Origin of the sequence: Pseudomonas fildesensis (assembly GCF_001050345.1) — a bacterium.
In the GTDB taxonomy this organism is placed as follows: Bacteria; Pseudomonadota; Gammaproteobacteria; order Pseudomonadales; family Pseudomonadaceae; genus Aquipseudomonas; species Aquipseudomonas fildesensis.
On record NZ_LFMW01000018.1, the window covers coordinates 1 to 181,660 of the forward strand.

The following is a 181,660-nucleotide window of genomic DNA, read 5'->3' on the forward strand; positions in this document are numbered from 1 at the left end:
TAGCGCTCTTGAGCCTCTTTATAACTCAACTCGCCTTTTTCGACCTGATCGACGACTGACAATTTAAAGGTCAGCGAGTAATCACGCTGACTGCGCCTTTTTCCTGAATTCATTACGCCCTCCTGAGATTGGGTCAGAAGGTGTAAACCTTATTCAGGACAAGACACGCCCAAAAAAAAGGGGCGATCCAATCGCCCCTTTTTGCGTTGCCGGCTATCAGCCGCGACGACGCAGTGCGTCGATGCGCTCTTCCAGCGGCGGATGGCTCATGAACATGCGAGCCAGACCCTGCTTGATGCCACCGTTGATGCCGAAGGCCGTCAGGCTGTCCGGCATATGCACCGGCAGGCCCTGTTCCGAGCGCAGGTGTTGCAACGCTGCAATCATCGCCCCAGTACCGGCCAGGCGAGCACCGGCTTCGTCTGCGCGGAATTCGCGTTTGCGCGAGAACCACATGGTGATCGCGCTGGCCAGGAAGCCCAGCACCAATTCAGCGAAGATGGTCGCCACGTAGTAGGCAATGCCGCGGCCTCCTTCGTTCTTGAAGATGACCTTGTCGACGAAGTTGCCGATGATTCGTGCGAAGAACATCACGAAGGTGTTCACCACGCCCTGGACCAGCGCCAGGGTGACCATGTCACCGTTGGCCACGTGGCCGATCTCGTGGGCCAGTACCGCCTTCACTTCATCGTAGGAGAAGCGTTCCAGCATGCCCTGGCTCACCGCAACGAGCGCGTCGTTCTTGTTCCAGCCGGTGGCAAAGGCGTTGGCTTCATAGGCCGGGAAGATCCCGACTTCGGGCATCTTGATGCCCGCCTCGCGGGACAGTTGCTCGACGGTCTGCAGCAACCATTGTTCATGCCGGGTACGTGGCTGGGTGATGACCTGGGTGCTGGTACTCATCTTCGCCATCCACTTGGAGATGAACAGCGAGAACAGCGAGCCGGCGAAACCAAAGACCGCACAGAAAACCAGCAGCTGATTGAGGTTCAGATCAACCCCGTTGGCCGCCATGAACCCGTTGAAGCCGAAAAGGCTCAGGGTGATGCTGGCAATCAGCACGACCGCCAGGTTAGTGGCCAAGAACAGCAGGATGCGCATCATGGTTGTAGAGTTCTCCTCAGGCTTAATATGTCGCGTACTGCGGGGTATATAAGGTGCGGCATGGGGTGATTCAACCGAGCGACTATTTCAAACTGTGTCCTACAGCCTGAATGTAGAGGCTTGAAGGGAATTTCCGACGCGAAATAAGCGGCTCAATCAGTACGTGATTGCCTCTACGCCCTGTAATTATAGGGGGCAAGTGCTTGGCAGGGGGCTGGTCAGGTACAGGGCAGGGGGATCGGCGGAGAAGTGTTGCCAGATAATCGCTGTACGACCGAATACCGGTCGTACAGCGTTACATTTGTTACTGGCGGTAGGACTTCAGGAAGTTGCCAATGCGACCAATGGCCATTTCCAGCTCATCCACACGCGGCAAGGTGACCACGCGGAAGTGATCGGGCCACGGCCAATTGAACGCGGTGCCTTGCACTACCAACAGCTTTTCCGACAGCAGCAGGTCGAGCACGAACTTCTCGTCGTTGAGGATCGGGCACACCTTCGGGTCGATGCGGGGGAAGGCGTACAACGCGCCCATCGGCTTCACGCAGCTCACGCCGGGTATGTCGTTGAGCAGTTCCCAGGTGCGGTTGCGCTGCTCCAGCAGACGGCCTTGGGGCAGGATCAGGTCGTTGATGCTCTGGTAGCCCCCCAGGGCGGTCTGGATCGCGTGCTGGCTCGGCACGTTGGCGCACAGGCGCATGTTGGCCAGCATGTCGATGCCTTCGATGTAGCTTTGGGCGTTGTGCTTGGGCCCGGAGATGGCGATCCAGCCGGAGCGGAAACCCGCCACGCGGTAGGACTTGGACAGGCCGTTGAAGGTCAGGCACAGCAGGTCCGGCGCCAGGGAGGCGGTGCAGATGTGCACGGCGTCGTCGTAGAGGATCTTGTCGTAGATCTCGTCGGAGAACACCACCAGGTTGTGCTGGCGCGCCAGCTCGAGCATGCCCAGCAGCACTTCCCTGGAGTACACCGCACCGGTCGGGTTGTTCGGGTTGATGATTACCAGGGCCTTGGTGTTGGGGGTGATCTTGGCCTTGATGTCGGCCAGGTCCGGGAACCAGTCGGCGCCCTCATCACACAGGTAATGCACCGGGTGCCCGCCGGCGAGGGTCACGGCGGCGGTCCACAGCGGGTAGTCCGGGGCCGGCACCAGCACTTCGTCGCCGTTGTTGAGCAGGGCTTGCATGGTCATGACGATCAGCTCGGACACGCCGTTGCCCAGGTAGATGTCTTCGATGCCGACACCTTCGACCTGCTTCTGCTGGTAGTACTGCATCACCGCCTTGCGCGCACTGAACAGGCCTTTGGAGTCGCTGTAGCCCTGTGCGGTGGGCAAGTTGCGGATCACGTCCTGGAGGATTTCGTCCGGCGCTTCGAAACCAAAGGGCGCCGGGTTGCCAATGTTCAGCTTGAGGATGCGATGGCCTTCCTCTTCCAGGCGTTTGGCGTGCTTGAGCACAGGGCCGCGAATGTCGTAGCAGACGTTGGCGAGCTTGTTCGATTTGCTGACCTGCATGGCGATGTGATCCTGAAAATGAACGATCCAGACGGCGTAGGCACTACCGTACTGTGAAACCTGCAAGGCCCGCACCCCTAAATACGTTTGAATGCCGGTAGCGCGGGTGCCAGACTGGCGTTTTGAAGAGGCGCAATCATACGTGCCGCCTGATCCATGGAAAAGACACAGATCAGGCTTTTTCAGTTGCCGAGGTGTACCGATGGAAAAGCTGCAGAAAACCGTTGATGAATGGAAGGCCATGCTCGATCCGGAGCAATACAACGTGTGCCGTCTCAAGGGCACCGAACGGCCTTTCAGTGGTAAGTACAACGGGACCAAGACCGACGGTGTGTATCACTGCATCTGCTGCAATGAGCCGCTGTTCGACTCAAAGGCCAAGTTTGATTCCGGCTGCGGCTGGCCAAGCTTCTACGAGCCGATTGCCGGCAGCGCGATGGTCGAGATCCGTGACGTCAGCCACGGCATGGTCCGCACCGAAGTCACCTGCGCCAAATGCGATGCGCACCTGGGGCACGTGTTCCCGGACGGCCCGCCGCCGACCGGTTTGCGTTATTGCATCAACTCGGTGTGCCTGGACCTGGTGCCCCGCTAGTCAGTAGCCCCATTGTGGCGAGAGAGCTTGCTCCCGTGCGATTGCGCAGCAGTCGCCAGCTTTAGGTGGGGGCGCTTCGCACCCCAACGGGAGCAAGCTCCCTGGCCACAGACGCGATCATGGGCTGATAGTGGGGTATCAGTTTGGTCAATTAAATTGCACGCAATTGAATTGCCCGCTATGTTTTACTCTCCTACTTTCATCGAGGCATTGCCATGAGTGACAACCTGCTGAGCATCCCTTGCACCACCATCAAGGGTGAGCAAAAGACCTTGGCCGATTTCGCCGGCAAGGCCATCTTGGTGGTCAATACCGCCAGCAAATGTGGCTTCACCCCGCAGTACAAAGGGCTGGAGCAACTCTGGCAGGACTACAGGGACCAGGGCCTGGTGGTGCTGGGTTTTCCCTGCAACCAGTTCGGCAAGCAGGAGCCGGGCAACGAAGGCGCGATTTCCGAGTTCTGTGAGCTGAACTTCGGCGTCAGCTTTCCGCTGTTCAAGAAGATCGACGTCAACGGCAGCGAGGCTCACCCCCTATTCGTGCAGCTGAAAAAACAGGCACCGGGCCTGCTGGGTTCCAAGGGGATCAAGTGGAATTTCACCAAGTTCCTCATCGGTCGTGACGGCCAGGTGGTCAAGCGTTTTGCGCCGACCACCAAGCCGCATGACCTGACCCAAGAGATCGAAGCCCTGCTCAAATGACCGACGTGCCAAGCGTGTCCCTGGCCCTCGACGACCAGTTGTGTTTCAAGCTCTACGCCGCGTCACGCGCAGTGACGCGCGCCTACAAGCCGATGCTGGATCAGTTGGGCCTGACCTACCCGCAATACGTGGTGATGCTGGTGTTGTGGGAGTGGCACGACACGCCTGCGCTGCAGCCGACGGTCAAGGCCCTGGGCGCGCGCCTGATGCTCGACTCGGGCACGCTGACGCCGTTGCTCAAGCGTCTTGAACAGCTTGCGCTGGTGAAGCGTCAGCGCAGCGCGAGGGATGAGCGGGAAGTGCACTTGAGTCTGAGCGAGGCCGGTGTGCAGTTGCGCGAGCAGGCCCATGGCCTGAAGACCCGTCTGTTGTGCGACAGCGGCGTCGACCTGAACCAGGCCGACGCCTTGCGCGACGGCCTCGACCAATTGCTGGCGCAGATCAGAGACTTGTCGTCGTCGGCACCCACAGGTCCAGCAGGGCCTTGAGTTCTTCACGACGGAACGGTTTGGCCAGGTAATCACTCATCCCCGCCGCGCGGCAACGCTCGCGTTCTTCCGACAGGGCGTTGGCCGTCAAGGCGACGATGGGCAGGTCCGGCCAGCGCCCGCTACGGCGAATCTGCCGGCTGGCTTCGTAGCCATCCATCACTGGCATGTTGCAGTCCATCAACACCAGGTCGAAGCGTTGTTCCTCGAGGAACTTGAGCGCCTCGCCGCCATGGGCTGCCACGATCACTTCGCACCCCAACTTGCCGAGCATGCCCTTGGCCACCAGTTGATTGACCGGGTTGTCTTCCACCAGCAGGATCCGCGCCCGGTGTGCGAGGGGGGTGGCCTCCAACTGCACGGGGTCGAGGATCGGTTGCGTGTCGCTGCGCAGGTTGCGCTGCAGGATCTGATACAACGCGTTGCGGCTCAAGGGCCGTGCTTGTTGCTGCAAAGGCGCCAGGGCCGCGACTTCTTCGCTGGGCATGAAATTGCCATAGGCCGTCACCAGCAGTACCGGCGCAGAAATGCCCGGGCGTATGCGGAACAGGCATTCCGGGCAGTCCGTGATGAGCAGGTCAGGCTTTTGCCCGGTCAGATCGTCATCCATGCTGAAGCAACGCGGCGTCAGCCCCCAACTGGGCAGCAGGGACGTCAGCAGTTCGGCCAGGCCGCTGCCGGCGCTGGTGATGGCGATCACTTCACCTTTGAGTGGCGCTTGCCGCATGGCGGGCAAGTGGGCAGGCAGGGGCAGGTCGGCACAGAACTGACTGCCGAACCCCACCTCTGAGCTGATGCTCAACCGGCCCTGCATCGCTTCGCACAGGTTGTGGGTCAGCGCCAGGCCCAGCCCCGTGCCGCCAAACTGACGGGTGATACCGGCACCGGCCTGGGTGAACGGCTGGAAAATCTTGACCTGCGCGTCCTGGGCGATGCCAATGCCGGTGTCGCACACTTCGATTTTCACCCGGCCGTCACGGGCGCTGAGGCGCACGTCCACCCGGCCGAAGCGGGTGAACTTCAAGGCGTTGGACAGCAAGTTGCTGACGATCTGGCGCACGCGAGTCGAGTCGCCAAGCACCTGGGCGGGGAACTGCGGATCGATCAGGCACGTCAGCTCGACGCTCGGCGCGGCGTTCTGCGACAGCAGGTTGGCGGTGTCTTCCACCAGTGAGCCGAGGTCGAACGGGATGCGCTCCAGCTCCAGCTGGCCGGCATCGAACTTGGACAGGTCGAGGATATCGTTGAGCAGTTCCACCAGCACTTTGCCGGAGTCGTGGGCGATGGACAGCTGTTGGCGCTGTTCGGCGTTGAGCGGGCTGTCCAGTGACAGCGCGAGCATGCCCAGCAAGCCATTGAGCGGTGTGCGGATCTCGTGGCTCATATTGGCCACGAACGCCGCCCGCGCCTGGGCCATGCCCAGCGCGTTCATCTTTGCCGCTTCCAGTTCATCGTTGGACTGGCTCAAGCTCTGGTTGCTGGCCTTCAACTCAAGCGTGCGCGCGGAGACGATGTCTTCCAGTTGCCCAAGGTACTCGGTGAGGCGGTCCTCGGCGTGGCGGCGCTGCTGGATTTCGGCTTCCATGTTTTCGAATTGCTGGTTGGCCACGTTGACCAGCACCCCGATTTCATCGTTTTCGTGCCCCGGCGGGCAGTCCAGGCGGGCCTGCTTGCGCGTGCTCAGCTCGCGGATAATGCGCACCAGCGGTTGGGTCAGCATCACGTAGAACAGGCCCAGCAAAATCCCGGTCAGCAGCAGGCTGCGAGCGAACCCGTTGGCCAGGGTGATTTCGGCGCGGTGCAGGAAGCGGCTGCCAAAGGCATAGGTGTCCACGTCCAGACGCAGCATGCCGAGGGACTCGTTGGGCATGTGGCTGAGGAACAGCCGGTCTTCAAACTGTCGGTTGGCGCCGAACAGGAAGTCGCTGATGGGCCGGTACGTTCCTTCCTTGCGCGGCCGATCGACGTCGGCCAGTACCACGCCGTTGTTGTCGACCAGTTGGGCGCGAATGATCGCGGGGGAATGCAACAGGCCCAGGGTCAATTCCTGGGCCAGTTCGGCGTCGATGTTGTAGGCGATGCGTGACGCGGGGTTATGGCTGATTTCGATCAGCGAGCGAATTTCACGGTTGATGGATGCGTCTTCGCTGGCATAATCAATGCCGATTTGGATCAGACTGAGCAAGGTTCCCAAGACGAAACCGACCAGCACAGTCAATCTGGCTTGTTTATAAGACAAGCGGTGGGCGAACTTGATATCCATCGGGTGTTGAACCACTTTACGTTTCCCTTCGCCCGGCAAGCATAGCTGAACATCCACAGGCTCTGGCTTGCCCGGCATAAATCGATGTTTTTAAAGGCGCAGCTCGGTGCGGTCTACCGCAGGCTTGCCAATACGCCATCTTTTTCAAGAACTTGCCAGAGGAATAATCGTGGACTCTCGATTGAATGCCTTTCTTGAGCGTGCCGAGTCGGTGCTCGCACGCCTGGAACCCTTGCTCCCCGCGCCGCGCCAGACCATCGACTGGAACCAGTGCCTGGCCGCGCGCTGGCAGCGCGAAGGGCGCAGCGGCTTTCTGTTGCCACTGGAAGTCAGCCTGGACATGCGCTTGTCCGACCTGATCGGCGTGGACAAGCAGCGCGAACAACTGGCGCGCAACACCCAGCAATTTCTCGATGGCCTGCCCGCCAACCATGCCTTGCTGTGGGGTTCGCGTGGCACCGGCAAATCGTCCATGGTGCGCGCGTTGCTGGCGCAGCACGCGACGGCTGGCTTGCGCCTGATTGAAATCGAGCGCGATCACCTGGCCGACCTGCCGCGTGTGGTCGAACAACTGACCAAGTTGCCCCAGCGGTTCGTGCTGTTTTGCGATGATTTGTCCTTCGAGGCCGGTGAAAGCGATTACCGCGTGCTCAAGAGTGTGCTGGACGGCTCCCTGGAGCAGGCACCGGAAAACGTCTTGCTGTACGCCACGTCCAACCGTCGCCACCTGGTGCCGGAAAACCAGAGCGATAACGAAAACTGGAAAACGGTGGATGGCGAACTGCATCCCAACGAGGCGGTCGAGGACAAGATTGCGTTGTCCGACCGTTTCGGCTTGTGGCTGTCGTTCTACCCGTTCAACCAGGAACACTTTCTGGATGTGGTCGAGCACTGGATCGGCGAACTGGCGAGCAAGGCCGGTTTGCAGTGGCAGCGCGATGAGGAACTCGACATCCTCGCCGTGCGCTGGGCCACCGGGCGTGGCAATCGCAACGGCCGCTGCGCGTATCAATTCGCCCGTTATTGGGTGGGTCTCAAACTGCTGGAGCGTCAACCATGATCGATTTGCAGCAGGCCGGTACCGGTCTTGATGGCTATGCCATGTTGTGTGCACAGCTGGAGTCGCTGTTGGCCGATGAGCGGGATTTCATTGCCAACAGCGCGCAGTTTTCCGCCTTCCTGTTCAACCAGCTGGATGACCTGAACTGGGCCGGCTTCTACCTCAACCGCAACGAAGAGCTGGTACTCGGCCCGTTCCAGGGCCAGATCGCCTGCGTGCGCATCCCGTTCGGTCGTGGGGTGTGCGGGGCGGCGGCGGCGTCGCGGCAAACCCAACGGGTGGAAGATGTGCACGCGTTCCCAGGGCACATCGCCTGTGACAGCGCCTCGAACAGCGAGCTGGTGGTGCCGCTGGTCAAGGGCGGCCAACTGATTGGCGTCCTCGACCTCGACAGCCCGTCGCTGGCCCGCTTTACCGAGCAGGACCAGGCCGGTATCGAACAGCTGGCGGCGATTTTCCTGCGCTTGACCGACTGCTGATCGGTCGTGGCAGGTGCGAGCCGGTGCGCTCGCGCCTGCCTACCCCACTGACTTCAATCCGTTCAGCTGTGTGTGCAGCAACCTCTCCAGTTCCAGCATGCATTTCTCCAGGGTCTTGATGCTGCTTTCGATCACCGGCCGGTCATCGCCTCGGGCACAGGTCTGTTCCAGCGCCTCGCACTGACCAGCCAATACCGTGGCCTGCACGATACGTGCGGCACCCTTGATCTTGTGCGCCTGCTCGATGATGTCCTGAGGCGAGGCCTGCCGCGCCATCAAGCCGACCAGCTCCTGGCGGTCGTGACTGCTGCTGCTCAACAACTCCTCAAGCAAGCGCCGACTCAGCTGCGGGTCGCCCCCCGTCAGCGCATCCAGGCTGCTGAGGTCCAGCTGCAAGCCGGACGTTTGTGGCCCGATCTTCGCCAGTTGTTGCTCCAGCGCCGTGAGGCTGATGGGTTTGAACAGGCAGTCATTCATGCCCGCTTCGGCGCAGCGCAGTTTCTCTTCGGGCTGGGCGTTGGCGGTAAACCCCAGCACGACACATGGGGGCAGTTGCTCTCGCTGCTCGTACTCGCGGATTGACTGGCTTAACTCGTAGCCGTTCATCACGGGCATGTTGCAGTCGGCGATCACCAGGTCGAAATGTTCCTGGCGCCACGCCTGGAAGCCGGCCGCACCGTGCTGGGCCGCGGTGAACTGGTGACCCAGGTAGCCCAGTTGCTGGCACATCAGCAGGCGGTTCGCAGGATGATCATCCACCACCAGCACATTGAGCACCGGTGCCGTAGCGGGGGGCTCTGGCTTGATCTCGTCCACTGCCTGGAGCGGCGCCAGACGGGCCATCTTCAGGCTGACATGCACCTGGGTGCCTACCATGGGCACGCTGCTCAGGCTCAGTTGTCCACCCATCATCGCGCACAGGCTGCGGCAGATCACCAGCCCCAGTCCCGCGCCGCTCCTGGCCAGATGCCCGGAGTTGTCGGCCTGGGCAAAGGGTTCGAACAGGCGCAGTTGATCTTCCCGGCTGATGCCGATGCCGGTGTCCTCGACCACCAGCTTCATTTCGACCTGCTGCGGTAAATCCGTGGCTTGAACTTCCACCTTGATTCTCACCTGGCCGCGTTCGGTGAACTTGATGGCATTGCTCACCAGGTTGGACAGCACCTGCTTGAAGCGCAGCGGGTCGATCAGCACATCGGCGTCGTCGAGGTCAGGCTTGAACTCCAGCAGCAGGCTGAGGGTTTTCTGACGCGCCAGGCCGTCGAATACGCGTACCACCGACTCGATCACTTCCTTGAGGTTGACCCGCTCGGGCGCCAGGCTCAGGCGGCCGGATTCGATGCGTGCGATATCGAGGATGTCCCCGATCAGCTCCAGCAAGTCCTTGGCCGAATGGTAGGCAACTTCAATGGCCGGGCGGTCCAGATGGCCCTGGTCCGCGCGCTTGAGGGTCAACTCCAGCATGCCGATCACTGCAATGATAGGAGGCTTTTGTATAAAATGCTAGAATGCACAGTCTACAAGGGGTTCAGAGCATTATGTCAGTCAAAAATACACTGCCCAGGGCGTTCGCTGACGTGTTTCAGAACGGCGAAACCATCAACGTATACAGTTACATACGTTTCTCATCGAAAGCGCAAAGCCTTGGCTTTGGCGAGGTTCGACAGCTTGAACAGCTCAACCGTTTTTTTGAGCAATACCCCCTAGCAAGACAGGTCGAACGCTATGAAGACCTAGGAGTTTCAGCCTTCAAGGGCAAGAACTTAAAGAGCGGTCAATTAGCGAAATTCGTTGAACGTATCAAGTCAAAAGAAATTCTTCCAAACGCTCTCCTATTGGTCGAGTCATTCGACCGAATTAGCAGGATGGGCGGATATGATGCATTAGAGTTAATCATCTCAATTATTCAATCGGACTGTTCAATTTACACACTTTTCGATAACCGGCTTTACTCAAAACGAAAAAAAGATAGTAGTGTTGATATTAGTCTCATTCAAAACATCCTTGAACGTGCAAATGATGAAAGCAAATCAAAGAGTGAGCGAATATCAGATGCAAAAGCCCGAAATCTCACCAAGGGTGAAAACGGCGGAATTATTACAAAGCGGTGTCCTTTTTGGATTTCGTTTACTGATGGTAAGTTCGTTTTAAATGAACACGCAAAAGCAGTTAAAAGAATGACAGAGCTTTGCTTTGAGATGGGGTTTCAGTCTATTTCAAAAGAATTGAACAAAGAAGATCACCCGAAAAAATATACTGATAGCACTGTCGGAAAAGTGTTACACAAACATGCTATTTATGGTTCGTTCCTTGCGATGAAAAACGATGAGAATGGAAATAGAACCATCGTTAATAAGGAAATAAAGAACTATTATCCATCTGTAATCAGTGAGTCAGAATTTCACAGGATTAGCGAAAAGCTAAAAGAAAGACAAGACCCGAAACTGGCTGGAAGAAAAGCCGAAGAGTTTAAAAATATTTTGCGCGGTTTGGTATTTTGCAAGTGCGGCTCAACTTTTCGCTACCATGCCCAGAAAAATTACTATGTCGATTTAGTTTGCCATGCATCGACTGTCGGGCAGTGCAAATATGCAATGCCGGGGAAAGGTATCAGGCACAGATATGCACGCATAGAAGAAATATTCCTTGCATATCAATCGCTAATTCCGTTTCACAAAATCATTGTAAAAAATGAAGACATAAAAGCACTTGAAAAAGAACATCAAGAAATTGCCGGGCAGATAATCATAAAAGAAAAAGCATTGGCAAATAACTTTTCGATACTTGAAAAGTCTTCTGACAGTGCGCAAAAATATATTACGAATAGAATTGATGAAGTGAGTCAAGAGCTAGACAACCTCAAAACAGACGAACACAAACTAAACCTTAAAATTAGTTCAATGCACCTCGCAACAAAATCAGACGTAAACGTAATGGAGGTTTACAGGCTTTTGATAACGGAAAAAGGTCGCATAAGAATAAATAACTTTCTTCACTCGCAGAAGATAAAAATCGTTATCACTCCTGTAAAAAAGAAATTTTTCTCCCTTGATATTTATCACGACGACAAGCATATAGATACGATTGAAGTTACACCAGATGGTTACTTTGCGCGGCGAGGATTGCACATCTAGCAGTAACAAAGGCGTGATTAAAAATCACGTCTCTGTAACGTGCTTCTAGTTTAAAAACTGGTAACTTGATTTAAAGAAGCAAGCAGAATAAAAAACCATCACGACTATCGTCGTTTGGTTGTTTATGCTTGCCCCACTCATTCTCTATCGTTCATTACGGGTGGCAAAATACTCCCACAAGGGTCGTATCTAATAGCAAAGCGTTAAGGCAACAATCTAAAAAATAAATGCTATGATATGCTCATAACCATATAAAAACCTATGAGCCAATTCAAAGCAAGTACCCGCCTTACGGAAATCAACGCCGAACAAATTGAACAACTTCGAAGAGAATATAATGAAATTTCTGTATCGAAGTTTTCGCTATCGGACGCATTTAAGCAACACCTTTTCCATAACCGTAGTTTTGTCATAATAGCAAAAAACTGTCACTCCATTGAGTTCGGGAAGTACAATCAAACCCTTGCAAATCTCTACACTAATTTGTCTCAAATCAAAAGTGCGGTGCCTGAAACAAACAAAAATATTACTATCGCTCTCCGAACTTTGCTCAAAATGAAACTTGACGTCAGTCGCCTACGTTTCAAAACGCTTGAAATTAATACAGCTACAAAACCAGATTTTGAGTCATTGATAAACCTTCCTCTTTTTGAGGATAGTCATTCACCGAGAAAAAAGCAGTATACAATTAGCCTCACTGAAAATGAGCACAAAGAGTACCAAGACAGATTTGCAAATCAAGATTTGGTTAAACTGCTTTTCGAATTCTTCGACGCATTTACGGTTTATGAGAAGGAGTTCATTAATTCCTCAATTGAATTCGCTGACAACAATAAGTTGCGTGATGTGGGAGTTCTCGCAAATAAGTACGTTTTAGATAAAAAGCAGGACGAAAGCACTATCAGAACACTTACTGATTTCGTTCACAACTACGGGGCTTTTCATAAAAAACTTATAAGCGGGAGTAATGACCTTCTTGCGTTTATTGACGGGGCTAAATAATGTTTATCAAAGAAGTCCCAAGAATTAAACCCAACACTCGAAACCTTGCTAATTATGTTTTGAAGAAAGCCAGCCAGATTAGCGGTAATATTTCAGTTGATACCGCCAACCTCAATGAGTCAGCCAAAGCAATCGAATTGGATTTTAATAGCCGTTTAACTGCAAAGCAGAAAAGCAATGAAATGCATTACATCGTATCTTTCGAGGAAAGCCATGACGTGATTACAGACGAGAAACTATTACTAATTGGCAATGAGTTGGTAAAACGTCATTTCGGTGATAATCGCAATTTCTTGCTCGCCGTCCATCGAGACACTAATAATCCACACCTTCATTTAGTGATGGAGAATAGAGATTTTGACAACAAGGCGTTTTTTAAGAAAGACAATTATCGTGCCTTAGAGACGCTTGCTCAAAAACTCGAAAAAAAGCATTCACTCAAAAATGAGCAAATCTCGGAAAGCAGGAACGACCCAAACCCGACAAGACTCAACTACGCTTCTAAACAGTACGAAAATCGTACGGGCCAAGAGTCTGATGAGAAAAAGTATAAGAACGAGTTGAAAGGCATTCTTTCCGATGCCAAGACGCCACAGGCGTTGTTTGTGGCGATGATTGAAGAAGGTTTTACTATCCGTGCCAACAAGAGCAAAACCGACCCTACAAGGCTGTCAGGCTATTACATCACCAAAGGTTCAACATCTATTAAGCCAAGCTCCATTGGTTTTCAAATGAGCAAATTGATAGAAAAATATAAAGTCGATGAAAATGGAATTAGCCAGTTAATCTTGCGCTTTGAGTCTCCATTGCCACCAGATGAATTTGCCGAAATTTCTTCAAGTCCAGGTACGGACCCAGAACCGGACCCAAAACCAAACCGCCGTGAAAGCCTTTATACGAAATTTAAGACCTCTGATGGCGTAAATTACACAAGCAAAGATGAGAAATACAAAACCGGTTTTACGGTTAACGCCAACAGCGTTTCTTTCACGAACCCTAATGAAATTAGCATAAAAGCAGGAATGCAGGCTTTGATCGCACAAGGTATTAAAGGGCCATTTTACCTTACCGGCTCGGAAGATTTTAAACGCAAAACGTGGCTGGTATCCGCAATGATGGGTTTAGAGGTATCCAACTATGAACCTACTAAATCTGATTTAACTGCGCTTTTCGAACGAGTCAAAACCAATCAAGAAAAATACCCAAAAACAAAGGTTAAACTTCTTGAATTTCATCTTGAAGCATTGAAATTAAAGGGGCTTCAATTTGATACAATATCAAAGACAGAAACGCAACCATCGAAGTCGCTCACAACTGAATTACCACAAAACACTAACCAAACTGAAAATAACGAGGATAGCAAAATGAAAAACAAAAAAACAATACCCGCTCCAACTACTAATCAACCCAAAACGAAAGCAGAACAATTATTCGCCGAAGCAGACATAGACCACGCACTTGCAAAGTTGGGTCATAAACAGAAAGGCAAATCTGTCGAATTGCCAAATTTCATTCCATTAAGTTACAAACCCTGATTTGATGTAACAATATAAGAGCCGTTAAGGCTTTTTTTATTGCCCAAAATTTGTTCTCAAACTACATTCGAATTTTGTTTGGAGACAATCGTCAGTTCCTTTCACTCTGTAACCCCACTTGACCTTGCGAATAAATTCAAACCCGCTCCAAGACATTTCATCGTGTTCAATAATCACGGTCTGAATAAATTCATTCGCATATTCACAGAATGCCCAAAATTTCCCGTCTTGTCTGAATTTCGCAAGTTGTACAAATACTATGTTCGTGAATGTTATCATTAGTTCGCTTGGCTCTTTATCGAAAAACCTATCAAATGCACGCCATAGGATAGTTTGTGTCTTCCCAAAAAAACCATACATTCTATAACCCCACAGACGAGCAACGGCTTTGTTCTTCATCGACTCATCGGATTTTTCACGAAGGCTTTTAATGACATACTTCGTAATATAAGTGGCAGGACTTGCGCCTTTCTTGACCGATTTCTTTGCCTCTTCATCTGATATGAAAACTATCCGCACAGCATTCTCACTATGCGAATAGTGTTTATGGATAAGAGCGATTAACTCAGCGGCTTGGTCCGGGCGTACAAAAAACATCGAGTGCATATGAACGCATTGGTCTTTGTGAGCTTCCTTGCACCACATCCCAAGCGTTTCTATCTCGTGTCTTTCTCTATCCTTGTTCAACGCCACAAGCCTTGTAGAAAGCCAATCAGACGCTTCCCTTGGCGTTGAACCGTCCCAACAGTTCCGACCACTTTTAGGATTTGAATGAAATTCAGCCGGACACGTAAAAGTAGTAAATAAAGCGATGTATCCCTTACTCTCCGCGACTTTTTCCAAGTCTTTAACTTTCATATAAATTTCGGACGCTTTGCGCTCATCAGTTAAGGCAAATTTTGAGAGCGGGATTTTCTGTTCTTTTCCTTTATCGTCAGTATAAACGATTTCAGTATTATCAATAAATTCTTGCTGCTCAATGTCTTTTTCTCTCTGATACCCTAAAAGTTCGTTGCTACAATATGCTTCATCATTCCACCCAATTTTACGATTTTTTAGTAAGTGCATTTCTCGTTGTTTTCTTGCGACGGCTTTGACAATTTTCGCAAGCCTTCTAAAAGTGCATTTGTCTTTACCCTCATTTTCTTTGCCATAAATGCTTCTATCGCTTGCGTAGCGGATACCTTCATCGTCCACAAAAAACTCATACAACTTATCAAACACAGTACCGGAACAGCGCAAATCAGAAAACCTTACATTTTTATATATTTCAATGCTATTCAGTTCGCTCTTAGATTTTAGGTCAGCGCTTGCGACCAGAATTAACTGCTTTAAATATTCATCGGCACGGAGGTAATCAAACAGCCTATTTATTGTTTTGGCTAATGCCAGTGCTTCCGTTGCGTAATTTTCTATTTTCTCTTGATATGAAAACTCTTGTTTCTTATTGGCTCGTAGAACATTGAATTTAGGTGTAGGAAGTTTTATTATTTTGATAAACCCTAAATCCTCGGCTTCTTCATCGCTTACGAAGGGCAATGAAGACTCAACACGATAATCGCTCGAAAATTCGAAGGTTCTTGTAAGCGGGTTGAGTTGAGATATGACTACTTTTAGTTTTGCGACTAGTTCCGAAGCATTGATATGCGGATTTTGAAACAATTCGGCATTGGCTTTTACTTCTGCGATGTTTTGTTGAGTTAATGCTTGACTTTTATTTTTGTGTGATACAATAGATGTATGGGTTGTTTTCATTTCTTATATTTTTGCTTGGTAACTTCAGTATAACAAATCAAAACCCAACACAAGAGCCGAAAGGCTCTTTTTTATTGCCTGCAACTTTGTAGACATAGACTTATGAGCATTTAATAGAAGTGGGTTATGTTGGAAGCCACGGAATTAAAGGTTGCGACAGTTATTTTAGAATTATCCAAGAAGAGCAAAAGCAAAAGCAAAAATGCCTTGCCTGTCGGCTCGGCTCGCTCGGCTATACACTGCGATGCGATAAGCACATGTCAAGAAGTGAAGCGCGTTCGAGTAAGTTGAAATTATGCGTGCTTGTATCTAATGCAAATTGCCCGCCTAGTCAACGAAAATCGAATATGGCATAATGCTTTGTAATAAAAAATCATTTTGGAGTAAACAAGGATGTATAAGCAAAGTTTTTTGTACCTTGCATTGATGGGTTTTACACTCGCGGGCTGTCAAACTAATCAGTCAGTAAGTAGTAAATATGCAGCCGACGCTGACTATCTCAATAAAAGTTACTTGGTTACAAAAGACCAGACGTATATGGGGATTCGTGATTCCTTGACTGACGGGCAAAACGTTACCATCGTACAAACTTTCAGAAGCCCGCAGGGTTTACTGATGGTAAAAGTCATGAATGATACTAAACAGGTATTATTTGATAAGCCATACAGTTTGAGCGACCTAGGGTTGGTTGACAATATTGGTGACCCTGTTCAAAAGTCTGTTGACGAAAATAAGGTTAAATCAGGGGTTTTCGGAAAACAGCAACATGGCTATGGCAAAAAACTTTTTGAGGAAAATTATAGCTATACCTCTACGGTCGAAAATACTCGGCTTGACGGTCTCGTAGTACATGGGGAATCTCGACGTGATGGTCTTGGAGCAATCTGCTCCAAAGGAAAGGTTTTCCTGACCGTAACACAATCAGATACTATCGCCGCACCGGGTAGTACTGTCTCTTATCGTATCTATGTCGACAGAAAACCAACATATGACGTAACAGCGCAAATGGCGACTTACTCCGCTCTTTTTTCTACCCCACCAGATGCCCTAGTCCAAGACCTATTACAGGGTAGAGAAGGTATTCTGCGAATTAACACTTTAACTACTGTCCGCACTGTCAATTTCAGACTCGATGGGTTTGCAGAGATGTACACGCGGGTCAGAAATAACTGCTTGAAATGAAGAACGCTGACTAAACGGAGTTTCTACAAAATCCGCCAGTGATTGCGTTCATCGGCGTGCGGATTTCATGGCTCATCGTCGCGAGAAACGTGCTCTTGGCCCGGTTGGCCTCGTCGGCCCGCTCCTTGGCGGCGCGCAGATCGTCGAACAACTGGCGTCGGTCACTGATGTCGATCCAACCGCCGATAATGCCTTGGACCTCACCGGTAGAGTCGCGGTATGGCAGGATCCAGTGGTAGATCGTGAATTTCTTCCCGCGGATGTGCAGCACCCGATCCAGGATCAGCGGATTGCCTTGCGCGACCACTCGCTGATAGTCGGCATGGTATTGAGACGCCTCCGTTTCCAGCACCGTACTGATCTGGAACGCACTTTTACCGATCACGTCCTCGCGCTTGACGTCGAACACTTGCAGGTAGCTGTCGTTACAGGTCTGCAGCAAGCCCTTGCGGTCGCGTACGTAGATCGGGTGAGGCGTTTCGTTGACCAGCGCGCGCATGAACTCGAACTGATCGTTGAGGGCGCGCTCGGCCATCCTGCGATGCTTGATCTGCCTGCGCATGTAGGCGTTCCAGGTCAGGGAAATCAGCAGCAGCAACCCGGTACCGATGATGATCTGCGTGATCAAACGGTGGTAATTGCGCCAGTAGCTGTCTGAGGCGGCGGTGTAGCCACGCCAGCGGCTGTTGATGACCCCGAGCTCATCCGGCGCGATGCTGAGCAGCGCCTTGTCCAGGATCGAGCTCAATTCGGTGGCGCGGCGTGAGGTGGCCAGCGCGAAGACGGCCGGCAGGGTGCCGATGCTGGTGCTGATCTGCAGTTTGCCCTGAAAGACTTGCGAGGACAGAAAGTAGTTGGCGATCACCAACGAGTTCACCGCACCGTCAACCTGCCCTTGGGCCAGCAGCTCCGAGGCCTTGAAGGTGTCACTGGCGTGCACCAGATGAATGCTCGGGAAATCCTTGCGCAACAGCTTCTCCAGAGGGTTGCCCAGGGGGATTGCCAGGCGCTTGCCTGCCATCTGCTCCAGGTTTGCAGGGGCGGCGGGTTCCTTGCGCGTCAGCAGCACGTAGGAGTTTTCCAGGTAGGGACGACTGAAGTTCAGTTGAGTTTCCCGTTCGACGCTGGGGGAGATGGCGCCGATGATGTCGGCTTTGCCGGCTTCGACTTGCTCGATCATCGCATTGACATCGCGACCGCGCTCAATCTGGAAGCGCAGCCCGGTCCGCAGGCGAATCAGCTCCAGAAGGTCGGCAGTAATGCCTCGGAAGTTGCCGTCGGCATCGAAGAACGTCAGCGGTGCAAACGTTTCGTTGGCGATCACCTTGACCACCGGATGCTCCTTCAGCCAGCGCTCCTCGCGCTGGGTCAACTGCAGTTTTTTATCGGTCAGCAGAATATCGCTGCCGGCACTCCAGCGTTTGCCGATGCTGTCCCGTTCATTGGTGGGCAGCGCCATCAGCACGGAGTCGACGATGCTCAAGAGGATGTGCTGGTCCTGGCGCAGCGCAAAGCTGAATCCGTAGGCTTCGTGCTTGCCGAAGTTGGCCATGCGGATATTTTTCAGGTAGCCCTTGTTGATCATGTAGTGGGTGGAAATGGTGTCGCCAAGGAACACATCAGCCTGGTCGAAGGCCACCGCATTCAAGGCATTCTGATAAGAGGGGTAGGCGCGAATGATCGCCTTGGGGTAGAGCTTTTGCACTTCGGCCAGTGGCAGGTAATGGTAGACCAGGCTCAGGCGCAGGCCGGCCAGGCCGTCACTGAGGCTGCGGGTTTCGCCTTCGCGCGTCACCAGCACCGGCTGGTCAACCGCATACGGCTCTGAAAGGGTGAGCAGCGGGTTGGCGGCCTCAAAGCCATTGGAGGAGCCCAACAGATCAATCTCGCCCGCTTCAAGCGCCTGGATGGAGGCTTCCCGGGTGGTGTAGCGCAGCACCCTGACGGGTAACGCCAGCGTCTTGGACAACAGCCCGACATAATCGGCAGTGAGCCCTTCGTAGTCGTGCCCGCTGGACGTGAGGTCAAAGGGAGGATAGTCAGGCGCGGCTGTGCCCAGCACCAGTTCGCGTTTGTTCTGCAGCCATTGGCGTTGAGCCTTGTCCAGTTGAACGTCCAGATGAACGGAGCCTGCTCGGCTCAATAAGTTAAAGTGCTGCGGTTGCGTTTCACCCGCGAGCACGGTGGTGCTCAAGCACACGCCTGCGCTCAATATAATCAGATAGTCCTTTATACGCCTGGGCATCCGTTTTCTCACACTAGCGCGTTACGTTTTGCCAGCTCGATAAGTTCTACCAAGGACTTGGCTTTGAGTTTTTGCATAAGCCTCTTTTTGTAGGTGCTGACAGTTTTGTTACTGAGAAACATGCCTTTGGCGATTTCCTTGTTTGTGCGGCCTTGTGCAAAAAGTTGCAAGACCATTAACTCGCGATCATTAACCGCCTTGAACAGTTCCAGTTCCTGGGAATTAGCGTCCGAGCCGGAATTCAATGCCTGGCTGGGGAAATAGTTATAACCGGACAATACAGCGCGGATCGCACTGAGCAATTCACTCAGGTCGCCCTCCTTGCACACATAGCCATCGGCGCCCGAGCGCATGCAGCGGGTAGCGAACAGCGTTGGGCATTGCGCAGTCAGGATGAGGGTTTTCATCGAGGTGTTCATTGCGTTGAATCGGCACAGCACTTCGAGGCCATCAAGTTTCGGAATACTGATATCCAGAATGATTAAATCCGGAAGGCATTCGCGAACCATTTGTATCGCGTCACAACCATTGTCTGTTTCGCCGACGACTTTATAGCCTTCGTGTTCCAGCAGCATTCGAATTGCCAGCCTGATAACAGGGTGGTCATCGATGATGAAAACTGTATTCATAATCACATTCCATGCAAGTGCAAATAAAGCGGGCACATTAGCTCAGAAGGTGAGGGAGCAGCATGAAGGTCGGGGGTGGTAGATACAAAACAGGAAAATTCCTACATGAAAAAAGGCACTTGCTTACGAGTTGGCAGGGCTTTGTGGGCATCTGTGTCAGCGACGGGCCAGCGGTAAGCTTCAATGTCGGCGCCAATGCTTTAATAGCCGTTTTCCGGTAAATTTTCCCTATGAAGGGTGTTTAAAGTCCTACATTTATAATGGGGTTTATCAGGGTCATTAGTTCATCGCGGTTTAACGGCTTGGACAAGTAGCCAATGAGTGGCAAGTTGCGTCGCAAGGCTTGGTTATTCAAGTTTTCCAGTTCGAGTGTGGGCAGGCCGCTCAACAGGATGGCCCCCACGATAAAACCTCGGCGGCTGGCTATCTCGACCAATTCCAGCCCTGGCAGATCCGGCAGGCATTGGTCGCATAACATGATGTCGAAGGGCTCCTCGGCTTGCGTCATCAGGCGGATCGCCTGTTCGGCGTTTTCCGCCAGGCTCAACTGGTCGAAGCCAAAGCTGTTGAGCAGGCACTGGGTGGCTAGGAGCTGGAAGGGGTGATCCTCCACCAACAGCAGACGAAGGCGATGTTTGAGCATAGGAAGGGCACGCGGTAAGTCAAACGGTGATGGGGCGGCGCTTGGGAGTGACTCCCATGGCCGCAAAGAGCGTGCGTGATTATTCATCGGGTGCTTGTACGAATTCGATCAGGGCGCTCTGTTCCCATCGTAGGGCGATTCCTTACAGGGAACAGAACGCTTGATTGAACGGTTATTGAGGGCTGGAGCGCCCGGTCATCTCCCGCGCCATCTCGGTGGCGTAGCTGTCGGTCATCCCCGCGATAAAGTCGATCATCCGCAGGAACGAAGCGTGCAGCGACCACGCCGGGTCTGGTGCGCTGTTGCCCAGCAAGTCGAGGATGCGCCGGTTCTTGAACGACGGTGTGCGCCCGCCGTGCTGTTCAAGTGCCGCGCCACAGAACGCGTTAAGCAGGATTTCCAGGGTGGTGTAGGCGCCGATCTCATGCAAAGTCTTGCGTTTGTCCTGGAAGATTTTCTTGCGCGCCATGTCCTTGGCATCCAGCACGCAACGCTTGGCGGGGCCGTGCATATGCTCGACCAGGTCGCCAGGCAACGTGCCGGCGAGCAAGGCGTCCTGCTGTTCGACGAACGCGCGGGCGGCGGCGTTGGTCAGGTGTTCGATGGCCTTGCCCCGCAGGATCGCCAGCTTGCGTCGGCGCGAATCCTGGGACCCCAGTTGCCGGTAGGTCTGCGGCAGGTCGTCGCCCACCAGGTCGAGCAGCAGCGACTCGACCTCGGCGTATTCCAGCAGCTCCATTTCCAGGCCGTCTTCCAGGTCGATCAGCGCGTAGCAGATGTCGTCGGCGGCCTCCATCAGGTACACCAGCGGATGGCGTGCCCAGCGTTGTTCTTCGAGTTGCGGCAGGCCGAGCTTGTGGGCGATCTGTTCAAGAATCGGCAGCTCGCTCTGGTAGCAGCCGAATTTGTGTTTCTTGTAGCCCAGCGAGTCGGCGTGGCGGGCGGTCCAGGGGTATTTCAGGTAGGTGCCCAGGGTGGCGTAGGTCAGCCGGGTGCCGCCGTCGAACTGGTGGTATTCCAGCTGGGTCAGCACCCTGAAGCCCTGGGCGTTGCCTTCGAAATTGAGGAAGTCATTGCGCTCGGCCGTGCTCATGTCATCCAGCCAGCCGCGCCCGGCAGCCTGCTGGAACCAATGGCGAATGGCATCTTCGCCGGAATGCCCGAACGGCGGGTTGCCGATGTCATGGGCCAGGCAGGCCGATTGCACCACCATGCCCAGGTCGCTCGGGTCGCACCAGTCGGGCAGGGCGCTGCGCAGGGTTTCGCCCACGCGCATGCCGAGGGAGCGGCCAACGCAGCTGACTTCCAGGGAATGAGTCAGGCGCGTGTGGATATGATCGTTGCTCGACACGGGGTGCACTTGGGTCTTGCGGCCCAGGCGCCGAAACGCGCCAGAGAAAATAATGCGGTCGTGGTCTTTGTGAAACGGGCTGCGGCCCAATTCTTCCGGGCTGTGCAGGGGTTTTCCAAGACGTTCGCGGGTCAACAGGGTGGGCCAATCCAAGGCGGGTACTCTCCGTGCGGTGAATGACCCGCCCAGCTTCCCGGTTCCGCCTTGGCGGGGCAAGCGAAAATCTACAGTCCGGCGGCGTCAATATCGATTAACAGCAAGCGCTGACCGTTATCGAAGAATTGTCCTGCGGTCAGGCAATACTGGTTGGTGGTGGCATCGCGGTAGGTCGACGACAGGGTCAGGCGCCGCTCCTCCCAGCCCTCAGCCAGCAAGTGATAGAAGTACGGGCGCCATGACCAGTTGTGGCCCAGGTAGCGGCTGTCGGCTTGCCAGGCGTCCTGGCGCCATTCGAAGTTGGGCGTCAACTGGGTGCCATGGCGGTCGCACTGGTAGAACCGCAACAGCCAGGGGAAGTCTGGCAATTGCGGCAACTGGCTCAGCGGCGCCTGGCCCTGGGCCCAGGCCTGGAGGATTTTCATCAGCACGACTAATTGCTTGCGCAGTTGCATGACGCGTCCACGCTCCGCCAGTTTCTGCTGCACGTAGGCCGCGCGCAGTTGGGCAAAGCGCGGCACGAAGGCATCGGTGGCAAACCAGTCCAACTGCGCCTGGGCAAACAGATAACCCTGCACATACCGCGAACCGCATTCCAGGGCGAAGCTCAGTTGGGCCTCGGTTTCCACGCCTTCGGCGATGATCCAGCAGCCGGTTTTTTCCGCCATCTGCGCCAGTGCCCGCACCACTTCACTGCTCGGTCCGCCCTTGGCGGCTTCCTGGAACAGGCGCATGTCCAGTTTGAGAATGTCCGGTTGCAACGCCAGCACCCGGTCGAGCTGCGAATAGCCGGCGCCAAAGTCATCGATGGCGATGCGTGCACCGGCGTCGCGATAGCGTGCCACTACGTCAGCCAGGCGCTGGATATCGCCGCCCAGTTCGGTGATCTCGAACACGATACGGGCCGGGTCGACGCCATGGGTCTGCAGCTGTTTCAGGCTGGGCAGGGCTTGTCCCGGGCGCAGGCGGGTGATCCAGCGCGGTGAGATATTCAGGCTGAGGAACCAGTCTTCCGGCGCCTCATGCAGACGGCTCAAGGCGTTATCGCGGATCTGTCGGTCCAGGCGGCGCAGTGCCACGCCCGGTGTGCGCGGGTCGGCGAACAGCGGGCCCACCGACTGCAAGCGGCCGTCAGCCTGGCGCAGGCGGCCGAGGGCTTCAACGCCGGCGATACGCCCAGTGGCGGTGTCGATAAACGGCTGGAAGCAGGCGAGCGGTTGCCCGTCAATCACGGGGCCTCCTTAGAAACGTTGGCGAAAAAAGGCCCGGCCCTCGATAACGAGGGCCGGGCCGATTCTGTCTGCAAGAATGCAGCCAGCGAGGTTCACCCTTTGCGTGAAGCACCCTGCATGGCCAATTTGATCAACGGGATCAAACCGGCGCCGAGCCGCACCAGGCGTGTCAGGCTGCTGATGCCGCCGCCCTTGGCGCCTTTGCCGGTGAAGAAACCCATCAGGGTGACTGCCGCCACGCCCCACAGCGGCGCGTGCTTGATGCCCAGGCTGTCCTGCCAGTTGCTGCCCATGTTGCGCACCTTGTTCAGAGGCGCCACCAGTTGCTGGGACTCATGGCGGATTTCCTGGCGATGCATTTCCATGCGCAGGCGGATCAGCGCCTTGCGCATTTCGCGGCGCGAGGTGGCTTGCGGGATTTCAGTCAGTTTCATGGCAGCAGGCGCTCCCGGTCATTGGCCAGCTCTTCGAGGGTGGCGTGGAAGGGCGTGGATTCATCGAATATCGCCGCTTTCAAGCGCACGCCACAGAACCCTGCGGCCAGGGTGTAGAACACACAGAGGCTGATGATCCCGGTCAGGCGATATGTGTCCCACACCAGAATCATCACCAATGCCGACAACCCCACCAGCAACAGCAGGGCAAACACCAGCGCGAGACCGGCAAACAGCAGCAGGCTGACGGTGCGTGACTTTTGTTCCTGCAACTCGATGCCGAACAGTTCGACATGGCTATGAAGCAGGCCCAGCACAGCCGCGCCAAGGCGTCTTGAAGTAGAACTGGTGCCCGTGGACGAGCCGGTTTCGCCGATAGACATAATTTAGCGCCTTGTAGCCAGCAGACCGATCAGGAAGCCCACGCCGGCAGCAATGCCTACGGATTGCCAAGGGTTGGCTTGCACGTAATCTTCAGTCGCGGTGACGGCGGCCTGGCCGCGTTCACGCAGGGAGTCTTCGGTCAGTTGCAGGGTTTCGCGGGCCTTGAGCAGGCTTTCGTGAATCTTGCTGCGCAGCTCGTCGGCCTGGTCACCGGCCAGGACGGCGGTGTCGTCCAGCAATTTTTCGGTATCACTGACCAGGGTTTGAAAATCCGCCATCAGTATTTCTTGAGCAGTCTTTGCTGTTTTGCCGGCCATGGTTATCTCCGTGAGTGGCTGATCTGTACCTGTGGTTTCGAGTCACAGGCTTTGCTGAAGGTTCACTGCAATTGTCTGGTACAGCTTTTGCTTTGCCTTGGTGCGCTGGCCCCAGGGTCTGCGCTGAATCCGGGCGGTCGAGGCTGATGCCTTCAAAAACCTTACCCTAAATAACTGAAACTCGCGGAAAAACCCTGTCGGGAATTGCCTGTTGTGCTGATCGCTGCGCTAAAGCGGTTCACGCCCTCTGAAGAGGGGCGGGACCGGCAGTGCCAATTTAGTGCGTGAAACGCTGGCTTGAACCGCTTTGGTGCTTTTTGCCCTTAATGCAGGCCTGCCAACCTCCATGGAAAATTTGCAAAGTGCGGTGGACACCCTTGTCCATAGCTCCAACACCCTGTTCATTCTGATTGGTGCGGTCATGGTCCTGGCCATGCACGCCGGCTTTGCCTTCCTTGAAGTCGGCACGGTGCGGCAGAAAAACCAGGTCAACGCCCTGTCGAAGATTCTCAGCGACTTCGCGATCTCCACCCTGGCCTATTTCTTTATAGGCTATTGGATCTCCTACGGCGTGAGCTTCATGCAACCGGCGGCGGTGATCAGCGCCGACCACGGCTACGGCCTGGTGAAGTTCTTCTTTCTGCTGACCTTTGCGGCGGCGATCCCGGCGATCATTTCCGGGGGCATCGCCGAACGTGCAAAGTTCGCTCCGCAGTTGTGCGCCACGGCGTTGATCGTGGCGTTTATCTACCCGTTTTTCGAAGGCATGGTGTGGAACGGCAATTTCGGTCTGCAGGCCTGGCTGCTCGCGACCTTCGGCGCCAGCTTCCACGACTTCGCCGGTTCCGTGGTGGTGCACGCCATGGGCGGCTGGCTGGCGCTGGCGGCAGTGTTGCTGCTCGGGCCGCGCAACGGGCGTTATCGCGAAGGGCGCTTGGTCGCCTTTGCTCCGTCGAGCATTCCGTTCCTGGCGCTGGGCTCGTGGATTCTGATTGTCGGCTGGTTCGGGTTTAACGTGATGAGCGCGCAAACCCTGAACGGGGTCAGCGGCCTGGTGGCGGTCAATTCGCTGATGGCCATGGTCGGCGGCACGGTCGCCGCGCTGGTGATCGGTCGCAACGACCCCGGCTTTCTGCACAACGGCCCGCTGGCCGGGCTGGTGGCGATCTGCGCCGGTTCCGACCTGATGCACCCGGTGGGCGCGCTGGTCACCGGTGTCATCGCCGGCGGTTTGTTTGTGTGGTGTTTTATCGCCGCCCAGGACCGCTGGAAGATCGACGATGTGCTCGGTGTATGGCCGCTGCATGGCCTGTGCGGCGTGTGGGGCGGTATCGCCTGTGGCATCTTCGGCCAGACCGCCCTCGGTGGGCTGGGCGGTGTGAGCCTGGTCAGCCAGTTGATCGGCACCGGCCTCGGCGTGGTGGTGGCGTTCGGCGGTGGCCTGCTGGTGTACGGCGTGATCAAGCGCGTGCACGGGCTGCGCCTGAGCCAGGAAGAGGAGTATTACGGCGCGGACCTGTCGATCCACAAGATCGGCGCGGTCAGTCAGGATTGATCGGCGCCTCTTCTTCGTTGCTCGGGTGCGCGTAAAAGCCGTGCAGCAGGCGGTAGCGGCTATGCCGCACTTCATCGACCCGCGCCTGTACCTGTTGGTCCGGCAGGCCCAGCAGGATCAAGGCGTGGGAGGCGAGCATCAGGCTCGACTCCAGTAGCTCGGGCACCACTTCGCTGGCGCCGGCGGCTTTCAGTTCGGCCAACTGGCTGTCGTCGCGGGTGCGCACCAGGATCGGCACGTCGGGGTTGATCCGGCGTGCTTCCTTCAGCACCACCAGGGCTACGTCGCTGTTGTCCACCGCGATCACCAGCAACCGCGCCCGTTCCAGGCCGACCGCACTGAGCAGGGCGCCGCGACGGCAATCACCGTAATGCACACTGCTGTCTTCGGTGGTGGCTTCGTGCACGCGTTCGGGGTCGTCGTCCAGCGCGATATAGGCCTGTTGCTCCTGGCGCAGAAAACGCCCGATCGATTGCCCGACGCGGCCATAACCGCAGATCACCGCGTGGCCGTGTAACTGGGCGTTGAGCGCGGTGATTGCCTCCAACTGCACCTGTTGGTTGGGCTTGCGGTGCAGGCGCAGGGCAATCGTGGGCGCGGCACGCAGTAACAGCGGGGTCAGCAGCATCGAGCAGAAGCTGGCGGCGAGCAGCAAGCCATTGAACGCGTCAGGGATCAGCCGGCTTTGCTGCATCTGCGCCATCAGTGCAAAACAGAACTCGCCGCCCTGGGCCAGGGCCAAACCGCTGCGCCAGGCGGTTTCACGGTCGCTGCCGCGCAGCTTGACCAAGGCGGCGACGACGCAACCCTTGATTATCATCAGTGCGAGGGTCATGCCGAGGATCAGCAGGCTGTGGCTGACGAACAACTGCAGGTCGATGAGCATGCCGATGCTGACGAAAAACAGCCCCAGCAGGATGTCGCGAAACGGCCGGATATCCGCCTCGATCTGGTGACGGTAGTGGCTTTCTCCAAGCAGCATGCCGGCCAGGAAGGCGCCAAGGGCAGGGGAGAGCCCCAGCAGATGCGTGAGCCAGGCGGTCAGCAACACGATCACCAGCGCCAGCAGCACAAACAGCTCTGCCGAATGAGAGGCCGCGACCTCATGGAACAAACGCGGCAATAGCCAACGGCTGGCGAGCAACAGGCCGACGAACAACAGCACGGTTTTGCCCAAGGTCAGCGGCAGTGCCCAATACCAGGCTTGCTCGCTGCTGCCGGCAAACACCGGCACCAGGGTCAGCAGCAATACTGCGACCACGTCCTGGAACAGCAAGACGCCAATCGCGTTCTGGCCATGGCTGCTGAAAATTTCCCCGAGGCTGGTCAGCTCCTTGCTGACGATGGCGGTGGAGGACAACGCCAGCCCCGCACCGAGCAACAGCGCGACGCCCGGCGCCAGGCCAAAGCCCATCAACAGGCCGCCCAGCAGCGCTCCGCACCCCAGCACCTGCAAACTGCCCAGCCCAAACACCACGCGGCGCAGAGCGAGCATCTTCGTCAGGGAAAACTCCAGGCCCAGGGAAAACAGCAGGAACACCACGCCCAGTTCGGCGAGGTCGGGCAGGTCTTCGCTGTCATTCACCCAGTCCAGGGCCGTGGGCCCCACGGCCAGGCCCACGCACAGGTAACCCAGTACAGGCGGCAGTTGCAGTCGGCGGAACAGCGCAATCACCACCAGGGATGAGGCCAGAATGATCAGCAGGTTGGCGAACACACGCATCTCCGTTGCAGGGGGCAGGCAAAAAGCCGCGAGAATCGCTGAATCAGTTATAGGCCATAGTGATCTGGGTCAGGGCTTTTGTGGGCGGTGGGGGACTTGTGGCGCGCGGGCTTGACCTAATGCCGATTGGTTAAGAGCGGGCACTGTACCTGTGGCGAGGGAGCTTGCTCCCGTTGGACTGCGTAGCAGTCCCATCTTTGGGGCCGCTCCGCAGCCCAGCGGGAGCAAGCTCCCTCGCCACAGGTCTGCGTCGGGCTTAGAATGGTCACCTGTTTTCTGATCGAGTCCATTCGTCATGCTTCCTGAATGCCAGTTGTTCGGCACCCTGGGTTGCCATCTTTGTGAGATTGCCGAAGCCGAAATCATGCCGCTCGTCGAACACGGGTTGCTGGTGGAACTGGTGGATATCACCGACCCCGAAGACCTCACCGAAGCCTATGGCCTGCGAATTCCGGTGCTTCGAAGAGTCGACACGGGGGCGGAACTGGACTGGCCGTTCGACACCGAACAGGTCGTCGCCTTCCTCCTCTGATGTTTATGCGATGGCGGGTTCCAAAATATTAAGTTACTGTATGTTTGTACAGCGATTGAATAGAGGGAACGCCCGTGGTGAATGTTGAACAACTGAAAAGCAGCGTCAATCGCATGTCCGCCGACGTCGTGCGCGACGCGGTGAACGAGCTGCGCCTCGACGGCCTGGTCACGGAAGGCAAGACGCCGTTTAACAAAGTGCACTTCAATACCTGCTTTGCCGAGATCGAAGCGTTGTTCCAGCGCGCCGGTTACCACAAGCAACTGGATGTGGTGGGTTACCAGGGCTTGTTGTACGCGCTTTACGATCCGGGTCGCTGGGACGCGGTGGACGTGCTGCGCTGGCTCAAGGAATTCACCGACGCCGCCAGTGCCTCGCCGATTTTGCGGGCGGAGTTGGCCAAGGCCTGAGATCTGCTCTAGGCCGAATCCCGCTCGATGCGGGATAATGCCCGCTTGTTTTTCCAGGCTTTGAGCATTTCATGTCCACTTCCGGTTTCTCCGCGTCCCAGCACCAGGCCAGCACCCTGTATTTGCCCCCCGGCCCTTGGGTGACGGTGCTGGACTGTCTGTGCGAGCACTTCCCGGCCATCCGCCGCGAACACTGGTTGGACCGCATCGCGCGTGGCCGGGTGCTGGATATCCATGGCAACCCTATCAGCCTGGACCTGGCCTACAAGGAAGGCCTGTGCATCTACTACTTTCGCGAAGTGCCGAATGAAAAAGTGATCCCGGTACAGGAAACTATCCTGTATGCCGATGAACACCTGGTGGTGGCCGACAAGCCGCACTTCCTGCCGGTGACGCCCGCCGGTGAATACGTTGAACAAACCCTGTTGCGCCGTCTGATTCGCCGCCTGGACAACCCGTCCCTGGTGCCCCTGCACCGTATCGACCGGCATACGGCCGGGCTGGTGCTGTTCTCTGCCAACCCGCAAACCCGCTCGGCATATCAGCAACTGTTTCCCACGCGCCGCATCGATAAATTCTACGAAGCCATTGCCCCTGCCTTACCCAACCTCAACTTCCCCCTGGTGCACAAAAGCCGCCTGGTGGAGGGCGAGCCGTTCTTTCGCATGCAGGAAGGCCCCGGCGCCAGCAATACCGAAACGGCCGTGGAAGTCCGCGAAAAAAATGGCGATTTATGGCGCTACGGCCTGTCTCCCGTGACCGGCAAGAAGCACCAGTTGCGCGTACACATGACGGCGCTCGGGGCGAGTATCTGCAACGATCCGTTCTACCCCGAGGTGATCAAGGACGCCGAGGACGACTACGCCAACCCGCTCAAGCTGCTGGCCCAGGGCGTGCGTTTCATTGATCCGTTAACCGGCGAAGAACGCAGTTTTCGCAGCGAAATTACCCTCGACTGGTAACCCCGGAAACGACAAGGCCCGCGCGAGGCGGGCCTTGTGTGCAAGCGCTAAGACTTACAGGTCTTTAACGGTGCGAACCTGATCTTTGTTGATGCGGGTGCGCTTGCCGTCAAGCTGTTCGAATTCGTAGAAACCCGAATCTTCATTGTATTTCGGGGTGTCGACGGCCTGGATTTCGCGACCGTCATTCAGGGTGATCACTGTTGGCGAGGCGCAACCGGCAAGGGTAGCGAGGCCCAGTGCAAGCATGAGAGCAGCGATGGTCCGTTGAGTCATGAGTGTGTCTCCGAGAGAATTCTTTTTAGTTGCTGGCCTTGTGACGCGCGGGGCGTCGACAAAGTTCCTTGTGCGAGGTTCATTCTGACACGCCAGACCTTGGGTGCAACAGATGCGGCGTATTCAGGTTGGCCAGGCGCGGGTCATCGGCCGGGCATTCCAGCCCCACGCCGCCCAGTTGCAGGAAGATCTTGCGCGGGCTGCGTTCACCGGCTTGCCATGCCTGTTCTACCTCGGTTTTGAGGTGGGTTGGGATGATGCAGATCAAGGGTTCCCAGAATTCACCGTGGCGCACCATTACCGGCAACAGCGGGTTTTGCTGCGCTGTCTTAAGCAAGTCGGTGAGCAGTTGGGCGTCGATGTGCGGCACATCGCACGGCAGGATCAGCAGATGCTCATGGCGTGCGGCAGCCAGCCCTGCGCGGATGCCCGCGAGGGGGCCGGGGAAGTCGAGGCTGTCATCGCTGACCAACTGGTCGGCATACGGCGCGTAGTGTTGCTGGTTGCGGTTGCACGAGACGATCAGGTCATCCGTCAGCGGCCGTACCAGGCGCTGCAAGTGCGCAATCAGGGGCAGGCCCTGCCATTCCAGCAGGCCTTTGTCCTGGCCGCCCATGCGTTGGCCGCGGCCACCGGCCAGCAGCAAAATCGAACAGGGCAGGGGCGAAGAATCAAGAGACATGGCGGTTCCGCTGCGGCAGGTAAATAGGGGCCTGTGATATAACATCGGGCTGTTCCTTCGACAACCGGACCGTGCCATGAACGCCAAGGCTGATGCGCCCTTCGTACCCCTGAATATCGCCGTACTGACCGTCAGCGACACCCGTACCCTGGACACCGACACCTCGGGCCAGGTCTTCGTCGACCGCCTCACCGCCGCCGGCCACACCCTGGCCGAGCGTGTGCTGCTCAAGGACGACCTCTACAAGATCCGCGCGCAAGTGGCCCACTGGATCGCCGAAGACGTGGTGCAGGTCGTGCTGATCACCGGCGGCACCGGCTTCACCGGCCGCGACAGCACCCCCGAAGCCGTGAGCTGTCTGCTCGACAAACAGGTCGACGGTTTTGGCGAGCTGTTCCGCCAGATATCCGTGGCCGACATCGGCACCTCCACCGTGCAATCCCGTGCCCTGGCCGGGCTGGCCAATGGCACGCTGGTGTGCTGCCTGCCGGGTTCCACCAACGCCGTGCGCACCGGCTGGGACGGCATCCTCGCCGAGCAATTGGATAACCGTCACCGCCCGTGCAACTTCGTGCCCCACCTGAAGCAGGCCGAGCCCTGTGAATCCCGTGGGTAAGCCCGGCAAGACCGGCGCCCTGATGCCGGTGGAAGAAGCCTTGCAGCGTTTGTTGGACATGGCCGAAGCCGCGCCGATCCGTGAGCAGGACGTGCTGCCCCTGGCCGACTGCGATGGCCGCGTGTTGGCCCAAGACTTGATCTCCACCCTCGACCTGCCACCCTGGCCCAACAGTGCCATGGACGGCTACGCCGTGCGCCTAGCAGACTGGACCGGTGAGCCGCTGGTGGTGAGCCAGCGCATCTTCGCAGGCAAAGCGCCCGAGCCGCTGGCGACGGGCACCTGTGCACGCATCTTTACCGGCGCGCCGGTACCGGCAGGCGCGGATTGCGTGGAAATGCAGGAAAACGCTGTGGTTCATGCCGACGAGCGCGTGAGCTTCACCGAACCCTTGCGCATCGACCAGAACATCCGCCCTCAAGGCCAGGAAACCACCGTCGGCGAGTTGGTGCTGTCGGCCGGTACGCGCCTGGGCCCGATTGAACTGGGCCTGGCCGCCTCCCTGGGCCGTGACTGCCTGGACGTGGTGCGCCGCGTGCGTGTGGGCGTGTTGTCCACCGGCGACGAATTGGTCGAACCCGGCCTGCTGCTGGGGCCGGGCCAGATCTACAACAGCAACCGCCGCGTGTTGTGCAGTTGGCTCGCGCGTATGGGCTGTGAAGTGATCGATGCCGGAATCCTTCCCGATGACCTGGAGCAAACCCGTACACGCCTGGCGGGCCTGGGCGCGGTTGACCTGATTCTGTCCACCGGCGGTGTCTCCGTGGGCGAGGCGGACTTCCTCGGCATCGCCCTGCGCGAAGAGGGCGAGTTGGCCCTGTGGAAGCTGGCGATCAAACCGGGCAAGCCGCTGACGTTCGGCCACTTTCGTGGCGTACCGGTGATCGGCTTGCCGGGTAATCCAGCTTCGACGCTGGTGACGTTTGCGTTGTTGGCACGGCCCTATCTGTTGCGTCGCCAAGGCGTGCAAGACGTGGAACCACTGCGTTTCGAAGTGTCGGTGGGGTTCACCTGGCCCAAGCCAGGCAACCGTCGCGAGTACTTGCGTGGGCGCATCGAGCAGGGCAAGGCAATCATCTATCGCAACCAGAGTTCTGGCGTGCTGCGCAGTGCGGCGTGGGCCGAAGGGTTTGTGGAAGTGCTCGAAGGGACCACCCTGGAGATCGGTGACCGAGTCAATTTCATCCCCCTGAGTGAAGTCATCAACTAACCGAAAATTTTCCTGGGTGCGGATTTTATGTGGCGAGCGGGCTTGTTGTGGCGAGCGGGCTTGCCCCGCGTTGGGCTGCGAAGCGGCCCCAATTAAGTTCCCGCGTCCTCTCAGACAGAACTCGTTGGCAGGTTCTGGGGCCGCTACGCAGCCCAACGCGGGGCAAGCCCGCTCGCCACTGGGGAAAGGCGTTTACGCACGCTTAGTAATCGTCCCCTCTGTCTGTCACATCCCGCTCCACCGGCCCCGCATCCGGGTCATACCCCACCGGAAACTTGCCTTTCAACGTCCACGCAAACGCAATGATCTCAGCGATCGTGCGGTACAACTCTTCCGGAATGCTATCGCCCAATTCCATCCGCGCGAGCAGCTTCACCAGCTCGGCGTTTTCGTAGATGGGCACTTCATTTTCCCGCGCCAGCTTGAGGATGGCTTCGGCCAGGGCATCGTCGCCCTTGGCGGTCAGGGTTGGGGCTTGCTGGCCGTCGTACTTGAGGGCAATCGCCTGGCGTGGTGGGTTGGGGTTCTTCATGCGGTTTCATCTACCCAGCGTTGTTCCAGTCCGGTTTTCGGCCCGCGCGGCGGAGTGCCGAGGTGGCAATCGAGGTCGCCGACGTTGATGCCAGAGGTCACCAGCCGCTCGCGCAGGTTGCCCAGATGGCTTTCGATCAAGCTGGCCGTGAACGGCCGGGTCGCCCACAGTTGGCTGGACAGTTTGCCCTGAGTCAACTGCGCCTGGACCTGCAACGGCCCCAGCGGCTCCATGTCGAAGGCCAGTTCGACGCGCCAGAGCATCTGCTGGGGCTCCTTCTTGTCTTTGCGCTCGGGCTGCTCCTTGTCCGGCGCCGGTTCTTCGCGCTGGAACTTGACCTGCAACGGCACGATGTCCTGCAGGGTGCGCATGGGGATCTCCAATTGCCAGGTGGTTTGCAGTCGACCGTCAGCAGTGGTGCCGGTCTGTTCCAGGCTCGACAGCTGGTGGCTTTGCAGGCGGGAGATCGCCCCGGCGGCCAGGCGCAGCAGGTTTTCCAGGTCGCCTTCGCCTTCCAGTTTCGCCATGAGCCGCTCGGGCAGTGGGAAGCCGGCAGGGGCTTGGCGCGCGCCGACTTGACCAAGGGTGCCCAAGGGGCTGCGCACGAAATTTGGCATGACCTGGGCGAGGGTATTGGCGGCGAGAATGGCATTCAGGTTGGTGCTGGCGGGCAGGGCCGGCAGCAAATCGGCGACCAGGCGCAGCAGGGCGCCTTTCATGTCCAGCGGCGGGATTTGCGGGTTTTGCCCAGCCAGCAGTTTGGCTTCCAGAAAGGCACCGCTGTTCTGGATCACCTGCGCCAGCACCTTGGGATTGCTGACCTGCGCCAAATCAGGCAGGGCGGCCAACAAACGGTCGGCGGCGGCGCGCAGGTCAGCGGAGGTACTTTCGCCACGGGGCAGGTTTTGCAGCGCCGTGAACACCGCATCCAGCGAGCCCTGGCGACTTTGTTGGGTCGCGAGTTGCTGCGTGACAGCCAATTGATCTTTAAGCCCGCTCAACGGCACGAAACTCAGGGTTTGCGCGTTCTGCACCATAGCGCTGAGCAAGCTGCCCACGCGCAAGGGTTGTGGGCTTTCCACCGTCAGCGTCGCACCGGCCAGGGCATTGTTGAGCACGGTTACCAGTGAACGGTAGATCGCCGGCTGCGCGGTGCCCTGGGGCAGCATCTGCGTGGTCAGCACCTTGGCCTGCAACAGGGTGCCTTCCGGCATCTTGGACGTGTCGATACGGGTGAGGGCGGCGACGTTGACGCTCAAGGCTTGCTGCAGACTGAGTGTCAGATTGCCCGCGGGCGTCTGGCTCACCGCCACATTACTGCCCAACGGCAACGGCTGGGTGCTGCTGGCCTGAACCAGGGTCTGACGGCCGCCTTCGAGGGTCAACTTGAGCAACAACTGAAAGGCTTCACCGCCTTGTTTGAGGGCGATGACCTCGGCGTTCACGGTTTTGCCCGGATCGATCAGCCCGAGTTGCGGCTCCAGCAGTTTCAGCAAGGCACCCGCTGCAGGCGCAGAGCTCTGCCCGGCCGCCGGGGTAGGAGGAAGCGTAGGAAGGTTGATCTCACCGGTCATCGTGCGCGCCGTCTCTGGGGAAATTGCCCTCTTTAGAGTAGGGCATCGCATGTATAATGCCGCCCGTCTTCAAAGAGAGCGGTAAAAACCTCACAACTATTTGATCCAGCTCTCTAAAATCGGTCGCCAAAGCCGTTATTGTGCTTCTCTCTATAACGGCTGCTGCACCGCCGACTTGAACCGTAAAGGCCCGCGATCTCTTGACCAGCCCTCTTCTTGAAGCCGTAGCGCTTGCCTGTGAACGCGACCTGCGCCTGCTGTTCGAGCACCTCGAACTGCGCTTGGCGGGCGGCGACATGGTGCAGGTCAGCGGCCCCAACGGCAGCGGCAAGACCAGCCTGCTGCGCCTGCTGGCCGGGTTGATGCAACCCACGGCCGGTGAGGTGCGACTCAACGGCAAGCCCCTGAACGAGCAACGCACTGAGCTTGCGCGCAGCCTTGTCTGGATCGGCCACGCCGCCGGGATCAAGGACGTGCTCACCGCCGAAGAAAACCTCAGTTGGCTCAGCGCCCTGCATCATCCAGCAACGCGCGACGCCATCTGGCAAGCCCTGGCCGCGGTCGGCCTCAAGGGTTTTGAAGACGTTCCCTGCCACACCCTGTCCGCCGGCCAGCAGCGCCGCGTGGCACTGGCGCGCCTGTATTTGCCCGGCCCGCCGCTGTGGATTCTCGACGAACCCTTCACCGCCCTCGACAAACAAGGCGTCGCGCAGCTCGAAGAACACTTGGCCCGCCACTGTGAGCAGGGCGGCCTGGTAGTGCTCACCACTCACCACACCCTGGCGCGTATGCCCGCCGGTTACCGCGACCTGGATTTGGGGCGGTGGTCGGTATGAGTGTGTTCGCCTTGCTGGTCGCCCGTGAAGCGCGGCTGCTGTGCCGCCGCCCGGCCGAGCTGGCCAACCCGCTGGTGTTCTTCGCCATCGTGATCGCGCTGTTCCCGTTGGCGGTCGGCCCCGAGACTAAACTGTTGCAAACCTTGTCGCCGGGACTGGTGTGGGTGGCGGCACTTTTAGCCGTCCTGCTCTCGCTGGACGGGCTGTTTCGCAGTGATTTCGAAGACGGTTCCCTCGAACAGTGGGTCCTTTCGCCGCACCCCCTGCCACTTCTGGTACTGGCCAAGGTACTGGCACACTGGGCTTTTTCCGGCCTGGCGCTGGTGTTGCTCTCACCGTTGCTGGCGATGATGCTAGGGTTGCCCACCGAGTGCCTGCCGGTTTTGCTTCTCTCCTTGTTACTCGGCACGCCGACCCTCAGCCTGTTGGGCGCGGTGGGCGCGGCGCTGACCGTCGGTTTGAAGCGCGGCGGCCTGTTGCTGGCCCTGCTGATTTTGCCTTTGTATATCCCGGTATTGATCCTGGGCAGCGGCGCCTTGCAGGCCGCGCTCATGGGCATGCCGGCGACCGGTTACCTCCTGTGGCTGGGTAGCCTGACCGCCCTGGCGGTAACCCTGACACCCTTTGCTATAGCGGCCGGCCTGAAGATCAGCGTCGGCGAATAATGAAGTCTGGTTACGTGTAACCCGTTCTTCAACATAAGAAAGGCCCTACGCTTCTTGCAACCACAAGACGCAACCGTGATGGATATAGCAATGAACTGGACCTGGTTTCACAAGCTCGGCTCACCCAAATGGTTCTACGGCATCAGTGGCAAACTGCTGCCGTGGTTGAGCATCGCCGCCCTCTTGCTGATCGGCACCGGCCTGGTCTGGGGCCTGGCCTTCGCGCCGCCGGATTATCAGCAAGGCAACAGCTTTCGCATCATCTATATCCACGTCCCCGCCGCGATGCTGGCCCAGTCCTGCTACGTGATGCTGGCGGTGTGCGGCATCGTCGGCCTGGTGTGGAAGATGAAACTGGCGGATGTGGCCCTGCAATGCGCCGCGCCCATCGGTGCGTGGATGACCGCCTTGGCGCTGGTCACCGGCGCGATCTGGGGCAAACCCACCTGGGGTTCGTGGTGGGTGTGGGATGCGCGACTAACGTCCATGCTGATCCTGCTGTTCCTGTACTTCGGTCTGATTGCCTTGGGCAACGCAATCAGCAATCGTGACAGCGCCGCCAAGGCCTGCGCGGTGCTGGCCATCGTCGGTGTGATCAACATCCCGATCATCAAATACTCGGTGGAGTGGTGGAACACCCTGCACCAGGGCGCCACGTTTACCCTCACCGAAAAACCGGCGATGCCCGTGGAAATGTGGGCGCCGCTGCTGTTGATGGTGCTGGGGTTCTACTGCTTTTTCGGTGCCGTGCTGCTGATGCGCATGCGCCTCGAAGTGCTCAAGCGTGAAGCCCGCGCCAGTTGGGTCAAGGCGCAAGTGCAAACCTGCCTGGGAGCGCGTGGATGAGTTTTGCTTCTTTCAGTGATTTCCTCGCCATGGGCCACCACGGCCTGTATGTCTGGACGGCCTATGGCATTTGCCTGGCGGTGCTGGCCCTCAACGTCGCCGCGCCGATCCTGGCCCGCAAGCGTTACCTGCAACAAGAGGCGCGTCGTCTGCGCCGGGAGACCGAAAAGTGAATCCGCTGCGTAGAAAGCGTCTGTTGATCATCCTTGCAATTATGGTGGGCGTCGGCGCAGCCGTCGGCCTGGCCTTGAGCGCCCTGCAGCAGAACATCAACCTGTTCTACACCCCGACCCAGATCGCCAACGGCGAAGCCCCGCTGGACACGCGCATCCGCGCCGGCGGCATGGTGGAGAAGGGCTCGCTGAAGCGTTCCGGCGATTCCCTGGACGTGTCCTTTGTGGTCACCGACTTCAGCAAGTCCGTGACCATCAGCTACCGCGGCATCCTTCCGGACCTGTTCCGCGAAGGCCAGGGCATCGTCGCCCTGGGCAAGCTCAACGCCGACGGCGTGGTGGTGGCCGATGAGGTATTGGCCAAGCACGATGAAAAATACATGCCGCCTGAGGTCACCAAAGCCTTGAAAGACAGCGGCCAATCCGCGCCAAGCGCTATTCCACAGCCTGCCAAGGAGGGCTAAGCCATGACGTCCGCACTGTTTATTCCAGAGCTGGGCCAGTTGGCGATGATCCTCGCCCTGTGCTTCGCCATCGTGCAGGCCGTGGTGCCGTTGCTCGGCGCCTGGCGTGGTGACCGCCTGTGGATGAGCCTGGCGCAGCCGGCCGCCTGGGGCCAGTGTGCGTTCCTGGTGTTCGCGTTTGGCTGCCTGACCTACGCCTTCATGACCGACGACTTTTCCGTCGCCTATGTTGCCAATAACTCCAACAGCGCTTTGCCCTGGTACTACAAGTTCAGCGCCGTGTGGGGTGCCCACGAAGGCTCGTTGCTGTTGTGGGCATTGATCCTTGGCGGCTGGACCTTCGCCGTGTCGGTGTTCTCGCGCCAATTGCCGCAAGTGATGCTGGCGCGGGTGCTGGCGGTGATGGGCATGATCAGCATCGGCTTCCTGCTGTTCCTGATCATGACCTCCAACCCGTTTACCCGCATCCTGCCGCAGATCCCGGTCGACGGGCACGACCTCAACCCCCTGCTGCAGGATATCGGCCTGATCGTGCACCCGCCGATGCTCTACATGGGTTATGTCGGCTTCTCCGTGGCCTTTGCCTTTGCCATCGCCGCCTTGCTCGGCGGGCGTCTCGATGCCGCCTGGGCACGCTGGTCGCGGCCGTGGACCATAGTCGCCTGGGCCTTCCTCGGTATCGGTATCACCCTGGGCTCGTGGTGGGCCTACTACGAACTCGGCTGGGGCGGCTGGTGGTTCTGGGACCCGGTGGAAAACGCTTCCTTCATGCCCTGGCTGGTCGGCACGGCGCTGATTCACTCGCTGGCCGTCACCGAAAAACGCGGCGTATTCAAGAGCTGGACCGTGCTGCTGGCCATCGCAGCATTTTCCCTCAGCCTGCTCGGCACCTTCCTCGTGCGTTCGGGCGTGCTGACCTCGGTGCATGCGTTTGCCTCTGACCCGGAGCGTGGCGTCTTCATCCTGATCTTCCTGTTGTTTGTCGTCGGCGGCTCGTTGACGTTGTTTGCGTTGCGTGCGCCGGTGGTCAAGAGCCATGTCGGCTTCAACCTGTGGTCGCGTGAAACCCTGTTGCTGGGCAATAACCTGGTACTGATAGTCGCCGCGTCGATGATCCTGCTCGGCACCCTGTACCCGCTGGTGCTGGACGCCCTGACCGGCGCCAAATTGTCGGTCGGCCCGCCGTACTTCAACGCGTTGTTTATCCCGTTGATGGGCCTGTTGATGGTGGTGATGGCGGTCGGCATGCTGGTGCGCTGGAAAGACACCCCGGTGAAATGGCTGGTGGGCATGCTCATCCCCGTCCTGCTGGGCAGCGCCGCCTTGGCCGTGATCGCCGGTATCGCTTACGGCGATTTCAACTGGGCGGTGCTCGCCACCTTCATGCTCGCCGCCTGGGTGTTGCTGGCCGGCGTGCGTGACCTCATCGACAAGACCCGCCACAAAGGCCTGATCAAAGGCCTGCCGACGCTGACCCGCAGTTACTGGGGCATGCAGATCGCGCACATCGGCATCGCCGTATGTGCCCTCGGCGTGGTGCTTTCCAGCCAGAACAGCGCCGAGCGCGACCTGCGCCTGGCACCGGGTGAGTCAATGGATTTGGCCGGTTACCAGTTCATCTTCGAAGGCGCCAAGCATTTCGAAGGGCCGAACTTCACGTCCGACAAAGGCACCGTGCGTGTAGTACGAAACGGCAAGGAAATCGCCGTGCTGCATCCGGAGAAGCGCCTGTACACCGTGCAAAGTTCGATGATGACCGAAGCCGGTATCGACGCCGGCTTCACCCGTGACCTCTACGTGGCACTGGGTGAACCCTTGGGCGACGGCGCCTGGGCGGTGCGTGTGCACGTCAAACCGTTCGTGCGCTGGATCTGGTTTGGTGGCTTGCTCACAGGGTTTGGTGGTTTGCTCGCGGCGCTGGACCGGCGCTATCGAGTCAAGGTCAAAAGCCGGGTGCGTGAAGCGCTGGGCCTGCAAGGAGCGGCGGTATGAAGCGTTGGTTGATGGTCGTGCCGCTGGCGGAGTTTTTGCTGGTGGCAGTGTTTCTGTATCGCGGGTTGTACCTGGACCCGGCCGAGCTGCCCTCGGCGATGATCGGCAAGCCGTTCCCCGCGTTCAATCTGCCCTCCGTGCAGGGCGACAAGACCCTGACCCAGGCCGACCTGCTGGGCAAGCCGGCGCTGGTCAACGTGTGGGGCACATGGTGCATCTCCTGCCGCGTCGAGCACCCGGTGCTCAATAAGCTGGCCGAGAAGGGCGTGGTGATCTACGGCATCAACTACAAGGACGACAATGCGGCGGCCTTGAAGTGGCTGGCAGAGTTCCACAATCCGTACCAGCTGGATATCCGCGATGAAGAGGGCAACCTCGGTTTGAACCTTGGCGTATACGGCGCCCCGGAAACTTTCTTTATCGATGCCAAGGGCGTGATCCGCGACAAATACGTCGGTGTGATCGACGAAGTGGTCTGGCGCGAGCAACTCGCTGCCAAATACCAGGCCCTGGTTGATGAGGCCAAGCCATGAAGCGCCTGTTAGTCGCCGCAGTCCTCGCGATGGGCTTGGCCGGTATGGCCCACGCCGCCATCGATACTTACGAGTTCGCCAAGGACGGTGACCGCGAACGTTTTCGCGAGCTGACCAAGGAACTGCGCTGCCCCAAGTGCCAGAACCAGGACATCGCCGACTCCAACGCGCCGATCGCCGCCGACCTGCGTAAAGAGATCTTCCGCATGCTGGGGGAGGGCAAGGACAACCAGCAGATCATCGACTTCATGGTCGACCGCTACGGTGATTTCGTGCGCTACAAACCGGCCCTCACCGGCAAGACCGCGCTGCTCTGGTTTGGCCCCGCCGGGCTGTTGCTGGCCGGTGTAGCGGTAATGGCCGTGATCCTCCGCCGTCGCCGCGCCGCGCCTTCCGATGGGTCCGACGCGCTATCCCCTGAAGAGCGCCAACGCCTCGACCAACTGCTGGACACCAAGACTGATGATTGATTTCTGGCTCGCAGCCGGGTTGCTGCTTCTGATTGCCCTGAGTTTCCTGTTGATCCCTGTGTTGCGCGGCCGCCGTGCCCAGCGTGAAGAGGATCGCACCGCGCTGAACGTGGCGCTGTATCAAGAACGTGTCGCCGAGCTGCAAGTGCAGCAGGACGAGGGCGTGCTCAATGCCGCACAACTCGACACCGGCCGCGCCGAAGCCGCCCGCGAATTGCTGGCTGACACCGAAGGCGTGGAAAAGCCTCGCGAATCGCGTCTGGGCAAGCCATTGCCGTTTTTGGCGGCGTTTCTGGTGCCGGTTTTGGGCGTTGCGCTGTACCTGCATTATGGGGCGAGCGACAAGGTCGAACTGACCCGCGAATTCTCCCAGCCGCCGGTGTCCATGGAAGACATGACCCGCCGCCTGGAACGCGCCGCCGCTGCCCAGCCGGATTCGGCGGAAGGCCTGTACTTCCTCGGTCGCGCCTATATGGCTCAGGACCGTTCGGCCGATGCAGCCAAGGTCTTCGAACGCACTGTAGCGTTGGCCGGTCGCCAGCCGGAACTGCTCGGCCAGTGGGCCCAGGCGCAGTATTTTGCCGACAACAAACAGTGGTCGCCCAAGCTTCAGGCCTTGACCGATGAAGCCTTGAAGCTGGATCCGAAGGAAGTTACCAGCCTCGGTTTGTTGGGTATCGCAGCGTTTGAAGGCCAGCGTTATCAGGAGGCGATTGATTACTGGAGCCGCCTGTTGGCCCAACTGCCACCTGAAGACAATTCCCGCGCAGCGCTGCAGGGCGGCATCGACCGCGCTGCAGAAAAGCTCAAAGAGAGCGGTGGCACCGTCGCCCAAGCGCCTAAGGCGGTTCTGAAAGTGCGTGTGGATTTGTCGGCTGACGTGAAGGCCAAAGCCCTGCCCAGCGACAGCGTGTTCATCTTCGCCCGCGCCGTCTCCGGCCCGCCTGCGCCGCTGGCGGCCAAGCGAGTCACCGTCGCCGACCTGCCCGTCACCGTCGAACTGGGCGATGCCGATGCGATGATGCCGCAGTTGAAACTGTCGAACTTCCCCGAAGTCCAACTGGTTGCGCGCATATCCCGGGCCGGTCAACCGACTGCTGGCGAGTGGATCGGCCGCAGCCAACCCCTGGCCAGCTCCACCACTGCGCTGCAGCAGTTGACCATCGACAGTCCGGACAAGTAATTCGAGGAAACGCCTATGACCGCCATTGCACGAATCACCCTGCTCAGCCTGGTATTGGGCTTGAGCGCTTGTGCGGTCCACCGGCCACCCCCTGCCCACACCGGCCCGACCATCCCACCGTCGGGCCCGTCGACGCAACCAAGCACCAAGCCTTCCGGCCCGGTGACCCCAGCGCCGAAACCGCTGCCAACCAAGTCGCCAACCTTCGCCCCACCACCGGGTGCCGCCAGCCACTGGGACGGCAAGATGCAGGTGTATGTGCTGGATGACCAGCCCGACACCTTCTACCGCCAGCGCACCTACTACCGCTGGAGCAATGGCTGGAGCCGCTCCATCAGCCCGAATGGGCCGTGGGAAGAGACCGACGTGCAGGGCGTGCCGCCGGGGTTGAGCAAGCAGTACGCGCAATGACAAAAGGCGACCTTTGAAAGGTCGCCTTTTTTATTCTCGACTTGAAATGCAATCAACTGTGGGAGGGGGCTTGCTCCCGATAGCGGTGTGACATTAAGCCCATCAGTGACTGAACCACCGCTATCGGGAGCAAGCCCCCTCCCACAGGGAATCACCGAGCTATCAGGCTACCGGGCATTCCCGCTCCAGCGCCGCATCCACCAACAGCTGCGCAATCTCAACCATCTGCACCACCGCCAGCAGCTGCTTGCGGCTTGAGCCATCCAGGTGCTCGGCACAGTCGTACGCACAGACAGTCGCCGATTCAAGCATCTCGCTGGCATTGCTCAAGGCAGCTTCGGTGCTGAGGCCGGGACGGACGGTGAAGACGATGTCGGGTGGGGTTTGTGGAGTGTCATCCGAGTGGGATGGCGGGGGATTTGGAGTAACTTTTTTCACGCGGCAAATCTCCATTCAGTTGGAGCTCACCACATCCGCGACCAAGCAGAAGGGTGGCGAGCTGTACGCAGGTTGGTCGACCAGGGAATGGAAACCCGGCAGGGCCTAAGCCCTCCCACGCACAGCTCGCCATAACGCGAGCACAATAATGCCGCTTGCGCGGCACTGTGCGCCATTCTAACCCGGGCGACCAAACCCGATCGCTGATGAGCAGCGACTGCGAGAGGCTAACGGTGCGTTATAGCAACTGCAAGCCACAGAGATTGTAGGAAAGGTCCTGTGTGGATCTGGAGTCCCGCCGTCTACCGTCGTACTGCGTGAAAGTAAAATAATGACTCCAGGCTCAGAACTTCGGCGGTACACAGTCGCCGGCCTGCCTGCCGAGGGATTGCTGCGTATACTTTCCTGTGACTACCAACTGGCTAACCTGTTGCAAGCCAGGCGCCGCATAGTCCCACCAGTATTGCGACAAGCGAAGAGAGTGTTTTGATGGAAGGCAGGTTGATCTATCTCATCGGACCATCGGGTTCGGGCAAGGACAGCCTGCTGGATGCCGCACGCCCCCGTTTGGCCGAGCGCGGCTGCCGCATTGTGCGCCGCGTGATCACCCGTTCGGCGGAAGCGGTGGGCGAGGCGGCGCAGGGTGTGAGCCCGGCGCAGTTCGCCGCGCTGGAGGCCGAGGGCGCGTTTGCGCTCAGTTGGAACGCCAATGGGTTGTGCTATGGCATTCCCAGGGACATCGACGATTGGCTGGCGGCGGGGGAGGACGTGCTGGTCAACGGCTCCCGTGCGCACCTGGCGCAGACCCGCGAACGCTATCCGAACCTGCTGGTGCTGTTGCTGACGGTTGATCAAGCCGTGTTGCGCCAGCGCTTGGTCGCGCGGGGGCGTGAGTCCCTGGCGGATATCGAAGCGCGCCTGGCGCGCAATGCACGCTTCACCGAGGAACTGATCGCCGGCAATGGCGCGGGGTTGTTCGTACTGGATAACTCCGGCCCGCTGGAGCATACCGTCGAGCGCTTGCTGTGCTGCCTCGACCACGGGCATTAGGTATGCGCGTGACCCTGCTCGGCAGCGTCCGCTGGGAGGGCCGGGTTATCTGAACGGCGAGCCAGCGCCTACAGATGATCTGTGTGTATTCCAAACCGGCTCAACAATGCCTTGCGGCCCTTGATGGTCAATCCCAGCGCGCGGCTGTCCAGGTCTTGGGTGACCCATTCATGGCGTATCGAGCTTTGCAGGACTGCCGCGCCCAACGCCCCCGCCAGATGGGGCCGACGCATGCTCCAGTCCAGGCATGAACACGCGAAACGCCGGCGTTGCGAGCGTAGCGCAGCCACATCAACCCCAAGCTCTACCATTGCCTCTTCGCCGTGAGCCGTAAGCTCATAGGTGCCGTCGCCAATCAGCCAGCTGGACGCGATGAAATGGTCATGCAGCTGTACCGCCAACGTGCCGGCCATGTGGTCGTAACACGTGCGCGCAAACTGCAAGCGATTGGGTGTGTTCGGCACAAAGGCCTTTGCGCTGTTTCGGCTGATCACCATCAAACCTTCAATCGCCTTGGCCACGTGCGGGCCGGCGAGGCTGTAGTAACGATGACGTCCCTGGGTATGCAGCTTGATCAACCCGTCGTCCTTGAGCCTGGCCAGGTGCGCACTGGCCGTGGAGGCGCTCACTTGGGCAATCACGGCCATTTCGGTGCTGGTACGCGCATGGCCGTCCATCAACGAGCAGAGCATTTTCGTGCGCGCAGGCTCCGCGATTGCACCGGCGATTTGGGAGAGGGCGGCGTCATCGTCGTGGGCGTCCATATTTCGTTCCTGGGCGAAGCGTTGCCGTGTGAGGGGGCGATAGTAACGCTTCTTTGTGAACAGGACGTGCCGAATGACACCGTTGCAAGCTGCTACTCATGCTGATCCCTATGCGTATTACGCAGGCCTCAGGCTCGACAGCGAGTTGCTGTTCGATACGGTTCTGAACGTGTGGATTGCCAGCCGTGCGAAGACGGTCGAGGCGGTTCTGGCGCATCCCGACTGTCACGTGCGTCCGTCCCACGAGCCGGTTCCGGCAGCGATTGCGCAGGGCCCGGCCGGGCAGGTGTTTGCGCAGTTGATGCGCATGAATGAGGGGGCCGCTCATGCATGCCCGAGGGCCGCGATTGCACCGGCGTTGGCTGCTTTGGCTGCGCAAGATAGTGCGAACGGGGTGGGGCAACTCATCGACACCATGGATAACCTCAATACGTTGATGTTCACATTGCCTGTCTCAGTGATTGCGTTGCAGTTGGGGGTGCCCAGAGATCAACTGGCAACCGTCGCCGCGCTGACACGGGATTTCGTCGCGTGCCTCACGCCACTGAGCGATGCCGCCCAATTGCGCGACGCGGATGGCGCAGCAACGCGATTGAGGCAGATGTTCGACGGCGTGCTGGAGGAGGCGGGGCTGCTGGCGCATATCCGCACGCGCGACTGGGGTAGCCCCGACGGATTGACCGCCAACCTGATCGGCTTGCTGTCCCAGACCTGCGAAGCGAGCGCCGGCCTGATTGGCAATACGCTGGTGATGCTGCATCGACGTCCCGATCTGGTTGAACAGCTTCAACGTACACCGGCGCTGGCCGTCGCCTTGGTGGAAGAGGTGGCCCGTTACGATTCGCCGGTGCAAAACACTCGGCGGTTCGTTGCCGCGCGTTGCACGATTGGCAACCGTGTTCTGGAGGCGGGGGACACGGTTCTGGTGTTGCTGGCGTCCGCCAATCGAGACCCCGACGCGAACCCCGACCCGGACAGCTTCCTGCTCGAACGAGCGCCTCGGCGAATCTTCAGTTTTGGCTCAGGCAAGCATCAATGCCCTGGCCAAAAGATTGCCTCGACCATTGCGTCGCAGGCCGTCCTGGCGTTGTTGCGCCGTCAGCCTGAATCGATCGCGGGTGCTGGCCGGTTCAGCTACTGGCCGTCCCTGAATGGCCGTATCCCTCGGTTCGAGGACGGGGCTCTCAATCAATAAACTTTCCACGGACTCCACAAACGCTCGTGCCTGGCCTTTTCGGGAAGTACCGGGCCTGCCCCGTTGAGTGTTTTCAATACCCCGCAATACAACCGCCAGTCAGGCAGAACAATTCTGTGCTTGAGTAAAGATAACTCTAGGGTTACTTTTATTCGGGCCAAGCCAAGGAGGCTGGGGTGCAAAGCAGGCTATTGATCAAGGCGTTGCAAGAGGCGGGTTGGGTGCTGGATCGGATCACGTGCAGTCATCACATTTTTACTCACCGCTATAACCCGTACACGATCCCGGTGCCTCACTCCAAGAAGGATCTTCCCTTGGGCACCGTCAGAAGCATCAGGAAACGCGCCGGGCTGTTTCAGTTTTAAGGAGAGCATTCATGCAATACCCAATCTGTATCGAATGGGGCGACGACTTCACCGCCACCGGTATTCAGATCCCCGATATTCCGGGCGCCGTCACCGCTGGGGACAGTTTTGAAGAGGCCTACAACGCTGCGGTGGAAGTTGCGCACATCATGCTGCAAGAGATCGCGGCAGAGGGCGGGGTGATTCCGATGCCGACGTCGGTGGCCAATCATCATGCGCACGAGGACTACGCCGGGATGGGCTGGGGCATGTTGGAACTGGATATCTCGCCCTATCTGGGCAAGACCGAGAAGGTCAATGTGACCTTGCCCGGTTATGTCATCCAGCGAATCGACCGTTATGTGCGGGAGCACAAGGTCAAAAGCCGCTCGTCATTTCTGGCGGATGCGGCGTTGGAGAAGTTGGTGCGTTCCTGAGGGCAATCAGGCGGTAGCGGCCGATACGCCACGGGAAGCACTCAGGAAGCGCAGCAACGCCACCAGCGGAAACGCACTGCCCACCAGCATTACACCGAGCCAGCCGCCGTGTTCATACACGCTGCTGGCAATCGCTGAGCCGAAGGCGCCGCCGATGAAGATGCTGGTCATGTACAGCGCGTTCAGGCGACTGCGGCTGTTGGCGTCAAGGGCGTAGATCGCACGTTGGCCGAGCACCATGTTCATCTGCACGCAGAAGTCCAGGACGACGCCGGTCACGGCCAGGCCGATCACGCTGTACAACGGGTGCACGAACGCCGGCAGGAAGCTCAATACGGCAAACACCATGGCCAGCAACGAGGCGCGGTGGGTGTGGCCGGCGTCGGCCAGGCGCCCGGCGATGGGGGCGGCGATGGCGCCGATGGCACCCACCAGGGCGAAGATCGCGATCTGGGTCTGGCTCAGGCCGTGGTTGCGCACTAGCTCCAGTGGGGCGGCAGTCCAGAACAGGCTGAAGGTGGCGAACATGCAGCCTTGATAAAAGGCGCGTTGGCGCAACAGCGGTTGTTCACGCAGCAGGGTGCCCAGGGAGCGCAGCAGTTGGCCGTAGCTGGCGCTGTGGTCGGGCTGGCGCTTGGGGATAGTGATCAGCAGCACCACGCTGATGATCGCCATCAATGCGGCAGCGGCCATGAACATCGCGCGCCAGCCGAAGTGGTCCGCCACCAGGCTGGACACTGGCCGTGCCAGCAGAATGCCGAGCAACAGGCCGCCCATGATGCTGCCAACCACTCGGCCACGGGATTCAGCCGGCGCCAGGTGCGCGGCCATCGGGATCAGGATTTGTACCGACACCGAACTGAAACCGATCAGCAATGACACCAGCAGGAACAGGTTCGGCTGCTCGGTGAACGCGGCACCCAATAGGCTGGCGATGGCCACCACGGTGGTACCGATCATCAGCTTGCGGTTTTCCAGCAGGTCGCCCAGGGGCACCAGGAAGAACAGGCCCAGGGCGTAGCCGACTTGCGTCAGCGATACGATCAGGCTGGCCATGGCGGGCGTGAGGCCGATGTCTGGCGCGATCAGTTCGATGATCGGCTGGGCGTAGTAGATGTTGGCGACGATGGCGCCGCAGAAGAACGCAAACAGCATCACCCTGCCTCGGGTCATGGTGGTTGTAGCGGGTGGGGTAGCGTTCATGCTGTTCTCATAAAAGCGAAGGAAGATGGCGAGCGAGAGTAAAGACAAGACCTTGCGGCGAGTAGGCCGCTTGCGTTGATAACATTCATGCCGGGAATTGATGACTGAAACGTTAACTTTTGGGTCGAAGAGCAATGATACATTCAGACACAACTGCCGAAACAGGAAATGCAGCGCCATGAAAATCACATTGAACAAGATGCTCCTGGCTTCAAGCCTTGCTGCGGCCATGGCTGTCGGGCTGGCCCACGCTGCCGATGCCCCGCGCGTCGGTGTACGCGGCGCCATCACTGCGATGGACGGCGACGCGATGCACGTCAAGGTCAACAGCGGTGAAGACGTCACCGTGCACCTGACGAAGGACACCCAGGTCCGCGCCGTCACCCTGGCCAAAATCGACCAGATCAAACCCGGTAGCTACATTGGCTCGGCCGCCATGCCGAATGCCGACGGCACCCTGACTGCCCTGGAAATCCACGTGTTCCCACCGGCCATGGCCGGCACCGGCGACGGGCACCGCGCGTTTGACTTGAAGGAAGGCAGCAGCATGACCAACGGCACCGTCGGCGACCTGGTGGTCAGCAACGGGCGCACCCTGACCGTCAAGTACAAGGGCGGCGAGCAGAAGATTGTGGTGCCGGAGGATGTACCGATCGTCAACCTGGAGCCAGGGGATCGCAGTTTGCTCAAGGCGGGGGTGAAGGTGGTGTTGTTTGCGGCGCAAGGGGCGGACGGGACGATCACCGCCCAGGCGATTTCAGCCGGCAAGGATGGCGTGACGCCGCCGATGTAACTGCCAAGCATAAAACCCAATGTGGGAGCGGGCTTGCTCGCGAAGGCGGAGTGTCAGTCACCGAATCAATCGACTGAACCACCGCTTTCGCGAGCAAGCCCGCTCCCACATTTTTTACCGCGTTTGTTCAGTTATTATTGACCGGAATAAATCTGGTCAAACACCCCACCATCATTGAAGTGGGTCTTCTGCACGGTGCGCCAGTCACCAAAGGTCTTCTCCACCGACAGGAAGTCGACTTTCGGGAAACGGTCGGTGTACTTGGCCAGTACCTTCGGATCGCGTGGGCGCAGGTAGTTGTTGGCGGCGATTTCCTGGCCTTCCGGCGACCACAGGTACTTCAGGTATTCCTCGGCCGCAACGCGGGTGCCTTTCTTGTCGACCACCTTGTCGACTACCGAGACCGGCGGCTCTGCTTCAGCGGAGACGCTTGGGTAGATCACTTCGAACTGATCACGGCCGAATTCTCGGGCGATCATTTCCGCTTCGTTTTCAAAGGTCACCAGCACGTCGCCGATCTGGTTGGTCATGAACGTGGTGGTGGCGGCACGGCCACCGGTGTCCAGCACAGGCGCTTGCTTGAACAGCTTGCCGACAAAGGCCTTGGCCTTGTTTTCATCGCCACCGTTTTTCAGCACGTAGCCCCAGGCCGACAGGTAGGTGTAGCGGCCGTTACCCGAGGTTTTCGGATTAGGTACGATCACTTGCACGCCATCTTTGAGCAGGTCCGGCCAGTCTTTCAGGGCCTTCGGGTTACCTTTGCGCACGATAAATACAGTGGCCGAGGTGAATGGCGCGCTGTTGTTCGGCAGGCGGGTGACCCAGTTGTCCGGCACCAGTTTGCCGTTGTCGACCAAGGCGTTGATGTCGGTGGCCATGTTCATGGTGATCACGTCAGCCGGCAGGCCGTCGATCACCGAGCGCGCTTGTTTGCTGGAGCCGCCGAAAGACATCTGCAGCGTCAGCTTGTCGTCCGGGTGCTTGGTCTCCCACTGCTTCTGGAACGCTGCGTTGTAGTCCTTGTAGAAATCGCGCATTACGTCGTAGGAGACGTTGAGCAGGGTGACCGGTGCGGCCTGAACGGCGCCCGCCAGGGCAAGGCCGGCGGCCAGGAGAGAGGCGCTAACGAGTTTTTTCACTGCTCATTCCTTGTTGTTCGAGAAGGTTGTCGATTGAGTGAGGGCACTTTGCCAGCGACTATAGCCGGGCCTGCATAGACGCTTAAAGATTAAAACGTACTTTGCTTATTCCACTTTATGAAAAAGATTGTTGCCACAGCGTGAGCAAAACGCCGCGTTGGGCTCATGGCTGTCTTTCTTGCACACCGGGCAGTCGGTTTGCAGCTGTTCACCGCGCATGGCACTGGCCAGCTCGGCGGTGAAAATCCCGGTGGGCACGGCGATGATCGAGTAACCGGTGATCATCACCAGCGACGAAATCACCTGGCCCAGCGGCGTCTTCGGCACGATATCGCCAAAGCCCACCGTGGTCAGGGTCACGATTGCCCAGTAGATGCCCTTGGGGATGCTGGTAAAGCCGTGTTCCGGGCCTTCGATCACGTACATCAAGGTGCCGAACACCGTCACCAGGGTGCACACGCTCACCAGGAACACCACGATCTTCTGCTTGCTGCCGCGCAGCGCCGCCATCAGGTAGTTGGCCTGCTTGAGGTACGGGCTGAGCTTGAGCACACGGAATATGCGCAGCATCCGGATGATGCGGATGATCAGCAGGTACTGCGCGTCGCTGTAATACAGCGCGAGGATGCCGGGGACGATGGCCAGCAAGTCCACCAGCCCATAAAAGCTGAAGGCATAGCGCAACGGCTTGGGTGAGCAATACAGGCGCAGGCCGTACTCAATCAGGAAGACCAGCGTGAAGCCCCATTCGATGTAGGCCAGCACATCGGCGTAGTTCTGGTGCACCTGGTCGATGCTGTCGAGCATCACGATCACCAGGCTGGCGAGGATGGTCAGCAGCAGGATGCCGTCAAAGCGTCGCCCGGCGACCGTGTCGCTTTGAAAAACCATGACGTAGAGCCGCTGACGCCAGTCGTTGTTGCTGTCCATAAAACCCGCCTGAATCAAATGTCGAGCAAGCCTAGGGGGATTCGAAGGGGCTGTCCATGCGAGGTTTCTGCAGCACTCGGCGGCTGGCGCGCACCAGCCAGCAGGCGAGGATAAACGGTGCGGTCAGCGCTGGCAGGTGCAGGGCTGCAAAGCCGGGGGTGAGGATGATCGCCAGCAGCATGCCGAACAGAGGCAGCCAGGGTTGGCGACGTGCCTGGCTCAACGCCAGTGCGGCCAGCGCCGGATTGTAACTGTGCAGGCCGAGGAGGGCGCTGGCGGTTTCATCCAGCAGCAGAGCGACCAGCACGCCGGTGATGGCACCGCCCAATGCCCACAGTGCCGCTCGGCGGTTGGCCAGCCACAGGCCCAGCGCGATCAGGGCGCCGGCAAGGGGCTGATCCAGCAACATGATCTGCGCCAGCCCGGTAAAAGGTGCAGTGAGGAGGGCCAGGGTGTCGGGTTCGCTCAGGGTAAACGTGCTCTCTGGCACGCTGCCCATCAGCAACCAGCCCAGGCCGACAAAAGGTGCGGTGTAGGCCGGCAGGTCGTCTGGTTGGGTGGCGTGTTTCAACCACTGCCGCGTGAGGATCGCACTCAAGCCGCCACATGCCAGGATCAGCGGTGGTAACAAGGCCGACCAGGCGAAATGCTGGCTGATCAACACGCCCAGCAGCACGCCGTTGTAGCTATAGAGGCCGGCCTGGCGTTCGGCCTTGGGATAACCCCGGCGCTGGGCCGTGAGCAAACCGGCGACTCCACCCAACAACGCGCCGCCGAGCAACGCCGGGGCACCGATCAGGATGGCCAGCAGGCACAGCAAACCGCACAGCGGCTGGCGCTGCAGGAAAATCTGGCTGAAGCCGTTGAGCAGGGCTTCGGCCCAGTCGGGACAGGATGGGTTGTGCATTTTTAGTGAGTCAGTGGGACCGAGTTGGCCCCATCGGGAGCAAGCCCCCTCCCACATTGGACTGCATTCACAAATATAAAGATGTGAACCCAATCAAGTGTGGGAGGGGGCTTGCTCCCGATGGGGCATCTACAGGTGCTAAATCAGCGTCTCTATACGCAAAGAGTTGGTCGACCCCGGCTGCCCGAACGGCACCCCCGCCGTAATCACCAACGTATCCCCGCGCTGCGCCATCCCCTGGGCCTGGGCAATTTCCAGCGCCGTGGAGCACACCTCGTCCACCTGGCGCAGCCGGTCATTGACCACCGAATGCACGCCCCACGCCACACTACCGTTGGTGGTCGGGCCCAGGGTGGCGAGGATTTTGACTTTCTTGTCAGGCGTCATGTTTGGCAGTCTCAAGAATCAGAATGGCGCGGAAGTCGTTGACGTTGGTACGGGTCGGCTCGGTGATGATCAAGCCGTCGAGGGCGGCGAAGTAGCCGTAGCCATTGTTGTTGTCCAACTCGTCGCTGGCCGACAGGCCCAGGGCTTCGGCGCGGGCGTAACTGGCGGGGGTCATGATTGCGCCGGCGTTGTCTTCCGAGCCGTCGATGCCGTCGGTGTCACCGGCCAGGGCGTATACGCCGGGCAGGCCCTTGAGGCTGTCGGTGAGGCTCAGCAGGAATTCCGCATTGCGCCCGCCACGGCCGTCGCCGCGCACGGTCACGGTGGTTTCGCCGCCGGACAGGATCACGCAGGGCGCCGCCAGTGGCTGGCCGTGCTGCACAATTTGACGCGCGATGCCGGCGTGTACCTTGGCCACGTCCCGCGCTTCGCCTTCGAGGTCGCCGAGGATCAGCGGGCTGAACCCGGCCTGGCGCACTTTCACGGCCACCGCTTCCAGGGATTGTTGCGGGCGCGCGATCAATTGGAAGTGACTGCGCGTGAGCATCGGGTCGCCGGGTTTGACGGTCTCAGAGGCCGGGTTTTGCAACCAGTTGCGCACGGATGCCGAGACTTCGATGCCATAGCGCTTGAGAATCGCCAGGGCCTGTTGCGAGGTGCTCGGGTCGCCCACAGTCGGGCCCGACGCAATCACCGTGGCCTGGTCGCCCGGTACATCGGAGATCGCGTAGGTGTACACCGTCGCCGGCCACGATGCCTTGGCCAGCCGGCCGCCCTTGATCGCCGAGAGGTGCTTGCGCACGCAATTCATCTCGCCAATGGTGGCGCCGGATTTGAGCAGGGCTTTGTTGATGGCTTGCTTGTCGGCCAGGGTGATGCCTTCGGCGGGCAAGGCCAGCAGCGCAGAGCCGCCGCCGGACAGCAGGAAGATCACGCGGTCGTCTTCGCTCAGGTTGCTGATCAGCGCCAGCACGCGCTTGGCCACAGCCTGGCCGGCCGCGTCGGGTACCGGATGAGCGGCTTCGACCACTTCGATTTTCTGGCAGGGCGCGCCGTGGCCGTAGCGGGTGACCACCAGGCCCGAGACGTCACCCTGCCAGCAGTTTTCCACCACCAGCGCCATCGCGGCCGCAGCCTTGCCGGCACCGATCACGATCACACGGCCGCTGCGGTCGGCGGGCAGATAGGGTTCAAGGACTTGCCGGGGGTGGGCGGCGTCGATGGCTGTGGCAAACAGCTCGCGAAGCAGGTGTTGCGGATCGACCGACATAAGCGGGCTCCCGGAGAATTCTTATTATTGGAAATACATCGCTGATCGTTCCCACACTCCGCGCTGATCGTTCCCACGCTCTGCGTGGGAATGCAGCCCGGGACGCTCCGCGTCACAAAGCGTGACGCAGAGCGTCACAAGAGGCATTACCACGCAGAGCGTGGGAACGATCAGCGGTGGGGCTTACTTATCGCGAATCGAAAAATTTGCCATATGCTCCAGGCCCTTTATCAGCGCGGAGTGGTCCCAATTGCCGCCACCAATCGCGGTGCAGGTGCTGAACACTTGCTGGGTGCCGGCGGTGTTCGGCAGGTTGATTCCCAGTTCCTTGGCCCCGGCGAGCGCCAGGTTCAGGTCTTTCTGGTGCAGGTTGATGCGGAAACCTGGATCGAAGGTGCCCTTGATCATGCGTTCGCCATGCACTTCGAGGATCTTCGATGAAGCAAAGCCGCCCATCAGCGCTTCACGCACCTTGGCCGGGTCGGCGCCGTTTTTCGCAGCGAACAGCAGCGCTTCGGCCACCGCCTGGATATTCAGCGCGACGATGATCTGGTTGGCGACCTTGGCGGTCTGGCCATCGCCATTGCTGCCGACCAATGTGATGTTTTTGCCCATGCTCTGGAACAGCGGCAGCGCGCGTTCGAAGGTCTGCGGCTCACCTCCGATCATGATGCTCAGAGTGCCGGCCTTGGCGCCGACTTCACCGCCGGACACCGGTGCGTCAAGGTACTGCGCGCCGGTCTCGTTGATCTTCGCGGCGAAGGCCTTGGTGGCGGTCGGCGAGATCGAACTCATGTCGATCACCACTTTGTTTGGCGACAGGCCGGCAGCCACACCGTCGGCGCGGAACAGCACGTCATCGACCTGTGGGGTGTCGGGCACCATGACGATGATGAACTCGGCTTCCTGGGCCACTTGCTGCGGGTTGGCCAGGGCCACGGCGCCGGCGTCGATCAGTGCCTGCGGCGCCTTGCCGTGGTGTTCGGACAGGAACAGTTGATGACCGGCTTTCTGCAGGTTCTCGGCCATGGGTTGGCCCATGATGCCAGTGCCGATAAATCCGATTTTAGCCATGTTGAAATCCTCTTTTTATTAGATGCACAGTGCTGACTCGGCCTGCCAAACACAGGAGATCCAAATGTGGGAGGGGGCTTGCTCCCGATAGCTGTGTATCAGTCGACGAAAATGTTGAATGAAAGACCATCGGGAGCAAGTCGAGTCGTCGCACCGCCCCTCCCACATGGGTTTTGTGTTGTGGGAGTCAGATAGCGTTATGGGTTTTGAGCCAACCCAAACCCGCTTCGGTGGTGGTCAACGGCTTGTATTCACAGCCGACCCAACCCTGGTAACCGATGCGGTCCAAATGCTCGAACAGGAAGCGGTAGTTGATCTCACCGGTGCCCGGCTCGTTGCGCCCTGGGTTGTCGGCCAATTGAATGTGGTTGATCTCACCCAGGTGCGCGGCCATGGTTCGGGCGAGGTCGCCTTCCATGATTTGCATGTGATAAATGTCGTATTGCAGGAACAGGTTGGCGCTGCCCACTTGCTCGCGAATCGACAGGGCCTGCGCCGTGTTGTTCAGATAGAAACCTGGGATGTCGCGAGTGTTGATCGCCTCCATCACCAGCTTGATGCCCACCGCTTGCAGCTTGTCAGCGGCGTACTTGAGGTTGGCGACAAAGGTCTTTTCCAGGGTTTCATCGTCAACACCCTGTGGCCGGATGCCCGCCAGGCAGTTGATCTGAGTATTGCCCAGCACCTGGGCGTAGGCGATGGCCAGGTTGACCCCGGCGCCGAACTCCTCGACCCGGTCCGGGTGGCACGCCAGGCCGCGCTCGCCCTTGGCCCAGTCACCGGCCGGCAGGTTGAACAGCACTTGGGTCAGGCCGTGGGCATCGAGTTGCGCCTTGATTTCGGCAGAGCTGAATTCGTACGGGAACAGGTACTCGACACCTTCGAAGCCGGCATCGGCGGCCGCTTTGAAGCGAGCAAGAAAATCCTGCTCGGTAAACAGCATGGACAGGTTGGCAGCAAAGCGCGGCATAGGGTTCTCCTTAATCGAGCAGGGAAATGGCAGTCGGCGCATCGTTGCCGACCAGGGCCAGATCTTCGAATTCATTGACGGCGTTGATCTCGGTGCCCATGGAAATATTGGTCACACGCTCCAGAATAATCTCAACGATCACCGGCACCTTGAATTCTTCGATCATTGCCTGCGCCTTGCGCAACGCCGGCTGGATCTGGCCCGGTTCGAACACGCGCAGGGCCTTGCAACCCAGACCTTCGGCGACCGGGACATGGTCCACGCCATAGCCGTTAAGTTCCGGGGCGTTGAGGTTGTCGAAAGACAACTGCACGCAGTAGTCCATTTCGAAACCGCGCTGGGCCTGGCGAATCAAGCCGAGGTAGGAGTTGTTCACCACGACGTGGATGTACGGCAGCTTGAACTGCGCGCCCACCGCCAGCTCTTCGATCATGAACTGGAAGTCATAGTCGCCGGACAGCGCGACCACTTTTCGGGTCGGATCCGCCTTGACCACGCCCAGCGCTGCCGGAATGGTCCAGCCCAGTGGGCCGGCCTGGCCGCAGTTGATCCAGTGGCGAGGTTTATACACATGCAGGAACTGCGCGCCGGCAATCTGTGACAGGCCGATGGTGCTGACGTAGCAGGTGTCTTTTCCGAACACCTGATTCATCTCTTCGTACACACGTTGCGGCTTGACCGGCACGTTGTCGAAGTGTGTCTTGCGGTGCAGGGTGGCTTTGCGCTGTTGGCAATCATGCAGCCAGGCGCTGCGGTCCTTGAGCTTGCCGGCGGCTTTCCATTCGCGGGCGACTTCAATGAACATCGTCAGCGCGGCACCGGCGTCGGACACAATGCCCAGGTCCGGCGTAAACACGCGGCCAATCTGCGTCGGCTCAATGTCGACGTGAATGAACTTGCGCCCTTCGGTGTACACCTCCACCGAACCGGTGTGGCGGTTGGCCCAGCGGTTGCCGATGCCGAGCACCACGTCCGATTTGAGCATCGTCGCGTTGCCATAACGGTGCGAGGTTTGCAGGCCGACCATGCCCACCATTTGCGGGTGATCATCCGGGATGGTGCCCCAGCCCATCAGGGTCGGGATCACCGGGATGCCGGTCAGTTCAGCAAACTCCACCAGCAGCTCGCTGGCGTCGGCGTTGATCACGCCACCACCGCTCACCAGCAACGGGCGCTCGGCCTGGTCGAGCAGGGCCAGGGCTTTTTCCACCTGGATGCGCGTGGCCAGCGGCTTTGCCAGGGGCAGCGGTTGGTAGGCGTCGATGTCGAATTCGATCTCGGCCATCTGCACGTCGAACGGCAGGTCGATCAGCACCGGGCCAGGGCGGCCGGAGCGCATTTCATAAAAGGCTTTCTGGAAGGCGTAGGGCACCTGGCCGGGTTCGAGGACGGTGGTCGCCCACTTGGTCACCGGCTTGACGATGCTGGTGATGTCGACGGCCTGGAAGTCTTCCTTGTGCATGCGAGCGCGGGGCGCTTGCCCGGTGATGCACAGGATCGGGATTGAGTCGGCTGAGGCGCTGTAGAGGCCGGTCACCATGTCGGTGCCCGCCGGGCCCGACGTGCCGATGCACACGCCGATATTGCCGGCCTTGGTGCGGGTGTAGCCCTCGGCCATGTGCGAGGCGCCTTCAACGTGGCGAGCAAGGACGTGATCGATGCCACCGACCTTCTGCAAGGCCGAATACAGCGGGTTGATCGCGGCGCCCGGGATACCGAAGGCAGTGTCGACCCCTTCACGGCGCATCACCAGGACAGCGGCTTCGATTGCTCTCATTTTGCTCATGTTTTTGGTGCCTCTTGCGTTTTGTAATTGTATACAAGTGGTGTCTGTCCAAAGTGTATTCACGGCGAGCGGCGCAGGTCAATGCATTTTATTCGTTGGCCTTTACGTTCGTCGGAAGGCATTTTTTCGACGTATGGAGGGTTTGTTCGAAAATATTGTATACAAAAACATATGTCATTGTGTTCTATTTGTTTGATCGAGTATCTGATCCAACAGGTCTCCACCGCTTTACCCATAACAAGATGAGGACGGCACCATGAGCGCTTTAACCTTGAAAATCGCCACCCACCTGGCCAGCCAGGCCATCACCGCAGGCCGCACGATTTCAGCCGCGCCGCTGACCATCGCGGTGCTCGACAGCGGCGGCCACTTGATCACCTTGCAACGGGAAGACGGCGCCAGCCTGCTGCGCCCGCAAATCGCCATCGGCAAGGCCTGGGGCGCGATTGCGCTGGGCAAGGGCTCACGGTTACTGGCGTTGGATGCGCAGCAGCGGCCAGCGTTTATCGCAGCGTTGAATAGCCTGGGGCAGGGCAGCGTGGTACCGGCGCCGGGTGGGGTGTTGATTCGGAATCAGGAGGGGGTGGTGCTGGGAGCCATCGGGATCAGCGGGGATACGTCGGATATTGATGAGCAGTGTGCGATCACGGCGATCGAGGGGGTGGGGTTGTTGGCGGATGCGGGCGTGTCGGCCTGATTTTTGGCGCACTTCAAGGGCCTCATCGGGAGCAAGCCCCCTCCCACATTTGACCGTGTTCGCAGATCAAAATGTGGGAGGGGGCTTGCTCCCGATTGGCACAGGCCGCGCGGTGTATCAGTCGGGGGTGCAGCCCTTGAGCACCAGCCGAATAATCGTCTGCGCCGCCGCCTCATAATCCGCTTCATCCAGCTTGGCCTTGCCGGTCACCGCCGAAATCTGCCAGTCAAAATCCGCATATGTCTGCGTCGCTGCCCAGATGCTGAACATCAGGTGATTGGGGTCAATCGCCGCGATCAGGCCGCGATCCACCCAGGTCTGGATGCAGTTGATGTTGTGCTTGGCCTGGGCGTTGAGCTGCTCGACCTGCTCGGCGCTCAGGTGCGGCGCGCCGTGCATGATTTCGCTGGCGAACACCTTGGAGGCGAAGGGCAGGTCACGGGATATGCGGATTTTCGAGCGGATGTAGTTGCTCAGCACCACCGAAGGTTCGCCCTCCGGGTTGAACGGCGTGGACGCGGCCAGGATCGGCTCGATAATGCTTTCGAGCACCTCGCGATAGAGGTTGTCCTTGGACTTGAAGTAGTAATAGACGTTGGGCTTTGGCAACCCGGCCTTGGCGGCGATATCGCTGGTTTTGGTCGCGGCGAAGCCCTTGTCGGCAAACTCCTCGCTCGCCGCCCGCAGGATCTTTTCTTTGTTGCGCTCGCGAATGGTGCTCATAAAGTGCTCAGTCTCACAGATACTGTTTCTTTTTGACGGCGTCTGTTGCCGCCATGCTGCGTCGCCGCTCCTCTGCATAGCGAGCTATGAGTCGTCGCGGCTTCTTGCCTGACGGCAACAGCCACTCGCCAAAAGAGAAACATATCTATGAAACTGAGCACGGGCGGTTTCCTTGCCTGGACAGGCGGTTGCGCATGGTAGCACCGGCTATCCGCGAGCCTCAACAATGCGCCCGCAAAGCTCTGCGCCGCGCTATGCTCGCGCATCTCTCTTTTACGGATGCCCGATTCATGGCAGGAAGCAGCTTGTTGGTTTTGATCGACGATATCGCCGCGGTACTCGACGATGTTGCACTGATGACAAAAATGGCCGCGAAGAAGACCGCCGGCGTGCTCGGCGATGACCTGGCGCTCAACGCCCAGCAGGTTTCCGGTGTGCGTGCCGAGCGGGAAATTCCCGTGGTGTGGGCGGTGGCCAAGGGTTCGTTTATCAACAAACTGATCCTGGTGCCCACCGCACTGCTGATCAGCGCGTTTGCCCCCTGGGCCGTCACGCCGCTGTTGATGCTGGGCGGTGCCTACCTGTGTTTCGAAGGCTTCGAGAAGCTCGCCCACAAGTTTCTGCACAGCAAGGCCGAAGATCAGGCTGAACATGCGCAGTTGGCAGAAGCCGTGGCCGATCCTGCAACCGATCTGGTGGCGTTTGAGAAGGACAAGATCAAGGGCGCCATTCGCACCGACTTCATCCTCTCGGCGGAAATCATCGCCATCACCCTGGGCACCGTGGCCGACGCGCCGCTGATGCAGCAGGTTATCGTGCTGTCGGGCATCGCCATTGTCATGACTGTGGGCGTCTACGGGCTGGTCGCCGGTATCGTCAAACTGGACGACTTGGGACTGTGGCTGACCCAGAAGCCGGGCCAGATGGCGCGCAGCATCGGCGGCGCAATTCTGCGGGCCGCGCCATACATGATGAAAAGCCTGTCGGTGATCGGCACGGCGGCGATGTTTATGGTCGGTGGCGGCATCCTCACCCATGGGGTGCCGGTGGTGCATCACTGGATCGAGACGGTGAGCCAGAGCACGGGTGGGCTGGCGTGGTTGATGCCGACGCTGCTCAATGCGGTGGCGGGGATTATTGCGGGGGCGATTGTGTTGGTGGTGGTCAGTGCGGTCGGCAAGACCTGGAAAGCCCTGAAAGCTTGAAATTGCGCGCATAAAAAAAGGCCATTCAATTGAATGGCCTTTTTTGTGGGCGTTTACTCGGCTATCTGCAACTTGCGCGATTCCGTGTAGATATACCGCACCTTCTCATACTCAAACGGTGAGTTCATCTGACCGTAGCGGAAGCTGGTCTGGTAGCGCTTGTCGACCGCGCGCAGGGCCCAGATTTCCGGGTGGTTGGAGCTGACTTCGGAGACGTTCAGGAAGTTGATCTGCGATTCCGCTGTGTAGTCGACCAGCAGGCCGCCGGTGTCGCGCAGGTTCGACGGACCGAAGATCGGCAGTACCAGGTACGCGCCGCCGGGTACGCCGTAGAAGCCCAGGGTCTGGCCGAAGTCTTCACTCTGGCGTGGCAGGCCCATGGCGGTAGCCGGGTCCCACAGGCCGGCGATGCCGATGGTGGTGTTGACCAGCAGACGCCCGGTGGTTTCCAGGGAACGGTGGCCCTTGAGCTGCAGCAGGCTGTTCATCAGGTTGGGCACGTCGCCCAGGTTGTTGAAGAAGTTGCTCACACCGGTGCGCAGGAAGCTCGGCGTGACGTAGCGGTAACCATCGACCACGGGCAGGAACACCCATTGGTCGAAGCGGTAGTTGAAGTGGTACACGCGGCGGTTCCACGACTCCAGCGGGTCGTACACGTTGAGTGCTGTGAGCGACGAACGCTCGAACTCGCGCTGGTCCAGGCCCGGGTTGAACTTGAGCTTGGTCAGCGGCTCTTTGAAACCGTCGGTGCCCACGACGGTGGGCGCGTGGGCCTTGCTGTTGTCGGCATTGGCCACGCCTGCGCACATAAGGGCGGCAAGCAACAGAAGATATTTAGCCACGGAAAAACTCCAGCATGGCGTCGGCGTTGACGCGGTAATTGAGGTTGCCGCAATGGCCGCCCAGCGGGTAGACGGTCAAGCGATCGCCGAAGGTTTTACGCAAAAAGCCGAGGTCGCCCGGGCCGAGGATCACATCGTCGGCGTTGTGCATGACGGCGATTTTCGGGCTGTCGTGCAGGTAGTCCTTGAGGGCGTACAGGCTGACCTGATCGATCAGCTGCAACAGGCTGCCGCCGTCGGAGCGCGCGCGCCACATCGGGATCACTTGCTCGGTGAGGTAGCAGTCGAAGTCGCATTGCAGCGCACGCTTGAGGAATGGCGTGAGGCTGGTGCCTTCGGTGATCGGGTACTTCGGCGGGATGATCAGGCCGCGGCGGTTGATCAGGTCCGACGTGAAGGCGATGTCGGCGGCCGAGAAGCGGAACGAGGTGCCGATCAGCATGGCCATCTGTTCGTTGGTCAGGTGCTGCTTGGAGTTCTGGAAGTCGTAGAGCAGGGCATCGTTGAGGTCGATGTAGCCCTTTTGCTGGAAGTAGCGGGTCAGCTTGTTAAGCACCAGCTCATAAAAAGTGGTGGTGTTGTTGATGCCCTTGACCTCGGTCTGTACCAGCTTGTCGAGGTTGGTGATCGAGGTATACAGGTTGACCGGCGGGTTGAGCAGCAGCACTTTCTTGAAGTTGAAGCTGCGGCGGGTCTCGTCGAGCTTGCTGACAAACGCCGCGTCCAGCGCGCCGAGGCTGTAGCCGGTGAGGTAGAAGTCGGTGACCGGCAGCGAGGCGTTTTGTGCACGCACGGCCTGCATCACGCGGTACATGTCTTCGGCGTCTTCCTGGGTCACGCCCGGTGTGGCGAAGCGCGAGGCGGCGCTGATGAAGTCGAAGCTGGTGGGCGACGACAGTTGCACTACATGGTAGCCAGCCTGGTAATACAGCTTTTTCAGGTATTCGTTGATGCTGCTGTCAAACCGCGCGCCGGTGCCGGCAATGAGGAAAATCAGCGGTGCGGCGCGATCCTGCTTGGCAATGCGGTAAGTGAGTTTCTTCACTGCCCAGAAGTTGTCCGGCAGGCTGAACTCGCGCTCGGGGCGCATGTTCAGGGTGTAGTCGGATTGGTTGATCTCGTCATCGGTCGGCAACGTGGGCCGAAGGTCAGGCGGGGTGGTCGCGATGGTCGCTTCGAACGGATTGGTCAAAGGGTAGCCATAGCTGGCCTGGTCGATATCGACGGCCAGTGCTGACGCACTCAAAAAAAGGCTGCCCAGCAAGGCAGCACAGCGCAAGGAACGGAGCATGACTTAATCCCTAAGAGGAAACGTGCTTAATGAAGTTCGCAGGCTATGACCACCGCGTTGCCACCGAAGTGCCAGCCTTCGGCACGAAAAGTCGGAAAAAACGTCGGAATCGGGGTAATAGTAGCCAGACGATACACTTTGGCACGCAAAGGTGAACACTAATTGTGTATATGCGCCTTGCTAACGGCCGCCGTCGCATTAAGCTGAGCGCCGTTTTTGCCTATCGGAGTGCCCCATGTCCCGTCGCTTACCGCTGATCCTGCTGCTTATTGCCCTGCCGTTATGGCTCGCCGCCAGTTATGGCGCACGTTACGGCTTTATGGAGGATGGCCAGTGGGTCGGCATCTGTGCCGATGAGGCCAGCCGCTGGGAATGCCAGGTGCGTTCGAACCTGGGCTTGATGATTCACTTCAAGGTGTTGGGCTGGGCGGCGCTGATCACGTCGGTGTTGGCGTTTGTTGTGCCGGGCCGTTCGGGGTGGGGGTTGGCGGTGTTGGCGCTGGTGTTCGGGTTGCCGGCGCTGGCGTTGTACAACACCACCTTTGCGGTGTTTGCGGTGGTGATTGCGGGGTTGCGGTTGGTCAGGGGGGCTCGCATCGGCTGATAGGGCATCACTGCAACTGAACCTGTGGCCAGGGAGCTTGTTCTCGTGGCGGGTTCCGGGTTGGCTGTGTTCTGTAGGTTGATTGAGTGTATATCCGTTATTTAGGCGACGGCCTCCTATGGTTCCGCTCTTACAGCGGGTCACTTTTGGAAAGACCCAAAAGTAACCAAAAGGTCTTCGCCCCACCACTCGGCACCTCGCCTAGGCTCGGTGTGCCCGCACGCAGGCTTGAATCCGTGGGCCGCCGCGATGGGCCATCCTTGGCCCAGCGCGGCTAACCCGGCGTCCTGCCGGGTTACCCACGGATTCAAACCTGCGTGCGGCCAGCGTGGTTAACGGGGCGCTTCAGATCAAGATCAACAGCAGATCAAAAGCAGAGCACGGCGGCCTAGTAGCCGACCTGAGTGGTAGAAGCAAAGGCCAGATCAACAGCGGCGGTGTGCTTTTGATTTGATGTATGGAGATCCAAATGTGGGAGGCGGGTGCGTTGCAACGACTCGACTTGCTCCCCATTGCAGTGGGTCAGCTATAAATAAGCTGGCTGACACACTGCAATGGGGAGCAAGTCGAATCTTCGCACCGCCCCTCCCACATAAACCGAGATCGGCTTCCGGTATCAGGTCGGCTGTCAGGCCGCCTCGGCTTTGCTTTTGACCTACACCACTCAGGTCGGCTACCAGGCCGCCGTGCTCTGCTTTTGATCTGTTCTTGATCTTGATCTTAGGCGCCCCGTTAACCACGCTGGCCGAACGCAGGTATTACGGAGCGGGTAAACCGGCAGGACGCCGGTTTAGCCGCGACGGGGCAGGGACGCCCCGTCGCGGCGGCCCGCTTCGTGATGCCGGAGTGAGGGCACACCGAGCCTAAGCGAGGTGCCGAGTGGTGGGGCAAGAGCCCTTTTGGTTACTTTTGGCTGGGCCGGCATTCCGGGCTCTTTTCCAAAAGTGACCCGCCGTAAGGGCGGAACCATAGGAGGCCGTTGCCGAAACAACGGATATGCACACAGCGGTCCCGCAACGCCTGCGATAGCGACCTTAACCCTTGCGCACCCGCAAGCACCGCCACAACGCCACAACCATCAATACACTGACCAGCGCCCAACCCCATGCCTGCTGGTTCAGCAACCCTTCGCGGTACAGCTGCGGCGCAATGCCCGCACCGATAATGAAGGCCAGCAGCGCAATCTCCCTCCGTGGCCCGGTCACCGGGCGAACCAGGTACACCAGGGCCGGCAGCACCAGCGCCGCACTCGGGAAGCTGCGGTAGCGCGGGTCAAACACCAGCGCCAGCATCATCACGGCACCGGCAAACCCGGCGATTGCCACCAGCCAGCCCGCACGTTGCTCCAGCCAGTTGAAGGCCCGCTCGCGCCAACCGTCCCGGGCACTCAGGGCCAGGGCGGCGTGGGCCAGTACCAGCAGGTTCAACACCATCAGCAATCCGGCCCAGACCCATTCGTCGTTGAAGCGCGCGGTCACGCGGGTCAGTTCGGCCCAGGTGCCAATCGAACAGGCTGCCACTGCACCCAGCAGCGGCAGGGCAAACGCGGCACGGGTTGTGCGAACACGCCCACCCAGCACCAACGTGCCCAGCAGAATAATCCCGCCGACGCCCAACCAAAGCGGCCAGTACGGCACGTTGGTCACCGGGCCGGCGAGGATGCCCTTGTCCTGGCGATCTGCATCGAACAAGCCCCAGTAACCGCCGACGGCACCCTCACTGGCACGCTTCCACGGCTGGTCAAAGGCTTCGATCAGGTTGTAATGCCAGCCATTGGCTTCGGCCATGGCCACGAAACCGCGCATGAATTTGGCCTCATTGACCCGGCTCGGTACGGCAGTTTCGCGCTGGCGGCCTTCGCTGGGCCAGCCGGTTTCGCCGATCATCACGTCCTTGGGCGCGAACTTGTTGCCGAACGTCTGGCGTACATCGCCGACATGCTTGAGCGCCTGGTCGATGCCCGACGGGTCATCTTCCCAGTACGGCAGCAGGTGAATCGTCAGGAAGTCCACCGCCGGTGCGATTTCCGGGTGTTGCAGCCAGAACTCCCAGACGTCGGCGTAGGTGACCGGCTGCTTGATCTGGCTTTTGACTTTATGGATCAGCCTCACCAACTGCGTGGCCGTAACTTCCTTGCGCAGCAGGGCTTCGTTGCCGACGATCACCGAGGTCACCACATCCGGGTTGGCGTTGGCCGATGCGATCAGCAGGTCGACTTCCTTTTCAGTCGCCACCGGGTCACTGCTGACCCAGGCACCGGTCATCAACTTCAACCCATGCTTGCGCGCCAGGTCCGGCAAGGCTTCCAGGCCGGTCATGGAGTAGGTGCGGATGCATTCGAAACGGGTGGCCAGCAGGGCCAGGTCGGCGTCCATGCGCTCGGGGCGCAGCGTGAACGGCTGGTCGAAGGGTGATTGGTCCTTGTCGAACGGCGTGTAGGACGCACATTGCAGCTTGTGGCTGGCGCTGGCGACGTCCGGCAACACGACTGGCCGGCCAAGGCCGTACCAGTAGCCGACAAGGGCCAGCAGGCCGAGGATCAAGGCGAAGAAATAGGGCAGGGCAGGGAAGCGGGCATTCGCGGGCATGGTCGGCTTATCTGGGGGAGCAAAGGCGCGCATCTTACCCGGATTCAGGCCGTCCCAGTGGGGCTGCATAATTTAGACATGCAAAGTTCGGGCGGGATTTGGACGGTATGTCCTACAAAACGGCTTGCTGGCGATGTGATGTCGTTTCTTGCTTACCTGAGGTCGCTGACAGAGCAGGTCGAAGACCCCGGCAGGTTGATGATCGAAGTGTCAGCACTCCACTGATGCCGCCGCCACCGGATCGATGCGCGTGAAGGGCGCGCGGTGCACCACATAACAACAGGTTGACGTCGCTCGACATCCGTCGGGCGCAGCACTTTCGGGGAAGTACGATGAAGATGCGACGACTCTTGGGCGCAGCTGCCACTCTGGTAGTTGCGATGAGCTCCACACTGGCCAGCGCCGACAGCAAAACCCTGAGCATCGGCTACGTGGATGGTTGGTCCGACAGCGTTGCCACCACACACGTGGCGGCAGAGGTGATCAAGCAAAAGCTCGGTTATGACGTGAAACTGCAAGCGGTCGCCACCGGGATCATGTGGCAGGGTGTCGCCACCGGCAAACTCGACGCGATGCTGTCGGCCTGGCTGCCTGTGACCCACGGTGAGTACTGGACCAAGAACAAGGACAAAGTGGTCGACTACGGCCCCAACTTCAAGGATGCGAAGATCGGCTTGATCGTGCCGGAGTACGTCAAGGCCAAGTCCATCGAAGACCTCAAGACCGACACCACCTTCAAGAACAAAATCGTCGGTATCGACGCCGGTTCAGGCGTGATGCTCAAGACCGACGAAGCCATCAAGGCCTATGGCCTGGACTACAAGCTGCAAGCCAGCTCCGGCGCTGCGATGATCGCCGAACTGACCCGTGCCGAAGACAAACAGGAATCCATTGCGGTCACCGGTTGGGTACCACACTGGATGTTCGCCAAGTGGAAACTGCGGTTCCTGGACGATCCAAAAGGGATTTACGGTGCTGCTGAAACCGTCAACAGTATCGGCAGCAAGGGCCTGGAGAAGAAAGCGCCGGAAGTCGTGGCGTTCCTGAAGAAGTTCCAGTGGGCCTCCAAGGATGAAATCGGCGAAGTCATGCTCGCCATCCAGGAAGGCGCCAAGCCGGATGCCGCCGCCAAGGATTGGGTAGCCAAGCACCCTGAGCGAGTGGCTGAGTGGCTCGCTAAATAACACCACCTGTGGGAGGGGGCTTGCTCCCGATTGCATCACCGCGAAGTACCTGAAGCACCGCGGTGAATGCATCGGGAGCAAGCCCTCTCCCCCGCAAGCCTCGCCCCCCGCAATTGTTTCTGCGCCCCCGCAAACCCTCGCTACACTCCCTCTACTACTAAGGTCGTCTGGAACCTGTCCCGCAGCCGCATACAGTGGATACGTTCCAATAATAAAAAAGCTGTGCTGCGAGGATAAAAACAATGAACGACAGCATTTACCTCTCGATTCAAAACAGCCCGCGCTTCAAGGAGCTGGTAAGAAAAAGGGAAAGGTTCGCCTGGATTCTCTCGGCGATCATGCTTGGGCTGTACTCCGGATTCATCCTGTTGATTGCCTATGGGCCACAAGTGCTGGGGGCCAAACTCAGCCCCGGTTCGTCCATTACCTGGGGGATCCCTATCGGGGTCGGGCTGATTCTCTCGGCCTTTGTCCTCACCGGCATCTACGTACGACGCGCCAACGGCGAATTCGACGACCTGAACAATGCGATTCTCAAGGAGGCTGCGCAATGATTCGTCGTCTATTGGCTGTATTCGGCGCTTCGGTCTTCGCGCCCGCTGTATGGGCTGCGGATGCATTGACCGGTGAAGTGCACAAACAACCGCTGAATATTCCAGCGATCCTGATGTTCGTGGCCTTTGTGGGCGCAACGTTGTGCATCACCTACTGGGCGTCCAAGCGCAACAACTCGGCGGCCGACTACTATGCGGCCGGCGGCAAGATCACCGGTTTCCAGAACGGCCTGGCGATTGCCGGCGACTACATGTCGGCCGCGTCCTTCCTGGGGATTTCCGCCCTGGTATACACCTCCGGCTACGACGGCCTGATCTACTCGATCGGCTTCCTGGTGGGCTGGCCGATCATTCTGTTCCTGATCGCCGAGCGCCTGCGTAACCTGGGTAAATACACCTTTGCCGACGTGGCGTCCTACCGCCTCGGGCAAACCCAGATCCGCAGCCTGTCGGCGTGTGGTTCCCTGGTGGTAGTGGCGTTCTACTTGATCGCGCAGATGGTGGGTGCGGGCAAGCTGATCCAGTTGCTGTTCGGCCTGGATTACCATGTGGCAGTGATCCTGGTAGGGATCCTGATGTGCATGTACGTGCTGTTCGGCGGCATGCTGGCGACCACGTGGGTGCAGATCATCAAGGCAGTGTTGCTGCTGTCCGGTGCCTCTTTCATGGCGCTGATGGTGATGAAACACGTCAACTTCGACTTCAACATGCTGTTCTCCGAGGCGATCAAGGTTCACCCTAAAGGTGAAGCGATCATGAGCCCCGGCGGCTTGGTGAAAGACCCGATATCCGCATTCTCCCTGGGCCTGGCACTGATGTTCGGTACCGCCGGCCTGCCGCACATCCTGATGCGCTTCTTCACTGTGAGCGACGCCAAGGAAGCGCGTAAGAGCGTGCTGTATGCCACTGGCTTCATCGGCTACTTCTATATCCTGACCTTTATCATCGGCTTCGGCGCGATCCTGCTGGTCAGCACCAACCCGGCGTTCAAGGATGCTGCGGGTGCCTTGCTGGGCGGTAACAACATGGCGGCGGTGCACCTGGCCGACGCGGTGGGCGGCAGTATCTTCCTGGGCTTCATCTCGGCCGTGGCGTTTGCCACCATTCTGGCAGTGGTTGCCGGTCTGACCCTGGCGGGTGCTTCGGCGGTTTCCCATGACCTGTATGCCAGCGTGATCAAGAAAGGCAAGGCGAACGACAAGGATGAGATTCGTGTATCGAAGATCACCACCATCGCCCTGGCAGTGCTGGCTATTGGCTTGGGCATCCTGTTTGAAAGCCAGAACATTGCGTTCATGGTCGGCCTGGCATTCTCGATTGCCGCCAGCTGTAACTTCCCGGTGCTGCTGCTTTCCATGTACTGGAAAAACCTCACCACCCGTGGCGCGATGATTGGTGGCTGGTTGGGCTTGATCAGTGCCGTTGGCCTGATGGTCCTTGGTCCAACCATCTGGGTCTCGATCCTGCACCATGAGAAAGCGATCTTCCCGTACGAATACCCGGCGCTGTTCTCGATGATCATTGCGTTCGTGGGTATCTGGTTCTTCTCCATCACCGACAAGTCGGCGGCGGCAGTCAAGGAACGTGCGTTGTTCTTCCCGCAGTTTGTGCGTTCGCAGACTGGCCTGGGGGCGAGTGGGGCGGTTTCTCACTAAGGTTGTAGCTCGATAAGAAATGCCCTGGTCGAAAGGCCGGGGCATTTTTTTGTCTGGGGGTTATGAGGTGCTTGTGCCAATGCCATCGGGGGCAAGCCCCCTCCCACAGTTAACCGAGTACATCATTTGGAATGCAGTTCAATGTGGGAGGGGGCTTACCCCCGATGGTGGTAGATCAGTCGACACAAATAAAAACGGCCTCCACTGAGGGAGGCCGTTTTCGGTGCTGCTAAAAGGTGCTTACTTGCGATCTTCCAGCTTGGTAATGTCACGCGACTCGTAGCCGGTGTACAGCTGGCGCGGGCGGCCAATCTTGTACGGGCTGGAGAGCATTTCTTTCCAGTGGGAGATCCAGCCCACGGTCCGCGCCAGGGCGAAGATCACGGTGAACATGCTGGTTGGAATGCCGATCGCCTTGAGGATGATCCCCGAGTAGAAGTCGACGTTCGGGTACAGCGAGCGTTCGATGAAGTACGGGTCGGTCAGGGCGATCTCTTCCAGGCGCATGGCCAGTTCGAGTTGCGGATCGTTCTTGATGCCCAGTTCCTTCAACACTTCGTCGCAGGTCTTTTTCATCACGGTGGCGCGCGGGTCGCGGTTCTTGTAGACCCGGTGACCGAAGCCCATCAACTTGAACGGATCGTTCTTGTCCTTGGCCTTGGCGATGAACTTGTCGATGTTCGAGACATCGCCAATTTCATCCAGCATGGTCAATACCGCTTCGTTCGCACCGCCGTGGGCAGGGCCCCACAGTGCGGCGATACCGGCGGCGATACAGGCGAACGGGTTGGCACCCGAAGAGCCCGCCAGGCGCACGGTGGACGTGGAGGCGTTCTGCTCGTGGTCGGCGTGGAGGATGAAGATCCGGTCCATTGCCTTGGCGAGCACCGGGCTGATCGGTTTGATCTCGCACGGGGTGTTGAACATCATGTGCAGGAAGTTTTCCGCGTACGTCAGGTCGTTGCGCGGGTACATCATGGGTTGACCCATGGAGTACTTGTAAACCATTGCGGCCAGGGTCGGCATCTTGGCAACCAGGCGGATCGCGGAGATTTCGCGATGCTGCGGGTTATTGATGTCGAGGGAGTCGTGATAGAAGGCCGACAGGGCGCCAACCACGCCGCACATGACGGCCATCGGGTGGGCGTCGCGACGGAAACCGTTGAAGAAGGTCTTCAACTGCTCGTGAACCATGGTGTGGTTCTTCACAGTGCTGACGAACTGGGCTTTCTGCTCGGCTGTTGGCAATTCGCCATTTAGCAGCAAGTAGCAGGTTTCCAGGTAGTCCGACTGTTCGGCGAGTTGCTCGATCGGGTAGCCGCGGTGAAGCAGAATGCCATTATCGCCATCGATATAGGTGATCTTCGACTCGCAAGAGGCGGTCGACATGAAACCTGGGTCGAATGTGAAACGGCCCGTGGCCGTCAGGCCCCGTACGTCGATAACATCGGGACCAACGGTGCCGGTTAAAATGGGCAGCTCGACGGGGGCTGCGCCCTCGATGATCAACTGCGCTTTTTTGTCAGCCATGTGGCCTCCTATTTATGCTTCAAATCATCAGACAGACCCCCCACGCAGGGCCCGCACCACTATAGTGAGATAAATTCAGATGTCAATTTGCCTAAAGTCTTGCTCCAGAAGGCTTTAACCGTACTTTTTCCTCGAAATTGACTGCCGTTTACGCCTTTTAGACCGCCAGCGCAATCAGCTATTAGGGTGAGGTGCGCGCGTTGTCATTAGTAACCTAACTGTCTATACTCGGCCACCGACCGCCAAGGGCTTTTGGGCTTGCTTTCATTGGGGGTCGCACTCCCTGGGTGGTGCTTACCTGACCAGTGCACTCCCCAACAACTTTGCCCTGATTGTTAGGGGCTCTTCAGTGTGAAAAAAAGCCGTGAATAGCCAACGACCTGTAAACCTAGACCTAAGGACCATCAAACTCCCCATCACCGGCGTTACGTCGTTCCTGCACCGTGTTTCCGGCATCATCCTGTTCCTTGGCCTGGGCATCATGCTTTATGCATTGAGCAACTCCCTGGATTCCGAGGAAGGTTTTGCCGAGGTGAAGGCATGCTTGACCAGTCCGCTGGCCAAGTTCGTAGCATGGGGTCTCCTGTCCGCTCTGCTGTATCACTTGGTAGCCGGCGTGCGCCACTTGATCATGGATATGGGCATCGGTGAGACGCTGGAAGGCGGCCGCCTGGGCTCGAAAATCGTCATCGCCATTTCCGTGGTGCTGATCGTTCTGGCAGGAGTTTGGATATGGTAACCAGCGTTACGAACCTATCGCGTTCGGGCCTCTATGACTGGATGGCGCAGCGTGTGTCTGCGGTCGTTCTCGCGGCTTATTTCATCTTCCTGATCGGATACCTCGTCGCAAACCCGGGCATTGGCTATGAGCAATGGCACGGCCTGTTCTCCCATAATGCGATGCGAATCTTCAGTCTGCTGGCCCTTGTTGCCCTCGGCGCACACGCCTGGGTTGGCATGTGGACCATCGCGACCGATTACCTGACGCCGATGGCGCTGGGCAAGTCCGCGACTGCAGTCCGTTTCCTCTTCCAGGCAGTATGCGGCGTCGCGATGTTCGCTTACTTCGTCTGGGGTGTGCAGATTCTTTGGGGTATCTGATTCATGGCTAACATTCCAACTATTTCCTTCGATGCCATCATTATTGGCGGCGGCGGTGCCGGCATGCGCGCAGCGCTGCAACTGGCCGAGGGCGGTCACAAGACTGCCGTGATCACCAAGGTGTTCCCGACGCGCTCCCACACCGTATCGGCCCAGGGTGGCATCACCTGCGCCATCGCGTCCGCCGACCCGAACGATGACTGGCGCTGGCACATGTACGATACCGTCAAGGGTTCCGACTACATCGGTGACCAGGACGCTATCGAATACATGTGTCAGGAAGGTCCGGCTGCGGTGTTCGAGCTGGACCACATGGGCCTGCCGTTCTCCCGTACCGAGCAAGGCCGTATCTACCAGCGTCCATTCGGCGGCCAGTCGAAGGATTACGGTAAAGGTGGGCAGGCTGCCCGTACCTGCGCTGCTTCCGACCGTACCGGTCACGCGCTGCTGCACACCCTTTATCAGGGCAACCTGAAAGCCGGCACCACGTTCCTCAACGAGTACTACGCAGTTGACCTGGTGAAAAACCAGGACGGCGCATTCGTTGGCGTGATCGCCATCTGCATCGAAACCGGTGAAACCTCCTACATCCGCGCCAAGGCTACTGTCCTGGCGACCGGTGGTGCAGGCCGTATCTACGCTTCGACCACCAATGCCCTGATCAACACCGGTGACGGCGTCGGCATGGCACTGCGTGCTGGCGTGCCGGTACAAGACATTGAAATGTGGCAGTTCCACCCGACCGGCATCGCCGGTGCGGGCGTACTGGTCACCGAAGGTTGCCGTGGTGAAGGTGGCTACCTGATCAACAAGAACGGCGAGCGCTTCATGGAGCGTTATGCTCCGAACGCGAAAGACCTTGCCGGTCGTGACGTTGTGGCCCGTTCGATGGTCAAGGAAATCATTGCCGGTAACGGCTGTGGCCCGAATGGCGACCACGTGCTGCTCAAGCTTGATCACCTGGGCGAAGAAGTGCTGCACAGCCGTCTGCCAGGTATCTGCGAGCTGTCCAAGACCTTTGCTCACGTTGACCCGGTGGTTGCTCCGGTTCCGGTTGTTCCGACTTGCCACTATATGATGGGCGGTGTTCCGACCAACATTCATGGCCAGGCGATCACTCAGAACGCCGAAGGCGTGGACGAGATCATTCATGGTCTGTTCGCGGTAGGCGAAGTGGCTTGCGTATCGGTACACGGTGCCAACCGCTTGGGCGGCAACTCGCTGCTCGACCTGGTGGTATTCGGCCGCGCTGCCGGCCTGCACCTGGAAAAGGCACTGACCGACGGCATTCACTACGATGACGCGACCGACGCCAACATCGAAGCCGCCCTGTCGCGCCTGTCCGCTCTGAACGAGCGTACCGATGGCGAAGACGTGGCTACCCTGCGTCGCGAGCTGCAAAGCTGCATGCAGAACTACTTCGGCGTATTCCGTACCGGCGAATACATGCAGAAAGGTATTGCCCAGCTGGCCGACCTGCGCACGCGCATCGCCAACGTCAAGATCAACGATAAGAGCCAGGCGTTCAACACCGCTCGTATCGAAGCCCTTGAGCTGCAAAACCTGTTGGAAGTGGCTGAAGCGACTGCGATTGCCGCCGAGGTTCGTAAAGAGTCCCGTGGCGCTCACGCTCGTGAAGACTTTGAAGATCGCGACGACGAAAACTGGTTGTGCCACACCCTGTTCTTCCCGGGTGACAAGCGCGTGACCAAGCGGGCCGTGAACTTCTCGCCGAAGACTGTTCCGACGTTTGAACCGAAAATTCGGACTTACTAAGGGTGGCTGCCATGTTGAAAGTCAGTGTTTACCGCTACAACCCTGATCAGGACGCTGCGCCGTTCATGCAGGAATTCCAGGTCGATACCGGTGGTAAAGACCTGATGGTGCTGGATGTATTGGCACTGATCAAAGAGCAGGACGAGGGTTTCTCCTATCGTCGCTCTTGCCGTGAAGGTGTGTGCGGTTCCGACGGCATGAACATCAACGGCAAAAACGGCCTGGCGTGCATCACGCCGCTGTCCGCCGTGGTGAAAGGCAACAAGCTGATCGTTCGTCCTCTGCCAGGTTTGCCGGTTATCCGTGACCTGGTCGTCGATATGAGCATCTTCTACAAGCAATACGAGAAAGTTAAGCCGTTCCTGCAGAACGACACGCCGGCTCCGGCCATCGAGCGTCTGCAGTCCCCTGAAGAGCGCGAAAAGCTCGACGGTCTGTACGAGTGCATCCTGTGCGCTTGCTGCTCGACCTCCTGCCCGTCCTTCTGGTGGAACCCGGACAAGTTCCTGGGTCCAGCTGCCCTGCTGCAAGCGTATCGCTTCCTGGCAGACAGCCGTGACACCAAGACGTCCGAGCGTCTGGCTTCACTGGATGACCCGTTCAGCGTATTCCGCTGCCGCGGGATCATGAACTGCGTCAACGTATGTCCTAAAGGCCTGAACCCGACTAAGGCCATTGGTCACATCCGTAACATGCTGCTGCAAAGCGGCGTGTAACTGACGTTGTAACAAAGCAGGACCGTTGTGCCCGTAAATGCTGCGGCGCAGGCTTCAACCGGCGCCGTAGTTTTAACTTGAGCAGCGACTTACAAAGCCGCGGCTCTTATTTTGAAGAAATGAGACAAGCAGGGGCATTCGGGTTGGTACCCGAACTATCAGCGTGATCCTAAGTGGCTTGTTTTGGTCGCTGCACTTGGCCTTTTGCAAGCAAACTCGGTGTTTTCGCCGGTGGTGTCCCCAAATCGAGGGTGACCAAGCATGCAAGAAAGCGTGATGCAGCGCATGTGGAACAGCGGCTATCTTTCAGGTGGTAACGCTGCCTATGTGGAAGAGCTTTATGAGCTCTACCTGCACGACCCTAACGCTGTGCCAGAAGAATGGCGCACCAAATTTCAGACGTTGTCTTCAGACGGCAACGCTGCCACCGATGTATCGCATGCAACAATTCGCGATCAGTTCGTGCTGCTGGCAAAGAACCAGCGCCGCGCTCAACCGGTTTCCGCCGGGAGCGTGAGCAGTGGGCATGAGAAGAAGCAAGTTGAAGTACTGCGACTGATCCAGGCCTACCGGATGCGTGGCCACCAGGCGGCCCAGCTTGACCCGCTGGGGCTCTGGCAGCGTCCTGCACCTGCTGACCTGTCGATCAATCATTACGGCTTGACCAATGCCGATCTTGATACGACCTTCCGTGCCGGCGACCTGTTCATCGGCAAAGAGGAAGCGAGCCTACGCGAAATTCACGAAGCGTTGCAGCAGACATATTGCCGCACCATCGGCGCTGAATTTACGCACATCACCGATTCCGAGCAGCGTCACTGGTTCCAGCATCGTCTGGAAGGTGTGCGTGGTCGTCCGGTGTTGTCCGCCGATGTGCGCAGCCACCTGCTCGAACGCGTGACGGCAGCTGAAGGCCTCGAAAAATACCTGGGTACCAAATACCCGGGCACCAAGCGTTTCGGCCTGGAAGGCGGCGAAAGCCTGATTCCTATGCTCGACGAGCTGATCCAGCGTTCCGGTTCCTACGGCACCAAGGAAATCGTGATCGGCATGGCCCACCGTGGCCGCCTGAACGTGCTGGTCAACACCTTCGGCAAGAACCCGCGCGAGCTGTTCGACGAGTTCGAAGGCAAGAAGAAGGTCGAGCTGGGTTCCGGTGACGTTAAATACCACCAGGGCTTCTCGTCCAACGTGATGACCACCGGCGGCGAAGTTCACCTGGCCATGGCCTTCAACCCATCCCACCTGGAAATCGTTTCTCCAGTGGTCGAGGGTTCGGTTCGTGCTCGCCAGGATCGTCGTAACGATGCCACCGGTGAAAAGGTTCTGCCGATTTCCATCCACGGTGACGCGGCTTTCGCCGGTCAAGGTGTGGTCCTGGAAACCTTCCAGATGTCGCAGACTCGCGGCTTCAAGACTGGCGGTACCGTTCACATCGTCATCAACAACCAGGTGGGCTTCACCATCAGCAACCCGTTGGACGCGCGTTCCACCGAGTACGCCACCGACGTTGCCAAGATGATCCAGGCGCCGATCCTCCATGTGAATGGTGATGATCCGGAAGCCGTGCTGTTCGTGACCCAATTGGCCATTGATTACCGCATGCAGTTCAAGCGTGACGTGGTGATCGACCTGGTCTGCTACCGTCGTCGCGGCCACAACGAAGCGGATGAGCCTAGCGGCACCCAACCGTTGATGTACCAGCAAATCACCAAGCAGCGCACCACCCGTGAGCTGTACGCCGAAAGCCTGACCAAGGCCGGCGTGGTTGACGATGAGCGTGTTCAGGCGAAGATCGATGAATACCGCAACGCGCTGGACAACGGTCTGCACGTCGTGAAAAGCCTGGTCAAAGAGCCGAACAAAGAGCTGTTCGTTGACTGGCGTCCGTACCTGGGCCATGCCTGGACCGCGCGTCACGACACCTCGTTCGATCTGAAGACCCTGCAGGAACTGTCTGCCAAGCTGCTGGAAGTTCCAGACGGCTTCGTCGTACAGCGTCAGGTCGCGAAGATCTACGAAGACCGTCAGAAGATGCAAGCCGGCGGCCTGCCGATCAACTGGGGTTACGCTGAAACCATGGCGTACGCGACCCTGGCGTTTGAGGGTCACCCGATTCGCATGACCGGCCAGGACATCGGCCGCGGTACGTTCTCGCACCGTCACGCTGTGCTGCACAACCAGAAAGACGCGGGTACCTACATCCCGTTGCAGAACCTGTACAAAGGCCAGCCACGTTTCGACCTGTTCGATTCGTTCCTGTCCGAGGAAGCCGTACTGGCCTTCGAATACGGTTACTCGACCACCACGCCTGAGGCGCTGGTGATCTGGGAAGCCCAGTTCGGCGACTTCGCCAACGGTGCCCAGGTGGTTATTGACCAGTTCATCACCAGCGGCGAGCACAAGTGGGGCCGTCTGTGCGGTCTGACCATGCTGCTGCCACACGGTTATGAAGGTCAGGGTCCGGAGCACTCCTCGGCCCGTCTGGAGCGTTACCTGCAGTTGTGCGCTGAGCACAACATCCAGGTATGCGTGCCGACCACCCCGGCCCAGATCTACCACTTGCTGCGTCGCCAGGTGATTCGCCCGCTGCGCAAGCCGCTGGTAGTGCTGACGCCGAAGTCGCTGCTGCGTCATAAATTGGCCATCTCGACCCTGGAAGATCTGGCGGACGGTTCGTTCCAGACCGTGATTCCGGAAATCGATGCGCTGGACGCGGCCAAAGTGACTCGCCTGATCCTGTGCAGCGGCAAGGTCTACTACGACCTGCTGGAAAAACGCCGTGCCGAAGGCCGCGAAGACATCGCCATCGTGCGTATCGAGCAGCTTTACCCGTTCCCGGAAGATGACCTGATGGAGATCATCGCGCCTTACACCAACCTCACCCATGCGGTGTGGTGTCAGGAAGAACCGATGAACCAGGGCGCGTGGTACAGCAGCCAGCATCACCTGCGTCGCAGCATCGGTAACCACAACAAGGCCCTGGGCCTGGAGTACGCCGGTCGTGATGCTTCTGCTGCACCAGCATGTGGTTACGCGTCGATGCACGCCGAGCAGCAGGCAAAACTGCTGCAAGATGCTTTCACTGTTTAACGCCTTCGCGCTGACTGAAACCGAATTTTAAGGACCCACAGATAATGGCTATCGAAATCAAAGCCCCGTCATTCCCGGAATCGGTTGCCGATGGCACCGTTGCCACCTGGCACAAGAAACCAGGTGAGGCCGTCAAGCGTGACGACCTGATCGTTGACATCGAGACTGACAAAGTTGTTCTGGAAGTGTTGGCCGAAGCCGACGGCGTCCTGGGCGCTATCGTGGCTGAAGAGGGCGCTACCGTCCTGTCGAACCAGGTATTGGGTTCGATCGAAGAGGGCAGCGCTGCTGCCGCTGCTCCAGCCGCCGCTGCTGCACCGGCTGCTGCTTCTGCCCCAGCCGCCGCTCCGGCTGCTGCTGGCGAAGATCCAATCGCTGCACCGGCTGCACGTCAGCTGGCCGAAGAAAACGGCATCAACCTGGCTTCCATCAAAGGCACCGGCAAAGACGGCCGTGTGACCAAGGAAGACGTGGTTGCCGCAGTTGAAGCCAAGAAAAACGCTCCAGCTGCCGCACCTGCCAAGGCTGCTGCTCCTGCTGCCGCTGCTCCAGTGTTCGCTGCTGGCGACCGCACCGAGAAGCGCGTACCGATGACTCGCGTACGTGCCACCGTGGCCAAGCGCCTGGTTGAAGCTCAGTCGAACATGGCGATGCTGACCACTTTCAACGAAGTCGACATGACCGAAGTCATGGCCCTGCGTTCGAAGTACAAGGACCTGTTCGAGAAGTCCCACAACGGCGTACGCCTGGGTTTCATGTCGTTCTTCGTGAAAGCGGCCACCGAAGCGCTGAAGCGCTACCCGGCAGTCAACGCTTCCATCGACGGCACCGACATCGTTTACCACGGCTATGCAGACGTCGGCGTTGCCGTGTCCAGCGACCGTGGCCTGGTGGTTCCGGTTCTGCGTAACGCCGAACTGATGAGCCTGGCTGAAATCGAGGGCGGCATCGCCGGCTTCGGCAAGAAAGCCCGTGACGGCAAGCTGACCATCGACGAGATGACCGGTGGTACCTTCACCATCACCAACGGTGGTACCTTCGGTTCGATGATGTCGACCCCGATCGTCAACCCGCCACAAGCCGCAATCCTGGGCATGCACAACATCCTCCAGCGTCCGATGGCCATCAACGGCCAGGTCGTGATCCGCCCGATGATGTACCTGGCGCTGTCTTACGATCACCGCCTGATCGATGGTAAAGAAGCCGTGACTTTCCTGGTGACCATCAAGAACCTGCTGGAAGACCCGGCTCGTCTGCTGCTGGATATCTGATAGAAGCAGCTGCAGGCTTCAAGTGACACACTGCCGGATAAGGCAGTTGGGCTTGAAGCCTGCGGCTTGAAAGCTTGCTGCTAAATAGAGGAACTATTTTCATGTCGCAGAAATTTGACGTTGTAGTGATTGGTGCAGGTCCTGGCGGCTATGTTGCCGCCATCAAGGCCGCACAACTGGGCCTCTCGACTGCTTGCATCGAAAAATACACCGACAAGGAAGGCAAACTGGCATTGGGCGGTACTTGCCTGAACGTTGGTTGCATTCCTTCCAAGGCGCTGCTGGACAGCTCCTGGAAATTCCACGAAGCGCAAAGCGGTTTTGCCATCCACGGCATCAACCACGCTGGCGTGACCATGGACGTACCTGCAATGGTCGGCCGCAAAGCCAACATCGTCAAAGGCCTGACCTCCGGCGTTGCGACCCTGTTCAAGGCCAACGGCGTCACTTCCCTGCAAGGCCACGGCAAACTGCTGGCCGGCAAGAAAGTTGAAATCACCAAGCCAGACGGTTCGGTTGAAATCATCGAAGCCGAGAACGTGATCCTGGCTCCAGGTTCGCGTCCAATCGACATTCCACCGGCACCAGTTGATCAGAACGTGATCGTTGATTCGACCGGCGCCCTGGAGTTCCAATCGGTTCCAAAGCGTCTGGGCGTGATCGGCGCTGGCGTGATCGGCCTGGAACTGGGTTCGGTCTGGTCCCGCCTGGGTTCAGAAGTGACTGTGCTGGAAGCCCTGGACACGTTCCTGCTGGCTGCCGACACCGCTGTGTCCAAAGAAGCGCTGAAAACCCTGACCAAACAAGGTCTGGACATCAAGCTGGGCGCTCGTGTGACCGGCTCGAAGGTTAACGGCGAAGAAGTTGTCGTGACCTACACCGACAAGGATGGCGAACAGACCATCACTTTCGACAAGCTGATCGTAGCCGTTGGTCGCCGTCCAGTGACTGCCGACCTGTTGGCTTCCGACAGTGGCGTGAACATCGACGAGCGTGGTTTCATCCACGTTGACGATCACTGCGCAACTACCGTTCCAGGCGTCTACGCCATCGGCGACGTGGTTCGTGGCATGATGCTCGCGCACAAGGCTTCCGAAGAAGGCATCATGGTTGTCGAGCGCATCAAGGGTCACAAGACCCAGATGAACTACGACCTGATCCCGTCTGTTATCTACACCCACCCGGAAATTGCATGGGTCGGCAAGAACGAACAGCAGTTGAAAGCTGAAGGCGTTGAAGTTAACGTCGGCACCTTCCCGTTTGCCGCTTCTGGCCGTGCCATGGCAGCCAACGACACCGGTGGTTTTGTCAAAGTCATCGCTGATGCCAAGACTGACCGCGTATTGGGCGTCCACGTGATTGGCCCGAGCGCTGCAGAACTGGTTCAGCAGGGCGCAATCGGTATGGAATTCGGCACCAGTGCCGAGGACCTGGGCATGATGGTCTTCTCCCATCCGACCCTGTCCGAAGCGTTGCACGAAGCAGCGTTGGCAGTGAATGGCGGCGCCATCCACATCGCCAACAAGAAGAAGCGCTAAGCGAGATAATAAGAAACCACGGCGGTTGCCCGTCGTGAGCCTTGCGCGCAAGACTCACCGCGGAATATCCGCTGGACGCAGTCTTGTGCAGCTTGACCGGGCTTAAGTTCGGCGAGTTGTGCAAGCAGCAGTCACAGGTGGCGCGGCACTCATAATGAGCGCAGCGCCGAATGCGCAGTACCTAACGAAGACGGTAAAAAGCATGAATCTTCACGAGTATCAGGGTAAGCAGCTGTTCGCTGAATACGGCCTGCCAGTATCCCAGGGCTACGCAGTAGACACCCCGGAAGCAGCAGCAGAAGCTTGCGACAAAATCGGTGGCACCGAGTGGGTTGTCAAAGCCCAGGTCCACGCTGGTGGTCGCGGTAAAGCGGGCGGCGTTAAGCTGGTTCGCAGCAAAGAAGACGCCAAGGCCTTCGCACAGCAGTGGCTGGGCAAGCGTCTGGTGACTTACCAGACTGATGCCAATGGCCAGCCAGTCACCAAGATCCTGGTTGAATCGTGCACTGATATCGCTAAAGAGCTGTACCTGGGCGCTGTCGTTGACCGTTCGAGCCGTCGCATCGTGTTCATGGCTTCCACCGAAGGTGGCGTGGACATCGAGAAGATCGCTCACGAAACCCCAGAAAAAATTCTGAAGGCCACTATCGATCCACTGGTTGGCGCTCAGCCATTCCAGGGTCGCGAACTGGCTTTCCAGCTGGGTCTGGAAGGCAAGCAAGTTGCCCAGTTCGCCAAGATCTTCGTAGGTCTGGCCAAACTGTTCAAGGATCACGATCTGGCCCTGCTGGAAGTGAACCCGCTGGTGATCAAGGCTGACGGCGATCTGCATTGCCTCGACGCCAAGATCAACATCGACGCCAACGCCATGTACCGTCAGCCTAAGCTGAAGACTTTCCACGATCCGTCGCAAGACGATCCGCGCGAAGCGCACGCTGCCAAGTTCGAACTGAACTACGTAGCCCTGGAAGGTAACATTGGTTGCATGGTCAACGGTGCTGGCCTGGCCATGGGTACCATGGACATCGTCAACCTGCATGGCGGCAAACCAGCCAACTTCCTCGATGTGGGCGGTGGTGCTACCAAAGAACGCGTTACCGAAGCCTTCAAGATCATCCTGTCCGACTCCAACGTCGCTGCAGTACTGGTCAACATCTTCGGCGGCATCGTTCGTTGCGACATGATTGCCGAAGGCATCATCGGTGCAGTGAAAGAAGTCGGCGTTAAAATCCCGGTTGTTGTTCGCCTTGAAGGTAACAACGCTGAACTGGGCGCTAAAGTACTGGCAGAAAGCGGTTTGAACATCATCGCGGCTACCAGCCTGACCGACGCTGCTCAACAAGTTGTCAAAGCTGCGGAGGGCAAGTAATGAGCGTCCTGATCAATAAAGACACCAAAGTTATCTGCCAGGGTATTACCGGTTCGCAAGGTAGTTTCCACACCCAGCAAGCCATCGAATACGGCACCAAGATGGTTGGCGGCGTTACTCCTGGTAAAGGCGGCACCGAGCACCTGGGCCTGCCAGTGTTCAACACTGTGAAAGAAGCAGTAGAAACCACTGGCGCTACCGCCAGCGTGATCTACGTTCCAGCTCCTTTCTGCAAGGACTCGATCCTGGAAGCTGCCTTCGGCGGCATCAAGCTGATCGTTTGCATCACCGAAGGCATTCCTACCCTGGATATGCTGGATGCCAAGGTCAAGTGCGACGAGCTGGGCGTGGTCCTGATCGGCCCTAACTGCCCAGGCGTGATCACTCCAGGCGAATGCAAGATCGGCATCATGCCAGGTCACATTCACTTGCCAGGCAAAGTCGGTATCGTTTCCCGTTCCGGCACCCTGACCTACGAAGCTGTTAAGCAGACCACTGACGCCGGTTTCGGTCAGTCGACTTGCGTCGGCATCGGCGGTGACCCGATCCCAGGCTCGAACTTCATCGACATCCTGAAACTGTTCCAGGAAGACCCGAAGACCGAAGCGATCGTTATGATCGGTGAGATCGGCGGTTCGGCTGAAGAAGAAGCGGCTGCCTACATCAAGGCACACGTGACCAAGCCGGTTGTTTCCTACATCGCTGGTGTGACTGCCCCTGCTGGCAAGCGCATGGGCCATGCTGGCGCAATCATCTCTGGCGGCAAGGGTACTGCAGACGAGAAGTTTGCTGCCCTGGAAGACGCAGGCGTTAAAACCGTGCGTTCGCTGGCAGACATCGGCAAGGCTTTGTCCGAGCTGACCGGTTGGGCTGTCAAGTAAGCCTCGCGCTTAGCTGACGCTTCACCACACAAAGGCCACCTTCGGGTGGCCTTTGTGCGTTCTGGGTGATCGTCCCAGTGTGGGAGGGGGCTTGCTCCCGATGGTCGTTCATTCAACATTTGCGTCGACTGACTCACCGCAACCGCGAGCTAGCTCCCACATTTTCCGCGTGTATTGCCAAGTTAAGTACGAAAACGCGACATGATAGTGTCGCTTATCGGACAGTGCGCCCCGCAACAGTGCGTTTGTCGGGCAAAATCTGTACCCTAGCCGCCACTTTATGCGTACGCGTCCCAAAAGGATGCCGCGCGCTAGACCGGTCGGCCCCCATCAGGGCTGGCAGCATTTCCCTCATCCATAGGGAAGCCCTCTCTAAATTCCGATTCAGTAGTGTGGTATTTCCTCAAATGAAAGTGTTGAAAAGCCAGGATATCCTGGCGTTAGGCTTTATGACTTTTGCCCTGTTCGTGGGCGCTGGCAACATCATCTTCCCGCCTATCGTTGGTTTGCAGTCCGGACCTCATGTCTGGATGGCGGCGCTGGGCTTCCTGATCACCGCAGTCGGCTTGCCGGTGGTCACCGTGATCGCCCTGGCCAAGGTCGGCGGCGGTATGGACGCGTTGAGCAGCCCGATCGGCAAAGTCGCCGGCGGCCTGCTCGCGGCGGCGGCATACCTGGCAGTAGGCCCGCTGTTCGCCACCCCGCGTACCGCGACCGTGTCCTTTGAAGTGGGCCTGGCGCCGCTGACCGGCGAAAGCCCGCTGGCGCTGTTCCTCTACAGCTCGGTGTACTTCCTGGTGGTGTTCTTCGTCTCCCTGTACCCAGGCCGACTGCTGGACACCGTGGGTCGCTTCCTCGCGCCGCTGAAGATCATCGCGCTGGCCATCCTCGGCATCGCGGCCTTTGCCTTGCCAGCCGGTGAAGTGGGTGTCGCGACGCCGGAATACGTCGCCGCACCGTTCTCCCAGGGGTTCATCAACGGTTACCTCACCATGGACACACTGGGTGCCCTGGTATTCGGCATCGTCATCGTCAACGCGATTCGCTCCCGTGGCGTCGAATCGCCCAAGCTGATTACCCGTTACGCGATCATTGCCGGGTTGATTGCCGGTGTTGGCCTGGCACTGGTGTACATCAGCCTGTTCCGCCTCGGTGCTGGCAGCCATGAAGTCGCCGCCGGTGCCGCCAACGGTGCCGCAGTGCTGCACGCCTACGTGCAACACACCTTTGGTTCCCTGGGCAGCGGCTTCCTCGCGGTGCTGATCTCCCTGGCGTGCCTGGTCACCGCTGTGGGCCTGACCTGCGCCTGCGCCGAGTACTTCAGTCGTGTGCTGCCGCTGTCCTACAAGACCCTGGTGGTAATCCTGGCGCTGTTCTCGCTGTTCGTGTCCAACCTGGGCCTGACCAAGCTGATTGCGTTCTCGATTCCGGTCCTTACCGCGATCTACCCTCCGTGCATCGTGCTGGTGGCCCTGAGCTTCTGCAAAGACTTCTGGCAGGAGCAGGGCCGCATTGTTGGCCCGGTGATGCTGGTGTCGTTCATCTTCGGCTGCATCGATGCGCTCAAGGGCGCTGGCCTGGCGGACTGGATGCCGTCGCAGTTGGCCAACTTGCCGCTGAGCGAGCAAGGCCTGGCGTGGCTGGTGCCGTCGGTGATGACGCTGGTCGTGGCCGTCGTGGTTGACCGCATACTCGGTAAGCGCAGCGTAGCCATCGCGTAACGAGTGCGTTCCCGTTCTACCGAAATGCCCCGTATCAATCGATACGGGGCATTTTTTATGCTTATGAGGTTACAACCTTCTAGAGTTGAAATACGGTATGGGTGGCAGAGGGGATGTGTTGCTAAAAAGCGGGCTCCAGCTGCGCTGTCGAACGGGAGCAAGCTCCCTCGCCACAGCAAGCCCGCTCCCACATTTTGACCGCGTTCGCCACACTACCTCGTCTAATAGGACCCGCATGTCGTTCGTCGAAACCAATCAGATCCACCTGCTCGCCGCGCTCTGGTTTGTCCTGTGCTGGGGCGGCTACACCCGTTATGCCACCTGGAAAGCCCGGGATACCGCGTGCCTGGCCAGCGTGCTGCATCTGTATCGCGAAGACTGGATGCGCCGCATGCTGCTGCGGGACAACCGTATCGCCGACGCCAGCGTGATCGGCAACCTGGAGCGCAACGCTTCGTTCTTCGCCTCCAGCACCTTGATCATCCTCGCTGGAATTCTCACGGTGCTGGGCGCTTCAGAGCGGGCCGTGTCGTTGCTGGCGGATATTCCCATGGTGCAGCAGGCGTCCCAGGGCATGTCGGAAATCAAGTTGCTGTGCCTGGCGTTGGTGTTCGTCTATGCCTTCTTCACGTTCAGCTGGTGCATGCGCCAGTACAACTTTGCGGCCGTGCTGGTGGGGTCGGCGCCGATGATCGGTGAGCGGCATGTGTCAGAGCAGGAGCGCAAAGCGTTTGCTTTGCGAGCGGCGCGGGTGATTTCCATGGCGGCCAACCAGTTCAACTTTGGTCTGCGCGCTTATTACTTCGGCATGACCATGCTGGCGTGGTTTGTCAGCCCTTGGTTGTTCATGTTGATGAGCAGCGGGGTGGTGCTGGTGCTGTATCGTCGGGAGTTTCATTCCGACGTACTGCAAGTGATGGTGTATACGCAGACTGATGCGCCATTGCCGGAAGCGGTCAAAGAGGCGGCTTAGTCCGGTTCAGCGTATTAACGCCGCGAATAAAAAACAGCAGGCAAAGTAAAGCCCGCTATTTAAGCGGGCTTTCTTTTTGCAGCGAAGCTATTTCAAGCCGTGGTCTCAAGAACCGGTGGCTGGGGTAGCAGGTGCTGCTTCTTTTGCGGCGGCTGAGTTCGATTCAGCCTGAGCTTTGGCAGCATCGGCGTTTTCTTTCGCAGCGTCGTTCACTTTATCCTGTGCTTTCGCCATATCTTTCTGAGCTTGCTCAGAGTGCGAAGCGGCGTCTTGGGCTTTGTCTTCGGATTTCTTATCGCAGGCAGCGAGACCGAGGGCAGCGGCCAACATCATGGAAATAGCTAAAGTCTTGCGCATGGGGTGTTTCTCCTTATTGAAGATATCTACTGGCCTTTCGAACCTGAGGGGTCAGCATTAGTTCCTTTTGTTTCGTAGATATATAAACCACGCTCTCCAAGGAACTTTTACGCGCACCACCTACCCCGCGGATCAACACTAATAAGAGTCTGGACCTAATGACCGAGAATCCCTTTTTAGAGCGTGCGACGCGCTTTGTTTCGGCCCTGCGCCATTGCCAGGTGCTAGGTATCACTGTGCATGACGCCAGCGGGGAGGGCATGACGCTGGTCCTGCCCTATGGCCCGCACATCGTAGGCGACCCCCTGACCGGTGTGATCCATGGTGGCGCGTTGACTTCATTGATGGACACCGCGTGCGGTATGGCCACCTTGTGTGTCCTGCCGGAATTCGAGGTGTGCCCGACCCTGGACCTGCGCATCGACTACATGCACCCCGCCGCACCACACAAACCGGTCTACGGCTTCGCCCAATGCTACCGCGTGACCACCGACGTGATCTTTACACGCGGCTTTGCCTATCAGGACGACCCCCAGCAGCCCATCGCCCATGTGGTGGGGACCTTCATGCGCATGGGCAAGCTGCTCAAGGGCACACAAAGGTTAGGCAATACCGTCAAGGGAGAGAAAGCATGACGCACCGATTCAAGACCCGGCTCGAACAAGCCCTTGAGCGCGGCAACTATGAGGCGCTGCTGGACCTGATTCCCTACGCCAAATTGATCGGTGTGGAATGCACCCGATTAGGCGATGAGTTGCTGTTTCGCCTGCCCGCCAACAAGGACAACATTGGTAACCCCATATTGCCAGCGCTGCACGGCGGGGTGATTGCGGGCTTTATGGAATTGTCGGCGGCATTGCATCTATTGGTATTTGCCGGTGCACCGGGGCTGCCGAAAATCATCGACTTCTCCCTGGATTACCTGCGCGCCGGGCAGTTTCGCGACACCTACGCTAAATGCCAGGTGTGGCGCCAAGGCCGACGGGTGGCCAATGTGGCGATTACTGCGTGGCAAAGCACCCCGGCTGAACCGATTGCCACCGCCCGCGCGCATTTCAAGATCGAGGAAGGGACCCGCCCTTGAAATCCTGGTCTTAGCCCCCAACTTTGATGACAACCCGCCGCCAACCCTTAAGGGCGCGGCCACTGCCATCCAATTGGAGTTTGATGACCATGAGTGTGGAAACTCAAAAGGAAACCCTGGGCTTCCAGACCGAGGTGAAGCAACTGCTGCACCTCATGATCCATTCGCTGTATTCCAACAAGGAAATTTTCCTTCGCGAATTGATCTCGAACGCCTCTGACGCTGTCGACAAATTACGTTTCGAAGCCCTGTCCAAGCCTGAGTTGCTGGAAGGCGGCGCCGAGCTGAAAATCCGCGTGAGCTTCGACAAGGACGCCAAGACCGTCACCCTCGAAGACAACGGTATCGGCATGAGCCGTGACGATGCGATCACCCACCTGGGGACCATCGCCAAATCCGGCACTGCTGATTTCATGAAAAACCTGTCGGGCGATCAGAAGAAAGATTCGCACCTGATCGGCCAGTTTGGTGTGGGCTTCTATTCCGCCTTCATCGTTGCCGACAAGGTTGAAGTGTTCAGCCGTCGTGCCGGCCTCGCGGCCAGCGAAGGCGTGCATTGGGCTTCCAAGGGCGAGGGCGAATTTGAAATCGCCACCGTTGAAAAAGCCGATCGCGGTACTCGTATCGTCCTGCACCTGAAGGCTGCAGAAGATGAATTCGCCGATGGCTGGCGTCTGCGCAACATCATCAAGAAGTACTCCGACCACATCGCATTGCCGATCGAGCTGCCGAAAGAACAATCGGCCGCCGAAGGCGAAGAGCCACCAGCCCAGGAATGGGAAGTGGTCAACCGTGCCAGTGCCCTGTGGACCCGTCCTCGTACCGAAGTCAAAGACGAGGAATACCAGGAGTTCTACAAGCACATTGCCCACGACTATGAGAACCCGTTGAGCTGGAGCCACAACAAGGTCGAAGGCAAGCTGGAATACAGCTCGCTGCTCTACGTACCGACCCGTGCTCCGTTTGACCTGTACCAGCGTGAAGCGCCGAAAGGCCTGAAGCTCTATGTGCAGCGCGTGTTCGTGATGGACCAGGCGGAATCGTTCCTGCCGCTGTACCTGCGCTTCATCAAGGGTGTGGTTGACTCCAATGACCTGTCGCTGAACGTGTCGCGGGAAATCCTGCAGAAAGACCCGATCATCGACTCCATGAAGTCGGCGCTGACCAAGCGCGTGCTCGACATGCTGGAAAAACTGGCGAAGAACGAGCCAGAGCAATACAAGGGCTTCTGGAAAAACTTCGGCCAGGTCATGAAAGAAGGCCCGGCGGAAGATTTTGCCAACAAGGAAAAAATCGCCGGTCTGCTGCGCTTTGCTTCCACCCAGGGTGATGACGGCGAGCAGGTTGTGTCCCTGGCCGAGTACCTGGCGCGCGCCAAGGAAGGTCAGGACAAGATCTACTACCTGACCGGCGAAACCTATGCCCAGGTCAAGAACAGCCCGCACCTGGAAGTCTTCCGCAAGAAAGGCATCGAAGTGTTGCTGCTGACCGACCGTATCGATGAGTGGCTGATGAGCTACCTCAGCGAGTTCGACGGCAAGACCTTCGTCGACGTGGCCCGTGGTGACCTGGACCTGGGTAACCTGGACTCCGAAGAAGAGAAGAAGGAAGCCGAAGAAGTCGCCAAGGCCAAAGAAGGCCTGGTTGAGCGGATCAAGACAGCCTTGGGCGATGCCGTCAGCGAAGTGCGGGTTTCCCACCGCCTGACCGACTCCCCGGCGATTTTGGCCATCGGCGAGCAGGACCTGGGCATGCAGATGCGTCAGATCCTCGAAGCCAGCGGTCAGAAGGTTCCGGATTCCAAGCCGATCTTCGAATTCAACCCGGCTCACCCGCTGATCGAGAAACTCGACGGCGAGCAGAGCGAAGAGCGGTTTGGTGACCTGTCGCACATCCTCTTCGACCAGGCGGCCCTGGCCGCTGGCGACAGCCTGAAAGACCCGGCCGCCTATGTGCGCCGACTGAACAAGCTGTTGGTTGAACTGTCGGTTTAACACCGTTGTAGAAAAACCCGCTTCGGCGGGTTTTTTCGTTTGTAGGAGCGAGCTTGCTCGCGAAAAACCTGAGGACACCGCGTTCATTCAGGATGTACGCGTTACCGTTGACGTTTTTCGCGAGCAAGCTCGCCCCTACAATTGCATTACCGCCTCTGCGTGAACCTCAACTGGAGTAAATGATGAGCCAAGTCACTGTGCGTTCCGTGGTCTATCAGATTGATGGCCAGTCCTATGAAAGCCGCCTGGCATTCGACGCCAGCCACAAGGGCCCGTTGCCGGGCCTGCTGATGGCGCCGAACTGGATGGGGGTGAGTGCGGGTGCCGAAGAAATCGCCAAGAGCGTCGCCGCCAAGGGTTACGTGGTGCTGGTCGCTGATCTGTACGGGCAGACTGTACGCCCGTCGAACGGCGATGAAGCCGGCGCGGCGATGATGCCATTGAAGGATGACCGCGCGTTGCTGAACAAACGCATGCAGGCGGCCTTAGAGCAGTTGAAGGGCCAGACTGAAGCAGCGGTGGATACCTCGAAACTGGCAACGTTCGGTTTCTGCTTTGGCGGTTGCTGCTCACTGGAACTGGCGCGTACCGGCGCGCCATTGAAGGCTGCCGTATCGTTCCACGGCACCCTCGACACGCCGAACCCGGCGGACGCGAAGAACATCAAGGGTTCAGTGTTGGTGTTGCACGGTGCCTCTGACCCATTGGTGCCAAAAGAGCAACTGCCGGCGTTCGAAGATGAAATGAACGCCGCCGGTGTGGACTGGCAGCTGTTGAGCTACGGCGGTGCGGTGCATTCCTTCACCGACCCGCAGGCCGATGTGCCGGGCAAGATGATGTACGACGCGAAGACCGCTGCGCGGGCCTTCCAGTCGATGCATAACTTGCTGGATGAAGTGTTCAAGGGCTGATCGCCTGCAAGTTGATCGTTCCCACGCTCCGCGTGGGAATGCCTCTCTGAACGCTCTGCGTCCGCTCTTTGTTACGCCGAGCGTCACGGCCTGCATTCCTGCGCGGAGCGTAGGAACGATCACCGGGTCGGCAACTCAATTCTCTCACCTTTCCCCCGGCACCGTCGGCCAATCCCCAGCGGCCCAACGCTGCCGTGCCTGCTCGATCATTGCAGGGTCGCTCGCCACAAAATTCCAATTGATCCGCCGTGGCCCATCCAGCGGCGCGCCGCCGAACACCACCAGGTGGCAATCAGTCTCGGCAGACGGTGTCATCTTCTCTCCGGCCGGCAACACCACCAGGCTGTGCACCTCAAGCAGATCACCGTCCAATTGCGCTTGGCCTTCGAGCACGTACACCGCGCGTTCCTCGTATTCATCGGGGATCAGCAGCGTAGTGGCCGTCTGCATTTGCACGTCGGCATACAACGTAGGCGACAGCACCGGCACCGGCGATTTCAGGCAAAAGCCGCTACCGGCGATCAGGCGAATCCGTACGCCCAGGTTGTCACTGGCGGGCAGGCTCGCTGCAGGGTGATGGCTGTAATGCCCAGGCCCGGTCTCGTGGTCCTTGGGTGAGGCCAGCCACACTTGCAGCCCGTGCAAATTGAAACCACTGGCCTTGAGTGCCTCGGGCGTGCGTTCGACGTGGGCAATTGCGCTGCCAGCGGTCATCCAACTGACGTCGCCGGCTTGTACCACTTGATCGGAACCCAGGCTGTCCTTGTGTTGCAGCGCGCCTTCAAACAAGTAGGTGAGGGTGGACAGTCCGATATGCGGATGCTGGCGAATATTCATGCCGTTGCCCGGCGCATAGCGCGTGGGGAGCATATGGTCGAAGAACACAAACGGTCCGACGCTTCGGCATTCGCGCGACGGCAACGGGCGCAGGATGGGCTGGCCTTCGACATCTTCGGGGCGAGGGCGGATCACGGTGAGGGTGTTCATGGTGCGTCCCAGTCTGAGCGGGTGAGAGGGTTCTGAGCATAACCCGCTCGACGGGAGGTTGCCGCTATTGGCTGAACGCACCTTCTGAAAGGCGGGTTTCGATGGTGACTTCGGCGATGGTCATGAGCTTGTGTACCGGGCAACGGTCGGCCACGCGGTGGAGTTCGTCGCGCTGTTCATCGGTCAGTACGCCCTTGAGGGTCAGCTTGACGTTGAGCGTGTATTTGCCCTTTTGCTCTTCGGTGGCGTCGTGGGTGACTTCCACGGTGACGCCGGTGAGCGGGATGCCTTTTTTCTTCGCGTAGAGTCTGACGGTCAAGGCTTTGCATGACGCCAGTGCGGCATCGAAGTAGTCGTGGGGGGAAGGCGCCGAATCGTCGCCGCCCAGGCTATTGGGCAGGTCGGTAAACAGCTCGTGGTTATTGATGTTGACGCTGTGGCGAAAGTTTTCGGCGTTCAGCGTGTTCACGGTAACAGGCATGGCAAACCTCACAGGGTGGCAGGATGAAGGTTATGCAGTTATAGAACATGCTGGCACTTGGGTGTTCCGCGTTTTTTGTGGATGAACCCTGGCAGCCGGCGCAAGGTCTACGGGTATTAACCCTGATCGAGGTTGTACCGTGCCCTGGCCCCGCCTGAGTCTTGCCCTGTTGCTCGCCGCCAGCAGCCTTGCTGTGCAGGCCCGCGACTATGCCTACAGCGATGCGCACCTGCATTACGTGGATTTTTTCCAGGAAACGGCAGGCATGGAGAAACTGCTCAAGGCGATGGCGGAGAATCGCATCGAACATGTGATGATTTCCGGCATTCCGGTAGCGAAAAAATGGCATGAAGACGAGCCAAAGCGCCCGCGCTATTACGCCGGTGACGATGCCGACGCTTATTGGTACAGCGCCACCGACGTAATCGTCGCCGCAGCGGTGAACAAACTGACGCCCGAGCAGCGCCAGCACTTCCATCCATTTCTGTCTGGCTTCAACCCCAACGACAAGAACTCCGCCGCCCATATCCAGCGCATGCTCGACCTCAACCCGGGGCTTTGGCAGGGCATCGGTGAAGTGTTCACCCGCCATGATGATCTGACGGCGTTGACGTCAGGCGATACCCCGCGCGCCAACAACGAGGCCATGACGCGCATCTACCACCTCGCCGCCGAAAATGACCTGCCGGTGATGTTGCATTCCAACATCACCTCCAAGCGCGAGCGCAACCCGCTGTACCTGGCAGAAGTCGAAGGGCCGCTGCGCAATCACCCGCACACTCGCTTTATCTGGGCCCATGCCGGCACCAGCAAGGAGATCCACCGGCACCAAGTGCAGATGGATTTTTTGCTGCCCACCTTGAGCCGCATGCTGGAGGCCTACCCCAACCTGTACATCGACCTGTCCTGGAGCATGCTCACGCCGTACTTGCTCGATGATGCGGGCAAGCCAAGGCCGGAGTGGGTAAGCCTGGTGGAGCGCTTCCCGGAGCGCTTTATGCTGGGCTCGGACGTCGTAGGGAGATTCAACAAGCTGGGTAAGGAAATGCGCCGCTTTGAACCCTTCCTCGATGCGCTACCCGAGGGCGTGGCGCGCAAGGTTGCACGGGACAACTTCCTGGCGATCCTGCCAAAGCCGCTGCGCGAGGGAAAGACGCATTGATATCGCGTTTTAGTCTTACGAACAGTCGATAACAGGCCGATACCTTTCAGGAAGCCCGCTGCAGGTGGATGCAGCGCATTTGAAAGGAATCGACCCATGAGTATCCGTAGTTTGAATATCGCCCCACGCGCCGGCCTGGGCTTTGGGGTGCTGGCGCTGATGGTGTTTGCCCTGGGCGGCTTCGCCCTGTTGCAGATGGGCAATATGCGCCAGCAGTCTGACGAGGTGGAGAACAACTGGCTGCCCAGCGTGATGGCAGTGGGCGAGATGAGCCAGGACTTGCTGCGCATTCGTGCTTTGACCTTGCGCCTGGTGGTCAATCGCGATTCCCAGGCGGTGGCGCAGAACGAACAGAAAATCCTCGAGACCAAAACGGGCCTGTACAACGCCGAGTCGTTGTACGAAGCCTTGATCGTGCTTCCCGAGGAGCGTGTTTTGTTTGATCGTTTCAAAACCGAGGAGCAACGCTACCTGCAGCGCCAGGAACAAGTAGTGAGCCTGTCCAAGTCCAATCAGTTGGACGAGGCGATAAAAGTCGTCAACGGCGAAATGAATCAACTGGCCGATGAGATGGCCGCCACCCTGCGCGAGTTGCTCAGCCTGAACAAGGCCAGTGCCAACAAGGCCGCAAGCCTGGCGCAAGCTGTCTTCATTGAGTCCCGTAGCGGGGTGATTGGCATGATCCTGGTGGCAGCGCTGGTGACCATTGGTTTGGCCGTGTGGCTGACCCGCAGCATCGTGCTACCGCTGGCGCAGTCGCTGAAAGTCGCCCAGAACGTGGCCAGTGGCGATCTGACGGGTGAGATCACCGTCAGCGGCAAGGATGAGCCGGCGCGCTTGCAGCAGGCGCTCAAGGGTATGCAGGACAACTTGCGCGACACCATCCGGCGTATTTCCGAATCATCCAACCAACTGGCGTCGGCTTCCGAAGAGCTCAGTTGCGTGACCGAGGACGCCACGCGCGGCCTGCATCAGCAAAGCCAGGAAATCGAACAGGCTGCTACGGCGGTCAACCAGATGACGGCGGCGGTGGAGGAGGTGGCGAGCAATGCCGTCGCCACGTCCCAGGCGTCCCGTGAATCCGACCGCATTGCCCAGCACGGGCGTGCGCAGGTGCAGCAGACGGTGGTGTCGATTGAGGCCCTGGCCGATGATGTGACGGCCAATGCAACCCAGGTCGAGGAGCTGGCGCAGAAGGTCTATGGCATCAGCAAGGTGCTGGACGTGATCCGCTCGATTGCCGAGCAGACTAACCTGCTGGCGCTGAATGCTGCGATCGAAGCGGCGCGTGCCGGGGATGCGGGGCGCGGTTTTGCGGTGGTGGCCGATGAGGTTCGCGCTCTGGCCCACCGCACCCAGCAGTCGACCCAGGAAATCGAGCAGATGATCGGCGGGATTCAGCAAGGCACGGATCAGGCGGTCAGTTCGATGCAGCAGAGCAACAGCCGGGCGCGCTCTACCCTGGAAGTCGCCAAGTCGGCAGGCACGGCGCTGGAGGAAATTGCCTCGGCGTTTACCTTGATCAACGAGCGCAACCTGGTGATCGCCAGTGCATCGGAGCAACAGGCGGCTGTGGCGCGGGAGGTGGATCGCAACTTGATGAACATCCGCGACCTGGCGCACCAGACGTCGACCGGGGCCAACCAGACCAGTGCGGCGAGCCAGGAATTGTCGCGGTTGGCGGTGGGCCTGAATACGATGGTGGCGCGGTTTTCGGTGTAGGCCTGGAAACCGAGTCGCCTGCATCGCCGGCAAGCCGGCGATAAAGGCGGTGCGGTCAAAAATTCACCCATAAAAAAAGCCCCGAACCAGTCGGGGCTTTTTCATGTGATCAACCTGCGGGGCTTACTTGCCCTGCCAGCGTTTCAGCACCAGGGTGGCGTTAGTGCCACCGAAGCCGAAGCTGTTGCTCATCACAGTGTCGATTTTCACGTTTTCGACGGTCTTGGTCAGGATCGGCATATCGGCGACGACCGGGTCGATCTCGTCGATGTTGGCCGAGCCGGCCATGAAGTTGCCTTCCATCATCAGCAGGCAGTAGATCGCTTCGTGAACGCCGGCGGCTCCCAGAGAGTGACCGGACAGGCTCTTGGTGGAGCTGATGGCCGGAGCCTTGTCGCCGAATACCGCACGCACGCCTTCCATTTCCTTGGCGTCGCCGACTGGAGTCGAGGTGCCGTGGGTGTTCAGGTAGTCGATTGGGGTATCCACGGTAGACATGGCCATCTGCATGCAGCGGATGGCGCCTTCGCCGCTTGGCGCAACCATGTCGTAGCCGTCGGAAGTGGCGCCGTAGCCGACGATTTCCGCGTAGATCTTGGCACCACGGGCCAGAGCGTGTTCCAGCTCCTCAACCACCACCATGCCGCCACCGCCGGCGATGACGAAGCCGTCACGCTTGGCGTCGTAGGCGCGGGAGGCCTTCTCCGGGGTTTCGTTGTACTGGGTGGACAGGGCGCCCATGGCGTCGAACAGGAACGATTGGCTCCAATGTTCTTCTTCACCGCCGCCGGCGAACACGATGTCCTGCTTGCCCAACTGGATCTGCTCAACCGCAGTACCGATGCAGTGAGCACTGGTGGCGCATGCGGAGGAGATCGAGTAGTTCACGCCCTTGATCTGGAATGGCGTGGCCAGGCAGGCCGAAACGGTGCTGCCCATGGTCCGTGTGACACGGTACGGGCCAACGCGCTTCACGCCTTTTTCGCGCAGGATGTCCAGCGCTTCCATCTGGTTCAGGGTAGATGCGCCGCCCGAACCGGCGATCAGGCCGGTGCGCACGTTCGAGACCTGGTCATGGCTCAGGCCGGAGTCGGCGATGGCGTCTTTCATGGCCAGGTAGGCGTAAGCGGCAGCGTGGCCGACGAAGCGATAGATCTTGCGATCAATCAGCTCTTCGAGGGGCAGGTCGATGGAGCCGGAAACCTGGCTACGCAGACCCATTTCGGCATATTCCGGGTTGAATCGGATGCCAGGGCGACTTGCACGCAGGTTAGCGGTGACGGTCTCTTTGTCATTGCCCAGGCAAGAAACGATGCCCAGACCAGTGATAACGACGCGGCGCATGCGGATAACCCTTAAAAGTTGTCAGTGGAAGTAAATACGCCAACCCGAAGGCCTTCGGCAGTATAGATCTCGCGACCGTCGACAGTCACCGAACCGTCGGCGATAGCCAGGTTCAGCTTGCCCTTGAGGACGCGCTTGATTTGAATGTTGTAGGTGACTTTCTTGGCGGTCGGCAGGACCTGGCCAAAGAACTTCACTTCGCCCGAACCCAGGGCGCGGCCGCGGCCCGGCAGGCCTTGCCAGCCGAGGTAGAAACCGACCAGTTGCCACATGGCGTCAAGGCCCAGGCAGCCCGGCATTACAGGGTCACCTTCGAAATGGCAGGCGAAGAACCACAGGTCCGGGGTGATATCCAGCTCGGCGACCAATTCACCTTTGCCGTACTTGCCACCCTCTTCGCTGATATGGGTGATGCGATCCACCATCAGCATGTTCGGGGCGGGCAGTTGCGCGTTACCTGGGCCAAACAGCTCACCGCGACTGCAGCGCAGCAGGTCTTCCCGAGTAAAGGCGTTTTGTTTGGTCATGCGAGCTCCTCAATAATCCCATGCGGCAGGGTAGGGCAAATCTTCCCGATACCGACGACGCGTTCATGCATCACATCGGCAGCCTACACATAGACTATTGCGTTGTAGTGAAAGTCACAGCGTCAAGGCACTCAATGTACACTTGTTCACTGAAATTTTAAACCGGGCCTGTTTATGGGCCCGTTCGGGTGCCTAAGACTGCCGCACTTTCGTCTTTCACGCCAGTCGCAGTTGGCTGATGGCGCCGCGCTATTGCACCCAACGCTGCAGGATTTGCTGCAAATCGGTACGTTTGAACGGCTTGGCCAGGTAATCGTTCATTCCGGCAGCCAGGCAGGCTTCACGATCGCCCTGCAACGCGTTCGCGGTGAGGGCGATTATCGGCAGGTCGGCGCAGCCCGGTAACTGGCGAATCTGCCGGGTGGCCTCGTAGCCGTCGATCAGCGGTAGCCGGCAATCCATCAGGATTGCGGTGAAAATCAGGCTCTCGGCACTGCGGATCGCTTCGGCGCCGTCGGTGGCCAGGCTCACTTCAAACCCCAGGCTGCGCAGCATGGCTTCCACCACCGTGCGGTTGACCGGGTTGTCTTCCACCAGCAACACATGGCGGCCGTCACCGGGGCTGCTTTTGCCGGCAGCGTCCGGGGCAATCGCGGGCAGGCTTTGCTGATCGATGGCCAGGGGGATTTCCAAAGTGAACACCGAGCCACGGCCTTCTTCGCTCTGGGCGCGCAGGGTGCCGCCCATACGTTCGGCGAGGGTACGGGCGATAGGCAGGCCCAACCCGGTGCCGCCGTAACGTCTTGAAATGGAACTGTCGGCCTGCTGGAACGCATCAAACATCAACTCCAGGCGCTCGGCAGAAATGCCGATGCCGCTGTCGCGCACGGTGCAGGTGAACCACACCAGTTCATGGTCGAGGGTTTGCCAATGGGGCTCGACGCTGACGGTGCCGTGCTCGGTGAACTTCAGGGCATTGCCGATCAGGTTCACCAGAATCTGGCGGATACGCGTCGGGTCGCCCCGTACCCGCAACACGTCCATGCCCGGCGGAATCGGCAGTTTCAGCGTCAACCCACGCTGCTGGGCGCTGTGCTGGAAGGCCTGGGCGCAACTGTTGATCAGGTCGGCCAGGTTGAACGAAATATTTTCCAGCTCCAGGGCGGCGCGCTCGATACGCGAGAAGTCGAGGATGTCATTGATGACCTTGAGCAAATGTTCGGTGGACTCGGACGCCAGCGCCGCGTATTCGGTCTGCTCCTCAGTCATCTCGGTGGTTTCCAGCAGTTGCAGCATGCCCAGCACCCCGTTCATCGGTGTGCGCAACTCGTGGCTCATCATCGCCAGGAAATCCGACTTGGCGTTGTTCGCCCGTTCGGCCTCTTCGCGGGTCTGGATCAACTGGGCCATGGCCTGCTGCTGCTCGCGGCTGGCCTGGTTGAGGCCTTCGGCAAGGTTGTTGATATGCCGCGACAGGTCGCCCAGCTCCGAGTCGTCGACAATCGGCAGCGGCGTCTTGTAGTCGCCTTGCTGGATCGCCTTCACCGCATTGCCCATCGCGCTGATCGGTTGCGACAGGCTCGCAGCCAGGCGCCGCGCCAGCAGGAAGGTAAACAGCAGGGCAAACAGCGCCAGGATGCCGGCCTTGAACAGAATCTCTTGTTGGCGCTGGCTGAAAGCGTCATTGGACATGCCGACGATCACGCGGCCCAGGTAGTCGGCGCGGGGTGCCTTGGGTTCGTTGATGTTGTCCTGGAAGAAGTCATTGCCCAGCTGGATATGCTGCAGGCGGATCGGCGCCTGGAATACTTTGACCGAGAGTGAACGGTTGTGTTTTTCCGAGGGCTGTTCGACGTACACCAGGATGTTTTCGCTGCTGTCCTGAATCTCCAGGAAGCGCACATGGGGCGTGGCCAGCGTGGCGCGCAGCAGGCTGTCGAGCACATCGTTGTTGCCGGAAATTACCCCGTATTCGGTGGCTGGGGCGAGCTGGTTGGCGATCAACTGGCCGGTGTGGTCCAGTTCCTGGCGCAGGTCCTGGATGCGCACGAAGGTAAAGAAGCTGATCAACAGCAGTGTCAGCAACAGCGCCGGGCCCAGGGTGATGAGCTGGGTGCGGGTGTTGATGTCCCAACGACGGCGCAAGGTCATGGGCGTTTTTCTCCTTCGGCCAGTCGGGCGGCGACGTTGGTTTCGTCGACCTGTTCGATGCCCAGTGAGCGTGCGACTTGCGGGTTGCCCACAACTTTGAAGTGTTCCGGGTACAACGTGCGCGGCCAGCTGGCCGGCGGGTGGTCGAGCAGGCGGTCGAGCACGGCCAGCCAGTCGGCCTGGTCGCTGTAGGTGCTGGCCAGGCTGCCGGCCTTGACGAAACCGGCGTTGGGGCCCACCAGGGGCAGTTGTTGGGCGTAGCTGCTGAGCAACAGGTTTTTTGCAGTTTTCGGGTTGTACAACTGCGGGTCGTCGAGGCCGAGCAACACATCACTGTTCCTGAACAAGGCTTGCAGCGGGCGGCTGTCGTTAGTGTTGTCCCAGAGCTGGGGCACGATCTCCAGCCCGAGAGGCGCTGCATACTGGCGCAGTTCGGGGAGCAGGAACTCACTATCTGGGCCATAAAGCACACCGATGCGCCGGGCCTGGGGCAGGATGCCGGTGATCAGGCGCAATTGGCGGTCCAGGGGCGGGTCGCTCCAGAGCAGGCTGATTTTGGCCGGCAGGTTTTTCCCCAGGCGCTGGTTCGCTTGCAGGCGGCTGATGCGCAGTACGAGGGTGGGTGGGCCCTGCGTGTCTTGCAGGCGCCAGTCGAGGCCGGGCAGGTCGAGCAGGATCATCCGGGTGCCGGCGGGTAAGTGGCTCGGCGTCGGCAGTTCGTTGAGGGGGGTGAAGATCACGTGATCCTCGGGGCGTTGCAGCGCCAGTGCCTGGGCGAACGCCTGAACGCCGGCGCCATCTTCGGCGGCGGTGAGCAGGATGTCGGCACTCCAGGCCGGCGCGGTCAGCAGCAGGCACACCAGCAGCAGGGCGCGCCGCCAGAGCCGAGAGATAAACAAGAGGGTCATCCGTGACTGTTCGCCCATGTCAGAACTCTAACTCCGCGCTGAAGTAGAGCACTTGGCGATGGTCGTAGTTATTGTCGGCCCAGGTGGTGGGCTGGTTGTCGAGGCGTTGTTGCAGCATACCGGCCAGCTCCACGTTGGCTTTGCCCAGGGCAATGCGCTTGGCCACCCGCAGGTCGACCCGTTCGAAGCGATATTGGTTGAGCGCATCGTCGCCATAGTAGAACAGCGCGCTGGACCAGCCCTGACCCCATTCTCGCAGCCAGCCGGCCGAGCCACTGTTGCGCGCGGTTTGCGCCTTGTCCAGCGGATTGCTGGAGCTGGCGTCGACGTAAGCATAAGTGAACCGCAGCCGGTCGGCGTCGCTCATGCGCCAGTCGAACTGCGACTCGGCACCGGTAAACCGTGAGCTGTTGGCGTTACTGGCAATATACTGGTTGTTGCGCAGTGGCGAGCTGATCATGTCGGTGATTTCGTCATAGAACAGCTTCACGTCGACGTTCAGCCCGATGTCGGCAAAAAAACCGTTGTAGCCCAGCTCCCGCGACTTCATCCGCTCTTTGTCGAGGTTGCCCGGCCCGCGCGTCACCACAAAGTACTGCCCGGAGTTCTGCCCGTAGGTCGGGGAGCTGAGGTTGGCGACGCGGTAACTCCAGTTGACGTTGTTCTCGAACATGTCCGGCGAGCGAATGGCTTCGGAGTACACCGCACGCAGGCCGTGGCGCGGGTTGATCAGGTAGTTGACCGCCACCCGTGGTGTCAGTGAGTTGCCGCTCAGGTGGGTGTCTTCGTACATGGCGCCGCCTTGCAGCAACCAGTGTTCGCTGGCGCGCCATTCCAGCTGGCCGAACAGGCGCCAGGTGGTGTCGTCCAGGGTGCCGTTGAAATAGGTGTCGGAGTCGGCGCGGTCATAGCGATAGTTCATGCCACTGACCAGGCGCAGGCTGTCGGAAAGGCTGAGCGTATCCTGGATTTCCAGGTCGTAGCGGCTTTCGCGGGTGCTCTGGTCGATATCACCGCACACACTCTGGCTGGCGCCGGTGCGCCATTGGTCCAGCACCTGATTGGCCAAGGCTTGTTCGGGGGCGCTGCCCGGAGGGGCCGTGCCCTGGCTGTAGGCGTCCATGTGCCGGGCGAGTTTTTCCGCGTAGTTCGGGTTGAGTTGCCACAGGCGGGTCAGCTCGGGGCTGAACGACACCTTGGCGTCACAGGCCTTCCAGACCTGCCGACGGTCCCATTGCTGGGCCGAGCCCTGGATATAAAGGCTGTGGTCGGGATTGAAGTCGAAGTTCCAGCGCAACGAGCCGGAATAGTCTTTGGCCGTGACGTCGGAGTTGTCGCCGCCTTCGGTAATCCCGGCGAATACCGGCGTGTAGGTATAAGGACGCTGGTTGGTCCCTTCCTTGGCATTCAATTGCCATTCGATGCTCTGTTGCGCGTTCAGCGTCTGGCTCACGGCCAGGCTGAAGCGGTTGAGACGACGGCCATCACGGCGGTCGGCGCCGACGGCGTCGCTGTCAAAACCATCGTCCTGTTGCCCTGACATGGACAGGCGCAAGTCGCCGGTATCCCAACCCACGCCCTGGCTGGCGTAGAAGTCGTTGATCCCGCGTTCGCCACGGGTCACCTTCACCCTCGAGCCCTGGCTGTTGGCCGGCGAGCGGGTCAGGATATTCACCACGGCCATTAACGCATTCGCGCCATAGCTGACGGTGTTCGGCCCACGGAACACTTCGATACGCTCGATATCCTCCATGGCCACCGGAATGTCGCTCCAGTCCACGGTCGCCAGGCCTGCGCGGTACACCGAACGCCCGTCGATCAACACCTGCATGCGCCGCGCATCTCTGGCATTGGTGCCGTGGTAGTTGACCGTCGCCTGGTTGCCGCTGATGTAGCCGACCATCATCCCCGGCACCAACCGCAGCAGCTCGGAGATGTCGCGCGCGCCGCTGGCCTTGATCAGCTCGCTGTCGATCACCGTCATGCTGCCGGGTACGGCGGCGGCCGATTGCTTCAGGCGCGTGGCGGTCAGTACCTGCGGCAGCGGCTGGCTGTCGAGGAACAGGTCGTCAGCGAACACCGCGCCGCTGCACAACAGCATCAACCACAGAGATGAACGGGGAGGAGGGCCCAAATACACGGCGCGGCCTTGATAATTACGGATAGCCGCCCATGTTAACTGAGGCGGGGCCATTTGCCAGTCGCCGCCCTTGCATTTACTTCACACAAGCATGGCATTTTCCGACAGGCACGCGAATTGATACGGGGGCTGGCCGCAAGCGGGTCGCCCCGTATAATGCCGCCATCGCCACTGGTATGGATTAACGGATTGCATATGACTGAACAGCGCCCTATTGCGGTCCTGGGAGGCGGAAGTTTTGGTACCGCCGTGGCTAACCTGCTGGCCGAGAACGGCCATCAGGTGCGTCAGTGGATGCGCGATCCCGAACAGGCCGAGGCCATTCGCGTCCACCGGGAAAACCCCCGTTACCTTAAAGGCATCAAGATTCATCTGGCGGTCGAGCCCGTCACCGACCTGCTGGCGACCCTGGATGCCTGCGACCTGTGCTTTGTCGCTCTGCCTTCCAGTGCCTTGCGCTCGGTGTTGGCCCCCCATGCCGAACGCTTGGCGGGCAAGATGCTGGTCAGCCTGACCAAGGGCATCGAGGCGCAGACGTTCAAGCTGATGAGCGAAATCCTCGAAGAAATCGCCCCACAGGCGCGCATCGGCGTGTTGTCCGGGCCGAACCTTGCGCGCGAAGTCGCCGAACACGCGCTGACTGCCACAGTGGTGGCCAGTGAAGATGAGGCCTTGTGCGAGCGCGTCCAGGCGGTGCTGCATGGCCGTACCTTCCGCGTGTATGCCAGCAGCGACCGCTTCGGCGTCGAGCTGGGCGGTGCGCTGAAAAACGTCTATGCCATCATCGCCGGCATGGCGGTGGCCCTGGGCATGGGCGAAAACACCAAGAGCATGCTGATCACCCGCGCCTTGGCGGAAATGACCCGCTTTGCGGTGAACCAGGGCGCCAACCCGATGACTTTCCTGGGCCTGGCCGGTGTGGGCGATTTGATCGTCACCTGCTCGTCGCCGAAAAGCCGCAACTATCAGGTGGGTTTCGCCCTGGGACAGGGCTTGAGCCTGGAGGATGCGGTGACGCGCCTGGGTGAAGTGGCCGAAGGGGTCAACACGCTCAAGGTGCTCAAGGCCAAGGCTCAGGAAACCGGCGTGTATATGCCGCTGGTCGCCGGCTTGCACGCGATCCTGTTTGAAGGGCGCACCTTGAACCAGGTCATCGAGCTGCTGATGCGCGCCGAACCGAAAACCGATGTCGACTTTATTTCCACCAGTGGTTTCAACTGAGGAACGCGCCATGAACGATCCGAAAGCAGCCCCCAAGTACGAGTCCATCGGCCTGCGTATCCTGTGGATGCTGGTATTTGCCCTGGTATGGCAGGTGGCGCAGTTCCTGCTCGGTGCGCTGGTGGTGGTGCAACTGATTTACCGCCTGATCTACGGCGCGCCGAACCTGGGCCTGATGAACTTCGGTGATAGCCTCAGCCAGTTCCTCGCGCAGATCGGCCGCTTCGGCAGCTTCAACAGTGACCAGAAACCCTGGCCGTTCGCCGACTGGCCGACCCCGCGCGCGCCCGAAGGCGAAGCCGCCCACAGCGTGCCGCCGGCGCCGCACCCGGTGCGTGATGAAGAGCCGAAGCTGTGAAGGTTTGGGTCTTGCGCCACGGTGAGGCCGAAGGCCATGCGCGCACCGACGCCGAACGTAACCTCACCAAGCACGGTCGCGAGGAGGTATTGCGCAGCGCCGCGCACCTGATCGGCCAGCCCATCAGCGCGATCATCGCCAGCCCCTATGTGCGGGCGCAGCAAACCGCGCAGCTGGTGCGTGATGCATTGGGTTTTGGGCCGCAAATCCACACGGTGCCCTGGCTGACGCCGGAGAGTAATCCGCTGCAGGTGCTGGACAAACTCGACACCGATGACAATGTGCTGCTGGTCAGCCATCAGCCGTTGGTGGGCAGTCTGATCAGTTTTATGCAGCATGGCCATCAGCGTCAGCCGCAGCCCATGTACACCGCCAGCCTGGCGGAGCTGGAGGGTGACTTCCCATTGGCGGGGCTGATGAGCCTGGTCAGCGTGAAAAATCCGTAGGCTATATCGCTTCTTTGTGTGTGATATATAGTCAACCAAGCAAGTGCTTGGTTGGCTATCATCGGATCACAAAGGAGCGCGTCTCATGTCTGTCGCTTTTCGTTTGCCGTTGCAGGTCTTCTTCGAACGTGAAGCGCGGCACCCGCGCAAACCCTTTCTGGTACAGCCCATCGGCGGTGGCGAGGTGCAGACGCTCACGTGGGGCGACGTCGGCCATCAGGCCCGTTGCGCCGCCCACTGGCTGCGGGCGCGGGAGTTGCCGCAGGGGTCGCACATTGGCCTGATCTCGAAAAATTGTGCCCACTGGATCATTGCCGACCTGGCGATCTGGATGGCCGGGCATGTCTCGGTGCCGCTGTATCCCAATCTCACCGCCGATTCTGTTGCTCATGTGCTGACCCACTCCGAGGCGGCGCTGGTGCTGATCGGCAAACTCGACGACTGGCCTGCCATGGCTCCGGGCGTTCCGGCGGGTGTGCTGACCATCAGCCTGCCGCTGTGCCCGGCCGGCGAATTCGATTTCAGCTGGGCCGACCTGCAAGCCAGTTCGCCGATCCAGGACGACCCCGCACCCTCGGCCGCAGGCCTCGCCACCATCATCTACACCTCCGGCACCACCGGCCTGCCCAAAGGCGTGATGCATAGCTTCGGCGCCCTGGGCTTTGCGGCCACACGCGGTACCGAACTGTTTGGCCTGGGAGAGGGCGACCGGCTGCTGTCGTACCTGCCGCTGTGCCATGTGGCGGAGCGCATGTTTGTGGAAATGGCGTCGATTTATACCGGGCAAACCGTATATTTCGCTGAGAGCCTGGATACTTTTCTGACGGATTTGCGTCGGGCGCGGCCGACGGCGCTGTTCGGCGTGCCGCGCATCTGGACCAAATTCCAGATGGGCGTCTATAGCAAGATCCCGGAAAAACGCCTGGAGAGGCTGTTGCGCTTGCCCTTTATCGGCAAGCGTGTAGGGCATAAAGTCCTCGCGGGCCTGGGGCTGGACGCGGTGCGCATTGCATTGTCGGGCGCAGCGCCGGTGCCCGAAGCCTTGCTGCGCTGGTATCGGCGCCTGGGCCTGGATGTGCTGGAGGTGTATGGCATGACCGAAAGCTGCGGCTACTCCCATGTATGTCGCCCAGGCCAGCAGACCATCGGCTGGATCGGCCTGCCGTGCCCCGGTGTTGAAGTGCGCATAGATGACCCCTCGGGCGAAGTGCAGGTGCGCAGCGGTGCGACCATGCTGGGCTACTTCAAGGACCCGCAAAAAACTGCCGAAACCCTCACCGCAGACGGCTTCCTGCGCACCGGCGACAAGGGCGAGCAGGATGCCGTAGGACGCCTGCGTCTGACCGGACGCCTCAAGGAAATCTTCAAGACCAGCAAGGGCAAATACGTAGCGCCGGCGCCGATTGAAAACCGCCTGGCTGAACATGCACACATCGAACAGGTGTGCGTGGTCGGCGACGGCCTCACGGCGCCCATCGGCTTGTGCGTGCTGTCGGCGATGGGCCATGACCGGCAAGCGCTGCGCAGCAGCCTTGAGCGCTGGTTGGAGCAGGTCAACCAGGCGCTGGATAAACATGAGCGCTTGCGTCAATTAGTGGTGGTGAAAGACAGTTGGGCGGTGGAAAACGGCTTCCTGACGCCGACATTGAAGATCAAGCGCAACGTGATTGAGTCGACGTATGGCCCACAGATTCAAGGCTGGAGTGAGCGCACCGAAGCCGTTCTGTGGCAGGATTAGGGCCATCATAAAACCAAGAAGGACAACGGTATGAGCTTGTGGCGCACCCAACCGAATATCGAGCAGCTCAATGCGATTCAGAAAAACACCATCGGTGAGTTGCTGGATATCCGTTTCGAAAGCTTCGACGACGAATCCCTGACCGCCAGCATGGTGGTCGACCACCGCACCCACCAGCCCTACGGCCTGCTGCACGGTGGCGCGTCGGTGGTGCTGGCCGAAAGCCTCGGTTCCATGGCCGCCTACCTGTGCATCGATGCCAGCAAGTTTTATTGCGTGGGTCTTGAGGTCAATGCCAACCACCTGCGCGGTGTGCGTAGCGGGCGGGTGACGGCGGTGGCCAAGGCGATTCATATCGGCCGCACCACCCAAGTGTGGGACATTCGCCTGACCAATGATGATGGCAAGGCCAGCTGCGTGTCGCGCCTGACCATGGCCGTGGTGCCCCTGGGCGAAAACCCGCCGGCGCGATAGGCGTGGCGTGAGTGTCATCATTCCTGGCGGTTACGGTCATTGCTGTCACGGCCAGGCATGGTGACAATCAACCTCTGTTTTTGTTGATGGATCTGCTATGTCGCAGCACGTGTTTTTTGCCCACGCCAATGGCTTTCCTTCGGCCACCTACGGCAAGCTGTTCGCCGCGCTGGCCCCGGAGTACGTAGTGGCGCACCTGCCACAGCACGGCCACGACCCCAGGTTTCCGGTGGACGATAACTGGCAGAACCTGGTGGACGAGCTGATCCATCATCTGCAGTTGCAGCCCGAGCCCGTCTGGGGCGTGGGCCATTCCCTGGGCGGCGTGTTGCATCTGCACGCGGCCATGCGTTGCCCGCAGCTGTATCGCGGCGTGGTGATGCTCGACTCGCCGGTGCTGACCCGTGCGGACCGCTGGGTGATCCGTGCCGCCAAGCGCTTGGGCTTTATCGACCGCCTCACACCGGCCGGGCGTACCCTGGGCCGTCGTGAAGAATTCAGTGACTTGGACGCTGCCCGCAGCTACTTCGCCGGCAAGGCCCTGTTTCGCGGCTTCGACCCGGAATGCTTCGACGCGTACCTGCAACATGGCCTGTACCCGGTCGGCGATCGCCTGCGTCTGCGCTTCGACCCGGCCACCGAGATCAGTATCTACCGAGGCGTGCCCCACACCAGCCCCGGCCAGGTACGCCAGTTGAAGGTACCGCTGGCGGTGGTGCGCGGCCGTCAGAGCCGGGTGGTGATGCGTCACCACGCCAGCGGCGTCGACCGCCTGCCGATGGGCGAAATGCTCACCATGCCCGGCGGCCATATGTTCCCCCTGGAGCGCCCACAGGACACCGCGACCTTGATCAAAAACCTGTTCTCCCGCTGGGAAGCCCGTGAGCGCAGTTGCGCATGAGTACGTCCGTCGAAGAGGTTCGCCTGAGCCTGCCGCACATCGAGTTGGCGGCGCATCTGTTTGGCCCCGAGGATGGCTTGCCGGTAATCGCCCTGCACGGCTGGCTCGATAACGCCAACAGCTTTGCGCGCCTGGCGCCGAAGCTGCAGGGGTTGCGCATCGTGGCCCTGGACATGGCCGGCCATGGGCATTCGGCGCATCGTCCTGCGGGCGCGGGTTATGCCTTGTGGGATTACGTCCACGATGTGCTGCAAGTAGCCGAGCAACTGGGCTGGAAACGTTTTGCATTACTTGGTCATTCCCTCGGCGCCGTCGTTTCCCTGGTGTTGGCCGGTGCCCTGCCGGGCCGGGTGACACACCTGGGGTTGATCGACGGCGTGGTCCCGCCAACCGCCAGTGGCGAGAACGCCGCCGAACGGCTGGGCATGGCGTTGCAGGCGCAATTGGACCTGCAGGGCAAACGCAAACCCGTCTACAGCACCTTCGATCGCGCGGTTGAAGCACGGATGAAAGGGCTGGTGGCCGTCAGCCGCGAAGCCGCCGAACTGCTGGCCCAGCGCGGTTTGATGCCGGTGCCGGGCGGTTACACCTGGCGCAGCGACAGCCGCCTGACCCTGGCCTCGCCGGTACGTCTGACCGATGAACAGGCGATGGCTTTCGTGCGGCGAGTCGGTTGCCCTACGCAGTTGGTCGTTGCGGCAGAGGGCATGCTGGCGAAACATTCCGAATTGCTTTCTCAGCTACCCTTCACGGTGACGACGCTGCCGGGCGGCCATCATTTACACCTGAATGACGAGCCCGGCGCGGTCCTTGTTGCAGACTGTTTCAATCGGTTCTTCCACGCGCCTTGACTTGGCGCGGGCAACTGCCGAGGCTGGGCGGATTGAAAGGGAGTCAACCATGTACGATCTCAACACCCGTCTTGAAACTGCTGCGACCTCCGATGGCCAGGGCTCACCGATCCGATGAGCCTGCGTAAAGGATGTATCCGTGCCTTCGGGCTGTGCTGTTTCAGCCCCTTGGTGTTCGCGGCCGATGTGCCGGGAAGCCAGGATTTACCTGCCGTATCCCGCCAGGTTGACGCGCAAATCGTCGATTACCGCCCCGCTGAAGAAAAGGAACGCATCTACCCCATGGGCGCGATCCGCAAGATCAGCGGCCAGCTGCGTTACGAAGGCCAGGCCACCGCCCGTGGGCAAACCACGGCGATTACCTATGAACTGCCCGCCGAACACACCTCCAGTGCTGCGTTTACCGACACCCGTGAAGCGTTGCAGGCGAAGGGCGCGCAACTGTTGTTCTGGTGCCAGGCTCGCGATTGCGGTGAAAGCAGCCTGTGGGCCAATGAGGTGTTCGGCAACGCCAAGCTGGTGGGCGCCGATGGCCAGCAGGAATACCTGCTCTTGCGTCTGGCGGCGCCGCAGGACAATTCCCTGGTGGCGCTGTACGGCATCACCCGTGGCAACCGCCGCGCCTATCTGCATGTAGAGCAACTCGACGCCAGCGCGCCCCTGGGGGATCTGTTGCCCACCTCGGCGACCCTGCTGCGTGAGTTGAAAAGCACCGGCGAGCTGGATTTTCCAGCGCTCGGCGCCGAGCCTGATGCCACCTGGCTGACCCTGATTTCCCGTGGGTTGAACCTCGACGCCACCCTGCGCGTCAGTTTGACCGGCCCCACTGCCGAAGTTTGGCGCCAGGGCCTTATCGATAGCGGTGTGCGCGCTGCGCGCATGGAAACCGGCACCAGTGAAACCAAAGGCCTGCACCTGCATCTGATACGCTGACCGACACAAGGCGAACGGACCCGTGCCGTTCGCCTAAGCTTTCTACCTAAAGCCTTTTCCAGAGATACCTCCATGCTCAATAACGATCGCCTTCTGGTGCAAATCCTGCTGCTGGTGCTGTTCGGTGCCAGCTTCTGGGTGATGGCGCCGTTCTGGTCGGCGCTGTTCTGGGGCGCGGTGCTGGCGTTTGCCAGTTGGCCGCTGATGGTGCTGCTGACCCGCTGGCTCGGTGGCCGTGAGTCCCTGGCCGCCGGCATCCTGACCCTGGGCTGGATGCTATTGGTGGCGGTGCCCCTGGTGTGGCTGGGGTTCAACCTGGCGGACCATGTGCGCGACGCCGTGGCGCTGATCAAGGACATTCAGGTCGATGGCCTGCCCGAGGCGCCGACCTGGCTCGGTTCGATCCCGTTTATTGGTGAACGACTGATCTCCACATGGGACAGCATCGACCAGCAGGGCGCGGCGCTGATGGTCAGCATCAAGCCGTACCTGGGGCAGGTTGGCAATTGGCTGCTGGCGCGCAGTGCGCAGATTGGTGGGGGCATCCTTGAACTGACTCTGAGCCTGGTGTTTGTGTTCTTTTTCTACCGTGACGGGCCGCGCCTCGCAATGTTTGTGCACCGTCTGCTGGAGCGCTTGATTGGCGATCGCGCCGGTTACTACATCGAACTGGTGGCCGGTACCGTGCAACGGGTGGTCAATGGCGTGATTGGCACCGCCGCTGCCCAGGCGGTGCTGGCACTGATCGGCTTCCTGATCGCCGGTGTGCCGGGCGCGCTGGTGCTGGGGGTTGTCACGTTCCTGCTCAGCCTGATCCCCATGGGGCCGCCGCTGGTGTGGATCCCCGCCACTGCCTGGCTGGCGTGGAAGGGCGACTACACCTACGCGGTGTTCCTCGGCGTTTGGGGCACGTTCATCATCAGTGGCGTGGACAACGTGCTCAAGCCGTACCTGATCAGCCGTGGCGGCAATCTGCCGCTGGTGATCGTGCTGCTCGGGGTGTTCGGCGGGCTGATCGCCTTTGGTTTCATCGGCCTGTTTATCGGCCCCACCTTGCTGGCAGTGGCGTACAGCCTGCTGATGGACTGGAGCGCGACCCAGGCTCAAGGGCGGCGAGAAGACAAACCGCTGTAACCTGAACCTGTAAGAGCCGGCAAGCCGGCTCCTACAGTAAGCGGGGTTGGTTTTTCAGGCGCGGGGGAGCCACATTACCGCGGTCAGGCCGCCGCCTGGGGTTTCTTCCAGGTTCAGGCGGCCGCCGAGGCGTTCCACGGCATCCTTGGAAATCGTCATACCCAGGCCGACGCCGCCGGAGTTGCGGTTACGCGAGCCTTCCAGCCGATAAAACGGCTCGAACACCGCTTCGCGCTTGTCCGCCGCAATGCCCGGCCCGTGGTCGATCACGCGGATGACCAACGCTTCGCGGCTGTCCGTCAGTTCGATGCGCGCTGTACCGGCATAACGCAAGGCGTTGTCGATCAGGTTGTTCAGGCACGAGCGCAGGGCCATCGGCTGCACCTGCAAAGGCACGCAAGTCCCCGCGAATTGCACATCGGCGCCCTGGTCCTGGGCGTTTTCGCTCATGGACTCCACCAGCGCCTGCACATCCAGCCAGTGCCGGGTTTCGCTGGTGCGCTGTTCATGCAGGTAGCTCAGGGTGGCATCGAGCATGCCGATCATGTCGTTCAGGTCCTGGCGCATCTGCCCTTGCAGCTTGGTGTCTTCGATCTGTTCCAGGCGCAGTTTGAGGCGCGACAGCGGGGTGCGCAGGTCGTGGGAAACCGCGCCGAGCATGCGCGCACGCTGGCTGACCTGCTCGCGAATGCGCTTTTGCATCAGGTTGAACGTCGAGGCTGCCTGCCGCGATTCCCGAGGCCCGGATTCGTTGAGCGGCGGGCTGTCGAGGTCGAGGCTCAAACGTTCGGCCGCTTCGCTCAGGCGCTGGATCGGCCGGCTCAGCAGTTTGGCGCCGTACCAGGCGGCGATGATCAGCGAGAAAAATTGAAACGTCAGCGGCACAACCGGGCCGCCAAACCAGGAACGGTGATGCCTGGGCAAGGGCTTCATCGTGCCGTCTGGCTGTTCGATGAAGGTTTCCTGGGGCGGCGGCGGTGGCGGGCCGTAATGGTGAAACCAGAAGAACGCCAGCGCATGAGCCAGCACAATTGCCACCAGCAATACGCCGAACAGCCGTCCAAACAGCGTATTGAAGGCGTTGCGCATCAGCCGATATCCCGGGCGTCGAACAGGTAGCCTTCGCCGCGCACGGTCTTGATCAACTGTGGGGCTTTTGGATCATCCCCGAGCTTCTGGCGCAGGCGCGACACCAGCAAGTCGATGCTGCGATCAAAGGCTTCAATGGACCGGCCCCGCGCCGCATCCAGCAATTGTTCACGGCTGAGTACCCGGCGCGGGCGTTCGATAAACACCCACAACAGGCGGAACTCGGCGTTGGACAGCGGCACCACCAGTCCATCGTCGGCCACCAGCTGGCGCAATACGCTGTTCAGGCGCCAGTTATCAAAGCGGATATTGGCGCGCTGCTCGGTGCGATCATCGCGCACGCGGCGCAGGATGGTCTGGATGCGCGCCACCAGCTCACGGGGCTCGAATGGCTTGGACATGTAGTCGTCGGCGCCCAGCTCCAGGCCTATGATGCGGTCGGTGGGTTCGCAGCGGGCGGTGAGCATCAGGATCGGAATGTCCGATTCGGCGCGCAGCCAGCGGCACAGCGACAGGCCGTCTTCGCCCGGCAGCATCAGGTCGAGCACTACGACATCAAAGGTTTCGGCTTGCATGGCCAGGCGCATTGCGGCGCCATCGGTCACGCCGCTGGCGAGAATATTGAAGCGCGCCAGGTAATCGATCAGCAGTTCGCGGATCGGTACATCGTCGTCGACAATCAGTGCGCGAGTGTTCCAGCGCTTGTCATCGGCGATCACCGCGGCTTTTGGCTCATCGTTCACAGGGACGGAAGGGGTTTGCATAGTGCGATCATCTGCCTGGTGGTAGCGGTCAGCATAGGCGCCCAGCCCCATGGCTGGAAGTGCTGGACGGTGGTTCTTGCGGGCGAGCCTAGCCGTGGGGCGTGTTGAGGGCATGTCGTGAATGTATCGGTCTTGAAATAATTGCCCGAAATGCCCGCGCGAGGGCACTTGGTCAGTATTTACCGATCATCGGATCCCGCAACGGCGTCGCTTGCGCTACAATCCGCGCCGATTTCGACTTGCCTGAGAGCCCATTCCAATGTCCGTCTGCCAGACTCCTATCATCGTCGCCCTGGATTACCCCACTCGTGACGCCGCACTGAAGCTGGCTGACCAGTTGGACCCGAAGCTTTGCCGGGTCAAGGTCGGCAAGGAACTGTTCACCAGTTGCGCCGCGGAAATCGTCGGTACCCTGCGTGACAAAGGCTTTGAGGTGTTCCTCGACCTGAAATTCCACGACATCCCAAACACCACCGCGATGGCGGTCAAGGCGGCGGCCGAAATGGGCGTGTGGATGGTCAACGTGCACTGCTCCGGCGGCCTTCGCATGATGACCGCCTGCCGTGAAGTGCTGGAACAGCGCAGCGGCCCGAAACCGTTGCTGATCGGTGTGACCGTGCTGACCAGCATGGAACGCGAAGACCTGGCCGGCATCGGCCTGGATATCGAGCCTCAGGAACAAGTGCTGCGCTTGGCGGCTTTGGCGCAGAAGGCCGGCCTTGATGGGCTGGTCTGCTCGGCACTGGAAGCCCAGGCCCTGAAGAGCGCGCACCCGTCGCTGCAACTGGTGACCCCGGGGATTCGCCCGGCGGGCAGTGCCCAGGATGACCAGCGCCGCATCCTGACCCCACGCCAGGCATTGGACGCGGGCTCCGACTACCTGGTGATCGGTCGCCCGATCAGTCAGGCAGCGGACCCGGCCAAGGCGTTGGCGGCAGTCGTCGCCGAGATCGCCTGATTTAATACATGATCGTTCCCACGTTCCGCGTGGGAATGCCTCTTGTGACGCTCCGCGTCACGTTTCGGAACGCAGAGCGTCCAGGGCAGCATGCCCACGCAGAGCGTGGGAACGATCTTGTCAGCTGACTTTGAGCACCAGCTTGCCAAAGTTCTCCCCGTTGAACAGCTTCATCAACGTCTCCGGGAACGTCTCCAGTCCTTCCACAATATCTTCCTTGCTCTTGAGCTTGCCCTGCGCCATCCAGCCGGCCATTTCCTGCCCGGCGGCGGCGAAATTCGCCGCATGGTCCATCACCACGAAGCCTTCCATACGCGCGCGATTGACCAGCAATGACAAATAGTTGGCCGGACCTTTTACGGCTTCCTTGTTGTTGTACTGGCTGATGGCGCCGCAAATCACCACACGGGCTTTCAACGCCAGCCGACTGAGCACGGCGTCGAGAATATCGCCGCCGACGTTATCGAAATACACGTCTACGCCTTTGGGGCACTCGCGCTTGAGGGCGGCGGGCACGTCTTCGCTTTTGTAATCGATGGCGGCGTCGAACCCCAGTTCATCCACCAGGAACTTGCACTTGTCGGCGCCACCGGCAATGCCCACCACGCGGCAGCCTTTGATCTTGGCGATCTGCCCGGCAATGCTGCCCACCGCACCGGCGGCGCCGGAGATCACCACCGTTTCCCCGGCCTTGGGCGCTCCGGTGTCCAGCAGGGCGAAGTAGGCGGTCATGCCGGTCATGCCCAGCGCTGACAGGTAGCGGGGCAGGGGCGCGAGCTTGGGGTCGACCTTATGGAAGCCACGTGGCTCGCCGAGGAAATAATCCTGCACGCCCAAGGCACCGTTCACGTAGTCCCCGACTGCAAACTTCGGGTTGTTCGAAGCAATCACTTTGCCTACTCCCAACGCACGCATGACTTCGCCGATACCGACGGGGGGAATGTAGGATTTGCCCTCATTCATCCAGCCGCGCATGGCTGGATCGAGGGACAGGTATTCGTTATGCACCAGCACCTGCCCGTCCTGGAGTGTGCCCACCGGCACTTCCTGGTAGGTGAAGGTGTCCCGCGTGGCTGCGCCGACCGGGCGTTTGGCGAGCAGGAACTGGCGGTTGGTCTGGGCGGTCATGGCGAGGACTCTTGAGAAATGAACCCTGAGTGATAGACCCTGAACAGCCTGGAGGCAAGGTCAGCCGAGGGGTGCGAATGCCCGTCGATAGGCTTCAATGATAGTGGCGCCGTATGCCTTATCACCACGATTCATGCACGGCCAACCGGCCTTCTGATAGTGCTGACGCGTTGGCCCCGGCCTTGGCTAGACTCGCCCCACGGCTATTTCTCCCATAGGACATCCTCCATGAGCATGACGTTTTCCGGCCAGGTCGCCCTGGTGACCGGCGCCGCCGCCGGTATTGGCCGCGCCACCGCGCTGGCGTTTGCGGCCGAAGGTCTGAAAGTAGTGGTTGCCGACCTGGATGTGGCGGGCGGCGAGAGCACCGTCGCACTGATCCAGCACGCTGGTGGCGAAGCGCTGTTTGTGCGCTGCAACGTCACGCTTGAAGCGGATGTGCAGCAATTGATGGCGCAGACGGTCGCCGCATACGGCCGCCTGGACTATGCCTTCAACAATGCCGGGATCGAGATCGAAAAAGGCAAGCTGGCCGACGGCAGCCTGGATGAGTTCGACGCCATCATGGGCGTCAACGTCAAGGGTGTGTGGCTGTGCATGAAGTACCAGTTGCCGCTGTTGCTGGCCCAGGGTGGTGGGGCGATCGTCAACACAGCGTCGGTGGCTGGCTTGGGTGCAGCGCCGAAGATGAGTATTTATGCGGCGTCCAAGCATGCGGTGATCGGCCTGACCAAATCGGCGGCCATCGAGTACGCGAAAAAGAAAATTCGTGTCAACGCGGTATGCCCGGCGGTGATCGACACCGACATGTTCCGCCGTGCCTATGAAGCCGACCCGCGCAAAGCTGAATTTGCGGCGGCCATGCACCCGGTTGGGCGTATCGGCAAGGTCGAGGAAATCGCCAGTGCTGTGCTGTACCTGTGCAGCGACGGTGCGACGTTTACCACCGGGCAGGCTTTGGCGGTAGACGGTGGCGCGACCGCAATCTAGGACTCCACGCCGCACTCCATTCGAAAAGGTATGGGGTGCTGTGGGGCGTTTCCATAGCTGGCAAAACGCCGCTGTCGAATGTGTATCATTAGGTAAATAACTCAATAAAATCAATACTTTAGTAAAGGTTGTCGCCGGGCTTAACCGAGCATCTGTGCTTAACTGGTTTGGGTTGAATAACAGACAGTTGAAGTGAGTGGCTCATGGATTTAGGGATTGATCGACAAGCCCTTGTACCGGTGGTGCAGCAAATCGTCAGTGCGGTAGCGGAATGGATTCGCAAGAGCGGGGTGAGTCCCGGCACACGATTACCGTCCGTCCGGCAGTTGGCCCTCGACAACCTGCTTAGCCAGTCCAGTGTGATCGAGGCTTTCGAACGGATGGAGGCCCAGGGCCTGCTGGCGTCGAAACAGGGCTCCGGGTTTGTAGTGGCGCAACCCCCGACCGTTCACGAAGTGCATTGGTATGAAGGCGCGGAACAGGGATGGGGCGTGTTTACCGACAGCTCGTTGGGTGAACTGAAACTGGGGTGCGGCTGGTTGCCGGACGCGTGGCGCGAAAGCGATGACCTCAGTTACGCGATTCGCGAAGTCAGCCGCATCGACATTGGTGGCCTGTTCAACTACAGCACGCCTCTCGGGTTGCCGGCGTTGCGCGAACAATTGCTCAAGCGCCTGACGCAAATTCACGTGGCTACCAGCCTCGACCGCATTCTCACCACCCATGGCGCCAGCCACGCCCAGGACCTGCTGATACGAACGTTACTCAGGGCCGGCGATACGGTGGTGGTCGAGACCCCAGGCTATGGCAATCTCTACCGTCAACTGGCGTTTCACGGTGTCACGCTGCTGGAAGTGCCACGCACCCGTGGCGGCCCGGACATTCCGGCGCTGGAATTGCTGCTGCGCAGCCACCGCCCCAAGTGCCTGTTTATCAACAGCCTGTATCACAACCCGACGGGCACCAGCCTGAGCCGCGCGGTGGCTGAGCGTTTGCTGGAGCTGGCGCGCAGTGAGGACTTCCTGATCATCGAAGAGGATGTCTACGGCGACCTGCAACACGCCAGTTGCACACGGCTGTCGGCGCTGCCCCATGATGGCCGGGTGATCTACGTTGCGAGTTTTTCCAAGACCCTGAGCAGTGCCTTGCGGGTGGGCTACCTCAGCGCCAGCACCGCGATTATTACGCAACTGGTTCATCTCAAGACCCTGACCGGCATCGGCACCTCGCGCTTTGCCGAAGCGGTGGTGGCCACGTTGCTGGCCAATGGCACCTACCGCAAGTGGGTGCAGCGCCTGCGCAAGCGCCTGAGCACGCAAATGGCCGCGACCTTGCAAGTGCTGGAGGATGAGGAGTGGCAAGTGTTTGCCGTGCCCGCCGGCGGCATGTTCCTGTGGGCGCGGCCGGGTGTGGGCGATCGTTCGCGGTTGCAGGCGTGTGCCCGGCGGCTCGGGGTGTTGTTGTCGCCGGGGGCGTTGTTCAGCCCGACGGGTGAACACAGTGAGTGGCTGCGCATCAATGTGGCCTATGCTGACGATCAGCGCGCCCTTGCGTTGTTCCGTGCCATGGGGCCTGCCAGATCGACCTCAACCATTCTGAAAACGACGAGTATGTAGCTTTTTGCCATTATTCCGGCGCCAACGGCTTGTGCGCAATGCCTTGTGGTTGCCAATCTCGCTTCTTGTAACCGGGCTTATGGCATCTGCCATTGCAAGAGGATTCAAGTGCAATGATTTCGGCCGTGCAACGACGCTTCGCCAACCTCGGTATGGCGAAAAAACTGGGCTTGGGTTTTACCCTGGTGCTGCTGCTGACTGCCTTGGTGGCGGCGATTGGCGTGTGGTCGCTGCAAACCGTTGGCCTGCGTTTCGAAGGCCTCAAGAACATGTCTTCGCTCAACAGCGGTTTGCTCAAGGTGCGCCTGATCGAGCAGGACTACGCGCTGCACGCTGATGCCAAGTCCGTTGATGCGCTGCATGAAAGCGTCGACGCACTGGCGGCCCAGGCGGCCGTCCTAAAGGCTCAATCGGCTGCCAACGTGCCGGTGATGACCGAGGTCGAACAAGCCCTGGCCGCTTACCGCAAGGCCTTCGACGAGTTTGTGGAACTGACCCAGACCAAGGATCTGGCGCTGGAAATGGCCAGTTGGTCGGTGTCCAGCGTGGCCAATAACCTCGATGTGCTGCAGGCCGGCCTGGCGGACGATGGGGCCTATGGCCTCAAGGAAAGCCAGGGCAAGGAAGGCGCCGAGTTTATCGAGCAGGCGGGGCAGGTCAGTCAGGTTTCGCGGTTGATGTTGCAGGCCATGAACGAAGCCCGGGTGCGCCTGGATCAGAGCCGCAAGGGCGAAGAGGCCGAGCAAGGCAAGATCGAACAGGCCGACGAGGCCCTGGCCCAGGTCGATCATTTGAAAACCGCAGTCAAAGACCCGGGTTACCAGACCGTGCTGAACGAAGTCTCCGGGCATATCGCCTCGTTCAGCGAAAAACTCGGTGAATACACCGGCCTGCTGGCCCAGGAAAAGGTGGTCTACAAGCAATTGCATGATCGGGCCGACCAGGTGGTTAGCCGGGTCAACCAGGCTTATGACGCCGAAGACCAGTCGATGCAGGCACAGCTGAAGAAAAGCGCGATGCTGATCATCGGCTCGTCTGCCCTGGCGCTGCTGGTGGGGCTGATTGCAGCGTGGGTGATTACCCGGTTGATTGTGGCGCCGCTGCGCAGTGTGATCGCGGTGGCCCAGCAGATTGCCTCTGGTGACCTGAGCGGGCGCATGGAGGTCAACCGCCGGGATGAGATTGGCCAACTGATGCTGGCCATGCAACAGATGGGCAACGGTTTGAGCAGCATGGTCAGCGGGTTGCAGGCGGGTATTGAGCAACTCGCCAGTTCGGCGCACTCGCTGTCCAGCGTCACCGAACAGACCAATGTGGAGGTCAGCAGCCAGAAGGAAGAAACCGAGCAGGTGGCCACGGCGATGAACCAGATGACCGCCACGGTGCATGACGTGGCGCGCAATGCCGAACAGGCTGCGCAAGCCGCGCAGACGGCGGATGAAAAGGTCGACAGCGGCCAGCAGGTGGTACGCCAGAGTTTGCAGCGGATCGAGTTGCTGGCCAGTTCCAGCACCAGTGCCAGCGCCAGCATCGAAAGCCTGAGTGCGGAAATCCAGAACATCGGCACGGTGCTGAGTGTGATCAAAAGCGTGGCTGAACAGACCAACCTGCTCGCCTTGAACGCCGCAATCGAGGCGGCCCGGGCGGGTGAGCAGGGCCGTGGTTTTGCGGTGGTGGCCGACGAGGTGCGGGCGCTGGCCAAGCGCACCCAGCAATCGACCGAGGAAATCGAACGGTTGGTCAGCACCCTGCGCACGGCGGCGCAGTCGTCGGTGCAACAGATTCAGCAGAGTGGCGAGTTGGTGAAACTGGCGGTCAGCGATGCGCTGGAAACCGAAAGCGCCCTGGGCAGTATTGCCGCCGCCGTGTCATTGATCCAGCAGATGAACCAACAGATTGCCGCCGCCGCTGAGGAGCAAAGCTCGGTGGCCGAAGAGATCAATCGCAGTGTCACCAGTATTCGCGCAAGCGCCGATCAATCGGCGCTGAGCATGCAAGGCAATGCCGCGTCGAGCATCCAGCTGGCGCAATTGGGGGCGGAGCTCAAGGGCATGGTGGGGCACTTCCGGCTTTGATCGCCGCGTGTTGGCAGCGATCAAAGGGCAGGGCAGCGATCAGGCGTTGTTGGCGAGGAACGTCAGTAGCGCTTCATTGACGAAGTCCGGGTTCTCCCGGCTGGAGATATGCCCGGCGTCTGGTATCAGGGTCAGGCTGCAGCCAATCAGGTCGGCCATTTCCTGCGACTCGGCGGGTGGGCGGGGCTTGTCCTGATCGCCGCACATCACCAGCGTGGTCTCGGCGCTCAGGCACGGCAGTTGCTCCAGTACGTCCTCACGGCTGAAGATCAGCCGGCCCAGAGGCACGATGCTCTGCAGCAAACGTTCCTTGGAAAAGGCCTGCAGAGACTTTCGAAAGTCCTGATACAGCGCGGATTCTCGGTCGATTCCAGGGCGGAAGAAGATCGGTGCGATCACGTCCAGCAACGGATCTGGGATGGCGCCGGCGTCTTCAATCATCTTGAACAGCGAGAAGTAATACTGGCGCGTGGCCTCGGGCTCTGCGCCGAGGTAGGTGTCCATCAGTACTATGCTGTTGATGCGCTCAGGTGCCAGCAGCGCCAGGCGTGCCCCCCACATGCCGCCGACCGACAGGCCCACCAGGTTGATCTGCGCGATGTCCAGTTGGTCCAGCAGCGCCAGTGCCTGGCGTGCCAGGTCGTCCAGGGAGTGTGTGAGTGCGGGCATTGGGCCCGATTCGCCATGACCCCACAGCTCGGGAACAATCACCCGGTACTGCTGCGACAGTGCTTCGATCTGTGGTGCCCACATGTCGCGGTCCCACAAGTAACTGGAACCCAGCAGGACAACGGGGCCAGAGCCCTGGTCGACATAGTGCAGCGGTTGTCCATCGATGATGGTGACAGGCATAGCAGGCCTCTGGCTTCGCGGAGTGAGGAGCACTTTTTTACGCTAGTCGGGGGCGGCGGGATAGGTGCAAAGTGATGGCATGTGGCGAGCAGGCTCGCCACAGAGGGGGAGGGAATCAGTCGTAGATGACTTTCTTTTTCCACTCGGCGTCGGCGTCGACGACTTTCAGGCCTTCGGTCAGTTCGTTGATTTCGTTTTCGGCCGGCTGGCTGTTGGTCAGCACGGTGGAGTTGGCGCGAGCCAGTTGTGCTTCCAGCAGTTGCAGTTGAGCGCTGTAGAGCACCGGCTCCGGCTGCTTGCGCAGGTATTGCACGCCACGTTCGAACGCCAGGCGCGCCTGGCCAGGCTGGCCCTGCTGCAGGGCGTGCTGGCCGAGGTTGTTGAAGAACTCGATGTGCAGCAGCACCAGGATATGGCGAATTTCCTTGATCCAGTGCTTGGCCTCATTGGTCGGCAGGAAACCGTCCTGGGCGGCGCGGGTGACCTGGCCGTGCAGGGCTTCCAGCAGGAACCGCACGTCCTTGGCCTTGGCTTCGGTCTGGATCGGGGCCGGCGGGTTATTCACCGGAATCGATTCGCCCTGGGCCACCAGTGCATTGAGTTCGGTGATCCGCGCCTTGAGCGCTGCACTGGTCCGGTTGAGGTTCAACAGGCGCTGATTGACGTTGAGCTCCAGGCGGGTCAGTAACAGCTTCAGCGCCGGGGTCATCAATTGGCCGGGGAAGGTCTCGGTGATTTCACCGCAGCGACGCAGCCGATCATTAAGCTCGATCTCGGTGCGCTTCTTTTCCAGCTTGTTGTTTTCCACCACGTGGTTCATGTAGCCAATGGCGATCAGTATTACGATCCCGGCTATTACCAGCAGGGTGATCATGAGTGGTGTCACCGGTGTGACCTCTTTATAGGGTTTGCTGTGGAGTGTAGTGAATGGACCATCCGGCGGATAGGACTGATCGACCAGTTGCCCAGGTAGATTCTTCTATATAGGTAGCGCTTGTAACTAGGGGTGCCCTGCATGGATGCACATTGCCATCATTTGCGTGGGCGAACTATAGCGTCTTGTCGGGCGCCAGAATATAGGCGTCAAGGCCCAGACGGGCAGAATGCCTGTACCGGTCGGTAAACCGGGGCGAAGTCATTGATTTAAATAAATTTATCCTTGGGGGTTGACGACCTTTCAATCCATCCATAGAATGCGCGCCACTTACAGCGTAAAGCACACAGCGAAACGCGGTAGGGAGTGAATGTTGTATGTGTGTCCCCTTCGTCTAGTGGCCTAGGACACCGCCCTTTCACGGCGGTAACAGGGGTTCGAGTCCCCTAGGGGACGCCAATGCGGGAATAGCTCAGTTGGTAGAGCACGACCTTGCCAAGGTCGGGGTCGCGAGTTCGAGTCTCGTTTCCCGCTCCAATTTTTAAGCAGTGTTGCTTTCGGGCGGCACTGAGTGAAACCAGGACCAAGTCTTCGGATGAGGCCTCTGGGCACTGAAATACACACCATGTGTTTCAGTAGCGTGTCCCCTTCGTCTAGTGGCCTAGGACACCGCCCTTTCACGGCGGTAACAGGGGTTCGAGTCCCCTAGGGGACGCCATTTGCGGGAATAGCTCAGTTGGTAGAGCACGACCTTGCCAAGGTCGGGGTCGCGAGTTCGAGTCTCGTTTCCCGCTCCATATTTAACGAAAACGCCGATCAGTGATGATCGGCGTTTTTGTTTGCGCGTGATTTATGCAGGCTGAAAAAAGCCCGCCATCGCGGCGGGCCCATTCGACTATCAGAGCTTCGGCAGCTGCCCGATACGCCCCATCATTTCAGTGACAATCTGCAGATCCAGCAGGAACTGGTCGACAGTCTTGAACTCATTGTCGGTGTGCCCGGTGTATTTCACTTCCGGCCGTGCCAGGCCAAATTGCACGCCGTTCGGCAACTCATGCACAGACGTCGCGCCGGCCGAAGTGCCGAACGTGTGTTCCATGTCCAGGTTTTCGCTGGCCACTGCCAACAAGGCCTTCACCCATTCGCCTTCCGGGTTGCGGAACATCGGTTCGGCCACCGAGTACGTGAAGTTTACGTTGACCTTGGTTTTCGTGTCCCAGGCGCTCAGCTTCTCGGCGATCTCGGCCTTGAGTTTCTCCGGCGACTTGCCCTTCGGCACGCGCAGGTTCACGGCCAGCTTGAAGGCTTTGTCATCCAGGCCGACAAAGGTCAGCGAGGTAGTCAGCGGCCCCATGAACGCATCGGAGAACCCCACACCCAATTTGCCGCCCAGGTAATCCAGGCCCCAGTTGTCGGACGCATAACGCGCGGCGTCGGTGATGTGGTTGTGCTTGAGGGCGATCTTGCCGTCGACGCTGTGGATCAACTCGAGCATGCGTGACACCGGGTTCACCCCCGATTCGGGTTCGGAAGAGTGGGCGGACACACCGGTGACGGTCAGTTTGACGTCCTTGCCATCGACCTTCGCAGTCACCTCGAAATCGCCACCGTGGCTCTTGGCGTATTCAGTGCCGGCCTTTTGCAGGCTGGCGGCCAACTCCGCAGGTGTGTTGCTGACCAGCGTCGCTACCGACGCCGACGGAATCTGGTTGGTGGCCATGCCGCCAGTCATCGAGATGATTTCCGCGCCTTTGCCTTCGCCCTTGCGGCGGGGGAAGGTGGCCATGACGGTGCCGTAGCCTTTTTCGGCGATTACCACCGGGTAGCCGCCATCCAGCGCCAGGTTGTATTGCGGCGTCGGGTTGTGTTCGAAGTAATACGGGATCGCGTCGCCTGAAGTTTCCTCGGTGGTGTCCACCAGCAGCTTGAAATTACGCGCAAGCGGCAGCTTCTCTTCCTTGATTACCTTCATGGCATACATCGCCACGACGATGCCGTTCTTGTCATCTTCGGTGCCGCGGCCGTACATGCGGTCGCCGATCAGCGTGACCTTGAACGGATCGAGCTTGGTGCCGTCCTTCAGCACCCAGTTTTCCGGCGTCACCGGTACCACGTCGGCGTGGGCGTGAATACCGACCACTTCTTCGCCGCTGCCTTCGAGGGATATTTCATACACGCGGTTGTCGACGTTGCGGAAGTTCAGGTTGAAGGCCTTGGCCAGGTCCTGGATCTTCGCGGCAATCTTCACAAATTGCGGATTGTCGTGCTGAGGCACGCCTTCCACGGTGAACGTCGGGATTTCCACCAGCTCGCGCAGCGTTTCGAGGGCGGCCTTGCCGTACTTCACTCGGGTGTAAATACCCAGCAGACGGTGGATTTCGTTTTGCTGGTCGGCAGTCAGAGCTTTGTTATCGAGAAACGCGCTGATGGCCGGGCCGACGTCACTGGTTTTGCCCAGGTCGCCCTTGGCCAGGGTGCCGAGGAAACCACGGAAATCAGTGACCGCCGTTTCGCTGAAACTCTTGAGAATCGCCGTGCTTTGTTGCGGGGTGATATTAGCGAATGCCGGGGTGGCAACGGCCGACAGGCTCGCTGCGAAGAGGGTGGCGACAGCCAGGTGCTTGAGTGGAAAGTGCATTGCTGAAGGCATTCCTTTGCAGGTAGTGAGTAGGACGTTTCTGATCGAACTGTCAGAAACATTTCCACACACTACCATTACTCAGGTGCCACTGGTCAATGCTGGCCAGGGTGGGGCGCAGGGTACTTATCGGTGAGATTCAAGGCTCTAGCGTAGGCCCGTCCCAGCTTGATCGACACCCCACGCGCTACGGCGGTGCGTACGGCGTTGTCGATCAAATGTGGCGAGCGGGCTTGCCCGCGTTGGGCTGCGAAGGGGCTCCGATAAAGCCACCGTGTTCTTCCAGATAGAACGGTGACGTCTGGGTTTGGGGCTGCTTCGCAGCCCGACGCGGGGCAAGCCCGCTCGCCACAGAAAGCCCCGTTGCCACACTAGGCTCGTGGCCAAGGAAGTAGGGCGTTGTGTCAGTTGATTTCGTAGCGCACCGACAGCGTGCCTTTTTTCTCCGACAGCGCCAGGATTTTCACCTGGCCCAGGTCGCTCAGCGCTTGCACATGTGTGCCGCCACAGGCGTATGCGGGTAACTCACCGAAGCCGACTTCGCGGGTGCCATCCTCCAAGGCCATATGCCTTGGGTAGTCAGCGGCGATCCATTGGTTGATCTGCTGTTGGATGGCCTCGGCGTCCATGGCTTGTGCCGCTTCTCCACGGATAAAAGTGATCTTGCCTTCGCCCGGCCAGTGATGGGCCTTGATCGGCATCCATCCCAGGGTTTCGCCGGCATTGCCGATCAGATGCCCGGCCGAATGCAGGCGGGTGTGCAGGGCGCGGCGGTGTGCATCGACCCGCGCCGTGATCGGGCCCGGTTCCACGGGGTGGTCGACGTAGTGCACGACGCGATCGGCTTCCTGGCTGACCCGCAGGACCTGGCTGTCACCCAGCCAGCCGGTATCGAACGGCTGGCCGCCGCCCTGGGGATGGAAAATCGTCGACTGCAGGGTGACCGCAAACTGCGCTTCGTGCGGTGTGCAGCTCAGCACTTCAAGCTCAGCCGTCAGGTGGTCGTGGGTGAAAAACAGGCGCTCGGTCATTATCTACATCCGCATCAAGGTTCTGCGAGCAGTATAAATAGTGCGTAGATGGGTGATAATCCGTTCAATTATCAATGGACCTGTGCGTCATGAGCATCAATCTTCCTATGCCGCTGCTGGGTGAAATGGCGATTTTCGTCAAAGTGGTGGAGAGCGGCAGCTTCTCCGAAGCCGCACGGCAACTCAGCGTGTCGCCCTCGGCGGTGAGCCGCAGTGTCTCGCGCCTCGAACAGGCCCTTGCCACCCGTTTGCTGCAACGCACCACACGTAAGTTGCGCCTGAGCGAGGGCGGCGAAGAGGTGTTCAAACGTTGCCAGGAGATGGTCTGCGCGGCGCGCTCGGTGATGGAAATCAGCGGCCAGTTCACCCACGAAGCCGAGGGCCTTGTGCGAGTCAGCGTGCCCAAGGCGGTGGGACGGTTTGTGGTGCATCCGCATATGCCTGAGTTCCTGCGGCGCTATCCCAAGGTGGATGTGCAATTGATCCTTGAGGACCGCCATGTGGACCTGATCGATGACAACGTCGACCTGAGCATCCGCATCACCGACAGCCCGCCGCCTGGCTTGGTCGGCCGGCAATTGCTGCCCATCGAACACCTGCTGTGCGCGACACCGCAATACCTGGCCGAGCATGGCACGCCAAGCCACCCCCATGATTTGCTGGAGCACAGCTGCATCTATCTCGGCGAAACCCCAGGGGATTCACGCTGGAAGTTTCGTCAGGGCGGCAAGGCGGTGACGGTCGGCGTGCGCGGTCGTTATGCGGCGAACCACACCGGGGTGCGGCTGGATGCGGTGCTGCAGCATGTGGGGATTGGCAGCTTGCCGTACTTTACGGCGCGACATGCCTTGGAGGAGGGGCGGTTGGTGCAGGTATTGCCAGCGTGGGATTTTATTGCGTCCTACCACGGCGAGGCGTGGTTGCTGCATTCGCCCACGCGGTACCTGCCGCCGAAGTTGCGGGTGTTTATTGATTATCTGGTGGAGTGCATGGTCAAGGAGCCGACATTGCGCCGGCGGTAGGAGTGCGGTCCAAATGTGGGAGGGGGCTTGCTCCCGATGGCACTGTTCAGTCAACTGATGTGTTGCTGACCCACCGCTATCGGGAGCAAGCCCCCTCCCACATTGAGTTCTGCAGTGTTCTGAAGATCAGTGCTTGCTCTGGTCAACCGGCATAGCCAGCAGCTGCTTTTCCTGGTTCCAGTCGAAGGGTTCGTCGTTCTGTTCAGCTTCAAAGCGACGTTCTTCCAGGGCCTGGTACAGGTCCAGTTCGTCGTCGGGCATGAAGTGCAGGCAATCGCCGCCAAAGAACCACAGCAGGTCGCGCGGTACCAGATGGGCAATCTGTGGGTAGCGCAGGATGACCTGGCTCATCAGGTCCTGGCCCAGGTACTGGCTTTCGATCGGATCGATCGGCAACAGGGCGCGCAATTCGTCAAAACGCTCCATGAACAGAACGTGGCTTTCCTCGGGCACCTGTTCGGCTTCGCCGACGGCAACCAGGATGCTGCGCAGGTGGTCGAGCAAGACGAGATGATCGGCAACGACGTTGGACACGAGATAAGTCCTCTAAAGCAAAAACGGGCGCGAGAGTATATAACCCTCGCGCCCGTTTTTATATGACCGCTCGACTCAGCGGACTTTACCCTCAGCCTGTGTCAGCTCTTCCTTGCTGAAATCATCCACGTCGATCACCTTGCGCCGCGCAGCTTCGGCGTCGCGCAGGGTTTGCGCTTCAGCCGGTTGCAACACCCCGGCATGCAACGCGGCGTCGATGGCGTGTTCGCCGGCAGTCGGCTTGACCTGACCACTTTTCAGCGCGGCATGCAGTTTTTTCTGCAGCGGATGGCTGGCGCCAAGCAGGTCGTAGGCATGTTGCAGCGCACCCACTGGATCTTCCGCCGATTGCGGGCGATAGCAGCCGGCCAGGAGTTCTTCGAGGGTCGGGTCGCCCTTGGCGCGACCAAGCACTGCGGCCACTTCGGCGTCCAGTGCATCGGACGGCCCGGTATGGCGACGGCCGAATGGGAACACGATCACTCGCAGCAGGCAGCCCAGCACCTTGTTCGGGAAGTTGCCCAGCAGCTCGTCGAGTGCACGCTCCGACTCCCCGAGGCTTTCTTCCATGGCCCAGGCGAACAGCGGTTCCAGGTGGTCCGGCGAATCCAGGTCGTGGTAACGCTTGAGTGCGGCCGACGCCAGGTACATATGGCTCAGCACATCACCCAGTCGCGCCGACAGGCGTTCGCGGCGCTTCAGTTCGCCGCCCAGCAGCATCATGCTCAGGTCGGCGAGCAGGGCGAACGCGGCGGCCTGACGGTTCAATGCACGGAAATAACCCTGGCTCAAACGGTTGCCCGGCGCTTTCTCGAACCGGCCAAAGCCGAGGTTCAGCACCAGGGTGCTGGCGGCGTTGCTCACGGCAAAACCGATATGTTGCATCAGCAGGCCGTCGAATTCCTTCAAGGCCTGGTCGTGGTCTTCGCGACCGGCCAGGGCCATTTCCTTGAGCACAAACGGATGGCAGCGAATCGCGCCCTGGCCGAAGATCATCAGGTTACGCGAGAGGATATTCGCGCCTTCCACGGTTATGAAAATTGGCGCGCCTTGCCAGTTGCGACCCAGGTAGTTGTTGGGCCCCATGATGATGCCCTTGCCGCCATGCACGTCCATGGCGTGGCTGATGCACTCGCGGCCGCGCTCGGTCAGGTGGTACTTGAGGATCGCCGACAGCACCGAGGGTTTTTCCCCAAGGTCCACGGCATTGGCGGTGAGCATGCGCGCGCTGTCCATCAGCCAGGCGTTGCCGCCGATGCGTGCCAGGGCTTCCTGAATACCTTCGAAGGCCGACAGCGGCACGTTGAACTGCTCGCGCACCTGGGCGTACTGGCCGGTGACCAGGCTGGTGAACTTGGCCGCGCCGGTACCCACCGCCGGCAGTGAAATCGAACGGCCTACGGACAGGCAATTCATCAACATCATCCAGCCCTTGCCGAGCATTTCCTGGCCACCGATGAGGAATTCCAGGGGGATGAACACGTCTTTGCCCGAGTTGGGGCCGTTCATGAACGCGGCGCCCAGGGGCAGGTGGCGACGGCCGATTTCCACGCCGGGGGTATCGGTCGGAATCAGCGCGAGGCTGATGCCCAAGTCTTCCTCTTCACCCAGCAGGTGGTCCGGGTCATGCGCCTTGAAGGCCAGGCCCAGCAGGGTCGCGACCGGGCCGAGGGTGATGTAGCGTTTTTCCCAGTTCAGGCGCAGGCCAAGGGTTTCCTTGCCTTCCCATTCGCCTTTGCAGATCAAGCCGGTGTCGGGCATGGCGCCGGCGTCAGAGCCAGCGAGCGGGCCGGTCAGGGCGAAGCATGGGATGTCGTCGCCACGCGCCAGGCGCGGCAGGTAGTGGTTACGTTGCTCGTCGGTGCCGTAATGCAGCAGCAGTTCGGCCGGGCCCAGGGAGTTGGGGACCATCACGGTGGACGCGAGGTCGCCGCTGCGGGTAGCGAGTTTCATCGCAACCTGGGAGTGGGCATAGGCGGAGAAGCCCTTGCCGCCGTACTCCTTGGGAATGATCAGGGCGAAGAAGCCGTGGGTCTTGATGTGCTCCCAGGCAGCGGGCGGCAGGTCCATGGCCTGGCCGATTTCCCAGTCGCTGACCATGGCGCAGAGTTCTTCGGTGGGGCCGTCGATGAAGGCCTGTTCTTCTTCGGTCAGCTGCACCTTGGGATACGCGAGCAACTTGTCCCAATCAGGGCGACCGCTGAACAGCTCGCCGTCCCACCACACGGTGCCCGCGTCGATTGCGTCGCGCTCGGTTTCGGACATGGGCGGCAGGACTTTCTGAAACCAGCTGAACAGCGGCTTGGTGAAGTAGTGGCGGCGCAGGTCCGGCAGCAACAATGGCGCGGCCACGACAGCGATCAAGACCCAGAAGATCAGCAGCAACCAACCCGGTGCGTGGCTCCAGGCGCCCATCGCCAGCAGGTAAACGGCGACCACGCCCAGGGCGGGCAGGGGCGCGGTGCGGCGGTGTGCCAGGTAGGCAATGCCGACCACCAGAACCAGTATCCACAACAACAGCATATTTAATCCTCCGTGAAACCAGGGGCGAAACCACCGTGGAGCTTAGTCGGCATCCGAACAAGCGGGGTGATCAGGGTGTTACGAGTTGTGCTGGGAGGACTCATCACGACGCGCCGACATTTGGCCGAATCGTCGTTATCTCTGTGGCAGACCTGTCGTTAAACTCCAGGCTTCCCTCGGAGATCAAGCTCATGGATACGTACCTGAGTCCCAGCCGCTTCATCGATAGTGACCACCCTGCGGTGGTGGAGTTCGCCGAAAAACATCGAGGGCCCAGCGCGGATTTAAGTGACCAGGCAGTCAGTCTTTATTACGCGGTGCGTGAGGCAATTCGCTACAACCCCTACACCTTCAGCCGCGACCCAGAGACCTTGACCGCCAGCTACGCGTTGACCACTCGCCAGAGTTACTGCGTGCCCAAGGCTACCTTGCTCGCCGCCTGCGCACGGCATTGCGGCATCCCGGCGCGGATCGGCCTGGCGGACGTGCGCAATCACCTGTCGACGCCCCGCTTGATCGCGTTGCTCAAAAGCGATGTATTCGCCATGCACGGCTATACCGAGTTGTACCTGCGTGGTCGCTGGGTCAAGGCCACGCCGGCGTTCAACCAGCAACTGTGCGAGTTGTTCGATGTGCCGCCGCTGGAATTCGATGGGATCAACGACAGTGTCTTCCACGCTTTCAATCGCCAGGGCCAGCGTTCGATGGAGTACGTGGTGGACCATGGGCAATTTTCCGACGTGCCAGAAGACTTCTTCTTCGCCCATATTCGGCAGTGTTATCCACACCTATTTACCGAGGACATGCCGACCCTGCTGGGCGACCTGCAGACCGATTTAAGCCGCGCGTGAACCGGCGTATGCTGCTGCGTTCATCAAGCCATGTTCATCAACAATAAAGGCGCGGTCATGCTGAAAATCTGGGGTCGTAAAAATTCATCAAACGTCAGGAAGGCACTCTGGTGCGCCGAGGAACTCGGCCTGGACTATGAAGCAATTGATGCGGGCGGGGCTTTTGGTGTGGTCGACACGCCGCAATACCGGGCATTGAATCCCAATGGCCGGGTGCCGATGATCGAAGACGGTGACTTTGTGCTGTGGGAATCCAACACCATCGTGCGTTACCTCTGCGCCAAACAGGCGTCGAATTGGTACCCGAGCGATTTGAAGGCGCGGGCCAACGCCGAAAAGTGGATGGACTGGACCACGTCCACGTTCGCCGAACCCTTCAAAGTTGTGTTCTGGGGCGTGTTGCGCACCCCGGCGGAAAAACAGAACTGGGACACCATCCATGCCGGGCGCCAGGTCTGTATTGATGTGCTCAATACGGTTGACCAGGCACTTGCCGGACAACCTTACCTGTCGGGCAATGAATTCGGCATGGGCGACATTCCCCTGGGCAGCTTCATCTATGCCTGGTTTGAAATGCCCATTGAGCGCCCTGCAATGCCCCATTTAGAGGCGTGGTACCAGCGCCTGCAACAGCGCCCGGCCTACCGCAAAACGGTCATGACCGCGTTGACTTAATACTGACTATTAATACAGGTGACTGTACTTGTGCGGCGCGGGCAAGCACCATGCTTGTCATGCGCCGCCGTTGAACTACGTGCGCTGCGCCCTCATCTATTCTTTCTGTTCCCTTCTTTGGTGCGTATTCCGATATGAGTTCCGCTCTGTCCATCCGGCAGCTAACCAAAACCTACGGCAACGGTTTCCAGGCCCTGAGTGGTATCGATCTGGACGTCGCCGAAGGTGATTTCTTCGCCTTGCTCGGCCCCAATGGCGCCGGCAAATCCACCACCATCGGCATTCTCTCGACCCTGGTCAACAAGACCAGCGGCACGGTGAATATCTTCGGGCATGACCTGGACAAATCCCCGGCAGCGCTCAAGCGTTCCATTGGCGTGGTGCCCCAGGAATTCAACTTCAACCAGTTCGAAAAGACCTTCGACATCGTTGTGACCCAGGCCGGTTACTACGGCATCCCGGCGAAGATCGCCAAGGAACGCGCCGAGCAGTACCTGACCCAATTGGGACTGTGGGACAAGCGCGACGTGCCGTCACGTTCGCTGTCCGGCGGCATGAAGCGTCGCCTGATGATCGCCCGCGCGTTGGTCCACGAACCACGGCTGCTGATCCTCGATGAGCCCACCGCCGGGGTGGATATCGAGCTGCGTCGCTCGATGTGGGCCTTCCTCACCGAGCTGAACGAGAAGGGCATCACCATCATCCTCACCACCCATTACCTGGAAGAGGCTGAACAGCTGTGCCGCAACATCGGCATCATCGACCACGGCACCATCGTCGAGAACACCAGCATGCGTAACCTGCTGGGCCAGCTGCATGTGGAAACCTTCCTGCTCGACCTGAAAAACAATCTGTCGGTGCCGCCGCAATTGGTCGGCTACCCCAGCCGCCTGTTGGACAGCCACACCCTGGAAGTCCAGGTGGACAAAGCCATGGGCATCACCGCGCTGTTCACTCAGTTGGCGACCCAGAACATCGAAGTGCTGAGTCTGCGTAACAAAACAAATCGCCTTGAGGAGTTGTTCGTGTCCCTGGTGGAGAAAAATCTGACGAAGGTGGCGGTATGAGTTCTGAACTGCAACCCAACCTCGTCGCGCTGCAGACCATCGTCTACCGCGAAGTGAAGCGCTTTACCCGGATCTGGCCGCAGACCCTGCTGCCGCCGGCGATCACCATGGTCCTGTACTTTGTGATCTTCGGTAACCTGATCGGCCGGCAGATCGGTGACATGGGTGGCTTCACCTACATGGAATACATCGTGCCGGGCCTGATCATGATGTCGGTGATCACCAACTCCTACGGCAACGTGGTCTCCAGTTTCTTCGGCAGCAAGTTCCAGCGCTCCATCGAAGAACTGATGGTCTCGCCGGTGTCGCCGCACACTATCCTGATCGGCTACACCGCAGGCGGTGTGTTGCGCGGCTTGATGGTCGGGGTGATCGTGACGCTGCTGTCGCTGTTCTTCACCCACCTGCAAGTGCATCACCTTGGGGTCACCATTCTGGTGGTGGTGCTGACGGCGACGATCTTCTCGCTGCTGGGCTTTATCAACGCCGTGTTTGCACGCAACTTTGATGATATCTCGATCATCCCGACGTTCGTGCTGACGCCGCTGACCTACCTGGGCGGGGTGTTTTACTCGATCACCTTGCTGCCGCCGTTCTGGCAGACCGTGTCGCTGGCCAACCCAGTGCTGCACATGGTCAACGCCTTCCGCTACGGCATCCTGGGTGTGTCGGATATCAAGATCAGCGTGGCGATCACCTTCATGCTCGTGGCCACGGTGGTGCTGTACATCGGTTGCGCGCGATTGCTGGTGAGCGGGCGCGGGATGCGTACGTAAGCTTCGACCTTCACGCGGTAAAAATGTGGGAGGGGGCTTGCTCCCGATAGCAGACTGTCAGTCACCCTTGCATTGACTGATCTAAAGCTATCGGGAGCAAGCCCCCTCCCACATTTGGTTTTGTATAAGGATTCTAGACTTTCAGCGCCAACTCGATCAGTACGTGCAGCTCTTGAACGGTCAGCGGTGCGGTCGAGAACAGGATACGAAACACCGTCGGCGCCGCCAGTAGGTTGATCAAATGGTCCACGCTAGGTGGCGCCGGGTCCGGGTAACGATCGACAATCGCCTGAAGCTGCCCGCTCAAGATGCTCACGCAATACCCCGGCGTCACGCTGCATTGCAGGTCGCGCATCATGTTGCGGCCCGGCTCCGAACTCATTTCATCCAGATACTGCTCGGCCCAGGCCTGCAGGTCGCCGCGCAGGCTGCCGGTGTTTGCCGGCTCGCTGTCCGGGCGCATACGGGCCAGGGCCACATCGGCGAGCAATATGGAGAGGTCGCCCCAGCGGCGGTAGATCGTCGAGGGCGTCACGCCCGCGCGCGCCGCGATCATCGGCACGGTGACGCTGGAACGCTCATGGGCTTCCAGCAATTCACGCACGGCCGTGTGGACGGATTCTTGTACCCGGGCACTGCGGCCCCCCGGGCGGAGGCCTTCTTTTATCGCCATGTCGGTGACCTTAACACAAAGAATTTGCTTTAAGCGCTGACGGGTAGCACACTCCGCAAAAGCAAAATATTAGCTTTAGCGGAGCGTGCCCATGACCAGTAACACTTCCCATCGTGCCAGCCTGGTGTTCCTGGCGATCACCTTGCTGACCTTTCTCGCGGCATCCAGCGCGCCGACGCCGTTGTATCACCTGTATCAGGAAGGCCTGCATTTTTCGGCGGGCATGCTCACGCTGATCTTCGGCGTGTACGCCTTGAGCTTGCTGGCGGCGTTGTTGACCGTGGGTTCGCTGTCGGACCACCTGGGGCGCAAGCCGGTGATTTTTACTGCACTGGTCCTGAATATGTTGGCGATGTTGCTGTTCATCAATGCCGACAGCGTGGGCTGGCTGATTGCCGCGCGCACCTTGCAAGGGTTCGCCACCGGCATGGCCACCGCCGTGCTGGGTGCAGCATTGCTCGATACGGACCGCCAGCAGGGCCCACTGGTCAACAGCGTGGCGCCGTTGCTGGGCATGGCGTGCGGCGCGATGGGCAGCAGTTTGCTGGTGGAGTTCGCACCACTGCCCACCCAGTTGATCTACTGGACGCTGCTCGCGCTGATGCTGGTGCAGGCCGTGTATGTCTGGCGCCTGGCGGAAACGGTGAGTCGTATTCCCGGTGCGCTGGCGTCGCTGCGCCCCACCTTGCATGTACCCCCTCAGGCGCGCCGGGCGTTGTGGCTGTCGTTGCCGGTGGATGTGGCGGTGTGGGCGATGGGCGGGTTTTATTTGTCGCTGGCGCCTTCGCTGGTGCGGGCGGCGACGGGCTCCACTTCCAATCTGATCGGTGGTGGCCTGGTGGCGGTGTTGACGTTGAGCGGGGCGCTGATGATCTTCACCTTGCGCAATCGCCCGGCCAACAAGGTGCTGCGGTTAGGCGCAAGCCTGCTGGCCATTGGTGTGGCATTGATCCTCGCGGCCGTGCACAGCGCCAGCCTGCCGCTGTTCTTCATCGCCACGCTGATCGCCGGCAGCGGTTTTGGCGCAGGCTTTCTCGGTGCCTTGCGCAGCGTGGTGCCACTGGCCTTGCCTCACGAGCGAGCGGGCCTGATGTCGGCGTTTTATGTATTGAGCTACCTGGCGTTCTGCCTGCCGTCGCTGCTGGCGGGCAACCTGATTCGCAGCTTCGGTTTGATCGTCACCACCGATGGCTACGGCGCCGTGCTCATCCTGCTGTCCCTGAGTGCCCTGGCGGGTTTGCTGCTGCAGGATTCGGCGCGGGCCAGGGCGACGACGGGCGGCTGATGGGTAATAATCGGCGCTCCGAATTCGCCTGATCGAGACTCACGCATGAAGATCATCCGCAGCAAGGACTTCACTGGCAGCCGTGCCTGGGAGGCGCTGGATATCGCCAACATGAACGGCATTACCACCCGTTTGCACTGGACCGATCAGCCGTATCGCTGGCACATCAATGACTGCGAAGAAGTGTTCGTGGTGTTGGATGGCCGGGTGCAGATGCACTACCGCGATAACGGTTTTGAACAGGTGGCGGATCTGGAAGTGGGAGACATCTTCTACGCCAGCGTCGGTACCGAGCATGTGGCCCATCCACAAGGGCCGGCGCGCATTCTGGTGATTGAATCCGAAGGCAGCGCGTGACGCTATATTGGTAAAACAGATAACAGTTAGAGATATTACCCGTTATATAGATATTCGATCAGGTTCTACCATGGTCTCAACCTCATGCGAGGAAGAGGATTGCCATCATGACCTGCTCGACGACCATCAGCTACAAACCCTTCAATCACCTGGCCCGACCCCGGGAAGTGATTCGCCAGTTCACCCCCAACTGGTTTGCCGCGACCATGGGCACCGGTGTGCTGGCGTTGGCCCTGGCGCAATTGCCGGTCAACCTGCCAGGTTTGCACGCCATCGCCGAAGGCTTGTGGGTGTTTACCTTTGCGTTGTTCGTGTTGTTCAGCGTGCTGTACGCCGCCCGTTGGGTGATGTTTTTCCACGAGGCGCGGCGGATCTTCGGTCACTCCACCGTCTCGATGTTCTTTGGCACCATTCCCATGGGCCTGGCGACGATTCTCAACGGCTTGCTGCTCTTTGGTCTGCCACGCTGGGGCAGCGATGTGGTACCGATCGCCGAGGCGCTTTGGTGGTTGGACGTGGCGATGTCCCTGGCCTGTGGCGTGTTGATCCCGTTCATGATGTTCACCCGCCAGGAACACAGCATCGACCAGATGACCGCCGTATGGCTGTTGCCGGTGGTCGCGGCTGAAGTCGCGGCGGCCAGCGGTGGCTTGCTCGCGCCGCACCTGGCGGACGCCCATTCACAACTGGTGATGCTGGTAACGAGCTACGTGTTGTGGGCGTTTTCCCTGCCAGTGGCGTTCAGTATTCTGACCATCCTGATGCTGCGCATGGCCTTGCACAAACTGCCCCACGCCAACATGGCCGCGTCGAGCTGGCTGGCCCTGGGGCCGATCGGCACCGGTGCCCTCGGCATGTTGTTGCTCGGTGGTGATGCACCGGCGATCTTCGCCGCCAACGGCTTGCCCGGTGTCGGGGAAATAGCCAATGGCCTGGGTCTGGTGGCCGGCATCACCCTGTGGGGCTTCGGCTTGTGGTGGATGCTGATCGCGGTGTTGATCACGCTGCGTTACCTGCGCGCCGGTATACCGTTCAACCTCGGCTGGTGGGGCTTTACCTTCCCGCTCGGGGTGTATGCCCTGGCGACGTTGAAGCTGGCGAGTGTGCTGCACCTGGGTTTCTTCAGTGTGTTCGGCAGCGTGCTGGTGGTGGCGTTGGCGTTGATGTGGCTGATCGTGGCCACACGCACCGTGCAGGGCGCGTATAAAGGTGAGCTTTTTGTTTCTCCGTGCATTGCAGGACTAGGGAATAAATAAGCGGGATTAGGTAAAGTCGTGGCCTGAAAAAAAACCAGGCCACGCAGGAACACGGACGATGAGCCACCCCTCACAATTCACCTTGCTGCGCACACGGCGCTTCCTGCCGTTTTTCATCACCCAGTTGCTGGGCGCCTTCAACGACAACATCTTCAAGCAGTCGCTGATCCTGGCGATTCTCTACAAACTCACCATCGACGGTGACCGCTCCATCTGGGTCAACCTCTGTGCCTTGCTGTTTATCCTGCCGTTCTTCCTGTTCTCGGCGTTGGCCGGGCAATTTGGCGAGAAATTCAACAAGGACGCGCTGATCCGCGCGATCAAGATCGGCGAGATCGTGATCATGGCGGTGGGGGCGACGGGCTTCCTGTACAACCATCTGGAACTGATGCTGCTGGCGCTGTTTGCCATGGGCACTCACTCGGCGCTGTTTGGGCCGGTGAAGTACTCGATCATGCCCCAGGCCCTGCACGAAGATGAGCTGGTCGGCGGCAACGGCCTGGTGGAAATGGGCACGTTCCTGGCGATCCTGGCCGGCACCATCGGCGCCGGGATCATGATGTCGTCCACGCACTACGCGCCAGTGGTGGCGGTGGCGATTGTCGGTGTGGCGGTGCTGGGTTACCTGGCCAGCCGCAGTATTCCGCGCGCGGCGGCTTCTACGCCACAATTGCGCCTGGACTGGAATATCTTCACCCAGTCATGGGCCACCTTGCGCCTGGGCCTGGGGCAGACGCCGGCTGTGTCGCGCTCCATTGTCGGCAACTCGTGGTTCTGGTTTGTCGGCGCGATCTACCTGACGCAAATCCCGGCCTACGCCAAGGAGTGGTTGTACGGCGACGAAACCGTAGTAACACTGATCCTCACCGTGTTCTCGGTGGGTATCGCCCTCGGCTCGATGCTTTGCGAAAAACTCTCCGGCCGTAAGGTCGAAATCGGCCTGGTGCCGTTCGGTTCCTTTGGCCTGACAGTCTTCGGCCTGCTGCTGTGGTGGCACTCCGGCGGCTTCCCACAGAACGTGCAGGCCAACGACTGGCTCGCCGTGCTCGGTTACGGCCATGCGTGGTGGGTGTTGTTCGATATCCTCGGCCTTGGCGTGTTCGGCGGCTTCTATATCGTGCCGCTATACGCGCTGATCCAGTCGCGCACCGCCGAGAACGAGCGCGCGCGAGTCATCGCGGCCAACAACATCCTCAACGCACTGTTCATGGTGGTGTCGGCGATTGTGTCGATCCTGCTGCTGAGCGTGGCCAACCTGTCGATCCCCGAGTTGTTCCTGGTGGTATCGCTGCTCAACATCGCGGTCAACACCTACATCTTCAAGATCGTCCCCGAGTTCACCATGCGCTTCATAATCTGGCTGCTCAGCCATTCCATGTACCGCGTTGAGCATCGTAATCTCGATATCATCCCCGACGAAGGCGCGGCATTGCTGGTGTGCAACCACGTGTCGTTTGTCGATGCGCTGTTGATTGGTGGCGCGGTGCGTCGGCCGATTCGTTTTGTCATGTACTACAAGATCTACCGCCTGCCGGTGCTCAACTTCATCTTCCGCACCGCCGGGACGATTCCGATTGCCGGACGCAATGAGGACATCCAGATCTACGAAAAGGCCTTCACGCGGATTGCCCAGTACCTGAAGGAAGGGGAGTTGGTGTGCATCTTCCCGGAAGGCAAGTTGACCGCCGATGGCGAGATGAGCGAGTTCCGTGGCGGTGTAACACGCATTCTGGAGGAAACGCCGGTACCGGTGATTCCGCTGGCGTTGCAGGGGTTGTGGGGGAGTTTCTTCAGTCGCGATCCGAACAAGGGGATCTTTCGTCGGATCTGGTCGCGGGTGACGCTGGTTGCGGGTGAGCCGGTGGCAATCGAAGCGGCCACGCCTGCGCAGTTGCAGCAAAAAGTCACCGAACTGCGCGGCACCGTCCTGTAGGCGCCCGGCTGATCGTTCACACGCTCTGCGTGGGAATGCATCCTGTGACGCTCCGCGTCACGGTTTTAGAAGCGGACGCGGAGCGTCCAGGGCGGCATTCCCACACGGAGCGTGGGAACGATCATTCATGCGCTGATCTTGAGGCCAATAAGCCCACAAATAATCAACGCCACACTGGCCAGCCGGAACAACGCCATGGATTCCCCAAACAGGATAATCCCGGCGATCACCGTACCCACCGCACCCACACCCGTCCAGATGGCATAGGCGGTGCCCAGCGGCAGTTCCTTCATGGCCAGCCCCAGCAGGCCGAGGCTGATGGCCATGGCGGCAATTGTCAGGGCAGTGGGCAATGGCTTGCTGAAACCGTCGGTATACTTCAAGCCCACGGCCCAGCCGACTTCAAACAACCCGGCGAAAAACAGGATGATCCAGGACATGATGACCTCGCTTCTATAGATAGGCGGGGTCGTCCCCTGATGTGCGCTCGATAGCGTCGCGAGGTCGTCCTCGCGAAGCTCGGTAGAGTGCCGAAAATTGATCAGACGATCAAGTTTGCGGCGTGTTCTCCAGCGCGCGGCGGTCTTCCTTCTCGCTCATGCGGCGGAAATAAGTCGACAGCAATGCCCCGGAAATATTGTGCCAGACGCTGAACAGCGCACTCGGCACTGCCGCCAATGGCGAAAAGTGCGCGCTGGCCAACGCGGCGCCCAGCCCGGAATTCTGCATGCCCACTTCCAGCGCCAACGACTTGCGTTGTGCCAAGGGCAGTTTGAACACCCGGCCGGTGAAGTAGCCCAGCAAGTAACCGAAGCTGTTGTGCAGCATCACCACCGCCATGATCAGCAGGCCCGACTCGGCAATCTTCGCCTGGCTTGCTGCAACCACCGCCGCGACGATGATCACGATGCTGACTACCGACACCAGCGGCAGCACGTCCACCGCATGGCGCACGCGCTCGCCGAGCAGGCGTTGCGCTGCCACGCCGAGCACGATCGGCAGCAGCACCACTTGCAGGATCGACCAGAACAACTCCATGAACGACACCGGCAACCACGCCGACGCGAGCAGCCAGATCAACGCGGGTGTGAGCAGCGGGGCGAGGAGGGTGGTGACGGCGGCAATGGCCACCGACAGCGCCAGGTCGCCACGGGCCAACCACGTCATCACGTTGGACGACGTACCACTCGGGCAGCAGCCGACCAGGATCACGCCGACGGCAATTTCCGGTGGCAGGTGGAAGGCCTGGCACAACAGCCAGGCCACGCCCGGCATGATCACAAAGTGCGCGACCACGCCCAAGGCCACGCGCCATGGGTGGCGGGCGACCTCGGCGAAGTCTTCAAGTTTGAGAGTCAACCCCATGCCGAACATCACCAGGCCCAGTAAGGGGACGATGGCGCTTTTCAGGCCGATGAACCAGCCGGGCTCGAAGAAGGCGAGCACGGCAAAAATCAACACCCAGTAGGCGAAGGTATTGCCGACGAAGCGGCTCAAGGCGGCGAGTGCGCGCATGGGGGTGTCCTTGTTATTAGAGAGTTACGCAGATCCTGTGGAGCCGGTTTGTTGTGGCGAGGGAGCAAGCTCCCGCTGGGCTGCGAAGCGGCCCCAACACAAGCAACGCATTCTTCCAGCGAGAACTCGATGGAAGGTTTTAGGGCTGCTGCGCAGCCCAGCGGGAGCAAGCTCCCTCGCCACAGTAAATACGGTCCGCAGTAAAGCGGTGGGAGGCTTAGATGCCCTGTGGGGTCTCTTCGCCGCCCAGTGCTTCGATCAGCGCCGGCAGGAACTCACCGAAGGTCAGCATCATCAGAGTGAAGCTGGCGTCCAGTTGGCCCAGGGCCTCGTCGCCGCCGTCCTGCTCCGCTTGGTCTTGCAACAGGTCTTCGAACTTCAGGCGCTTGACGGTCATCTTGTCGTCGAGCATGAAGGACAGCTTGTCCTGCCAGGCCAGGGACAGTTGGGTCACGACTTTGCCGGTGGTCAGGTGCAGCTGGATTTCTTCGCCGGTCAGGTCCTGGCGCTTGCAGCGCACAATGCCGCCGTCTTCGTGGGTGTCGCGCAGTTCGCATTCGTCGAGGACGAAGAAGTCATCGGCCGGTTTCTGGGTGGTGACCCAGTCGGTCATGATCGCAGTCGGTGCAGTTTTCACCGTCAGTGGGCGTACCGGCAGGGTGCCGATTACTTCACGCAAGGTCGACAGCAGGTCTTCGGCGCGTTTCGGGCTGGCCGAGTTCACCAGGATCAGGCCCTGTTTCGGCGCGATGGCGGCGAAGGTCGACGAACGACGAATAAACGCGCGCGGCAGGAAGGCCTGGATGATTTCATCCTTGATCTGGTCGCGTTCCTTTTTATAGACCTTGCGCATTTGCTCGGCCTCGATCTCTTCGACTTTCTCTTTCAGTGCGTCACGCACCACGCTGCCTGGCAGGATACGTTCTTCCTTGCGCGCGGCAATCAGCAGAAAGTCACCGCTGATGTGAACCAGGGGAGCGTCTTCACCTTTACCGAAGGGGGCGACGAAACCGTAAGTGGTTAACTCCTGGCTGGCACAAGAGCGCGCCAGTTTGGTGGCCATGGCCGCTTCCAACGCCTCGGCATCAACAGGCAGATCTTGGGTCAGGCGATAGATAAGCAGGTTCTTGAACCACATGGGGTGAGTCTCTCCTTTATACAAAGGGGGGCATTATTCTCTTGATAGCGCCTGAGGCCAACCCTGCCTAAGCCATTGGAAGCTATCAAAAAAAAGATTTAAGAAAGTGCTTGCCAGACCTGGGGTCGCTCCGTAGAATGCGCGCCACACCGAAACGAAGGGTGATTAGCTCAGCTGGGAGAGCATCTGCCTTACAAGCAGAGGGTCGGCGGTTCGATCCCGTCATCACCCACCATTCGCTTCAAGTGTTACGCGCAGCGGTAGTTCAGTCGGTTAGAATACCGGCCTGTCACGCCGGGGGTCGCGGGTTCGAGTCCCGTCCGCTGCGCCATATTCGGTTACCTGGAACGCTGAACGCCAGGTACCACAGGAAGCCCGCTCATTGAGCGGGCTTTTTTTCGCCTGGAATTTGATGCTCTACAACCCCACCAGCCGGTACCCCACCTGCAACTCGGTAATGAAGTACTGCGGCTGCGCCGGGTCCACTTCCAGCTTCTGGCGCAGATGCGCCATGTGCACGCGCAAGTAGTGGGCGCGGTCCACGTAATCCAGGCCCCACACTTCCAGCAATAACTGGCGATGGGTGAGCACCCGGCTCTGCCCGCGAATCATCGCGCAGAGCAGTCGGTATTCGATGGGCGTCAGGTGCACCGGCTGGCCCTGGCGCCACACTTCATGGGTCGCCAGGTCGACTTCAATTTCGCCAAACGCCACTTTGCTGGTGGCCGCCACGGTGCCGGTCTGCCCATGCCGGCGCAGTTGCGCGCGGATGCGGGCCAGCAACTCTGGCACACCGAAGGGTTTGGTCAGGTAGTCATCGGCACCGGCGTCCAGGGCGGCGACTTTTTCTTCTTCGCGGTCACGCGCCGACAGCACCAGGATCGGCACCGCCAGCCAACCGCGCAGCTCGCTGATCAGTTGTTTGCCATCGCCATCCGGCAGGCCGAGGTCGACGATCACCAGGTCCGGCTGACGGCTGGCGGCGTGGATCAGGGCGCGCTTGACGCTGTCGGCCTCGAACACCTGAAAACCTTCATCTTGCAGGGCGATACCGACAAAGCGGCGGATATTGGCCTCGTCTTCAACAATCAGAATGCGTGCAGTGCTCATAGGGTTTCCATGGACGGCGGGGTGCCCGCCGGTAGCGTGATGATGAAGTGCATGCCGCACACGCGGCCGGGGTTGGCGTCGATGCGCCCGCCGTGGGCTTCGACGATGCGCTTGGCCAGCGCAAGGCCCAGGCCGATGCCGGCGACAGACGATTCCTGCTGGCCGCGCGTGAAGGGTTCGAACAGATTGGCCGGTGCGCTGCCCGGGCCGTTGTCGCTGACCTCCAGCACAATGCTGTCCGCGACCTGGCTGGCGGCGACGGTAATGGTGGTGCCCGGCGGGGTGTACTTGGCGGCGTTGTCCAGCAGGTTGACCAGCACCCGCTCGATCAGCAGCGCGTCGACTTCCACCAGCGGTAAGTGCGTGTCGAGCGTGGTGTGCACGCGGTGTCGCGCCAACGGTTCACGCAACTGGCGCAGGGCGCTGCCGACGATCTCTTCGAGTGAATGCCATTGCCTGTTTAAGCGCACGCCGTGCTCTTGTAGGCGCGCCATGTCCAGCAGGTTTTCGATCAGCCGCTGCATCGACGTGGCTTGCTCGTGGATGCCGTGCAGCAGCTCGGTCAGCGGCCCTGGCGGGGCGTGGGGCAGGGCGGTGTCGGCGGCGCCGATCAGCGTGGTCAAAGGTGTGCGCAGGTCGTGGGAAATCGCCGCGAGCAGGGTGTTGCGCATTTTCTCGCCTTCCATCTGCACCAGGGTGCTTTGTGCCACTTCGACGAAGTGCACCCGCTCCAGCGCAATCGCCAACTGGCTCATGCAGGCTTCCAGCAAGCGGCGTTCCTGCGGATCGTTCAGGCGTTCGCTCTGGCTCAGTTCCAGCACCAGCACACCGCGCACGCGCATCGGAGCCTTGAGCGGCAAGTAGCAACCCTTGGCCGCCGATAAAGTGTCGGTGCCGTGGCCGGCGGCATGGCCGTGGTCGTAGGTCCATTGGGCAATGCTGTCGTCAATCGGCAGCCCGCCCGCGCCGACGCTGTGCACACCATCGGCAGCGTCCGGCAGTGCGAGGCCGACCCGTGCTTCGAAGACGCCGCTGAAAGTGCGCAGCGCCACTTCGCTGATTTGCTCCACGGTCAGCGCAGCCGACAGGTCGCGGGCCAGCCGTGCCAATGAGGTGGCGCGCCGTTCGCGCGCGGCGGCGGTGCGTGCTTCGTGACGCAAGCGGGCGGTGAGTTGCCCGGTGATCAGGGCGATGCCGAGCATCAGCGCAAAGGTGAAGAAATACTGGGTGTCGGTGACGGTGAATGAATAGCGCGGCGCCACAAAAAAGAAGTCAAAACACAGCACGGCGAGCATCGCCGCCCACACGCCGGGGCCGCGTCCATAACGCAGCGCTACCAGCACCACGGTGAGCAAAAACAGCATGACCACGTTGGCCAGGTCGAACACTTGAAGCAACAGCGCGGCGACGGCGCTGGCGGCGAAGCAGGCAAGGCTGGCCCACAGGTAAGCCAGCGTTGTGCCGGCTGCCGCTGCGGGTTTTTCGATGACAGGTGGCTTGCCCGGCAGCAGCCCGTGGGCAATCACGATTTGATCGATTTGTGGGTGGTGCCGGCTGATCCGATCGCCCACCGACTGGTGCCAGAACCGCCAAACCTGGCGTGGATGATGGCCAAGCACCAGGCGATTGGCGTTGTGTTCGCGGGCGCAGGCGGCGAGGGCTTCGGCCACGTCCATGCCCGGCAGCGTGGCGGTGTCGGCGCCGAATTCGCTGGCCAGGGCCAGGGTTTTCATCGCCGTCAGGTAACGCTTGGCGCCGCGCCCTTGGTCGGACGCGACGTGTACCACGATCCAGTCGGCTTCGAGTTTTTGCGCCAGGCGCGCCGCTTCACGCACCAGGCGCTCATCGCCGGCATCGCCCGCCACGCCCACCAGCAGCCGCTCGCGCGCCGGCCACAGCGTGCTGATCGACTGCTCGCGGCGGTACACGCGCATCTGCGTATCGACCCGATCCGCCGTGCGTCGTAACGCCAGTTCGCGCAGTGCGAGCAGGTTGCCCTTGCGGAAAAAATGCTGCGACGCGCGCGCCGCCGCAGGCCCCAGGTACACCTTGCCGTCCTTTAGGCGCTGCAGCAGATCGTCGGGCGGCAGGTCGATTACCACCACTTCGTGGGCGTTATCAAACACATGGTCTGGCACGGTTTCGCGCACGCGAATACCGATGATCCCGCTGACCAGGTCATTCAGGCTTTCCAGGTGCTGGACGTTGAGGGTGGTCCATACGTCGATGCCGGCGCTGAGCAGTTCTTCGACGTCTTGCCAGCGTTTGGGGTGGCGCGAGCCGGGGACGTTGCTGTGGGCCAGTTCGTCCACCAGCACGACGGCGGGATGACGCAGCAGGGCGGCGTCGAGGTCGAATTCGGTGAGGGCGAACTCACGGTGCAGGCGTTGAGCACGGGGCAGTTGTTCGAGGCCGTGGAGCAGGTCGGCGGTCTCCGTGCGACCATGGGTTTCCACCACGCCGGCCAGTACGTCGCGGCCGAGACTCGACTCACGTTGCGCCGCCTCAAGCATCGCGCAGGTCTTGCCCACCCCGGCGTTGGAGCCGAAGTAGATACGCAGTTTGCCGCGCAAGGCGGCCTGTTCTTCCTGTTGAACCCGGGCGAGCAGGGCGTCGGGGTCGGGGCGGTCCTGGTGAGTTGCTGACATACAAATCCTGATGAGTGCCACATTTCTAGTGTGGGAGCGGGCTTGCTCGCGAATGCGGTGCACCTGCTACACATGCATTGGCTGACAATCCTATTCGCGGCAAGCCCGCTCCCACATTGGTTTTGCGTTGTTACACCAAGCCCACTCCGGTCAATATCATGTCGATCAACTTGATCCCGGCGAACGGCACCAGCACACCGCCCAGGCCATAGATCAGCAGGTTGCGATTGAGCAACGCCGCCGCGCCAATCGCGCGGTAGGTCACGCCGCGCAGTGCCAGGGGAATCAACGCAACAATGATCAACGCGTTGAAAATCACCGCACTGAGAATCGCCGAGTTGGGGCTGGTCAGGTGCATCACGTTCAGCGCGCCGAGCTGCGGATAGGTCGCGACAAACGCCGCCGGGATGATCGCGAAATACTTCGCCACGTCATTCGCCACGCTGAAGGTGGTGAGGGCGCCGCGGGTCATCAGCATCTGTTTGCCGACCTCGACCACTTCAATCAGCTTGGTCGGGTTGCTGTCGAGGTCGACCATATTGCCGGCCTCTTTGGCCGCCTGGGTGCCGCTGTTCATTGCCACGGCCACATCGGCCTGGGCCAGCGCGGGCGCATCGTTGGTGCCGTCGCCGGTCATGGCCACGAGCTTGCCCTGGGCCTGGTAGTCGCGGATCAGTTGCAGCTTGTCTTCCGGGCGGGCTTCGGCGAGGAAGTCATCAACGCCGGCTTCCACGGCAATCGCCGCTGCGGTGAGGCGGTTGTCGCCGGTGATCATCACGGTCTTGATGCCCATGCGCCGCAGCTCGGCGAAGCGCTCCTTGATACCGCCCTTGACCACGTCCTTGAGCTCGACGACGCCCAATGCCTTGGAACCATCGGAGACCACCAGCGGTGTGCTGCCACGCCGCGAGACTTCATCGACTTTCGCCTGCAAGGCGGCCGGAAAACTCCCCCCCATGGCTTCGATATGGCTGCGGATCGCGTCCGCCGCGCCTTTGCGAATCGCCCGGCCTTCGGGCAGGTCGACGCCGCTCATGCGGGTTTGCGCGGTGAAGTGCACAAAGCTTGCGCCAAGGGCATTGATGTCTCGCGCACGAATGTCGAATTTCTGCTTGGCCAGCACCACAATGCTGCGGCCTTCCGGGGTTTCATCGGCCAGGGAGGCGAGTTGCGCGGCGTCAGCCAGTTCGGCTTCCTTTACGCCTGGGGCCGGCAAGAAGCTGCTGGCTTGGCGATTGCCCAGGGTGATGGTGCCGGTCTTGTCGAGCAGCAGTACGTCGACATCGCCCGCCGCCTCGACCGCGCGCCCGGAGGTGGCGATGACATTGGCCGACATCATCCGGCTCATCCCCGCCACGCCGATGGCCGAGAGCAGGCCACCGATGGTGGTGGGGATCAGGCACACCAGCAACGCCACCAGCACCGTGGCGCTGACCACGCTGCCGGTGCCGCTCATGGCCACGGCGAAGATCGAGTACGGGCTCAGCGTGGCGATCACCAGCAGGAACAACAGGGTCAGGCCCACCAGCAAAATCGTCAGGGCGACTTCGTTCGGCGTTTTCTGGCGCTTGGCCGATTCGACCATCGAGATCATGCGGTCGAGAAACGACTCGCCGGGATTGACGCTGATGCGCACCACCAGCCAGTCCGACAGCACCCGCGTGCCGCCGGTAACCGAGGAAAAGTCGCCACCGGCCTCGCGAATCACTGGTGCCGATTCACCGGTGATCGCGCTTTCATCCACCGAGGCCACGCCTTCAATTACCACGCCGTCCAGCGGTACCAGGTCGCCGGCTTCGATCAGCACCACCTGGTCTTTGCGCAGCAGTGTCGCTTCGGTCGGCAGCCACGCTGCGCCGTGCCTGGGTTGTTGCAGCAGCTTGGCCAGGGTTTGGCGTTTCATGCTGCGCAGGCTGGCGGCCTGGGCACGGCTGCGGCCCTCGGCCAAGGCCTCGGCGAAGTTGGCGAACAGCACGGTGAACCACAGCCACAAGGTGATGCTGAGGATAAAACCGCTGGGCGCTTCGCCCTGGCCGCCGAGGGACTGGAACCACAGCAGTGTGGTGAGGATGCTGGCGAGGTACACGACGAACATCACCGGGTTTTTCCACTGCGCCTGGGGCAGCAGTTTCTTGAACGCATCCCCACAGGCCGTGAGCACGATGCTTCGATCAAATAGAGGTAAACGAGCATTTTTCATGAAGAAATCTCTTACTCACTGGCCGCAATGGGGGGCTGACGCGAAGGCAGGCGGGCGTCCAGCGCGAGGTTGAGTTGCAGCACATTCACGCGTGGCTCGCCGAGCAAACCGAGGGTGCGAGCGGTGGTGTGGTCGTTGACCAATTGCAGCAGTTCGGCGTCGGCGATCTGCCGCAGGCGGGCGACCCGCGCCAGTTGCAGCCGCGCGTTGGCGACCGAGATGTGCGGGTCGAGGCCCGACGCGGAAGCGGTGACGGCGTCGACCGGCACCTGGGCGTCTGCGGCCATGCCGTTCTCCTGGCGATAGGCCCGGACACGTGCCGCGACCTGGTCCACCAGTTTCTGGCTGGTCGGCCCCAGGTTGCTTGCACCGCTGGAACCTGCGTTGTACGGCTGCGAAACGCTTTTGCCCGGGTCTTGCGGGTCGGCGCCAAGGGTCATGCTCGGGCGGCCATGGAAGTACTCGGGCCGGGTGAAATGCTGGCCGATCAACGCTGAGCCGACCACCAACCCATCGCGCTCGATCAGCGAGCCCTGGGCCTGAAACGGGAACAACAGCTGTGCGGCAAACGTGGTGAAGATCGGGTAGGCGAGGCCGGTCAGGGCCATGAAGAACACCGCCGAAACCAGCACCGGGCGCAGCAGTCCTTTGAATATCGATTGAGTCGTCATCAACGTGTCCTCAGTTATACGTCTGGCCGGACAGCAACTGCAGTTGCTCCACCAGCGGGCCGAGCGCGAGCGCCGGCAAAAAGGTCAGGCCACCGACCACCAGCACCACGAACACCACCAGCAGCATGAACAGCGGGGTCGCGGTGGGGATGGTCCCAGCGCCAGCTGGCACGGTCTTTTTCATCGCCAGGGAGCCGGCCACAGCCAGCATCGGCAGCATCGTGAAGAAGCGCCCGATCAGCATCGCCAGGCCAATGGTGGTGTTGAAGAACGGCGTGTTGGCGTTCAGCCCGGCGAACGCCGATCCGTTGTTGGCGGTGCCCGAGGTGTAGGCGTAGAGCACCTCGCTGAAACCGTGGGGGCCGAGGTTGTTGAGGCTGGCCATGGTGTCGGGCCAGAGGGCGGCGAGGGCGGTGAAACCGAGGATGCTGATGGGGTGCGCGAGCACCGAGAGCATCACCAGTTTCATCTCCCGTGCCTCGATCTTTTTGCCGAGGAATTCCGGGCTGCGGCCGATCATCATGCCCACCAGGAACACCGTCAGCAGCGCGTACTGGATCAGGTTGATAAAGCCCACGCCGTCGCCGCCGAACACACAGTTGAGCATCATCTGCGCCAGGGGTACGAAGCCGCCCATGGGGGTCAACGAGTCGTGCATGGTGTTGACCGAGCCGGTGGTGGCTGCGGTGGTGGTGGCGATAAACAGGCTGCTGTCGGCGATGCCGAAACGCAGTTCCTTGCCTTCCATGTTGCCGCCGCTTTGTTCAAGCGAGAACGTCTGGTTGGCGCCGGCCTGGGTCAGCAGCGGGTTGCCGTTTTGCTCGGCACCGTAGACCAGTGCGAGGAAGCCGATGAACATCACCAGGAAGGTGCCGAAAAACACCCATCCCTGACGCCGTTGCATCAGCATGCTGCCGAAGGTGTAGGTCAGCGCCGACGGGATCAGCAACATGCTGAGGATGTGCAGGGCGTTGGTCAGCGGCGTCGGGTTTTCGAACGGGTGGGCGGCGTTCATGCTGAAGAAGCCGCCGCCGTTGGTGCCGATATGCTTGATCGACTCAAAGCTGGCCACCGCGCCGACAATCAACTGTTGCTGCGCACCTTCCAGCGTCGTCGCCAGGGCTTGGGAGGCGAAGGTTTGCGGCATGCCCTGCCAGACGTAGACCAGCGCCATACCCACGCACAGCGGCAGCATTACCCGGTACAGCGTGCGGGTGAAGTCGACCCAGAAGTTACCGATGTCGGCCGAATTCGAGCGGCTCAGTCCACGAATGAAACCGGCCGCCGCGACCACGCCGGAGGTCGCGCCGACGAACATCAAGAAGGTGATGACCGCCATCTGGCTGAAGTTCGACAGGCTGGTTTCGCCCGAGTACGCCTGCCAGTTGGTGTTGGTAATAAAGGACGCGGCGGTATTGAACGCCAGGTCCGGGGTTTGTGCGGCCAGCCCCAGCGGGTTGATCGGCATCACCGCCTGCAGGCGCAGGACGACATAGCCGAGCAGCATCATCGCGGCGTTCGACAACAACAACGCCGAACCATAGCGGGCCCAGCCCATGGTCTCCTGTGGGTCGATGCCCAGCAGGCTAAAGGTAAAACGTTCCGGCAGTGCATGGCGGGTACCGGTGAACACCCGGTTCAGCCATTTGCCCATCAGCACGGCGAGCCCGGTCATCAACCCCAGGACCAGCGCAAATTCCAGCAAGGTGCTTAACATGTCGTGGCTCCGTTCAAATCTTGCCCATGGCGACAATGGCCATGGCAGTCGCAGCAAAAAACACCAGGCAGAGGCCAATAAACATCACGTCGTACATGGCGAACTCCCTAGAACTTTTCGGCGCGGATAAGGGCATAGCCCAGATAAGCGAAGAGCCCGACGGCGCATAAGCCGCTGGCGATATAAATGAACGTAAGTGTGAGCACGGTGTAACTCCCCTGAATGAATAAGCCGCAAGTGCGGACGCGGGGAGGTTAAGGGTTGGGGTATCAAGCTCGGGCACTGATTACGGGACGCGGTATTAAGACGGTATAGAGAAACGCTTAGGCTGCGCGAATGAAAAAAAGGGATAGCCCGGTGCCGGGGTATCCCTTGAAAAACTGGGGTTCTGCTGCTTTTAGTGATCAGCTTATTTGGCTTTCTTTTTCTTTATGTCGCGCGTGGCAAGGTGCTCGAAGCAAAATGCGGCGGTGCCGAAGAGGGCGATCATTGACAGGACGATCATGCCTAAAGTTGAACTTTCCACGATGACTTCCTACGGGTTTTTGGGGTAGGAAGTGACGGTAGAGCGTGGGGGGTTAGTTGCTCAATAGCGACGACGTAATCGTTATGGGGAATGGGTGATTTATACGGACTCTTTACGGGATGGTGCCGACCGGACGCCTAATGTCGAACCCGGTCAAACTGTAGGAGCCGGCTTGCCGGCGATGGCATCCACTCGGTATGCCTGATGCACGCAAGTGCCTGCGTCGCCGGCTCCTACATTTATGTCATTGCAAATTACGGCTATGCCGGTAGTCGCTGACCGCTTCATACACCGCTTTGCGCAAGCGGTTGATGCCGCCAATGGGGCGATGTTCTTCCACACCAAACCACGGGTTGAACGACTGGTTGTCGCACGCCAGGTTCAAGGCTGGCGTGTCGAAATCCTGCGCGGGAATCCGCACCGTGGCCACGGTTTCATACGGTGCGTCGCTTTCCTTCCATTCGATGCTGGTGTCTTCGATCGGCATGAACTTCTGTGGATTCTGCCGCTGGATCTGCAGCACAAAACACGCCGGCACGCGGTCGGCGGACAGCTGCTGGTTCAGCGCACTACGCAGGAAATTCGGCAGGTCCTGGTTCTGTTTAGGCAGCAGGTATTCCGGGCAACTTTGTGCGTCAGGCGCGACGCGGAACTTGGCATTGGCCGCGCCGAACTTGTAGGGCGATACCGAAAAGTAGGTGGTCTGCGTCGGGCTCGCCGGTGCGGGGGCCAGGGTCGCCAGGGCGATAAACAGGTGGCGCACCTGCCAGCTGCGCGGGTCGACCTTGGGGAAGAACGCCAGGATTTTCTTGCCATCGGCCTGGGCGCCGATGTTCTGCGCGTATTCGGCCACGTCGCTGACAAAGAAGTTCGGGTGACTGAACATCACGAAGTCCTGTTCCGCCCGCGCCTGCTGGTCGGCCAGCAGCTGTTTGCCGGGCACCTCGAGCAGTTTGATCGCCATGCCGCGCGCATCGCGGATGCTGTCGAACTGCGGGTAGGCGTTGCCGTTGGACAGGCGCATCATCGCCTCCCAGGTCTTGCCCGGCTCGGCGAACACACCCTGGCGCAGGGCCGGGTCGAGGTCGGCCAGCACATTGACTTCGGCCTTCACGCAGCCATGGGCCTTGGCGTGGGCATCGCGCAGGTAACGCGTGCCTTCGCGGTGCTGGTCGACGATGCGTACGGCGGTCTGAATGATGCCCTGGGTCATCGCCGCTTCACCCGCAGGGATCTGCTCATCCGGCGACACCGGGCCGCTGTGTTGCCAGGCATACCAGGCGGTGGCCGCCAGCCAACCGAGCAAACCCAGGCCTAGCAGCCACAGCAGGGTTTTGCCGAGAAACGCGCCGAGGCGCAACCAGAGACGAGCGAGCATGGAACGGTCCTTGTTTTGCGATCGAATAATCATGGCAGTTGTTGCTCCAGCGGGCCGCCCAGCACTTTGAGGTATTCCAGCAGCGCCCAGCGTTCCTGCGGCTGCAAGCCACGGCCGATCACGCCATTGCCACGCTGGCCGGCACGGAATTCGTGGCCGCTGTTGTGGTTGCCGGTGATTTTTGTATCGAACAGGAAGGCATTCTTGAACGCAGCGGTCTGAAAGCCCAGGTGACGCGGGTCGTAGTCGAATGTGCCTTTATAGAACGTGGTGTTGCGCTCGTCCTGGGGCGAGAGCAGTTGGTAGATCGTCGGCACCGAGCCGTTGTGCAGGAACGGCGGCGTGGCCCAGACGCCGGCCAGCGGGCGTGCTTTGTAGGCGCGCAGTTCGCGCACGCCGATGGGCAGGCCGTAACCGTCCAGGCGCGGGCGCTCGGCCGGGGTAACGCCGGCCGCGCGGTAGGCGTGGTCTTCGACAAAGGCGGTGACGTAGGCCAGGCCCTTGGCCACGGACAGTTTGCGCAGGTCCAGCGGCTCGGTCGGTGTGGGGTGAAGTTCGACGTTGAGCCTGGCCAGTTCCACCGGGTCCCATTGCAGGGCGCTGAGGTCGTAGCGCTGGTCGGCAATGTTGCTGGCGGTGCCGGGGTCGGTGCCGATGTAGTCCACCGGGAGCATTTTCAGATGCTGCATGGGACGACCGTTTTCGTGGCTGACGGCGGGCACATGGCAGCCCGCGCAGTTTTCGGCGAACAAGGTGCGGCCTTGAGCGGCAAGAGGTTTGTCGACTGCACCGAACAGCTCCTCCGGCCAGGTCGGCGGTTTGAGGCGTTGCAGGGTTTCTTCGATCAGGTTCAGGTCACGCACCCGCACGCTGGACGGATAGCGCGCATCGCCCTGGAGCGGTTGACCGGCGCTGTCGAAGAAGGTCAGGGTTGCACCCACACCTAGGGCCTCGCCGATATTGCGCGCCATCGGTTGCTGGGCCGAGCCGTTCCATTGCACCCAGTCGAACGTCCAGATATCCCACAGCTGCGGGTAGTCCACCGGTGCATTGGCGATGCGGTAATTGTCCGGGGATATGGCGTCGCCAAAGCTGGCATTGGCGATGCGGCCAAAGGCGTCGGTACGCCCCGGGCCTTCTTCGGTGGGGTAGAGGCCACGGTGGGTGTCGTTCCAGGCAACCTTGAAGAATTTGTTCAGCGACTGCTTGAAGTCCTGGCGCAGTTGGTCGTGTTCGGACTCGTAGCGATCCCCCAGCACCTGGCGGGCGAAACGCTCGAATTTCCACGGGTTGTAATACGTGGCCGCAAGGCTGGCCACCAAGGCTTGGCCGAAGCTGCCGCCGCGCAGGGTGGGCACGCTGGAGGGCAGCACGTGCTGGGCGGAACCGCCGTCGATGCGCAGGGCCTGGCCCTTGAAGTGCAGCTCGCCGGTGTGGCAGGCGGCACAGGTGATATCCAGGTATTGCGTGTTGCTGCCGGCGTTCGTGTGCCGGGCGAAACCGACGGGCAGGTTGCCGGGGTTTTGCGCCGTGGGCACTTGTTTGGGATCTACCAGAAAACCAAAGCGCGCCAGGTACTCGGGCGTGGCAAAGCGCTGATCGGAAAACGGCAGTTCAAGTGCAGTGAACCAATCGTAATGCAGGCCTTTTACCTGGGTGCCCTGAGGCGTGAAGTAGTAGGTCTGGCGGTCGGCGGCACTCCATTGGTCCTGGTAGTGCACCTGCTCCACGGGGACATAGTCCGGCAGCCTGGGGTTGACGGTGTAATAGGCCACCACGGCCAGGATCAGGCCCAGTGCGGCGAGTATCAGGAGTAAAACACGGGAAAAAATGCGCAAGATAACTATCCTTGTCTCGGCCTTGTCGAGTGGTAGCGTTGTTATGCCACTACGCCACAGGTGCGGCAAGTGGCTATGAGCGTTGTATCAGGCGGTCCCACGATCCGTCGCGGGCCTCCATAATGAATGAAAATGCTTTTAAACACGTGAACTTATCAGACGTTTCCTGCTCACATGCCGGTAGCCATTGGTCGTGGCCGCCTGATAAGCTCGCGACTTTATTCGAATGCCCTTTTGGCGCATGAACAAGGAAATAGCATGAAACAGCATCGGTTGGCGGCGGCGGTGGCCCTGGTTAGCCTGGTACTTGCGGGTTGTGATTCGCAGACCAGCGTAGAGCTGAAAACCCCGGCGCAGAAAGCTTCCTACGGTATCGGCCTGAACATGGGCAAAAGCCTTGCCCAAGAAGGCATGGATGACCTGGACTCCAAAGCGGTAGCCCAAGGCATTGAAGATGCCGTCGGCAAGAAAGAACAGAAGCTGAAAGACGACGAACTGGTTGAAGCGTTTGCCGCACTGCAAAAACGTGCTGAAGAACGCATGACCAAAATGAGCGAAGAGTCGGCAACCGCCGGCAAGAAATTCCTCGAAGACAACGCCAAGAAAGACGGCGTAGTCACCACTGCTTCCGGTCTGCAGTACAAGATCACCAAGAAAGCCGACGGCGCTCAGCCTAAGCCGACTGACGTGGTGACTGTTCACTACACCGGCAAGCTCACCAACGGCACCACCTTCGACAGCTCCGTAGATCGCGGTAGCCCGATTGACCTGCCGGTCAGCGGCGTGATCCCGGGTTGGGTTGAAGGCCTGCAACTGATGCACGTTGGCGAGAAGGTCGAGCTGTACATTCCGTCTGACCTGGCTTACGGCGCCCAGAGCCCGAGCCCGGCGATTCCAGCCAACTCCGTGCTGGTATTTGACCTGGAACTGTTGGCCATCAAGGACCCAGCCAAGGCTGAAGCCCCTGACGCACCTGCTGCACCTGCCGCCAAGAAGTAATCGGCGACTGAACACACAACGCCCCGTCTCGACGGGGCGTTGTTGTTTCTGCAGGTTTGAAAACGCCGCTTCCTGTGAGCCTGCTTGCCGGCGAAGATCTCACAGCCCCCGCATTCATTCAGGATGCCCGCGTTATCGTTAACGACCATCGCCGGCAAGCCGGCTCCTGCGGTGTCGTGGGGCAAATCCAATCGAACCCGCGCGGCACGGTACAGTCTGATATAAGACTCGAGTACGGGTAGCCGCACGCAAGCGCCAAGTCAATGAAATCTTGGGTTTTTTTTATGTGCGCAAAAAACGCCCGATCTGACTGAAAGCCTTGTAAACCGGGGCTTTCAGCCAGGAAAATAGGCTCTGTTCACAAGGTTATCCACAATTTGTGTGGATAACCTTTTATGTCGCCTGGAACTGGAGTGACAAATGAAACCACCCTTCAATTTCACCCGTTTCCTGCCCATGGCCGCCCGCTTGCTGGGCCGTGGGCGTTTGCCGACCCTGCTGTTTGCCGTTGCAGCCAAAGGCTCAAGCCAGGGCAATCGGCTTGGCAAGCTCAAGGAAGATCTCAAATTGCTCCAGGCCCTGTGCTTGGCTTACTGGCGCGGTGAATACCGGGCAATCAGCCCCAAGGCGCTGATTTCAGTGGTGGCGGGGCTGATGTACTTCCTCAGCCCCATCGATGCGATCCCCGACTTTATTCCCATGTTCGGCATGCTCGACGACATTGCCGTGCTGGCCTGGGTCATGAAGACCCTGAGCGGCGAGCTGAGCGCTTTTCGCGCCTGGCGTGACGCCCAGCGTCCGGAAAAGCTCGCGGTGGTTGAGCGCCTGCCGGCGACGCCCGCGCTGCTAGCCAAGGAAAACCCGCAAAAAAACCCATGACGCTTATATCCCCTGCGACCTTTGTGGCTGTTAGGATTACACTCTTAAGAAGGTATTAAGGAAAATGCTTACTTAGTAAGTGTTGTTATCCTACGGGGCAGTCATGGATATTCAGATAATTTCACGCAATGGCGAACCCGAGTACGCGGTGTTGCCATGGGATCAGTACCAGGCGCTACTCAAAGCCGCCGGTCAGCAACAACCTACGCCACCTCCTTGCGCTACAGCCCAGGTCGCCCCCGACGAGGTGCTGCGCCCGCTCGCCGACCTGCGCGGCCTGCGCGAGGCAAAAGGCCTGGCCATCGAAGCCCTGGCCCGTACCGTGGGCATCAGCCCCTCGTATCTAGGATTGATCGAAAGTGGTGAACGCCAGCCGGATGCCGCGATCCGCCGCAGCCTGGCCTGGGAATTGGGCGTTGCAGGTTGGAGGGATGAATCTTGAGCGTACGTATCAGCCGTCAACACTGGGATGGCTTACTCGCCGAACTGGACCAGGCGCGCCGCCAGCGCCATTTGCTGACCTACCGCGCGCTGCTGGAGCGCCTGCAATTTCCCACGCCGGCAATGCAAACCCTGACCGCCGCTCTGGAACACCTGGCGGCGCTGGATGCCAAGGCCGAGCAGCCGTTGCGCAGCTCCCTGGTGATCAGTCAGGGTGCCAGCCGCCTGCCGCGTACCGGTTTTTTTGAATGCGTGGAGCGCCTGGGGCGTTTCTGCGGGCCCTCCGATGGCGTGGCCGCCGCATCCTGGCACGCCTCGGAAGTGGTGCGGGTGTTCGAGTACGAGTACCCAGAGTCCGCCGAGGCCTAGGCCTGCGGTAGCAGCGCGTCCATGCTGTCGATCACATGGATGCTGTAGCCGGCCATGTCCTTGGCGTGGTGCTTGGCTTGCGACGCCAGTTCTGCCAACTGGCTGGCATCGAGTTGTCCACAAGCCTGTGGATATAAATGCACCACGCCGATCGACAGCGACAGCAGCGCGAACTCCTGGCGCACGCCCTGGCGGTTCAATGCGACGAAACAGCCAGCATCGAGATGTTCGGCGCGGTAGAAGCGTCGGCATTGGGTGTGGAAATCATCCAGCAGTTGATTGAGCCGCTTGCGCCAGTCCTGCGGGCCCAGCACCAGCAGAAAATCATCGCCACCGATATGCCCGACAAAGTCGCGGCTGGGGTCGACCCGGTCGTTCAGGCACTGCGCCAGGCACAGCAACACCTCATCCCCACGCCCATACCCGTAGATATCGTTGAATGGCTTGAAGCTGTCGATATCCACATAGCAGATCACCGACTCTCGCTCCTGCTGCAACAGCCGCGTCAGGCACTGCTGGATCGGCACGTTGCCCGGTAGCAGGGTCAGCGGGTTGGCGTAACGCGCTTGCTGGATCTTCAGCTCGGTGATCAGTTTGAGCACATCGATCACCCGACCCAGGCCCAGGTAGTCGCCGTTGAGCGTGATGATGAAATCTTCCTCGATGCGTTGCCGGGCGCGGCTCGTCAGCAGCCGGCTGACTTGCTGTAAGGACTGGCTCAACTCCACCGCAAGAAAGTCGCCGCTCATCAAGCGGCTGATCGGCTTGCGCGCGAACAGGTCGGTGGCGAACGGCTTGAGCAGGGCGTCCGACAGCGAATGCCTGTGCACAATGCCGACCGGCTGGCCGCGCTCATCCAGCACCGCCAGGGAGTTGAGGTTGGCCTGGCGGCGAAAGGCTTCCAGCACCTGGGCGGTGGCGGTGTCTTGATCCACCGCCGGTTGTTCGTTGAGCAGCGCACTGAGGTCGCTGGCTTCTTCGCTGAGGGCAATGTTGGCGTTGTCAGGTTTGGGCAGCATCAAGCGTGCTTCCTGCGGCGGTTGCTCCTGCGGGCGGCAGAGCAGGTAGCCCTGGACCAGGTCGACGCCCATCTCCGTCAACACCGCCAGCTCTTCCGGCAGCTCGATGCCTTCGGCGATCACCTGGGCGCGAGAGGCCCTGGCGATCTGCAGGATGGAACCGACAAATTCACGCTTGAGCGCGTCTTGATGAATGCCGTCGATAAAGTGGCGGTCGATCTTCACGTAATCCGGGCGCAACTCCGACCACAGCCGCAGGCTGGAATAGCCGGCGCCCAAGTCATCGAGTGCGATGGCGAAGCCCATGTTGCGGTAATGGAGCAGGGCGGTTTGCAGCAGGTCGAAATCGTCGGTGGGCGTCTGCTCGGTGAGTTCGATCACCACTTGGCTCGGCGGAATACCGAAGTCGCGCAGCAGTTGCAGCGTACGCCCGGGTTGGTGCGCCGTCTCCATCAAGGACTCCGGCGAGATATTGAGGAACAGCTTGCCCGGCAATTTTTGTTCGCTGAAGCGTCGGCAGGCGCTCTCGCGGCAGGCGATCTCCAGTTCGCTGAGGCGCCCGGCTTGGCTGGCCACGGAGAACAGGGCGACAGGGGAGTGCAGCGGGCTGTTGGATGGGCCACGGCTGAGGGCTTCGTAGCCGAGGATGCGCCGTTCGGATAGGCAGATGATCGGTTGGAACAGGCTGTGCAAACTGCCTTGAGCCAGGATAGAGCCCAATGCATTCAGCTGTTCGGTCATGGTCATGGCGATCTCGATCGAAAAAAAAGGACCGCAGGCGTTGAGCCAGCGGTCCTTCATTTCACGACAGAATGATGTCTATATGATGACACTCTGGGGAGCGATCACATTAAATTGCCATCATTTACTGCTTGGCCACCTGCTTGGTGATTTTCAGGTAGTCCAGCAGGATCCGGCCTGTCTCGGCCAGGTAGGCGTCGTCTTCCGGCTTGGTTTTGTCCGCCTCGGTCGGCAGCGCATCTTCATCTTCTTTCTTCAGCTCCTTGAGTGGGTCTTCGCCTTTGGCCTTGCGGCGGGCGTTCTCCAGCACCAGTTGCTTATTCTCGATGTCGGTGTGCTGCTTGCGGCGATCCACTTCGTTGAGGCTGACGGTTTTCTCTTCCATCAGCTTCTTCGCCAGGGCCAGCTTGTCGCGGATAAACACGAACTCGGCATCCTTGGCGGAGCGGGTGTCGTGGTCAGCCTTCAACTGCGCCAGGAACGGTTTGAACGGATCCGACGCCGGCTTGATCGCAGGACGGATGGTGTCCCACTGCATGGCTTCGGGCAGGGCGCTCTCGCCGATTTCCTTGGTGTCGATGATCGACGGGAAGTCGATATCCGGCAGTACGCCCTGATGCTGGGTGCTCTGCCCGGAAACCCGGTAGAACTTGGCCAGCGTCAGCTTAAGCTCGCCATGGTTCAGCGGCTGAATGGTCTGCACGGTGCCTTTGCCGAAGGTCTGGCCGCCGATGATCAACGCGCGGTGATAGTCCTGCATGGCGCCGGCGAAAATCTCCGAGGCCGAGGCCGAAAGGCGGTTGACCAGCAACGCCATCGGGCCTTTGTAGAAGGCACCCGGGTTTTCGTCTTCGAGCACGTCGACACGGCCGTCAGCGTTGCGTACCAACACGGTCGGGCCCTTGTCGATAAACAGACTCGTCAGCTCGGTGGCTTCCTGCAGGGAGCCGCCGCCGTTGTTGCGCAGGTCGATGACCACGCCGTCGACTTTGTCTTTCTGCAGCTCGGTGAGGATCTTCTTCACGTCGCGGGTGGTGGACTTGTAGTCAGGATCGCCGGCACGGAAGGCCTTGAAGTCCAGGTAGAAGGCCGGGATTTCAATCACGCCCAGCTTGTAGTCCTTGCCATCCTGCTTGAGGTTGAGGACTTTCTTCTGCACGGCCTGGTCTTCGAGCTTCACCGCTTCACGGGTGATGGACACGATCTTGCTGGTCTGGTCGTTCGGCGCATTGGTGTGCGGAATCACTTCCAGGCGCACCACGCTGCCTTTCGGCCCACGGATCAGCTTGACCACTTCGTCCAGGCGCCAGCCGACCACATCGACCATCTCTTTGTCGGCCTGGGCCACACCGATGATCTTGTCCGCCGGAGCGACCTGCTTGGTCTTGTCCGCCGGACCTGCCGGTACCAGACGTACGATCTTGACCTGGTCATTGTCACTTTGCAGGACGGCACCGATGCCTTCCAGCGACAGACTCATGTTGATATCGAAATTTTCCGCATTATCTGGCGACAGATAATTGGTGTGCGGATCGTAGGACATCGCGAAGGTGTTGATGTAGGCCTGGAAGATATCTTCGGCACGGGTCTGGTCCAGACGTGCCAGCTGATTCTTGTAGCGCTTGGTCAGCAGCTCTTGAATGGCCTTCGGCTCTTTGCCGGCGATCTTCAGGCGCAGCACTTCGTCCTTGACGCGTTTGCGCCACAGGTCGTCGAGGGCCGCGGTGCTGGTCAGCCAGGCGGCGTCCTTGCGATCCACCAGAAGGCTTTCCTTCTCGGTGAAGTCGAGCTTGTCGACACCCTTGTTCAACTCACCCAGGGCGAAGTCCAGACGCGCTTTGACGCGATCCAGGTAGCGCTTGTAGATGGTGAAACCGGGCTGCAGGTCGCCGCTCTTGAGGAGGTCGTCGAACTGGGTCTTCCACTTGTCGAACTCAGCGATATCGCTGGCCAGGAAGTAGCTGCGCGACGGATCCAGCAGCTTTAGGTAGCTGTCGTAGATGATCACCGAGCGAGCATCGTCCAGCGGCGGTTTGCTGTAGTGATGGCGCTTGAGCAACTCGACGACGTTAAGGCTCGCAATCACCTCATCGCGATCAGGCTGAAGATTGTCCCAGCTATTGGCTGCGAACGTATTGGTCGACATCGACGAGAGGCCGAGACCAATGAAAAGAGCGAGGGCGGTGCTGGGGAACAAATGCTTCATGCTGATTCGACGCGGGGGCAATTGATAACGCATATTAGGCCGTCTTTGAAGTCGCCGGTTCCATATGGGCCGGTCGCATAATGCAAAAAGCCCGGCGCTACTGCTACGGGCTCAGTCCAGACTCACTATGGAGGCACTGTGAAAGCATTGCAAGGCGTTGACGGTCATGTGGAGTGGTTGGAAGAGCCCAGTCCTACATGTGATGTAGGCCAAGTTCGCATTCGCGTGGCCGCTGCGGGCCTTAATCGTGCCGATTTATTGCAGCGTGCCGGGCTTTATCCGCCACCGCCGGGTGCCAGCCATGTACTGGGCCTGGAGTGTTCCGGGGTGATCAGCGAAGTGGGCGCGGGCTCGTCCTGGCAGGTGGGTGATCGCGTCTGCGCACTGCTGGCGGGTGGCGGCATGGCCGAAGAAGTGGTGGTGGATGCGCGGCATGTGTTGCCGGTGCCGGAAGGTTTATCACTGACCGAAGCCGCGGCGCTGCCTGAGGTGTACAGCACGGCGTGGCTGAATGTGTTCCAGCTGGCGGGGCTCAGGCCCGGTGAGAAAGTCTTGCTGCATGCCGGCGCCAGTGGCGTGGGCTCGGCGGCGATCCAGCTGTGCAAGGCGTTTGGCAGCCCGTGCTGGGTCAGCGTCGGCTCGGCGGAGCGCCTGGCGTACTGTGAAGCGCTGGGTGCCCAGGGCGGCGTGGTACGTACCGAGGGTATCGAAGGGCTGCGCGACTTCGGGCCTTTCGATGTGATTCTCGACCCGGTGGGCGGCAACTATGCCGCGCTGGACCTCAAGCTACTGGCCCTGGACGGTCGCTGGGTGTTGATCGGCTTGATGGGCGGGCGCGAGGCGCAGCTCGACCTGGCGCAGGTGCTGGGCAAACGTGTGCAACTGCTGGGCTCGACCCTGCGCAGCCGCGATGATCAGTTCAAGGCTGACCTGTTCAGTGATTTGAGCCAGCATGTGTGGCCGTTGTTTGCCGAAGGGCGCTTGAGCCCGCAGCTGGCCCAGACGTTTGCGATCAAGGATGCCGAGGCGGCGTTTGCCGAACTGGCGACGAATCAGGTCTCTGGGAAGCTGGTGCTGGTGATCGACGAAAGCCTGGTGTGATCCCGGATTGGAATGCGGTCAATGTGGGAGGAGGCTTGCTCCCGATAGCGGTATGTCAGTGAAGAATGTTTCATCTGATACTCCGCTATCGGGAGCAAGCCCCCTCCCACAGTTGATTGGGTTTCAGTTTGAAGGTGTCAGTGTCAGGTCCAGGTGTGGATCGGCCAGCCGGTCTGTTCAGCATGCGTGCGTAAAACCGGGTCCGGGTTCACCACGTGCGGGTGATCCACCTTCAGCAGCAACGGCAAATCGTTGCGTGAATCCGAATAGAAATACGCCCCTTCCAGCGTTTCACCTTCCTGCTCAAGCCATTCCAGCAGTCGCGTGATCTTGCCTTCGCGGTAGGTCAGGACGCCGACGGTGCGGCCGCTGTACACCCCGTGGCTGACATCCAGTTCAATCCCCAATACTTCATTGATGCCGATGCGCGCCGCGATCGGCGTGACCAGGTGGGTGCCCGACGCGGAAATCACTAGAATCCGATCACCCTTCGCGCGGTGCTGGGCGATGGTCTTTGTGGCTTCGCTGTAGATCAACGGCTCGATGATGTCCTCCACCCACGGCTCGACCAAGTGCGCGATCTCTTCCGGTGTACGGCCGATCATCGGTTCCAGGCTGAAGTCCATGAAATCTTCCATGGCCAGCTTGCCCTGGCTGTAGGCGTCCATCAGTTCGTTGTTCTTGCGCATGAACGACTCAGGATCGACCCAGCCCAGCCGGCCCATCTGCTCGCTCCACAGGGTGGCGCAGTCGCCGTGGATCAGGGTGTCGTCCAAATCAAAAATTACCAATGCCATCCGTCATGCTCTCTCAATAAATCGTCGCATCAGGCTACTGCACACAGCGCGCTGGGGTCGATGGAAAGTGCGAGGCGCTGGCCGTCCGGGTGCAAATCGTCCGCCGAGCGGTTGAGTACGTCCACCACCAATTCGACACCACGGGCTTCGATGCGGTAGCGAATTACGTTGCCCAGCAGGCTGTGGCTGCGTACCAGGGCGTCGAGTTCGCCGTTGCGGCTCAATTCGATGGCCTCGGGGCGAATCGCGATGCGCCCGCTGATCGGGCGTTGCAGCAACTGGCTGGCCTTGTCGGCGTCGAGCAGGTTGTAGTTGCCGATGAACCCGGCGGCAAATGCGTCCACCGGTGCGGTGTAGAGGGTTTCAGCGTCGCCGCTTTGTACGATCTTGCCCTGGTTCATCAGGAAGATGCGGTCCGACATGGTCAGGGCTTCTTCCTGGTCATGGGTCACGAAAATCGTGGTGAGCCCCAGCTCCCGTTGGATTTGGCGGATCTGCTCGCGCAGGTGCTTGCGGATGCGTGCATCCAGGGCCGACAACGGTTCATCCAGCAGCAACAGGCGCGGGCGGGTCACCAGGGACCGGGCGAGGGCCACGCGCTGGCACTGACCGCCGGACATCTGGTGCGGGTAACGGCCGGCGAGGTCCTTGAGCTCCACCAGTTGCAGCACTTCCTGCACGCGCTTGTGGCTGTCGTCGGCGTTGACCTTTTGCATGCGCAGGCCGAAGGCGACGTTCTGTTCCACGGTCATATTGGGGAACAGCGCATAGCTTTGAAATACCATGCCGATGTGCCGTTTCTGCGGGCTCACGGGCACGATGTCCTGGCCGTCGAGCAGGATCTGGCCGCTGTCCACCGACGTCAGGCCGGCGATGCAGCGCAACAGGGTGGACTTGCCGCAGCCCGACGGGCCGAGCAGGGTGACGAATTCACCCTTGGCGATCTCGCAGTTGATATCACTGAACACCGGGGTGCCGGCGTAGCCTTTTTGCAGGTGTTGGACGCTGACGAAGCTCATTGGCTTTTGTCCTTGTTCAAGATGTTGGCGGCCCAGGTCAGCACCAGCACAAAAAAGAAATAGGAGATGACGATGGCACTGGTGAAGTGGCCGCTCGTGTTACGCATGTTGTTCAGGTAGACCTGCAGGGTTTCGTAGCGCGTGCCCACCAGGATGTTGGCAAATACGAACTCGCCGAACAGGAACGAGAACGACAGCAGCAGCGCCACCATCAGGCCCTTGCGCAGGTTCGGCAGCACCACCAGGATCGCCGCCTGCCAAGTGCTGGCGCCGAGCAGTTGCGAGGCGTCCATCAGGTCGCGCAGGTTGATGGCTTGCAGGTTGTTGGTGATCGCGCGGTACATGAACGGCAGCGCCACCGTGAAGTAGCAGCCGATCAAAATCCACGGCGTGCCGACCATTGCCATCGGCCCGGAACCGTACAGCTGCAGCAGCCCCACCGACGACACCACCGGTGGCACCGCGAAGGGCAGCAGGATCAGGATGTTCATCAGCGCGTCGAGTTTGGGAAAGTGGTAATGCACCACGAACAGCAGCGGCATGATCAGCACCACCGACAGGATCAGCGCGCCCACGCACACCAGCAACGATTGCCCGAAGGCGATCAGGAAGCGCGGGTCGCTCCACAGTTGCACATACCATTTCAGGGTAAAGCCAGACGGCAGGATCGTTGCCGACCAACTGCTGGCGATGGAATAGACGAAGGTGCCAATCAGCGGCAGCACCAGGATCGCAAACAACACACAGACCACTACCCGATGGTAGAGGGAGGCCGAGCTGGCTTCAGCGCGAGACATGGTAGCTCCTCTTGAGCAGCAGTTGATGGGCCACGGTGACTACAGTCATCAGCGCCACCAGCACCACGGCCAGGGCACTGGCCATGTTCGGGTCCAGGGAGATATCACCGGAGACCATCGCCGCGATCCGAACCGGCAGCACGTTGAAGTTGCCGGTGGTCAGTGCGTAAACCGTGGCATAAGCGCCGAGAGCGTTGGCCAGCAGGATCACGAAGGTGCCGAGCAGCGCAGGCGTCAGCACCGGCAGGCCGATATGCCGCCAGAACTGCCAGCCGTTGGCGCCGAGCAAGGCGGCGGACTCACGCCAGTCTTCACGCAGCGCGTCAAAGGCCGGGTAGAGCAGCAGCACACCCAATGGAATCTGGAAGTAGGTGTAGAGGATGATCAGCCCGGTCTTGGAGTACAGGTTGAAGTCCTGAATGATCCCCGCCTGCTTGAGCATGATCGTGATGCTGCCGTTGAAACCCAGCAGGATGATGAACGCGAACGCCAGGGGCACCCCGGAAAAGTTGCTGGTCATGTTGGCGAAAGCGGTCACGAAGTTGCGCAGCGGCCCATCCACGCGGCGCAACGAGTAACTGCCGAGCAACGCGATGATTATCCCGAACACGCTGGAGTAGAAACTGATCTCCAGGCTGTACTGGATCGCCTGCAAATAGAACTTCGAACTGAAGATCCTGGTGAAGTTGGCCAGGCCCCAGCCAGACTCTTCCGATTCCAGGCTGCTGATCATCACCCACACCAGCGGGGCGATTTCAAACACGATAAAGAACAGCGCAAAGGGCACCAGGCACAACAGTGCGAGCCATTTGCCTCGGGTCATGGCATTCACTTCAACAGCTCCCGGCATACAGGTTTGTCGTGGGGCACGCCCAGCAACTCGCAGACGGTTCCGCACAGTTCGGTTTGCTTGGGCGTGGCGTTGGGATCGAAGCTGAAGGCCGAGCCCAGCACAAACAGCGGCACTTCCCGTTCTTCGGGCAGCAGGCCGTTGTGGGAGCGGTCGTTGTTCATGCCGTGGTCGGCGGTCACCAGCACCTGGTAGCCGGCGTCGAGCCAGCCTTGCAGGTAGTCGGCGAGGATGATGTCGGCCGAGCGGGCGCTGTTGCGGTATTGCGCGGTGTCGAGGCCGTGCTTGTGGCCGGCGTCGTCGATGTTCATCGGGTGCACCACCAGGAAGTTCGGCGTGTGTTTGACGCGCAGGCTTTCGGCGTCGGCAAACAGGTGGGAATCCGGGTAATGGTCATTCCAGTAGAAGTGCCCGTGCTGGATCGCCAGCGCCTTATCGTCGGTATGACGATCACGAGCGGCGATAAAGGGCGTGCGGTTATACAACTCGCTGACCCAGTGATAGGCCGCCGCCGCAGTCGTAAGGCCGGCGTCGGTGGCGTAATGGAAAATACTGCGCTGGTTGGACAGGCGCGAGACGTTGTTGTGGACGATGCCGCTGTCGATCGGTGGCACGCCAGTGAGGATGCATTCATAGAGCGGCCGTGAGAGGGACGGCAGTTCACATTCCAGTTTGTAGAGCGCTGCGCGTCCTGCGCCGATGTAAGCCTGGAGGTGCCCCATGGCATGTCGGGCAACCTCGTAGTTCAGGCCGTCGAGCACCACAAGGATGACGTTATGCTTCATAGGGGCTGGAGCTCCGCAGCAGTAGGTTTGACTCAATCGTCTCTGACGCAACTGGGAAAAATGTGGGAGGGGGCTTGCTCCCGATAGCGGTGTGTCATTTAACACATTCATTGACTGAGCCAATGCCATCGGGAGCAAGCCCCCTCCCACACAAGCCCCCTCCCACATTGGATCTCCAGTGGATTTCCAGTGTGGGCAACAGGCTTACTTCATTTCTACGATGACTTGCTCGTTCCACAACTGAGGCAGCTTCTTGGAAGTCACTTCCCAGGCATCGGCATCCTTGATCGGCTGCGGATTGGCCTTGGTGTATTGCTCGCCAGGAATCAGGTTCTTGGCGATATCAGCCGGCAGTTTCAGGTCGGTTTCAGCACGGATGGGACGCGCATTGCCACGCGCCAGGTTGAGTTGGCCGGCATCGCTGAAGATGTATTCGCGGGTCAACTTGGCGGCGTTCGGGTGCTTGGCGTGCTTGTTGATGATAGTGGTGTAGCCGGACTTCACCGAGCCGTCCGAAGGGATCAGCACCACGTAGTCATCCGGGTTGGCCATCTTGGCTTTGTAGCTCAGGCCGTTGAAGTCCCAGACGATGCCGACTTCGACTTCGCCTTTTTCCATGGTGGCGATGGTCGGGTTGGACAGGGACAGGCGACCTTGCTGGGCAATCTTGGTGAAGAACTGCAGGCCGGGCGCGATGTTTTTCTCATCACCTTTATTGGCGATGGCCGCAGCCAGTACGCCGTTGGCCGCTTGTGCCGCAGTGCTTACGTCACCGACGGACACCTTGTATTTACCGGTCTGCAAGTCTGCCCAACTGGTTGGAACTTCGGAACCGTGCAGCAGCTTTTTGTTGACGATAAACGCGATGGTGCCGGTGTAGGCCAGAGCCCAGTGGCCGTCTTTGTCTTTCGCCCAATCCGGAATTTGAGCCCAGGTGGAGGGTTTGTAGGGCTGGGTGACTTCCTGTTTCACCGCGATCGGACCGAAGGCCGCGCCTACGTCACCGATATCGGCGCTGGCGTTGTCTTTCTCGGCTTTGAACTTGGCGATTTCCTGGGCCGAGCTCATGTCGGTGTCGATGTGCTTGAGGCCGTAGGTCTTGGCCAGGTCTTCCCAGGTGCCTTTCCAGTTGGCCCAGTCATCGGGCATGCCGACGCTGTTGACGGCGCCTTCCGCTTTGGCGGCGGCCTCTAGAGTTTTTAGATCGGTATCAGCGGCCATGGCGGCGCCGCACATGGCAATGGTCGAGCCTAACAGTGATGCCAGGAAAAGCTGTTTCATCCGAAGCTCCTTTGGGCGTTTTCAACGCTGGGTTTTTTTCGACGGTGGTGTTGGTCTAGGTCAGAGCAATACCTGAGCCAATCTAGACGTGACGGATGACAGTTTCATGTCGATGTCGTTTTTAAAGCGCTTGTGTCGGTCTGTGCAGGCTTAGCGTAGACCATGCTCAAGTACCCGCAGGCCTTGGACTTGGCCGATGTATTGCAGGGTGTGGAGCGGGAGATCGACACGGACTGTCATCTGTCGGTCATCTGCTATGCCTAGGCTGGCACGCAACAGCAGAAGCCCAAATACAGCCCGGTTTGTGCACCTGAACGGTGCTGGTCTAGTCCAGATAGGTAACGTTGATGCGTGATGAGGCAATCAAGGCAGTGACATCCATCGGCCTGGCGCTGCAAGAGCAGATCGACCACGGCCTGTTGCCGCCTGCAAGCAAACTGCCCGCCGAGCGCAAGCTCAGCGAGTTGTTTGGTACCACTCGAATTACCGTGCGGGAAGCCTTGTTACAACTGGAAGCCCAAGGGCAGATCTATCGCGAAGAGCGTCGTGGCTGGTTCGTCTCGCCGCCGCGATTGGCCTACAACCTGATGCAGCGCAGCCACTTTCACGCCATGGTCAACGATCAGGGGCGTGTGGCATCGACCGAAGTGATCTGCGCGCGGTTGCAACCGGCGTCGGCGGCGGTGTGTGCCTGGTTGCAACTGCCAGCGCTGTCCAGCGTGATCCAGATTTGCCGGAGCCGCCGGATAGACGGGCGTTTGGTGCTGTATGTGGAGCACTACCTGAACCCGCAGTATTTTCCGGGGATTCTGGCGTGTGATTTGAATCAGTCGATGACCGAGCTGTACGCCCGCAAGTACGACCTGCACTACGGGCGGGTGCGGTTCGAGATTGTGCCGACGTCATTGCCGGTGGAAGCCGCCGCTGCATTGCGCGTGTCGGTGGGCAGCCCGGGCCTGCGGATTGCCCGGGTCAACTATGACCAGCACCAGCGGTTGATCGACTGCGACCTGGAGTTTTGGCGGCATGATGCGATTCACGTGGGCGTGGATGTGGTTTGACGGCATGTCGAGCGCGTTTCCTGTGGCAAGCAGTCTTCCTGTAGCAACCAGTCTTCCTGTGGCTAGAGTGCTTGCTGTGGCGAGCAGGCTTGCCCTGCGTTGGGCTGCGAAGCAGCCCTGAAATCTGCAAACGTGATTTGTCTGAAAGAATGCGGCGGTCTTATTGGGGCTGCTTCGCAGCCCAACGCAGGGCAAGCCTGCTCGCCGCAGGAAACGTGCTTGCCACAATAAGCCTGCTTGCCACAGGAAACGTGCTCGCCACAAAAGCTCGCCCTTTAGATGTCAGGGGCTCAGCGTCTTGATCAGTTGATCCGTGTTGGTTTCCAACTCAGTCACCGGGTCTGCGCCGTCCACGTTCAACACCAGCAACTGCGCACCGCCTGCCGTCACTGCAGCGTTCACCGCCTCACTCGGCTGGCGATGGTGCAGCACCACGGCCACGTCGCTGGCTTTCAAGTCGGCACTGAGTGCCTGTAAGGCCTCGGGCGTCCAGTCGGCGTCGGGCCGTGCATCGGTGCTGACCAGTTCCAGGTTCAGGCTGCTGACCAGATAAGCGAAGTGATCGCTCAGGCTGACCACGCTCAGGTTGTCCGCCTGGGCCAGCCGCGCCTCGCTGTCGGCGTTGAGCTTGAGCAAACGCTGTTTGAGGGCGGCCAGGTTAGCGTCGATCTTCGCCTTGGCGTTCGGTGCCAGTCGACTCAGGTCGGCGGCCATCACATCGGCCATGCGCCCCATGTTGTTGCTCGACTGCCAGGGCTGGCTGTTCAAGCCATCGCCGGTGCCCGGCTGTACGGCGATGCCCGGTAAGCCGCCGTCCACCGGGCGTGCGGCGTCGACTTCGACGATACGGATATTGCTGCGCCGCGCCACGGGGTAGAGCGGGTCATCCGCCCACAGCGAGCGCAGGCCAATGGCAGCGTCGGCATCCTGGGCCAACGTGCCCAGCGCCGGAGCGCCACGGCCGGTGAAGTAGGACACCTGCCGTGAGCCGGGCAGGTTGGCCGGGGCGGCGCGTTCGAGCTGTACGTCGGTGCCTTTGAGCAGCACTTCGGCCAGGCCGTAGGTGATCGGCAGCGAGGCCAGCACTTTGACCGGTTTTGTCGCTTTGGCCTTGGTCAACGCGGCATGGCCGAGGCCTTGGTTGACTTTGAATTCCTTGGGGTCAAAACCGTCGACGGCCAGCGCCGAGGTGCTGATCAAGCACGCGATGGCCAGGGCGAATGGGCGAAATACAGGGCGCATTATCCAAGATTCCCTTTGAGGCTGGGCACGGTGCCGCGCGCGATGGCGGCAAGGGCGAAGAAGATACCGGCCATCAGGATGATCGCGGCACCGGAGGGGATCGGCAGGTCGAAGATGACTGGCAGCAGAATGCCGCACAGGGTGCTGACGGTGGCGATCACCACTGAAATCCAGAAGAAGCCTTTGAGCGACTGGCTCAACAGGCGCGCAGCCGCTGCCGGAATCACCAGCAACGCGCCGACCAGGATTGCACCGATCACCTTGACCGCCGCCACGGTGATCAGCGTCACCAGGATCACGAACAGGTAATCCAGGGTTTTCACCGCCACGCCGCGGACCGCCGCCAATTGCGGGTTGAAACTGGCGAGCATGATGCGGTTGTACAGCGGCAGCGCCAGGGCCATCACCAGCGAACCGACAATCGCCAGCACCAGCAAATCATTGCCGTTGACCGTCAGCACCGAGCCGAACAGCACGTTCTCGAGGATGTGCACGTTGATCTTGCCCGCGAGGATCAGCAGCAGGCTCGCACCCAATGCCAGGGACACGGACAGGAACACGCCGATCAACGTATCCGGCGCCAGGCCGGTGCGGTTGCGCAGGTAATTGAGCAGGATGCCGAACAACAGGCAGTAGCCGAACAGGCTGCCATAGGGCCCGGTGTAGGGTTCGCCCAGCAGAATGCCCACGGCCACGCCGGTGAGCGCCGCATGGCCGACCGCTTCGGAGAAAAACGCAAAGCGTTTGACCACCACCAGCGTGCCGAGGCCACCCAGCACCGGACCGATCAGCAACCCGGCGAGCAGGGCATTGACCACAAAACCATAGGCCAGCGCTTCCGGCAGGTAGCCGGAGGAGGCCCAGCCCTGGACCATCAGGCGAAACGCTTCATAACTCATAGCGCCGGGCTCCGAGGGTGGGTAGAGAACAGGGTCAGCAAGCGGTCCGGGGTCAGGGCTTCTTTTGGCGTGGCGTCGAACAGCACGCGGCGGTTCAGGCCGGTGACGCGGTCGGCCAGGCGGCCCACGGCTTCCAGGTCGTGTTCGATCCACAGCACGGTGATCCCGGCCAGGCGCCAGTCAGTCAGCAGCCGTTCGAACACCTGGATACCGGCCTCATCGAGGGCCGACATCGGTTCATCCAGCACCAGCAAATCCGGTGCAGGAATAAGCCCCTGGGCCAGCAGCACGCGCTGGCGCTCACCGCCAGACAAGGCTCCCATGCGCCGCTTGCGCTTGTCCTGCATGCCGACCCGTTCCAGCGCTTCGCCAATCGCGGCGGCGTAATGTTTGGACAGCCCAAGAAACGCCGGGCGCCGCTGACACATGGCCGCCATGAAGTCGTCGACGGTCATCGGTAAACCCCGGTCAAACTCCAAGGCTTGCGGTACATAACCGATGGTGCCCGGCGTGGATGGCCATTGCAGGCTCAACTGACCCTGATGCGGCGTTTGCCCCAGCAGGGTCTTGATCAGCGAGCTTTTACCGCCACCGTTCGGCCCCACCAGCGCATGGATGCTGCCCGGTTGCACCTGGAAGCTCACGCCGTCGAGGATCACGGTGCGGCCGAGGGTCAGCGAGACCTGGTCGAAGTTGATCGTCGGGCCAATGCTGACGACCTGCAGTTGTTCTGCCGCCGTCATGCCCCCGACTCCTGAATCGCCCGCACCACGGTGTTGAGGTTGCCGGTCATTTCCACTTCGTACTTCTCGGCGCTGTATTCGCCGTAGGAAATATGCGACAGCGGGTACAGCTTGACCCCGGATTCACGCTGGATGGTGTCGACGTAGCTGGACGGGAAATCCATCTCCGAGAAGATCACCTTCACGTCCAGCGCGCGCAATTCGTCGATGGTTTTTTTCAGCTGGCTGGGGCTGGGCTCGATCCCGTGGGCCGGTTCGACCACGGCCGTGACTTCCAGGCCGAATTCGCGCAGCAGGTAATCGTAGGCCGCGTGCACGGTGGCCACGCGCAGGTCCGGGTTGGGTGCACGGGTCAGCTTGGCCAGGGCGTCGGCGCGCATCTGCCGCAGGCGTTTGCCGTAGGCGCGGGCGTTCTGGGTGTAGGTCTTGGCGTTGTCCGGGTCGAGCTTGCCCAGTTCGCGGGCGATGTTGTTGACCTGGGCAATCGACGCGCTGATCGACAGGAAGGTGTGCGGGTTGACCACCTTGCCCGCGCCACGTGCGGCATTGCCGGTGGCGGCCAGCAGCGGCACGTTGGCGTTGGCCTCGATCACCGGAATGTCCGGGCGCTCGCTGGTGGCGATCATGCGGTCGGCGAAATCGTCATGGCCGACGCCGTTGAGTACGATCACGTCGAGGGTGCCGATGCGCTTGATGTCTTCGGCGCGTGGCTCGTAGGCGTGGGGGTTGAAACCGGCCGGAATCAACGGCACCACTTCAGCCTTGTCGCCGACGATATTCGCCACGTAGCTGTAATAAGGATGCAGGGTGATGCCGATCCGCAGGCGCTTGGTCGCCTCGGCATTGGCCAACGGGGCAAGCATCAAACTGAACAGGCTGACCAGCAACAGGCGCAACAGGGGAGATGAAATAGACATGGGCAATCGGTCTTCTCGTTCAGTGACGGTGCTGGCGGGTGACGCCGGCATCGAATTGCGCGACCACCTGCTGCCAGCCGGCAGCGATCAGCGCCTGGTCAGTGAGGTCGGAGGGGGCGGCCAGGTTGGCGCGGCGGTTGAGCCAGATGTCCGGCTCGGCGCCGTGTACACGCATCAGCAGTGAACCGCTGGTGGCCGGCGTCTGGCTTAAACCCAGGTAGGCTGCGGGTTCGAGCAACTGCCAGTGATGGTCGCCACGGCTGACCGAACTGGCGTCCTGGGCAAACGGCGCGAAGCCTTCTTCGGCCAGTTGCTCGGGCGTCGGCAGGGCGCTTTGCTCTTCCTGCAGCAAGTGGATTTCATCCAGTGTCACCCGCAGGTCGGCGTAGATGCCTTGTTCGGCGGCGCTCAGGTCGCGGCGGGCGTCCAGCTGGTGGCTGGGCACGGCGACCACCTCCTGGGTTTCGCCATGCAAGGCCACCACCGTGCCGGCCACCGCGAGGATGATCAGGCACAGCAGCAGGACGTAGAGGGTTTCGTGGCCGGCGCCAGCCGGGCGTACTACCTGTGTGGTGCTCATTGAGGCTGGATATCCGCTTGGTCGATTTCCACGACGTGGCCGGGGCCCGCATCAAACAGCACATAGAACTCGGCCGAGGGCTTCTTGAAGGTCAGGGTCGAGTCCTGGCCGAGCTTGCCGGGCACCAGGATAGTTTCGTCGTAGCCGATCACATCCAGGGTCACGCCGGGGGCGCCGCTGCCGTCGGAAAAACCGCCGGTGCACTGGATCTGTTCACCCGCGATTTCCTTGCATTCACACATCGGGTTGTGGGCCAGTGCAACGGTACTGAAACCCGCACACAGCATCAGCGCGGCGCAGGCGCGGGTCAGGCGCATCAAAGTCATGGTTTAACTCCTTGCTTGTTCAGCCAGGCAATGGTGGCAGGCGAGGCCTGGCTCAGCGGGATGAAACCCTGGTGCAGGGTGCCGTCCCAGCCTTCCATGGTGACCCACAGTTCGGCGTCGGCGGGCGTGCGCTCCGGCACGGGCAAGGCAGCGCCCATGCGGTACGGCGTGCCGAAGAAAATCACCCCGGCGGCCCGCAGGCTGCGTGGCTTGCCGATACGCAGGTAAGTGGCCTTGACCTGGTCGGCGCAGGTGTCGCACAGGGCGGCGTTGAAGAACTTCATCGGGCCGGCCGGATCAGGGCGCGGGCCTTCGTTGCGAAACTCGGCGAGGGTCAGGCTCCAGGGCCCGACCTTTACTTCGCCGGCCACCCGCTCGCCAATGCCGGTGTCACCGCGAAACAGGGCGGCGTCGGCAAAGTATTTGGGCATGAAGCCCAGGGGCACCAGCAATAGCAGGACATTGATGTGGAAACGCCATTTCAGCCAAAAGGCCCGCAGCGGCGAAGGCGATTTAGCGGCAGCGACCTTGCTCATGAGTTGGCCTCCGAGGTTTCAGCCTGCATGGCAGGGATGGCTGCCGGCGCACGTTGCGTCTTGGCTTCGCGCTTGAGGGCATTGAGGGTGGCCAGGGCCGTGCGTTTGGTCCAGATCAGCAGGCCGCTCAACACCATCATGCTCATCACCAGGCCGAAGAATGCCCAGATCAGCTTGATCCACAGCCCGCCAAAGTCACCGGTGTGCAGGGGCCGCATGGATTCGGTGACAAACTCCAGCTTCGAGCGGTCGGACAGCAAGTGCGCGGCAGCGACCTCACCGTCATATGGGTTGATCTGTGCGGTCTGGTACATCAGCGGGTACCAGCCCCGCCCGCCGATCTGCAGGTGGCTGTAGGCGTTGAGCGGCAGACTGACGAAACTCGCCTCCAAGCCAGGGATGCGCTGGGTGGCGATCTTGATTGCTTCATCCACGGGAATCATCGGGGCCGGTACGCCGGGCGCCGACGTGGGCACCTTCTCCCGAGCGATCACCGGGATGACGGGCTCGGTGGAAATCGAAATCTGGTTGTCCCCCAGGATCGCCCGGATCAAGAACCAGATGCCGGTAATGGAGATCACCGCGATGAACCAGATCGACCAGATACCGCTCAGGCGGTGGAAGTCGCCCCAGAAGATCCGCGCGCCGTGGCGGATACGCAGGGTAGGGCGCAGGAAGCCCTTCCAGAAACGTTTGTACACCACCAGCCCGGTGACCAGCGACGCCAGCAACGGAATGCCGAGTGCCGAGACCAGGTACCAGCCCCAGCTGTAGCCATTGGTGAAGGGCACCAGCCACCAGCCGTGCAGGGCGCGGGTAAATTGTTGGAAGTTGAAGGACGGGCTGATGCCCTGGATCACCCCGGTGTAGGGGTTGACGTAGACCTCGACCGAACGCCCGTCGGGGTAGCTAAGGTCGACGCTGAGGGCGAAGTGCGATTCGTCCGGACGGCTGATCGACTGGACGAACACCTGGGGTTCGTCACGTTTGATGGCGGCGATCACCTGGTCGTAACTCAGCGGTTCGGCGTCGTCCGACGGCTGGCTCGCACGGATGTCCGGGTTGGCCAGCCAGACGATTTCCTGGCTGACCACCGCCAGGGTGCCGGTGACGCAGACGATCAGTACAAAGAACCAGATGGGCAATGCCAGCCAGCTATGTACGAGAAACCAGAGTTTTGAGCGTGACTTCTTCGACATGTGGATGAGGGTCTTGATCGGAGGGGGGCAATGGGGCCCGAAAAAGGCCGGTCGTAGCTTTTGCTGACGCGACGGGCTGTATCTAAGTTAAGACGGATGAGAATGAGAAATCCCTAACCTAGATATGAAAGAAAATGTTTCAGGTTCACATTCATGGCACTGCTGGGCCTGGATGCGACTGGCAGCACCTTGCAGCGCAGTCAGCAGATCAAGGCGTTCGAACGCCGATACCTCGCTGCCAACCCTTGGCTCAATCCCGCCCCTCTTACATTGAATGTCTATTGCCTCAAGGATCTCAGCCTTGCTTGAACATCTCTTCGGCGCGCTGGCGGATCCGCTCTTCGGTGAGGTCTTTCTCCCGCGTGGCCAGGAACCACAGGTGACCGAACGGGTCCGTAACGCTCGCGGAGCGGTCGCCATAGAACTGGTCCTCCGGCTCGTACAGCGATGTGGCGCCAGCATCGAGGGCTCGTTGGTATTGCGCGTCCACGTCTTCTACATACAGGTGCAGACCGACACTGGTGTGTTCACCCGGATGCGCAGGGCCACGTCAATCAAGGGTTCTGGCGGTCCTGTCCGAGGAGGTTCAGCTCGGTTCCAGTAGTTGCGCTCCCGGGCCGCGTTCACCAAGCTGGTCATCCTGATTGCGCAGCGGGCACGCGTCCAACGACAAACACCCGCACCCGATGCAACCGCTGAGCTTGTCCCGTAGCAGCAACAGTTTGTTGATGCGCTCGTCCAGATCCTCACGCCACAGCGCCGATAAACGCTCCCAGTCTTTCGCATTGGGCGTGCGCCCATCCGGCAAGGTTTGCAGCGCCTCGCCAATCGTCGCCAGCGGAATACCCAGGCGCTGGGCGATCTTGATCACTACCACGCGCCGCAACACATCCCGTGGATAACGCCGTTGATTGCCGGCATTGCGATTGCTCTTGATCAGCCCCTTGGACTCGTAGAAGTGCAGCGCCGTGACTGCCACGCCGCTGCGGGCCGCCAGTTGGCCGACGGTCAGTTCCTTGGTAACCATGAAAAACTCCAGATAAGCGCTTGACCTTGACTTAACTAGAGGTTTTACCCTGCGTGGCATCGAATCGCAAGATTCTGCCTACAGAGAAAGGGGAGTGTTCATGCAGGTATCAGAGAAGAATCGCAGCTTCACTCAACTGATCGAATTCCAGATCGAGCCTCAGCAGCAATTTGCCCTGGTGGCGGCCTTGTCCACCCAAAGCGAGCGCCTGGCTCAGGGCCATGGCGGCTTTATAAATGCGAGTGTGCAGGTCAGCGATGACGGCCGGCGGGTGCTCAATTACCTGCAATGGCGCTCCCGCGAGGACGGCGAGGCAGCCTTCCAATGTTTTGAGCACGGCGAGGAAGATTTCTGGACACTGATTTGCGCCCACCAGGCCACGGCGGTGACCTTTGGTTCGTTCCAGGTGCTGCGCAGTTTCGAGCGCAGCCATGACGACGCGTTGCACTGCCGCCTAAATGGATAAATGCAGCATCCGCTCACCTTGCACGTTTTCCCCCGGCCGGCGCTTGTTCACCGCCAGTTCGCCGATCTTGATCAGGCGGGTGCGCGTCACGTTGCGGCTCAGGCCCAGCAGGTTGGCGGTGTGCACCTGGTTGTAATGACTGAAACGGTAAGCGGCGCGTAGCAATGCATCTTCGACCTTCTCGTGCAGGGCGCCGGCCTGTTCTTCGAAGAGCTTTTGAAAGGCGCGCTCCAGCAGCGCTTCGGCGCTGTTGTCGGTGCCGTGCTGGCTGTCGTCCTGGCGCTCGATGCGCATGTTCGACAGACGCAGATCGTCGCGTTCGATCACGCTGTTACGGCAGATCAGCAGGGTGTGGTGAATCACGTTTTCCAGCTCGCGGATATTGCCCGGCCAGCTGTAGCTTTTGAGTTTGTGTTCGGCCTCGCGGCTGATGGTGATCTGGCCGTAGCCCAGGCGTTGGCTGTAGGCTTCGATGAAGTGCCGGGTCAGCGGCAGGATATCGCCCGGCCGGTCGCGCAACGGGCTGAGTTCCAGGCTGACCACGTCGAGGCGGTAGTAGAGGTCTTCGCGGAAATGCCCGGCGTTGATGGCTTTTTCCAGTTGTACGTTGGTCGCGGCGAGCACGCGCACGTCGATGGGAATGCTTTTGCGCGAACCCAGGCGCACCACTTCACGCTCCTGCAACACCCGCAGCAGCTTGACCTGGATCGCCATCGGCAAATCACCGATCTCATCGAGGAACAAGGTGCCGCCATCGGCCTCTTCGAACCAGCCGGCCTTGGCGCTGAGCGCACCGGTAAACGCACCTTTCTCGTGGCCGAACAGTTCGGCCTCCACCAGGGATTCTGAAAATGCCCCGCAGTTGACCGCCACGAACGGCCGGTTGCGCCGCGCGCTGAGGTTATGAATATGGCGCGCCACCAGCTCTTTACCGGTGCCGGTCTCGCCGATGATCAGCACGCTGGCTTCGCTGGGTGCCACTTGCTGGATATGGTCGAGCAGCGCCTGGGATTTCGGGTCTTCGAAGACCTGGGCCGTGGCGCGGATCGACGTCGCGAGGGCGGGCGAGGGCGGTAAGGTTAATAGCTGCATGGGCACCTCTCTTATGAGTAGAACGTTGGAATAGGCAGGGACTGGTTCAACGCCCAGTCCCCGAGTTCGTGGAGTTTGTAGTCCACCGGGTCGTGCAGGGTTTGCGTGCGCAGGTTGCGCCAGTGGCGGTCCAGGCGCAGCGACGCGTGGGTGGAGCGCGCGCCGGTGACTTCAAACAAACGGCTGCACAAGTCCAGGCCCTGGCGGGTGGCGGCGACCTTGGCGGTGGCGATCGCAATGGCCAGTTGGCCGCGTTCGTTTTCACTCAGGTTGGGGCCCTTGGCCCACGCCTGGTCGAGCAACTCGGCGGCGCGTTCCACCAGCAGGCGCACGCCTTCCAGCGCCACCCAAAATTCGCCGTAGTGATGCAGTACGTAAGGGTCCTGGCGCACATCATCGGCAGTGGATTTGTGCCACGAACGGGTTTCGGTCAGGGTGTAATTGCGCGCTTCCTCAAACGCACCTTCGGCAATGCCGAGGAACATATGGGTGAAGGTCAACTGGGCGATCAAGGGGCGCAGGCAGGCGAACGGCGTGCTCAGCGGGCCCGGGTCGAGGAGCAGCTCCGACTCTTCGACGCGCACCCGTTCAAAGCTGGCGCTGCCACTGTCGGTCTGGCGCTGGCCGATATTGTTCCAGTCATTGTGCAAGGTGATGCCGCTGCGCCCGCTGGGGATGGCAGCGATCAGCAGTTTGCCGCCGGCGCTTTCATCCACGGCCGAGGCGATGAGCATTTCCGAATCGCTGGCGCCGGAACAGAAGCTTTTTTTGCCGGAAAACTCGCGCCAGCCGCCGAAATCCTTGACCACGGTGCGCGTGTCCAGCGGATTGAGGGCGTTGCCCCAGAACCAGTTTTTACGCGCGGTCTGTTCGAACCAGGGTTGCCATTGATCGGGGCGTGAAAACAGGCGCACGGTGGCGAGCATCAGGTGGTGGAAACCGAAGACGTGGGCGATGGAGCTGTCGACCTTGGCGAACTCGCGCACGATGCCCAGGGTGTCGCTCCAGCGCGCGCCGAGGCCGCCGTATTGGGAGGGAATGCTCAGGGCCAGCAGGCCGCTTTGGCGCAGGGCGTCACGCTCGGTTTTCGGTGTGCCGCCGCGCTCGTCGCGTTCGACAGCGGTAAGGGCAAACTCGGCGGCCAGCAGTCTGGCGGTCTGTAAAGGCGATGGCAGGACGCTGTGGGGTTTGGCTGTCACGGAGGATCCTCAATTAGACGCATGCCCTGTAGGGGCCGGCTTGCGGGCGATCAATCACACGCGGTGCTTGGGTGAGATCGCTATCGCTGGCAAGCCGGCTCCTCCAGGGGAGCTTTGGCTCAGGCCTTTGTGGTGGGCAGCACATCGTTGGCAATCATTTCGCCGAACGGGCCAGTGAGGTTGGTGATGCCGCGTCCGGCAAGGCTCGCATAGGGCTCCGGCAGCAGCGGGAACACCAGTTCGGCAAAGCGATAGGCCTCTTCCAGGTGTGGGTAGCCGGAGAAAATGAAACTCTCGATGCCCAGGTCCGCGTATTCCTTGATGCGCTCGGCGACTTGCTGCGGGTTGCCCACCAGCGCGGTACCGGCACCGCCGCGCACCAGGCCGACGCCGGCCCATAGGTTGGGGGCGATTTCCAGGTTGTCGCGGCGCCCGTCGTGCAAGGCCGCCATGCGGCGCTGGCCTTCGGAGTCAAAACGAGAGAAAGATTTTTGCGCGGCGGCGATGGTCTCGTCGCTGATGTGTTCGATTAACTTGTCGGCGGCTTTCCAGGCGTCTTCCTCGGTTTCACGCACGATGACATGCAGGCGAATACCGAACTTCACCGTCCGCCCGTGGCGCGCGGCGCGTTCACGCACATCCGCGAGTTTTTCGGCGACGGCGGCAGGCGGTTCGCCCCAGGTGAGGTACACGTCCACCTGTTCGGCGGCGAGGTCGTGGGCCGCGTCTGAAGACCCGCCGAAGTACAGCGGTGGATAAGGCTTCTGCACCGGTGGGTAAAGAGCCTTGGCGTTCTGTACGCGCAGGTGTTTGCCTTCGAAATCCACCGATTCGCCCTGCAGCACGCGGCGCCATATCTTGAGGAATTCGTCGGAGACTTCGTAGCGTTCGCTGTGGTCGAGGAAGCTGCCGTCGCCGCGGTTTTCGTCGGGGTCGCCGCCGGTCACCACGTTGATCAGCAAGCGGCCGTTGGACAGGCGATCGAGGGTGGCCGCCATGCGTGCGGAAACGGTGGGCGAGATGATGCCCGGGCGAATTGCTACCAAGTAACGCAGGCGTTCTGTCAGCGGTACCAGCGCCGAGGCGATCACCCAGGAGTCTTCGCACGAGCGGCCGGTGGGAATCAATACGCCGTAGTAACCGAGGTTGTCAGCCGCCTGCGCGACCTGTTTCAGATAATTGAGGGTGACCGGCCGCGCACCTTGGGTGGTGCCCAGGTAATGACCGTCGCCATGCGTTGGCAGAAACCAGAAAACATCCATGACAAATCCTTAAGCGATCTTCAGCAGAGAGGGGGAGTGCGCAGTGAACAAAGGTGCTGCGCGTTCTGCGGCAAGGCGTATGCGGCCCTTCAAGGGCTCACTGGTTATTTGGTAGTCGGTGAAATCGGCCTCGGTGGCGTACACGCCGATCGGCAAGGTCAGGGCCTGGAAGAAGCTGAACAGCGGGCGCAGCTGGTGATCGAGGACCAGCGCGTGCCGCTCGCTGCCGCCGGTGGCTGCGAGCAATACCGGTGTGTCGATCAGCGCGTTCAGGCCAACCAGGTCGAACAGGTGCTTGAGCAGGCCTGGGTAGGATCCGCGATAGACCGGTGCGGCGACGACCAGCAGGTCGGCCTGTTCGATCGCCAACAGTTGTGCTTCGACGTCGGCGGGTAGTTCATCACGCGACAGAGCGCCGCCAAGTGGCCGGGCAATGTCGCCCAGTTCGATCAGGGTGGTCTGGATCGGCAACAAGGTGGCCAGTTCGGCCAGCACGGCCTGGGTCAGCACCAGGGTACGGGACGGGCGCCAGGTTCCGCCGGAGAGGGCAACGACATTCAGGGGACGGGTCATGAACAGTTCCTTTTTCAACAGTGGTTCAAGGCAGGTGTGGTGCAACGTGTTGAGCAAGAGCTGTACCAATGGGTGCAGGCCTTGATTGGCGTGGGTTGCGGGTTCACTGCTGAAAAGTGCTGCTGTTGTCTGCCTGGTGTTTTGTTGAATGACTGTTGCCGGGGCAACAGTTGCCTGGCGAACACCGGTCAGGTGTGAAGCTATTTATAGAGGGTTGTATTTATTCCGTAAATGAACGTATTTCCATATTTATAGATCATAAGTGAATATAAGGGGCCTGCTATTGCAGGTGCCGCAACGGTTGATAGCGACTATCACGGACGATGATTTTTCACTTCTCAAGGGTGGGCGTAGCCTGTGTTCATTGACTTAAAACCACCTTCGCAGAGCGCTCGCCATGAACCGTTTACTCGCCATTTCCGTATTGTTAGTCGCCTCATTCCTCGCCGGTTGTGCGACACATCCTTCGCCTGAGTTGCGTCCTTATACGGCGCAAGAGACCCAGCAACTCGCGCTGGAAGCCTTGAGCCGTCGCGGCTTGTCGTTTGACGAATACCAACAGCAGCGCGCGGCACTGACCGGCCAGCCACAGAAGCCCTTCGGCTTCGATCGCCAGGGCGAAATGAACGCTGAACGCAGCGTCACGTTGCACGGCCGCCCTAGTTGAACTGGCTAGTAGCAGTGAACAGCCCGAGGTTTTCCTTAAGGAACCTCGGGCTTTTTGTTTGCCATGGCGCTACTTCAGCCTGTTAAGCTGAATTTCAGGAGCGTTCCTACGCACATTTACCTAAAGTGGTCCTTCTTTAATGGCATTCGATCAGGTAAACCTGACGACCTCTGTTCTGTTCGATGCCCCTGAGACGCTGTTCTCGGGAACACGCTCTGCGAGTCTTTAACGTCATGAATAAACGTCCGTTGTATTTCGACTACGCCGCCACCACCCCGGTGGATGAGCGGGTTATCCAGGTGATGGTCGAGTGTCTGGGCTTCAATGCCAATTTCGGTAACCCTGCGTCCAGTTCCCATGCGTTCGGCCAAGCGGCCCGGCAAACGGTTGAACAGGCGCGTCGCCAGGTGGCCGAGTTGGTTGGTGCCAACCCTGAGCAAATCGTCTGGACCTCCGGCGCCACTGAATCCAACAACCTCGCAATCAAGGGTGTAGCCCAGGCGCGCGGTGTGGCGGGTGGGCATATCATCACCAGCCAGATCGAACACAAGGCCACGCTGGATACCGCACGGCAATTGCAGGAAACCGGGGTTGCAGTGACTTACCTGGTGCCGGACGCCGACGGGTTGATCAGCGCCGAGGCCGTGAGTGAGGCGTTGCGTGAGGACACCTTTCTGGTGTCGCTGATGCTGGTCAATAACGAATTGGGCACCCTTAACGATATCCCGGCCATCGGCGCGCGGGTACGTAAGCATGGCGCGTTGCTGCATGTGGACGCGGCGCAGGGGGCGGGCAAGGTGGCGATCGACCTGGCGCAATGGCCGGTGGACCTGATGTCGTTTTCCGCGCACAAACTGTATGGCCCCAAGGGCATCGGCGCGTTGTATGTCGGCCCTCGGGCGCAGCAGAAAGTAATGGCGCAGATTCATGGCGGTGGCCACGAAGGTGGTTTGCGCTCCGGCACTCTGGCGACCCACCAGATTGCGGGCATGGGCGCGGCGTTCGCCTTGGCGGCGCAGTCGTTCATCGAGGAGAAGGCGCACATAGTAGTCTTGCGCCAGCGCCTGCTGAATCAGCTGGAATCGATTGCCGGTGTTCGTCTCAATGGCAGCCCCACGCAGCGTATTCCTCACACCCTCAGCCTTACGTTCGACGAAGGCGATTTCAACTCCGCCGCATTGAGCTCAGGTATCGCCTTCTCAGCCACCTCGGCGTGCAATTCGGCAAGCAATGCGCCGTCCCACGTCCTTCTGGCCCTGGGCCATGATGCCCGTAGCGCCGGCCGAACCATTCGCTTGAGCCTGGGGCGGTTTACCACCGAGCAGGATATCGACCAGGCGGTGCAACTGATCAAGGCCGCGCTCGTCAGCGTACCGGCGTTCTGGGCCGTCTGATTTTTCATTCGCAGCACATAACAATTATTAGTGGTTAGCAGGAGACACGATGAGCACGCAGCCTTTGACCCATGGAACGGTTCCCCAGCGCCTGGCGCATACCCGTGAACTGATGAGCCGCGAGGGCATCCATGCCCTGCTGGTGCCGTCGGCTGACCCGCACTTGTCCGAATACCTGCCGGGCTACTGGCAGGGGCGCCAATGGTTGTCGGGGTTTCATGGTTCGGTGGGGACGTTGATTGTCACCGCGGATTTCGCCGGAGTGTGGGCCGATAGTCGTTACTGGGAACAAGCCGCCAAGGAACTCAAGGGCAGCGGCATCGAACTGGTGAAGCTGCAACCCGGCCAACCCGGCCCGCTGGAGTGGCTGGCCGAGCAAACGCCGGAAGGCGGTGTGGTGGCGGTGGACGGTGCAGTGATGGCCGTGGCCTCGGCGCGGACGCTGGGCGGCAAGTTGGCCGCGCGCGGTGCGAGTTTGCGTACCGACATCGACCTGCTGAATGAAGTCTGGCAAGACCGCCCGACGCTGCCGAATCAGCCGATCTACCAACATCTACCGCCGCAAGCCACCGTCAGCCGTGGCGAGAAACTCGCCGCACTGCGTGTCAGCTTGAAAGAGAAGGGCGCCGACTGGCACTTCATCGCGACGCTGGATGACATCGCCTGGTTATTCAACCTGCGCGGCGGCGACGTGTCGTTTAACCCGGTATTTGTGTCCTTTGCCTTGATCAACGCGCAGCAGGCAACGTTGTTTGTGGCGTTGAGCAAAGTCGACGCTGAGTTGCGGGCTGTGCTCGAGCAGGATGGCGTGACCTTGCGCGACTACAGCGAAGTGGCCGATGCGTTGCGTGCCGTACCGGCTGGCGCGAGCTTGCAAGTCGATCCGGCACGTGTGACTGCTGGTTTGCTCGGCAATCTCGACGCCGGCGTGAAGCTGGTCGAAGGGCTGAACCCCACCACACTCGCCAAATCCCGCAAAAGCCTGGCCGATGCGGAACATATCCGCCAGGCCATGGAGCAGGATGGCGCAGCGTTGTGCGAGTTCTTCGCCTGGCTGGACAGTGCCCTGGGTCGCGAACGCATTACCGAGCTGACGATTGACGAACATCTCACCGCTGCGCGTACTCGTCGTCCGGATTATGTGTCACTGAGTTTCAACACCATTGCAGCCTTCAACGCCAACGGTGCGATGCCGCACTACCACGCCACTGAAGAAGAGCACGCGCTGATCGAGGGCGATGGCTTGCTGCTGATCGACTCGGGCGGCCAGTATCTGGGCGGTACGACGGATATCACGCGGATGGTGCCGATCGGTACGCCGAGTGAGGAGCAGAAGCTCGATTGCACGCGGGTGCTCAAGGGCGTGATTGCCTTGTCCCGTGCGCATTTCCCCAAGGGCATTCTGTCGCCGCTACTGGATGCCATTGCACGTGCGCCGATCTGGGCCGAGGGCGTGGACTACGGCCACGGTACCGGTCACGGCGTAGGCTATTTCCTCAATGTGCATGAAGGCCCGCAAGTGATCGCCTACCAGGCCGTCGCTGCACCGCAAACGGCGATGCAGGCGGGCATGATTACCTCAATCGAGCCAGGCACTTATCGTCCGGGCCGTTGGGGCGTGCGTATTGAAAATCTGGTGTTGAACCGTGAGGCGGGCAAGACCGAGTTTGGCGAGTTCCTCAAGTTCGAAACCTTGACCTTGTGCCCGATCGACACGCGCTGCCTGGAGCCGTCGTTGCTGACGGCGGATGAGCGTCAGTGGTTCAACACTTACCACGCCGAGGTGCGCGAGCGCTTGAGCCCGTTGCTCACTGGCGCCGCACTGGAATGGCTGCAGGTGCGTACTGCGGCTATTTGATTGGCTGCGGTTCAGGTGTCTTTGACAAGGCGCCTGGACTGCGTGGATCTGCAACGGTAGCGGGGGAAGTCCTGCCGCAACAAAACCACGGGGGCGACAGCGCAATGCTGCCCCCCGTCAGCATCATTGAGCGGGAGGGCGCCTTGATCCTGAAGCGTTTGCGCAGAATGTGGCAGTCGACCACTGCCGAGCCGAACCTCGCGGAGGGGCGGGCCAGTCTCAGCGTTGTGATGTGGACGTCGCAGCAGAGTCGTCGCAAATAGGCTGCTCGGGCCGTTACTTACAGATAACGATCATGCTTCGGCTGGTGTAGCCGGCAGGGTTGATGCCGAAAGGGTAGTCCCCTGGCTCCTCGGAGTTGTCACCGGACTTGGCGATAACTCGGTAGCCTTTGGCGCCGCATGAATTGGTCGCACTGGTGTAGCACTGGTCCCAGGAGGAGGACAGGCCGGAACAGTTGATATGCAGCCCTTTTTTACCCCGCTTTACTTCTGTTTTGGTGGTCGCGGCACAGCCAGCAATGGCCAAGACCATTAACAGTATCAAAATTCGCTTCATTCCCATCCTTAATAGCCGCCTCATGCAAATGCGTGAAGCAGGCTTTACTCGCTCTCGATTGTAGCGTTCAGGCTGTCCTTGTCGAATTCTCCATGAGTGACATTCGTTTGCGACCTAAACATGGCCTAAATGAGCGGCAAATGCCAGAGCAACCTTTGAAGATGATTAATCGGCGGGTACCAGCGGTTTGGATTCGCTGCGCATCGTCAGAGTAGCGCCCACTGAGGCCAGGATAATGCAGGCGATGGCCAGCCATTGGGCGAGGGACAAATGCTCCTGCAGGAAGAACAGGCCAGAGAGGGCGCCGAATGCTGGCTCGATGCTCATCAGCGTGCCGAACGTACGGGCGGGGAGGCGAGTCAGCGCGACCATCTCCAAGGTGTAGGGCAGGGCAGTGGACAAAATAGCGACGGCGATGGCGACAGGGATCAGGGCGGGTGTCAGCAATGCGCTGCCAGCATGCACGATGCCAATCGGCGCCACGAACAAGGCGGCGATCATTACGCCAAGCGCGGCGGTCTGTACACCGTTGTCGTTGCCCGCCTTTTGGCCGAAGAGAATATAGAGCGCCCAACAGACGCCGGCGCCCAGTGCGTAAGCCGCGCCGATCAAGTCAATACCACTGCTGGCTTCGCCCATCGGGATCAGCAAGAGCAGGCCAATGATCGCGAGAGCAATCCACAGGAAGTCGAGCGCTCGGCGCGACGCAAAGATAGCTACGGCAAGTGGGCCTGTGAATTCGAGCGCTACCGCAATGCCCAAGGGCACCGTTCGCAGTGACATATAGAAGAGGAAGTTCATGCCGCCCAACGCCATCCCGTAGACAATCACGGTGCGCAAGGACTTGGCCGTCAGCTTGGCGCGCCAGGGGCGTAATAGAAGCAGCATGATCACGCTGGCGAAAATCAGGCGCAGGGTTGTGGTGCCTTGCGCACCGACGATAGGAAACATGCTCTTGGCCAGCGAGGCGCCGGTCTGGATGGAAGCCATGGCGATCAACAGCAGGCCGACAGGAAACAATGCCGAGGCCAGACTGCGGGGTGGGGTGGTCATTGAGGGTGTTCGTCCGAAGTCATAGAAGAAAGGTAGATGGAGCTATGATGCTTAACTGTGAAGTATTGAGCAATATATTGCTCAACTATTGATGTGGTGCCATCTATATAGAAGGAATTGGCGTTTTTCAGGTTGATTGATAGAAAATGGAAATTAAGGGTTGACGGCAGATTCTGGAAGTCTATAATTCGCCCCACTTCCGGCGCAGTCGAAACGGAAAACTCCTTGGTAAACAAAGAGTTATGCGAGATTCGACAGCGGGTTGCTTCAGTTCATCGAAGCCCAGAAGGAGTTGATAGAGCGGTGTAGTTTGGCTCTATTAACGTTTCGATCCTCTCGGTCG

General features: G+C 60.0%; 168 protein-coding genes, 6 tRNA genes and 7 pseudogenes. 94 read left to right on the forward strand and 87 right to left on the reverse strand.

Going from position 1 to position 181,660, the window contains the following annotated elements; genetic code table 11:
• Window positions 1–216: 216 nt before the first annotated feature.
• Window positions 217–1,104: a protease HtpX gene (gene htpX / locus ACR52_RS23000; protein WP_048729823.1), complete on the reverse strand. Its 888-nt coding sequence runs from the start codon at window positions 1,102–1,104 to the stop codon at window positions 217–219.
• Window positions 1,105–1,408: 304 nt separating this feature from the next.
• A complete protein-coding gene (locus ACR52_RS23005) occupies window positions 1,409–2,620 on the reverse strand; it encodes a pyridoxal phosphate-dependent aminotransferase (protein WP_048729826.1) in 1,212 nt (403 codons plus the stop codon).
• Window positions 2,621–2,822: 202 nt separating this feature from the next.
• Here ACR52_RS23005 and msrB point away from each other — a divergent pair, with 202 nt between their 5' ends.
• The 3 genes from msrB to ACR52_RS23020 all read left to right on the forward strand — a co-directional run bounded on the left by msrB (window position 2,823) and on the right by ACR52_RS23020 (window position 4,404).
• A complete protein-coding gene (msrB, locus tag ACR52_RS23010) occupies window positions 2,823–3,215 on the forward strand; it encodes a peptide-methionine (R)-S-oxide reductase MsrB (protein ID WP_048729828.1) in 393 nt (130 codons plus the stop codon).
• A gap of 215 nt (window positions 3,216–3,430) precedes the next feature.
• Window positions 3,431–3,916 (forward strand): glutathione peroxidase, encoded by a 486-nt coding sequence (locus tag ACR52_RS23015; RefSeq protein WP_048729832.1) that lies wholly within the window; start codon window positions 3,431–3,433, stop codon window positions 3,914–3,916.
• On the forward strand, window positions 3,913–4,404 hold the full coding sequence (locus ACR52_RS23020) for a MarR family winged helix-turn-helix transcriptional regulator (protein ID WP_048729836.1): 492 nt from the start codon (window positions 3,913–3,915) through the stop codon (window positions 4,402–4,404). The genes ACR52_RS23015 and ACR52_RS23020 overlap by 4 nt, the downstream gene beginning before the upstream one ends.
• Here ACR52_RS23020 and ACR52_RS23025 read toward each other — a convergent pair.
• Window positions 4,358–6,667 carry a hybrid sensor histidine kinase/response regulator gene (locus ACR52_RS23025; RefSeq protein ID WP_048729839.1) on the reverse strand — a complete coding sequence of 770 codons (2,310 nt, stop codon included), beginning with the start codon at window positions 6,665–6,667 and terminating at the stop codon, window positions 4,358–4,360. The genes ACR52_RS23020 and ACR52_RS23025 overlap by 47 nt on opposite strands.
• A gap of 169 nt (window positions 6,668–6,836) precedes the next feature.
• On the opposite strand from ACR52_RS23025, the gene ACR52_RS23030 reads away from it, so the two are divergent.
• Together ACR52_RS23030 and ACR52_RS23035 are read left to right on the forward strand one after the other, a co-directional pair.
• Window positions 6,837–7,727 (forward strand): ATP-binding protein, encoded by an 891-nt coding sequence (locus tag ACR52_RS23030; RefSeq protein WP_048729842.1) that lies wholly within the window; start codon window positions 6,837–6,839, stop codon window positions 7,725–7,727.
• Window positions 7,724–8,206, forward strand: coding sequence for a GAF domain-containing protein (locus ACR52_RS23035; protein WP_048729844.1), 483 nt, complete (start codon window positions 7,724–7,726; stop codon window positions 8,204–8,206). Before ACR52_RS23030 ends, ACR52_RS23035 begins: the two co-directional genes overlap by 4 nt.
• A gap of 39 nt (window positions 8,207–8,245) precedes the next feature.
• On the opposite strand, the pseudogene ACR52_RS23040 reads toward ACR52_RS23035, so the two are convergent.
• Window positions 8,246–9,697: pseudogene (locus ACR52_RS23040) on the reverse strand (ATP-binding protein); the annotation flags it as partial.
• A gap of 47 nt (window positions 9,698–9,744) precedes the next feature.
• Between ACR52_RS23040 and ACR52_RS23045 the strand changes: the two are divergent.
• The 3 genes from ACR52_RS23045 to ACR52_RS23055 all read left to right on the forward strand — a co-directional run bounded on the left by ACR52_RS23045 (window position 9,745) and on the right by ACR52_RS23055 (window position 13,877).
• Window positions 9,745–11,340: a recombinase family protein gene (locus tag ACR52_RS23045; protein ID WP_048730156.1), complete on the forward strand. Its 1,596-nt coding sequence runs from the start codon at window positions 9,745–9,747 to the stop codon at window positions 11,338–11,340.
• 261 nt (window positions 11,341–11,601) lie between these two features.
• Window positions 11,602–12,342: a hypothetical protein gene (locus tag ACR52_RS23050; protein WP_048729847.1), complete on the forward strand. Its 741-nt coding sequence runs from the start codon at window positions 11,602–11,604 to the stop codon at window positions 12,340–12,342.
• Entirely contained in the window at window positions 12,342–13,877 is a 1,536-nt protein-coding gene (locus ACR52_RS23055; protein WP_048729848.1) for a relaxase/mobilization nuclease domain-containing protein, read from the forward strand. Before ACR52_RS23050 ends, ACR52_RS23055 begins: the two co-directional genes overlap by 1 nt.
• A gap of 36 nt (window positions 13,878–13,913) precedes the next feature.
• On the opposite strand, the gene ACR52_RS23060 is transcribed toward ACR52_RS23055, so the two are convergent.
• On the reverse strand, window positions 13,914–15,632 hold the full coding sequence (locus ACR52_RS23060; protein WP_082143214.1) for a replication endonuclease: 1,719 nt from the start codon (window positions 15,630–15,632) through the stop codon (window positions 13,914–13,916).
• A 393-nt stretch (window positions 15,633–16,025) separates the two neighbouring features.
• Here ACR52_RS23060 and ACR52_RS23065 point away from each other — a divergent pair, with 393 nt between their 5' ends.
• Window positions 16,026–16,814 (forward strand): hypothetical protein, encoded by a 789-nt coding sequence (locus ACR52_RS23065; RefSeq protein WP_048729851.1) that lies wholly within the window; start codon window positions 16,026–16,028, stop codon window positions 16,812–16,814.
• A gap of 34 nt (window positions 16,815–16,848) precedes the next feature.
• Here the strand turns inward: ACR52_RS23065 and ACR52_RS23070 are convergent.
• The 8 genes and pseudogenes from ACR52_RS23070 to ACR52_RS23105 all read right to left on the reverse strand — a co-directional run.
• A pseudogene (locus tag ACR52_RS23070) lies at window positions 16,849–19,059 on the reverse strand (transporter substrate-binding domain-containing protein); the annotation flags it as partial.
• Between the two features lie 8 nt (window positions 19,060–19,067).
• Window positions 19,068–19,688 (reverse strand): response regulator transcription factor, encoded by a 621-nt coding sequence (locus ACR52_RS23075; protein WP_048729852.1) that lies wholly within the window; start codon window positions 19,686–19,688, stop codon window positions 19,068–19,070.
• 241 nt (window positions 19,689–19,929) lie between these two features.
• A complete protein-coding gene (locus ACR52_RS23080) occupies window positions 19,930–20,331 on the reverse strand; it encodes a response regulator (RefSeq protein WP_048729856.1) in 402 nt (133 codons plus the stop codon).
• Between the two features lie 172 nt (window positions 20,332–20,503).
• On the reverse strand, window positions 20,504–21,835 hold the full coding sequence (locus tag ACR52_RS23085) for a deoxyguanosinetriphosphate triphosphohydrolase (protein ID WP_048729858.1): 1,332 nt from the start codon (window positions 21,833–21,835) through the stop codon (window positions 20,504–20,506).
• A 71-nt stretch (window positions 21,836–21,906) separates the two neighbouring features.
• A complete protein-coding gene (locus ACR52_RS23090; RefSeq protein ID WP_048729860.1) occupies window positions 21,907–23,070 on the reverse strand; it encodes an EAL domain-containing protein in 1,164 nt (387 codons plus the stop codon).
• Between the two features lie 92 nt (window positions 23,071–23,162).
• Window positions 23,163–23,504: a hypothetical protein gene (locus ACR52_RS23095; protein ID WP_048729863.1), complete on the reverse strand. Its 342-nt coding sequence runs from the start codon at window positions 23,502–23,504 to the stop codon at window positions 23,163–23,165.
• A complete protein-coding gene (locus ACR52_RS23100; protein WP_048729867.1) occupies window positions 23,501–23,887 on the reverse strand; it encodes a phage holin family protein in 387 nt (128 codons plus the stop codon). The genes ACR52_RS23095 and ACR52_RS23100 overlap by 4 nt, the downstream gene beginning before the upstream one ends.
• A 3-nt stretch (window positions 23,888–23,890) precedes the next feature.
• Complete coding sequence (locus tag ACR52_RS23105; protein WP_048729870.1) at window positions 23,891–24,205, reverse strand: DUF883 family protein; 315 nt, start codon at window positions 24,203–24,205, stop codon at window positions 23,891–23,893.
• A 346-nt stretch (window positions 24,206–24,551) separates the two neighbouring features.
• Here ACR52_RS23105 and ACR52_RS23110 point away from each other — a divergent pair, with 346 nt between their 5' ends.
• Window positions 24,552–25,760 carry an ammonium transporter gene (locus ACR52_RS23110; RefSeq protein WP_048730157.1) on the forward strand — a complete coding sequence of 403 codons (1,209 nt, stop codon included), beginning with the start codon at window positions 24,552–24,554 and terminating at the stop codon, window positions 25,758–25,760.
• Here ACR52_RS23110 and ACR52_RS23115 read toward each other — a convergent pair.
• Window positions 25,747–27,483, reverse strand: coding sequence for a cation:proton antiporter (locus ACR52_RS23115; RefSeq protein WP_152687676.1), 1,737 nt, complete (start codon window positions 27,481–27,483; stop codon window positions 25,747–25,749). The two genes, ACR52_RS23110 and ACR52_RS23115, sit on opposite strands and share 14 nt — an antisense overlap.
• 295 nt (window positions 27,484–27,778) lie before the next feature.
• Between ACR52_RS23115 and ACR52_RS23120 the strand changes: the two genes are divergently transcribed.
• The 3 genes from ACR52_RS23120 (at window position 27,779) to ACR52_RS23130 (ending at window position 29,387) form a co-directional block, all read left to right on the forward strand.
• Window positions 27,779–28,015, forward strand: a complete 237-nt coding sequence (locus ACR52_RS23120) for a glutaredoxin family protein (protein WP_048729874.1) — start codon at window positions 27,779–27,781, stop codon at window positions 28,013–28,015.
• Between the two features lie 74 nt (window positions 28,016–28,089).
• On the forward strand, window positions 28,090–28,425 hold the full coding sequence (locus tag ACR52_RS23125; protein WP_048729877.1) for a hypothetical protein: 336 nt from the start codon (window positions 28,090–28,092) through the stop codon (window positions 28,423–28,425).
• 71 nt (window positions 28,426–28,496) lie between these two features.
• The gene (locus tag ACR52_RS23130) at window positions 28,497–29,387 is read left to right on the forward strand and encodes a pseudouridine synthase (protein ID WP_048729879.1); all 891 of its coding nucleotides are present in this window, start codon (window positions 28,497–28,499) and stop codon (window positions 29,385–29,387) included.
• 54 nt (window positions 29,388–29,441) lie between these two features.
• Here ACR52_RS23130 and ACR52_RS23135 read toward each other — a convergent pair whose 3' ends face one another.
• Together ACR52_RS23135 and mobA are read right to left on the reverse strand one after the other, a co-directional pair.
• Window positions 29,442–29,663: a YgdI/YgdR family lipoprotein gene (locus tag ACR52_RS23135; RefSeq protein WP_010211805.1), complete on the reverse strand. Its 222-nt coding sequence runs from the start codon at window positions 29,661–29,663 to the stop codon at window positions 29,442–29,444.
• A 79-nt stretch (window positions 29,664–29,742) separates the two neighbouring features.
• On the reverse strand, window positions 29,743–30,345 hold the full coding sequence (gene mobA, locus ACR52_RS23140; RefSeq protein ID WP_048729883.1) for a molybdenum cofactor guanylyltransferase MobA: 603 nt from the start codon (window positions 30,343–30,345) through the stop codon (window positions 29,743–29,745).
• 76 nt (window positions 30,346–30,421) lie between these two features.
• On the opposite strand from mobA, the gene moaB reads away from it, so the two are divergent.
• Both moaB and ACR52_RS23150 read left to right on the forward strand, forming a co-directional pair.
• Window positions 30,422–30,961: a molybdenum cofactor biosynthesis protein B gene (gene moaB, locus ACR52_RS23145; protein WP_048729884.1), complete on the forward strand. Its 540-nt coding sequence runs from the start codon at window positions 30,422–30,424 to the stop codon at window positions 30,959–30,961.
• A complete protein-coding gene (locus ACR52_RS23150; RefSeq protein ID WP_048729887.1) occupies window positions 30,945–32,171 on the forward strand; it encodes a molybdopterin molybdotransferase MoeA in 1,227 nt (408 codons plus the stop codon). Before moaB ends, ACR52_RS23150 begins: the two co-directional genes overlap by 17 nt.
• A gap of 202 nt (window positions 32,172–32,373) precedes the next feature.
• On the opposite strand, the gene ACR52_RS23155 is transcribed toward ACR52_RS23150, so the two are convergent.
• Both ACR52_RS23155 and fliK read right to left on the reverse strand, forming a co-directional pair.
• On the reverse strand, window positions 32,374–32,703 hold the full coding sequence (locus tag ACR52_RS23155; RefSeq protein ID WP_048729888.1) for an EscU/YscU/HrcU family type III secretion system export apparatus switch protein: 330 nt from the start codon (window positions 32,701–32,703) through the stop codon (window positions 32,374–32,376).
• A complete protein-coding gene (fliK, locus tag ACR52_RS23160; protein WP_048729890.1) occupies window positions 32,700–34,277 on the reverse strand; it encodes a flagellar hook-length control protein FliK in 1,578 nt (525 codons plus the stop codon). The genes ACR52_RS23155 and fliK overlap by 4 nt, the downstream gene beginning before the upstream one ends.
• Window positions 34,278–34,477: 200 nt before the next feature.
• On the opposite strand from fliK, the gene ccmA reads away from it, so the two are divergent.
• The 10 genes from ccmA to ACR52_RS23210 all read left to right on the forward strand — a co-directional run bounded on the left by ccmA (window position 34,478) and on the right by ACR52_RS23210 (window position 41,850).
• Entirely contained in the window at window positions 34,478–35,113 is a 636-nt protein-coding gene (gene ccmA / locus ACR52_RS23165) for a cytochrome c biogenesis heme-transporting ATPase CcmA (protein ID WP_048729892.1), read from the forward strand.
• Window positions 35,110–35,778 carry a heme exporter protein CcmB gene (gene ccmB, locus ACR52_RS23170; protein ID WP_048729894.1) on the forward strand — a complete coding sequence of 223 codons (669 nt, stop codon included), beginning with the start codon at window positions 35,110–35,112 and terminating at the stop codon, window positions 35,776–35,778. Before ccmA ends, ccmB begins: the two co-directional genes overlap by 4 nt.
• A 90-nt stretch (window positions 35,779–35,868) precedes the next feature.
• Complete coding sequence (locus ACR52_RS23175) at window positions 35,869–36,624, forward strand: heme ABC transporter permease (protein ID WP_048729895.1); 756 nt, start codon at window positions 35,869–35,871, stop codon at window positions 36,622–36,624.
• Window positions 36,621–36,797: a heme exporter protein CcmD gene (gene ccmD / locus ACR52_RS23180; RefSeq protein WP_003172771.1), complete on the forward strand. Its 177-nt coding sequence runs from the start codon at window positions 36,621–36,623 to the stop codon at window positions 36,795–36,797. Before ACR52_RS23175 ends, ccmD begins: the two co-directional genes overlap by 4 nt.
• Window positions 36,794–37,261, forward strand: a complete 468-nt coding sequence (gene ccmE / locus ACR52_RS23185; protein ID WP_048729898.1) for a cytochrome c maturation protein CcmE — start codon at window positions 36,794–36,796, stop codon at window positions 37,259–37,261. The genes ccmD and ccmE overlap by 4 nt, the downstream gene beginning before the upstream one ends.
• Window positions 37,262–37,264: 3 nt before the next feature.
• Entirely contained in the window at window positions 37,265–39,253 is a 1,989-nt protein-coding gene (locus ACR52_RS23190; RefSeq protein ID WP_048729900.1) for a heme lyase CcmF/NrfE family subunit, read from the forward strand.
• Window positions 39,250–39,786, forward strand: a complete 537-nt coding sequence (locus ACR52_RS23195; protein WP_048729904.1) for a DsbE family thiol:disulfide interchange protein — start codon at window positions 39,250–39,252, stop codon at window positions 39,784–39,786. The genes ACR52_RS23190 and ACR52_RS23195 overlap by 4 nt, the downstream gene beginning before the upstream one ends.
• Window positions 39,783–40,256, forward strand: a complete 474-nt coding sequence (locus ACR52_RS23200) for a cytochrome c-type biogenesis protein (protein ID WP_048729906.1) — start codon at window positions 39,783–39,785, stop codon at window positions 40,254–40,256. The genes ACR52_RS23195 and ACR52_RS23200 overlap by 4 nt, the downstream gene beginning before the upstream one ends.
• A complete protein-coding gene (gene ccmI, locus ACR52_RS23205; protein ID WP_048729909.1) occupies window positions 40,249–41,439 on the forward strand; it encodes a c-type cytochrome biogenesis protein CcmI in 1,191 nt (396 codons plus the stop codon). Before ACR52_RS23200 ends, ccmI begins: the two co-directional genes overlap by 8 nt.
• A gap of 15 nt (window positions 41,440–41,454) precedes the next feature.
• On the forward strand, window positions 41,455–41,850 hold the full coding sequence (locus ACR52_RS23210) for a lipoprotein (RefSeq protein ID WP_048729911.1): 396 nt from the start codon (window positions 41,455–41,457) through the stop codon (window positions 41,848–41,850).
• Window positions 41,851–42,012: 162 nt separating this feature from the next.
• Here the strand turns inward: ACR52_RS23210 and ACR52_RS23215 are convergent, their stop codons facing one another.
• Window positions 42,013–42,288, reverse strand: a complete 276-nt coding sequence (locus ACR52_RS23215) for a DUF6124 family protein (protein WP_048729915.1) — start codon at window positions 42,286–42,288, stop codon at window positions 42,013–42,015.
• Window positions 42,289–42,777: 489 nt separating this feature from the next.
• Between ACR52_RS23215 and phnN the strand changes: the two genes are divergently transcribed.
• Complete coding sequence (phnN, locus tag ACR52_RS23220; protein WP_048729920.1) at window positions 42,778–43,338, forward strand: phosphonate metabolism protein/1,5-bisphosphokinase (PRPP-forming) PhnN; 561 nt, start codon at window positions 42,778–42,780, stop codon at window positions 43,336–43,338.
• Window positions 43,339–43,406: 68 nt separating this feature from the next.
• Here phnN and ACR52_RS23225 read toward each other — a convergent pair whose 3' ends face one another.
• A complete protein-coding gene (locus ACR52_RS23225) occupies window positions 43,407–44,102 on the reverse strand; it encodes an ArsR/SmtB family transcription factor (protein ID WP_048729925.1) in 696 nt (231 codons plus the stop codon).
• A 73-nt stretch (window positions 44,103–44,175) separates the two neighbouring features.
• On the opposite strand from ACR52_RS23225, the gene ACR52_RS23230 reads away from it, so the two are divergent.
• The 3 genes from ACR52_RS23230 to ACR52_RS23240 all read left to right on the forward strand — a co-directional run bounded on the left by ACR52_RS23230 (window position 44,176) and on the right by ACR52_RS23240 (window position 46,078).
• On the forward strand, window positions 44,176–45,297 hold the full coding sequence (locus tag ACR52_RS23230; protein ID WP_048729929.1) for a cytochrome P450: 1,122 nt from the start codon (window positions 44,176–44,178) through the stop codon (window positions 45,295–45,297).
• Between the two features lie 176 nt (window positions 45,298–45,473).
• On the forward strand, window positions 45,474–45,662 hold the full coding sequence (locus ACR52_RS23235) for a type II toxin-antitoxin system HicA family toxin (protein ID WP_048729932.1): 189 nt from the start codon (window positions 45,474–45,476) through the stop codon (window positions 45,660–45,662).
• Window positions 45,663–45,673: 11 nt separating this feature from the next.
• The gene (locus ACR52_RS23240) at window positions 45,674–46,078 is read left to right on the forward strand and encodes a type II toxin-antitoxin system HicB family antitoxin (RefSeq protein WP_048729935.1); all 405 of its coding nucleotides are present in this window, start codon (window positions 45,674–45,676) and stop codon (window positions 46,076–46,078) included.
• Between the two features lie 6 nt (window positions 46,079–46,084).
• Here ACR52_RS23240 and ACR52_RS23245 read toward each other — a convergent pair whose 3' ends face one another.
• Window positions 46,085–47,281, reverse strand: coding sequence for an MFS transporter (locus tag ACR52_RS23245; RefSeq protein WP_048729938.1), 1,197 nt, complete (start codon window positions 47,279–47,281; stop codon window positions 46,085–46,087).
• A gap of 178 nt (window positions 47,282–47,459) precedes the next feature.
• On the opposite strand from ACR52_RS23245, the gene ACR52_RS23250 reads away from it, so the two are divergent.
• The gene (locus ACR52_RS23250) at window positions 47,460–48,074 is read left to right on the forward strand and encodes a DUF5666 domain-containing protein (RefSeq protein ID WP_048729940.1); all 615 of its coding nucleotides are present in this window, start codon (window positions 47,460–47,462) and stop codon (window positions 48,072–48,074) included.
• A gap of 134 nt (window positions 48,075–48,208) precedes the next feature.
• On the opposite strand, the gene ACR52_RS23255 is transcribed toward ACR52_RS23250, so the two are convergent.
• The 8 genes and pseudogenes from ACR52_RS23255 to gcl all read right to left on the reverse strand — a co-directional run bounded on the left by ACR52_RS23255 (window position 48,209) and on the right by gcl (window position 56,537).
• Complete coding sequence (locus tag ACR52_RS23255) at window positions 48,209–49,213, reverse strand: sulfate ABC transporter substrate-binding protein (protein ID WP_048729942.1); 1,005 nt, start codon at window positions 49,211–49,213, stop codon at window positions 48,209–48,211.
• Window positions 49,214–49,318: 105 nt separating this feature from the next.
• Entirely contained in the window at window positions 49,319–50,143 is an 825-nt protein-coding gene (locus ACR52_RS23260; RefSeq protein WP_048729945.1) for an ion transporter, read from the reverse strand.
• 31 nt (window positions 50,144–50,174) lie between these two features.
• Entirely contained in the window at window positions 50,175–51,050 is an 876-nt protein-coding gene (locus tag ACR52_RS23265; protein WP_048729948.1) for an urea transporter, read from the reverse strand.
• 138 nt (window positions 51,051–51,188) lie between these two features.
• A pseudogene (locus ACR52_RS23270) lies at window positions 51,189–51,380 on the reverse strand (pyruvate kinase alpha/beta domain-containing protein); the annotation flags it as partial.
• Between the two features lie 46 nt (window positions 51,381–51,426).
• Window positions 51,427–52,707, reverse strand: a complete 1,281-nt coding sequence (locus tag ACR52_RS23275; RefSeq protein ID WP_048729953.1) for a glycerate kinase type-2 family protein — start codon at window positions 52,705–52,707, stop codon at window positions 51,427–51,429.
• A 183-nt stretch (window positions 52,708–52,890) separates the two neighbouring features.
• Window positions 52,891–53,781 (reverse strand): 2-hydroxy-3-oxopropionate reductase, encoded by an 891-nt coding sequence (locus ACR52_RS23280; protein ID WP_048729955.1) that lies wholly within the window; start codon window positions 53,779–53,781, stop codon window positions 52,891–52,893.
• A 187-nt stretch (window positions 53,782–53,968) separates the two neighbouring features.
• On the reverse strand, window positions 53,969–54,751 hold the full coding sequence (hyi, locus tag ACR52_RS23285; protein WP_048729957.1) for a hydroxypyruvate isomerase: 783 nt from the start codon (window positions 54,749–54,751) through the stop codon (window positions 53,969–53,971).
• A 10-nt stretch (window positions 54,752–54,761) separates the two neighbouring features.
• The gene (gene gcl / locus ACR52_RS23290; RefSeq protein WP_048729960.1) at window positions 54,762–56,537 is read right to left on the reverse strand and encodes a glyoxylate carboligase; all 1,776 of its coding nucleotides are present in this window, start codon (window positions 56,535–56,537) and stop codon (window positions 54,762–54,764) included.
• Between the two features lie 256 nt (window positions 56,538–56,793).
• Here gcl and ACR52_RS23295 point away from each other — a divergent pair, with 256 nt between their 5' ends.
• Window positions 56,794–57,234 carry a GlcG/HbpS family heme-binding protein gene (locus ACR52_RS23295; RefSeq protein WP_048729961.1) on the forward strand — a complete coding sequence of 147 codons (441 nt, stop codon included), beginning with the start codon at window positions 56,794–56,796 and terminating at the stop codon, window positions 57,232–57,234.
• A 117-nt stretch (window positions 57,235–57,351) separates the two neighbouring features.
• On the opposite strand, the gene ACR52_RS23300 is transcribed toward ACR52_RS23295, so the two are convergent.
• The gene (locus tag ACR52_RS23300; RefSeq protein ID WP_048729964.1) at window positions 57,352–57,957 is read right to left on the reverse strand and encodes a TetR/AcrR family transcriptional regulator; all 606 of its coding nucleotides are present in this window, start codon (window positions 57,955–57,957) and stop codon (window positions 57,352–57,354) included.
• A gap of 290 nt (window positions 57,958–58,247) precedes the next feature.
• On the opposite strand from ACR52_RS23300, the gene ACR52_RS23305 reads away from it, so the two are divergent.
• Window positions 58,248–59,162: a DUF808 domain-containing protein gene (locus ACR52_RS23305; RefSeq protein ID WP_048729967.1), complete on the forward strand. Its 915-nt coding sequence runs from the start codon at window positions 58,248–58,250 to the stop codon at window positions 59,160–59,162.
• Between the two features lie 53 nt (window positions 59,163–59,215).
• Here ACR52_RS23305 and ACR52_RS23310 read toward each other — a convergent pair whose 3' ends face one another.
• Window positions 59,216–60,004, reverse strand: a complete 789-nt coding sequence (locus tag ACR52_RS23310; RefSeq protein WP_048729969.1) for an MlaA family lipoprotein — start codon at window positions 60,002–60,004, stop codon at window positions 59,216–59,218.
• A complete protein-coding gene (locus ACR52_RS23315) occupies window positions 59,997–61,295 on the reverse strand; it encodes an alpha/beta hydrolase family protein (RefSeq protein WP_048729971.1) in 1,299 nt (432 codons plus the stop codon). The genes ACR52_RS23310 and ACR52_RS23315 overlap by 8 nt, the downstream gene beginning before the upstream one ends.
• A gap of 235 nt (window positions 61,296–61,530) precedes the next feature.
• Here ACR52_RS23315 and ACR52_RS23320 point away from each other — a divergent pair, with 235 nt between their 5' ends.
• A complete protein-coding gene (locus ACR52_RS23320) occupies window positions 61,531–61,899 on the forward strand; it encodes a hypothetical protein (RefSeq protein ID WP_048729972.1) in 369 nt (122 codons plus the stop codon).
• Between the two features lie 1,034 nt (window positions 61,900–62,933).
• Here the strand turns inward: ACR52_RS23320 and ACR52_RS23325 are convergent.
• Complete coding sequence (locus ACR52_RS23325) at window positions 62,934–64,487, reverse strand: glycoside hydrolase family 17 protein (protein WP_048730161.1); 1,554 nt, start codon at window positions 64,485–64,487, stop codon at window positions 62,934–62,936.
• Between the two features lie 332 nt (window positions 64,488–64,819).
• Between ACR52_RS23325 and ACR52_RS23330 the strand changes: the two genes are divergently transcribed.
• From ACR52_RS23330 to ACR52_RS23340, 3 genes are all read left to right on the forward strand, one after another.
• Window positions 64,820–65,671 carry a glycine betaine ABC transporter substrate-binding protein gene (locus ACR52_RS23330; protein ID WP_048729974.1) on the forward strand — a complete coding sequence of 284 codons (852 nt, stop codon included), beginning with the start codon at window positions 64,820–64,822 and terminating at the stop codon, window positions 65,669–65,671.
• 242 nt (window positions 65,672–65,913) lie between these two features.
• Entirely contained in the window at window positions 65,914–66,225 is a 312-nt protein-coding gene (locus ACR52_RS23335) for a DUF485 domain-containing protein (RefSeq protein ID WP_048729976.1), read from the forward strand.
• A complete protein-coding gene (locus ACR52_RS23340) occupies window positions 66,222–67,880 on the forward strand; it encodes a cation acetate symporter (RefSeq protein WP_048729978.1) in 1,659 nt (552 codons plus the stop codon). Before ACR52_RS23335 ends, ACR52_RS23340 begins: the two co-directional genes overlap by 4 nt.
• Window positions 67,881–68,120: 240 nt before the next feature.
• Here the strand turns inward: ACR52_RS23340 and gltA are convergent, their stop codons facing one another.
• A complete protein-coding gene (gene gltA, locus ACR52_RS23345; protein ID WP_048729981.1) occupies window positions 68,121–69,410 on the reverse strand; it encodes a citrate synthase in 1,290 nt (429 codons plus the stop codon).
• 364 nt (window positions 69,411–69,774) lie between these two features.
• On the opposite strand from gltA, the gene sdhC reads away from it, so the two are divergent.
• From sdhC to ACR52_RS23400, 11 genes are all read left to right on the forward strand, one after another.
• A complete protein-coding gene (gene sdhC / locus ACR52_RS23350) occupies window positions 69,775–70,149 on the forward strand; it encodes a succinate dehydrogenase, cytochrome b556 subunit (protein WP_048729984.1) in 375 nt (124 codons plus the stop codon).
• On the forward strand, window positions 70,143–70,511 hold the full coding sequence (gene sdhD, locus ACR52_RS23355) for a succinate dehydrogenase, hydrophobic membrane anchor protein (protein ID WP_003172805.1): 369 nt from the start codon (window positions 70,143–70,145) through the stop codon (window positions 70,509–70,511). The genes sdhC and sdhD overlap by 7 nt, the downstream gene beginning before the upstream one ends.
• 3 nt (window positions 70,512–70,514) lie before the next feature.
• Window positions 70,515–72,287, forward strand: coding sequence for a succinate dehydrogenase flavoprotein subunit (sdhA, locus tag ACR52_RS23360; RefSeq protein WP_048729987.1), 1,773 nt, complete (start codon window positions 70,515–70,517; stop codon window positions 72,285–72,287).
• Between the two features lie 11 nt (window positions 72,288–72,298).
• Complete coding sequence (locus ACR52_RS23365) at window positions 72,299–73,003, forward strand: succinate dehydrogenase iron-sulfur subunit (protein ID WP_003172807.1); 705 nt, start codon at window positions 72,299–72,301, stop codon at window positions 73,001–73,003.
• 261 nt (window positions 73,004–73,264) lie between these two features.
• On the forward strand, window positions 73,265–76,096 hold the full coding sequence (locus ACR52_RS23370; RefSeq protein ID WP_048729990.1) for a 2-oxoglutarate dehydrogenase E1 component: 2,832 nt from the start codon (window positions 73,265–73,267) through the stop codon (window positions 76,094–76,096).
• A 44-nt stretch (window positions 76,097–76,140) separates the two neighbouring features.
• Window positions 76,141–77,367 carry a 2-oxoglutarate dehydrogenase complex dihydrolipoyllysine-residue succinyltransferase gene (gene odhB, locus ACR52_RS23375; RefSeq protein WP_048729993.1) on the forward strand — a complete coding sequence of 409 codons (1,227 nt, stop codon included), beginning with the start codon at window positions 76,141–76,143 and terminating at the stop codon, window positions 77,365–77,367.
• 101 nt (window positions 77,368–77,468) lie between these two features.
• On the forward strand, window positions 77,469–78,905 hold the full coding sequence (lpdA, locus tag ACR52_RS23380; protein WP_048729995.1) for a dihydrolipoyl dehydrogenase: 1,437 nt from the start codon (window positions 77,469–77,471) through the stop codon (window positions 78,903–78,905).
• 202 nt (window positions 78,906–79,107) lie between these two features.
• On the forward strand, window positions 79,108–80,274 hold the full coding sequence (gene sucC / locus ACR52_RS23385) for an ADP-forming succinate--CoA ligase subunit beta (protein ID WP_048729998.1): 1,167 nt from the start codon (window positions 79,108–79,110) through the stop codon (window positions 80,272–80,274).
• Entirely contained in the window at window positions 80,274–81,155 is an 882-nt protein-coding gene (gene sucD / locus ACR52_RS23390; RefSeq protein WP_048729999.1) for a succinate--CoA ligase subunit alpha, read from the forward strand. The genes sucC and sucD overlap by 1 nt, the downstream gene beginning before the upstream one ends.
• Before the next feature lie 407 nt (window positions 81,156–81,562).
• Window positions 81,563–82,876 (forward strand): branched-chain amino acid transport system II carrier protein, encoded by a 1,314-nt coding sequence (gene brnQ, locus ACR52_RS23395; protein WP_048730000.1) that lies wholly within the window; start codon window positions 81,563–81,565, stop codon window positions 82,874–82,876.
• 235 nt (window positions 82,877–83,111) lie between these two features.
• Entirely contained in the window at window positions 83,112–83,849 is a 738-nt protein-coding gene (locus ACR52_RS23400) for a DUF599 domain-containing protein (RefSeq protein ID WP_048730001.1), read from the forward strand.
• A gap of 105 nt (window positions 83,850–83,954) precedes the next feature.
• On the opposite strand, the gene ACR52_RS23405 is transcribed toward ACR52_RS23400, so the two are convergent.
• Window positions 83,955–84,206 carry a hypothetical protein gene (locus tag ACR52_RS23405; protein ID WP_048730003.1) on the reverse strand — a complete coding sequence of 84 codons (252 nt, stop codon included), beginning with the start codon at window positions 84,204–84,206 and terminating at the stop codon, window positions 83,955–83,957.
• Between the two features lie 158 nt (window positions 84,207–84,364).
• On the opposite strand from ACR52_RS23405, the gene ACR52_RS23410 reads away from it, so the two are divergent.
• The 4 genes from ACR52_RS23410 to ACR52_RS23425 all read left to right on the forward strand — a co-directional run bounded on the left by ACR52_RS23410 (window position 84,365) and on the right by ACR52_RS23425 (window position 88,195).
• Entirely contained in the window at window positions 84,365–84,841 is a 477-nt protein-coding gene (locus tag ACR52_RS23410) for a PaaI family thioesterase (RefSeq protein ID WP_048730005.1), read from the forward strand.
• Window positions 84,838–85,290, forward strand: a complete 453-nt coding sequence (locus ACR52_RS23415) for a PaaI family thioesterase (RefSeq protein WP_048730007.1) — start codon at window positions 84,838–84,840, stop codon at window positions 85,288–85,290. The genes ACR52_RS23410 and ACR52_RS23415 overlap by 4 nt, the downstream gene beginning before the upstream one ends.
• A gap of 89 nt (window positions 85,291–85,379) precedes the next feature.
• A complete protein-coding gene (gene htpG / locus ACR52_RS23420) occupies window positions 85,380–87,284 on the forward strand; it encodes a molecular chaperone HtpG (RefSeq protein WP_048730163.1) in 1,905 nt (634 codons plus the stop codon).
• 182 nt (window positions 87,285–87,466) lie between these two features.
• Window positions 87,467–88,195, forward strand: a complete 729-nt coding sequence (locus ACR52_RS23425; RefSeq protein WP_048730009.1) for a dienelactone hydrolase family protein — start codon at window positions 87,467–87,469, stop codon at window positions 88,193–88,195.
• Between the two features lie 119 nt (window positions 88,196–88,314).
• Here ACR52_RS23425 and ACR52_RS23430 read toward each other — a convergent pair.
• Window positions 88,315–89,182 (reverse strand): annotated as a pseudogene (locus tag ACR52_RS23430) (pirin family protein).
• 64 nt (window positions 89,183–89,246) lie between these two features.
• Window positions 89,247–89,663, reverse strand: coding sequence for an OsmC family protein (locus ACR52_RS23435; protein WP_048730011.1), 417 nt, complete (start codon window positions 89,661–89,663; stop codon window positions 89,247–89,249).
• A gap of 139 nt (window positions 89,664–89,802) precedes the next feature.
• Here ACR52_RS23435 and ACR52_RS23440 point away from each other — a divergent pair, with 139 nt between their 5' ends.
• The 3 genes and pseudogenes from ACR52_RS23440 (at window position 89,803) to ACR52_RS31865 (ending at window position 92,547) form a co-directional block, all read left to right on the forward strand.
• A complete protein-coding gene (locus ACR52_RS23440; RefSeq protein ID WP_048730014.1) occupies window positions 89,803–90,825 on the forward strand; it encodes an amidohydrolase family protein in 1,023 nt (340 codons plus the stop codon).
• Between the two features lie 96 nt (window positions 90,826–90,921).
• Window positions 90,922–91,692 (forward strand): annotated as a pseudogene (locus ACR52_RS31860) (MCP four helix bundle domain-containing protein); the annotation flags it as partial.
• A complete protein-coding gene (locus ACR52_RS31865) occupies window positions 91,684–92,547 on the forward strand; it encodes a methyl-accepting chemotaxis protein (protein ID WP_408003348.1) in 864 nt (287 codons plus the stop codon). The pseudogene ACR52_RS31860 and the gene ACR52_RS31865, both read left to right, overlap by 9 nt.
• Before the next feature lie 123 nt (window positions 92,548–92,670).
• Here ACR52_RS31865 and fabB read toward each other — a convergent pair whose 3' ends face one another.
• The 5 genes from fabB to ACR52_RS23470 form a co-directional block, all read right to left on the reverse strand.
• A complete protein-coding gene (fabB, locus tag ACR52_RS23450) occupies window positions 92,671–93,891 on the reverse strand; it encodes a beta-ketoacyl-ACP synthase I (RefSeq protein ID WP_048730016.1) in 1,221 nt (406 codons plus the stop codon).
• Between the two features lie 11 nt (window positions 93,892–93,902).
• Complete coding sequence (fabA, locus tag ACR52_RS23455) at window positions 93,903–94,418, reverse strand: 3-hydroxyacyl-[acyl-carrier-protein] dehydratase FabA (RefSeq protein ID WP_003210552.1); 516 nt, start codon at window positions 94,416–94,418, stop codon at window positions 93,903–93,905.
• A 249-nt stretch (window positions 94,419–94,667) separates the two neighbouring features.
• Window positions 94,668–96,569: an ATP-binding protein gene (locus ACR52_RS23460; protein WP_048730019.1), complete on the reverse strand. Its 1,902-nt coding sequence runs from the start codon at window positions 96,567–96,569 to the stop codon at window positions 94,668–94,670.
• Entirely contained in the window at window positions 96,566–97,495 is a 930-nt protein-coding gene (locus ACR52_RS23465) for an ABC transporter substrate-binding protein (protein ID WP_048730020.1), read from the reverse strand. Before ACR52_RS23465 ends, ACR52_RS23460 begins: the two co-directional genes overlap by 4 nt.
• Window position 97,496: 1 nt before the next feature.
• Window positions 97,497–99,617 (reverse strand): TonB-dependent receptor plug domain-containing protein, encoded by a 2,121-nt coding sequence (locus ACR52_RS23470; protein ID WP_330219125.1) that lies wholly within the window; start codon window positions 99,615–99,617, stop codon window positions 97,497–97,499.
• 195 nt (window positions 99,618–99,812) lie between these two features.
• On the opposite strand from ACR52_RS23470, the gene ACR52_RS23475 reads away from it, so the two are divergent.
• From ACR52_RS23475 to ACR52_RS23515, 9 genes are all read left to right on the forward strand, one after another.
• Window positions 99,813–100,838: an NAD(P)H-dependent glycerol-3-phosphate dehydrogenase gene (locus ACR52_RS23475; protein WP_048730025.1), complete on the forward strand. Its 1,026-nt coding sequence runs from the start codon at window positions 99,813–99,815 to the stop codon at window positions 100,836–100,838.
• A 10-nt stretch (window positions 100,839–100,848) separates the two neighbouring features.
• Window positions 100,849–101,196, forward strand: coding sequence for a DUF4389 domain-containing protein (locus tag ACR52_RS23480; protein ID WP_048730027.1), 348 nt, complete (start codon window positions 100,849–100,851; stop codon window positions 101,194–101,196).
• Window positions 101,193–101,642 carry a phosphohistidine phosphatase SixA gene (sixA, locus tag ACR52_RS23485; RefSeq protein WP_048730030.1) on the forward strand — a complete coding sequence of 150 codons (450 nt, stop codon included), beginning with the start codon at window positions 101,193–101,195 and terminating at the stop codon, window positions 101,640–101,642. The genes ACR52_RS23480 and sixA overlap by 4 nt, the downstream gene beginning before the upstream one ends.
• A gap of 85 nt (window positions 101,643–101,727) precedes the next feature.
• A complete protein-coding gene (locus ACR52_RS23490; protein WP_048730032.1) occupies window positions 101,728–103,380 on the forward strand; it encodes an AMP-binding protein in 1,653 nt (550 codons plus the stop codon).
• A 30-nt stretch (window positions 103,381–103,410) separates the two neighbouring features.
• Entirely contained in the window at window positions 103,411–103,854 is a 444-nt protein-coding gene (locus ACR52_RS23495; RefSeq protein ID WP_048730034.1) for a hotdog fold thioesterase, read from the forward strand.
• A 97-nt stretch (window positions 103,855–103,951) separates the two neighbouring features.
• Window positions 103,952–104,755 carry an alpha/beta fold hydrolase gene (locus ACR52_RS23500; protein ID WP_048730037.1) on the forward strand — a complete coding sequence of 268 codons (804 nt, stop codon included), beginning with the start codon at window positions 103,952–103,954 and terminating at the stop codon, window positions 104,753–104,755.
• Window positions 104,752–105,606, forward strand: coding sequence for an alpha/beta hydrolase (locus ACR52_RS23505; protein ID WP_048730039.1), 855 nt, complete (start codon window positions 104,752–104,754; stop codon window positions 105,604–105,606). Before ACR52_RS23500 ends, ACR52_RS23505 begins: the two co-directional genes overlap by 4 nt.
• Before the next feature lie 114 nt (window positions 105,607–105,720).
• Window positions 105,721–106,539, forward strand: coding sequence for a DUF4892 domain-containing protein (locus tag ACR52_RS23510; RefSeq protein ID WP_048730040.1), 819 nt, complete (start codon window positions 105,721–105,723; stop codon window positions 106,537–106,539).
• 72 nt (window positions 106,540–106,611) lie between these two features.
• Window positions 106,612–107,673: an AI-2E family transporter gene (locus ACR52_RS23515; protein ID WP_048730042.1), complete on the forward strand. Its 1,062-nt coding sequence runs from the start codon at window positions 106,612–106,614 to the stop codon at window positions 107,671–107,673.
• Between the two features lie 54 nt (window positions 107,674–107,727).
• Here the strand turns inward: ACR52_RS23515 and ACR52_RS23520 are convergent, their stop codons facing one another.
• Both ACR52_RS23520 and ACR52_RS23525 read right to left on the reverse strand, forming a co-directional pair.
• Window positions 107,728–108,762 (reverse strand): sensor histidine kinase, encoded by a 1,035-nt coding sequence (locus ACR52_RS23520; protein WP_048730043.1) that lies wholly within the window; start codon window positions 108,760–108,762, stop codon window positions 107,728–107,730.
• Entirely contained in the window at window positions 108,762–109,526 is a 765-nt protein-coding gene (locus ACR52_RS23525; RefSeq protein ID WP_048730165.1) for a response regulator, read from the reverse strand. The genes ACR52_RS23520 and ACR52_RS23525 overlap by 1 nt, the downstream gene beginning before the upstream one ends.
• 259 nt (window positions 109,527–109,785) lie before the next feature.
• On the opposite strand from ACR52_RS23525, the gene pyrF reads away from it, so the two are divergent.
• A complete protein-coding gene (gene pyrF, locus ACR52_RS23530) occupies window positions 109,786–110,484 on the forward strand; it encodes an orotidine-5'-phosphate decarboxylase (RefSeq protein WP_048730044.1) in 699 nt (232 codons plus the stop codon).
• A 120-nt stretch (window positions 110,485–110,604) separates the two neighbouring features.
• Here the strand turns inward: pyrF and ACR52_RS23535 are convergent, their stop codons facing one another.
• The gene (locus tag ACR52_RS23535) at window positions 110,605–111,612 is read right to left on the reverse strand and encodes an NADP-dependent oxidoreductase (RefSeq protein WP_048730046.1); all 1,008 of its coding nucleotides are present in this window, start codon (window positions 111,610–111,612) and stop codon (window positions 110,605–110,607) included.
• Between the two features lie 228 nt (window positions 111,613–111,840).
• Between ACR52_RS23535 and ACR52_RS23540 the strand changes: the two genes are divergently transcribed.
• From ACR52_RS23540 to ACR52_RS31875, 4 genes and pseudogenes are all read left to right on the forward strand, one after another.
• A complete protein-coding gene (locus ACR52_RS23540; protein WP_048730048.1) occupies window positions 111,841–112,602 on the forward strand; it encodes an SDR family oxidoreductase in 762 nt (253 codons plus the stop codon).
• Between the two features lie 203 nt (window positions 112,603–112,805).
• Window positions 112,806–114,218, forward strand: coding sequence for an aminotransferase-like domain-containing protein (locus ACR52_RS23545; RefSeq protein WP_048730051.1), 1,413 nt, complete (start codon window positions 112,806–112,808; stop codon window positions 114,216–114,218).
• 1,016 nt (window positions 114,219–115,234) lie between these two features.
• Window positions 115,235–115,432 (forward strand): annotated as a pseudogene (locus ACR52_RS31870) (HAMP domain-containing protein); the annotation flags it as partial.
• Between the two features lie 18 nt (window positions 115,433–115,450).
• Window positions 115,451–116,293, forward strand: a complete 843-nt coding sequence (locus ACR52_RS31875) for a methyl-accepting chemotaxis protein (protein WP_408003349.1) — start codon at window positions 115,451–115,453, stop codon at window positions 116,291–116,293.
• Between the two features lie 39 nt (window positions 116,294–116,332).
• Here ACR52_RS31875 and ACR52_RS23555 read toward each other — a convergent pair whose 3' ends face one another.
• Together ACR52_RS23555 and ACR52_RS23560 are read right to left on the reverse strand one after the other, a co-directional pair.
• Window positions 116,333–117,145, reverse strand: a complete 813-nt coding sequence (locus ACR52_RS23555) for an alpha/beta fold hydrolase (RefSeq protein WP_048730056.1) — start codon at window positions 117,143–117,145, stop codon at window positions 116,333–116,335.
• Between the two features lie 115 nt (window positions 117,146–117,260).
• Window positions 117,261–118,031 carry a hypothetical protein gene (locus tag ACR52_RS23560; RefSeq protein WP_048730058.1) on the reverse strand — a complete coding sequence of 257 codons (771 nt, stop codon included), beginning with the start codon at window positions 118,029–118,031 and terminating at the stop codon, window positions 117,261–117,263.
• A 371-nt stretch (window positions 118,032–118,402) separates the two neighbouring features.
• On the opposite strand from ACR52_RS23560, the gene ACR52_RS23565 reads away from it, so the two are divergent.
• The 4 genes from ACR52_RS23565 to ACR52_RS23580 all read left to right on the forward strand — a co-directional run bounded on the left by ACR52_RS23565 (window position 118,403) and on the right by ACR52_RS23580 (window position 118,816).
• Window positions 118,403–118,478 (forward strand) — tRNA-Glu (locus ACR52_RS23565).
• A 2-nt stretch (window positions 118,479–118,480) separates the two neighbouring features.
• Window positions 118,481–118,556: transfer RNA gene (locus ACR52_RS23570), tRNA-Gly, on the forward strand.
• A 105-nt stretch (window positions 118,557–118,661) separates the two neighbouring features.
• Window positions 118,662–118,737, forward strand: a tRNA-Glu gene (locus tag ACR52_RS23575).
• 3 nt (window positions 118,738–118,740) lie between these two features.
• Window positions 118,741–118,816: transfer RNA gene (locus ACR52_RS23580), tRNA-Gly, on the forward strand.
• A gap of 101 nt (window positions 118,817–118,917) precedes the next feature.
• Here ACR52_RS23580 and ACR52_RS23585 read toward each other — a convergent pair.
• On the reverse strand, window positions 118,918–120,657 hold the full coding sequence (locus tag ACR52_RS23585) for a dipeptidase (RefSeq protein ID WP_048730059.1): 1,740 nt from the start codon (window positions 120,655–120,657) through the stop codon (window positions 118,918–118,920).
• A gap of 404 nt (window positions 120,658–121,061) precedes the next feature.
• Window positions 121,062–121,688, reverse strand: a complete 627-nt coding sequence (locus ACR52_RS23590) for a serine-tRNA(Ala) deacylase AlaX (RefSeq protein WP_048730061.1) — start codon at window positions 121,686–121,688, stop codon at window positions 121,062–121,064.
• Between the two features lie 89 nt (window positions 121,689–121,777).
• On the opposite strand from ACR52_RS23590, the gene ACR52_RS23595 reads away from it, so the two are divergent.
• Window positions 121,778–122,710, forward strand: coding sequence for a LysR family transcriptional regulator (locus tag ACR52_RS23595; RefSeq protein ID WP_048730063.1), 933 nt, complete (start codon window positions 121,778–121,780; stop codon window positions 122,708–122,710).
• A 126-nt stretch (window positions 122,711–122,836) separates the two neighbouring features.
• Here ACR52_RS23595 and ACR52_RS23600 read toward each other — a convergent pair whose 3' ends face one another.
• Together ACR52_RS23600 and ACR52_RS23605 are read right to left on the reverse strand one after the other, a co-directional pair.
• The gene (locus ACR52_RS23600; protein ID WP_048730065.1) at window positions 122,837–123,244 is read right to left on the reverse strand and encodes a PA2817 family protein; all 408 of its coding nucleotides are present in this window, start codon (window positions 123,242–123,244) and stop codon (window positions 122,837–122,839) included.
• Between the two features lie 75 nt (window positions 123,245–123,319).
• Window positions 123,320–125,767 carry an acyl-CoA dehydrogenase gene (locus ACR52_RS23605; RefSeq protein WP_048730068.1) on the reverse strand — a complete coding sequence of 816 codons (2,448 nt, stop codon included), beginning with the start codon at window positions 125,765–125,767 and terminating at the stop codon, window positions 123,320–123,322.
• Between the two features lie 191 nt (window positions 125,768–125,958).
• On the opposite strand from ACR52_RS23605, the gene ACR52_RS23610 reads away from it, so the two are divergent.
• The 4 genes from ACR52_RS23610 (at window position 125,959) to ACR52_RS23625 (ending at window position 129,136) form a co-directional block, all read left to right on the forward strand.
• A complete protein-coding gene (locus ACR52_RS23610) occupies window positions 125,959–126,618 on the forward strand; it encodes a transglutaminase-like domain-containing protein (protein WP_048730069.1) in 660 nt (219 codons plus the stop codon).
• A 57-nt stretch (window positions 126,619–126,675) separates the two neighbouring features.
• On the forward strand, window positions 126,676–127,293 hold the full coding sequence (locus ACR52_RS23615) for a glutathione S-transferase family protein (RefSeq protein WP_048730166.1): 618 nt from the start codon (window positions 126,676–126,678) through the stop codon (window positions 127,291–127,293).
• Window positions 127,294–127,427: 134 nt separating this feature from the next.
• Window positions 127,428–128,360: an ABC transporter ATP-binding protein gene (locus ACR52_RS23620; protein ID WP_048730070.1), complete on the forward strand. Its 933-nt coding sequence runs from the start codon at window positions 127,428–127,430 to the stop codon at window positions 128,358–128,360.
• A complete protein-coding gene (locus ACR52_RS23625; protein WP_048730071.1) occupies window positions 128,357–129,136 on the forward strand; it encodes an ABC transporter permease in 780 nt (259 codons plus the stop codon). The genes ACR52_RS23620 and ACR52_RS23625 overlap by 4 nt, the downstream gene beginning before the upstream one ends.
• 133 nt (window positions 129,137–129,269) lie before the next feature.
• Here the strand turns inward: ACR52_RS23625 and ACR52_RS23630 are convergent, their stop codons facing one another.
• Window positions 129,270–129,809 (reverse strand): TetR/AcrR family transcriptional regulator, encoded by a 540-nt coding sequence (locus tag ACR52_RS23630; RefSeq protein WP_048730072.1) that lies wholly within the window; start codon window positions 129,807–129,809, stop codon window positions 129,270–129,272.
• Window positions 129,810–129,900: 91 nt separating this feature from the next.
• On the opposite strand from ACR52_RS23630, the gene ACR52_RS23635 reads away from it, so the two are divergent.
• The 4 genes from ACR52_RS23635 to ACR52_RS23650 all read left to right on the forward strand — a co-directional run bounded on the left by ACR52_RS23635 (window position 129,901) and on the right by ACR52_RS23650 (window position 134,640).
• Window positions 129,901–131,094, forward strand: a complete 1,194-nt coding sequence (locus ACR52_RS23635; protein ID WP_048730073.1) for an MFS transporter — start codon at window positions 129,901–129,903, stop codon at window positions 131,092–131,094.
• Between the two features lie 45 nt (window positions 131,095–131,139).
• Window positions 131,140–131,451, forward strand: a complete 312-nt coding sequence (locus ACR52_RS23640) for a cupin domain-containing protein (RefSeq protein WP_048730074.1) — start codon at window positions 131,140–131,142, stop codon at window positions 131,449–131,451.
• A 107-nt stretch (window positions 131,452–131,558) separates the two neighbouring features.
• The gene (locus ACR52_RS23645; protein WP_048730077.1) at window positions 131,559–132,707 is read left to right on the forward strand and encodes a TDT family transporter; all 1,149 of its coding nucleotides are present in this window, start codon (window positions 131,559–131,561) and stop codon (window positions 132,705–132,707) included.
• Window positions 132,708–132,765: 58 nt separating this feature from the next.
• Window positions 132,766–134,640 carry an MFS transporter gene (locus tag ACR52_RS23650; protein WP_048730078.1) on the forward strand — a complete coding sequence of 625 codons (1,875 nt, stop codon included), beginning with the start codon at window positions 132,766–132,768 and terminating at the stop codon, window positions 134,638–134,640.
• Between the two features lie 125 nt (window positions 134,641–134,765).
• Here the strand turns inward: ACR52_RS23650 and sugE are convergent, their stop codons facing one another.
• The 3 genes from sugE to rdgC all read right to left on the reverse strand — a co-directional run bounded on the left by sugE (window position 134,766) and on the right by rdgC (window position 137,293).
• Entirely contained in the window at window positions 134,766–135,080 is a 315-nt protein-coding gene (gene sugE, locus ACR52_RS23655; protein ID WP_010166396.1) for a quaternary ammonium compound efflux SMR transporter SugE, read from the reverse strand.
• A gap of 109 nt (window positions 135,081–135,189) precedes the next feature.
• Complete coding sequence (locus tag ACR52_RS23660; protein ID WP_048730079.1) at window positions 135,190–136,155, reverse strand: bile acid:sodium symporter family protein; 966 nt, start codon at window positions 136,153–136,155, stop codon at window positions 135,190–135,192.
• Between the two features lie 217 nt (window positions 136,156–136,372).
• Window positions 136,373–137,293: a recombination-associated protein RdgC gene (gene rdgC / locus ACR52_RS23665; RefSeq protein ID WP_048730080.1), complete on the reverse strand. Its 921-nt coding sequence runs from the start codon at window positions 137,291–137,293 to the stop codon at window positions 136,373–136,375.
• Between the two features lie 159 nt (window positions 137,294–137,452).
• Between rdgC and ACR52_RS23670 the strand changes: the two genes are divergently transcribed.
• Window positions 137,453–137,528, forward strand: a tRNA-Val gene (locus ACR52_RS23670).
• Between the two features lie 19 nt (window positions 137,529–137,547).
• A tRNA-Asp gene (locus ACR52_RS23675) sits at window positions 137,548–137,624 on the forward strand.
• 86 nt (window positions 137,625–137,710) lie between these two features.
• Here the strand turns inward: ACR52_RS23675 and ACR52_RS23680 are convergent.
• The 8 genes from ACR52_RS23680 to ACR52_RS23710 all read right to left on the reverse strand — a co-directional run bounded on the left by ACR52_RS23680 (window position 137,711) and on the right by ACR52_RS23710 (window position 149,381).
• A complete protein-coding gene (locus ACR52_RS23680) occupies window positions 137,711–138,403 on the reverse strand; it encodes a response regulator (RefSeq protein WP_048730081.1) in 693 nt (230 codons plus the stop codon).
• A complete protein-coding gene (locus ACR52_RS23685; RefSeq protein ID WP_048730084.1) occupies window positions 138,400–141,051 on the reverse strand; it encodes a sensor histidine kinase in 2,652 nt (883 codons plus the stop codon). Before ACR52_RS23685 ends, ACR52_RS23680 begins: the two co-directional genes overlap by 4 nt.
• Window positions 141,052–141,181: 130 nt before the next feature.
• Window positions 141,182–143,251 carry a potassium-transporting ATPase subunit KdpB gene (gene kdpB / locus ACR52_RS23690; RefSeq protein WP_048730086.1) on the reverse strand — a complete coding sequence of 690 codons (2,070 nt, stop codon included), beginning with the start codon at window positions 143,249–143,251 and terminating at the stop codon, window positions 141,182–141,184.
• 11 nt (window positions 143,252–143,262) lie between these two features.
• A complete protein-coding gene (gene kdpC / locus ACR52_RS23695; protein ID WP_048730087.1) occupies window positions 143,263–143,922 on the reverse strand; it encodes a K(+)-transporting ATPase subunit C in 660 nt (219 codons plus the stop codon).
• A gap of 10 nt (window positions 143,923–143,932) precedes the next feature.
• Window positions 143,933–145,639 (reverse strand): potassium-transporting ATPase subunit KdpA, encoded by a 1,707-nt coding sequence (gene kdpA / locus ACR52_RS23700; RefSeq protein ID WP_048730089.1) that lies wholly within the window; start codon window positions 145,637–145,639, stop codon window positions 143,933–143,935.
• Window positions 145,640–145,746: 107 nt separating this feature from the next.
• Window positions 145,747–145,845, reverse strand: a complete 99-nt coding sequence (gene kdpF / locus ACR52_RS29740) for a K(+)-transporting ATPase subunit F (RefSeq protein WP_074851717.1) — start codon at window positions 145,843–145,845, stop codon at window positions 145,747–145,749.
• A gap of 564 nt (window positions 145,846–146,409) precedes the next feature.
• Complete coding sequence (locus ACR52_RS23705; protein ID WP_048730168.1) at window positions 146,410–147,543, reverse strand: catalase family protein; 1,134 nt, start codon at window positions 147,541–147,543, stop codon at window positions 146,410–146,412.
• A gap of 29 nt (window positions 147,544–147,572) precedes the next feature.
• Entirely contained in the window at window positions 147,573–149,381 is a 1,809-nt protein-coding gene (locus ACR52_RS23710; RefSeq protein WP_048730091.1) for a di-heme-cytochrome C peroxidase, read from the reverse strand.
• Window positions 149,382–149,639: 258 nt separating this feature from the next.
• On the opposite strand from ACR52_RS23710, the gene ACR52_RS23715 reads away from it, so the two are divergent.
• The 4 genes from ACR52_RS23715 to ACR52_RS23730 all read left to right on the forward strand — a co-directional run bounded on the left by ACR52_RS23715 (window position 149,640) and on the right by ACR52_RS23730 (window position 152,069).
• Entirely contained in the window at window positions 149,640–150,380 is a 741-nt protein-coding gene (locus tag ACR52_RS23715; RefSeq protein WP_048730093.1) for an FKBP-type peptidyl-prolyl cis-trans isomerase, read from the forward strand.
• A gap of 420 nt (window positions 150,381–150,800) precedes the next feature.
• On the forward strand, window positions 150,801–151,259 hold the full coding sequence (locus ACR52_RS23720; protein ID WP_048730095.1) for a YkvA family protein: 459 nt from the start codon (window positions 150,801–150,803) through the stop codon (window positions 151,257–151,259).
• Window positions 151,260–151,362: 103 nt separating this feature from the next.
• Entirely contained in the window at window positions 151,363–151,701 is a 339-nt protein-coding gene (locus tag ACR52_RS23725; RefSeq protein ID WP_048730097.1) for a helix-turn-helix domain-containing protein, read from the forward strand.
• Complete coding sequence (locus ACR52_RS23730) at window positions 151,698–152,069, forward strand: hypothetical protein (RefSeq protein WP_048730099.1); 372 nt, start codon at window positions 151,698–151,700, stop codon at window positions 152,067–152,069. The genes ACR52_RS23725 and ACR52_RS23730 overlap by 4 nt, the downstream gene beginning before the upstream one ends.
• Here the strand turns inward: ACR52_RS23730 and ACR52_RS23735 are convergent.
• Together ACR52_RS23735 and ACR52_RS23740 are read right to left on the reverse strand one after the other, a co-directional pair.
• The gene (locus ACR52_RS23735; protein WP_048730170.1) at window positions 152,066–153,835 is read right to left on the reverse strand and encodes a bifunctional diguanylate cyclase/phosphodiesterase; all 1,770 of its coding nucleotides are present in this window, start codon (window positions 153,833–153,835) and stop codon (window positions 152,066–152,068) included. The genes ACR52_RS23730 and ACR52_RS23735 overlap by 4 nt on opposite strands.
• 118 nt (window positions 153,836–153,953) lie before the next feature.
• Entirely contained in the window at window positions 153,954–156,035 is a 2,082-nt protein-coding gene (locus tag ACR52_RS23740) for a carboxy terminal-processing peptidase (RefSeq protein ID WP_173439330.1), read from the reverse strand.
• Window positions 156,036–156,173: 138 nt separating this feature from the next.
• On the opposite strand from ACR52_RS23740, the gene ACR52_RS23745 reads away from it, so the two are divergent.
• Complete coding sequence (locus ACR52_RS23745) at window positions 156,174–157,136, forward strand: zinc-binding dehydrogenase (RefSeq protein WP_048730106.1); 963 nt, start codon at window positions 156,174–156,176, stop codon at window positions 157,134–157,136.
• 143 nt (window positions 157,137–157,279) lie between these two features.
• On the opposite strand, the gene ACR52_RS23750 is transcribed toward ACR52_RS23745, so the two are convergent.
• The 6 genes from ACR52_RS23750 to ACR52_RS23775 all read right to left on the reverse strand — a co-directional run bounded on the left by ACR52_RS23750 (window position 157,280) and on the right by ACR52_RS23775 (window position 162,665).
• On the reverse strand, window positions 157,280–157,933 hold the full coding sequence (locus tag ACR52_RS23750; protein ID WP_048730110.1) for an HAD family hydrolase: 654 nt from the start codon (window positions 157,931–157,933) through the stop codon (window positions 157,280–157,282).
• 29 nt (window positions 157,934–157,962) lie between these two features.
• On the reverse strand, window positions 157,963–158,952 hold the full coding sequence (locus ACR52_RS23755) for an ABC transporter ATP-binding protein (RefSeq protein ID WP_048730111.1): 990 nt from the start codon (window positions 158,950–158,952) through the stop codon (window positions 157,963–157,965).
• Entirely contained in the window at window positions 158,949–159,749 is an 801-nt protein-coding gene (locus tag ACR52_RS23760; protein WP_048730113.1) for an ABC transporter permease, read from the reverse strand. The genes ACR52_RS23755 and ACR52_RS23760 overlap by 4 nt, the downstream gene beginning before the upstream one ends.
• Window positions 159,736–160,572 carry an ABC transporter permease gene (locus ACR52_RS23765; protein ID WP_406957078.1) on the reverse strand — a complete coding sequence of 279 codons (837 nt, stop codon included), beginning with the start codon at window positions 160,570–160,572 and terminating at the stop codon, window positions 159,736–159,738. The genes ACR52_RS23760 and ACR52_RS23765 overlap by 14 nt, the downstream gene beginning before the upstream one ends.
• Before the next feature lie 5 nt (window positions 160,573–160,577).
• Window positions 160,578–161,384 (reverse strand): alkaline phosphatase family protein, encoded by an 807-nt coding sequence (locus ACR52_RS23770; protein ID WP_048730116.1) that lies wholly within the window; start codon window positions 161,382–161,384, stop codon window positions 160,578–160,580.
• A gap of 204 nt (window positions 161,385–161,588) precedes the next feature.
• Window positions 161,589–162,665, reverse strand: a complete 1,077-nt coding sequence (locus ACR52_RS23775) for an ABC transporter substrate-binding protein (RefSeq protein WP_048730118.1) — start codon at window positions 162,663–162,665, stop codon at window positions 161,589–161,591.
• 347 nt (window positions 162,666–163,012) lie between these two features.
• Between ACR52_RS23775 and ACR52_RS23780 the strand changes: the two genes are divergently transcribed.
• Complete coding sequence (locus tag ACR52_RS23780; RefSeq protein ID WP_048730120.1) at window positions 163,013–163,726, forward strand: UTRA domain-containing protein; 714 nt, start codon at window positions 163,013–163,015, stop codon at window positions 163,724–163,726.
• A 282-nt stretch (window positions 163,727–164,008) separates the two neighbouring features.
• Here ACR52_RS23780 and ACR52_RS23785 read toward each other — a convergent pair whose 3' ends face one another.
• From ACR52_RS23785 to ACR52_RS23820, 8 genes are read right to left on the reverse strand one after another with little or no spacing between them, the layout of a single operon-like run.
• Window positions 164,009–164,968: a metal ABC transporter substrate-binding protein gene (locus ACR52_RS23785; RefSeq protein WP_048730121.1), complete on the reverse strand. Its 960-nt coding sequence runs from the start codon at window positions 164,966–164,968 to the stop codon at window positions 164,009–164,011.
• A complete protein-coding gene (locus ACR52_RS23790; protein ID WP_048730123.1) occupies window positions 164,968–165,867 on the reverse strand; it encodes a metal ABC transporter permease in 900 nt (299 codons plus the stop codon). Before ACR52_RS23790 ends, ACR52_RS23785 begins: the two co-directional genes overlap by 1 nt.
• Window positions 165,864–166,610: a metal ABC transporter ATP-binding protein gene (locus ACR52_RS23795; RefSeq protein WP_048730124.1), complete on the reverse strand. Its 747-nt coding sequence runs from the start codon at window positions 166,608–166,610 to the stop codon at window positions 165,864–165,866. Before ACR52_RS23795 ends, ACR52_RS23790 begins: the two co-directional genes overlap by 4 nt.
• On the reverse strand, window positions 166,607–167,527 hold the full coding sequence (locus ACR52_RS23800; RefSeq protein WP_048730126.1) for a metal ABC transporter substrate-binding protein: 921 nt from the start codon (window positions 167,525–167,527) through the stop codon (window positions 166,607–166,609). Before ACR52_RS23800 ends, ACR52_RS23795 begins: the two co-directional genes overlap by 4 nt.
• Before the next feature lie 19 nt (window positions 167,528–167,546).
• Window positions 167,547–168,107, reverse strand: coding sequence for a DUF6162 family protein (locus ACR52_RS23805; protein ID WP_048730127.1), 561 nt, complete (start codon window positions 168,105–168,107; stop codon window positions 167,547–167,549).
• Window positions 168,104–168,433 (reverse strand): hypothetical protein, encoded by a 330-nt coding sequence (locus ACR52_RS23810; RefSeq protein ID WP_048730129.1) that lies wholly within the window; start codon window positions 168,431–168,433, stop codon window positions 168,104–168,106. Before ACR52_RS23810 ends, ACR52_RS23805 begins: the two co-directional genes overlap by 4 nt.
• Window positions 168,430–168,969, reverse strand: coding sequence for a hypothetical protein (locus ACR52_RS23815; RefSeq protein WP_048730130.1), 540 nt, complete (start codon window positions 168,967–168,969; stop codon window positions 168,430–168,432). The genes ACR52_RS23810 and ACR52_RS23815 overlap by 4 nt, the downstream gene beginning before the upstream one ends.
• Window positions 168,966–170,168, reverse strand: coding sequence for a PepSY-associated TM helix domain-containing protein (locus ACR52_RS23820; protein WP_048730132.1), 1,203 nt, complete (start codon window positions 170,166–170,168; stop codon window positions 168,966–168,968). The genes ACR52_RS23815 and ACR52_RS23820 overlap by 4 nt, the downstream gene beginning before the upstream one ends.
• Before the next feature lie 153 nt (window positions 170,169–170,321).
• On the opposite strand from ACR52_RS23820, the gene ACR52_RS31010 reads away from it, so the two are divergent.
• Window positions 170,322–170,477: a hypothetical protein gene (locus ACR52_RS31010; protein WP_173439327.1), complete on the forward strand. Its 156-nt coding sequence runs from the start codon at window positions 170,322–170,324 to the stop codon at window positions 170,475–170,477.
• Here ACR52_RS31010 and ACR52_RS23825 read toward each other — a convergent pair.
• Window positions 170,464–170,706, reverse strand: a pseudogene (locus ACR52_RS23825) (VOC family protein); the annotation flags it as partial. The gene ACR52_RS31010 and the pseudogene ACR52_RS23825 sit on opposite strands and share 14 nt — an antisense overlap.
• 48 nt (window positions 170,707–170,754) lie before the next feature.
• Window positions 170,755–171,195 (reverse strand): redox-sensitive transcriptional activator SoxR, encoded by a 441-nt coding sequence (gene soxR, locus ACR52_RS23830; protein WP_048730134.1) that lies wholly within the window; start codon window positions 171,193–171,195, stop codon window positions 170,755–170,757.
• Between the two features lie 100 nt (window positions 171,196–171,295).
• Between soxR and ACR52_RS23835 the strand changes: the two genes are divergently transcribed.
• Complete coding sequence (locus tag ACR52_RS23835) at window positions 171,296–171,661, forward strand: antibiotic biosynthesis monooxygenase (protein WP_048730136.1); 366 nt, start codon at window positions 171,296–171,298, stop codon at window positions 171,659–171,661.
• On the opposite strand, the gene ACR52_RS23840 is transcribed toward ACR52_RS23835, so the two are convergent.
• The 4 genes from ACR52_RS23840 to msuE all read right to left on the reverse strand — a co-directional run bounded on the left by ACR52_RS23840 (window position 171,650) and on the right by msuE (window position 175,787).
• Window positions 171,650–172,753 carry a sigma-54 interaction domain-containing protein gene (locus ACR52_RS23840; protein ID WP_048730138.1) on the reverse strand — a complete coding sequence of 368 codons (1,104 nt, stop codon included), beginning with the start codon at window positions 172,751–172,753 and terminating at the stop codon, window positions 171,650–171,652. The two genes, ACR52_RS23835 and ACR52_RS23840, sit on opposite strands and share 12 nt — an antisense overlap.
• Window positions 172,754–172,764: 11 nt before the next feature.
• Window positions 172,765–173,952 (reverse strand): acyl-CoA dehydrogenase family protein, encoded by a 1,188-nt coding sequence (locus tag ACR52_RS23845; RefSeq protein WP_048730140.1) that lies wholly within the window; start codon window positions 173,950–173,952, stop codon window positions 172,765–172,767.
• 119 nt (window positions 173,953–174,071) lie between these two features.
• Entirely contained in the window at window positions 174,072–175,214 is a 1,143-nt protein-coding gene (gene ssuD, locus ACR52_RS23850) for an FMNH2-dependent alkanesulfonate monooxygenase (RefSeq protein WP_048730143.1), read from the reverse strand.
• Between the two features lie 9 nt (window positions 175,215–175,223).
• The gene (gene msuE, locus ACR52_RS23855) at window positions 175,224–175,787 is read right to left on the reverse strand and encodes an FMN reductase (protein ID WP_048730172.1); all 564 of its coding nucleotides are present in this window, start codon (window positions 175,785–175,787) and stop codon (window positions 175,224–175,226) included.
• 397 nt (window positions 175,788–176,184) lie between these two features.
• On the opposite strand from msuE, the gene ACR52_RS23860 reads away from it, so the two are divergent.
• From ACR52_RS23860 to ACR52_RS23870, 3 genes are all read left to right on the forward strand, one after another.
• Window positions 176,185–176,454: a hypothetical protein gene (locus tag ACR52_RS23860; RefSeq protein WP_048730145.1), complete on the forward strand. Its 270-nt coding sequence runs from the start codon at window positions 176,185–176,187 to the stop codon at window positions 176,452–176,454.
• Between the two features lie 233 nt (window positions 176,455–176,687).
• Window positions 176,688–177,848, forward strand: a complete 1,161-nt coding sequence (locus ACR52_RS23865) for a cysteine desulfurase family protein (protein ID WP_048730148.1) — start codon at window positions 176,688–176,690, stop codon at window positions 177,846–177,848.
• 49 nt (window positions 177,849–177,897) lie between these two features.
• The gene (locus ACR52_RS23870; RefSeq protein ID WP_048730150.1) at window positions 177,898–179,706 is read left to right on the forward strand and encodes an aminopeptidase P family protein; all 1,809 of its coding nucleotides are present in this window, start codon (window positions 177,898–177,900) and stop codon (window positions 179,704–179,706) included.
• Window positions 179,707–179,982: 276 nt separating this feature from the next.
• On the opposite strand, the gene ACR52_RS23880 is transcribed toward ACR52_RS23870, so the two are convergent.
• Together ACR52_RS23880 and rhtA are read right to left on the reverse strand one after the other, a co-directional pair.
• Complete coding sequence (locus ACR52_RS23880; protein WP_048730152.1) at window positions 179,983–180,264, reverse strand: hypothetical protein; 282 nt, start codon at window positions 180,262–180,264, stop codon at window positions 179,983–179,985.
• A gap of 165 nt (window positions 180,265–180,429) precedes the next feature.
• A complete protein-coding gene (rhtA, locus tag ACR52_RS23885; RefSeq protein WP_048730153.1) occupies window positions 180,430–181,317 on the reverse strand; it encodes a threonine/homoserine exporter RhtA in 888 nt (295 codons plus the stop codon).
• Window positions 181,318–181,660: the final 343 nt, after the last annotated feature.

Excerpts from the sequence above, each read along its gene's own strand:
- htpX (WP_048729823.1), bottom strand. The coding sequence starts at position 1,104 with ATGATGCGCATCCTGCTGTTCTTGGCCACTAACCTGGCGGTCGTGCTG.
- ACR52_RS23005 (WP_048729826.1), bottom strand. The coding sequence starts at position 2,620 with ATGCAGGTCAGCAAATCGAACAAGCTCGCCAACGTCTGCTACGACATT.
- msrB (WP_048729828.1), top strand. The coding sequence starts at position 2,823 with ATGGAAAAGCTGCAGAAAACCGTTGATGAATGGAAGGCCATGCTCGAT.
- ACR52_RS23015 (WP_048729832.1), top strand. The coding sequence starts at position 3,431 with ATGAGTGACAACCTGCTGAGCATCCCTTGCACCACCATCAAGGGTGAG.
- ACR52_RS23020 (WP_048729836.1), top strand. The coding sequence starts at position 3,913 with ATGACCGACGTGCCAAGCGTGTCCCTGGCCCTCGACGACCAGTTGTGT.
- ACR52_RS23025 (WP_048729839.1), bottom strand. The coding sequence starts at position 6,667 with ATGGATATCAAGTTCGCCCACCGCTTGTCTTATAAACAAGCCAGATTG.
- ACR52_RS23035 (WP_048729844.1), top strand. The coding sequence starts at position 7,724 with ATGATCGATTTGCAGCAGGCCGGTACCGGTCTTGATGGCTATGCCATG.
- ACR52_RS23045 (WP_048730156.1), top strand. The coding sequence starts at position 9,745 with ATGTCAGTCAAAAATACACTGCCCAGGGCGTTCGCTGACGTGTTTCAG.
- ACR52_RS23050 (WP_048729847.1), top strand. The coding sequence starts at position 11,602 with ATGAGCCAATTCAAAGCAAGTACCCGCCTTACGGAAATCAACGCCGAA.
- ACR52_RS23055 (WP_048729848.1), top strand. The coding sequence starts at position 12,342 with ATGTTTATCAAAGAAGTCCCAAGAATTAAACCCAACACTCGAAACCTT.
- ACR52_RS23060 (WP_082143214.1), bottom strand. The coding sequence starts at position 15,632 with ATGAAAACAACCCATACATCTATTGTATCACACAAAAATAAAAGTCAA.
- ACR52_RS23065 (WP_048729851.1), top strand. The coding sequence starts at position 16,026 with ATGTATAAGCAAAGTTTTTTGTACCTTGCATTGATGGGTTTTACACTC.
- ACR52_RS23075 (WP_048729852.1), bottom strand. The coding sequence starts at position 19,688 with ATGAATACAGTTTTCATCATCGATGACCACCCTGTTATCAGGCTGGCA.
- ACR52_RS23080 (WP_048729856.1), bottom strand. The coding sequence starts at position 20,331 with ATGCTCAAACATCGCCTTCGTCTGCTGTTGGTGGAGGATCACCCCTTC.
- ACR52_RS23095 (WP_048729863.1), bottom strand. The coding sequence starts at position 23,504 with ATGAAACTGACTGAAATCCCGCAAGCCACCTCGCGCCGCGAAATGCGC.
- ACR52_RS23100 (WP_048729867.1), bottom strand. The coding sequence starts at position 23,887 with ATGTCTATCGGCGAAACCGGCTCGTCCACGGGCACCAGTTCTACTTCA.
- ACR52_RS23105 (WP_048729870.1), bottom strand. The coding sequence starts at position 24,205 with ATGGCCGGCAAAACAGCAAAGACTGCTCAAGAAATACTGATGGCGGAT.
- ACR52_RS23110 (WP_048730157.1), top strand. The coding sequence starts at position 24,552 with ATGGAAAATTTGCAAAGTGCGGTGGACACCCTTGTCCATAGCTCCAAC.
- ACR52_RS23115 (WP_152687676.1), bottom strand. The coding sequence starts at position 27,483 with ATGCGTGTGTTCGCCAACCTGCTGATCATTCTGGCCTCATCCCTGGTG.
- ACR52_RS23120 (WP_048729874.1), top strand. The coding sequence starts at position 27,779 with ATGCTTCCTGAATGCCAGTTGTTCGGCACCCTGGGTTGCCATCTTTGT.
- ACR52_RS23130 (WP_048729879.1), top strand. The coding sequence starts at position 28,497 with ATGTCCACTTCCGGTTTCTCCGCGTCCCAGCACCAGGCCAGCACCCTG.
- ACR52_RS23135 (WP_010211805.1), bottom strand. The coding sequence starts at position 29,663 with ATGACTCAACGGACCATCGCTGCTCTCATGCTTGCACTGGGCCTCGCT.
- mobA (WP_048729883.1), bottom strand. The coding sequence starts at position 30,345 with ATGTCTCTTGATTCTTCGCCCCTGCCCTGTTCGATTTTGCTGCTGGCC.
- moaB (WP_048729884.1), top strand. The coding sequence starts at position 30,422 with ATGAACGCCAAGGCTGATGCGCCCTTCGTACCCCTGAATATCGCCGTA.
- ACR52_RS23155 (WP_048729888.1), bottom strand. The coding sequence starts at position 32,703 with ATGAAGAACCCCAACCCACCACGCCAGGCGATTGCCCTCAAGTACGAC.
- fliK (WP_048729890.1), bottom strand. The coding sequence starts at position 34,277 with ATGACCGGTGAGATCAACCTTCCTACGCTTCCTCCTACCCCGGCGGCC.
- ccmB (WP_048729894.1), top strand. The coding sequence starts at position 35,110 with ATGAGTGTGTTCGCCTTGCTGGTCGCCCGTGAAGCGCGGCTGCTGTGC.
- ACR52_RS23175 (WP_048729895.1), top strand. The coding sequence starts at position 35,869 with ATGAACTGGACCTGGTTTCACAAGCTCGGCTCACCCAAATGGTTCTAC.
- ccmD (WP_003172771.1), top strand. The coding sequence starts at position 36,621 with ATGAGTTTTGCTTCTTTCAGTGATTTCCTCGCCATGGGCCACCACGGC.
- ACR52_RS23190 (WP_048729900.1), top strand. The coding sequence starts at position 37,265 with ATGACGTCCGCACTGTTTATTCCAGAGCTGGGCCAGTTGGCGATGATC.
- ACR52_RS23195 (WP_048729904.1), top strand. The coding sequence starts at position 39,250 with ATGAAGCGTTGGTTGATGGTCGTGCCGCTGGCGGAGTTTTTGCTGGTG.
- ACR52_RS23200 (WP_048729906.1), top strand. The coding sequence starts at position 39,783 with ATGAAGCGCCTGTTAGTCGCCGCAGTCCTCGCGATGGGCTTGGCCGGT.
- ccmI (WP_048729909.1), top strand. The coding sequence starts at position 40,249 with ATGATTGATTTCTGGCTCGCAGCCGGGTTGCTGCTTCTGATTGCCCTG.
- ACR52_RS23210 (WP_048729911.1), top strand. The coding sequence starts at position 41,455 with ATGACCGCCATTGCACGAATCACCCTGCTCAGCCTGGTATTGGGCTTG.
- phnN (WP_048729920.1), top strand. The coding sequence starts at position 42,778 with ATGGAAGGCAGGTTGATCTATCTCATCGGACCATCGGGTTCGGGCAAG.
- ACR52_RS23225 (WP_048729925.1), bottom strand. The coding sequence starts at position 44,102 with ATGGACGCCCACGACGATGACGCCGCCCTCTCCCAAATCGCCGGTGCA.
- ACR52_RS23230 (WP_048729929.1), top strand. The coding sequence starts at position 44,176 with ATGACACCGTTGCAAGCTGCTACTCATGCTGATCCCTATGCGTATTAC.
- ACR52_RS23240 (WP_048729935.1), top strand. The coding sequence starts at position 45,674 with ATGCAATACCCAATCTGTATCGAATGGGGCGACGACTTCACCGCCACC.
- ACR52_RS23245 (WP_048729938.1), bottom strand. The coding sequence starts at position 47,281 with ATGAACGCTACCCCACCCGCTACAACCACCATGACCCGAGGCAGGGTG.
- ACR52_RS23250 (WP_048729940.1), top strand. The coding sequence starts at position 47,460 with ATGAAAATCACATTGAACAAGATGCTCCTGGCTTCAAGCCTTGCTGCG.
- ACR52_RS23260 (WP_048729945.1), bottom strand. The coding sequence starts at position 50,143 with ATGGACAGCAACAACGACTGGCGTCAGCGGCTCTACGTCATGGTTTTT.
- ACR52_RS23265 (WP_048729948.1), bottom strand. The coding sequence starts at position 51,050 with ATGCACAACCCATCCTGTCCCGACTGGGCCGAAGCCCTGCTCAACGGC.
- ACR52_RS23275 (WP_048729953.1), bottom strand. The coding sequence starts at position 52,707 with ATGTCGGTCGATCCGCAACACCTGCTTCGCGAGCTGTTTGCCACAGCC.
- ACR52_RS23280 (WP_048729955.1), bottom strand. The coding sequence starts at position 53,781 with ATGGCTAAAATCGGATTTATCGGCACTGGCATCATGGGCCAACCCATG.
- hyi (WP_048729957.1), bottom strand. The coding sequence starts at position 54,751 with ATGCCGCGCTTTGCTGCCAACCTGTCCATGCTGTTTACCGAGCAGGAT.
- gcl (WP_048729960.1), bottom strand. The coding sequence starts at position 56,537 with ATGAGCAAAATGAGAGCAATCGAAGCCGCTGTCCTGGTGATGCGCCGT.
- ACR52_RS23295 (WP_048729961.1), top strand. The coding sequence starts at position 56,794 with ATGAGCGCTTTAACCTTGAAAATCGCCACCCACCTGGCCAGCCAGGCC.
- ACR52_RS23300 (WP_048729964.1), bottom strand. The coding sequence starts at position 57,957 with ATGAGCACCATTCGCGAGCGCAACAAAGAAAAGATCCTGCGGGCGGCG.
- ACR52_RS23305 (WP_048729967.1), top strand. The coding sequence starts at position 58,248 with ATGGCAGGAAGCAGCTTGTTGGTTTTGATCGACGATATCGCCGCGGTA.
- ACR52_RS23315 (WP_048729971.1), bottom strand. The coding sequence starts at position 61,295 with ATGCTCCGTTCCTTGCGCTGTGCTGCCTTGCTGGGCAGCCTTTTTTTG.
- ACR52_RS23320 (WP_048729972.1), top strand. The coding sequence starts at position 61,531 with ATGTCCCGTCGCTTACCGCTGATCCTGCTGCTTATTGCCCTGCCGTTA.
- ACR52_RS23325 (WP_048730161.1), bottom strand. The coding sequence starts at position 64,487 with ATGCCCGCGAATGCCCGCTTCCCTGCCCTGCCCTATTTCTTCGCCTTG.
- ACR52_RS23330 (WP_048729974.1), top strand. The coding sequence starts at position 64,820 with ATGAAGATGCGACGACTCTTGGGCGCAGCTGCCACTCTGGTAGTTGCG.
- ACR52_RS23335 (WP_048729976.1), top strand. The coding sequence starts at position 65,914 with ATGAACGACAGCATTTACCTCTCGATTCAAAACAGCCCGCGCTTCAAG.
- ACR52_RS23340 (WP_048729978.1), top strand. The coding sequence starts at position 66,222 with ATGATTCGTCGTCTATTGGCTGTATTCGGCGCTTCGGTCTTCGCGCCC.
- gltA (WP_048729981.1), bottom strand. The coding sequence starts at position 69,410 with ATGGCTGACAAAAAAGCGCAGTTGATCATCGAGGGCGCAGCCCCCGTC.
- sdhD (WP_003172805.1), top strand. The coding sequence starts at position 70,143 with ATGGTAACCAGCGTTACGAACCTATCGCGTTCGGGCCTCTATGACTGG.
- sdhA (WP_048729987.1), top strand. The coding sequence starts at position 70,515 with ATGGCTAACATTCCAACTATTTCCTTCGATGCCATCATTATTGGCGGC.
- ACR52_RS23365 (WP_003172807.1), top strand. The coding sequence starts at position 72,299 with ATGTTGAAAGTCAGTGTTTACCGCTACAACCCTGATCAGGACGCTGCG.
- ACR52_RS23370 (WP_048729990.1), top strand. The coding sequence starts at position 73,265 with ATGCAAGAAAGCGTGATGCAGCGCATGTGGAACAGCGGCTATCTTTCA.
- odhB (WP_048729993.1), top strand. The coding sequence starts at position 76,141 with ATGGCTATCGAAATCAAAGCCCCGTCATTCCCGGAATCGGTTGCCGAT.
- lpdA (WP_048729995.1), top strand. The coding sequence starts at position 77,469 with ATGTCGCAGAAATTTGACGTTGTAGTGATTGGTGCAGGTCCTGGCGGC.
- sucC (WP_048729998.1), top strand. The coding sequence starts at position 79,108 with ATGAATCTTCACGAGTATCAGGGTAAGCAGCTGTTCGCTGAATACGGC.
- sucD (WP_048729999.1), top strand. The coding sequence starts at position 80,274 with ATGAGCGTCCTGATCAATAAAGACACCAAAGTTATCTGCCAGGGTATT.
- brnQ (WP_048730000.1), top strand. The coding sequence starts at position 81,563 with ATGAAAGTGTTGAAAAGCCAGGATATCCTGGCGTTAGGCTTTATGACT.
- ACR52_RS23400 (WP_048730001.1), top strand. The coding sequence starts at position 83,112 with ATGTCGTTCGTCGAAACCAATCAGATCCACCTGCTCGCCGCGCTCTGG.
- ACR52_RS23405 (WP_048730003.1), bottom strand. The coding sequence starts at position 84,206 with ATGCGCAAGACTTTAGCTATTTCCATGATGTTGGCCGCTGCCCTCGGT.
- ACR52_RS23410 (WP_048730005.1), top strand. The coding sequence starts at position 84,365 with ATGACCGAGAATCCCTTTTTAGAGCGTGCGACGCGCTTTGTTTCGGCC.
- ACR52_RS23415 (WP_048730007.1), top strand. The coding sequence starts at position 84,838 with ATGACGCACCGATTCAAGACCCGGCTCGAACAAGCCCTTGAGCGCGGC.
- htpG (WP_048730163.1), top strand. The coding sequence starts at position 85,380 with ATGAGTGTGGAAACTCAAAAGGAAACCCTGGGCTTCCAGACCGAGGTG.
- ACR52_RS23425 (WP_048730009.1), top strand. The coding sequence starts at position 87,467 with ATGAGCCAAGTCACTGTGCGTTCCGTGGTCTATCAGATTGATGGCCAG.
- ACR52_RS23435 (WP_048730011.1), bottom strand. The coding sequence starts at position 89,663 with ATGCCTGTTACCGTGAACACGCTGAACGCCGAAAACTTTCGCCACAGC.
- ACR52_RS31865 (WP_408003348.1), top strand. The coding sequence starts at position 91,684 with ATGCAGGACAACTTGCGCGACACCATCCGGCGTATTTCCGAATCATCC.
- fabB (WP_048730016.1), bottom strand. The coding sequence starts at position 93,891 with ATGCGCCGCGTCGTTATCACTGGTCTGGGCATCGTTTCTTGCCTGGGC.
- fabA (WP_003210552.1), bottom strand. The coding sequence starts at position 94,418 with ATGACCAAACAAAACGCCTTTACTCGGGAAGACCTGCTGCGCTGCAGT.
- ACR52_RS23460 (WP_048730019.1), bottom strand. The coding sequence starts at position 96,569 with ATGACCTTGCGCCGTCGTTGGGACATCAACACCCGCACCCAGCTCATC.
- ACR52_RS23465 (WP_048730020.1), bottom strand. The coding sequence starts at position 97,495 with ATGGGCGAACAGTCACGGATGACCCTCTTGTTTATCTCTCGGCTCTGG.
- ACR52_RS23475 (WP_048730025.1), top strand. The coding sequence starts at position 99,813 with ATGACTGAACAGCGCCCTATTGCGGTCCTGGGAGGCGGAAGTTTTGGT.
- ACR52_RS23480 (WP_048730027.1), top strand. The coding sequence starts at position 100,849 with ATGAACGATCCGAAAGCAGCCCCCAAGTACGAGTCCATCGGCCTGCGT.
- ACR52_RS23490 (WP_048730032.1), top strand. The coding sequence starts at position 101,728 with ATGTCTGTCGCTTTTCGTTTGCCGTTGCAGGTCTTCTTCGAACGTGAA.
- ACR52_RS23495 (WP_048730034.1), top strand. The coding sequence starts at position 103,411 with ATGAGCTTGTGGCGCACCCAACCGAATATCGAGCAGCTCAATGCGATT.
- ACR52_RS23500 (WP_048730037.1), top strand. The coding sequence starts at position 103,952 with ATGTCGCAGCACGTGTTTTTTGCCCACGCCAATGGCTTTCCTTCGGCC.
- ACR52_RS23505 (WP_048730039.1), top strand. The coding sequence starts at position 104,752 with ATGAGTACGTCCGTCGAAGAGGTTCGCCTGAGCCTGCCGCACATCGAG.
- ACR52_RS23510 (WP_048730040.1), top strand. The coding sequence starts at position 105,721 with ATGAGCCTGCGTAAAGGATGTATCCGTGCCTTCGGGCTGTGCTGTTTC.
- ACR52_RS23515 (WP_048730042.1), top strand. The coding sequence starts at position 106,612 with ATGCTCAATAACGATCGCCTTCTGGTGCAAATCCTGCTGCTGGTGCTG.
- ACR52_RS23520 (WP_048730043.1), bottom strand. The coding sequence starts at position 108,762 with ATGCGCAACGCCTTCAATACGCTGTTTGGACGGCTGTTCGGCGTATTG.
- ACR52_RS23525 (WP_048730165.1), bottom strand. The coding sequence starts at position 109,526 with ATGCAAACCCCTTCCGTCCCTGTGAACGATGAGCCAAAAGCCGCGGTG.
- pyrF (WP_048730044.1), top strand. The coding sequence starts at position 109,786 with ATGTCCGTCTGCCAGACTCCTATCATCGTCGCCCTGGATTACCCCACT.
- ACR52_RS23535 (WP_048730046.1), bottom strand. The coding sequence starts at position 111,612 with ATGACCGCCCAGACCAACCGCCAGTTCCTGCTCGCCAAACGCCCGGTC.
- ACR52_RS23540 (WP_048730048.1), top strand. The coding sequence starts at position 111,841 with ATGAGCATGACGTTTTCCGGCCAGGTCGCCCTGGTGACCGGCGCCGCC.
- ACR52_RS23545 (WP_048730051.1), top strand. The coding sequence starts at position 112,806 with ATGGATTTAGGGATTGATCGACAAGCCCTTGTACCGGTGGTGCAGCAA.
- ACR52_RS31875 (WP_408003349.1), top strand. The coding sequence starts at position 115,451 with ATGGTCAGCGGGTTGCAGGCGGGTATTGAGCAACTCGCCAGTTCGGCG.
- ACR52_RS23555 (WP_048730056.1), bottom strand. The coding sequence starts at position 117,145 with ATGCCTGTCACCATCATCGATGGACAACCGCTGCACTATGTCGACCAG.
- ACR52_RS23585 (WP_048730059.1), bottom strand. The coding sequence starts at position 120,657 with ATGCACTTTCCACTCAAGCACCTGGCTGTCGCCACCCTCTTCGCAGCG.
- ACR52_RS23590 (WP_048730061.1), bottom strand. The coding sequence starts at position 121,688 with ATGACCGAGCGCCTGTTTTTCACCCACGACCACCTGACGGCTGAGCTT.
- ACR52_RS23595 (WP_048730063.1), top strand. The coding sequence starts at position 121,778 with ATGAGCATCAATCTTCCTATGCCGCTGCTGGGTGAAATGGCGATTTTC.
- ACR52_RS23605 (WP_048730068.1), bottom strand. The coding sequence starts at position 125,767 with ATGCTGTTGTTGTGGATACTGGTTCTGGTGGTCGGCATTGCCTACCTG.
- ACR52_RS23610 (WP_048730069.1), top strand. The coding sequence starts at position 125,959 with ATGGATACGTACCTGAGTCCCAGCCGCTTCATCGATAGTGACCACCCT.
- ACR52_RS23615 (WP_048730166.1), top strand. The coding sequence starts at position 126,676 with ATGCTGAAAATCTGGGGTCGTAAAAATTCATCAAACGTCAGGAAGGCA.
- ACR52_RS23620 (WP_048730070.1), top strand. The coding sequence starts at position 127,428 with ATGAGTTCCGCTCTGTCCATCCGGCAGCTAACCAAAACCTACGGCAAC.
- ACR52_RS23625 (WP_048730071.1), top strand. The coding sequence starts at position 128,357 with ATGAGTTCTGAACTGCAACCCAACCTCGTCGCGCTGCAGACCATCGTC.
- ACR52_RS23630 (WP_048730072.1), bottom strand. The coding sequence starts at position 129,809 with ATGGCGATAAAAGAAGGCCTCCGCCCGGGGGGCCGCAGTGCCCGGGTA.
- ACR52_RS23635 (WP_048730073.1), top strand. The coding sequence starts at position 129,901 with ATGACCAGTAACACTTCCCATCGTGCCAGCCTGGTGTTCCTGGCGATC.
- ACR52_RS23640 (WP_048730074.1), top strand. The coding sequence starts at position 131,140 with ATGAAGATCATCCGCAGCAAGGACTTCACTGGCAGCCGTGCCTGGGAG.
- ACR52_RS23645 (WP_048730077.1), top strand. The coding sequence starts at position 131,559 with ATGACCTGCTCGACGACCATCAGCTACAAACCCTTCAATCACCTGGCC.
- ACR52_RS23650 (WP_048730078.1), top strand. The coding sequence starts at position 132,766 with ATGAGCCACCCCTCACAATTCACCTTGCTGCGCACACGGCGCTTCCTG.
- sugE (WP_010166396.1), bottom strand. The coding sequence starts at position 135,080 with ATGTCCTGGATCATCCTGTTTTTCGCCGGGTTGTTTGAAGTCGGCTGG.
- ACR52_RS23660 (WP_048730079.1), bottom strand. The coding sequence starts at position 136,155 with ATGCGCGCACTCGCCGCCTTGAGCCGCTTCGTCGGCAATACCTTCGCC.
- rdgC (WP_048730080.1), bottom strand. The coding sequence starts at position 137,293 with ATGTGGTTCAAGAACCTGCTTATCTATCGCCTGACCCAAGATCTGCCT.
- ACR52_RS23680 (WP_048730081.1), bottom strand. The coding sequence starts at position 138,403 with ATGAGCACTGCACGCATTCTGATTGTTGAAGACGAGGCCAATATCCGC.
- ACR52_RS23685 (WP_048730084.1), bottom strand. The coding sequence starts at position 141,051 with ATGTCAGCAACTCACCAGGACCGCCCCGACCCCGACGCCCTGCTCGCC.
- kdpB (WP_048730086.1), bottom strand. The coding sequence starts at position 143,251 with ATGAAAAATGCTCGTTTACCTCTATTTGATCGAAGCATCGTGCTCACG.
- kdpC (WP_048730087.1), bottom strand. The coding sequence starts at position 143,922 with ATGACGACTCAATCGATATTCAAAGGACTGCTGCGCCCGGTGCTGGTT.
- kdpA (WP_048730089.1), bottom strand. The coding sequence starts at position 145,639 with ATGTTAAGCACCTTGCTGGAATTTGCGCTGGTCCTGGGGTTGATGACC.
- ACR52_RS23705 (WP_048730168.1), bottom strand. The coding sequence starts at position 147,543 with ATGCTCGCTCGTCTCTGGTTGCGCCTCGGCGCGTTTCTCGGCAAAACC.
- ACR52_RS23715 (WP_048730093.1), top strand. The coding sequence starts at position 149,640 with ATGAAACAGCATCGGTTGGCGGCGGCGGTGGCCCTGGTTAGCCTGGTA.
- ACR52_RS23720 (WP_048730095.1), top strand. The coding sequence starts at position 150,801 with ATGAAACCACCCTTCAATTTCACCCGTTTCCTGCCCATGGCCGCCCGC.
- ACR52_RS23725 (WP_048730097.1), top strand. The coding sequence starts at position 151,363 with ATGGATATTCAGATAATTTCACGCAATGGCGAACCCGAGTACGCGGTG.
- ACR52_RS23735 (WP_048730170.1), bottom strand. The coding sequence starts at position 153,835 with ATGACCATGACCGAACAGCTGAATGCATTGGGCTCTATCCTGGCTCAA.
- ACR52_RS23740 (WP_173439330.1), bottom strand. The coding sequence starts at position 156,035 with ATGAAGCATTTGTTCCCCAGCACCGCCCTCGCTCTTTTCATTGGTCTC.
- ACR52_RS23750 (WP_048730110.1), bottom strand. The coding sequence starts at position 157,933 with ATGGCATTGGTAATTTTTGATTTGGACGACACCCTGATCCACGGCGAC.
- ACR52_RS23755 (WP_048730111.1), bottom strand. The coding sequence starts at position 158,952 with ATGAGCTTCGTCAGCGTCCAACACCTGCAAAAAGGCTACGCCGGCACC.
- ACR52_RS23760 (WP_048730113.1), bottom strand. The coding sequence starts at position 159,749 with ATGTCTCGCGCTGAAGCCAGCTCGGCCTCCCTCTACCATCGGGTAGTG.
- ACR52_RS23765 (WP_406957078.1), bottom strand. The coding sequence starts at position 160,572 with ATGACCCGAGGCAAATGGCTCGCACTGTTGTGCCTGGTGCCCTTTGCG.
- ACR52_RS23770 (WP_048730116.1), bottom strand. The coding sequence starts at position 161,384 with ATGAAGCATAACGTCATCCTTGTGGTGCTCGACGGCCTGAACTACGAG.
- ACR52_RS23775 (WP_048730118.1), bottom strand. The coding sequence starts at position 162,665 with ATGAAACAGCTTTTCCTGGCATCACTGTTAGGCTCGACCATTGCCATG.
- ACR52_RS23780 (WP_048730120.1), top strand. The coding sequence starts at position 163,013 with ATGCGTGATGAGGCAATCAAGGCAGTGACATCCATCGGCCTGGCGCTG.
- ACR52_RS23785 (WP_048730121.1), bottom strand. The coding sequence starts at position 164,968 with ATGCGCCCTGTATTTCGCCCATTCGCCCTGGCCATCGCGTGCTTGATC.
- ACR52_RS23790 (WP_048730123.1), bottom strand. The coding sequence starts at position 165,867 with ATGAGTTATGAAGCGTTTCGCCTGATGGTCCAGGGCTGGGCCTCCTCC.
- ACR52_RS23795 (WP_048730124.1), bottom strand. The coding sequence starts at position 166,610 with ATGACGGCGGCAGAACAACTGCAGGTCGTCAGCATTGGCCCGACGATC.
- ACR52_RS23800 (WP_048730126.1), bottom strand. The coding sequence starts at position 167,527 with ATGTCTATTTCATCTCCCCTGTTGCGCCTGTTGCTGGTCAGCCTGTTC.
- ACR52_RS23805 (WP_048730127.1), bottom strand. The coding sequence starts at position 168,107 with ATGAGCACCACACAGGTAGTACGCCCGGCTGGCGCCGGCCACGAAACC.
- ACR52_RS23810 (WP_048730129.1), bottom strand. The coding sequence starts at position 168,433 with ATGACTTTGATGCGCCTGACCCGCGCCTGCGCCGCGCTGATGCTGTGT.
- ACR52_RS23815 (WP_048730130.1), bottom strand. The coding sequence starts at position 168,969 with ATGAGCAAGGTCGCTGCCGCTAAATCGCCTTCGCCGCTGCGGGCCTTT.
- ACR52_RS23820 (WP_048730132.1), bottom strand. The coding sequence starts at position 170,168 with ATGTCGAAGAAGTCACGCTCAAAACTCTGGTTTCTCGTACATAGCTGG.
- ACR52_RS31010 (WP_173439327.1), top strand. The coding sequence starts at position 170,322 with ATGGCACTGCTGGGCCTGGATGCGACTGGCAGCACCTTGCAGCGCAGT.
- soxR (WP_048730134.1), bottom strand. The coding sequence starts at position 171,195 with ATGGTTACCAAGGAACTGACCGTCGGCCAACTGGCGGCCCGCAGCGGC.
- ACR52_RS23835 (WP_048730136.1), top strand. The coding sequence starts at position 171,296 with ATGCAGGTATCAGAGAAGAATCGCAGCTTCACTCAACTGATCGAATTC.
- ACR52_RS23840 (WP_048730138.1), bottom strand. The coding sequence starts at position 172,753 with ATGCAGCTATTAACCTTACCGCCCTCGCCCGCCCTCGCGACGTCGATC.
- ssuD (WP_048730143.1), bottom strand. The coding sequence starts at position 175,214 with ATGGATGTTTTCTGGTTTCTGCCAACGCATGGCGACGGTCATTACCTG.
- msuE (WP_048730172.1), bottom strand. The coding sequence starts at position 175,787 with ATGACCCGTCCCCTGAATGTCGTTGCCCTCTCCGGCGGAACCTGGCGC.
- ACR52_RS23860 (WP_048730145.1), top strand. The coding sequence starts at position 176,185 with ATGAACCGTTTACTCGCCATTTCCGTATTGTTAGTCGCCTCATTCCTC.
- ACR52_RS23865 (WP_048730148.1), top strand. The coding sequence starts at position 176,688 with ATGAATAAACGTCCGTTGTATTTCGACTACGCCGCCACCACCCCGGTG.
- ACR52_RS23870 (WP_048730150.1), top strand. The coding sequence starts at position 177,898 with ATGAGCACGCAGCCTTTGACCCATGGAACGGTTCCCCAGCGCCTGGCG.
- ACR52_RS23880 (WP_048730152.1), bottom strand. The coding sequence starts at position 180,264 with ATGAAGCGAATTTTGATACTGTTAATGGTCTTGGCCATTGCTGGCTGT.
- rhtA (WP_048730153.1), bottom strand. The coding sequence starts at position 181,317 with ATGACCACCCCACCCCGCAGTCTGGCCTCGGCATTGTTTCCTGTCGGC.